This is a genomic window from Paracoccus versutus (assembly GCF_029909795.1).
GTDB classification, from domain to species: Bacteria; Pseudomonadota; Alphaproteobacteria; order Rhodobacterales; family Rhodobacteraceae; genus Paracoccus; species Paracoccus versutus.
The window spans coordinates 2389090-2565000 of sequence record NZ_CP038197.1; the positions used below are offsets into that span (position 1 = coordinate 2389090).

169 protein-coding genes, 5 tRNA genes and 3 pseudogenes (1 of these 177 only partly in view) are annotated in these 175911 nt (G+C 69.1%); 106 read left to right on the forward strand and 71 right to left on the reverse strand.

Going from position 1 to position 175911, the window contains the following annotated elements; translation table 11 throughout:
- Both E3U25_RS23135 and pgeF read left to right on the forward strand, forming a co-directional pair.
- Positions 1-457: the 3' portion of a class I SAM-dependent methyltransferase gene (locus E3U25_RS23135; RefSeq protein WP_116222943.1), read on the forward strand. 608 nt of this gene lie to the left of the window's left edge; 457 of the gene's 1065 nt are visible here — the last part of the coding sequence; the start codon falls outside the window, past its left edge; it ends in the stop codon at positions 455-457.
- On the forward strand, positions 441-1205 hold the full coding sequence (gene pgeF / locus E3U25_RS23140) for a peptidoglycan editing factor PgeF (protein WP_036751345.1): 765 nt from the start codon (positions 441-443) through the stop codon (positions 1203-1205). The genes E3U25_RS23135 and pgeF overlap by 17 nt, the downstream gene beginning before the upstream one ends.
- 52 nt (positions 1206-1257) lie before the next feature.
- Here pgeF and E3U25_RS23145 read toward each other — a convergent pair whose 3' ends face one another.
- The gene (locus E3U25_RS23145) at positions 1258-1443 is read right to left on the reverse strand and encodes a hypothetical protein (RefSeq protein ID WP_116222942.1); all 186 of its coding nucleotides are present in this window, start codon (positions 1441-1443) and stop codon (positions 1258-1260) included.
- A gap of 270 nt (positions 1444-1713) precedes the next feature.
- Here E3U25_RS23145 and E3U25_RS23150 point away from each other — a divergent pair, with 270 nt between their 5' ends.
- Positions 1714-2337, forward strand: a complete 624-nt coding sequence (locus E3U25_RS23150; RefSeq protein ID WP_116222941.1) for a recombinase family protein — start codon at positions 1714-1716, stop codon at positions 2335-2337.
- On the opposite strand, the gene E3U25_RS23155 is transcribed toward E3U25_RS23150, so the two are convergent.
- Positions 2334-2834, reverse strand: a complete 501-nt coding sequence (locus E3U25_RS23155; RefSeq protein ID WP_036751341.1) for an Lrp/AsnC family transcriptional regulator — start codon at positions 2832-2834, stop codon at positions 2334-2336. The two genes, E3U25_RS23150 and E3U25_RS23155, sit on opposite strands and share 4 nt — an antisense overlap.
- Before the next feature lie 163 nt (positions 2835-2997).
- Between E3U25_RS23155 and trxB the strand changes: the two genes are divergently transcribed.
- Positions 2998-4014: a thioredoxin-disulfide reductase gene (trxB, locus tag E3U25_RS23160; RefSeq protein WP_116222940.1), complete on the forward strand. Its 1017-nt coding sequence runs from the start codon at positions 2998-3000 to the stop codon at positions 4012-4014.
- Complete coding sequence (locus tag E3U25_RS23165) at positions 4014-4817, forward strand: bifunctional sulfate adenylyltransferase/adenylylsulfate kinase (RefSeq protein WP_116222939.1); 804 nt, start codon at positions 4014-4016, stop codon at positions 4815-4817. Before trxB ends, E3U25_RS23165 begins: the two co-directional genes overlap by 1 nt.
- A gap of 128 nt (positions 4818-4945) precedes the next feature.
- On the opposite strand, the gene E3U25_RS23170 is transcribed toward E3U25_RS23165, so the two are convergent.
- The 3 genes from E3U25_RS23170 to E3U25_RS23180 form a co-directional block, all read right to left on the reverse strand.
- Positions 4946-5173 (reverse strand): DUF1150 family protein, encoded by a 228-nt coding sequence (locus E3U25_RS23170; RefSeq protein ID WP_116222938.1) that lies wholly within the window; start codon positions 5171-5173, stop codon positions 4946-4948.
- A gap of 13 nt (positions 5174-5186) precedes the next feature.
- Positions 5187-5597 (reverse strand): Hsp20 family protein, encoded by a 411-nt coding sequence (locus tag E3U25_RS23175; protein WP_072460954.1) that lies wholly within the window; start codon positions 5595-5597, stop codon positions 5187-5189.
- Between the two features lie 120 nt (positions 5598-5717).
- The gene (locus tag E3U25_RS23180; RefSeq protein ID WP_036751333.1) at positions 5718-6308 is read right to left on the reverse strand and encodes a hypothetical protein; all 591 of its coding nucleotides are present in this window, start codon (positions 6306-6308) and stop codon (positions 5718-5720) included.
- 163 nt (positions 6309-6471) lie between these two features.
- On the opposite strand from E3U25_RS23180, the gene E3U25_RS23185 reads away from it, so the two are divergent.
- The 3 genes from E3U25_RS23185 to E3U25_RS23195 are packed head-to-tail and all read left to right on the forward strand — an operon-like array spanning position 6472 to position 8300.
- The gene (locus E3U25_RS23185; protein ID WP_036751331.1) at positions 6472-6690 is read left to right on the forward strand and encodes a YdcH family protein; all 219 of its coding nucleotides are present in this window, start codon (positions 6472-6474) and stop codon (positions 6688-6690) included.
- A gap of 52 nt (positions 6691-6742) precedes the next feature.
- Positions 6743-7264, forward strand: a complete 522-nt coding sequence (gene purE / locus E3U25_RS23190) for a 5-(carboxyamino)imidazole ribonucleotide mutase (protein ID WP_116222937.1) — start codon at positions 6743-6745, stop codon at positions 7262-7264.
- Positions 7257-8300 (forward strand): 5-(carboxyamino)imidazole ribonucleotide synthase, encoded by a 1044-nt coding sequence (locus tag E3U25_RS23195; protein ID WP_116222936.1) that lies wholly within the window; start codon positions 7257-7259, stop codon positions 8298-8300. The genes purE and E3U25_RS23195 overlap by 8 nt, the downstream gene beginning before the upstream one ends.
- On the opposite strand, the gene cobD is transcribed toward E3U25_RS23195, so the two are convergent.
- The gene (gene cobD / locus E3U25_RS23200) at positions 8284-9261 is read right to left on the reverse strand and encodes a threonine-phosphate decarboxylase CobD (protein ID WP_036751326.1); all 978 of its coding nucleotides are present in this window, start codon (positions 9259-9261) and stop codon (positions 8284-8286) included. The genes E3U25_RS23195 and cobD overlap by 17 nt on opposite strands.
- A gap of 224 nt (positions 9262-9485) precedes the next feature.
- On the opposite strand from cobD, the gene E3U25_RS23205 reads away from it, so the two are divergent.
- The 7 genes and pseudogenes from E3U25_RS23205 (at position 9486) to E3U25_RS23230 (ending at position 14471) form a co-directional block, all read left to right on the forward strand.
- The gene (locus E3U25_RS23205) at positions 9486-9986 is read left to right on the forward strand and encodes a type III secretion system chaperone family protein (protein WP_036751324.1); all 501 of its coding nucleotides are present in this window, start codon (positions 9486-9488) and stop codon (positions 9984-9986) included.
- 38 nt (positions 9987-10024) lie between these two features.
- Positions 10025-10828, forward strand: coding sequence for a pyrroline-5-carboxylate reductase (gene proC, locus E3U25_RS23210; RefSeq protein ID WP_116222935.1), 804 nt, complete (start codon positions 10025-10027; stop codon positions 10826-10828).
- Complete coding sequence (locus E3U25_RS23215; RefSeq protein ID WP_072460949.1) at positions 10825-11166, forward strand: tRNA-binding protein; 342 nt, start codon at positions 10825-10827, stop codon at positions 11164-11166. Before proC ends, E3U25_RS23215 begins: the two co-directional genes overlap by 4 nt.
- A complete protein-coding gene (locus E3U25_RS23220) occupies positions 11166-12116 on the forward strand; it encodes a 2-hydroxyacid dehydrogenase (RefSeq protein ID WP_116222934.1) in 951 nt (316 codons plus the stop codon). Before E3U25_RS23215 ends, E3U25_RS23220 begins: the two co-directional genes overlap by 1 nt.
- Positions 12117-12196: 80 nt before the next feature.
- Positions 12197-12719, forward strand: a pseudogene (locus tag E3U25_RS24920) (DUF4147 domain-containing protein); the annotation flags it as partial.
- A gap of 291 nt (positions 12720-13010) precedes the next feature.
- Positions 13011-13310, forward strand: a complete 300-nt coding sequence (locus E3U25_RS24925; RefSeq protein ID WP_342593591.1) for an MOFRL family protein — start codon at positions 13011-13013, stop codon at positions 13308-13310.
- Between the two features lie 99 nt (positions 13311-13409).
- Positions 13410-14471 carry a DUF475 domain-containing protein gene (locus tag E3U25_RS23230; protein WP_036751317.1) on the forward strand — a complete coding sequence of 354 codons (1062 nt, stop codon included), beginning with the start codon at positions 13410-13412 and terminating at the stop codon, positions 14469-14471.
- A gap of 175 nt (positions 14472-14646) precedes the next feature.
- On the opposite strand, the gene E3U25_RS23235 is transcribed toward E3U25_RS23230, so the two are convergent.
- From E3U25_RS23235 to cobS, 5 genes are all read right to left on the reverse strand, one after another.
- The gene (locus E3U25_RS23235; protein WP_116222933.1) at positions 14647-16461 is read right to left on the reverse strand and encodes an aminopeptidase P family protein; all 1815 of its coding nucleotides are present in this window, start codon (positions 16459-16461) and stop codon (positions 14647-14649) included.
- Positions 16462-16488: 27 nt separating this feature from the next.
- A complete protein-coding gene (gene epsE, locus E3U25_RS23240) occupies positions 16489-17742 on the reverse strand; it encodes an exopolysaccharide biosynthesis GT4 family glycosyltransferase EpsE (RefSeq protein WP_116222932.1) in 1254 nt (417 codons plus the stop codon).
- Between the two features lie 99 nt (positions 17743-17841).
- Positions 17842-19704 carry a cobaltochelatase subunit CobT gene (gene cobT / locus E3U25_RS23245; RefSeq protein WP_114534840.1) on the reverse strand — a complete coding sequence of 621 codons (1863 nt, stop codon included), beginning with the start codon at positions 19702-19704 and terminating at the stop codon, positions 17842-17844.
- Positions 19701-20243 carry a hypothetical protein gene (locus E3U25_RS23250; protein ID WP_208861664.1) on the reverse strand — a complete coding sequence of 181 codons (543 nt, stop codon included), beginning with the start codon at positions 20241-20243 and terminating at the stop codon, positions 19701-19703. The genes cobT and E3U25_RS23250 overlap by 4 nt, the downstream gene beginning before the upstream one ends.
- The gene (gene cobS / locus E3U25_RS23255; RefSeq protein ID WP_036751307.1) at positions 20243-21217 is read right to left on the reverse strand and encodes a cobaltochelatase subunit CobS; all 975 of its coding nucleotides are present in this window, start codon (positions 21215-21217) and stop codon (positions 20243-20245) included. The genes E3U25_RS23250 and cobS overlap by 1 nt, the downstream gene beginning before the upstream one ends.
- Before the next feature lie 153 nt (positions 21218-21370).
- Between cobS and E3U25_RS23260 the strand changes: the two genes are divergently transcribed.
- Together E3U25_RS23260 and E3U25_RS23265 are read left to right on the forward strand one after the other, a co-directional pair.
- Entirely contained in the window at positions 21371-22339 is a 969-nt protein-coding gene (locus E3U25_RS23260; protein WP_114534841.1) for a DUF808 domain-containing protein, read from the forward strand.
- A 66-nt stretch (positions 22340-22405) separates the two neighbouring features.
- Positions 22406-23785: an FAD-binding oxidoreductase gene (locus tag E3U25_RS23265; RefSeq protein ID WP_116223274.1), complete on the forward strand. Its 1380-nt coding sequence runs from the start codon at positions 22406-22408 to the stop codon at positions 23783-23785.
- 18 nt (positions 23786-23803) lie between these two features.
- On the opposite strand, the gene E3U25_RS23270 is transcribed toward E3U25_RS23265, so the two are convergent.
- Complete coding sequence (locus E3U25_RS23270; RefSeq protein WP_166435608.1) at positions 23804-24676, reverse strand: calcium-binding protein; 873 nt, start codon at positions 24674-24676, stop codon at positions 23804-23806.
- A 113-nt stretch (positions 24677-24789) separates the two neighbouring features.
- Here E3U25_RS23270 and E3U25_RS23275 point away from each other — a divergent pair, with 113 nt between their 5' ends.
- From E3U25_RS23275 to E3U25_RS23305, 7 genes are all read left to right on the forward strand, one after another.
- Positions 24790-25770, forward strand: coding sequence for a hypothetical protein (locus E3U25_RS23275; protein WP_140847001.1), 981 nt, complete (start codon positions 24790-24792; stop codon positions 25768-25770).
- Between the two features lie 141 nt (positions 25771-25911).
- Positions 25912-26694 (forward strand): glycoside hydrolase family 25 protein, encoded by a 783-nt coding sequence (locus E3U25_RS23280; protein ID WP_036751300.1) that lies wholly within the window; start codon positions 25912-25914, stop codon positions 26692-26694.
- Positions 26670-27326 (forward strand): CPBP family glutamic-type intramembrane protease, encoded by a 657-nt coding sequence (locus E3U25_RS23285; protein ID WP_036751299.1) that lies wholly within the window; start codon positions 26670-26672, stop codon positions 27324-27326. The genes E3U25_RS23280 and E3U25_RS23285 overlap by 25 nt, the downstream gene beginning before the upstream one ends.
- A gap of 60 nt (positions 27327-27386) precedes the next feature.
- The gene (gene aspS, locus E3U25_RS23290) at positions 27387-29162 is read left to right on the forward strand and encodes an aspartate--tRNA ligase (protein ID WP_036751297.1); all 1776 of its coding nucleotides are present in this window, start codon (positions 27387-27389) and stop codon (positions 29160-29162) included.
- Between the two features lie 129 nt (positions 29163-29291).
- Positions 29292-30659: a DUF1800 domain-containing protein gene (locus E3U25_RS23295; protein ID WP_116222929.1), complete on the forward strand. Its 1368-nt coding sequence runs from the start codon at positions 29292-29294 to the stop codon at positions 30657-30659.
- Between the two features lie 12 nt (positions 30660-30671).
- Positions 30672-31853, forward strand: coding sequence for a DUF1501 domain-containing protein (locus E3U25_RS23300; protein ID WP_116222928.1), 1182 nt, complete (start codon positions 30672-30674; stop codon positions 31851-31853).
- A gap of 21 nt (positions 31854-31874) precedes the next feature.
- Positions 31875-32606, forward strand: coding sequence for a GNAT family N-acetyltransferase (locus E3U25_RS23305; RefSeq protein ID WP_116222927.1), 732 nt, complete (start codon positions 31875-31877; stop codon positions 32604-32606).
- 3 nt (positions 32607-32609) lie between these two features.
- On the opposite strand, the gene E3U25_RS23310 is transcribed toward E3U25_RS23305, so the two are convergent.
- Positions 32610-33338: a response regulator gene (locus E3U25_RS23310; RefSeq protein WP_116222926.1), complete on the reverse strand. Its 729-nt coding sequence runs from the start codon at positions 33336-33338 to the stop codon at positions 32610-32612.
- Between the two features lie 136 nt (positions 33339-33474).
- On the opposite strand from E3U25_RS23310, the gene mce reads away from it, so the two are divergent.
- The gene (mce, locus tag E3U25_RS23315) at positions 33475-33879 is read left to right on the forward strand and encodes a methylmalonyl-CoA epimerase (RefSeq protein ID WP_116223273.1); all 405 of its coding nucleotides are present in this window, start codon (positions 33475-33477) and stop codon (positions 33877-33879) included.
- A complete protein-coding gene (locus E3U25_RS23320) occupies positions 33879-34139 on the forward strand; it encodes a DUF1467 family protein (protein ID WP_036751289.1) in 261 nt (86 codons plus the stop codon). The genes mce and E3U25_RS23320 overlap by 1 nt, the downstream gene beginning before the upstream one ends.
- On the opposite strand, the gene E3U25_RS23325 is transcribed toward E3U25_RS23320, so the two are convergent.
- On the reverse strand, positions 34105-34806 hold the full coding sequence (locus tag E3U25_RS23325; protein WP_114534848.1) for an EI24 domain-containing protein: 702 nt from the start codon (positions 34804-34806) through the stop codon (positions 34105-34107). The genes E3U25_RS23320 and E3U25_RS23325 overlap by 35 nt on opposite strands.
- Entirely contained in the window at positions 34806-35372 is a 567-nt protein-coding gene (locus E3U25_RS23330) for a nitroreductase family protein (RefSeq protein WP_116223272.1), read from the reverse strand. Before E3U25_RS23330 ends, E3U25_RS23325 begins: the two co-directional genes overlap by 1 nt.
- Positions 35373-35477: 105 nt before the next feature.
- Here E3U25_RS23330 and E3U25_RS23335 point away from each other — a divergent pair, with 105 nt between their 5' ends.
- Positions 35478-35726, forward strand: coding sequence for a DUF167 domain-containing protein (locus E3U25_RS23335; protein WP_116222925.1), 249 nt, complete (start codon positions 35478-35480; stop codon positions 35724-35726).
- 13 nt (positions 35727-35739) lie between these two features.
- On the opposite strand, the gene E3U25_RS23340 is transcribed toward E3U25_RS23335, so the two are convergent.
- Positions 35740-35991 carry a hypothetical protein gene (locus tag E3U25_RS23340; RefSeq protein WP_036751286.1) on the reverse strand — a complete coding sequence of 84 codons (252 nt, stop codon included), beginning with the start codon at positions 35989-35991 and terminating at the stop codon, positions 35740-35742.
- A 127-nt stretch (positions 35992-36118) separates the two neighbouring features.
- Between E3U25_RS23340 and E3U25_RS23345 the strand changes: the two genes are divergently transcribed.
- Positions 36119-36871 carry a M48 family metalloprotease gene (locus tag E3U25_RS23345; protein WP_036751284.1) on the forward strand — a complete coding sequence of 251 codons (753 nt, stop codon included), beginning with the start codon at positions 36119-36121 and terminating at the stop codon, positions 36869-36871.
- 240 nt (positions 36872-37111) lie between these two features.
- Positions 37112-37453 (forward strand): hypothetical protein, encoded by a 342-nt coding sequence (locus E3U25_RS23350; RefSeq protein ID WP_116222924.1) that lies wholly within the window; start codon positions 37112-37114, stop codon positions 37451-37453.
- Positions 37454-37457: 4 nt separating this feature from the next.
- On the opposite strand, the gene ilvN is transcribed toward E3U25_RS23350, so the two are convergent.
- The 3 genes from ilvN to E3U25_RS23365 all read right to left on the reverse strand — a co-directional run bounded on the left by ilvN (position 37458) and on the right by E3U25_RS23365 (position 40799).
- Positions 37458-38018 carry an acetolactate synthase small subunit gene (gene ilvN, locus E3U25_RS23355; RefSeq protein WP_028712010.1) on the reverse strand — a complete coding sequence of 187 codons (561 nt, stop codon included), beginning with the start codon at positions 38016-38018 and terminating at the stop codon, positions 37458-37460.
- 15 nt (positions 38019-38033) lie between these two features.
- Entirely contained in the window at positions 38034-39788 is a 1755-nt protein-coding gene (locus E3U25_RS23360) for an acetolactate synthase 3 large subunit (RefSeq protein ID WP_116223271.1), read from the reverse strand.
- 165 nt (positions 39789-39953) lie between these two features.
- The gene (locus E3U25_RS23365) at positions 39954-40799 is read right to left on the reverse strand and encodes an arginyltransferase (RefSeq protein ID WP_036751281.1); all 846 of its coding nucleotides are present in this window, start codon (positions 40797-40799) and stop codon (positions 39954-39956) included.
- A 231-nt stretch (positions 40800-41030) separates the two neighbouring features.
- On the opposite strand from E3U25_RS23365, the gene E3U25_RS23370 reads away from it, so the two are divergent.
- The gene (locus tag E3U25_RS23370; RefSeq protein WP_116222923.1) at positions 41031-43832 is read left to right on the forward strand and encodes a [protein-PII] uridylyltransferase family protein; all 2802 of its coding nucleotides are present in this window, start codon (positions 41031-41033) and stop codon (positions 43830-43832) included.
- A gap of 789 nt (positions 43833-44621) precedes the next feature.
- Here the strand turns inward: E3U25_RS23370 and E3U25_RS23375 are convergent.
- The 3 genes and pseudogenes from E3U25_RS23375 to carA form a co-directional block, all read right to left on the reverse strand.
- Positions 44622-44824, reverse strand: a pseudogene (locus E3U25_RS23375) (transposase); the annotation flags it as partial.
- Between the two features lie 223 nt (positions 44825-45047).
- The gene (locus tag E3U25_RS23380) at positions 45048-47126 is read right to left on the reverse strand and encodes a glycosyltransferase (protein ID WP_116222921.1); all 2079 of its coding nucleotides are present in this window, start codon (positions 47124-47126) and stop codon (positions 45048-45050) included.
- 89 nt (positions 47127-47215) lie between these two features.
- Complete coding sequence (gene carA, locus E3U25_RS23385; protein ID WP_036751278.1) at positions 47216-48364, reverse strand: glutamine-hydrolyzing carbamoyl-phosphate synthase small subunit; 1149 nt, start codon at positions 48362-48364, stop codon at positions 47216-47218.
- A 168-nt stretch (positions 48365-48532) separates the two neighbouring features.
- On the opposite strand from carA, the gene E3U25_RS23390 reads away from it, so the two are divergent.
- From E3U25_RS23390 to E3U25_RS23470, 17 genes are all read left to right on the forward strand, one after another.
- Positions 48533-48997 carry a GatB/YqeY domain-containing protein gene (locus tag E3U25_RS23390; protein ID WP_116222920.1) on the forward strand — a complete coding sequence of 155 codons (465 nt, stop codon included), beginning with the start codon at positions 48533-48535 and terminating at the stop codon, positions 48995-48997.
- A 209-nt stretch (positions 48998-49206) separates the two neighbouring features.
- The gene (locus tag E3U25_RS23395) at positions 49207-50244 is read left to right on the forward strand and encodes an NAD(P)-dependent alcohol dehydrogenase (protein ID WP_116222919.1); all 1038 of its coding nucleotides are present in this window, start codon (positions 49207-49209) and stop codon (positions 50242-50244) included.
- A gap of 5 nt (positions 50245-50249) precedes the next feature.
- Positions 50250-51707, forward strand: coding sequence for a xylulokinase (gene xylB, locus E3U25_RS23400; RefSeq protein ID WP_116222918.1), 1458 nt, complete (start codon positions 50250-50252; stop codon positions 51705-51707).
- A 250-nt stretch (positions 51708-51957) separates the two neighbouring features.
- Positions 51958-52842, forward strand: coding sequence for an AraC family transcriptional regulator (locus E3U25_RS23405; RefSeq protein ID WP_036751272.1), 885 nt, complete (start codon positions 51958-51960; stop codon positions 52840-52842).
- A gap of 99 nt (positions 52843-52941) precedes the next feature.
- Positions 52942-53847: an ABC transporter substrate-binding protein gene (locus E3U25_RS23410; RefSeq protein WP_036751270.1), complete on the forward strand. Its 906-nt coding sequence runs from the start codon at positions 52942-52944 to the stop codon at positions 53845-53847.
- 70 nt (positions 53848-53917) lie between these two features.
- On the forward strand, positions 53918-55417 hold the full coding sequence (locus E3U25_RS23415; protein WP_116222917.1) for a sugar ABC transporter ATP-binding protein: 1500 nt from the start codon (positions 53918-53920) through the stop codon (positions 55415-55417).
- Complete coding sequence (locus tag E3U25_RS23420) at positions 55407-56384, forward strand: ABC transporter permease (RefSeq protein WP_114534857.1); 978 nt, start codon at positions 55407-55409, stop codon at positions 56382-56384. Before E3U25_RS23415 ends, E3U25_RS23420 begins: the two co-directional genes overlap by 11 nt.
- 36 nt (positions 56385-56420) lie before the next feature.
- Complete coding sequence (locus tag E3U25_RS23425) at positions 56421-57152, forward strand: SDR family oxidoreductase (RefSeq protein WP_116222916.1); 732 nt, start codon at positions 56421-56423, stop codon at positions 57150-57152.
- A 28-nt stretch (positions 57153-57180) separates the two neighbouring features.
- Positions 57181-58803, forward strand: a complete 1623-nt coding sequence (locus E3U25_RS23430; RefSeq protein ID WP_036751262.1) for an FGGY-family carbohydrate kinase — start codon at positions 57181-57183, stop codon at positions 58801-58803.
- 41 nt (positions 58804-58844) lie between these two features.
- Positions 58845-59570: an SDR family oxidoreductase gene (locus E3U25_RS23435; protein ID WP_116222915.1), complete on the forward strand. Its 726-nt coding sequence runs from the start codon at positions 58845-58847 to the stop codon at positions 59568-59570.
- A gap of 93 nt (positions 59571-59663) precedes the next feature.
- A complete protein-coding gene (locus E3U25_RS23440; RefSeq protein ID WP_052095748.1) occupies positions 59664-60230 on the forward strand; it encodes a DUF421 domain-containing protein in 567 nt (188 codons plus the stop codon).
- Positions 60227-61453, forward strand: a complete 1227-nt coding sequence (locus E3U25_RS23445) for an NAD(P)/FAD-dependent oxidoreductase (RefSeq protein WP_116222914.1) — start codon at positions 60227-60229, stop codon at positions 61451-61453. The genes E3U25_RS23440 and E3U25_RS23445 overlap by 4 nt, the downstream gene beginning before the upstream one ends.
- A gap of 180 nt (positions 61454-61633) precedes the next feature.
- On the forward strand, positions 61634-62737 hold the full coding sequence (locus E3U25_RS23450; protein WP_116222913.1) for an ABC transporter ATP-binding protein: 1104 nt from the start codon (positions 61634-61636) through the stop codon (positions 62735-62737).
- Positions 62738-62769: 32 nt separating this feature from the next.
- Positions 62770-63849 (forward strand): ABC transporter substrate-binding protein, encoded by a 1080-nt coding sequence (locus E3U25_RS23455; RefSeq protein ID WP_036751416.1) that lies wholly within the window; start codon positions 62770-62772, stop codon positions 63847-63849.
- A gap of 99 nt (positions 63850-63948) precedes the next feature.
- The gene (locus E3U25_RS23460) at positions 63949-65031 is read left to right on the forward strand and encodes an ABC transporter substrate-binding protein (protein ID WP_036751254.1); all 1083 of its coding nucleotides are present in this window, start codon (positions 63949-63951) and stop codon (positions 65029-65031) included.
- 71 nt (positions 65032-65102) lie between these two features.
- Positions 65103-66404, forward strand: a complete 1302-nt coding sequence (locus E3U25_RS23465) for an ABC transporter permease (protein WP_116170997.1) — start codon at positions 65103-65105, stop codon at positions 66402-66404.
- 5 nt (positions 66405-66409) lie between these two features.
- Positions 66410-67363 (forward strand): ABC transporter permease, encoded by a 954-nt coding sequence (locus E3U25_RS23470; protein ID WP_116222912.1) that lies wholly within the window; start codon positions 66410-66412, stop codon positions 67361-67363.
- 35 nt (positions 67364-67398) lie between these two features.
- Here E3U25_RS23470 and E3U25_RS23475 read toward each other — a convergent pair whose 3' ends face one another.
- The 13 genes from E3U25_RS23475 to E3U25_RS23535 form a co-directional block, all read right to left on the reverse strand.
- Positions 67399-68343 carry an AEC family transporter gene (locus E3U25_RS23475; protein WP_116222911.1) on the reverse strand — a complete coding sequence of 315 codons (945 nt, stop codon included), beginning with the start codon at positions 68341-68343 and terminating at the stop codon, positions 67399-67401.
- Complete coding sequence (locus E3U25_RS23480; RefSeq protein WP_036751832.1) at positions 68340-69140, reverse strand: MBL fold metallo-hydrolase; 801 nt, start codon at positions 69138-69140, stop codon at positions 68340-68342. Before E3U25_RS23480 ends, E3U25_RS23475 begins: the two co-directional genes overlap by 4 nt.
- On the reverse strand, positions 69137-69934 hold the full coding sequence (locus E3U25_RS23485; RefSeq protein ID WP_116222910.1) for a TatD family hydrolase: 798 nt from the start codon (positions 69932-69934) through the stop codon (positions 69137-69139). The genes E3U25_RS23480 and E3U25_RS23485 overlap by 4 nt, the downstream gene beginning before the upstream one ends.
- A gap of 12 nt (positions 69935-69946) precedes the next feature.
- Complete coding sequence (locus E3U25_RS23490; RefSeq protein ID WP_166435607.1) at positions 69947-71029, reverse strand: DNA polymerase III subunit delta'; 1083 nt, start codon at positions 71027-71029, stop codon at positions 69947-69949.
- Positions 71030-71040: 11 nt separating this feature from the next.
- Positions 71041-71640: a dTMP kinase gene (gene tmk, locus E3U25_RS23495; protein WP_036751825.1), complete on the reverse strand. Its 600-nt coding sequence runs from the start codon at positions 71638-71640 to the stop codon at positions 71041-71043.
- Positions 71641-71653: 13 nt separating this feature from the next.
- Positions 71654-72811 carry a D-alanyl-D-alanine carboxypeptidase family protein gene (locus E3U25_RS23500; protein ID WP_116222909.1) on the reverse strand — a complete coding sequence of 386 codons (1158 nt, stop codon included), beginning with the start codon at positions 72809-72811 and terminating at the stop codon, positions 71654-71656.
- 103 nt (positions 72812-72914) lie between these two features.
- Positions 72915-73613: a transcriptional repressor LexA gene (gene lexA, locus E3U25_RS23505; protein WP_036751856.1), complete on the reverse strand. Its 699-nt coding sequence runs from the start codon at positions 73611-73613 to the stop codon at positions 72915-72917.
- 111 nt (positions 73614-73724) lie between these two features.
- Positions 73725-74897: a molybdopterin molybdotransferase MoeA gene (locus E3U25_RS23510; RefSeq protein ID WP_114536166.1), complete on the reverse strand. Its 1173-nt coding sequence runs from the start codon at positions 74895-74897 to the stop codon at positions 73725-73727.
- An 11-nt stretch (positions 74898-74908) separates the two neighbouring features.
- Positions 74909-75382 carry a cyclic pyranopterin monophosphate synthase MoaC gene (gene moaC / locus E3U25_RS23515; RefSeq protein WP_036751819.1) on the reverse strand — a complete coding sequence of 158 codons (474 nt, stop codon included), beginning with the start codon at positions 75380-75382 and terminating at the stop codon, positions 74909-74911.
- Complete coding sequence (trpC, locus tag E3U25_RS23520) at positions 75379-76170, reverse strand: indole-3-glycerol phosphate synthase TrpC (RefSeq protein WP_036751817.1); 792 nt, start codon at positions 76168-76170, stop codon at positions 75379-75381. The genes moaC and trpC overlap by 4 nt, the downstream gene beginning before the upstream one ends.
- Before the next feature lie 9 nt (positions 76171-76179).
- The gene (locus tag E3U25_RS23525; RefSeq protein ID WP_116222908.1) at positions 76180-76848 is read right to left on the reverse strand and encodes a uracil-DNA glycosylase; all 669 of its coding nucleotides are present in this window, start codon (positions 76846-76848) and stop codon (positions 76180-76182) included.
- Positions 76841-77878 (reverse strand): anthranilate phosphoribosyltransferase, encoded by a 1038-nt coding sequence (gene trpD, locus E3U25_RS23530; RefSeq protein ID WP_116222907.1) that lies wholly within the window; start codon positions 77876-77878, stop codon positions 76841-76843. The genes E3U25_RS23525 and trpD overlap by 8 nt, the downstream gene beginning before the upstream one ends.
- A complete protein-coding gene (locus E3U25_RS23535) occupies positions 77875-78465 on the reverse strand; it encodes an anthranilate synthase component II (protein WP_036751810.1) in 591 nt (196 codons plus the stop codon). Before E3U25_RS23535 ends, trpD begins: the two co-directional genes overlap by 4 nt.
- A gap of 164 nt (positions 78466-78629) precedes the next feature.
- Between E3U25_RS23535 and E3U25_RS23540 the strand changes: the two genes are divergently transcribed.
- From E3U25_RS23540 to trpE, 4 genes are all read left to right on the forward strand, one after another.
- The gene (locus tag E3U25_RS23540) at positions 78630-79724 is read left to right on the forward strand and encodes a hypothetical protein (RefSeq protein ID WP_208861663.1); all 1095 of its coding nucleotides are present in this window, start codon (positions 78630-78632) and stop codon (positions 79722-79724) included.
- 11 nt (positions 79725-79735) lie between these two features.
- Positions 79736-80911: an aminotransferase gene (locus tag E3U25_RS23545; RefSeq protein ID WP_116222906.1), complete on the forward strand. Its 1176-nt coding sequence runs from the start codon at positions 79736-79738 to the stop codon at positions 80909-80911.
- A gap of 123 nt (positions 80912-81034) precedes the next feature.
- Complete coding sequence (locus E3U25_RS23550; RefSeq protein ID WP_116223270.1) at positions 81035-82987, forward strand: peptidylprolyl isomerase; 1953 nt, start codon at positions 81035-81037, stop codon at positions 82985-82987.
- Positions 82987-84489 carry an anthranilate synthase component I gene (trpE, locus tag E3U25_RS23555; RefSeq protein WP_072461578.1) on the forward strand — a complete coding sequence of 501 codons (1503 nt, stop codon included), beginning with the start codon at positions 82987-82989 and terminating at the stop codon, positions 84487-84489. The genes E3U25_RS23550 and trpE overlap by 1 nt, the downstream gene beginning before the upstream one ends.
- Before the next feature lie 228 nt (positions 84490-84717).
- Here trpE and E3U25_RS23560 read toward each other — a convergent pair whose 3' ends face one another.
- The 4 genes from E3U25_RS23560 to fabI form a co-directional block, all read right to left on the reverse strand.
- The gene (locus E3U25_RS23560; protein ID WP_140847008.1) at positions 84718-85104 is read right to left on the reverse strand and encodes a hypothetical protein; all 387 of its coding nucleotides are present in this window, start codon (positions 85102-85104) and stop codon (positions 84718-84720) included.
- A 112-nt stretch (positions 85105-85216) separates the two neighbouring features.
- On the reverse strand, positions 85217-85714 hold the full coding sequence (gpt, locus tag E3U25_RS23565; protein WP_036751800.1) for a xanthine phosphoribosyltransferase: 498 nt from the start codon (positions 85712-85714) through the stop codon (positions 85217-85219).
- A 9-nt stretch (positions 85715-85723) separates the two neighbouring features.
- Positions 85724-86326: a LysE family translocator gene (locus tag E3U25_RS23570; RefSeq protein ID WP_116222904.1), complete on the reverse strand. Its 603-nt coding sequence runs from the start codon at positions 86324-86326 to the stop codon at positions 85724-85726.
- Positions 86327-86335: 9 nt separating this feature from the next.
- Complete coding sequence (gene fabI / locus E3U25_RS23575; RefSeq protein WP_036751796.1) at positions 86336-87163, reverse strand: enoyl-ACP reductase FabI; 828 nt, start codon at positions 87161-87163, stop codon at positions 86336-86338.
- Positions 87164-87246: 83 nt separating this feature from the next.
- Here fabI and pdxH point away from each other — a divergent pair, with 83 nt between their 5' ends.
- The 4 genes from pdxH (at position 87247) to E3U25_RS23595 (ending at position 89270) form a co-directional block, all read left to right on the forward strand.
- Positions 87247-87909: a pyridoxamine 5'-phosphate oxidase gene (gene pdxH, locus E3U25_RS23580; RefSeq protein WP_116222903.1), complete on the forward strand. Its 663-nt coding sequence runs from the start codon at positions 87247-87249 to the stop codon at positions 87907-87909.
- Positions 87910-88040: 131 nt separating this feature from the next.
- On the forward strand, positions 88041-88634 hold the full coding sequence (locus tag E3U25_RS23585; protein ID WP_024844983.1) for a cold-shock protein: 594 nt from the start codon (positions 88041-88043) through the stop codon (positions 88632-88634).
- On the forward strand, positions 88631-89125 hold the full coding sequence (locus E3U25_RS23590) for a DUF192 domain-containing protein (protein WP_036751792.1): 495 nt from the start codon (positions 88631-88633) through the stop codon (positions 89123-89125). Before E3U25_RS23585 ends, E3U25_RS23590 begins: the two co-directional genes overlap by 4 nt.
- 68 nt (positions 89126-89193) lie before the next feature.
- Positions 89194-89270 (forward strand) — tRNA-Pro (locus E3U25_RS23595).
- A gap of 367 nt (positions 89271-89637) precedes the next feature.
- On the opposite strand, the gene E3U25_RS23600 is transcribed toward E3U25_RS23595, so the two are convergent.
- The gene (locus tag E3U25_RS23600) at positions 89638-89835 is read right to left on the reverse strand and encodes a hypothetical protein (RefSeq protein WP_116222902.1); all 198 of its coding nucleotides are present in this window, start codon (positions 89833-89835) and stop codon (positions 89638-89640) included.
- A gap of 171 nt (positions 89836-90006) precedes the next feature.
- Here E3U25_RS23600 and E3U25_RS23605 point away from each other — a divergent pair, with 171 nt between their 5' ends.
- Both E3U25_RS23605 and ptsP read left to right on the forward strand, forming a co-directional pair.
- Entirely contained in the window at positions 90007-91263 is a 1257-nt protein-coding gene (locus tag E3U25_RS23605; RefSeq protein ID WP_036751790.1) for an aspartate kinase, read from the forward strand.
- Positions 91264-91294: 31 nt separating this feature from the next.
- Entirely contained in the window at positions 91295-93538 is a 2244-nt protein-coding gene (gene ptsP / locus E3U25_RS23610; RefSeq protein ID WP_036751788.1) for a phosphoenolpyruvate--protein phosphotransferase, read from the forward strand.
- 388 nt (positions 93539-93926) lie between these two features.
- On the opposite strand, the gene E3U25_RS23615 is transcribed toward ptsP, so the two are convergent.
- A tRNA-Arg gene (locus E3U25_RS23615) sits at positions 93927-94003 on the reverse strand.
- A gap of 93 nt (positions 94004-94096) precedes the next feature.
- Positions 94097-95527 carry an ATP-binding protein gene (locus tag E3U25_RS23620; protein WP_116222901.1) on the reverse strand — a complete coding sequence of 477 codons (1431 nt, stop codon included), beginning with the start codon at positions 95525-95527 and terminating at the stop codon, positions 94097-94099.
- Between the two features lie 238 nt (positions 95528-95765).
- Between E3U25_RS23620 and rpmH the strand changes: the two genes are divergently transcribed.
- From rpmH to E3U25_RS23670, 10 genes are all read left to right on the forward strand, one after another.
- Complete coding sequence (rpmH, locus tag E3U25_RS23625) at positions 95766-95903, forward strand: 50S ribosomal protein L34 (protein WP_011747211.1); 138 nt, start codon at positions 95766-95768, stop codon at positions 95901-95903.
- 32 nt (positions 95904-95935) lie between these two features.
- Positions 95936-96379, forward strand: coding sequence for a ribonuclease P protein component (gene rnpA / locus E3U25_RS23630; RefSeq protein WP_036751784.1), 444 nt, complete (start codon positions 95936-95938; stop codon positions 96377-96379).
- On the forward strand, positions 96376-96618 hold the full coding sequence (yidD, locus tag E3U25_RS23635) for a membrane protein insertion efficiency factor YidD (RefSeq protein ID WP_036751782.1): 243 nt from the start codon (positions 96376-96378) through the stop codon (positions 96616-96618). The genes rnpA and yidD overlap by 4 nt, the downstream gene beginning before the upstream one ends.
- A 45-nt stretch (positions 96619-96663) precedes the next feature.
- Positions 96664-97557, forward strand: coding sequence for a tRNA 2-thiocytidine(32) synthetase TtcA (gene ttcA / locus E3U25_RS23640; protein ID WP_116222900.1), 894 nt, complete (start codon positions 96664-96666; stop codon positions 97555-97557).
- Between the two features lie 60 nt (positions 97558-97617).
- Complete coding sequence (locus E3U25_RS23645) at positions 97618-98898, forward strand: EAL domain-containing protein (protein ID WP_116222899.1); 1281 nt, start codon at positions 97618-97620, stop codon at positions 98896-98898.
- Between the two features lie 405 nt (positions 98899-99303).
- Positions 99304-101211 (forward strand): membrane protein insertase YidC, encoded by a 1908-nt coding sequence (gene yidC, locus E3U25_RS23650; RefSeq protein ID WP_072461572.1) that lies wholly within the window; start codon positions 99304-99306, stop codon positions 101209-101211.
- Positions 101208-101966 (forward strand): MOSC domain-containing protein, encoded by a 759-nt coding sequence (locus E3U25_RS23655; RefSeq protein ID WP_116222897.1) that lies wholly within the window; start codon positions 101208-101210, stop codon positions 101964-101966. The genes yidC and E3U25_RS23655 overlap by 4 nt, the downstream gene beginning before the upstream one ends.
- Positions 101963-102613 carry a ribosome biogenesis GTP-binding protein YihA/YsxC gene (yihA, locus tag E3U25_RS23660; RefSeq protein ID WP_036751778.1) on the forward strand — a complete coding sequence of 217 codons (651 nt, stop codon included), beginning with the start codon at positions 101963-101965 and terminating at the stop codon, positions 102611-102613. Before E3U25_RS23655 ends, yihA begins: the two co-directional genes overlap by 4 nt.
- A gap of 61 nt (positions 102614-102674) precedes the next feature.
- Positions 102675-103574, forward strand: a complete 900-nt coding sequence (gene argB / locus E3U25_RS23665) for an acetylglutamate kinase (protein ID WP_036751776.1) — start codon at positions 102675-102677, stop codon at positions 103572-103574.
- Between the two features lie 107 nt (positions 103575-103681).
- Complete coding sequence (locus E3U25_RS23670; protein ID WP_036751774.1) at positions 103682-104200, forward strand: SixA phosphatase family protein; 519 nt, start codon at positions 103682-103684, stop codon at positions 104198-104200.
- On the opposite strand, the gene E3U25_RS23675 is transcribed toward E3U25_RS23670, so the two are convergent.
- Together E3U25_RS23675 and E3U25_RS23680 are read right to left on the reverse strand one after the other, a co-directional pair.
- A complete protein-coding gene (locus E3U25_RS23675) occupies positions 104197-105162 on the reverse strand; it encodes a 1-phosphofructokinase family hexose kinase (RefSeq protein ID WP_036751848.1) in 966 nt (321 codons plus the stop codon). The genes E3U25_RS23670 and E3U25_RS23675 overlap by 4 nt on opposite strands.
- Positions 105162-105569 carry a metallopeptidase family protein gene (locus E3U25_RS23680; protein ID WP_036751772.1) on the reverse strand — a complete coding sequence of 136 codons (408 nt, stop codon included), beginning with the start codon at positions 105567-105569 and terminating at the stop codon, positions 105162-105164. Before E3U25_RS23680 ends, E3U25_RS23675 begins: the two co-directional genes overlap by 1 nt.
- A gap of 78 nt (positions 105570-105647) precedes the next feature.
- Here E3U25_RS23680 and gltX point away from each other — a divergent pair, with 78 nt between their 5' ends.
- Both gltX and tig read left to right on the forward strand, forming a co-directional pair.
- Positions 105648-106973, forward strand: a complete 1326-nt coding sequence (gene gltX / locus E3U25_RS23685) for a glutamate--tRNA ligase (RefSeq protein ID WP_116222896.1) — start codon at positions 105648-105650, stop codon at positions 106971-106973.
- A gap of 804 nt (positions 106974-107777) precedes the next feature.
- Complete coding sequence (gene tig, locus E3U25_RS23690) at positions 107778-109112, forward strand: trigger factor (RefSeq protein WP_036751768.1); 1335 nt, start codon at positions 107778-107780, stop codon at positions 109110-109112.
- Positions 109113-109297: 185 nt separating this feature from the next.
- Here tig and E3U25_RS23695 read toward each other — a convergent pair whose 3' ends face one another.
- The 4 genes from E3U25_RS23695 to rpsF all read right to left on the reverse strand — a co-directional run bounded on the left by E3U25_RS23695 (position 109298) and on the right by rpsF (position 111436).
- Positions 109298-110032, reverse strand: a complete 735-nt coding sequence (locus E3U25_RS23695; protein ID WP_116222895.1) for a hypothetical protein — start codon at positions 110030-110032, stop codon at positions 109298-109300.
- A 156-nt stretch (positions 110033-110188) separates the two neighbouring features.
- The gene (gene rplI, locus E3U25_RS23700) at positions 110189-110773 is read right to left on the reverse strand and encodes a 50S ribosomal protein L9 (RefSeq protein WP_036751763.1); all 585 of its coding nucleotides are present in this window, start codon (positions 110771-110773) and stop codon (positions 110189-110191) included.
- Positions 110774-110785: 12 nt separating this feature from the next.
- A complete protein-coding gene (rpsR, locus tag E3U25_RS23705; RefSeq protein ID WP_011747229.1) occupies positions 110786-111013 on the reverse strand; it encodes a 30S ribosomal protein S18 in 228 nt (75 codons plus the stop codon).
- Between the two features lie 18 nt (positions 111014-111031).
- Complete coding sequence (gene rpsF / locus E3U25_RS23710; RefSeq protein ID WP_036751761.1) at positions 111032-111436, reverse strand: 30S ribosomal protein S6; 405 nt, start codon at positions 111434-111436, stop codon at positions 111032-111034.
- Between the two features lie 277 nt (positions 111437-111713).
- Between rpsF and E3U25_RS23715 the strand changes: the two genes are divergently transcribed.
- Positions 111714-112295, forward strand: a complete 582-nt coding sequence (locus tag E3U25_RS23715; RefSeq protein ID WP_072461593.1) for a YceI family protein — start codon at positions 111714-111716, stop codon at positions 112293-112295.
- A gap of 68 nt (positions 112296-112363) precedes the next feature.
- Here E3U25_RS23715 and E3U25_RS23720 read toward each other — a convergent pair whose 3' ends face one another.
- Positions 112364-113386, reverse strand: coding sequence for a cytochrome-c peroxidase (locus E3U25_RS23720; RefSeq protein ID WP_052095761.1), 1023 nt, complete (start codon positions 113384-113386; stop codon positions 112364-112366).
- Between the two features lie 191 nt (positions 113387-113577).
- On the opposite strand from E3U25_RS23720, the gene prfA reads away from it, so the two are divergent.
- The 3 genes from prfA to E3U25_RS23735 all read left to right on the forward strand — a co-directional run bounded on the left by prfA (position 113578) and on the right by E3U25_RS23735 (position 116511).
- Entirely contained in the window at positions 113578-114633 is a 1056-nt protein-coding gene (prfA, locus tag E3U25_RS23725) for a peptide chain release factor 1 (RefSeq protein WP_036751759.1), read from the forward strand.
- Positions 114634-114637: 4 nt separating this feature from the next.
- Positions 114638-115465: a peptide chain release factor N(5)-glutamine methyltransferase gene (prmC, locus tag E3U25_RS23730; protein ID WP_116222894.1), complete on the forward strand. Its 828-nt coding sequence runs from the start codon at positions 114638-114640 to the stop codon at positions 115463-115465.
- 245 nt (positions 115466-115710) lie between these two features.
- Positions 115711-116511, forward strand: a complete 801-nt coding sequence (locus E3U25_RS23735; RefSeq protein ID WP_116222893.1) for a DUF4167 domain-containing protein — start codon at positions 115711-115713, stop codon at positions 116509-116511.
- Between the two features lie 3 nt (positions 116512-116514).
- Here E3U25_RS23735 and rsmA read toward each other — a convergent pair whose 3' ends face one another.
- The 7 genes and pseudogenes from rsmA to lptF all read right to left on the reverse strand — a co-directional run bounded on the left by rsmA (position 116515) and on the right by lptF (position 124379).
- The gene (gene rsmA, locus E3U25_RS23740) at positions 116515-117363 is read right to left on the reverse strand and encodes a 16S rRNA (adenine(1518)-N(6)/adenine(1519)-N(6))-dimethyltransferase RsmA (protein ID WP_072461566.1); all 849 of its coding nucleotides are present in this window, start codon (positions 117361-117363) and stop codon (positions 116515-116517) included.
- Positions 117360-118328: a 4-hydroxythreonine-4-phosphate dehydrogenase PdxA gene (gene pdxA, locus E3U25_RS23745; protein WP_116222892.1), complete on the reverse strand. Its 969-nt coding sequence runs from the start codon at positions 118326-118328 to the stop codon at positions 117360-117362. The genes rsmA and pdxA overlap by 4 nt, the downstream gene beginning before the upstream one ends.
- Positions 118329-118395: 67 nt before the next feature.
- A complete protein-coding gene (locus E3U25_RS23750) occupies positions 118396-119211 on the reverse strand; it encodes a peptidylprolyl isomerase (RefSeq protein ID WP_255469689.1) in 816 nt (271 codons plus the stop codon).
- Between the two features lie 75 nt (positions 119212-119286).
- Positions 119287-119688: pseudogene (locus tag E3U25_RS23755) on the reverse strand (SurA N-terminal domain-containing protein); the annotation flags it as partial.
- A 19-nt stretch (positions 119689-119707) separates the two neighbouring features.
- Positions 119708-122113, reverse strand: a complete 2406-nt coding sequence (locus tag E3U25_RS23760; protein WP_072461563.1) for an LPS-assembly protein LptD — start codon at positions 122111-122113, stop codon at positions 119708-119710.
- Complete coding sequence (gene lptG, locus E3U25_RS23765) at positions 122113-123234, reverse strand: LPS export ABC transporter permease LptG (protein ID WP_072461592.1); 1122 nt, start codon at positions 123232-123234, stop codon at positions 122113-122115. Before lptG ends, E3U25_RS23760 begins: the two co-directional genes overlap by 1 nt.
- Complete coding sequence (gene lptF / locus E3U25_RS23770) at positions 123231-124379, reverse strand: LPS export ABC transporter permease LptF (RefSeq protein ID WP_036751744.1); 1149 nt, start codon at positions 124377-124379, stop codon at positions 123231-123233. Before lptF ends, lptG begins: the two co-directional genes overlap by 4 nt.
- 129 nt (positions 124380-124508) lie before the next feature.
- On the opposite strand from lptF, the gene E3U25_RS23775 reads away from it, so the two are divergent.
- The gene (locus E3U25_RS23775) at positions 124509-126110 is read left to right on the forward strand and encodes a leucyl aminopeptidase (RefSeq protein WP_116222890.1); all 1602 of its coding nucleotides are present in this window, start codon (positions 124509-124511) and stop codon (positions 126108-126110) included.
- Complete coding sequence (locus E3U25_RS23780) at positions 126110-126559, forward strand: DNA polymerase III subunit chi (protein ID WP_114535848.1); 450 nt, start codon at positions 126110-126112, stop codon at positions 126557-126559. Before E3U25_RS23775 ends, E3U25_RS23780 begins: the two co-directional genes overlap by 1 nt.
- Positions 126560-126980: 421 nt before the next feature.
- Here the strand turns inward: E3U25_RS23780 and E3U25_RS23785 are convergent.
- Positions 126981-127055: transfer RNA gene (locus tag E3U25_RS23785), tRNA-Thr, on the reverse strand.
- Positions 127056-127199: 144 nt separating this feature from the next.
- Here E3U25_RS23785 and E3U25_RS23790 point away from each other — a divergent pair.
- The 7 genes from E3U25_RS23790 to E3U25_RS23820 all read left to right on the forward strand — a co-directional run bounded on the left by E3U25_RS23790 (position 127200) and on the right by E3U25_RS23820 (position 132224).
- Complete coding sequence (locus tag E3U25_RS23790) at positions 127200-127388, forward strand: hypothetical protein (RefSeq protein WP_114535847.1); 189 nt, start codon at positions 127200-127202, stop codon at positions 127386-127388.
- A complete protein-coding gene (gene murA / locus E3U25_RS23795; protein ID WP_036751737.1) occupies positions 127389-128672 on the forward strand; it encodes a UDP-N-acetylglucosamine 1-carboxyvinyltransferase in 1284 nt (427 codons plus the stop codon).
- Positions 128665-129144, forward strand: a complete 480-nt coding sequence (locus E3U25_RS23800) for a DUF2948 family protein (RefSeq protein ID WP_116222889.1) — start codon at positions 128665-128667, stop codon at positions 129142-129144. Before murA ends, E3U25_RS23800 begins: the two co-directional genes overlap by 8 nt.
- A gap of 207 nt (positions 129145-129351) precedes the next feature.
- Positions 129352-130662 carry a histidinol dehydrogenase gene (gene hisD, locus E3U25_RS23805; protein WP_116222888.1) on the forward strand — a complete coding sequence of 437 codons (1311 nt, stop codon included), beginning with the start codon at positions 129352-129354 and terminating at the stop codon, positions 130660-130662.
- Positions 130659-131147 carry a UPF0262 family protein gene (locus E3U25_RS23810; protein WP_114535844.1) on the forward strand — a complete coding sequence of 163 codons (489 nt, stop codon included), beginning with the start codon at positions 130659-130661 and terminating at the stop codon, positions 131145-131147. Before hisD ends, E3U25_RS23810 begins: the two co-directional genes overlap by 4 nt.
- A 3-nt stretch (positions 131148-131150) precedes the next feature.
- Positions 131151-131609 (forward strand): arsenate-mycothiol transferase ArsC, encoded by a 459-nt coding sequence (locus E3U25_RS23815; protein WP_036751729.1) that lies wholly within the window; start codon positions 131151-131153, stop codon positions 131607-131609.
- 78 nt (positions 131610-131687) lie between these two features.
- A complete protein-coding gene (locus tag E3U25_RS23820) occupies positions 131688-132224 on the forward strand; it encodes a PAS domain-containing protein (protein WP_116222887.1) in 537 nt (178 codons plus the stop codon).
- A gap of 36 nt (positions 132225-132260) precedes the next feature.
- Here the strand turns inward: E3U25_RS23820 and edd are convergent, their stop codons facing one another.
- Positions 132261-134063, reverse strand: a complete 1803-nt coding sequence (edd, locus tag E3U25_RS23825) for a phosphogluconate dehydratase (protein WP_116222886.1) — start codon at positions 134061-134063, stop codon at positions 132261-132263.
- Positions 134064-134178: 115 nt separating this feature from the next.
- Here edd and E3U25_RS23830 point away from each other — a divergent pair, with 115 nt between their 5' ends.
- From E3U25_RS23830 to E3U25_RS23855, 6 genes are all read left to right on the forward strand, one after another.
- The gene (locus tag E3U25_RS23830; RefSeq protein ID WP_116222885.1) at positions 134179-135375 is read left to right on the forward strand and encodes an RSP_2647 family RNA methyltransferase; all 1197 of its coding nucleotides are present in this window, start codon (positions 134179-134181) and stop codon (positions 135373-135375) included.
- Positions 135372-135956: an RSP_2648 family PIN domain-containing protein gene (locus E3U25_RS23835; protein WP_116222884.1), complete on the forward strand. Its 585-nt coding sequence runs from the start codon at positions 135372-135374 to the stop codon at positions 135954-135956. The genes E3U25_RS23830 and E3U25_RS23835 overlap by 4 nt, the downstream gene beginning before the upstream one ends.
- Before the next feature lie 75 nt (positions 135957-136031).
- Positions 136032-137483, forward strand: coding sequence for a glucose-6-phosphate dehydrogenase (gene zwf / locus E3U25_RS23840; protein ID WP_072461553.1), 1452 nt, complete (start codon positions 136032-136034; stop codon positions 137481-137483).
- Positions 137480-138154, forward strand: coding sequence for a 6-phosphogluconolactonase (gene pgl / locus E3U25_RS23845; RefSeq protein WP_036751719.1), 675 nt, complete (start codon positions 137480-137482; stop codon positions 138152-138154). The genes zwf and pgl overlap by 4 nt, the downstream gene beginning before the upstream one ends.
- 1 nt (position 138155) lies before the next feature.
- Entirely contained in the window at positions 138156-139757 is a 1602-nt protein-coding gene (pgi, locus tag E3U25_RS23850; RefSeq protein WP_116222883.1) for a glucose-6-phosphate isomerase, read from the forward strand.
- 138 nt (positions 139758-139895) lie between these two features.
- Positions 139896-141185, forward strand: coding sequence for a PQQ-dependent sugar dehydrogenase (locus tag E3U25_RS23855; protein ID WP_116222882.1), 1290 nt, complete (start codon positions 139896-139898; stop codon positions 141183-141185).
- A gap of 15 nt (positions 141186-141200) precedes the next feature.
- On the opposite strand, the gene E3U25_RS23860 is transcribed toward E3U25_RS23855, so the two are convergent.
- A complete protein-coding gene (locus E3U25_RS23860) occupies positions 141201-142076 on the reverse strand; it encodes a glycosyltransferase family 2 protein (protein ID WP_116222881.1) in 876 nt (291 codons plus the stop codon).
- Positions 142073-142702: a hypothetical protein gene (locus E3U25_RS23865; RefSeq protein ID WP_116222880.1), complete on the reverse strand. Its 630-nt coding sequence runs from the start codon at positions 142700-142702 to the stop codon at positions 142073-142075. The genes E3U25_RS23860 and E3U25_RS23865 overlap by 4 nt, the downstream gene beginning before the upstream one ends.
- A 190-nt stretch (positions 142703-142892) precedes the next feature.
- Here E3U25_RS23865 and infC point away from each other — a divergent pair, with 190 nt between their 5' ends.
- From infC to E3U25_RS23890, 5 genes are all read left to right on the forward strand, one after another.
- Positions 142893-143432, forward strand: a complete 540-nt coding sequence (gene infC / locus E3U25_RS23870; RefSeq protein WP_036751709.1) for a translation initiation factor IF-3 — start codon at positions 142893-142895, stop codon at positions 143430-143432.
- Positions 143433-143444: 12 nt separating this feature from the next.
- The gene (dut, locus tag E3U25_RS23875) at positions 143445-143906 is read left to right on the forward strand and encodes a dUTP diphosphatase (RefSeq protein ID WP_036751707.1); all 462 of its coding nucleotides are present in this window, start codon (positions 143445-143447) and stop codon (positions 143904-143906) included.
- A 4-nt stretch (positions 143907-143910) separates the two neighbouring features.
- Positions 143911-144975 (forward strand): HesA/MoeB/ThiF family protein, encoded by a 1065-nt coding sequence (locus E3U25_RS23880; RefSeq protein ID WP_244295356.1) that lies wholly within the window; start codon positions 143911-143913, stop codon positions 144973-144975.
- A gap of 29 nt (positions 144976-145004) precedes the next feature.
- Positions 145005-147041: a M3 family metallopeptidase gene (locus E3U25_RS23885; RefSeq protein ID WP_116222879.1), complete on the forward strand. Its 2037-nt coding sequence runs from the start codon at positions 145005-145007 to the stop codon at positions 147039-147041.
- Between the two features lie 211 nt (positions 147042-147252).
- Positions 147253-148029 carry a class I SAM-dependent methyltransferase gene (locus E3U25_RS23890; protein WP_116222878.1) on the forward strand — a complete coding sequence of 259 codons (777 nt, stop codon included), beginning with the start codon at positions 147253-147255 and terminating at the stop codon, positions 148027-148029.
- An 18-nt stretch (positions 148030-148047) separates the two neighbouring features.
- On the opposite strand, the gene E3U25_RS23895 is transcribed toward E3U25_RS23890, so the two are convergent.
- On the reverse strand, positions 148048-148650 hold the full coding sequence (locus tag E3U25_RS23895; RefSeq protein WP_243786219.1) for an SH3 domain-containing protein: 603 nt from the start codon (positions 148648-148650) through the stop codon (positions 148048-148050).
- 91 nt (positions 148651-148741) lie between these two features.
- Between E3U25_RS23895 and E3U25_RS23900 the strand changes: the two genes are divergently transcribed.
- Positions 148742-149752: a 2-hydroxyacid dehydrogenase gene (locus tag E3U25_RS23900; RefSeq protein ID WP_036751699.1), complete on the forward strand. Its 1011-nt coding sequence runs from the start codon at positions 148742-148744 to the stop codon at positions 149750-149752.
- Positions 149753-150587: 835 nt separating this feature from the next.
- On the opposite strand, the gene E3U25_RS23905 is transcribed toward E3U25_RS23900, so the two are convergent.
- From E3U25_RS23905 to lipB, 4 genes are all read right to left on the reverse strand, one after another.
- A complete protein-coding gene (locus E3U25_RS23905) occupies positions 150588-151079 on the reverse strand; it encodes a DUF2244 domain-containing protein (protein WP_116222877.1) in 492 nt (163 codons plus the stop codon).
- A gap of 16 nt (positions 151080-151095) precedes the next feature.
- Positions 151096-152772, reverse strand: a complete 1677-nt coding sequence (gene ctaD, locus E3U25_RS23910) for a cytochrome c oxidase subunit I (RefSeq protein WP_036751695.1) — start codon at positions 152770-152772, stop codon at positions 151096-151098.
- Between the two features lie 162 nt (positions 152773-152934).
- Positions 152935-153399, reverse strand: coding sequence for a c-type cytochrome (locus tag E3U25_RS23915; protein ID WP_116222876.1), 465 nt, complete (start codon positions 153397-153399; stop codon positions 152935-152937).
- Between the two features lie 144 nt (positions 153400-153543).
- Complete coding sequence (gene lipB, locus E3U25_RS23920; RefSeq protein ID WP_116222875.1) at positions 153544-154200, reverse strand: lipoyl(octanoyl) transferase LipB; 657 nt, start codon at positions 154198-154200, stop codon at positions 153544-153546.
- Between the two features lie 250 nt (positions 154201-154450).
- Between lipB and metH the strand changes: the two genes are divergently transcribed.
- The 4 genes from metH (at position 154451) to E3U25_RS23940 (ending at position 160679) form a co-directional block, all read left to right on the forward strand.
- Positions 154451-158212, forward strand: coding sequence for a methionine synthase (metH, locus tag E3U25_RS23925; protein ID WP_116222874.1), 3762 nt, complete (start codon positions 154451-154453; stop codon positions 158210-158212).
- 80 nt (positions 158213-158292) lie between these two features.
- Positions 158293-158379, forward strand: a tRNA-Leu gene (locus E3U25_RS23930).
- A 385-nt stretch (positions 158380-158764) separates the two neighbouring features.
- Positions 158765-159145, forward strand: a complete 381-nt coding sequence (locus E3U25_RS23935; protein ID WP_036751685.1) for a hypothetical protein — start codon at positions 158765-158767, stop codon at positions 159143-159145.
- Positions 159146-159392: 247 nt separating this feature from the next.
- The gene (locus E3U25_RS23940) at positions 159393-160679 is read left to right on the forward strand and encodes an O-acetylhomoserine aminocarboxypropyltransferase/cysteine synthase family protein (RefSeq protein WP_072461540.1); all 1287 of its coding nucleotides are present in this window, start codon (positions 159393-159395) and stop codon (positions 160677-160679) included.
- 41 nt (positions 160680-160720) lie between these two features.
- Here E3U25_RS23940 and E3U25_RS23945 read toward each other — a convergent pair whose 3' ends face one another.
- On the reverse strand, positions 160721-161584 hold the full coding sequence (locus E3U25_RS23945) for an SIMPL domain-containing protein (RefSeq protein ID WP_114537171.1): 864 nt from the start codon (positions 161582-161584) through the stop codon (positions 160721-160723).
- A 208-nt stretch (positions 161585-161792) separates the two neighbouring features.
- Here E3U25_RS23945 and E3U25_RS23950 point away from each other — a divergent pair, with 208 nt between their 5' ends.
- Positions 161793-164759, forward strand: coding sequence for a hypothetical protein (locus E3U25_RS23950; RefSeq protein ID WP_166435606.1), 2967 nt, complete (start codon positions 161793-161795; stop codon positions 164757-164759).
- 306 nt (positions 164760-165065) lie between these two features.
- On the opposite strand, the gene E3U25_RS23955 is transcribed toward E3U25_RS23950, so the two are convergent.
- Positions 165066-166334 (reverse strand): bifunctional folylpolyglutamate synthase/dihydrofolate synthase, encoded by a 1269-nt coding sequence (locus tag E3U25_RS23955; protein WP_116222873.1) that lies wholly within the window; start codon positions 166332-166334, stop codon positions 165066-165068.
- 16 nt (positions 166335-166350) lie between these two features.
- On the reverse strand, positions 166351-167283 hold the full coding sequence (gene accD / locus E3U25_RS23960; RefSeq protein ID WP_036751675.1) for an acetyl-CoA carboxylase, carboxyltransferase subunit beta: 933 nt from the start codon (positions 167281-167283) through the stop codon (positions 166351-166353).
- A gap of 87 nt (positions 167284-167370) precedes the next feature.
- Between accD and cls the strand changes: the two genes are divergently transcribed.
- The 5 genes from cls (at position 167371) to E3U25_RS23985 (ending at position 172147) form a co-directional block, all read left to right on the forward strand.
- Positions 167371-168798, forward strand: a complete 1428-nt coding sequence (gene cls / locus E3U25_RS23965) for a cardiolipin synthase (RefSeq protein WP_116222872.1) — start codon at positions 167371-167373, stop codon at positions 168796-168798.
- 11 nt (positions 168799-168809) lie between these two features.
- The gene (locus E3U25_RS23970) at positions 168810-169133 is read left to right on the forward strand and encodes a 4a-hydroxytetrahydrobiopterin dehydratase (protein ID WP_114537535.1); all 324 of its coding nucleotides are present in this window, start codon (positions 168810-168812) and stop codon (positions 169131-169133) included.
- A 69-nt stretch (positions 169134-169202) separates the two neighbouring features.
- Complete coding sequence (gene ilvD, locus E3U25_RS23975) at positions 169203-170936, forward strand: dihydroxy-acid dehydratase (protein ID WP_140848948.1); 1734 nt, start codon at positions 169203-169205, stop codon at positions 170934-170936.
- 11 nt (positions 170937-170947) lie between these two features.
- Entirely contained in the window at positions 170948-171733 is a 786-nt protein-coding gene (locus E3U25_RS23980; protein WP_140848946.1) for a DUF6478 family protein, read from the forward strand.
- 27 nt (positions 171734-171760) lie between these two features.
- On the forward strand, positions 171761-172147 hold the full coding sequence (locus E3U25_RS23985; protein WP_140848943.1) for a hypothetical protein: 387 nt from the start codon (positions 171761-171763) through the stop codon (positions 172145-172147).
- Positions 172148-172156: 9 nt separating this feature from the next.
- Here E3U25_RS23985 and E3U25_RS23990 read toward each other — a convergent pair whose 3' ends face one another.
- Together E3U25_RS23990 and E3U25_RS23995 are read right to left on the reverse strand one after the other, a co-directional pair.
- Positions 172157-172876, reverse strand: coding sequence for a GNAT family N-acetyltransferase (locus E3U25_RS23990; RefSeq protein ID WP_140848941.1), 720 nt, complete (start codon positions 172874-172876; stop codon positions 172157-172159).
- Positions 172873-173613: a competence/damage-inducible protein A gene (locus tag E3U25_RS23995; protein ID WP_036751663.1), complete on the reverse strand. Its 741-nt coding sequence runs from the start codon at positions 173611-173613 to the stop codon at positions 172873-172875. The genes E3U25_RS23990 and E3U25_RS23995 overlap by 4 nt, the downstream gene beginning before the upstream one ends.
- 125 nt (positions 173614-173738) lie before the next feature.
- Here E3U25_RS23995 and map point away from each other — a divergent pair, with 125 nt between their 5' ends.
- On the forward strand, positions 173739-174542 hold the full coding sequence (gene map / locus E3U25_RS24000) for a type I methionyl aminopeptidase (protein WP_036751661.1): 804 nt from the start codon (positions 173739-173741) through the stop codon (positions 174540-174542).
- Between the two features lie 172 nt (positions 174543-174714).
- Here the strand turns inward: map and E3U25_RS24005 are convergent, their stop codons facing one another.
- On the reverse strand, positions 174715-175734 hold the full coding sequence (locus tag E3U25_RS24005) for a LacI family DNA-binding transcriptional regulator (protein ID WP_072461531.1): 1020 nt from the start codon (positions 175732-175734) through the stop codon (positions 174715-174717).
- Positions 175735-175832: 98 nt separating this feature from the next.
- On the opposite strand from E3U25_RS24005, the gene E3U25_RS24010 reads away from it, so the two are divergent.
- Positions 175833-175909: transfer RNA gene (locus tag E3U25_RS24010), tRNA-Arg, on the forward strand.
- Positions 175910-175911: the final 2 nt, after the last annotated feature.

A 175911-nucleotide genomic window follows, 5' to 3' on the forward strand; every position in this document is an offset into this window, starting at 1 on the left:
AACCTGCCCCGAGGCCCTGCCGATCGTCGCGCAGGTCGCCGGGCGGATCGCCGCGCATGGCGGCTGCGCCATCCTTGTCGACTATGGCGGCTGGGACGGGCAGGGCGACACCTTCCAGGCCCTGCGCCGCCACCGGCCCGAAGATCCGCTGGCCAATCCGGGCGAGGCCGACCTGACCGCGCATGTCGATTTCGCCCCCCTGGCCGCGGCGGCGCGCGGCGCGGGGGCGCGCGTCTCGCGCATGGCGGCGCAGGGCGACTGGCTGAAGCGGCTGGGGATCGAGGCGCGCGCGCAGCGCCTGGCGCGCCTGGGCGATGCGGGTGCGATGGCCGCGCTTCATCGCTTGACCGCGCCCGATGAAATGGGACACTTGTTCAAGGTGCTGGCCTTATGGGCTCGCCATGCGCCCGTCCCCGCCGGATTCGAGCCCCTGGACGACGATGCAGACGACGCTTGAGATCCTGACCCATCCGCTGCTCGCCTCGGTGCGGCATGGCTTCTTCACTCGGCGCGGCGGCGCCTCCTCGGGGCTGTTTTCGGGGCTGAACTGCGGCTACGGCTCCAGCGACCAGGCCGAGATCGTCAGCATCAACCGCGCCCGCGTGGCCGCGGCGATGGGCGTGCCGCCCGCCGGGCTTGCCACCGTGCATCAGGTCCATTCCGCCGAGATCGCGGTGCTGCGCGCCGGCGACGACCCGGCCGCCGTCGCCGGGATGCGCGCCGACGGCATCGTCACCGACCAGCCCGGCGTGGCGCTGGCGGTGCTGACCGCCGATTGCCAGCCGATCCTGCTGGCCGACCCCGAGGCGGGGGTGATCGGCGCCGTCCATGCCGGCTGGCGCGGGGCGCTTTCCGGCGTGATCGAGGCGGCGGTCGGCGCGATGAACGACCTGGGCGCCAGCCGCATCCGCGCGGTGATCGGCCCCACGATCAGCCAGCGCGCCTATGAGGTCGGCGAGGATTTCATGGACGAGTTCCTGGCCGAGGAACCCGGCTATCACCGCTTCTTCGCCGGCGGGCCCAACGGGCGGCCGATGTTCGACCTGCCTTCGTTCGGCCTGATGCGCCTGCGCGAGGCCGGGGTCGAGGCCGAATGGACGCGGCATTGCACCTATTCCGACCCGGACCGCTTCTTTTCCTATCGCCGCAGCACGCATCAGAACCAGGCGGATTACGGCCGGCTGATCTCGGCGATTGCGTTGTAGGGCGCCGGCCAGGGCTGCCCGGGGCGCTGCACCAAGCCGTCGGCTGCGGCCGTCATTCCTCGGGGCGGTATCCGTGCCGGTTGCGCGCCATGGCGATGGCGGTCGAGCGGCGCACCGACCGGGCAAAGGACAGCACCAGCGCCGCGGCCATGACAAAGGCCACCCCGCCCAGCGAGTAGGATAGAAAAATCCAGCCCGGCGACAGCTTGAACCCCGGCGCCGGCCAGGCCGCCCGCAACCCCGGCGAGCATATAAAAGACGACCTCGCCGCCATGGAAGCGGCCGTTTTCCTCGCCCCCCTCGCATCCGTCCCTGACGGGTGCGGCAAAACGGAACCCTTTGCGCATAATGGACAAAAGGGGAGAAGCCCCGTAAGAAATCCAGCTTTCGCTGGAGTAAATCAGGTTGCGAGGTGCCGTGTCAAAAGGGTTCCGTTTTGTCAATGCGTTCGGGGCGGGCGATGCGGCGGGCGAAACGTATCGCACCGGGCCGAACCTGGGGATTTCGCATGAAAATTGGCTATGCACGGGTGTCGACCGAGGACCAGCGGCTGGATCTTCAACTGACGGCGCTGAAACGCGCGGGATGCGTCAAGGTATTCAAGGACCATGGCCTGTCCGGTTCGGCCATGGCCCGGCCGGGGCTAAAGCGGATGCTGGCCTCGTTGCGGTCCGGGCAGACGCTGGTCGTCTGGCGGCTTGACCGGCTGGGCCGGTCGCTGGTCGGCCTGGTCGAGATCGTCGACGAACTGGGCCGGCGGGGCATCGACTTCCAGTCGCTGACCGAAGAGGTGAATACCGCCTCGCCCGGCGGGCGGCTGGTCTTTCACATCATGGCCGCGCTGGCCGAGTTCGAGCGCACCCTGATCAGCGAGCGCACCAAGGCCGGCATGGCCGAGGCACAGCGCCGCGGCAGCCATGTCGGCCGCCCGCCCATCCTGTCCGAACAGCAGGTGGCCGAGGCGATCCGCGCCGTCGAGACCGAGTCGATCAAGAGCATTGCGGCCCGATACGGCATCCACACCCGCACCTTGCAGCGCCAGTTCCGCAAGGTGCAGGGAACCGACCGAACTGCGCAGGAAGCGGCGCCGCCGCGGGGAATTTTCGTGCCCGGCCGGTTGCCCCCGCCTTAGCCGACCATCGCCGCCCGTTCCTCGACGATGCTGAAGGGCACGCCCGGCTCGTCCTTGGCGCAGCGGATCACCAGCGAGGTCTTGACCGAGGCCACGTTCGGCGCCGCCGTCAGCTTCTCGGTCAGGAAGCGCTGGAAGCTGGTCAGGTCGGGCGAGACGCATTTCAGGATGAAGTCGATCTCGCCGTTCAGCATGTGGCATTCGCGGACCAGCGGCCATTCGCAGGCCAGCGCCTCGAAGGCGGAAAGGTCGCGCTCGGACTGGCTCATCAGCCGGACCATGGCAAAGACCTGCACCTCGAAGCCCAGCTCGCGCGCGTCGATGTCGGCATGATAGCCGCGGATATAGCCCATCTCCTCCAGCGCGCGGACGCGGCGCAGGCAGGGCGGGGCGGAAATGCCGACGCGGCGGGCCAGCTCGACATTGGTCATGCGGCCGTCGGCCTGCAACTCTGCCAGAATTTTGCGGTCGATTTCGTCAAGTCTGGCGGCGGTCATCGCATCCCCTGGTTTGCCTTGCGGGCAAAAAACATGCCGGAAACTATCCCGCGGGGCCGGATTGCGCAACATTCTTTCCACCGATGCGCGAAGGGGCCTTATGGATTGCATGCGGGGCCGGCGGTGATTAGCTAAGGCTGCGCCAAGCGAGAGGTTCCCTGCCATGTCCCATGTTCCCGCCGAGATCGCCGCCGATGCCAGCCTGCCCGCCCACAGCCGCGTGCTGATCGTGGGCTCGGGACCGGCCGGCTATACCGCCGCCGTCTATGCCGCGCGCGCGATGCTTTCGCCGGTGCTGATCCAGGGCATGCAGCCGGGCGGCCAGCTGACCATCACCACCGAGGTCGAGAACTGGCCCGGCGAGACCGAGATCCAGGGCCCCGACCTGATGGTCAGGATGGAGGCGCATGCCCGCGCCATGGGCGCGCGCGTCTTCGTCGATACGGTGACGCGGCTGGACCTGGGCCGGCGGCCCTTCGTGGCGGAACTTGATTCGGGCGCGCGCATCACCGCGGATGCGGTGATCCTGGCCACGGGCGCCCAGGCGCGCTGGCTGGGCCTGCCCAGCGAAGAGAAGTTCAAGGGCTTCGGCGTCTCGGCCTGCGCGACCTGCGACGGCTTCTTCTATCGCGGCCGCGAGGTCGCGGTGGTGGGCGGTGGCAATACCGCGGTCGAGGAGGCGCTGTTCCTGACCAATTTCGCCAGCAAGGTGACGCTGGTCCATCGCCGCGACAGCCTGCGGGCCGAAAAGATCCTGCAGGACCGGCTGTTCCGCAATCCCAAGGTCAGCGTGCTGTGGGATCACGAGCTGGTCGAGGTGCAGGGCGAGAGCCAGCCGCCCGGCGTGACCGGCGTCAGGGTGCGCCATGTCCGGCAGGGGACCGAGCAGGTGGTGCCGGCGGACGGCGTCTTCATCGCCATCGGCCATGCGCCGGCCTCGGAACTGGTCAAGGACCAGCTGGAGCTGCATCACGGCGGCTATGTCAAGGTCGAGCCGGGCACGACCCGGACCTCGATCCCCGGCGTCTTTGCCGCCGGCGACCTGACCGACCATGTCTATCGCCAGGCGGTGACCAGCGCCGGCATGGGCTGCATGGCGGCGCTGGACGCCGAGCGCTACCTGGCCGAGCATGACATGGCCGGCGAGCCGAACCCGCACGCGGCCGAGATCCCGGCCTGATGGCCGGGCCCTTGCCGCATCACCAGCCGATCCGCGCGCTTCTGGTCAGCCCCGAGGCCGGGCAGAAGCTGCGGGCCGAGGCGGCGCGCATGGCCGCCTGGGATCTGACGCCCCGGCAATCGGCCGACCTGGGCCTGCTGATCGGCGGCGGCTTCCTTCCGCTGCGGGGCTTTCTGACCCAGGCGGATTACGATTCGGTGCTGGCGGGGATGCGGCTGGCCTCGGGCGCGCTCTGGCCCATGCCGCTGGCGCTGGAGGTCGATGCGGATTTCGCGGCCAGGGTCGAGCCGGGCGAGGACATCGCCCTGCGCGGTCCCGGCGGCGCGGTCATGGCCATCCTGTCGGTTACGGACAAATGGAGCCCGGACGGGGCCGAAGGCGCGGATCTGCCGGGCGCGGCCGGGCCGGTCTGCCTGGGCGGGCCGGTCAAGGGGCTGCAAGTCGAGGGGCTGGAAGGTGCGGGGCTGGAAGGTGCGGGCGACGCCCATCCTGGGCCGAACGCCTGGCGGGCGCGTTTCCGTGCGCAGGGCTGCGAGCGGGTGCTGGCCTGCGATCCCGCCGATGCGGCCGCGGCGGCGCGGCTGGCCGGCGAGCTTGGCGCCGAACTGCTGACGGTCGGGGCCGAGCCGCGCCATGCCGGCCCGCGCGAGGCGCTGTGGCAGGCACTGGTCCGGCGCAATCATGGCGCGACGCATCTGCTGCTGCCCGCCGATCCGGCCGCGCAGGCGCTGCTGCGGCAATACCGGGACGAGATCGGGCTGGAGCTGGTCGAGGCCGGGGACGGCCAGGCGCACAGCCGATAACGGCCCTTGCCGCGCGGCGGGATCGGCATTTCCTGATGATGTCGGAAGGGTGGGTGGCCGCCACACGGGCGGCGCGCATGTCGCCATCGCCGCCGCCTTGCCCGGCGGCGGCATCGGCATCCTGCGGCTTAGTGGACGCTGACCGGGGTCAGTTCATTCTGGCGGGCCAGCAGGAAGGCCAGGCTGCGATCCTTGACCAGGGCCAGCCGCTCTCCATCCGCGCCATGCACGGCGTAAAGCGCCTCGGCGCCGGGCACCTGGCGGCGCACCTCGTCGGGCAGGCTGTCCATCGCGACGCGGCGGATGTAGACGATGTTGCCCGCGCTTTCCGGGCCGAAATCGAATTTCTCGTTCATTTGCGATCCCCTTTCACTTGCGGCTGATCGGTATGGTCTGCACGATGCTGTCGGGCACCGAGCGGCGCAGGTCGATGTTCAGAAGCCCGTTTTCAAGCCCCGCCGACACCACCTCGACCCCGTCCGCCAGCACGAAGCTGCGCTGGAAGGCGCGGGCCGCGATGCCCCGGTGCAGGAAGACGCGGCCTTCCTCGGCCTCGGCCTGGCGGCCGCGAACCACCAGCTGGCGGTCCTCGAGCGTGATCGACAGGTCGTCCTCGGAAAAGCCGGCCACGGCCAGCGTGATGCGAAAGCCGTTCGGCCCCTGGTGTTCGATGTTGTAGGGCGGATAGCCCTCGGCGCCCTTGGCGGCCCGTTCGGCCAGGCGTTCCAACTGATCGAACCCCAGCAGGAACGGATGAGCGGCCAGACTGATCTTGGTCATTCCCAAGCCCTTTGCATCAAAGCGACTGTCGGCCGGACCCCGGAACGGCGATCCGGCAAGACCAATATGTGGACGGAGGCCGCCGGAAACAAGGGTTTGCCGCGTCGCAGCCGCGCGGCGTCACGGCCGCAGGCCGCAGGCGGCCATCGCCGCCCGGATCGCCCGGCCCGAGCCTGCCAGCGGCAGGCTGCCGCGGCCGCGGTCGTCCGCAAGCTCGACCCCGCTGCCGCCCAGCAGCCCCGCGAGCATCGCCGAGCCGCGCGCCGCCTGGGTCGCGCGCATGCCGCCGCTTGCGGCAAAGGGCTGCGCCATCCGCCGCCCGTCGATGCGCAGCACCAGCGAGCCGGGCGAGCCGGCCATGCCCTCGACGGCGACCAGCCCCTCGCTGCCGCGCTGGCACATGTAGCTCAGCGCCAACCGCCCGGATTGCACGCGGGCGTAATGCGTCCTGCCGCCATCGGCCGTGCCATTGCGCCAGCCCGCGCCCTGGCTGGGTGGCTGGGCGGGCTGGCGGCTGGGTGCCGCCTGCTCGCATTGCTCGGCCACGCAGGCGTGATAGCGCGGGTTCGAGGCGGGGCCGAAGTGATAGAGGCAGGAGTTGACGCAAAGCTGCATCTGCTCGCCCTCGGCTTGCGCATGGGCCGGGGCAAGCGGGGCCAGCAGCAGCGCAAGCGCAAGGGCGCAGGGCCTGAGGGGGGCGGTGCGGGGCATCGGCTTCTCCTGCATGGGGTTCGGCTGCAAGTTTCGGCCCGAAGGCCGCTTCGGGGCAAGCGTTTTTCCGAACCGGCCGGTCCGCGTTAACGCGTTCCCGCAAAACCATTAACAACGCCCGGAGGCCGCGCTATAACCAAGGCGATCCAGCCCGAGGCCCGAGATGAACGCCCAACATGAGATGTCCCATGAAGAGATCACCCGCGCCAAGCTGGAGGTGCTGCGGCGCGAGCATCGGGATCTCGACGAGGCGATCGCCGCGCTGTCGAGCCAGAGCCTGACCCATTCGCTGACCCTGCAACGGCTGAAAAAGCAGAAGCTGGCGCTGAAGGACCGCATCGCCCGGCTCGAGGACGAGCTGACCCCCGACATCATCGCCTGATTGCATGATCCCGCCCGGCGCTGTAGGGCGGGGCGCAAAAGGGGGTCGAGCCATGGAAAAAGCCGCCGAAAAGCCCGCCGAAACACCCGCCGGGAAACCTGTCGGAATCATCATGGGCAGCCAGTCCGACTGGCCGACCATGCGCGAGGCCGCCGCCATCCTGGACGAATTGGGCATCGCCTACGAGGCGCGGATCGTTTCCGCCCATCGCACGCCGGACCGGCTGTGGGACTATGGCAAGACCGCGGTGGCGCGCGGGCTCAAGGTCATCATCGCCGGCGCCGGCGGGGCCGCGCATCTGCCGGGGATGATGGCCAGCAAGACGCGGGTGCCGGTGATCGGCGTGCCGGTGCAGACCAAGGCGCTGTCGGGCGTCGATTCGCTTTATTCCATCCTGCAGATGCCCAAGGGCTATCCGGTCGCCACCATGGCCATCGGCGCGGCGGGTGCCGCCAATGCCGGGCTGATGGCGGCCGGCATCCTGGCGGTGTCCGATCCCGATCTGGCCGTGCGGCTGGATGCCTGGCGCCAGGCGCTGTCCGATTCCATCCCCGAGGAGCCGAAGGATGAGTGAACTGAAACCCGGCGCCACCATCGGCATCCTGGGCGGGGGCCAGCTGGGCCGCATGCTCTCGGTCGCGGCCAGCCGGCTGGGCTATCGCTGCCATGTCTACGAGCCGGGCGCCGCGCCGGCGGGCGACGCGGCGCATCGTCTGACCACCGCGCCCTATGAGGACGAGGCCGCGTTGCGCGCCTTTGCCGAATCGGTCGACGTCATCACCTATGAATTCGAGAACGTGCCGACGGCGGCGCTGGACCTGCTGGAATCGCTGCGCCCGATCCGGCCGAACCGCCGCGCGCTGGCCGTGTCGCAGGACCGGCTGGCGGAAAAGGATTTCCTGGCCGGCATCGGCCTGCGCACCGCCCCCTATCGCAGCGTGGAGACCGAGGCCGACCTGCCCGAGGCGCTGGCGGCGCTGGGTGCGCCCGCGATCCTCAAGACCCGGCGGCTGGGCTATGACGGCAAGGGGCAGATCCGCTTTTCCGATGCGGGGCAGCGGGACTGGACCGGCGCGCCCTCGGTGCTGGAGGGCTTCGTGGATTTCTCGGCCGAGATCAGCGTCATCGTCGCGCGCGGCGCCGACGGGCAGGTCGCGGCCTATGATCCGGGGCTGAACGTCCATCGCGAGGGCATCCTGCGCACCACTACGGTGCCCTGCGGCCTTCCGGCCGGCCTCTTGACCGATGCGGTGCTGGTCGCGGGCCGCATCGTCAATGCGCTGGACTATATCGGCGTCATGGGGGTCGAACTGTTCGTGACCCGCGACGGGCTGGTGGTGAACGAGATCGCGCCGCGGGTGCATAACTCGGGGCATTGGACGCAGGCGGGCTGCGCCGTGGACCAGTTCGAGCAGCATATCCGCGCCGTGGCCGGCCTGCCGCTGGGCGACGGCCAGCGTTACGCCGATGTCGAGATGGAGAACCTGATCGGCGACGACGTGCTGCGCATCCCGGAACTGCTGAAGCAGCCGCGCGTGCAGCTTCATCTTTACGGCAAGGGCGAGGCGCGCCCCGGCCGCAAGATGGGGCATGTCAACCGGCTGCCGTAAAGGCGCCGGCCAGGCGGTCGAATTCCTCGCGATTGCCGGGAATGCCCAGGCGAATCCAGTGCGGATGCCAGGGAAAGATGCGGCTCCAGATGCCGGCGCGGGCCAGCAGGTCGCATGCGGCCGGCGCGTCGGGGGTGTCGTAGAGCCGGAACAGATGCGTGCCGCCGACCAACGGCCAATGCGGGGTGACGATCTGGTCCAGGTGCAGCGCGGCCTCGGACAGCCAGACCACGGTGTCGTCGATCCATGGCGCATCGGCCAGCGCCTGGGTGCCGATCTCCAGCGCCGGGCCGCTGACCGACCAGGGGCCGGCGCGCTCGGCCAAGCGGGCAAGCGTCTCGGGCGCGGCGATGGCAAAGCCCAGGCGCAGCCCGGCAAGGCCCCAGAACTTGCCGAAGCTGCGCAGCACGGTGACGTTATCGGGCCGCGAGCCCGCCACCGACAGGTCGGGACGGGGATCGGCAAAGCTTTCGTCCACCACCAGTTGCCCGATCGTCGCGGCGATGGCGGCGACCTGCGCGGGCAGGAATTCGCGCCCGTCCGGGTTGTTCGGGTTCACGATCACCGCCAGATCGGCGCCGGCCAGCGCGGCCGGGTCGGCGGGCTCGGCCACCTCCCAGCCGGCGGCGCGCAGGCTGGCGGCATGTTCGTTATAGGTCGGCGACAGCACCGCCGCGCGCCGCCCCGGCAGCACATGCGGCAAAAGCTGGATCGCCGCCGAGGCGCCGGCCAGCGGCAGGATCTGCTCTGGCGGGCAGCCGAATCGGACGGCGGCCGCGGCGCAAAGCCGGGCGGTATCGGCGGCCGTCGGCAGCGCGGTCAGGGCATGGGCCGAAAGCGGCCCCGCCGAACTTGCCGGGTTTGGCCAGGGCCGGCGGTTGATTCCCGTGGACAGGTCGATCCAGTCCGCCCGGCCGAAGCGGCTGGCCGCCTTGTCGATGTCGCCGCCGTGGTCGCGCATGGGCAATCCTCCCTGGCCGCCCTTGAACCTGCACGAAAGCCGGCGGTCAAGCGGCGGAGCCTGGCTGTCGCGATCCGGTAACGGAATTTTCGCTTTACACCCTCGTGGAACCGGCACACGATATGTTGTAGGCGCATCCCGGAAACTACGCCGGGTGTAGTCTGGGCCACCAAGGGTTGGGGTTTCGACCTTGCCCCGCTCTCAGACAGGCAGGGGGACAGGACATGGCACAGCTGGACTTCATCCATAGCGATGACATCCATCCCATCGACATCGTGGAAACCGTCGCGGCGCATCACGAATGGGATTTCGACCGTCTGGCCGAGGACCAGATCGCCATGGCGGTCGAGGGCCAATGGCGCACCTATTCCATCACGCTGGCCTGGTCGCCGCGCGAAGAGGTGCTGCGGCTGATCTGCACCTTCGACATGGACCCTCCGGCCGAGAAGCTGCCGGCGCTCTACGAGGTCCTGAACCTGGCCAACGACCAGGTCTGGGACGGCGGCTTCACCTTCTGGGGGCCGCAGAGGCTGATGGTCTGGCGCTATGGGCTGGTGCTTTCGGGCGACGCCATCGCCAGCCCCGAGCAGATCGACCAGATGATCGGCAATGCCATCCTGGCCTGCGAGCGTTTCTATCCTTGTTTCCAGCTGGCCTGCTGGGGCGACGCCACGCCCGAGGCCGCCATGGACATCGCCATGTCCGAGGCCTACGGTCGCGCCTGAATTCCCGCCTTTGCGCGGGCCAAGTCAGGGGGCAGGACATGGATTTCTCGGATCTGAATGCGCGCGGGCTGGTGCTGGTCGGCTGCGGCCGCATGGGCGGCGCGCTGCTGGACGGCTGGCTGAAGAACGGGCTGGCGGCGCGGGCGGTGCATGTGGTGGACCCCCAGCCGCGGGCGGAGCTGTCGGGTCTGGGTATTTGGATCAACGGAGAATTGCCCGAGGCGCCCGCCGTGCTGGTGATCGCCGTCAAGCCGCAGATGATGGCGGATGTGCTGCCGCGGCTGTCGGTCGGGGCGGGGACGCTGGTCATCTCGGTCGCGGCGGGGGTGACGCTGGGCGCCTATGAGGCGGCCTTTCCGGCGGCGCCGATCGTGCGCGCCATGCCGAACACGCCGGCGGCCATCGGCCAGGGCATCACCGCCGTCATCGGCAACGCCAGGGCCGGCGAGGCCGAGATGGCCTTGGCCGAGGCGCTGCTGTCCGCCGTCGGCCGCGTGGTGCGGCTGGAGGGCGAGGATCAGATGGATGCGGTGACGGCGCTTTCCGGCTCGGGGCCCGCCTATGTGTTTCACATGATCGAGGCCATGGCCGCGGCGGGCGCGGCCGAGGGGCTTTCGCCGGCGCTGGCGCTGGAACTGGCGCGGGCGACCGTGGCCGGGGCGGGCGCGCTGGCCGTGCATGAGGACGAGGATCCGGCCAGGCTGCGCGAGGCCGTGACCTCGCCCGGCGGGACCACGGCGGCGGGGCTTCGCGAGCTGATGGACCCCGAGACCGGCCTGCCGCCGCTGATGCGCCGCACCGTCGCCGCGGCAGCCGAGCGGGGGCGGGAGCTGGGCCGATGAGCGGCCAGATCGCCTGGGCGGATTTCGAAAAGGTCGAGATCCGCGTCGGCCGCATCACCCGTGCCGAGCCATTCCCCGAGGCGCGGCGCCCGGCCTTCAAGCTGTGGCTGGATTTCGGGCCCGAGATCGGCGCCCGCAAGAGTTCGGCCCAGATCACCCGGCATTATGCGCCCGAGGAACTGATCGGCCGGCAGGTGCTGGCGGTGGTGAATTTCCCGCCCCGTCAGATCGGCCCCTTCATGTCCGAGGTGCTGGTGCTGGGCCTGCCCGACGCCGATGGCGAGGTGGTGCTGATCGGTCCCGAACGCGAGGTGCCGGACGGGGGGAGGATGTATTGATGAAGCTTCTGGTGACGCGTCGCATGACGCAGGCGGCGGAACATGCGCTGTCAGCCCGGTTCGAGACCGAGATCCTGGACCGCCGGGACGGCTTGAGCGTCGAGGAGGCGGCGCAGGCCCTGGCCGATTACGACGCGATCATGCCGACCTTGGGCGACCGCTTCACCGCCGAGGCCTTCCAGGCCCGGCCGCGCTGCCGCCTGCTGGCGAATTTCGGCGCCGGCTACAATCATATCGACGTGGCGGCGGCCGCGGCGGCCGGCATCGCCGTGACCAACACCCCGGATGCCGTGACCGAGGCCACGGCGGACATCGCCCTGACCCTGATCCTGATGACCGCGCGCCGGGCGGGCGAGGGCGAGCGGCTGTTGCGCCGCGGCGCATGGACCGGCTGGGAGCCGACGCAGCTGCTGGGCCGCCATGTCACCGGCTGCACCGTCGGCATCATCGGCATGGGCCGCATCGGCAAGGCCATCGCCCGGCGCTGCCATTTCGGCTTCGGCATGGAGGTGCTGTTCCACAACCGCTCGGTGGTCTCGTCGCTGGACTTCCCGGCCCGGCAGGTGGCCGACCTGGACGAACTGCTGGCGCAGTCGGATTTCGCCGTCGTCGCCGTGCCGGGCGGGGCCGAGACCCGGCACATGATCGGCGCGCATGAGCTGGAGCGGCTGGGGCCGCGCTCATACCTGGTCAATATCGCCCGCGGCGACGTGGTCGAGGAGGCGGCGCTGGTCGAGGCCCTGGCGCAGGGCCGGATCGCCGGGGCCGGGCTCGACGTCTACGAGTTCGAGCCGAAGGTGGCGCCCGCGCTTTGCGCCATGGAGAACGTGACCCTGTTGCCGCATCTGGGCACCGCGGCCGAGGAGGTGCGCACCGCCATGGCGATGCGGGCGCTGAACAACCTGGTCGCCTTTGCCGAGGGGCAGGCGTTGCCCGACCGGGTGAACTGATGGCGCCAGGCGTGCGCGCCATGGTGCTGGTTCGCGCCGGCATCGCCGCCGCCGATCCTGCGGCTGCCGTGGCGCGGGCCATGGCCGGGGTGCTGGCCGATCCGCCGGGACCGGGCGGGCGCTGGCGGGTGATCGCCGTCGGCAAGGCCGCCCGCGCCATGACCCAGGCGGCGCTGCCGGGCGCCGAGGCGCTGGCGGTGACCAATGCCGGCAACGACGCGGCGCTGGCCGGGGCGCGGGTCATGCGTGCGGGCCATCCGCAGCCCGATGCCGATGGCGTGGCGGCGGCCGAGGCGGTGATCGCCCGGCTTTCCTCGGCCCGGCCGCAGGACCGGGTGCTGGCGCTGATCTCGGGCGGGGGCTCGGCCATGCTGCCGGCTTGACGCTGGCCGACAAGCAGGCGGTGAACCGGCTGCTCTTGGCCTCGGGCGCCGATATTGCGCAGGTCAACCTGATCCGGCAGGGGCTGTCGCGGCTGAAGGGCGGCGGCTGTCGCGGGCGCCGGTCGCGGCGCTGATCCTGTCCGACGTTCCGGGGGACGACCTGCAGGTGATCGCCTCGGGGCCGACGGTGGCGCCGGTCGGCACGCGGGCCGAGGCCGCCGACCTGGCGCGCAGGCTGGGCATCTGGGAGCGGTTGCCCGAGGTGGCGCGGGCGGTGCTGCGGCAGCCCGAGGACCGCCGCGCCCTGCCGCCGGCCCGCAACATCCTCATCGGCTCGAACGCGCTTTTGGTCGCGGCCATGGTCGCGGCCGGGGCCGATCCGGCGCCCTTGCCGCTTGCGGGCGACGTGCAGGATTGCGCGCGGGCGATCTGGGCCCTGGCGCCGGGGTTGCGGCCGGGCCAAGCGCTGGCCTTCGGCGGCGAGACCACGGTCAGGCTGGTCGGCGACGGCATGGGCGGGCGCAACCAGGAACTGGCCCTGCGGCTTGCGCTGCTGGCCGAGGCGCAGCCGGTGAATTTCGGCTGGGCCTTTGCCGCGGTCGGCAGCGACGGGCGCGACGGTCCGGGCGAGGCGGCGGGCGGGCTGGTCGGCGCCGGCACGCCGGCCGCGATCCGGGCGGGCGGCATCGACCCCGCGGCGGCGCTGGCCAGGAACGATTCGACCCCGGCGCTGGCGGCGGGCGATGCGCTGGTGGTGGCGGGCGCCACCGGCACCAATGTCGCCGACCTGGCGGTGCTGGTGCGCGGCTGAAAGCACGGGCGGCGCCCTGGGCCGCGCGCAAGGCTGCCCTGCGCCCGCCCGCCTTGCCCGTCCTTCCGGCAGGGCCTAAGACCGAAGGGCACGAGCCGCATGACGGGGAACCCCATGAGATCGACCCTCAGCTACATGACTTGGCCCTTCATCGTCACCGGCGCGGGACTGGCGCTCGCCGCCTTCCTGGGCTGGGAATACCATGGCACCGGCTCGGGGGCGCTGGCCTTCTTCCTGATCGCCGGCATCCTGGCGGTGCTGGAGATATCGCTCAGCTTCGACAATGCCATCGTCAATGCCAACAAGCTCAAGCAGATGGTGCCGAAATGGCAGCGCCGCTTCCTGACCTGGGGCATCCTGATCGCGGTCTTCGGCATGCGGGTGATCTTTCCGCTGCTGGTCGTGGTGATCGCCGCCCACCTGGCGCCATGGGAGGCGCTGCGCCTCGCCGCCACCCAGCCGCAGGAATATTCCCGCATCATCCACGAGGCGCACCTGCCCATCGCGGCCTTCGGCGGCTCGTTCCTGATGCTGGTGGCGCTGAACTATTTCTTCGACGAGGCCAAGGACGTGGACTGGATCAAGGGCGTCGAGGCCGCGCTGCGCAAGCTGGGCGAGATCCGCGGCATGGAGGTCGGCTTCGTGCTGATCTGCATGCTGGTGATCGTGGGCCAGCTGCCGGCGGAAAAGGAGCATGCCTTCATCATCGCCGCGATCTGGGGGGTGATCACCTATCTGCTGGTGGACATGCTCGGCCATGTCCTGGACCGCTGGGGCGGCGCCCCCCGGCACGCCGACATGGCGCGCGGCGGCTTCGGCGCCTTCCTCTATCTCGAGGTGCTGGACGCGTCCTTCAGCTTCGACGGGGTGATCGGCGCCTTCGCGCTGACCCAGAACCTGTTCCTGATCGCCATCGGCCTTGGCATCGGCGCGATGTATGTGCGCTCGATGACGGTGATGCTGGTCGAGCGCGGCACGCTGGCCGCCTTCCGCTATCTCGAACACGGTGCCTTCTGGTCGATCTTCGTGCTGTCGATCCTGATGTTCGTTCAGACCCTGCGGCCGATCCCGGAAGTGGTCACCGGCCTGCTGGGCGCCTGCTTCATCGGCATGGCCTTCCTCAGCTCGCTGGCCTGGCGCCGCCGCCACCCGCAGGGCTGAGTTCGCCGTTCTTTCCGTTTGCCAAATACCCATGCGACGGGGCCCAGGGGCGCGGTTGCCGGAGTATTTGGGGAACAGAGAAGTCGCGGCCGCGGCGTCCCATCGCGCCGGGCGGCGCGGCCGGCGCCGTCCGGGGAGCATTTGGGAAACGGTGAACGGCGCCAGGCGCCAGGTGTCAGGCGCTGCCCAGCGGTCGCGTCGCCAGCGAGAGCCAATCCCGCACCTCGCCCGCGACCAGGGGCGAGATCTTCTCCCGGACCTGCGCATGATAGGCGTCGAGCCAGGCGATCTCGGCCGGGGCGAGCAGGCCGGGCTCGATGAGGCGACGGTCGATCGGGGCGAAGGTCAGGGTCTCGAAGCCCAGCATCTCGCGCCCGTCGGGGCTGCCCTGTTCCTCGACCACGATCAGGTTCTCGATGCGGATGCCGAAGCCGCCCTCGCGGTAATAGCCGGGCTCGTTCGACAGGATCATGCCGGGGGCCAGCGGGATGTCCGAGATGCGCGAGATCCTGACCGGCCCCTCATGCACCGAAAGGCCGGCGCCGACGCCGTGCCCGGTGCCGTGGTCGTAATCCATGCCCTCGGACCACAGCGGCGCGCGGGCCAGCGCGTCGATATGGCAGCCCGCGAGGCCCTTGGGGAACTGCACCCGCGACAGCGCGATCATGCCCTGAAGCACGCGGGTATAGGGCCGCCGCACCGCCGGATCGACCGGGCCCATCGGCAGGGTGCGGGTGATGTCGGTGGTGCCGTTGGCATATTGCCCGCCGGAATCGACCAGCAGCACATGGCCGGGCAGGATGCACAGGTTGCTTTGCCGGTCGACATGGTAATGCGGGATCGCGGCATGCGGGCCGGTGGCCGCGATGGTGTCGAAGCTGATGTCGAGGATGCCGCGCGCCACGCGCAATTCCTCGAGCTTGGTGGCCACGTCGATCTCGGTCAGCGGCTCGGCGTCCAGATGCGGTGCGCGGGCGTCGAGCCAGCACAGCAGTTCCGTCACCGCGGCGCCGTCCTGCAGATGGGCGGCGCGCATCCCGGCGATCTCGGCCGCGTTCTTGCGCGCTTTCGGCAGGATCACCGGATCCGGGGCTTCGGCGATGGGGGTCTTCATGCTTTCGATCAGCGCGAACACCTGCTCGGGCGCGCTGGCGGGGTCGACCCGCACCGGGCCGGCCAGGTTGGTCAGCGCCGGGGTCAGCGCATCGAGCGGCAGGATCGAGACCGCATTGCCAAGCGCCGCCCGCACCTCCGCGCCGAACTTGGCCGGGTTGGTGAAGACGGCGACATGGCCGTTCTCCTCGATGATGGCGAAGCCTTGCACCACCGGGTTCTTCGGCACGTCGGCGCCACGGATGTTCAGCAGCCACGACACCGAATCGGGCAGGGTCAGCACCGCTGCCTGCTGTCCGGCATCGCGCAGCGCGCGGGCGATGCGGGCGCGTTTTTCGGCCGCGGTTTCGCCTGCGATCTCGTCGGGCCAGAGGCGGACCGCGCCCACCGGCGCCTCGGGCTGGTCGGTCCAGATCGCATCGACCGGGTTCGTGTCAAGCGCGATCAGCGCGATGCCCGAGCCGGCCAAGCCCTTTTCCATCTCGCGGATCTCGCGCCGCGTGTGCAGCCAGGGGTCGTAGCCGATGCGCCCGCCCTCGGGCAGGGCCTCGCGCAGCCAGTCGGCGGGTTTCGTCTCCGGCCAGGGCACCGGGGTGAAATGCGCGGGGTCCACCTGGGCCTTGACCTGTACGCGATAGCGGCCGTCGATGAACACGCCGGCGCGGTCGGGCGTGACGATGCAGAAGCCGGCGCTGCCGGTAAATCCGGTCAGCCAGGCCAGCCGCGCATCCCGCGCCGCGACATATTCGCCCTGATGGGCGTCGGCGCGCGGCACCAGGAAGCCGTCGAGCCCGCGCGCGGCCAGTTCGCGGCGCAGCGCCGCCAGCCGGGGCGGATGCGCGGCGGGATCGGAGTGGCTGTCATAAGTCTGGAACATGCTTGCCTCTGGGTCTTGTTCTGGATGTCAGGCGCGGGCCAGCGCCTCGTGTGCGCCGGGCAGGGTGCGGGCCAGCCCGTCGGCCACCGCCTGGGCGCTGCGGCGGTGGTGGAAGTCGGCAGCGACGCGGGCGCGGGAGGCCTGCGCCAGCCGCCGCGCCTCGTGGGGACCGGCGTGGAGCCGGGCGATTTCGTCCGCCATGACCTCGGGGCGTTCGGGGGGCACCAGGATCGCGTCGCGGCCCGAGGTGATCAGCTCGTGATTGCCGCCGACATCGGTGACGACCACCGGCATCTCCATCGCCATCGCCTCCATGATCGCGACCGAGATGCCTTCGTTCAGGCTGGCCAGCGCAAAGACATGCGCGCGCTCCAGCCCCTCGCGGACCGAGGTTTCGTTGACCGCGCCCAAGAGCGTCACCGCATCGCTGAGCCCCTTTTCCGCGATCAGCGCGTCGAGCTGGCGGTGATAGCCGGTGCCGCCCTGTTCGTCCTCGCCGGCGATCTCCAGCCGGGTATCGATGCCGCGGGTGCGCAGCAGGGCGACCGTCTGGATCAGGTGGTCATGGCCCTTGACCGCGTTCAGCCGGCCGCAGCTGAAGATGCGCAGCGGCTCGCCCGGCGCGGGCGGTTGCCAGGGGGTCTGGCGCCGGATCTGGTCGAGGTCGACGCCCATCGGCGCGACATTGATCACCGCCGGGCGGTCGGTGCCGATCTCGCGCTCGGCCACCTGCGTCAGCAATTGCGAGATGATGGTGGCGAAGCGCGCATGGCGCCATTTCTGCCGCTGGTTCGGCCCGTAGCCCTCCAGCGTCGGGCCGTGCAGGGTCAGGCTGTAGCCGGGCCCGCCCAGCCTTTCGGCGAACATGGCGATATTGGCGCTGTCGGCGCAGCTGTGGACATGGATGTGGTTCCAGCCCTGCTGGCGGGCGATGCGCTTGAGCCGCGCGCCCATGGCCAGCAGCGCCAGTATCCGCAGCCGGCCCTTGAGCCCCTGCGCCTCGGCGGTCATCGCCGCGCCCAGGCCCCGCGCCCAGCCGGCGGGCCCCGAGCGCAGGAGTTCCGCAAGGATGCCCAGGCCTTCGCCGCCCAGCGGCATCAGGTAGCGGGTCTGCGCCTGCGCCTCGGCGGCCCAGCTGTGCGAGGCGACGGCGCGCGGCGGCGGGCGGGTCGAGATCAGCTCGGCCTCGATCCCCAGCTCCGCCAGCGCCTGCCGTTCGCGCCACAGGAAGATATGGGTCTGGCCCGGAAATTCGGGAATGAAGAAACCGATCTTCAGCACGTCAAAGCCCCTTGGCCTGCGAGGCGGAAAAACGGCCCCGGTCCTGCGAAATTGGTCGCATGGGACGCGGGGCAGTTCAAGCAGCCCGAAAGAACAGGTTCAGCCCACGCGGCGCAGGTTCATGGCGCGGGCGCGCTTCCTGGGATCGGCCTCGAACAGGGCGGCGAGCTGTTCGGTCATGGCGCCGGCCAGCTGCTCGGCATCGGTGATCGTCACCGCGCGCTCGTAATAGCGGGTCACGTCATGGCCGATGCCGATGGCCAGCAGCTCGACCTGCTTCTTGCGCTCGATCATCGCGATGACGTCGCGCAGGTGCTTTTCCAGGAAATTCGCCGGGTTGACCGACAGCGTCGAATCGTCCACCGGCGCCCCGTCCGAGATCACCATCAGGATGCGCCGCGCCTCGGGCCGCCGGGCCAGCCGCCGATGCGCCCATTCCAGCGCCTCGCCGTCGATGTTTTCCTTGAGGAGCCCTTCCTTCATCATCAGGCCCAGGTTCGGGCGCACCCGCCGCCAGGGCGCGTCGGCGCCCTTGTAGATGATATGGCGCAGGTCGTTCAGCCGCCCTGGCTGCGCCGGCCGGCCCGCGGCCAGCCATTTCTCGCGGCTCTGGCCGCCCTTCCAGGCGCGGGTGGTGAAGCCCAGGATCTCGACCTTGACCTGCGAACGCTCCAGCGTGCGGGCCAGCACGTCGGCGCAGATCGCGGCGATACTGATCGGCCGGCCGCGCATCGAGCCCGAATTGTCCAGAAGCAGCGTCACCACAGTGTCGCGGAACTCGGTGTCCTTTTCGACCTTGAAGGACAGCGGTGTCGTCGGGTTCGCCACCACGCGGGCCAGGCGGCCGGCGTCCAGCACGCCTTCCTCCTTGTCGAATTCCCAGCTGCGGTTCTGCTGTGCCTGCAAGCGCCGTTGCAGCTTGTTGGCCAGGCGCGAGACGGCGCCGCGCAGGGGTTCCAGCTGCTTGTCCAGATAGGCGCGCAGCCGCTCCAGCTCGGCCGGGTCGGCCAGATCCTCGGCGCGGATCTCCTCGTCGAATTCCTGGGCATAGACGCGGTAATCCGGGCTCGCCTCGCTGACCTGCGGCGGCAGGTCCGGGGGCGTCTCGGCCTCGGACATCTCGGCCTCGTCCACCAGCTCCTCGTCGGACTGGTCGTCCATGCTGACCTGGGCCTGGCGCTCTTCCTGGGTCTGTTCCTGCGTGCGCTCGGGGCTGGCCTCGGCCTCGTCGTCCTGGTTCTGGTCGCGGGACTGGTTGTCGCCGGCCTCCTCGTCCTGCTCGGCGTTTTCCTCGGCCTCGTCCTCCTGCGGTTCGTCGGGGTCTTCGCCCAGCTGGTCGCCATAGCCCAGGTCGGCGATCACCTTGCGGGCGAGCCGGGCGAAGGCCGCCTGGTCGGCCAGCACCTCGCCCACATGATCGAGATCGGCGCCGGCCTGTTCCTCGACGAAGGGGCGCCACAGGTCGGCGACATGCTGCGCGGCCGAGGGCAGGGCGCGGCCCGTCGCCGCCTGCCGCACGATATAGCCCGCCGCCACCGCCAGCGGCGCATCGGCCGGGGCCTTGATCTGGCCATAGCCCTTGCGCTCGGCCTCCTGCCCCAGCTTGGCGTCGATGTTGCTGAGCGCGCCGGGCATGTCGCGGGCCCCCAGCGCCTCGCAGCGCGCGGTCTCCATCGCCTCGTAGAGGTCGCGCGCCATCGGTCCGGCGGGCGCGTATTTCGCATGGGTTCCGGCATCGTGGTGGCGCAGCTTCATCGCCAGGGCGTCGGCGGTGCCGCGCGCCAGCAGCACCTCGTCGCGGGTCATGCGGCGGCTGACCTGCGGCAGGCGCATGGTATCGCCCGCCACGCCGGAAGGGTCGGCGGTGAAGGTCACGTTCAGCTCGTGATCCTCGGCCAGGGCGCGGGTGGCCTCGGTCAGGGCCTTCTTGAACGGATCGGCGGGGTTGTCGGATTTTTTCATGTTTGTTCCTCGATTTGAGGCGCCGGTCGCGTAATGGTGGCTATCTGATCCCAATTTTCGTGATAGTCGTCGAGCCAACCCGCCTTGTAAGGCGTATCTGCTCCCATCAATTTCGTGTAGTCCGGCAAGAGGCGCCGAATGCTCGAATCGTTGCGGACTTGACCGCGCGCGCCCGGATTGGACAACCAAGTCTGGTGGCTGTTGCGGATCACCTCGGCAACGATCTGGCTAGGGATCACATGCACGACCGGCGCTGCCGAGGCGTCTTTTCCAAGGTCTACGAAGCAATAGAATATGCGAGGGTTCTGCAAATTCTCGTGCTTTTGCCGCATATGCCAGCCGCCATCACTTCCTTTGGCCCATCGGGTCTTGACCTGAAAGGCGCATAGCTGGGTGCCTTCCACGGATGTGACGACAATATCGAAATTTGGAACGCCTTGTGGAGCCAGCGCGGCGATGTAGCCCCGCGATAGAAGCCGCGACATGACCAGATGCTCCCCCGCGGCTCCGGTCACTGTTGTGGCGTCTATTGCGTTCATCACCCCGCCTTGACCGCCGCGCTTTCCGGCAGTTCCTCGTCGAACAGGCGCTGATAGAACTCGGCCACCGTCTGGCGCTCAAGCTCGTCGCATTTGTTCAGGAAGGTCAGGCGGAAGGCATAGCCCACGTTGTCGCCGAAGATGCGCGCGTTCTGCGCCCAGGCGATCACCGTGCGCGGCGACATGACCGTGGAGAGATCCCCCTGCATGAAGGCCGTGCGCGTCAGGTCGGCCAGTGTCACCATCTGGCTGATGATCTTGCGGCCTTTTTCGGTGTTGTAGGTCGGGTTCTTGGCCAGCACGATGGCCGCCTCGGCGTCGTGGCTCAGGTAGTTCAGCGTCGCCACCAGCGACCAGCGGTCCATCTGGCCCTGGTTGATCTGCTGCGTGCCGTGATAGAGGCCGGTGGTGTCGCCCAGGCCCACGGTGTTCGCCGTCGCGAACAGGCGGAAATAGGGGTTCGGGGTGATGACCTCGTTCTGGTCCAGAAGCGTCAGCTTGCCGTCCGCCTCCAGCACGCGCTGGATCACGAACATCACGTCGGCCCGGCCGGCGTCATATTCGTCGAAGACGATGGCGGTCGGGTTGCGCAGGGCCCAGGGCAGGATGCCCTCGTGGAAGACCGTGACCTGCTTGCCGTCCACCAGCTTGATCGCGTCCTTGCCGATCAGGTCGATCCGGCTGACGTGGCTGTCCAGGTTCACCCGCACGCAGGGCCAGTTCAGCCGCGCCGCCACCTGTTCGATATGCGTGGATTTGCCGGTGCCGTGATAGCCCTGGATCATCACCCGACGGTTGTAGGCAAAGCCCGCCAGGATCGCCAGCGTGGTGTCGGGATCGAACTTGTAGGTCGTGTCGATGTCGGGCACCCGATCCGAGCGTTCGGCAAAGCCCTTGACCTTCATGTCGCTGTCTAGGCCGAAGACCTCGCGCAGGTCGATCTCTTCGGTCGGTTTCGCGTTCTGATCCAGCATGGGCGGCCCTTTCGATTGTCCCATGCTTGATGAATGATTCCCCGCGCGGGCGCAAGCCGGGCGGGGCGCGGGAACCGTCGCCGCGGCTGCGAATTGCGTATGGGCGCGCCGCCGCCTAGAGTGCCGCGCAGGAACCTGGGACGGGAAACGGACATGAGCGGATTGCTGGCGCTGCTGGATGACGTGGCGGGGATCGCCAAGATCGCGGCCGCATCGGTCGACGACGTGGCGGGCCAGGCGGTCAAGGCCGGCGCCAAGGCCGCCGGCGCGGTGATCGACGACGCCGCGGTGACGCCGAAATACGTCCACGGCTTTTCCGCCGCGCGCGAGGTGCCGATCGTGATGAAGATCGCGCGCGGCTCGCTTTTCAACAAGCTGGTGATCCTGCTGCCCATCGCGCTGCTGCTCTCGGCCTTCGCGCCCTGGGCGATCACGCCGCTGCTGATGCTGGGCGGCTCCTACCTGTGCTTCGAGGGGGCCGAGAAGCTGGTGCATGCGCTCAGCCATCACAAGATAAACGAGCCGCATCTGCAGGCGACCGCCGAGGGCGGGGCCGGGCTGGAAGAGGAACGGGTGCGCGGCGCGATCAAGACCGACTTCATCCTCTCGGCCGAGATCATGACCATCGCGCTGGCCGCGATCCCGAACGGCGACGCGATCTGGATGAAGGCGCTGATCCTGGCGGTGGTGGCGGTGGGCATCACCGTCGCGGTCTACGGCTTCGTGGCGCTGATCGTGAAGGCGGACGATTTCGGCCTGCACCTGCACGAACGCGGCGGCCCTGCCGCGGGGCTGGGGCGGGGCATCGTCCATGTCATGCCGGGCTTCATGAAGGTGCTGACCGTGGTCGGCACCGCGGCGATGATCTGGGTCGGCGGCCAGATCGTCATCCACGGGCTGCATGTGCTGGGCCAGCACCAGCCCTATGACTGGATCCACGGCGCGGCCGAGGCCGCGGCCCAGGCCCTGCCCGCGGCACCGGGCCTTGCCGCCTGGACCACCACCGCCTTCTTCGACGGCATCTTCGGGGTGATCTGGGGCATGATCCTGATTCCGGTGGCGCATTACGCCGTCACCCCCGCCATCGAGGCGGTGAAGGGCGCGGTGGGCGCCAAGTCCTGACCCCGGCTTGCCCTTGGCCTGCCGCCGGGACTATCAACTGCCATACCAATGCCGCAGGAGATGTCCATGCCGATTCCCGCCCCGGCCCTCGACGCGCTTTCCGCGCTTCTGGGCGCGCGCCTGTCCACCAGCGGCGCCGACCGCGACCTGCACGCCCAGTCCGAGACCTTCCACCGCGCGCCGCCGCCCGATGCGGTGGCCTGGCCGGTCTCGACCCAGGAGGTCTCGGGCATCGCCGCCATCTGCCATGCGCATCGCGTGCCGATGATCGGCTGGGGCACCGGCACCTCGCTGGAAGGGCAGGCGCTGGCGCCGCAGGGCGGGCTGGTGATCGACCTGACCAAGATGGACCGGGTGCTGGAGATCCGCGCCGAGGACATGCAGGTCAGCGTCCAGCCCGGCTGCACGCGCGAGGCGCTGAACCTTGAGCTGCGCGCGACCGGCCTGTTCTTCCCGGTCGATCCCGGCGCCAATGCCTCGCTGGGCGGCATGGCGGCGACGCGCGCCTCGGGCACCACGGCCGTGCGCTATGGCACCATGCGCGACAACGTGCTGGCGCTCGAGGTGGTGCTGGCGGACGGGCGCGTCATCCGCACCGGCACGCGGGCGGCGAAATCCAGCGCCGGCTATGACCTGACGGCGCTCTTCGTCGGTTCCGAAGGCACGCTTGGCATCATCACCGAACTGACCCTGCGCCTGCATGGCCAGCCCGAGGAGGTCGCCGCGGCCGTCTGCGGCTTTTCGACGCTGGAGCAGGCGGTGGAATGCGTCACCGCCACGATCCAGTCCGGCATCCCGATGGCGCGGATCGAGTTCATCGACGCCGACGTGGTGCGCGCCTTCAACCGCGCCTCGGGCACCCAGATGCATGAAGGCCCGCATCTGATGGTCGAGTTCCACGGCTCCTCCGCCTCGGTCAAGGGCGATGCCGAGGCCTTCGGTGCGCTGGCGGCCGAGTTCGGCGGCACCGGCTTCGACTGGGCGACCACGCCCGAGGCGCGGGCTGCCTTGTGGAAGATGCGCCACAACGCCTATCGTTCCTGCCTGGCGCTGCGGCCGGGGGCGACGGCGGTGGTGACGGATGTCTGCGTGCCGATGTCGCATCTGCCCGCCGCGGTGGCGGCGGCGGCCGAGGACATCCGCGCCGAGGGCCTGCTGGGCCCCATCGTCGGCCATGTCGGCGACGGCAATTTCCATGCCCAGATCCTGGTGGCGCCCGGCGACGAGGCCGAGCTTGCCGCCGCCAAGCGCGTCGCGCTGCGCATGGCCGAGCGTGCGATTGCGGTGGGCGGCACCATCACCGGCGAGCATGGCGTGGGCATCGGCAAGCGCCCCCTGATGCCCGCCCAGCACGGCGCGGCCATCGGCGTCATGGCGGCGATCAAGCAGGCGCTGGACCCCGAGGGGGTGCTGAACCCCGGCAAGCTGGTGCCCGAGGCCGATTGAGGCCCCTGGGGCCTGCCGTCAGCTGAAGATGAAATCGCCCGCGTCGAGCGCGGCGGAACCGACGCCCACGATCAGGATCGAGGTTCCGCCGGCCAGATCTATACGGCAATCCGCGCCGACATCGGTAAGCACAAGGTCGTCGAACGTCACGCCGCCGCCGGTATTGGTAAGCTGGATCCTGTCGGTGCCGCCCTCGAAATCCATGATGCGGTCGTTTCCTTCGTCGGAATCGTATTTGAAAAGAAAGGTATCGCTGCCGGTATAGCCCGCCAGTGCGTCATTGCCTGCGCCGCCGGACAGGGTGTCGTTTCCTGCCATTCCCAAAAGAAAGTCATCGCCGGCCATGCCATGGATAAGGTCGTTCCCGGCCGCGCCAGAAATCGTGTCGGAGTGCCAGGAAAAATTGAATCCGTAGATGGTGTCGTTGGTCGAACTGCCCCAGATCTGCCCCAGAGCGCCACCTGCTGACTCATAATCTCCTATGCTGGAAACATCGATAATTCCGGCGCCTTCTACCATGAGTTCCTTGTTCGTCCTGTTTTCCAGAACCTCTACCCAAGACACCTTCCCTAGTTTTATGGCAAGCAAGCTGCTGCTGGTGGTCGCTTCTGCCGCTATGGTATCCTCGCCAGAGCCGCCAGAAATATCATCGCCTGCAAGGGAATAATAATCCCTCACGTCGTTTACGATTATGACGTCATCTCCGCCGTCTCCATAGATGGTGTCCTTTCCATTTCCCCCCATGATCCAATCGTTGCCGGCCCCGCCCATGATGATGTCAGCACCGTCCATGCCGTAAATCGTGTCATTGCCGGCGCTGCCCAGGATAAAATCGTTTCCGGTGCCGCCGGTGATGCGGTCATTGCCGCTGGTGCCCGTGTAAGTCGCCATTAACCATCTCCACATGAAACAAAAAATTATAAATATCTTTCAGTTGCTTGCAGGAAGAGGATAGCCTATCAACCAACGATGTGCAATGTTTTTAATTGAACGGAATCGTTTCCATGCAGCTTTCATCTGCCGGTATTGCTCTGACCATCCTCAGCCAGCGTGATCCCTCTGCTGCCATCGCTGGACAGGGTGCGACGGCGACTGATGGCGTTGCCGGGCCACAGGCTGCGCCGATCCTGGACAGTCCGGGCGCCTCTGACAGATATGTTCCGGCCAGTGGCGTGTATGACCCGGCCAGCGGCCTTTACGACAGCGAATATATCGAGCGAATGGTTGCCGAAGGCAAGCGGAAAGCGGAACTCCGATATGCGCTCGGGGACGGTTCCAGAAGCCCGTTCGACCCGGAAATTGCCGATGCATTTGGATTTAAGAATGTGTGGGAGAAAACGCTCTCTGATCCCCGCAAGGTTTTCCCCGGCCATTTCGTAACTGCGCAGGAAATTCCCATGGGAACAAGGGCGCCGCAGCGCGATGCGGATTTTCTGTCGCGGCGTGACGCGATGGCCAATGCGTATCATTTCGCGACCGCATTGGTGAAAGCTGCGCGGGACGTCATCGGTTCCAGGATCGGGATAGAAACCCACAAGGATCAGATGCTGGATGCCTCTGGCAGGCTTTATGGTATCGGCTCGGACGGCCGCGCCGGCAGCGGCGACTGGAAGGCCGCAATAGAACGCGGAACCTATATCATACTGCATGAAATGGGAGAAATGGAAAAGATGGCGGCCTCTCTGGCCAATCTGTTCAGCTTCGATTCGACCAGCGTGACGCAGCCGGCCTATGACGGCAGCTTCCAGGGTTTCAGCATTACCCATGGCACGCTGGGCAAGATCATGGACGTGTCCGCCGACGGGACTCTTACGCTTTACGATGCCGAAGGCACCGCCTATTCGGCCGAGGAATATAACGCGGCCAATATCGACGGCGGCATCCCGCAGCTGCATAACGACCTGATCCGCCAAGCCGACGACCGCGCCGCACTTGCCAGCCGCGGGGTCCGCAGGGAGGCGTCGGGCAGGATCGTGCCCCTTTGACCACGGTCTCCGCCGCCGCTGACAAACTCGTGACTGTCACGCCATCGTGACAGAGCGTCGCACCTTTGCGATAAGGACGGACAGGCGCCGAACACAGGCGCAGGGACGAAGGCGCCGGAAAGGCGCGGGCAGAGGGCAGAGATGACATTCCTGGGCAAGATTATGGCAGTGCTGGCGCTGGTCGCGCTGGCCTCCTGCGGGGGGCCCTCGAGCGGGCCGGCGGTGATGGCGGGGCAGGGCAGCGGCCCGCAGTTCGGCGACAGCGCGCCGCATCCCTGGATCGGCGGGCATCCCTATGACCACCCGGTCCACGGCATCGACATCTCGCGCTGGCAGGGCGAGATCGACTGGCACCGGGTGCGCAGTTCGGGCATCAGCTTCGCCTTCATCAAGGCGACCGAAGGCGGCGACCATGCCGACCCGAACTTCCGCCGCTACTGGCAGGAGGCGGCGCAGGCCCGCATCCCGCGCGGCGCCTATCACTATTTCTATTTCTGCCGCTCGGGCTCGGAACAGGCGGCCTGGTTCATCGCCAACGTGCCCAGGGAACGCGGCGCCATGCCGCCGGTGCTGGACCTGGAATGGACCGCCTCCAAGACCTGCCCGCATCGCCCGGCCAGCCACGAGGTGCTGCGCGAGGCCAAGATCTTCAAGGACATCCTGCACCGGCACTATGGCCAGCGCCCGATCATCTACACGACGGTCGATTTCTACCGCGACAACAACCTCGGCTCCTGGCCCGAGGAGTTCTGGCTGCGCTCGGTCGCGGGCCATCCGCGCATCGTCTATCCCGGCCAGCGCTATACGTTCTGGCAATATACCGGCACCGGCATCGTGCCGGGGATCCGCGGCAACGTGGACCTGAACGTCTTTGCGGGCTCGCCCGCGCAGTGGCGGGCATGGCTGAGCCAGCGCCTGCAATAAGGCGCGGCCTGCTCTGGGCCGAATTCGCGGCGCTCTACCTGGGGGCGCCGCTGGTCATCGCGCTGTTCCTGCCCGGCCACTTGCTGTTCGAGGCGCTGGCGGTGTTCAGCCTGGCGGGGCTGGGCCTCTTGTGGCGCACCGGCGGCTTTCACTGGCACAGCCTGGTGCGCGGCTGGAGCCGCTTGCCCTGGCGCGAGATCCTGGCCATCGCGCTGGCCACCCTGCTGACGGGGCTGGCGATCCTGGCGCTCGACCGGCCGAACTCGATCTTCCAGATCGTGCGGCAGCGGCCCGAGTTCCTGCCGGTGATCTGGGTGTTCTACCCGATCCTCTCGGCCCTGCCGCAGGAGCTGATCTTTCGCCCGCTGTTCTTCCACCGCTACGCCGCGCTGCTGCCGGCGGGGCAGGGGGCGATCGCGCTGAACGCGGCGGTGTTTTCCTTTGCGCACCTGATGTATTGGTCCTGGGTGGTGGCGGTGCTGACCTTCGTCGGCGGCTGGTTCTTTGCCCGCGCCTATCTGGAGCGCGGCTTCCCCTCGGCCTGGGTCTTGCATGCGGTGGCGGGGAATGTCCTCTTTGCCGTCGGCATGGGCGCCTATTTCTACACCGGCAACGTGGTGAGGCCGTTCTGATTGCTTGACTTCGCCCGCGCGGCGCGGTTCATGCGGGGCCGATACGCAAGGGGAAAAACGATGAGCGCCTATCGCAGCCATACCTGCGGCGAGCTGACCGCCGCTGCCGCCGGGTCCGAAGTCCGTCTGTCCGGCTGGGTCCACCGGGTCCGCGACCATGGCGGGGTGCTGTTCATCGACCTGCGCGACCATTACGGCATCACCCAGGTGATCGCCGACAGCGACTCGCCCGCCTTCCCGGCACTGGAAAAGCTGCGGGCCGAGACGGTGATCCGCATCGACGGCCGCGTCAAGCTGCGCGACCCGAGCCTGGTCAACCCCAAGCTGCCCACCGGCGAGATCGAGGTCTATGCCACCGATATGGAGATCCTGGGCGCCGCGGACGACCTGCCGCTGCCGGTCTTCGGCGACCAAGACTATCCCGAGGAGACGCGGCTGGCCTATCGCTTCCTCGACCTGCGCCGCGAAAGCCTGCACAACAACATCATGCTGCGCTCGCGCGTGGTCAAATGGCTGCGCGACGCGATGTGGGACCAGGGCTTCACCGAGTTCCAGACCCCGATCATCACCGCCAGCTCGCCCGAGGGCGCGCGCGACTTCCTGGTGCCCTCGCGCCTGCATCCGGGCAAGTTCTACGCCCTGCCGCAGGCGCCGCAGCAGTTCAAGCAGCTGATCATGGTCGCGGGCTTCGACAAGTATTTCCAGATCGCGCCCTGCTTCCGCGACGAGGATCCGCGCGCCGACCGCTCGCCCACCGATTTCTACCAGCTCGACGTCGAGATGTCCTTCGTCGAGCAGGAGGACGTGTTCCGCGCCGTCCAGCCGGTGATCCAGGGCCTGTTCGAAACCTTCGGCGGCGGCCGCCGGGTCGACGCGACCTGGCCGCGCATCCCCTATGCCGAGGCGATGCTGAAATACGGCTCGGACAAGCCCGACCTGCGCAACCCCATCGAGATGCAGGTGGTCAGCGAGCATTTCCGCGGCTCGGGCTTTGCGATCTTCGCGAAGTTGCTGGAGCAGGAGGGCACCGAGGTCCGCGCCATTCCCGCGCCCACCGGCGGCTCGCGCAAGTTCGCCGACCGCATGAACGCATTCGCCCAGCAGCAGGGCCTGCCCGGCATGGGCTATATCTTCTGGCGCAAGGCCGAGGACGGCACGACCGAAGCCGCCGGCCCCATCGCCAAGGCGCTGGGCCCCGAGAAGACCGAGGCGATCCGCACCCAGCTGGGCCTGGGCGAGGGCGACGCGGCCTTCTTCCTGGGCGGCAAGCCCGAGGGTTTCGAGGCCGTCGCCGGCCGCGCCCGCAACGAGATCGGCCGCGAGCTGGGCCTGATCGACGAGAACCAGTTCAAGTTCGCCTGGATCGTCGATTTCCCGATGTATGAAAAGGGCGAGGACGGGCGGATCGACTTCAGCCACAACCCGTTCTCGATGCCGCAGGGGGGCCTGGATGCGCTGGCGGGCGACCCGCTGGCGGTCAAGGGCTATCAATACGACCTGGCCTGCAACGGCTATGAGCTGGTCTCGGGCGCGATCCGCAACCACCGCCCCGAGATCATGTTCCGCGCCTTCGAACTGGCCGGCTATGGCCGGGACGAGGTGGAAAAGCGGTTCGGCGGCATGGTCAAGGCCTTCCGCTATGGCGCGCCCCCGCACGGCGGCTGCGCGGCGGGGATCGACCGCATCGTCATGCTGCTGGCCGACGAGGTGAACATCCGCGAGGTCATCATGTTCCCGATGAACCAGCGCGCCGAAGACCTGATGATGGGCGCCCCCAGCGAGCCGACGAACGAGCAGCTGCGCGAGCTGCGCCTGCGCGTGCTGCCGCGCGAGTAAGCTTGGCGGCGCTGCGTCGGCAGTCTGTTGCCGCATCGCCGCATGCTGAAGAAAGCGTGAACTGACCTCGGGCCGAGGTCGTGCCATAACCTGCGCATGGGGGCGATTTCCCCTGCAAGGGATGATTGCATGAGCTTTGGATTTCCCGAACTGGCGGCGATCCGGCTGGGCTTTGGTCTGTCGCCGTTGATGCCGCCGCCCGCCGATGTCGAGGCGGTTCTGGCCGGTCCTGCAAGCGCCGGTCCTGGCCCCGAGGCGATGACCACCGAAAAGGCCAGCGCCCTTGCGACGCGGTTTCGCGATGTCCGCCTTGCCCGGCGCGAGGGGCGGCCCGAGCCGGCCGAGGGGCAGGAGGCCGAGCGCCAGCTCGGCGACCTGCCGGTCGAGGGCCTGCGCCGCCGGGTGATCCGCGCCCTGGACGACCCGATCGGCTTCGGCGAAAGGCTGGTGCAGTTCTGGGCCGACCATTTCACCGTCCGCGCGACGGACAAGATGAACAACGCCCTGGCGCTGGCCTTCGTGGACGAGGCGATCCGCCCGCATGTGAACGGCCGGTTCGAGGACATGTTCTTCGCCGCCGACACCCATCCGATGATGCTGGTCTATCTGGACCAGATCTCCAGCCGCGGGCCGGGCTCGCCCGTCGCGCGGCGCCGCCCGGACCGCAATTTCGGGCTGAACGAGAACCTCGCCCGCGAGGCGCTGGAGCTGCATTCGCTGGGCGTGGGCGCCGGTTATGAGCAAGAGGACGTGCGCGAACTGGCCGAGCTGCTGACCGGGCTCAGCTTTTCGCATCGGTCGGGCTTCGCCTTTCGCCCGCCCTGGGCCGAGCCTGGGGCCGAGACGGTGCTGGGCCGGGCCTATGGCGGCGGCCGGCGCGACGGGCTCGACGCCATCCGCGACGCCTTTCACGACATCGCCCGCCGGCCCGAGACCGCGCGGCACCTGTCGCGCAAGCTGGCGGTGCATTTCGTCTCGGACGACCCGTCCGAGGATCTGGTCGAGGCCATGGCGGCCACCTGGCGCGACACGGGCGGCGACCTGCCGCAGGTCTATCGCGTGCTGGCCAGCCATCCCGACCTGGCCTCCGGCCTGCGGCAGAAGGTGCGCCAGCCCTTCGATTTCTGCGTGGCCGGGCTCAGGGCGCTGGGCATCCGCGGCGAAGGGATCGCCCGGCTGGAGCTGCCCATGTTTCGCCGCATCGCCTGGGGCCCGCTCGAGGCCATGGGCCAGCCCTGGGGCCGGCCCAAAGGCCCCGACGGCTGGCCCGAGACGGCCGATGCCTGGATCGCGGCGCAGACGCTGGCCGCGCGGATCAACTGGTCGCTGCGCATTCCCCGCCTGCTGCTGGACGAATTGCCCGACCCGCGCGAGATGCTGGTCTCGGCTTTCGGCGGCACGCAGTCGGCGGAACTGGCCTGGGCCGTGCCCAAGGCGGAATCGGCGGCCGAGGGCGTGGCGCTGATCCTCGCCTCGGGCGATTTCAACCGGCGATAGGAGGGTAGGCAGATGCTGACACTGGACCGGCGCCTGTTTCTGAAGGGGGCGGCGCTGATCGGCTGCTCGGCCGCGGCGCATCCGTTGATGAGTTCCATGACCTTCGCCGCGCTTCCGGGCGAGAACCGGCTGGTCGTCATCATCCTGCGCGGCGCCATGGACGGGCTCGATGCGATCCAGCCCTATGGCGACCCGATGCTGGCCAAGCTGCGCCGCAACCTTTCGGTCGGGCCGGAAAACGGCGCGCTGGACCTCGACGGCTTCTATGCGCTGCATCCGCGGCTGGAGCCGCTGTTGCCGCTGTGGCAAAAGGGCGAGCTGGCCTTTGCCCATGCCGTCTCGACCCCCTATCGCGACAAGCGCAGCCATTTCGACGGCCAGGACCTGCTGGAGGCGGGGACCGGCAACGACCTGCCGGTGGACCGGCGGGTGGGCGGCTGGCTGAACCGGCTGTTGCAGGCGACGCCCGGCGCCACGGCCGAGACTGCCTATGCGGTCGGCGTCGAGCAGATGAAGATCCTGACCGGCAAGGCCGCGCATCTCAGCTGGGCGCCGCGGGCCTGGCTGAAGCTGTCGCCGCAGGCGCAGATGCTGCTGGAGCATGTCTATCACGACGACCCGCTGTTTCGCGATGCGGCGCAGGACGCGGTGCAGATCAGCGCCGAGACCTCGGACCTGGGCAAGATGCCGGGCCCGACCGCCGATGCCGAGGCGCTGGCCGCCTTTACCGCCAGCCGGCTGAACGCCGAAAGCCGCATCGCCGCCTTTTCCCTTGCCGGCTGGGACAGCCATGCCAACCAGCCCGTCGTGCTGGGCCGGGGGCTGGACCGGCTGGCGGCGGCGATCCTGAAGCTGCGCGAGGGGCTGGGGCCGAACTGGGGCCGGACCACGGTGCTGGCCATGACCGAATTCGGCCGCACCGTGCGCGAGAACGGCTCGGGCGGGACCGATCACGGCACCGGCGGCGCGCTGTTGATGGCGGGCGGCGCGATCCGGGGCGGGCGCGCCTTTGGCGACTGGCCGGGCCTGGGCGAGGACCAGCTTTACGCCGGCCGCGACCTGATGCCCACGCGCGACATCCGCGCCTATGCCGCCTGGGCCATGCATGGGCTGTTCGGCATCGGGCGCGACAGGCTGGAGCGCGAGATCTTTCCCGGCCTTGACCTTGGCGGCGATCCGGGGATGCTGGCCTGAGCCCTTGCCGGAGCCCTGCCCATGTCCCAGGATCACCCCGACCGCGCGCCCGCGCCTTTTGCCCAGGGCGACGGCCCGCGGCCGACCGGGCCCCTGGTCGCGGGTTTCGTGCCGCCGCCCCCGCCCGGTCCCGACCGGATCGAGGGCCGCCATGTCCTGCTGGAGCGCCTGGACCCCGAGCGCCATGCCGAGAATCTGTTCGCGGCCAACCGGGGCCAGGATTGGGTCTGGGACTACCTGGGCTATGGCCCCTTCGCCGACCTGCCGGCCTATCGCGCCTGGCAGGCCGGGATGGCGGCCAAGGCGGACCCGTATTTCTATGCCCTGCGCGACCGCGCGACCGGCAAGGTGGGCGGGCTTGCCTCGTTCCTGCGCATCGACCCGGCCAATGGGGTGATCGAGATCGGCCATATCGAGATCGCGCCGCCGATGCAGCGCAGCCCGGCCGCGACCGAGGCGATTTCGCTGATGATCGGCTGGGCCTTCGAGGCCGGCTATCGCCGGGTCGAATGGAAATGCGATGCGCTGAACGCCCCCTCGCGTCGGGCGGCGCTGCGCTATGGCTTTGTCTTCGAGGGCATTTTCCGCCAGCATATGATCTATAAGGGCCGCAACCGCGACACGGCCTGGTATGCGATCATCGACCGCGACTGGCCCGCCCTGGCGCGTGCGCACCAGGCATGGCTCGCGCCCGGCAATTTCGATGCCCAGGGACGCCAGCGGCAAAGCCTGTCGGCGCTGACCGCGGGCTAGGGCCTACGAGATCCGCGCGCTTGCCAGCCGGTCCTGCACCAGCCCGCTGATCCGCGCCAGGTCGGTGGCGAGCGCCCGGCCCTGCGCGTGGTCGCGCGCCAGCGTGGTCGCCGCATCCTCCAGCATCCGGTCATGGGCCGAGCGGGCGACCCCGGCCAGGAAGCGGGCGATATAGTCGATGGCGGCGGTGTCGTCGGCCTGCGCCAGCACGTCGGCGACATGCGCCAGGTCGTTGCGCAGCGCCTCGGGGTCGGCGGCGATCATGTCCTCGGGCAGGGCGCGCAGCCCTTGCGGCCGCGCGTCGGGCGGCAGGGCGGCCAGGATCGCCTCCTGGAACAGCGCCAGGCTTTCGACGGGCTTTGCCAGGAAACCGTCCGCGCCGGCCCGGATCGCCGCCTCGCGCCTGGCCGGATCGCCCGAGATGCCCAGGATCACCGGCACCCGCGGCATCGCGCGGGCGATGGTGGCGATCATGTCGGCGCCGTCGCCGTCGGGCAGGCCCATGTCCACGATCACCGCCCCCGGCCGATAGGTCTGAAGATGCCGCAGGGCCGAGCGGATGCAGTCGGCCCGCCGGATGCGCGCGCCCGAACGCAGGCACAGCAGCCGCACCGCCTCGGAGGCGACGCGCGAATCCTCGACCACCAGCACCGTCAGCCCGGCCAGCGGCCGGTTCGGCAGGGCGGCCCGCCAGGTGGGAAAGTCTTCCGCACCGATGCTTTCCTGTTCCATCTCGCAAAATCCTAACTGGGAATCACCAACTGTCCCAAGGATTGCGCGTTTTCCCTAAGAAGCGGTTAACGGCGGTTTGTTTTCCTTTCCCCGGCTGGGCTCTGGCCTTAGAAGGGCGCAAATGACGGAGGAAGTGATGATCGGACGCCTGAACCATGTCGCCATTGCCGTGCCCGACCTGAAGGCCGCGGCGGCGCAATATGAAAACAGCCTTGGCGCCAAGGTCGGCGCGCCGCAGGACGAACCCGACCATGGCGTCACCGTCGTCTTCATCGAGCTGCCGAACACCAAGATCGAGCTGCTCTATCCCCTGGGCGAGGACAGCCCGATCAAGGGCTTCCTGGAAAAGAACCCCTCGGGCGGCATCCATCACATGTGCTTCGAGGTCGACGACATCCTGGCCGCCCGCGACAAGCTGAAGTCCGAGGGCGCGCGCGTGCTGGGCAATGGCGAGCCCAAGATCGGCGCCCATGGCAAGCCGGTGCTGTTCCTGCATCCCAAGGACTTCAACGGCTGCCTGATCGAGTTGGAGCAGGTCTGATGAGCCTGACCGGGGGCATCGTCCTTTACGCCGTGCTGTGGTTCCTGGTGCTGTTCGTGCTGCTGCCGATCGGCCAGCAAAGCCAGGCCGATGTCGGGCAGGTGACGCCCGGCACCCCCGCCGGCGCCCCGCACGAGCCCAAGCTGAAGAAGAAGGCGCTGTGGGCGACGCTGATCGCCGGGCTGATCTGGGGCGTGATCGCCTATGTCATCATCGCCGGCGTCATCACCCGCGCCGACCTCGAGGCCTGGACGCGCTGAGATGGTAGAGGTGGGTGAACCCCGCCGCCGCCAGCACCGGGACGACCACGTTCAGCACCGGCACCGTCAGAAGCGCCGCGATCAGCACCCCCAGCGCCGTCGCCTGCATGGCCAGGCTGCGGCGCAGGGCGGTCGCCTGCGGCTCGTGCAGGTGGCGCCGCGCCGCCATCTGGAAGAACTCGCGCCCCAGCAGCCAGCCGTTGCCGCCATAGAACAGCAGCGAGGCCAGCGGGCCCAGGAAGGGCGTCAGCGCCAGCGTCGCCAGCGTGACCAGGATCACCGCGCCCATGACCGCCAGCGATTCCCACAGCCCGTCCCAGAAATCGACGGGCAGGCCCTTGGCGGCGGGATAATGCGTCTCCTCGACCGCCTCGGCGACGCGCTCGGCGAACAGACCTGAAAAGCCGGCGGCGACCGGGGTCATCAGGAAGATGCTCATCAAGGGGAACAGCAGCAGCGAGCCCCAGGACAGCGCGGGCGCCAGCGGCACGGCGCCGATCCAGGGCAGGGTCAGCGTCTCGGGGGCAAAGGCGCGGATCGCCCAGAAGGCGCCGGCCTGCAATACCAGGAACAAGGCCAGCGTCAGCGCCACGCCAAGCGCGACCACGCCGAAGATGCGCGGCCGCAGCAGGTCGCCCCAAGCCAGGATCAGCGCCCGCAGCACCATCACAGGAAGGTGGTCTTGGCCGCGACATCCGGGCGCGGACGCTCGGGCGGGGTCGGGCCGCGCCGGCCGATATGGACCAGCCCGACGATCCGCTCGCCCTCGGCCAGGCCCAGATGGGCGCGGGCGAAATCCGCCTCGGCCGCCGGGCCGGTCAGCCAGGCGGCGCCGTAGCCCGCCGCCAGCGCCGCGTTCACCAGCTCCAGGCAGACGGCGCCCGCGGACAGGAACTGTTCCCATTCCGGCACCTTGGGGCTTTCGACCGGGGCCGAGACCACTGCCACGATCACCGGCGAGCCAAAGGCCGAGCGGGCCTTTTCCGCCGCCGCCTCGTCCCCGCCCTGGTCCAGCACGTGCCGGGCCAGCACCGGGGCCAGCCGGTCGAGCGTCGCGCGCTCCAGCACGGCAAAGCGCCAGGGCTCCAGCTTGCCGTGGTCGGGCACGCGGGCGGCCAGTTCCAGCAGCTCCATCAGCGCCTCCCGCGAGGGGGGCGGGCCGGCCAGCAGTTTCGGCGGGTGCGAGCGGCGGCTGGCCAGGAAGGCCAGGGTGGCGGGATCGGCATATTCCATTCGGTCCTCGTCGGGTTCGCGCATGTCCTGGCCATCAGATAGCCGCGCCGGCCCGCCGGCACCAGCCGGCATTGCCTTTTTCGCCGCGCCCGGCTTGAAAGGGGCATGACCGACCTTAGCCATCTTGCCCGGCCCGGCGCCGAAATCGCGGTGCGCGTCACCCCGCGCGCCTCGCGCAATGCGGTGATCCTGGACGGCGAGGCGATCCGCGTCGCCGTCACCGTGGTCCCCGAGGACGGCAAGGCCAATGCCGCGGTGGTCAAGCTGCTGGCCAAGGCGCTGGGGGTGGCCAAGTCGCGGCTGGTGCTGGTCCGCGGGGCCACGGCACGTGACAAGCTGTTCCGCATCGACTAGCCGGACCGCCTGGCTAGCCGCGTTGCAGCCGATAGTTGCCCTCGGGCAGGTTCAGCGCGGCGCGCAGCTCTTCCAGCTGCTCGATGGTCAGGACGATCTGCGCCAGCTCGCCGGTGTCGGGGTCGAATTGCTCGACCACGACGCGGTCGTCGAAGCTGTGGATGACCACATCCTCGTTCAGCGGGCGCGAACCGATCTCGGCCTGTGGCAATTCGTCGATCAGGGTGATGACGGTCGCGTCGAAATCATGCTCGATGGTGAACATCGGGGATCCTTCCCGTTCGGCTTTCCCCGACAATCGCGTGATATTGCGGCCGGGGCAAGTCCGGGGCTTGGCGCGAGGCGGCCGCCGCGGCTAGAGTGGCGCGAACACGGGCAGGCGAGGGCGGCAGATGATGAGGACATGGCAGGCGGTGGCGGCGGTCGTGCTGGTGCTGGCGGGCTGTGTCGCCGCGCCCGTGCCGCAGCCGGGAGTGCCGCAGCCCGGCGGGCCTGACGTCATCATCACGCCCGCCCCGGACACGCCGGCCAATGCCTCGGCCTCGGCGCGCACCTTCGTCTCGGTGGTCAGCCGCATGGAGCCGGCGGTGGAACGCGAATGCCTGCAGCGGCGCACCCAGCCGATCAACTGCGATTTCCAGTTCGTCGTCGACGACCGCGCGGGGCTGGAGCCGAACGCCTTCCAGACCGTCGATCCCAGCGGCCGGCCGATCATCGGTTTCACCCTGTCGCTGATCGGCGAGGCGCGCAATGCTGACGAGTTGGCTTTCGTCATCGGGCACGAGGCGAGCCACCACATCCTGGGCCATATCAGCCGCAAGACCGGCGCCGCGACCGTGGGCGCGGTGATCCTGGGCGGGCTGGCCAGCGCCTATGGCGGCGATCCCGAGGCGATTCGCACCGCGCAGGATTTCGGCGCCCAGTTCGGCGCCCGCTACTATTCGAAGGACTGGGAACTCGAGGCCGATTACCTGGGCGCGATCATCACCCTGAACGCCGGCTTCGATCCCGAACACGGTGCGCTGTTTTTCGCCCGCATCCCCGATCCGGGTGATAAAATTCTGGGCACCCACCCGTCGCGCAGCGCCCGTATGGGCCAGGTTGCGCGGGCCGTGGCCGATTACCGGGCGGGCCGGGTGCGATAGCTCGGCCGCCGTTGCGCTGCTGCATCGGCCACAGGCTAGACGGAACAGTTTGTTTTCTCGTGAGAAAGATGAAATTCAGGCGGGCCGCAGCCGTAAAAGATCAATTTGACTGCCGATTCTCCCTCAAACTGAACGGTTCCGCCAGAAATTGCTTTCATAGGCGAGAAATTGCCGATAGTTTCCCGCTTGGGTTGGGTTACGTCCTTATTGCCGGGTGGCTTTTGTCTTTTAGGAGCTTTCATGATCGGGGTTATTTTATGGAGCAGTCCGGCCAAGGAGAAGGCCGTGATCTGGTGCGAGGATCATGGCGCCCTGGCCTATCTGCAGGGCAGGGAAAACCTGTTCGCCGGAACGGAATGGCCCGAGGCGGGCGACCTGGTCGAGCTTGAGATCGAAATGCAGGCCGACCTGCGCCATGCCCGCTTCGTCAGCATCGTCGGGGGCAACAAGCGGTCGGAACTGCCCAGCCTGCTGCGGAACATGGGCGAAAAACCCGAACCGGCCCGCCCGGTGCTGCGGGTGATTTCGAACCGCGAAGGCGAGGCGCAAGAGCGGCCGCTGAGACTGGCGGCCGCCCGCTGATTCGTCAGGCGCCGCGCGCCAGCGCGGCGACGCCGGTCCGGGCCTGGTCCGACAGGCCCAGGGGCCGCATCAACTCGGCAAAGGCGTCCAGCTTCTCGGGCGTGCCGGTGATTTCGAAGACAAAGCTCTCCAGGGTCGAATCGACCACGCTGGCGCGGAAGATCTCGGCGATCCGCAGCGCCTCGACCCGCTTGTCGCCCTTGCTCGTGACCTTGAACAGGCCCAGCTCGCGCTCGACGCAGGGGCCCTCGACGGTCAGGTCGTGGACATCATGCACCGGCACGATGCGGCCAAGCTGTGCCTTGATCTGCTCGATCACCGCGGGGGTGCCGCGGGTGACGATGGTGATGCGCGAGCGGTGGCCCAGGTGGTCCACCTCGGCCACGGTCAGGCTGTCGATATTGTAGCCGCGCCCGGAAAACAGGCCGATCACGCGCGCCAGCACGCCCGGCTCGTTCTCGACCAGCACCGCGAGGGTGTGGCTTTCGATGGTCTGGGCGTTGGGGTCGCGCAGGTCATAGGCCGAATGGCTGGATGCGCCCTTCTGGATGTTCAGTGCCGCCATGTTCTTCTCCTAACCTCAGACCAGGGCCGCGCCGGCGCCGGTGATGGCGCCTTCGGTCGATGCCTCGCCCAAGAGCATCTCGTTATGCGGCTTGCCCGAGGGGATCATCGGGAAGCAGTTCTCGTGCTTTTCGACCAGCACGTCCAGGATGAACGGGCCGTCATAGTCGATCATCTCCTGGATCGCCGCGTCCAGGTCGGCCGGGTCCGAAACCGTGCGCCCGCCGCAGCCAAAGGCCTCGGCCAGCTTGACGAAATCGGGCAGGCTTTCCGACCAGCTCTGGCTGTAGCGCTCGCCATGCAGCAATTGCTGCCATTGCCGGACCATGCCCAGGCGCTCGTTGTTCAGGATGAACTGCTTGACCGGCGCGCGGAACTGCACGGCGGTCGCCATTTCCTGCATGTTCATCAGCCAGGACGCCTCGCCGGCGACGTTGACCACCAGCGCCTCGGGATGGGCGACCTGCACCCCGATCGAGGCGGGCAGGCCATAGCCCATCGTCCCCAGCCCGCCCGAGGTCATCCAGTGGTTCGGATCCTCGAAATGCAGGAACTGTGCCGCCCACATCTGATGCTGGCCGACCTCGGTGGTGAAATAGGGCTTGCGCGCGGCGGTCAGCGCCTGCAGGCGCTGCAAGGCGTGCTGCGGCTTGATGACCTTGTCCGAGTTGCGATAGGCAAGGCAGTTGCGCGCCTTCCACTGCTCGATCTGCGCCCACCATGCCCGCAGCGCCTCGGCATTGGTCTTGCGGCCGCGGGCCTTCCAGACCTTCAGCATGTCTTCCAGCACATGGCCGACATCGCCGACGATGGGCAGGTCGACATGGATCACCTTGTTGATCGAGCTGGGGTCGATGTCGATCTGCGCCTTGACCGAGCCGGGGCTGAAATCCGCGACCCGCCCGGTGATGCGGTCGTCGAAGCGTGCGCCGATGGCGATCATCAGGTCGCAATCGTGCATGGCCATGTTGGCCTCGTAGAGGCCATGCATGCCCAGCATGCCGATCCATTTCGACCCCGAGGCCGGATAGGCCCCCAGCCCCATCAGCGTCGAGGTGACGGGAAAGCCCGTCGCATCCGCCAGCTCGCGCAACAGCTGGCTGGCGCCGGGGCCCGAGTTGATGACGCCGCCGCCGGTATAGAAGATCGGCCGCTCGGCCGTCTCCATCAGCTCGACCAGCCGGGTGATGGTGGCCAGGTCGCCCTTCTTCGCCGGCTGGTAGCTGGGCGTCTCGATCTGCTTGGGCCCGACATATTCGCCGGTGGCGAATTGCACGTCCTTGGGGATGTCGATCAGCACCGGCCCCGGACGGCCCGAGGTGGCGATGTGGAAGGCCTTGTGGATCGTCGCCGCCAGCTCGTCCGTCTCTTTCACCAGCCAGTTGTGCTTGGTGCAGGGGCGGGTGATGCCGATGGTGTCGGCCTCCTGGAAGCCGTCGGTGCCGATCAGGAAGGTCGGAACCTGCCCGGTCAGCACGACGATGGGGATCGAATCCATCAGCGCGTCGGTCAGCCCGGTGACGGCATTGGTCGCGCCGGGACCGGACGTGACCAGCACCACCCCCGGCTTGCCGGTCGAGCGGGCATAGCCCTCGGCCATGTGGACGGCGCCCTGTTCGTGGCGGACCAGGATGTGCTTGATGTCGTTTTGCTGGAAAATCTCGTCATAGATGGGAAGTACCGCCCCGCCCGGATAGCCGAATACCGTATCGACGCCCTGATCGCGCAGAGCCTCGATAACCATCCTTGCACCCGTCATCTGTCGGGACATGCCCATTCTCCATCTCTGAACAAAAACGCGGCGGGGACAGCCGCCCCGCTGCGACGCGGAAAACTATGGGTGCGGCGAGGCGCGGTCAATGGCGATTGTCCAAGAAAATGACCCGATGCCGCAAATTCTTGAAATATTCTTACCAAGACGCCGGCTTTTCGGTAATCATTTCCGGTTCGAGGGCAGGTTGATCCGCGCCACCTGCTCCACGATGGGGTCGATGGACAGGGGGTGGATGTCCGACGTATGCTGCGCCGGATCGCCGATCGGCTGCCAGACGCCGCCCTTGTAGATCTCCAGCGCCGAGAATTTCGCCTTGTAGTCCATCTTGCGGCTGCCGGGCACCCAATAGCCCAGGTAGACGAAGGGCAGGCCGGCGCTGCGCGCCAGATCGATATGGTCCAGGATGATATGCGTGCCCAGGCTCGCGCTTTCCAGCGCCGGGTCATAGAAGCTGTAGACCAGGCTCAGCCCGTCATCCAGCACGTCGGTCAGGCAGACCGCGACCAGACGGTCGCTGCCGGGCGGCGGCGGGATCTCGCTGCTGTCGCCCTGGTGCGTGCGATATTCGATGACGCGGGTGCGCACCGGCGTCTCCTCGATCATCGCGGCGAATTCGAAGATGTCCATGTCGGCCATGCCGCCGTCGGCATGGCGTTCGTCCAGATAGGCGCGGAACAGTTCATACTGTTCCTCGGTCGCCCAGGCGCTGGTGGCAAGGCGGCGCAGATGCACGTTCCTGCGCGCGATCCGGCGCTGCGTGCGCGAGGGCTGGAACTCGGACACCCGGATGCGCGCCGACATGCAGGCCACGCAGCTTTCGCAGCTGGGCCGGTAAAGCACGTTCTGCGAGCGGCGGAAGCCCTGGCGCGACAGGGCGTTGTTCAGCTCGTTGGCCGAATCGCCGGTCAGCGCGGTGAACAGCTTGCGTTCGGCCCGGCCGTGCAGATAGGGGCAGGGCTGCGGCGCCGTCACATAGAATTGCGGCGCATGAGGCAGGCTGTGCCGCATCAGCCGCGCCCCCGGCGTCTGGGGCGCGCCGCGCCTGGCGGCGCATGCTGCGGTCGGGTCACTCTCATCTCGGCGCGCATTGGCGGCGGTCGGGGCTGCGTTGTGGATTGCTCTTGGGCCGAGCCTAGCAACAGTTGCACCCCGCGCCAAGCAGGGAAAACCGCAAGAATTGAACCTCTCGGTCCATTCGCGCGGCATTGACGCGGCGCCGGCTGCGGCTAGGCTGCGGCCATGGATTTCGCCGCCCGCATCACCCGCCTGCCCATCCCCGCCGACCCCGCCCGCGGCCTTTCCGCGCTGCAAGCGACCGGGATCGCCGATCCCCGGCTGGGCGATCTGATCCGCGGCACCGCCGGTTGCAGCCCCTACCTGGCCGGGCTGATCGAGCGCGAGGCCGACTGGCTGCCCGGCGCGCTGGCGCACGGGGATGTCGTCGCCCGCGAGACGGCGGGGTTCGAGACGCTTTCCGCCGATGCCCTCGGCCCGGCGCTGCGCCGCGCCAAGCGGCGGGTGGCGCTGTGGACGGCGCTGGCCGACCTGGGCGGCGTCTGGCCGCTGGAACGGGTGACGGGCGCGCTGACCGACCTGGCCGACCGCGCCACGGACCTGGCCCTGCGCGCCCATGTCGCGGCCGAGCAGGCGCGCGGCAAGCTGCCCCCGACCGGGGCCGAGGCCGGCGGCATCGTCGCGCTCGCCATGGGCAAGATGGGCGCGGCAGAGCTGAACTACTCCTCGGACATCGACCTGATCGTGCTTTACGACGACGGCGCCTATGATCCCGATGACCAGTATGAGGCCCGCGCCGCCCTGATCCGCGCCACCCGCAAGGCGGCGGCGACGATCTCGGACAACACCGACCAGGGCTATGTCTTCCGCACCGACCTGCGACTGCGGCCCGATGCGGCGGTGACGCCGGTCTGCATCTCGATCTCGGCGGCGCTGGCCTATTACGAGGCCGAGGGCCGCACCTGGGAACGCAGCGCCTATATCAAGGCGCGGCCCTGCGGCGGCGACCTGGCGGCGGGCGCGCGCTTCCTGCGCGAGCTGCGCCCCTTCGTCTGGCGGCGGCACCTGGACTTCGCCGCCATCCAGGACGCCCACGACATGCGGCTGCGCATCCGCGACCACAAGGGGCTGCACGGCCGCATCGAGGTGCCGGGCCACAACATGAAGCTGGGCCAGGGCGGCATCCGCGAGATCGAGTTCTTCACCCAGACCCGCCAGCTGATCGCCGGCGGCCGCGACCCCGACCTGCGCCTGCGCGGCACGGTCGAGGGGCTGGCGCGGCTGGCCGAAAAGGGCTGGGTGCCGCCCGAGGTGGCCCAGGAGCTGACCGCGCATTACCGCGAGCATCGCGAGATCGAGCATCGCATCCAGATGGTGAACGACGCACAGACCCATTCGCTGCCCGCCTCGGCCGAGGGGCTGGACACCATCGCCCGCATGATGGGCGAGGGCGACACCGCCGCCTGGTCGGCGCGCCTGGCCACCCGCCTGGCGCGGGTCGAGGCGCTGACCGGCGATTTCTTCGCCCCCGGCGAGCAGCGGGCCCGCCCGGCGCTGTCCCCCGAGGCCGAGGCGATGGTGGAGCGCTGGCGCAGCTATCCCGCGCTGCGCTCGGCCCGCGGGCGCGAGGTCTTTGCCCGGATCGAGCCGGACCTGCTGACCCGGCTGACCGCCGCCGCCCATGCCGAAGAGGCGCTGGCGCGGTTCGACGCCTTCCTGGCCGGGCTGCCGGCCGGGGTGCAGCTCTTCTCGCTCTTCGAGGCCAATCCGCAGCTGATCGAATTGATCGCCGACATCTGCGGCACGGCGCCGGGGCTGGCGGCCTATCTGGCCCGCCACCCCGAGGTGCTGGACGGGGTGCTGGCCGGCAGCTTCTTTGCGGCCTGGCCCGGCGCCGCCGCCTTGCGCCGCCAACTGGACCAGGTGCTGGATGCGGCGCTGGCCGCGCCGGGCGGCGGCTACGAACAGGCGCTGGACGCCGCGCGGCGCTGGGCGCACGAGGGGCAGTTCCGCATCGGCGTGCATCATCTGCGCAGCCTGATCGGCGCCGAGGAGGCGGGCGGGCAATATGCCGATGTCGCCGATGCCGCAGTCGCCGCGCTGTTCCCGGTCGTCGCGGCCGAATTCGCCCGCCGCCACGGACCGCCGCCGGGTCGCGGGGCGGTGGTGCTGGGCATGGGCTCGCTGGGCGCGCGGCAGCTGAACGCCTCGTCGGACCTGGACCTGATCGTGATCTACGACGCCGCCGGGCAAGAGGCGTCCGAGGGGTCGAAACCCCTGGCGACGCGGGCCTATTACGCGCGGCTGACCCAGGCGGTGATCACCGCGCTCTCGGCGCCGACCTCGGCCGGGCGGCTTTACGAGGTGGACATGCGGCTGCGCCCCTCGGGGCGGCAGGGGCCGGTGGCGACCTCGGTGCAGAGCTTTCGCGACTACCAGATGACCGAGGCCTGGACCTGGGAGCATCTGGCGCTGACCCGCGCCCGCGTGATCGGCACCTGCGGCACCGATGCCGCCGCGCTGGCCGAGGAGGTCGAGGCGCTGCGGGTCGAGGTGCTGCAAACCCGCGGCACGGACCCGCGGGTGATGCCGGATCTGGCCGGGATGCGGGCCCGCATCTTCGCCGCCAAGGCCCCGGATGGCGCCTGGGAGGCCAAGATCGGCCGTGGCCGGTTGCAGGACATCGAGCTGCTGGCGCAATGTTTCGCGCTGCGGGCCGGTTCGGCCGCGCGGGCGGTGCAGGCGCAGTTGCGCACCGGCCCTCGGATCGGGCTGGTCGGGCGCGAGGATGGCGAAAGGCTGGCCTCGGCCCGGCGCTTCCTGTGGAGCCTGCAATGCGCCGGCCGGCTGTTGACCGAAAAGCCCTTGGACATGGACAACCTGGGCAAGGGCGGGCAGACCTTCCTGCTGCGCGAGACCGGCACGGCCTCGCTGGAGGAACTGGCCGAGCGGCTGGCCGCGACGATCGAGACCGCCGGCGCGATCATCGACGGCGTCCTGGCCGGGGTCGAGGTGCAGGCCGGATAGGCGCCGACGGGAACGCGCCGCCGCTGACCCGGCCGGTCGTGCGGCAGGAAGCCCGCGGCAGGTCCGCCACCTGCGCCGCCCGCCCCGCTCGGCCGTGCCTGCCCCCGAGGGCGGGCGACAGGCATCGCCGCAGTCGGCAGGGCGTTCATGTCGCCCGCTCGTTCCTGCCCGCGGGCGCGCGCGACATGCATCACGCCAAAGGGATTTCTGGAAACTCATGCAATCGTTCCTGCCCGGGCGCGCCACATGCATCTGCTCCGACGGCCTCTGATGGCCATCGGACCCGCTGTTCCTGCCCGCCGGGGCGTGCGCCGGGCATCGCTTCGCGCGGCGCGTGCGAGAACCGAGCGGCAGAGGTGCCCGGCCCTGCCGATCTTTCCATGCACCAAGAAGCCGTGGCAAGGCTCGCTGCCAGTGCCGCAGCCGACACCGGCTTTGCCGTTCCTGCCCGCCAAGGCCCGCCACGGGTCTCGCTTAGCAGGCTGCTGAAAAAGGATTTTGAGAGGGCGACGCAGCGGAAATCGTTCTGGAACCAGCTGATATCGGCCCGAAAATGGGGTGTTTTCGGCAAATTTGAGGCGGATTTCCTGGCTCCCCGCCCGCGCTGTCCTGTCGCAAGGACTTTTTCAGCAGCCTGTTAGAGCTCCGCAAGCGAAAACAGAGCGGGAGAAGTGTCTGGCCCCAGCCGGTCCTGTCCAGGGAGTGGACTTATAATTCCGCACCACAGTCTTGCGGCTGCGATTGTGACGGCTGCGAGAAATCCCTTGGCGAGTTTGTCGTAGCACGCTGCCCCGCCTTGGCCCATCGGTTGGAAGCGGTCGTATATGGACCGTAGCGCTCGGGAAGGTCGCGCCAGGGTGGCGCTGTCCGCAGGACGGAGAAAACCCGTTCAGGACGCGCCGGTCGTTCGTCCGCGCAAGGCCACGAGGCTTGTCGGGAAGAAGCGGTGCAATCAGCGCCCGTTCCCGGTCCCTCAGCGCGAGAGGTGCCATTCAAGCTCCGCAAGGCGCTCGAAGCACGAACCGTTCCCAAACGGAAGCCCGCCTGTGAGTACAGAACCTAGCGCCCCGAAGCGGCGGCAGTCTCCTCTATCTGTGCTGCAGCCGGCACCGGGCGCCCGGTTCGGCCAGTCCTGCCTCGCACCAGGAAGCCGAGGTAGGTTCGCTGCAGGGTCCGCGGCTCCTCCTGCCGGGGGTGCCAGGTGGCTGCATCGGTTCAGTCGATCTTGCCCAGCAAGGGGACCAGCAGCGGGTCGAGGTCCGGGTCGGTTTCGGCGGCGATGGGGCTTGCGGGCTCTCCGGCGGCGGTTTCGCGCAGGGGGATCAGCCGGCCGGCGGGCGGCGGCGCGGGCTCGGGCGGCTCGTCCAGGCCGGCCTCGAAGATGCCGTGCTGGGTCTTGTCCCAGTAGAAGGGCTTGACCACCACCTCGTAGATCGCCTTCCAGGCCGCCAGGCAGCCGAGCGGGAAATACAGGTGCAGCGTCGGCACCCAGGGCAGCAGGTGGCGATGCGCCCGCCCGCGCACCGCCCAGAGGCCGACGGCGATGTTCAGCAATTCCGAGGCCACGAACAGCGCGAACAGCAGGGCGATGGCATGGCCGCCCAGCAGGCCCGACAGCATGTCCCGCATCGGATGCGGCAGGCCCAGGCTGAGCAGCCAGAAGCTCCACAGCACCGGCGCCAGCAGGTATTGCGAGACCGAGGCGAAAAGCTGCACCTGCAAGGCAAGGAAGCGCCGCGTCCCCAGGTCGCGCCACAGCGCCACCGGGTCGCGCATATGCACGCCCCAGGTCATCGCGAAGCCCTTGAGCCAGCGCGAGCGCTGCTTGACCCAGGGGATCAGGCGGCAGTTCGCCTCTTCATGGGTGACGGTGTCCAGCATCCGCGTGCGATAGCCGCGCCGGGTCAGGCGCACGCCCAGGTCGGCGTCCTCGGTCACGTTCCAGGCGTCCCAGGCGCCGATCTCTTCCAGCGCGTCGCGGCGGAAGAACAGCGTCGTCCCGCCAAGCGGCACCACCAGGTCCAGCGCCGCCGCCCCGGCCAGCGTGCCGCGGAACCAGGCGGCATATTCGATGGTGAAGGCGCGGGCCAGCCAGTTGGTGCGGGGGTTGTAATAGTCCAGCACGCCTTGCAGGCAGGCCACCTCGGGCGGGGCGAAGTGAAAGCCGCGCGCGACCTTGTGCAGCTGGCCCGGCTCGGGGCGGTCCTCGGCGTCCCAGACCCCGATGATCGAGCCGCGGCAGAAGTTCAGCGCATAGTTCAGCGCCCGCGGCTTGGTGCGCACCGGCCCGTCGGGCACCTGGATCACGCGCAGCCAGCGCGGCAGCCGGACGCCCTGCAGCGCCTCGCAGGTGACGCGGTCGGTCTCCTCGACCACGATCAGGATGTCCATCAGCTCGCGCGGGTAGTCCAGCCGCGACAGCCGGCCGATCAGCTTTTCGGCGATGTCGGCCTCGGCGAACAGCGGCACCATGACCGAGATTACCGGCAGCGGCGCCGTCATCTCGGGCTGCGGCCGGGCGGCATGGGCCGGCTTTTGCAGGCGGTCCTGCCGGTGCCGGCGCAGGACGGCGGCAAAGGAGAACAGCTTCAGCGTGGCCGAGGCGACCAGCGTCAGCACCGCCCAGGCCGTCAGCAGCGCGATCACCGCGTTCGGCGCCAGCATCAGCCCCAGCGCCGCTGCCGCCATCAGCCCCACGGCAATGCGGCCGAAGCGGCGCTCGTTGCGGGTGCGGCAGCTTTCCTGGGCGGGCACGCGGGTTTCGGCCTGGCGGATCAGCGCGGTGCGGCGCAGGGCCAGGATCGCCTCGCGCGCGGCGTTTTCCGAACACAGCAGCATGCGCACCGCGCCGAACCCCTCGGGCAGGCGGTCCTGCAATGCCTCGAATCCCTCGGGGCGCGCGGTGGCGATGAAGGTGACGCCGCCGACCCGGCGCCAGGGCACCGCGCCCTCGGCCAGGCAAAGCTGCGCGCCCATCGCATCGACCAGCCGTGGATCGGGCGGCAGCGCCGCCAGGTCCAGCACGCTGGCGCGCCATTGCCGGGACAGTGCGCGCAGCAGCGCCTCTTCCCGCACCCAGCCGTGCGCCAGCAGGATCTCGCCCAGCCGCGCCGATTGGCGCTCGCGCATGACCAGCGCCTTGAGCAGGTCGCGCGGATCGACCGCGCCATCCTCGATCAGGATCTGGCCCAGCGGGCGCAGGTCGCGGGTCGCGATCACCGTGCCCGTCAAGGCGGGCACGGCGGCCTCGGCCGGGGCACCAGCAAGGGGCCAGATGAGGGCGGGGCGGGCCATAGGCGATTCCCGGTCTGGGTCGTTCCGGTCCCCTCTCTGCCATGCAGAGGGTTAAGAACCGGTTAACCGCCGCCAGGCCCGCGCCCGGATCAGCCGCGCCGGCTGCGCATCGCCTCGGTAAAGCGCTCGAACAGATAGGCGCTGTCCTGCGGGCCGGGGCTGGCCTCGGGGTGGTATTGCACCGAGAAGACCGGCTTGTCGGCCACGCGCAGCCCGCAGTTCGAGCCGTCGAACAGGCTGACATGGGTCTCGATCACGCCTTGGGGCAGGGTCTGGGCATCGACGGCGAAGCCGTGGTTCATCGAGGTGATCTCGACCTTGCCGGTTTCGACGTCCTTGACCGGGTGGTTCGCGCCGTGATGGCCGTGGTTCATCTTCACGGTATGGGCGCCAAGCGCCAGCGCCAGCATCTGGTGGCCCAGGCAGATGCCAAAGATCGGCAGGTCGCGGTCCAGCAGCTCGCGGATCATCGGCACGGCGTATTCGCCGGTCGCGGCCGGGTCGCCCGGTCCGTTCGATAGGAACACGCCCTCGGGCTCGTGGGCCAGCACTTCCTCGGCGGTGGCGGTGGCGGGCAGCACCGTCACCTCGGCGCCGCTTTGCGCCAGCGAGCGCAGGATGTTGCGTTTCGCGCCGTAATCGACGGCGACGACGCGGAAGGGTTTCTTTTCCTCGGACTGGCCGAAGGTGCCGGGCCAGGACCACAGCCCCTCGGTCCAGCGATAGCTTTGCCGGCAGCTGACCTCCTTGGCGAGGTCCAGGCCGACGATGCCCTTCCAGCCGCGCGCCTTGGCGACCATGGCGGCGATGTCGAAATTCCCCTCGGGGTCATGGGCCAGGACGACATGGGGCGAGCCCTGCTGGCGGATCGCGCGGGTCAGGCGGCGGGTATCGACGCCGCCGATGCCGATGCGGCCGCGGCGCGCCATCCATTCGACCAGGTCGGCGCTAGCGCGCCAGTTCGAGGGCTCGGTCGGATCCCATTTCACCACGATGCCCGAGGCGACGGGCTCGGGCGCCTCGTCGTCCTGTTCGGTCACGCCGGTATTGCCGATATGGGGGAAGGTGAAGGTCACGACCTGGCTGGCATAGGAGGGATCGGTCATGATCTCCTGATAGCCGGTCATCGCGGTGTTGAAGACCAGCTCGGCCACCACTTCCCCGACCGCGCCGAAGCCCTGGCCGTGGAACACGGTGCCGTCGGCAAGCGCAAGACATGCGGTCGGTTTCTGGGGCATCGTCACTCTCCGGGTAAATCGGCGGGAACCTAGGTAAAGGGCGCAGGCGCGTCAAGGCGGGAACGGGCGGCGCGCGGAACTTTGCGGCCGGGGCGGGGTTGAGGGCACGGCTTGACTGCGGGGGCGAAGCCGGGCACCACCCGGCGGAATACATTCAGCGAGGATCACATGGGACTGCGCGAACGCATTCTGGCCGATACGAAAGAGGCGATGAAAGCCAAGGACTCGGCGCGGCTGTCCACGCTGCGCCTGATCTCGGCCGCGATCAAGGACCGCGAGATCGCCGCCCGCGGCGAAGGCGGCGACGAGGCCGGGCTGGCCGAGGCCGAGCTGACCGCGATCCTGTCCAAGATGGTCAAGCAGCGCCAGGAATCGGCCAAGGCCTATGAAGAGGGCGGCCGGCTGGAACTGGCCGAGCGCGAACTGGACGAGATCAAGGTGATCCAGTCCTACCTGCCGCGCCAGCTGGACGCCGAGGAAACCCACGCCGCCATCGACAAGGCCATCGCCGAACTGGGTGCCGAGTCGATCCGCGACATGGGCCGGGTCATGGCCGAGCTGCGCGCCCGCCATGCCGGGCAGATGGATTTCGGCGCCGTCGGCCCCATGGTCAAGGACCGGCTGATGAAATGACCGCCCTGATTCTTTGCGACCAGGGCCGGATCGCCTGCGCTGCCGCAGCCGGCGCATAGCTTTTCCGGCGCATCGCTGATACAATTATTCTTCTGATGAGCAAAAGCTCGCGCCCTGCGCGGGTTTTTGTTTACATGCGCCCCGACTCGCCGCCAAAGACGCGAGTCGAGGGCGCCCGAAGGGCGGCGCGGCCATCAGGAGGACGGGCGATGAAGGCATTGGTGCTGGAAGAAAAGGGCAAGCTGTCGCTGCGGGATTTCGACATCCCCGCCACGCTGGGGCCCAGGGACGTGCGGATCAGGACGCATACGGTCGGGATCTGCGGCTCGGACGTGCATTATTATACCCATGGCAAGATCGGGCATTTTGTCGTGCGCGAGCCGATGGTGCTGGGGCACGAGGCATCCGGCACGGTGATCGAGGCGGGGACCGAGGTCACGCATCTGAAGCCCGGCGACCGGGTCTGCATGGAGCCGGGGATTCCCGACCCGACCTCGCGCGCGGCCAAGCTGGGGATCTACAACGTCGATCCTGCCGTGACCTTCTGGGCGACGCCGCCGGTGCATGGCTGCCTGACGCCCGAGGTCGTCCACCCCGCGGCCTTCACCTACAAGCTGCCCGGCAATGTCAGCTTCGCGGAAGGCGCGATGGTCGAGCCCTTTGCCATCGGCATGCAGGCCGCGCTGCGCGCCCGCATCCAGCCGGGCGACGTGGCGGTGGTCACGGGCGCCGGCCCCATCGGCATGATGGTGGCGCTGGCGGCGCTGGCCGGCGGTTGTGCGCGGGTGATCGTGGCCGACCTCGCCCAGCCCAAGCTGGACATCATCGGCGCCTATGACGGCATCGAGACCGTGAACATCCGCAACCACCCGCTGGCCGAGGCGGTGGCCGAGGCGACCGACAACTGGGGCGCCGACATCGTCTTCGAATGCTCGGGCGCGGCGCCGGCGATCCTGGGCATGCACCAGCTTGCGCGTCCCGGCGGCGCCATCGTGCTGGTCGGCATGCCGGTCGATCCGGTGCCGGTGGACATCGTCGGGCTGCAGGCCAAGGAGCTGCGGGTCGAGACCGTGTTCCGCTATGCCAATGTCTATGACCGCGCCATCGCGCTGATCGCCTCGGGCAAGGTGGATCTCAAGCCGCTGATCTCGGCCTCGATCCCCTTCGCGGACAGCATCGCCGGCTTCGACCGCGCCGTCGAGGCGCGCGAGACCGACGTGAAGCTGCAGATCGTCATGCCGGAGTAAGCGCCATGTATCTGGGACTGGACCTGGGCACATCGGGCATCAAGGCGATGCTGGTGGACGAAAGCTTCGCGACCGTCGGCGTCGCCCATGCGGCCCTGACCGTCAGCCGCCCGCATCCCGGCTGGTCCGAGCAGGCGCCGGCCGACTGGATCGCCGGCGCCGAGGCGGCCATCGCGGCGCTGCTGCGCGAGCATCCGGCCGCGATGGCGCGGCTGCAGGCCATCGGCCTGTCGGGGCACATGCATGGCGCCACGCTGCTGGACGGCGCGGACCATGTGCTGCGGCCCTGCATCCTGTGGAACGACGGCCGCTCGGGTCCGCAATGCGCCGAGCTGACGGCGCGCGCGGATTTCCACGGCATCGCCGGCAACCTGGTCATGGCGGGCTTTACCGCGCCGAAGCTGCTCTGGGTGGCGCAGAACGAGCCCGAGATCTTTGCCCGGACCGCCAAGGTGCTGCTGCCCAAGGACTACCTGCGGCTGTGGCTGACCGGCGAGCATGTCGCCGAGATGTCGGACGCGGCGGGGACGCTGTGGCTGGACGTGGGCAAGCGCGACTGGTCGGATGCGCTGCTGGCCGCGACCGGGCTGACGCGCGCCCAGATGCCGCGGCTGGTCGAGGGCAGCGAGGTGTCCGGCCATCTGCGCGCCGAACTGGCCGAGCGCTGGGGCATCCCGCGCGTGCCGGTGGCGGGCGGCGGCGGCGACAATGCCGCCACGGCCTGCGGCATGGGGGTGATGACGCCCGGCACGGGCTTTCTGTCGCTGGGCACCTCGGGCGTGCTGTTCGCCGCGACCGAGGCTTACGCGCCGAACACCGGCGATGCGGTGCATACCTTCTGCCATGCCGTGCCGGACACCTGGCACCAGATGGGGGTGATCCTGTCTGCGACCGACAGCATGACCTGGCTGTCCGAGATCACCGGCAAACCCGTGCCCGAGCTTGCCGGGCTGGTGGGCGCGGTGACGGCGCCCTCGCCGGTGCTGTTCCTGCCTTACCTGTCGGGCGAGCGCACGCCGCTGAACGATCCCGATGCGACCGGCGCCTTCCTGGGGCTGCGCCGCGCCACCGGGCTGGCCGATCTGGCGCAGGCGGCGATGGAGGGCGTGGCAATGGCATTCGCCGATTGCGTCCATGCGCTGCGCAAGGCCGGCACCCCCATCGAGGCCGCCTATGCGGTGGGCGGCGGCGCGCGCTCGCGCGCCTGGCTGCGAATCATGGCCTCGGCCACCGGGCTCACGCTGCTGGAGCCCGAGGACGGCGATTTCGGCGCAGCCTTCGGGGCGGCCAAGCTGGCGGCGGCCTGCGCGACGGGCGATACCTCGGACCGCATCTTTGCCAGGCCCGCCATTCGCGCCGAGGTTGTGCCCGATCCTGAACTGGCCGCAGCCTATGCGAAAAAGTATGAGGCCCATCATGCGGCTTATCCGCGGCTGCGGGATCTGACCGCTCTGGGCGCTTGATAGCGTTAACAGAGGGTTTTTCCGAAAAAGCAGGCCCATGCCGCTGCGCTGCGGCATGGGCTTTCTGCTATGCAGCATATGCCCGTCGCGGTGCCTTGCGCCTGCCTCTTCAATTCCTGCACCGATCGGTGCAAAAAAGTATCGGTATTTTTTTCGCCCTGATGTGGATCGCCGGCGGGCATGAAGCCTATGGTTCCTGAACGTCCGCGGCAGGCCCGGCAGGGTCCGCGGCGTGCAGGGAGGAAGGCGAATGCAACCCGATCTGGAGCTGGTCCACATCCGCAAGGGCGAATCCTTCGCCGCGTGGATGCATGGCTATCCGTTCCGCACGGTGCGCTGGCATTACCATCCCGAATACGAAATCCACCTGGTCGTCGCCACCTCGGGCACATTCTACATCGGCGACCATGTCGGCAGCTTCCAGCCCGGCCAGCTGATCATGACCGGGCCGAACCTGCCGCAGAACTGGATCAGCGACATCCCGCCCGGCGAGGCGGTGCCGCTGCGCTCGCTGGTGATCCAGTTCCCCGAAGCCTTCATCGAAGAGGCCAGCGCCGCCATGCCCGAGATGGAGGCGCTGCGCCCGCTCCTGGAACGCTCGCGCCGCGGCTTGCTCTTCGACGACGAGACCAGCGCCCGCGTCCGCCCGCTGATGGAGCGGCTGGTCGAGGCGCAGGGCCTGCGTCGCCTGGCGCTGTTCTGGGACATCCTGGACCTGCTGGCCCATGCGCCGGAATACGAGGTGCTGGCCAGCCTCAGCTTCGAGCTGGACCTGACGCGCACCCATGACGGCGGCATCAACCGCGCGCTGTCGCATCTGCGCGAACACCTGACCGAGCAGATCGAGGAGGGCGAGCTGGCCGAGATGGTCGGGCAAAGCCAAAGCGCCTTTTCCCGCGCTTTCAAGCGCCATACCGGCACCACGCTGGTGCGCTATCGCAACCAGCTGCGCATCGACCTGGCCTGCCAGATGCTGCTGACCGATCCCGACGTCAAGGTGGCCGAGATCTGCTACGAGGTCGGGTTTTCGAACCTGTCGAACTTCAACCGGCATTTCCTGAAGCTCAAGGGAATGTCGCCCTCGCAGTTCCGCGCGACTTTCGCGGCCCAGAAGGCGCTGGTCATGGCGGACTGACAAGGACCGAAATCGCCAATTTCACCAATTCGGGCGGCGCGGCGCCGCCCGGAGACGCGCAGGCCATGCCTGCTTTCATCCAGATGGGAGGGAACCCAGATGAAAACGAAACTGCTCACCGCCTCGGCCGCGCTTGCGCTCATGGCGGCCCCGGCGCTGGCCCAGGACAAGCTGAAGATCGGCATGACCTTCCAGGAGCTGAACAACCCCTATTTCGTGTCCATGCAGGAGGCGCTGAACGAAGCCGCCGCCAGCCTGGGCGCCGATGTCGTCGTCACCGACGCCGGCCATGACGTGGCCAAGCAGATCTCGGACGTCGAGGACATGCTGCAGCAGAATATCGACATCCTGCTGCTGAATCCGACCGACAGCGCCGGGATCGAGGCCGCGGTCCACGCCGCCAAGGCCGCGGGCGTGACCGTGGTCGCGGTCGATGCGAACGCGAACGGCCCGGTCGATACCTTCGTCGGCTCCAAGAACCGGGACGCGGGCTACATGTCCTGCAAGTATCTGGGCGAGGCGCTGGAGGGCAAGGGCGAGGTCGCGATCCTGGACGGCATCCCGGTGGTGCCGATCCTGCAGCGCGTCGAGGGCTGCAAGGCCGCGCTGGAGGAGTTCCCGGAAATCACCCTGGTCGATACCCAGAACGGCCGGCAGGACCGCTCGGTCGCCCTGGGCGTGGTCGAGAACATGATCCAGTCCAAGCCGAACCTGGCCGGCATCTTCTCGGTCAACGACGGCGGCGCCATGGGCGCGCTGGCGGCGATCCAGGGCTCGGGCAAGGACATCAAGCTGACCTCGGTCGACGGCGCACCCGAGGCGGTCCAGGCCATCGCCGCGGGCGGCCCCTTCATCGAGACCACCGCGCAATTCCCGCGCGACCAGGTCCGGGTGGGCCTGGCCATGGCGCTGGCGCAGAAATGGGGCGCCCGCGTGGTGCCGAAGGAAGTGCCGATCGACGTCATGGTCGTTGACGCCGAGAACGCTGCCGAGTTCAGCTGGTAAGGGTTCCTCCCCGCTCCCGTCCCCGCATGCCGCGGGGGCGGGACATTTCCCAGCCATTCAGGAGGGCATCATGCTGGAACTGAAGGGAATCCGAAAAAGCTTCGGCAAGATCGAAGTCCTGCACGGCGTCGACATGGAGGTCCGCGCCGGCGAGGTGCATGCGCTTCTGGGCGAGAACGGCGCCGGCAAGTCCACGCTGATGAAGATCCTGTGCGGCATCATCCAGCCCAGCGAGGGCACGATCCGCATCGAGGGGACCGAGCGCCACTTTGCCGATTACGACCAGGCCATCGCCGCCGGCGTGGGCATCGTGTTCCAGGAGTTCAGCCTGATCCCCTATCTCGACGCGGTCGAGAACATGTTCCTGGCGCGCGAGATCCGCGGACGCTTCGGCACGCTGGACCGCAAGGCGATGCGCGCCCGCGCCGCCGAGATCATGCGCCAGCTGGCCGTCGACGTGGCCCTGGACGTGCCGGTGCATCGCCTGTCCGTCGCCGAGCAGCAATTCGTCGAGATCGCCAAGGCGCTGTCCCTGAACGCCCGCATCCTGGTGCTGGACGAGCCGACCGCGACCCTGACCCCCTCCGAGGTCGAGCACCTGTTCAAGGTCATGCGCGAGCTGCGCCGGCAGGGCGTGGCGATCATCTTCATCTCGCATCACCTGGAAGAGATCTTCGAGATCTGCGACCGCATCACCGTGCTGCGCGACGGCGAGTTCATCGCCTCCTGCGCGGTCCCGGACGTGGACAACGACCGGCTGGTCGAGATGATGGTCGGCCGCCGGATCGAGAACAACTTCCCGCCCAAGCCGGCCCCCTCGACCGCCTCCGTTGTCGTCGAGGTCGAGGAGGTGCAGCTGAAGAAGGGCGGCCCCGTCTCGCGCTTTGCCCTGCGCAAGGGCGAGATCCTGGGCTTTGCCGGGCTGGTTGGCTCGGGCCGCACGGAAACCGTGCTGGCCATGCTGGGCGCATACCCGGCGGCGCGCTGCAAGGTGAAGGTGGACGGGGTCGAGAAACGCTTTCGCGGCCCCGACGAGGGGCTGGCGCATGGCATCGGCCTGCTGCCCGAAAGCCGCAAGGAACAGGGGCTGATCACCAGCTTCTCGATCCTGCAGAACGTCTCGCTGAACAATTACGGCAAGTATCGCAAGAACCATTGGTTCATCGACCTGAAAAAGGAACTGGCCGCGACCGAGACCGCCATGGCGCAGGTCCGCGTCAAGGCGCAGGGGCCGCATGCCCGCGTCGATACGCTGTCGGGCGGCAACCAGCAGAAGGTCGTGATCGCCCGCTGGCTGAACCACGACATGCAGGTGCTGATCTTCGACGAGCCGACGCGCGGCATTGACGTGGGCGCCAAGGCGGAAATCTATGCGCTGATGCGTGAATTCACCGCCAAGGGCGGCGCCATCATCATGATCTCGTCCGAACTGCCCGAGGTGATCGGCATGTCCGACCGGGTCTGCGTGTTCCGTTCGGGCGGGATCGTGGCCACGGTCGAGGGCGACCAGATCGATTCCGAAACCATCATGACCCATGCCACGACCGGGAGAGTTGAACATGTCGCATGACGCAAACACCGGCTCGGCCGGGAAAACCGGAGGCTTCTCGCTTGGCCGCCTGCTGCATTCGCCGCTGGCGCTGCCGCTGATCGGGCTGATCACCGTCTCGGTGCTGATGGGGCTGGCGAGCGACAATTTCTTCAGCCTGAACAACATCATGAACGTGCTGCGCCAGGTGTCGGTCGTCGGCATCCTCGCCGTCGGCATGAGCTTCGTCATCCTGACCGGCGGGATCGATTTGTCGGTCGGCGCGGTCATGGCGCTGGTCGGCACGCTGAGCGCGGGGATGATGGTCAACATGGGCCTGCCCGCGCCGGTGGCGCTGCTGGTCGGGCTGCTGATCGGCCTGGGCATCGGGCTGGCCAACGGCGTGCTGGTCGCCTGGGGCCGGATGCCGGCGATCATCGTGACGCTGGCCACCATGGGCATGGCGCGCGGCCTGGGTCTGATCTATTCCGGCGGCTATCCGATCAGCGGCATCCCCAGCTGGATTTCCTGGTTCGGGGTGGGGCGCATCGGCGTCGTGCCGGTGCCGGTCATCGTCATGGTCCTGATCTATGCCGTGGCCTGGGTGCTCTTGCAGCGCACCGCCTTCGGCCGCCATGTCTATGCGCTGGGCGGCAACGAGACCGCCGCGCGGCTTTCGGGTGTCAAGACCCAGCGGGTGAAGCTGGCGGTCTACGGCATCTCGGGCCTGACCTCGGCCTTGGCCGCGGTGATCCTGACCGGGCGGCTGATGAGCGGCCAGCCCAATGCCGGCCAGGGCTTCGAGCTGGACGCCATCGCCGCCGTGGTGCTGGGCGGCACCGCGATCTCGGGCGGGCGGGGCCTGATCCTCGGCACGCTGATCGGCGCGGTGCTGCTGGGCATCCTGAACAACGGCCTGAACCTGATGGGCATCAACCCCTACCTGCAGGACGTCATCAAGGGCGCGATCATCCTGCTGGCCATCTATATCGGGCGCGAATGGCGCTGAGCCCCGCCCGCATCATTCTGAAGACAGGAGAACGGAATGTCTGAATCGCTGGACGGCAAGATCGCCGTCATCACCGGCGCGGCCTCGGGGATCGGGCTCGCCACCACCGAGCGGCTGCTTGCCCGCGGCGCCACCGTGGTCATGGTGGACTGGAACCAGGCGGCGCTGGCCGAACTGGCCGCCAAGCTGGGCGACAAGGCGATCCCGCAGGTGACGAACCTGCTCGACGCGGACAGCTGCAACGCCATGATCCCCGAGATCCTGGCCAAGACCGGCCATATCGACATCCTCTATTGCAACGCCGGCACCTATATCGGCGGCGACCTGACCGAGACGACGCCCGAGGCCATCGACCGGATGCTGAACCTCAACGTCAACGCGGTGATGAAGAACGTCCGTGCCGTGGTGCCGCACATGAGCGAGCGCAAGACCGGCGACATCGTCGTCACCTGTTCGATCGCCGGCCATTTCCCGACCTATTGGGAGCCGGTCTATTCCGGCTCGAAATGGGCGATCACCAGCTTCGTCCAGGGCATGCGCCGGCAGATGATCCCGCATGGCGTGCGGGTCATGCAGGTCTCGCCCGGCCCGGTCGTCTCGGCGTTGCTGGCCGACTGGCCCGAGGAGAACCTGCGCAAGGCCAAGGAAAGCGGCAGCCTGATCGACGCGGAAGAGGTCGCGGATGCGGTCGAATACATGCTGACCCGCAAGCGCACCGTCACCATCCGCGACATGCTGGTGCTGCCGACCAATTTCGACCGCGTCTGACGCCCGGCACCCGGAACGGAGTAGCGCCATGGACCAGTATCTGATCGGCATCGACGTGGGCACCGGCTCGGCGCGGGCCGGGGTCTTCGACCGCGCAGGCCGCCTGCTTGCCACGGCCAAGCGCCCCATCGCGATGCACCGCGAGCGCGGCGTGATCGCCGAGCAGTCCAGCGAGCAGGTCTGGCGCGCGGTCTGCGACTCCGTCCGGGAATGCGTGACCCGCGCCGGGATCGACCCGGCGCGGGTCACGGGCATCGGCTTCGATGCCACCTGCTCCCTTGTCGTCCGCGGGGCGGGGGATGCGACGCTGCCGGTGGGCGACCCCGCCCACCCCGAGCGCGACATCATCGTCTGGATGGACCACCGCGCCGTCGAGCAGGCCGAGCGCATCAATGCGCTGGGCCACGACGTGCTGGCCTATGTCGGCACCCGCATCTCGCCCGAGATGGAGACGCCGAAGCTTCTGTGGCTGCGCGAGAACCGGCCCGAGGTCTATGCGGCGGCGGCGCATTTCTTCGACCTGACCGACTTCCTGACCTGGAAGGCGACCGGCGCGCTGGAGCGCTCCGCCTGCACCGTGACCTGCAAATGGACCTATCTGGCGCATGAGGGGCGCTGGGACGCGGGCTATTTCCGCCAGATCGGCCTGGGCGATCTGGCCGACGACGGTTTCGCCCGCATCGGCGCCCGCGTCGTCGATCCCGGCACGGCGCTGGGGCAGGGACTGACCCCGGCCGCGGCCGAGGCCATGGGCCTGCGGCCCGGCACCGCGGTCGCGGCCGGGCTGATCGACGCCCATGCCGGCGGCGTCGGCACGGTGGCGGCGGGGGGCGATGCGACGGCTTGCCTGGGCTATGTCTTCGGCACCTCCTCCTGCACCATGACCACGACGCGCGAGCCGGCCTTCGTGCCGGGCGTCTGGGGCCCCTATTACTCGGCCATGGTGCCCGGCATGTGGCTGAACGAGGGCGGCCAGTCCGCCGCCGGCGCCGCCATCGACCAGCTGGTGCAGCTGCACCCCGCCACGGCCGAGGCGACGGCGCTGGCCGAGGCGGCGGGCAAGTCGCTGCCGCAATGGCTGGCCGACCGGGCGCTGGAGCTGGCGGGCGATGCCAGCGCCGCCCTGCGGCTGGCCGACGAGCTGCATGTGGTGCCCGAGTTCCTGGGCAACCGCGCGCCCTTTGCCGATCCCCATGCCCGCGCCGTCATCATGGGGCAGGGGATGGAGACGGGGCCGGATTCGCTGGTCGCGCTTTATGTCGCCGGGATCTGTGGCCTGGGCTATGGCCTGCGCCAGATCATCGAGACCCAAGGCCAGCATGGCGCCCCGGTTCAGACGATCAGCGTCAGCGGCGGCGCCGGCGCGCATCCGCTGACCCGGCAGCTGCTGGCGGATGCGACCGGGCTGCCGGTCGAGGTGACGGAATGCCCCGAGCCGGTGCTGCTGGGCTCGGCCATGCTGGGCGCGGTGGCGGCGGGGGTGTTCCCCGACCTGCACACCGCCATGCCCGCCATGTCGCGCATCGCCACGCGCTGCGCCCCCGATCCCGCCAGCCGCGCGCGGCAGGACGCGCGCCATGCCGCCTTCCTGGCGCTGCAATCCACGGCGCGGCAGATCCGCGCCGCCATGGCGGCCTTGCCGCAAAACTGAACACGGGCGGCCCTGCCGCCGAACCGGACATGCGAGGAACCATGCAATTCTCGGGCAAGACCGTCATCATCACCGGCGCGGGCAAAGGCATCGGCCGCGCCTGCGCGCGTCTCATGGCCGAACGCGGCGCGAAGGTCGTGGCGCTGAGCCGCACCCAATCCGACCTCGACAGCCTCGCGGCCGAGATCGGCGCGCGCGGCATCCGCGTCGACCTGGCCGACCCGGCCGCCACCCGCGCCGCCATGGTGCAGGCGGGGACCGCCGACTACCTGATCAACAGCGCCGGCATCAACGTGCTGGAAAGCGTGCTCGACATGACCGAGGCCGGCTATGAGGCGGTCCTGGGCATCAACCTGCGCGCGGCGCTGATCTGCTGCCAGGAATTCGCCCGCGCCCGCGTGGCGGCGGGCGGCGGCGGCGCCATCGTCAACATCACCTCGATCGCCGGTCATCGCGGCTTCCAGGACCACCTGTGCTATGCCGCCTCGAAGGCCGGGCTCGAGGGCGCGACCCGCGTGCTGGCCAAGGAACTGGGCCCGCACGGCATCCGCGTGAACGCGGTCGCGCCCACCATCACCCTGACCGAACTGGCGGCCGAGGCCTGGTCGGACCCGGCGAAAAGCCAGCCGATGATGGTGCGCCACCCGCTGAACCGCTTTGCCGAGGCCGAGGAGGTCGCGCAAAGCATTGCGCTGCTGCTTTCGGACGACAGCCGCATGGTCTCGGGCGCGGTGTTGCCGGTGGATGGCGGCTTCCTGGCCGTCTAGGTTTTCCGGCGCCGGTGCGCGGGGCGTGGAACCGGCGCCCCGGATCGCGGCTTGTCCCTTGGCGCAAACCGGCGCGGGCAGGGGACGGCGGCCATGCTTGACGAACTTCACCGCATCTTCCTGGGCGATCAGGATCTGTCCTTCGCCTGGGAAGTCTTTCTTCGCACCGTCATCATCTATTTCTACACGCTGGCGTTGATGCGCTGGCTGGGCGGACGCACGGTGGCGCAGCTTTCCATCGTCGAGTTCCTGCTGGTCATCGCCATCGGCTCGGCGGTGGGCGATTCGCTGTTCTATCCCGACGTGCCGATGCTGCCGGCGATGTTCGCAATCTTCCTGGTCGCCGCCTTCAACAAGCTGGTGGACGAGGCGATCCTGTCCTCGGACCTGCTGTCGCGGATCTTCGAGGGCAGGCCGCGCATCGTCGTCACCGAGGGCCGCGTCCACCAAGACCGCCTGCGCCGGCAGGGCATCGGCATCGGCGAGTTGCACGCCAAGCTGCGCGAAAAGGGCGTGGCCGACCTGGCCGACGTCAAGTTCGCCATTCTCGAGGCCGACGGCGCGCTTTCGGTGCTCAGGCGGGACCGGGACGGCACGGCGGGGCTTTACCAGCCGCCCGCGATCCCGCAGCGGGAAATGGCCTGGGCGGGCAAGGAATGACCGGGCCCCGGCGCACCATCCAGCGGCGGCTGCGCACGGCGCATCCCTTCTGGGCCGAGACGCCGCATATCTCGGTCGCGCATCGGGCAGAGCCCTCGCAGCCGCGCTGGGACGTGGTGATCGTCGGCACCGGCATTTCCGCGGCCCTGCTGGCCGAGCGGCTGACGCGGCGCAAGCGGCGGGTGCTGCTGGTGGACCGGCGCCAGCCGGTGCGGGGCTCGTCGCTTGCTTCGACGGCGATGATCCAGCACGAGATCGACGTGCCGCTGAGCCGGCTGGCGCGCCAGATCGGCCCCGACAAGGCGGCGCGGGCCTGGCTGCGCTCGGTCAAGGCGGTCGAGGAACTGCTGCGGCTGTCGCGCCGGCTGCGGCTCGACTGCCAGATGCAGCGCAAGCGGGCGCTTTACCTGGCCGGCGACGAGATGGGCTTTCGCGCGCTGGAGGCCGAGGCGGCGCTGCGCCGCGAAACCGGCATCGCGGCCGAGTTCCTTTCGCGCCGGCGCCTGCTCGAGGCATACGGCATCGACCGCACGGGGGCCATCCGCTCCACCGCCTCGGCCTCGGCCAATCCGGCGCAGCTGACGGCCGGGCTGCTGCGGCTGGCGCAGGAACGCGGGGCCGAGATCGTCTCGCCCTTCGAGGTCGTGGATTTCGCGGAACTGGCGGACGGGGTGGCGCTGGCATCCTCGGCCGGGCGGGTGGTGGTGGCGGGCCATGCGGTGTTCTGCACCGGCTACGAATTCCTGCCGCAGCTTGCCTCGGCGCATCACCGCATCATCTCGACCTGGGCCGTCGCCTCGGCCGAGGGGGTGCGCCATCCGGCCTGGCTCGACGACTATCTGGTCTGGGAGGCGGCCGATCCCTACCTGTATTTCCGCACCACGCCCAGCGGCCGGATCATCGCCGGCGGCGAGGACGAGGCAAGCCCCGATGCCTACGAGGATGCCGGCAAGCTGCGCCGCAACGCCGCCGAGATCGCCCGCAAGCTGCGCGAGACCTGCGGCATCCGCATCGGCCGCCCGGCCTATCGCTGGGCCGCGGCCTTCGGCGACAGCGACGACGGGCTGCCGATCGTCGATGCGGTGCCGGGCTGCCGGCGTTGCCATGCGGTGATGGGCTTTGGCGGCAACGGCATCACCTATTCCGTCATCGCCGCCGAACTGACCGCGCGCCGGATCGACGGCCGCGCCGATCCCGACGCCGATCTCTATCGCTTTCGCTGAGCCCGGCCATGTCGCTGTCAACCCGAATCTGCCCGGCGAAAGGGCAATGACGCAATGTGACACCGACTTCGTCGCCTGCGTCCTTCCGGCCGGCTGCACAAGTGAGTTGCATTCCCCGACAAGCGCCGATTACTGTTGGCTGGCGGAACGAAGAACCAATAGAAACAGGGAGCCCGCATCGTGACAGCAGACCCCGGCAACGACGCTTTCGTTGTCTTCGATCACGTCCAGAAAAGCTATGACGGGCAATCGCTTGTCGTCAAAGATCTGAACCTGGCCATCGGCAAGGGCGAGTTCCTGACCATGCTCGGCCCCTCCGGCTCGGGCAAGACCACCTGCCTGATGATGCTGGCCGGATTCGAGACGGCGACCCATGGCGAGATCCGGCTGGACGGCCGCAACATCAACGACGTGCCGCCCCATCGGCGCGGCATCGGCATGGTGTTCCAGAACTACGCGCTTTTCCCGCATATGAGCGTGGGCGAGAACCTGTCCTTTCCGCTGGAAGTGCGCGGCATGGGCAAGGACGAGCGCGAAAGCCGCATCACCCGCGCCCTCGACATGGTGCAGATGGGCCAGTTCAAGAACCGCCGCCCGGCGCAGCTTTCCGGCGGCCAGCAGCAGCGCATCGCGCTGGCCCGCGCCTTGGTGTTCGATCCCAAGCTGGTGCTGATGGACGAGCCGCTGGGCGCGCTCGACAAGCAGCTGCGCGAGCATATGCAGTTCGAGATCAAGGCATTGCACGACCGGCTGGGCATCACCGTGGTCTATGTGACCCACGACCAGGGCGAGGCGCTGACCATGTCGGACCGCATCGCCGTGTTCAATGACGGCCGCATCCAGCAGCTCGCGCCGCCCCCGGTGCTTTACGAGCAGCCCGAGAACAGCTTCGTCGCCGGCTTCATCGGCGAGAACAACGCCCTGCGCGGCACCATCGAGCAGCTGCAGGGCGACAAGGCGCTGGTGCGGCTGGACAATGGCGAGCTGATCGACGCCACCGCCGTCAACATCCGCGAAAGCGGCCAGGTCACGACGGTCTCGATCCGGCCCGAGCGGGTCGAGTTCAAGCCCGAGCTGATGCCGGCCGGTGCCCATACCATCGAGGCGCAGGTGCGCGACGTGATCTACATGGGCGACATCCTGCGGGCGCGGCTGCATGTCGCCGGGCAGGACGATTTCGTGATGAAATACCGCAACACGCTGGGGCAGGTGAAGCTGTCGCCCGGCCAGACGATACGGATCGGCTGGCATCCCGAGGATGCCCGCGCCCTCGATCCGGTGTGAACGTGCATTACGCAAGGAACCAGGGAGTTATGATGAAACGCACGCTGATACTGACCTCTGCGCTGGTCGTCGTCGCGGCTGCGGCCCAGGCACAGGACCAGCAGGTCAACCTGCTGTCCTGGGGCGGGGCCTATGGCATGAGCCATGTCGAGGCCTATGCCAAGCCCTTCGAGGCCCAGACCGGCAAGAAGGTCGTGGTTTCGGATGCCGACAACCCCGCGACGCCGGTCAAGGCCCAGGTCGAGGCGGGCAATGTCTCGATCGACGTGGCCTCGGTCGAATATGCCGATGCCGTGCGGCTTTGCGACGAGGGGCTGCTGGAAGTGATCGACCCGGCGATCCTGACCCCCGCCGCCGACGGCACCCCGGCCGCCGACGATTTCATCGAGGGCGCGATCACCGAATGCTTCGTGGGCACGGACGTCTATTCGATGATCCTGGCCTATGACGACGGCAAGTTCCCCGATGCCAAGCCCGCCGGCGCGGCCGATTTCTTCGACACGGCCAAGTTCCCCGGCAAGCGCACCATGCGCAAGGGCGCCAAGTTCAACCTGGAATTCGCGCTGATGGCCGATGGCGTCGCGCCCGACCAGGTCTATGAGGTGCTGGGCACCCCCGAGGGCGTGGACCAGGCCTTCGCCAAGCTCGACACGATCAAGAACGACGTGATCTGGTGGGAAGCCGGCGCGCAGCCGCCGCAGCTTCTGGCCGATGGCGAGGTGTCGATGGCCTTTGCCTTCAACGGCCGGATCTTCAACGCCGCCCAGCAGGAGGGCAAGCCCTTCAAGATCGTCTGGGACGGCCAGATCTACGAGATGGAGGGCTGGGTGATGCCGAAGGGCGCCCCGAACCCCGAGGCCGCCAGGGAGTTCATCGCCTTCTCGACCGCGCCCGAGCAGCAGGCCCGCGCCGCCGAGTTCATCAGCTACGGCCCGCCGCGCGTCTCGGCCGCCGCCCTGGTCGGCAATATCGAGGGCACCGACGTGCCGATGGGCCCGAACCTGCCCACCTATGCCGAGAACCTGGAAAACGCGCTGGCCTCGAACCTGGACTTCTGGGTCGACCACGACGCCGAGCTGCAGGAACGCTTCAACGCCTGGCTGGCGAACTGACATGCAAGGCCCGCGGCGGGAGCATCCCGCCGCGGCCACCCGGCAAGCCCGAACGGGCAAAGAGCGGCCAAAGAGCCGCAAAACCAACGGGAGTAGAACATGAAAACCACATTGATCCTGACCTCGGCGCTCTGCAGCCTTGGCCTTGCGGCGCAGGCCCAGAACAAGGAGGTCAACGTCGTCTCCTGGGGCGGCGCCTATGAGCGTTCGCAGGTCGAGGCCTATAACATCCCCTTCGCCGAGCAGACCGGCATCAAGGTGAACATGCTGGCCGCCGACAACCCGGCCACGCCGCTGAAGGCGCAGGTCGAGGCGGGCAACATTACCGGCGACGTGTTCGACATCGAGGTCTCGGACGCGATCCGGCTTTGCGACGAGGGCGCGCTGGTCGAGATCGACCCGGCCATCCTGCCGCCCGCCCCCGACGGCACGCCCGCGACCGAGGATTTCATCCCCGGCGCGCTTCAGGAATGCGCGGTGGCGAACATCTTCTGGGGCACGGTCATCGCCTTCGACAGCACGAAATTCGACGGCGAGAAACCCTCGACCGCGGCGGATTTCTTCGACACCGCCAAGTTCCCCGGCAAGCGCGGGCTGCCCAAGAACCCCAAGCGCACCCTGTATCTGGCGCTGATCGCCGATGGCGTGGCGCCCGACCAGATCTATGAGGTGCTGGGCACGCCCGAGGGCGTGGACCAGGCCTTCGCCAAGCTCGACACCATCAAGGGCGACGTGGTCTGGTGGGAGGCCGGCGCCCAGCCGGTGCAGTTGCTGGCCGATGGCGAGGTGGTGATGGCCACCGGCTATAACGGCCGCTTCTTCGACGCCATGGTCGGCGAGGGCAAGCCCTTCGAGATCATCTGGGACGGGCAATACATGGACATGGACATGTTTGCCATTCCCAAGGGCTCGCCCAACCCCGAGGCGGCGCTGGAATACCTGAAATTCGCCACCGCGACCGAGCAGCTGGCCAACCAGGCGAAATACATCGCCTATGGCCCGTCGCGGAAAAGCTCGGCGGCGCTGGTCGGGCTGTTCCAGGACGGCAAGACCGAGATGGCGCCGCACATGCCCACCAGCGAAGAGCATATGAAGACCGCCGTCATGGACGACCCGGAGTTCTGGGCCGACCATTCCGCCGAACTGGCCGAGCGTTTCAACGGCTGGCTGGCCGCCAACTGACCTGCGCAATGCCGCGGCCCGGACCGTCCGGGCCGCGGCTTCGACCCCGGATTGCCCGACAAAGGACCAAGATGGCCAAAGCCCTCGACCCCCATGCCGCCATCGTGACCGAGGCCGGCGGCCTTGACCAAGGCGGCACGCTGAGAACCGCGGACGGTCGTCCGTTGAAGTCTGCGCTTGCGCGGAGTTCGCGTCGTGCGCGTCGGCGGGCGTTCCTGCTGGTGCTGCCGCTCTTGCTGTTCATCCTGATCACCTTCGTGGTGCCGATCGGGCAGATGCTGCAGCGCTCGGTCAAGAACGACGGCTTCTCGGCCAACATGCCGCAGCTCTCGGCCTGGTTCCACGACAACCCCCGCGGCACCGAACCCGACGATGCCGCCTGGGCGGCGCTGGCCGCCGACCTGACCGCCGCCGCCCAGGCGCGCACCGTCGGCGTCGTCGGCACCCGCATCAACTACGACATGCCGGGCACGCGCTCGCTGTTCACCTCGGCCGGGCGCCAGGCCCGCGGCGGCATCGAGCCGCCCTATCGCGAGGCCATCCTCGAGATGGACGCGAAATGGGGCGATCCCAGGCTGTGGTCGGTGATGCGCGAGGCCTCCTCGCCCTATACCAGCAACTTCTACCTGGCGGCGGTCGACCGCACCCGCGACGACCAGGGCGAGGTGGTTGCCGCCCCGGCGCAGCAGCAGATCTATGTCAAGCTGTTCATGCGCACCTTCTGGCTGTCGCTGGTCATCACCTTCACCACCTTCCTTCTGGGCTTTCCGGTCGCGCACCTGCTGGCGACGCTGCCGATGCGGCAGTCGAACCTGTTGATGATCCTGGTGCTCCTGCCGTTCTGGACCTCGCTGCTGGTCAGGACCACGGCCTGGATCGTGCTGTTGCAGCAGCAGGGCGTGGTCAACGACGTGCTGGTCTGGCTGGGGGTGATCGGCAACACCCAGCGGCTGCAGATGATCTTCAACCAGACCGGCACGATCATCGCCATGACCCATATCCTGCTGCCCTTCATGATCCTGCCGCTCTATTCGGTGATGCGCACGATCAATCCCAGCTATGTGCGCGCCGCGCGCAGCCTGGGGGCGACCAGCTGGACCGCCTTCCGCCGGATCTATTTCCCGCAGACCCTGCCGGGGCTGGGGGCGGGGGCGCTTCTGGTGTTCATCCTGGCGGTGGGCTACTACATCACCCCCGCGCTGGTCGGCGGCTCGTCGGGGCAGCTGATCTCGAACATGATCGCGATGCACATGACGCAGACGCTGAACTGGTCCATGGCGGCCGCGCTGGCGGCGCTGCTTCTGGGCGGGGTCCTGATCCTCTACTGGGTCTACGACCGGCTCGTCGGCATCGACAACCTGAAACTGGGGTAATCGCCATGGCGCTTCCGACTTACGCATCGCCCTTGGAGAAGGTCTGGCACTACGCCTATCTGGTGATCTGCGGCGCGATCTTCTTCTTCCTGATCGCGCCCATCGTGGTGGTGATCCCGCTGAGCTTCAACGCCGAGCCCTATTTCACCTTCACCGACCGGATGCTGTCCTTCGACCCCGAGGGCTATTCGCTGCGCTGGTACGACAGCCTGCTGACCTTCGGCATGGCGCGGCCGGACGCGCCGCGCGACCTGAGCTGGTGGGCGGATGCCTGGCAGAACGCGAAATGGGTGAATGCGGCGAAAAGCTCGATCATCATCGGCTTTTTCTCGACCATCCTGGCCACGGTGCTGGGCACGCTGGCGGCGCTGGGTCTGTCGCGGCCCGAGATGCCCTGGCGCCGGGCGATCATGGCCATGCTGATCTCGCCGATGATCGTGCCGATCATCATCACCGCGACGGGGATGTTCTTCTTCTACTCGAACCCCTGCGAGCCGCTGAGCTGGATCGGGCTGGACCCGGAATGCGGCCGGCTGGCGGGCACCTATCTGGGGGTGATCCTGGCCCATGCCACGCTGGGCATTCCCTTCGTGATCATCACGGTGACGGCGACGCTGATCGGCTTCGACCAGTCGCTGAACCGGGCGGCGGCGAGCCTGGGGGCGAACCCGCGCACGACCTTCTTCCGCATCACCATGCCCTTGATCCTGCCCGGCGTGATCTCGGGGGCGCTGTTTGCCTTCGTGACCTCCTTCGACGAGGTGGTGGCGGTGCTGTTCATCGCCGGGCCGGACCAGCAGACCATCCCGCGGCAGATGTGGAACGGCATCCGCGAGCAGATCTCGCCCGCCATCCTCGCCGTCGCCACGCTGCTGGTCATCTTCTCCATCGCGCTCCTCACCACCGTCGAGCTCCTGCGCAGGCGCTCGGAACGGCTCAGGGGGCTGACCCCAAGGTAGAACCGGACGCCGCCCTTCGGGGCGGCGTTCGCGCATCAGGGCAGGGCGCCGAGCCAGAACCAGACAGACAGCATCGACAACCCCGTCGCCATCAGCACCGTCGAGGCCGAAACCCGCTTGGCAACCCCGTAAAGCGACGCGAAAAGATAGGCGTTGACCCCCGGCGGCATGGCGGCCGTCATCACCGCCGAGCGCATCTCGGCCACGCTCAGCGCGAACAGCTTGCCCAGCCCGAAGGTCACGCCCGGATGCAGCAGCAACGAAATGCAGCAGCACAGCGCGATGGCCCGCGCCTCGCCCTCGGGGCGATAGCGGTATAGCACGCCGCCCAGCCCGAACAGCGCTGCCGGCAGCGCCGCGCTGGACATCATCCTGACCGCGGCCCAGAAACCCTCGGGCAGGACCAGCCCGGCCTGGGTCAGCAGGTTCACGGCAAAGCCGCAAAGGATGCCGATGACCAGCGGCGTATGCAGCACCCCCGACAGCGCCCGCAGGGCCACCCCGCCGACCGACAGGTCCTGGCCGCGGGCGCGGGCGAATTCCATCGCGGTGATTCCGAAGGTGTAAAGCAGCGGCGAATGCAGCGAGATGATGGTGAAATTGCCCAGCAGCGCCTCGGGACCATAGGCGCGCTCGGTGATCGGCACGCCCAGCAGCAGCGAGTTCGAGAACAGGCAGACGAAGCCGATGGCGATGGCGTCCTCGATGGGCCGCCGGAGCCAGCGAAACGCCAGGACGGTTCCCAGTGCAAAGGACAAGAGCGCGCCGCTGTAGAAGGCCAGCAGCAGAAGCGGGTTGTAGTTCGCGCCCAGGTCCAGCCCGGCGATGGCGCCGAACAGCAGCACCGGCAGGGCGAAGTTCTGGGCAAAGCGCATGACGCCATCGACCGCGACCTCGGTCAGCCATTTGCGCCAGCAGACCAGATAACCGAAGCCAACCACCAGGAAAACCGGCAGGATGACGTCGAAAAGTGCGGTCATATCAGCTCGATCCGCATCCCGTCATGGGCGGGCACCACATTCTCGGGCGTCTCGCGCATCATGGCGTCGTAATCCAGGTCGACATGCATGTTGGTCAGGATCCCCCGCGCGCAGCCCGAACGCGCGATCCATTCCAGCGTCAGCGCCAGATGGGCGTGGCTGGGATGCGGGATGCGCCGCAGCGCGTCGCAGATGAACACCTCGCAGCCCATGATCGTCGGCCAGGCGTCCTCGGGGATCGCCAGCACGTCGGGCAGGTAGACCAGGCTCTGCTCGACCCCGCCTATGCGAAAGCCAAGCGCGTTCATGTCGCCGTGGTTGACCTCGAAGGGTGCAAGTTCGATGCTGCCGCCCGCGCCCTCGATGGCGAAGGGGCCGCGGATCGGCTGCAAATCGCAGATCGGCGGGTAGGAGGAACCGGGCGGCGTCTCGAAGATATAGCCAAAGCGGGTCTTCAGCGCCGCCGCGGTCGGCAGGTCGGCCCAGACCGGCATCCGCCGGCGCATGTTGAAGACGATCTGCCGCAGGTCGTCGATGCCGTGGATGTGGTCGGCATGGGCATGGGTATAGGCCACCGCGTCCAGTTCCGCGACATCCGCGTCCAGCAGCTGCGGCACCAGGTCGGGGCCGGTGTCGACCAGCAGCCGCGTCACCCCGTCATGGCCGAAGCGCTCGACCAGGAGCGCGCAGCGGCGGCGGCGGTTGCGCGGGTTCGCCGGATCGCATTCGCCCCAGCGATTGCCCAGCCGCGGCACGCCGCCCGAGGAGCCGCAGCCCAGGACGGTGGCGCGGATCATGCCGCGGCCTTGCGAAACAACCGCTCGAAGTTCAGCGTGGTGAGGCTGGCGAATTCGTGCTGGGTCATGCCCAGCAGGTCCGCGCCGACCTTTGCGGTATGGGCGACGAAGGCCGGCTCGTTGCGCTTGCCGCGATGGGGCGGCGGGGCGAGGTAGGGCGCGTCGGTCTCGACCAGGATGCGGTCGGCGGGGGCGGCGGCGAAGATCTCGCGGATCTCGGTCGAGCGCGGGAAGGCCGCGATCCCCGACATGGACAGGTAGAAGCCCAGGTCCAGCGCCAACCGCGCCAATTCGGGCCCGCTGGTATAGCAATGCATGACGCCGGTGAAGGCGCCGGCGCGATGTTCCTCGGTCAGGATGCGGGCCATGTCCTCGTCCGCATCGCGGGAATGCACGATCAGCGGCAGGCCGGTGCGGCGCGCGGCCTCGATATGGATGCGCAGGCTTTCGGCCTGAACGGCGGCGCTGTCGGCGGTATAGTGATAGTCGAGCCCGGTCTCGCCGATGCCGACGAAACGCGGATGGAGCGACAGGGCCACCAGTTCCTCGACCGTGGCCAGCGGCTCTTCGGCGGCATGCATCGGATGGGTGCCGGCGGCATAGAAGACGCCCGGATGCGCCTCGGCGATGGCGCGCACGGCGGGCTCGTTGCGCAGCCGGGTGCAGATCGTCACCATGCGGGTGACGCCCGCCGCATGGGCGCGCGCGACCAGCTCGGCCTGCTGGCCGTCGAAATCGGGGAAGTCCAGGTGGCAATGGCTGTCCACCAGGATGGGAAGATCGGATTCGGGCATGATCGGTTTCCGTCAGACGGCGGGCTGGTTCGCAAGCCCGACCAGCATATCCAACACCAGCGCGGAAGGGTCAAGGTTGACCGCCCGCCCGGCGCGGGCCCGCGCCGACAGCTCGGCCTGGGCGGCGGCCCAAAGCCGTGCCGCCGCGGGGTCGGGGGCGACGCGGCCCAGCACCTCGGCCTCGCCCTCGGCCGCCTCGGGCAGGGGGGCGCCCAAGAGGCCGGTGCGCGCCGCGCGGGTCAGGAAACGGTCGAGCAGGGTCACGACCAGGTCGAAGGGATCGCCCTCGGCCCCTGCGCGTCCCGCCGCCAGATCGGCCAGGGCGGCGGCGGCGCGGCGGTCCATGCGCGGATATTCGGCGAAAAGCCCGGTGATGCGCTGGTAAAGCGCCAGCCCGTCCTGGCCGGCCAGCCGCAGCGCCTCGCCGATCGAGCCGCCGGACAGCGCCGCCAGCCGCGCCGCGTCGTGGTCGAGCCCAAGGTCGTGCAGCACCCGGCCCATGTCCTCGGGGCTCAGCGGGTGCAGCCGCAATTCGCGGCAGCGCGAGCGGATCGTCGGCAGCAGCCGCGCCGGTTGATGCGCGACCAGCAGCAGCGTGGCATGCTGCGGCGGCTCCTCCAGCAGTTTCAGCAGCGCGTTGGCGGCGGCCTGGTTCATTTCGTCCGCGGCGTCGATAATGGCGACGCGGCGCCCGCCCTCGGCCGCGCTCATGTGGAAAAAGCCCTGCAGGCGGCGGATTTCGTCCACGGTGATCTCGGCGCGCAGGCGCAGGGTCTTGTCATCGACCGGGCGCCGGACCAGGTGCAGCCGCGGTTCGGACAGCGCCCGGATGCGGCGGACGGTCGGATCGTCCTGCGGCGTGGTCAGGTCGGGCGTCGCGGCGCCGCTCAGCAGCCATTTGGCGACGGTCCAGGCCAGGGTGGCCTTGCCGGTGCCGCGCGGGCCCGAGATCAGCCAGGCATGATGCAGCCGATGCGCCTGGGCGGCGGCCAGGAAATCCGCGACCGCGGCGTCCTGGCCGATGATGCGGGCCGCATCGCGGGGATGGGGGGCGCCCGGCACGCGGTCGGGTTCGGGCAGCGGCTCGTCGCTCATGCCGGATCTGCTCATGTCAGGGCGGCCAGAACGCGGGCGGCAACCTCGTCCTCGCTGCCGCGGCCGTCGATCACCCGAATGCGTCCGGGCGCCTCGGCGGCAAGGGCCAGGAAGCCTGCGCGCAGTTTCTGCTGGAAGCCCAGGCCCAGCGTTTCGAACCGGTCCTCGGCCCCGCCGCGGGCCTGGCCGCGGGCCAATGCCACCGCCGGGTCGATGTCGATGATGAAGGTGCGGTCGGGCTCGATGCCGATGGTCAGCCGGTGCAGCTCCTCGACCAGTTGCCGCAGGTCGGCGCGGGCGAGGCCCTGGTAGACCCGGCTGGAATCGGCGAAGCGGTCGGTGACGATCCAGGCGCCCCGTTCCAGCGCCGGCCGGATCAGCCGCTCGACATGGTCGCGGCGGGCGGCGGTGAACAGCAGCAGCTCGGTTTCGGGGGACCAGCGCTCGCCGCCGCCCTCGACCAGAAGGCGGCGGATTTCCTCGGCGCCGGCGCTGCCGCCGGGTTCGCGGGTCAGCAGCGTTTCGGTGCCGCGCGCATTCAGCGCTTGCGCCAGCCGCCGCGCCTGGGTGGATTTTCCCGATCCGTCGATGCCCTCGAAGCTGATGAACATGGCGGGCGCGGCGTCAGTTGCGCACCGCCTGGACGGCCCTTTCGCCCAGGCGAAAGGCCGCGCTTTGCATGCGGCCCAGCACGCCGGTGCGGGCGACGTCGCTGGCGGCGAACAGTGGCAGGCGCGATTGCCCGGCGCCGGGGATGTCCACGATCAGCTCGCCCAGCTGGTCGCCCTGGGCGATCGGCGCCTCGATGGGGCCGTTGAACACGGCCTCGGCCTTTACGCCCGCATGCGAGCCGGCGGGGATCAGCACCCGGACCCCGTCCTTGGTGGTCAGGCCGACGCGGCTCTTGTCGCCCAGCCAGACCGGGGCCTGGACCACGATTTCGTCCTTGGGGATGATGGTGCGCATGGTGAACTGGCGATAGGCCCAGTTCACGATCTGCTCGGATTCCTCGGCCCTGGCCTTTTCACTGGGCAGGCCGGTGATGACGAAGACGATGCGCCGGTCGCCCTGCACGGCCGAGCCGACAAGCCCGTAGCCCGCTTCCTGGGTGTGGCCGGTCTTCAGCCCGTCGGCCTTCCAGTCGCCCGTTCCCAGCCGCAGCAGCGGATTGCGGTTGCTGGCGTTCGAGGGCACCCGGCCCTTGTAGTTGTATTCGGTGAGGGCGAAATTCTTGTAGAGGTCCGGGAATTCGGTGATCAGCCGGGTGGCAAGCAGGCCCAGGTCGTGCATCGACATCCGGTGCCGGGGGTCCGGCCAGCCCGACGAATTGACGAAATGCGAATTCGTCATGCCGAGCTGCCGGGCGCGTTCGTTCATCAGCCGCGCAAAGGCTTCCTCGGTTCCCGCCAGCCCCTCGGCCGCCACGACGCAGGCGTCGTTGCCCGAGTTGATGATGATGCCGTGGATCAGATCCTCGACCGTAGGGCGGTCGGCGGGTTCGACGAACATCTTCGACCCGCCCATCTGCCAGGCCTTGGTCGAGACCGGGAAGGTCGTGTCCATCGCCACGCGGCCGTCGCGCAGCGCCTCGAACAGCATGTTCAGGGTCATCAGCTTGGACATGGAGGCCGGCGGCAGCGGCTCGTCGGCGTTCTTTTCCATCAGCACGGTACCGGTGGCCACGTCATAGACCCAGGCGGCGCGGGCCGTGGTGTCGAAGGCCTGCGCCGGCAGCGCAAGCAGCATGGCCAGAGCGAAGATGCGGAACGTCAGAGCGCGCATGGATTATCCTTGACCTGTCGCCTTTGGCCCATGGTTATCCCAGCGGGCCAAGACCCGCAACGCCGCCCGGCGGCCTGTGCCGCGCAAGTGAACGGCGCGCGGCCTAATAGCTGCGGATCAACCCCACCAGCCGGCCCTGGACGCGGACCTTGTCCTCGGGCAGGACACGGGTTTCATAGGCGGGGTTGGCGGCCTCCAGCGCGATCATGCCGCCCTTGCGGCGATAGCGTTTCAGCGTCGCCTCGAAACCCTCGACCAGCGCCACGACGATGTCGCCGTTCTCGGCCGTGTCCTGTTCGCGGATCACCACCACGTCGCCGTCGTTGATCCCGGCCTCGATCATCGAATCGCCGCGCACTTCCAGCGCGTAATGGCGGTCCTGGCCCGAGAGCATCGAGCCGGGCACGGCGATGTGATGCGACACTTCGGAAATCGCCTCGATCGGGACGCCGGCGGCGATGCGGCCCATCACCGGCAGTTCGATGGCCGAGACGGAGATTTCCATGGCGCCGCGCGGCAGGGGCGCGGGGCGGTCGGGGACGACCCCTTCGATCACGCGGGGCTGGAAGCCGGAACCCTTGCTGAGGCTGTCGGGCAGGCGGACGATTTCCAGCGCGCGGGCGCGATGCGGCAGGCGGCGGATGAACCCGCGTTCTTCAAGGGCGGTCACGAGGCGATGTATTCCCGATTTCGAGCGCAGGTCCAGCGCGAGTTTCATTTCGTCGAACGAGGGCGGCACCCCGTCGCGAGCCATCCGCGCCTGAATGAATTCAAGAAGCTGGATCTGTTTCTTCGTCAGCATGCTTTGCCCCCGATCTGCTGCGGCCGCCATCATGTTCATAGAATGTTCTAGCGCGCCCCGTCCCATGCGTCAATCACTATGACGATTCGGGTAAATGTCCGGTTAACCGGGCTAGAGCGGCAGGTAGCCCATGCGCTCGCCCGCCCGGCGGGCCGGGTCGTGGGCGGGGCGGATCAGCAGCGCGTCGGCCTCGGCCAGAAGCCAGAGCCGGGCGGAATCCTGGTCGGCGAAGGGCTCGATCGCCGGCAGGCCGTCACCGGGCGAAAGCCGGGCGCGCAGGTAGTGCTGGCGGTCGCCCTCGGGAGGCAGGTCGCGGGCGAGCGTGGCTTGCAGGGGCTCGGGCCCCGGCGGCAGGCCCTGCATGGCGCGGATCAGCGGCTGCATGAAGAGTTTCGCGCAAACCACGGCCGAGACGGGATTTCCCGGCAGGCCCAGCATGGCGGCCGATCCGATGCGGCCGGCCATCAGCGGCTTGCCGGGCCGCATCGCCAGCTTGTAGAAGGCGCGCTCCATGCCCAGGTCGGCCGCGACCTTGCCGATCAGGTCGTGGTCGCCGACCGAGGCGCCGCCGATGGTCACGATCAGGTCGCAACCCGCGGCCTGGGCGAAGCGGTCGCGCAGGCTTTCCTCGGTATCGCGGGCCAGCGGCAGGACCAGGGGCTCGGCCCCGGCCTCGCGCGCCAGCGCGGCGATGGCGAGGTCGTTCGAACTGATGATCTGGCCCGGCGCGGGATCCGAGCCGGGGGGAACCAGCTCGTCGCCGCCGGCCAGGACGGCGACGCGGGGGCGGCGCGCGACCGTCACCTGCGGCACGTTCATCGCCGCCAGCAGCGCCAGGTCGGCGGGGCGCAGCGGGCGCCGCGGCAGGAATTCCGAGCCCTCCGCGAAATCATTGCCCCTGGGGCGGATGTTGGGGTTGCCGCCGGGCTCGGCGACGGTGATCCGGTCGCCGTCGCGCGTGACCATCTCTTGCATGACCACGCGGTCGTAGCCGGCGGGAACCGGGGCGCCGGTAAAGATGCGGATGGCGCTGCCGGGGGACGCCTCGCCCTGCCAGGGCTGGCCGGCGGCGGCGGTGCCGATCACCGCCAGCGGTCCGGGCAGGTCGGCCGAGCGCAGCGCATAGCCGTCCATGGCCGAGGCGTCGAAGGGCGGCTGCGTCAGCCGGGCCAGCGCCGGCGCGACCATGGCGCGGCCAAGCGCATCGGCCAGCGCGACCTGCCGGGGCTCGGGGGCCGGGGCAAGGGCCAGGACGCGGGCGCGGGCTTCTTCGACGCTGATCATGGTTTCCCCCTTCAGGGTGCGGCGCGGAACGGGCCGGATTTGCCGCCGGTCTTGGACAGCAGGCGGATGCCTTCGATCCGCATGTCCTTCTGCGCGGCCTTGAGCATGTCATAGACGGTCAGGCAGGCCGTCGAGACGGCGGTCAGCGCCTCCATCTCGACCCCGGTCTTGCCGGCGGTGCGGACGGTGGCGGTGACGCGGATGCCGGGCAGGGCGGGGTCGGCGGCCAGGTCGACCGAGACCTTGGTGATCGGCAGCGGGTGGCACAGCGGGATCAGGTCCGCGGTGCGCTTGGCGCCCATGATCCCGGCCAGCCGCGCCACGCCCATCACGTCGCCCTTGGCCGCGCCGCCCTGCGCCAGGGCCAGCGTCTCGGGCGCCATGATCACCACGCCCTCGGCCACCGCCTCGCGCGCGGTCTCGGGCTTGTCCGAGACATCGACCATATGCGCTTGGCCCTGGGCGTCGAAATGCGTCAGGCTCATGCCGCGAGGCCCAGGATCTGACGGGTGGCGCCGGTCACGTCGGGCTGGCGCATCAGGCTTTCGCCGATCAGGAAGCGCCTGACCCCGGCCTCGGCCATGCGGTTCAGGTCGGCAGGCGTGAACAGCCCGCTTTCGCAGACCAGGTCGCGATCGGCGGGCACATGCGGCGCCAGGTCCAGCGTCACGTCCAGGCTGACCTCGAAGGTCTTGAGATTGCGGTTGTTCACCCCGATCAGCGGCGATTTCAGCCGCAGCGCGCGGTCGAGTTCGGCGCGGTCATGCACTTCGACCAGCGCGTCCATGCCCCAGTGGAAGGCGGCGTCCTCAAGCTCGGCGGCCAAGGCGTCGTCGACCGAGGCCATGATGATCAGGATGCAATCGGCACCCCAGGCGCGGGCCTCGGCCACCTGGTAGGGATCGTAGAGGAAATCCTTGCGCAGCGCCGGCAGGTCGCAGGCATCGCGCGCGGCGGTCAGGAACTCGGGCGCACCCTGGAAGCTGGGGGCGTCGGTCAGCACCGACAGGCAGGCCGCCCCCCCGGCCTCATAGGCGCGGGCCAGCGCGGGCGGGTCGAAATCCGGGCGGATCAGACCCTTGGAGGGGCTGGCCTTCTTGATCTCGGCGATCAGCGCATGGCCGGTCGCGGCCTTGCCCTCCAGCGCGCGGGCAAAGCCGCGCGGCGGGGTGGCGGCACGGGCCGCGGCCTCGACCCCGGCCAGCGGGCGGGCGGCCTTGGCGGCGGCGATTTCTTCCAGCTTGTAGGCCTTGATGCGGTCGAGAATATCCATGGCGTCGGTTTACCCCGCGGCGGCGGTTTCGGAAAGGGCCCAGTCGATCGGCGGCTCGCCCCGCGACCGCAGCCAGTCGTTCACCCGGCCGAAGGGGCGCGAGCCGAAGAAGCCGCGCCGCGCCGACAAGGGCGAGGGATGGGCGCTTTCGATCACCAGGTCCTGCGGCCGCGGCAGCCCGGCCAGCGCCTTTTGCGCATGCGCGCCCCAGAGGATGAAGGCCAGCGGCCGTTCGGCCTGGGCGCGGGCGACGGCCTGGCGCGCCAGCTTCTCCCAGCCCCATTTCGCATGGGCGCCGGCCTGGCCGGGCAGCACGGAAAGCGAGGTGTTCAAAAGCAGCACCCCCTGCCGCGCCCAATGGCTGAGGTCGCCGTTCGGCGGGGCGGCGCCCAGATCGTCGCGCATCTCGGCATAGATGTTTTTCAGCGACCGCGGCAGGGCGGTTTCCGGCGTGACCGAAAAGGCCAGCCCGTTGGCATGGCCCGGCGTGGGATAGGGGTCTTGCCCCAGGATCACCACCCGGACCTGCTCGGGCGGGGTCAGCTCCAGCGCGGCAAAGACGCGGGCGGGACCGGGCAGCCAGTCGCCGTCCCGCAGGCGGGCGGCGATGGCCGGCCAGTCCTGGCGAAAGAACGGCAGTTCGGCCCAGGCGGCGGGAACGGGGATGCCCTCAGCCATGGGGCTCGGCCGGCGCGCCCACCTCGGCGGCCAGCGCGGCCAGCTTGGCCCTGGCCTTGCCGCTGTCGATCGAATCGCGGGCGATCTCGGCCCCTTCGCGCAGCGAGGCGGCCTTGCCGGCGATCAGCAGCGCGGCGGCGGCGTTCAGCACCACGGCGTCGCGATAGGCGCCCGGCGCGCCCTCCAGCAGCGCCCGCAGCGCTGCGGCGTTCTGCGCAGGATCGCCGCCCAGGATCGCCTCGAATGGATGGACGGGCAGGCCGGCATCCTCGGGCGAGATCTGGAACTCGGTGATCTCGCCGTCCTTGAGCTGCGCCACCCAGGTCGGCTCGGCGATCGAGATCTCGTCGGTGCCGTCGCCGCCATGCACCAGCCAGGCGCATTCCGAGCCAAGCTCGCGCAGCGTCTCGGCCATGGGCCGGTTCCAGACCCGGTCGAAGGTGCCGGTCAATTGCCGCCTGACCGAGGCGGGGTTGGTCATCGGCCCCAGCAGGTTGAAGATCGTCCGCGTGCCCAGTTCCGCCCGCGCCGGGCCGACATGGCGCATGGCCGGATGATGCACCGGCGCCATCATGAAGCAGATGCCGGTGGCGGCCAGCGCGGCCTCGGCGATCTCGGGCGTGCCCATCACGTTCAGTCCCAGATGGGTGATCGCGTCGGCCGAGCCCGATTTCGAGGACAGGTTGCGGTTGCCGTGCTTGGCGACCGGCACGCCGGCGCCCGCGACCACGAAAGCGGTGGCGGTCGAGATGTTCAGCGTGCCCTTGCCGTCGCCGCCGGTGCCGACGATGTCCATCGCGCCCTCTGGCGCCTGGATGCGGTTCATGCGGGCGCGCATGGCGCGGGTGGCGGCGGCCATCTCCTCGACCGTCTCGCCGCGCACGCGCATGGCCATCAGCAGGCCGCCGATCTGGGCGGGGGTGGCCGCGCCCTCGAACAGCGCGCCAAAGGCCGCCTCGGCCTCGGTCCCGGTCAGGGGCCGGTTGGCGGCCAGGCCGATCAGCGGGCGGATGTCGGTCGCCGCGCTCATGCGGCGCGGTCCAGGTTCGAGCAGCGGCGCAGGAAGTTGCGGATCATGTCGTGGCCATGTTCCGAGGCGATGCTTTCGGGATGGAACTGCACGCCCTCGACCGGCAGGGTCCGGTGCATCAGCCCCATGATCGTGCCGTCCGCGGCAGTGGCGGTGACGCGCAGGCATTCGGGCAGGCTTTCCGGCTCGACCGTCAGCGAATGATAGCGCGTCGCGGTCAGTGGCGAGGGCAGGCCGGCGAACACCCCGGTCCCGTCATGGCTGATCGCGTCGGTCTTGCCATGCACGATGCGGCCGGCGCGCACCACCTTGCCGCCGAAGGCCTCGCCGATGGCCTGGTGGCCCAGGCAGACCCCGAACAGCGGCACGCCCTTGTCCGCCGCCGCGCGGATCAGCGGCACGATGATCCCGGCATGGGCCGGATCGCAGGGGCCGGGCGAGATCACGATGCCCTGCGCGCCCATCCCCAGCGCCTCTTCGACGGACAAGGCGTCGTTGCGGCGGACGACGACCTCGGCCCCGGCCTCGCCCATGTAATGCACGAGGTTCCAGGTGAAGCTGTCGTAATTGTCGATGAGCAGGATCATGGTCTGGGCCTTCCGGCTGGGGCGCCTTGCATTGGGGGGTGAACCCCGGAAATTCTGCGGCTATAGATGGGCTAAAGCCTTGCCGCGGGTCAAGAGCGCGAGGCAAGAAAAACGGCGCCAGGGCGCATGCGGCGCGGCATTGGGGGCAGGGGCTGGGCAAGGGCATGGCAAGAGGGTTCGCGACGGGTCTGGTTCATGGCGCGCTGGCCTGCGGCGCGGCGCTGGTCGGGCTGTCGCTGGCGCTGCCGCAGCCGCCGCGCCCGCAGGCGCCCGGCCCCGTTGGCCAGGGCCCCGCGGCCGAGACGCTGTCGGTCCCGGCGGGGTCCGAGTTCTCGCGCGCCAGCGACATGCAGCCGCAGGCCCCGGCGCCGCTTGCCGCCGGGGCGCCGCGCCCCGCCCTGGCCCCGCTGGCGCCGCGTCCGGCCGACGAAACCGCCCCGGCGCCCGCCGATCCCGCCGGGCTGCGCCCGCTTGCGCCCGCCGAAAGCCCCGCCGCGCCCCGGATTGCCCTGCCCGAGGCCGATCCCATCGACCTGCCCGATCCGGCGGGCGAGGCGCCGATCCCGGTGCCGCCGCCCGGCCAGGTGGTGGTGCCCGTGCTGGACCGCGCCCCCGAACGCGCCCTGCCGGCCCCGGCGCCCGAGGCGCAGCCTCGAGCGGCGCATGAGGCACCTGCCGTTTCCACCGGGACGCAGCCGGCTTCGCCAGCCCCTGCCCTTGGAGCGGACGCGGCATCCGCCGACACGGTGCCCCAACCGCCCCCCGCCGCGCCGGCCGTTTCCGCTGGGACGGAACCGCCCGCGGACGCATCCCCGTCGCCGCCCGCTGCCTCAGCGCCCGAGGTGCGGCCCCAAGCGATGCCCGATGCACCTGCCGTTTCCGGTGGGACGCAGCCAGCCGAGGACGCGCGCCCGTTGCTGATCCCCGCACCTGGCCCGGACGCGGCATCCGCCGACACGATGCCCCAACCGGCCGGGTCCGCGCCGCCGTCGCCGCCCGCCGTCCCAGCGTCTGAGGCGCAGCCCCAAGCGACGCCCGATGCACCTGCCGTTTCGACCGGAACGCAGCCGGCCGGGAACGCGCGCCCTTCGCCGCCTGCCGCCCCAGTGCCCGAGGGGGCGCCCGGCATGGCAGAGCCTTCCGCCGCGCCGCAAGACACCGCGCGCGGGCAGGGCGGCGAGCCTGTCCGGCCCGCAGCCGGTGCGGGCCTCGACCTGTCCACGCCGCCCGATTTCGGCGCGCTGCGCCTGACCGACTGAGGCCCGTCGCCATGCTGCCGCTGAACCCCGCCCTTGCCGCGACCTTTCGCCCGCCCGTCATGGAGGCGCGGCGCTGGCTTGCCGGACTGACCTTTCCGCCCGAGCGGCCGCTGATCAACCTCAGCCAGGCCGCGCCGGTCGAGCCGCCGCCCGAGCCCTTGCGCCGCGCCATGGCCCAGGCGGCGCTGGAGCGGCCCGACGCGCATCTCTATGGCCCGGTGCTGGGCCGCCCCGAACTGCGCGAGGCGGTGGCCCGCGAATGGTCGGCCGCCTATGCCGGCACCATCCGGCCCGAAGAGGTGGCGATCACCCAGGGCTGCAACCAGGCCTTCTGCGCCGCGATCCAGAGCCTGGCCGGGCCGGGGGACGAGGTAATCCTGCCGACGCCCTGGTATTTCAACCACAAGATGTGGCTCGACATGCAGGGCATCCGCACCGTTCCCCTGCGCTGCGGCGCGGACATGGTGCCGGACGCGGCCGAGGCGGCCAGGCTGGTCACGGACCGCAGCCGCGCCATCGTGCTGGTCAGCCCCAACAACCCCTCGGGGGCGGAATACCCGGCCGAGACCCTGCGCGCCTTTGCCGAGCTGGCGCGGTTGCGCGGGCTGGCGCTGGTGCTGGACGAGACCTATCGCGACTTCGATGCGCGCGAGGGCGCGCCGCACGACCTGTTCGCCGATCCCGACTGGGGCGAGGTGCTGGTCCATCTCTACAGCTTCTCGAAAGCCTATCGCCTGACCGGGCATCGCGTCGGCGCGCTGATCGCCAGCCCGGCGCGCCTGGCCGAGATCGAGAAGTTCCTCGACACCGTCGCCATCTGCGCCGGCCAGATCGGCCAGATCGGCGCGGCCTGGGGCATGGCGAACCTGCGCACCTGGCTGGCGGGCGAGCGGGCCGAGATCCTTGCCCGCCGCGCCGCCATGGCCGAGGGCATGGCGCGGCTTCCCGGCTGGCGCGTCAAGGGCTGCGGCGCCTATTTCGCCTGGGCCGAGCATCCGTTCGACATGCCCTCGCCCGAGCTGGCGCAGCGCCTGCTGCATCAGGCGGGGGTGCTGCTGCTGCCCGGCACCATGTTCATGCCCGAGGGCGATGCGCAGGGCGCGCGCCATGTCCGCATCGCCTTCGCCAACGCCGACCGGGACGGCATCGCCGCGCTGATGCGCCGGCTGGAGGCGTTCCGGCCCTGACCGGCCGACCGGATTGTGATCTGCGGGAAAGGCGGCGCGGCGTCGCGGCACTTGCCGCCGGGGCCTCGGCACCCTAAAGACTTGCGCTGACTGACAAGAACAATGGCGGGGCACGGCGACAAGATGCGAGGCAAGGGCAAATCGACCATCGTCTGGTTGCTGATGGGCATGCTGGTCCTGGGGCTGGGCGGCTTCGGCGTCACCAATTTCTCGGGCGGCTCGGCCGACATCGGCGCGGTGGGCGATGTCGAGATCTCGGCCCAGGACTATGCCGGCACCCTGCGCGCCGAGATGCAGGATTTTTCCGCCCGCACCGGCCGGCAGATCAGCGCCGCCGAGGCCAAGGCCATCGGCGTGGACCAGGCGGCGCTGGCGCGGCTTTACACCGCCGCGGCGCTCGAGGCCGAGGCGAACCGGCTGGGCGTCTCGGTCGGCGACCAGGCGGTGGCCGAGCAGATCACCGGCATCGCCGCCTTCCGCGGGCTGAACGGCCAGTTCGACCGCGCCATCTATGCCGATGCGCTGCGCCGCGAAGGGATGCGCGAGGCCGAGTTCGAACATGACCTGCGCATGGACATGGCGCGGCTGATCCTGCAGGACGCGGCGCTGGCCGGGGTCAGCGCGCCCGAGCCGGTGGTGGCGCAGACCCAGGGCTGGCTGCTGGAGACGCGCGACGTCCATTGGCGCGAACTGACGGCCGAGGATCTGCCCGCGCCGGTCGCCACCCCGGACGAGCCCACGCTGCAAGCCTGGCACAAGGCCAATGCCGACCGCTTCACCGCGCCCGAGATCCGCAGGATCACCTATGTCTGGCTGACCCCCGAGATGCTGGAGGGCGAGGTCGAGGTCGACGAGGCGGCGCTGCGCGAGCTTTACCAGGACCGGATCGAGGAGTTCCAGCAGCCCGAGCGCCGCATGGTCGAGCGGCTGGTGTTTCCGACCATGGCCGCGGCCGAGGAAGCCAAGGCGCGCATCGACCGCGGCGAGATCACCTTCGAGCAGCTGGCCGCCGAGCGCGGGCTGACGCTGGCCGACATCGACCTGGGCGAGGTGAGCCAGGCCGAACTGGGCGCCGCGGGCGAGGCGGTCTTTGCGCTGGAAGAGCCCGGCGTCGCCGGCCCGGCCGGTTCCGACCTGGGGCCGGCGCTGTTCTCGATGAACGCGATCCTGGAGCCGCTGGACATTCCCTTCGAGGAGGCGCGCGACGACCTGCGGCTCGAGGCCGCGGTGGATCGCGCCCGCCGCCAGATCGAGGAGCGCTCGGGCGAGTTCGCCGACCTGCTGGCCGGCGGCGCCGCGCTGGAGGACATGGCGCAGGATACGCCGATGCAGCTGGGCCGCATCGACTGGAGCCAGGGCGCCGAGGCCGATCCGAACGGCATCGACGCCTATCCCGAATTCCGCCAGCGCGCGGCGCAGCTGACCGAGAAGGACTTTCCCGAACTGTTCGAGACCGGCGACGGCGGCGTCTTCGCCATGCGGCTGGACGAGATCGAGCCGCCGACGCTGATCCCCTTCGAGGAGGTGCGCGAGCGCGTGGCCGAGGACTGGGCGCGCAACGAGACCCATCGCCTGCTGCTTGCCCTGGCCGAGGAGCGCCGCGTCGAGGCCGAGGCGGCCGCCGAGACCGGCATCGAGCCGGCCCCGGCGGCGGCGACCGCGCCGGTCGCCCAAGCCCTCGGCGCCGCCGCGACCGGGACCGGGACCGATAGCCCCGCTCCGGCGGCCGAGAAGCCCGTCCCCGATCCCGGCACGCCTGCGACCAACCTTGCCCGCGGCGGTTTCATCAACGGCGTGCCGCAGGACGTGGTGGCCCAGGCCTTCGAGATCGCCGATGAGGGCGCGACCGAGGTGGTCGATGCCGAGAACCGGGTCTTCCTGGTCACGCTGGACCGGATCCACCCGGCCGAGACCGAGGGCGACGAGGCCGCGCAGATCCGCGAGGGCATCTCGGCCCGGCTGGCGGATTCGCTGCGCCAGGACGTCTTCGACTATTTCACCCGCGCGCTTCAGGCGCAGGCCGGCGTGACGCTGAACCAAACCGCGGTGGATGCGGTGAACGCGCAGGTCCAGTGATGGAGATCACCCCCGATTTCGCCGGATTCGAACGCGGCTGGGCCGAGGGGCGCAACCAGCTTCTGACCATCCGGCTGGCGGCCGACCTGGACACGCCGGTCAGCCTGATGCTGAAGCTGGCCGAGGCCGCGCCCAATTCCTTCATGCTGGAAAGCGTCACCGGCGGCGAGGTTCGCGGCCGCTATTCCTTCATCGGCATGAAGCCCGACCTGATCTGGGAATGCCGCGACGGCCAAGCCCGCATCAACCGCAATGCGCGCTATTCCGACGAGTTCGCGGGCGACGACCGCCCGGCGCTGGACAGCCTGCGCGCCCTGATCGCGGAAAGCCGCATCGACATGCCGGACGGCGTCCCGGCGGGGGCGGCGGGGCTTTTCGGCTATCTCGGCTATGACATGATCCGCCTGGTCGAGCGGCTGCCCGACGTGAACCCCGATCCCCTGGGCCTGCCCGATGCGATGATGATGCGCCCCTCGGTCGTTGCGGTTCTGGACGGGGTCAAGGGCGAGGTGTTGCTTTGCGCCCCCGCCTGGCATGACGCGGACACGCCCGCCCGCGCCGCCTATGCCCAGGCCGCCGAGCGGGTGATGGAGGCGCTGCGCGCGCTGGACCGCCAGCCCAGCGAGCCGCGCGCCCTGGGCCACGACCTGAAGATCGGCGAACTGCGCAGCAACTTCAGCAAGCCCGCCTATCTGGCGGCGGTCGAGAAGGCCAAGGAATACATCCGCGCCGGCGACATCTTCCAGGTGGTGCCCTCGCAACGCTGGGCGATGGATTTCCCGCTGCCGCCCTTTGCGCTTTACCGCGCGCTGCGGCGCACCAACCCCTCGCCCTTCATGTTCTTCCTGAACTTCGGCGGCTTCCAGATCGTCGGCGCCTCGCCCGAGATCCTGGTGCGGCTGCGCGAGGGCGAGGTGACGATCCGCCCCATCGCCGGCACCCGCCCGCGCGGCGCCACGCCCGACGAGGACCGCGCGCTGGAGGCCGACCTGCTGGCCGACCAGAAGGAACTGGCCGAGCATCTGATGCTGCTGGACCTGGGCCGCAACGACGTGGGCCGGGTGGCGCGCATCGGCACGGTCCACCCGACCGAGCAGTTCACCATCGAGCGCTACAGCCATGTGATGCATATCGTCTCGAACGTGGTGGGCGAACTCAACGAGGGCGAGGATGCGCTGTCGGCGCTGCTGGCGGGGATGCCGGCGGGCACGGTCTCGGGCGCGCCCAAGGTCCGGGCGATGGAGATCATCGACGAGCTGGAGCCGGAGAAGCGCGGCGTCTATGCCGGCGGCGTGGGTTATTTCGCCGCCAATGGCGAGATGGACATGTGCATCGCCCTGCGCACTGGTGTGATCAAGGACGGGCAGCTTTACATCCAGGCCGGCGGCGGCGTGGTCTATGACAGCGACCCCGAGGCCGAGTTCATGGAAACGGTGAACAAGAGCCGCGCCCTGCGCCGCGCGGCCGAGGAAGCGGCGCGTTTCGTGCGCGGGAACGGATAGGGCGCGGCTGCCGCCGGCGGGCTCAAATCCCGCCCGCGATGCCTGGCCTGGCAAGGCAACTGGCGGACCGGCGCCGCTGCGCCGGAATAGGGCACGGTTGCTGCCGGCGTGCTCCACCCCCCCCCTCCGCCCGCGATCCCTGGTGTGCCAAGGCGGCTGGCGGAGGCCGGTGGGTGGTCCGGCCGGGCAGGTGGTCGGCCCCGCTGCGCCGGAATGCGGCAGGAGCGGTCAGTCCTGCCAAAAGGGGATGTCCGTGCGGCAGTAATTCCCCACCGCCATCCCCACGGGCAGCGAGCCGTCGCGCGGTCCCGAACCGAACGCGGACAAGCCGGCCCCTTCCGCCTTTCGCGCGGGATCAAGGGTAAAGACGATCCCCTGGCCCGCCGCGCGTGGCTTGGGTGTGGCGCGCCAGATCCGGGTCTTGCTGGGCTGGCCCAGGGCGCGCTGCGCATAATCGCCGGCGGCACACCAATAGTCGGTATCCTCGCGTCGCGGCTGATAGGCGACCGCGATCTCGGCCGGGCCGGTCTGCGTGACGGTCATGCCGTTGCGGGCCGTGAAGGCGGCGGCCGGCATCGGCAGCAGCAGCAGCGCGGCAAGCAGCATCGGTCGCATCGGGACTTCCCCTGGGACGACGGGCCGTGTCCGGTCCGCCATCCGATGATGCGCCACAAGCATGTCCGGGGCAATCCCGAAGGACCGACCGCCCGCGCCATGCCGCGTGGGGTCAGTCCTCGCCGCGATAGGGCTGGACGTATTGCAGCGCCATGTCCCAGGGAAAGAAGATCCAGGTGTCCTGGCTGACCTCGGTCACATAGGTCTCGACCATGGGCCGGCCCTTGGGCTTGGCATAGACGGTGGCGAAATGCGCCTTGGGATACATGGTGCGCACATGTTCCAGCGTGCGGCCCGAATCGACCAGGTCGTCCACCACCAGGATGCCGTCGCCGTCCAGCATCACCGCCGGGTCGGGGGCCTTCAGCACCGTGACCTCGCCGCGTTCCTGCCCGCCCTTGCCGCGATAGGACTTGACCGAGATCGTGTCGATCACCCGCACGTCAAGTTCGCGTGCGACGATCATCGCCGGCACCAGCCCGCCGCGGGTGATGGCCAGGATCGCGCGCCAGGGGCGATCCTCGAGCCGCCAGGCCAGCGCGCGGGCGTCGCGGTGCAGCTGGTCCCAGCTGATGTGGAATCCGCGTTCATGGGGCAGGCGATCGTTCATGCTGGCTCCTTAGTGGTTGACGATCAAAAGCAGGCCCAGCAGCGCCATGGCGATGCCGGCGGCCCGGTCGATCCAGAACTTTGCCGCAAAATAGCGCGCGCGCATGACGGCTGTCGACATCAGAACGGCCACCAGCGCATACCAGAACAGCTCGGTCGCAAGGCAGATGCCATAGATCAGCGCCTGGCGCGCGATCCCCATCGGCTCGGGAAAGACCGACAGGATCAGCGCGGCATAGAACAGCGCGGGCTTGGGATTGGAAAGATTCAGCGCGATCCCGCCCCAGAAGCCCTTGCTGGCGCCGCCCGCCGCCGGCGGCAGCGGCAGGGTCGAGGCGCGCCACAGCGCCCAGGCGAACCAGAGCAGGTAGAAGCCGCCGAAGATCTTGAGCGCGACGAACAGCGCCGGGTGCAGCCGGAACAGCACCGCGAGGCCGGCCAGGGCGAAAAAGCACCACAGCGAGGCGCCGGTGGCCAGCCCCAGCGCATAGGGCAGGGCGCGGGCGCGGCCATGCAGGAAGGCGGTCTGCACCGTGGCGATGATCGCCGGCCCCGGCGTCAGGATCGCCAGCGTCAGCGCCGAGACAAGCGCGATGACCTGTTCGGCGCTCATCGCGGGGGATCAGTCCTTTTTCGTGGTGGCGATGTCGGGGGCGTCCACGGCCTTCATGCCGACGATGTGATAGCCGGAATCGACGTGGTGCGTCTCGCCCGTCACGCCCGAGCCCAGGTCGGACAAAAGATAGACCGCCGACTTGCCGACATCGTCGATGGTGACGTTGCGGCGCAGGGGCGAGTTCAGCTCGTTCCATTTCAGGATATAGCGGAAATCGCCGATGCCGCTGGCGGCCAGCGTCTTGATCGGCCCGGCCGAGATGGCGTTGACGCGGATGCCGTCCTTGCCGAAATCCTCGGCCAAGTAGCGCACCGAGGCCTCCAGCGCGGCCTTGGCGACGCCCATGACGTTGTAATGCGGCATCACCCGCTCGGCCCCGTAATAGGTCAGGGTCAGCATGGCGCCGCCGTTCGGCATCATCGCGGCGGCGCGGCGCGCGACGGCGGTGAAGGAATAGACCGAGATGTCCATGGTCATCAGGAAGTTGTCGCGCGTGGTGTCGGCATAGCGGCCGCGCAACTGCTCCTTGTCGGAAAAGCCGATGGCATGGACGATGAAGTCCAGGCTGTCCCAGCGCTCCGCGATGGTCGCGAACAGCCCGTCGACCGAGGCCTCGTCGGCCACGTCGCATTCGGCCAGCAGGTCCGAGCCGATCTGCGCGGCCAGCGGCTCGACCCGGCGCTTCAACGCCTCGCCCTGATAGGAAAAGGCCAGCTCGGCACCCTGTTCGGCCAGCGCCCTGGCGATGCCCCAGGCGATGGACTTGTCGTTCGCCAGGCCCATGATGAGGCCGCGGCGACCCTTCATCAGCCCATTCCCGCCGTCACTTGACATGATGCTGCCCCTCGCGCTTCTTCGGTTTTCAGCAGGATTAGGACAAGTGCATGGAGGCATCAAGTGTCGGCAAGCAGGCAGCCATGAGCGACCGCAGCGGAATTTTCGCGGGCGACGACCCCTTTGCCATCGCCCGCAGCTGGTTGGCCGAGGCCGAAAGGACCGAGCCGAACGACCCCACCGCCATGGCGCTGGCCACCGTCGACGCCGTGGGCATGCCCGATGTGCGCATGGTGCTTTTGAAGGATATCGAGGGCGCGGGGGCGGAGGGCTCCTTCGTCTTCTATACCAATCACGAAAGCGCCAAGGGCAGCCAGATCGAGGCGACCGGGGTCGCTGCCTTCGTCATGCACTGGAAGTCCCTGCGCCGGCAGATTCGCGTGCGCGGCAATGTCACCCGCGTCGAATCCGACCTGGCCGACGCCTATTACGCCTCGCGTCCCTTGCAGTCGCGCATCGGCGCCTGGGCCTCGCGGCAAAGCCGGCCGCTGGCCAGCCGCGGCGCGCTGATGGGCGATGTGGCGCGGCTGGGAATCAACCTGGGATTGAATCCGCCACGCCCGCCGCATTGGGGCGGCTATCGAATCCACCCGGTCCAGATCGAGTTCTGGGCCGATGGCGCCTTCCGCCTGCATGACCGTTTTCGTTGGACAAAACGAGGTTTTTCCGGCGAAAACTGCGAGGCAGAGGACAATAGTCAAGAAATTATTCAAAGTTTATGGCAAGTCTGCCGTCTTAGCCCTTGATGCGGGTTCGCGATTTATCCATGGTATGGAAAACCTGACCAATCCGGCTCCACCTTCGTTCAGACGGGATCGAAGGGCGCGGGACCGGAGTTTCGGGTGGTTTCTGGTTTTGTAACGGGTGACAGGACGACATGGAAGAAGACGACGAGCAACAGCGCAAGATTGCGGGCGTCGTGAAATGGTTCGATGGCAGCAAGGGCTTCGGTTTCCTGACCGATCCCGAGGGTGGTGCCGACATTCTTCTGCACGCCAACGTGCTGAGGAATTTCGGCCAGAGCTCGGTTGCCGAGGGCTCTCATGTGGTTGCCATCATCCAGAAGACGCCGCGCGGCATGCAGGCGGTCGAGGTGCTGGAGATCACGCCGCCCGCCAGCGAGCCGATGCCCGCCATCGCCGATCTGTGTTCGGCCACGCCGGAAGAGATCGCGCAGCTGCCGCTGCTGCCGGCGCGGGTGAAATGGTTCGACAAGGCCAAGGGCTTCGGCTTTGCCAATATCTTCGCCGAAAAGGCCGACGTGTTCCTGCATGTCGAGGTCTTGCGCCATTCCGGCTTTGCCGATCTGGCCGTGGGCGAGGCGATCGCGCTGCGCGTGGTCGATGGCCGGCGGGGGATGATGGCCGCACAAATCCTGTCCTGGGAGAAAGCCGCGATCGAGGCGCGGCAGACACAGCCGGGGGGAGCGGCCGCGCTCGCTAAATTGCGGCTGGTCGCGGGCGCGGTATGAAGTTGCGGGCCGTTTCGGTTGTTCTTGCTCTTCTTGTCATAAATCAATCACCGGCCCTTGCGGCCACCTGCCACCCCGACCGGGCGCTGTTCCAGGGTCGGGGGAAGCCGGTCGAGATCGCGGTCGAGATCGCGGACAGCGACGAGGAACGCGCACGGGGCCTGATGTTCCGCCGCGACCTGCCGGCGGGGCAGGGCATGCTGTTCATCTACGAATCGCCGCAGCCGGTCAGCTTCTGGATGCGCAACACGCAGATCGCGCTGGACATGATCTTCATCGATGCGCGGGGCGAGGTGCGCCACGTCCATCCCATGGCCCGGCCGCTGGACGAGACGGCGATTCCCGGCGCCGCGCCCGGCGATCCCGCGCCCGAGCGGCTGATGGTGCTGGAGGTGCGCGGCGGCGACGCGGCGCGGCTGGGCATCCATCCCGGCATGGTGCTGTCGCATCCGCGCCTGCCGCAGCAGGATGCGCTGGCGCCCTGCGACTGAAGGCGCGGGCGGCGCGTCAGTTTTCCCTTTCCCCCCGCGCGGTCAGCCGCTAGACAGCGCGGCAGGTCCGGGGCGTAGCGCAGCCTGGTAGCGCGACGGTTTTGGGTACCGTAGGCCGGAGGTTCGAATCCTCTCGCCCCGACCACTTCCTGCTTTCCCGCACGGGTCCGGCGGCCGCCTCGGCGGATTCCTGCCGAAAAAGCCAGCGTGACTTTGCCGCATCAGCGCCGCTTCATGACTGGATGGGCGTCCCGTTGTTTTCAGGGCGTCACATTCGTCTGATCGAAGGTGTTTTGATGAGTATGCGAGGTTCTCATGAACGCTTGGTGGAGCGCGTCCGTCTGCATCAACCGGACACTTGGGGGACAGCAATCAGAGCCGCTTTGCTCGCGCGTCTATCGTCAGCCGCCGTCGCCCTGGCGCAGCGCCTTCATGGCGCTGATGGACTGCATCTTTTCCGAAACGGCCCATTGCGAGACCATCCATAGCCGCTGGCGCGACCGCCGCGGTGCCTAGCTTTTGGCGGCAAGCTGCCGCTCCAGCTGCTCCAGCGCGGCGATGGTGGCGTCGTAGCTGTTGCCGGCCTTGGGAAAGCGCGCCTTGCGGCCGCGATAGAAGGCCAGCCATTTCGGCAGCTCGTCCAGCGGATAGGTGGCCGACCAGATCTTGCCGGTCAGCGTAAAGGTGGATTCGTCATGCGTCACTTTCATGCCGCCCTTTTGCGGCCCCGCGCCCGCCGCTTCAAGATCCCGGCCGCGCTGGCGGCGGGACGGGCAAAATAATGCACCGGAAAGTTCGGGAAACGCCTGCCGCCCCTTGTTCTTTTCCCGTCCCGACCCTAGAAGGCCCCCCTGAAAACTGGTGATGCTGGGGGCAAGGGAATGCCGCTTCTGGTGATGAAATTCGGCGGCACCTCGGTTGCCGACCTGGACCGCATCAAGAACGCAGCGCTGAAGGTTCAGCGCGAGGTCGAGCGTGGCTATGACGTGATCGTCATCGTCAGCGCCATGTCGGGCAAGACGAACGAGCTGGTCGGCTGGGTCGAGGCCACCTCGCCGCTGTTCGACGCGCGCGAATACGACGCCGTCGTCGCCTCGGGCGAGAATGTCACCGCCGGGCTGATGGCGCTGACCCTGCAGGAGCTGGGCGTGCCCGCGCGCAGCTGGCAGGGCTGGCAGGTGCCGATCAACACCACCTCGCAGCATTCGGCGGCGCGCTTCGTCAGCATCCCGCGCCAGAACATCGACCAGAAATTCGCCGAAGGCATGCGCGTGGCCGTGGTCGCGGGCTTCCAGGGGCTTGGCACCGACAACCGCATCACCACCCTAGGCCGGGGCGGCTCGGACACCACCGCCGTCGCCTTCGCCGCCGCCTTCGGGGCCGAGCGCTGCGACATCTATACCGACGTGGACGGGGTCTATACCACCGATCCGCGCATCACCTCCAAGGCGCGCAAGCTGAAGAAGATCGCCTTCGAGGAGATGCTGGAACTGGCCAGCCTGGGGGCCAAGGTTCTGCAAACCCGCTCGGTCGAGCTGGCGATGCGCTACAAGGTCCGCCTGCGGGTGCTGTCCTCGTTCGAGGAAACCGACGAGAACAGCGGCACCCTGGTCTGCGATGAGGATGAAATCATGGAATCGAAAGTCGTCAACGGCGTCGCCTATTCCCGCGAAGAGGCCAAGATCACCCTGGTCACGGTCGAGGACCGCCCCGGCATCTCGGCCGCGATCTTCGCGCCCCTGGCCGAGGCCGGCGTGAACGTGGACATGATCGTCCAGAACATCTCGGAAAAGGATTATGAGGATCACCCCGGCTCGGTGACCGACATGACCTTTTCCTGCCCGGTGAACCAGGTCGCCCGCGCCCGCAAGGCGATGGAGGATGCCAAGGCCGCCGGCCATATCGCCTATGACGACCTGGTCGTGGACACCGAGGTCGCCAAGGTCTCGGTCGTGGGCATCGGCATGCGCAGCCATGCCGGGGTCGCCGCGCGCATGTTCAAGGCGCTGGCCGATGAAAACATCAACATCAAGGTGATCTCCACCAGCGAGATCAAGATTTCGGTGCTGATCGACCGCAAGTATATGGAACTGGCGGTTCAGGCGCTGCATGATGCCTTCGAACTGGAAAAGCCCTGAATCCGGGCCGATAGGCTGAAGCGGGAGGATTATGCCCGAACGCAAGGACAGCGACTCGCGCAAGCTGCTGCGGCGGCTGCGCGAAACCTTGGCCGCCCCTGGGGGCGGCCAGGACCGTCTGGACCAGATCACCCATCACATCGCCGATTCGATGGGGACCGAGGTCTGCTCGATCTATCTTTTCCGCGACCCCGCCACGCTGGAGCTTTGCGCCACCGAGGGTCTGAAGCCCGAATCGGTCCACAAGACCCGGCTGCGCCTGGGTGAGGGGCTGGTCGGCCGCGTCGCCCGCTCGGGCCGGCACGTGAACACCGCCAATGCCCCGGCCGAGCCCGGTTTCCGCTACATGCCCGAGACCGGCGAAGAGGTCTATTCCAGCTTCCTGGGCGTGCCGATCCAGCGCGTGGGCGAGCGGCTGGGCGTCCTGGTGGTGCAGTCCCGCGATGCCCGCCAGTTCAACGAGGACGAGGTTTACGGCCTGGAGGTCGTCGCCATGGTGCTGGCCGAGATGGCCGAGCTGGGCGCCTTCCTGGGCTCGCAGGCGGACAGCCTGCCGCTCCAGCACCGCTTTCCGGTCATGTTCCGCGGCTCGACCGCGCAGGAGGGCGCGGCCGAGGGCCGTGTCTGGCTGCACGAGCCGCGCGTCGTGGTCACGAACCCGGTCGCCGACGATCCGCTGAAGGAAAAGGCCCGGCTGATCGAGGCGGTGGCCATGCTGCGCACCACGGTCGATTCCATGCTGGCCGCCTCGGACATGGGCTCGGGCGATTCGGCCGAGGTCATGGAAACCTATCGCATGTTCGCCCATTCCCGCAGCTGGCTGCGCCGGATGGAAGAGGCCATCGAGCTGGGGCTTTCGGCCGAGGCGGCGGTGGAAAAGGAACAAAGCCAGGCCCGTGCCCGGCTGGAAAGCGCCGCCGATCCCTATCTGCGCGACCGGCTGCACGATCTGGACGACCTGTCGAACCGGCTCTTGCGCATCCTGACCGGGCAGGGCCGCGACACCGGGGCCGAGATGCCCGACGACCCGATCCTGGTCGCCCGCAACATCGGCCCGGCCGAGCTGCTGGATTACGGCCGGCGCCTCAGGGGCGTGGTGCTGGAGGAGGGCTCGGTCGGCAGCCATGCCGCCATCGTGGCGCGGGCGCTGGCGATCCCGCTGGTGATCCATGCCGAGCGCGTCACCTCCGAGGCGCTGAACGGCGACCTGATCCTGGTGGACGGCGACATGGGCACCGTGCATCTGCGCCCCGAGGAATCGGTCGCCAAGGCGTTCCGCGACAAGATGGCGATGCAGGCCGAGGCGCAAAAGCGCTATGCCGGGCTGCGCGACCTGCCCGCCACCGCGAAATGCGGCACGACGATCCAGCTTTACATGAATGCCGGGCTGATGGCCGACCTGCCCAGCCTGGAAAGCTCGGGCGCCGAGGGGGTGGGGCTGTTCCGCACCGAGTTGCAGTTCCTGACCCGCACCCGCGTCCCCCGCCGGGGCGAGCTGGCGGCGCTCTATGCGCACGTGCTGGACAATGCCCATGGCAAGCCGGTGATGTTCCGCACGCTGGACATCGGTTCGGACAAGGTGCTGCCCTACATGAAGCCGCAGGACGAGCCGAACCCGGCCATGGGCTGGCGGGCGATCCGCGTGGGCCTCGACAAGCGCGGCGTGTTGCGGATGCAGCTCCAGGCGCTGATCCGCGCCGCGGTGGGGCGGCCGCTTTACGTCATGTTCCCCTTCATCACCGAGATGGGCGAGTTCGAAGAGGCGCACAAGCTGTTGATGGAGCAGCTGGCGCGCGAGCAGCGGCTCGGCCATGCCATGCCCTCGGACATCCGCGTCGGCGCGATGCTCGAGACGCCCTCGCTGGCCTTCGCGCCGAAGAAGTTCTTCGAGATGTGCGATTTCATCTCGGTCGGCGGCAACGACCTCAAGCAGTTCTTCTTTGCCGCCGACCGCGAGAACGAGCGGGTGCGGCGGCGCTATGACACGCTGAACAGCTCGTTCATCTCGCTGCTCGACCAGATCGTGCGGCGCTGCGACGAGGCGCGGGTGCCGGTCTCGTTCTGCGGCGAGGATGCCGGACGCCCGATCGAGGCGGTGACGCTGGCGGCGCTGGGTTTCCGGCGGCTGTCGATGCGCCCGGCCTCGATCGGGCCGGTCAAGCACCTGATCCGGCGCGTGGACCTGGGCGAACTGAAGCGGCTGATCGACGACGCCCGCACCCTGGGCGAGACGAACCTGCGCCGCTGCATCACCGACTGGCTGGCGCGGCAGTAGCCGGCCCGCCGGCCGCGCCGTATCGCGGTCGGAGGGCCGTCGCAGGCCACCGCCGCGGCGCTGCCTGCGCCGAATCGCGATGCCGCAAGGCCGAGGTTTTCGGCGCCCATAGTCTTGCTATGACACCACAGGGAGCCACGGTCCATCGCGACGTCCCGGACCCTGCACCGGCGCGCCCGCCGGACAGGTCCGGGCTTTCAAGCATCTTTGGCAGCCGCGGTCGGTGGGCGCCATGCCGCGCCCTCTTTCGACCGCAAGCACGAACTGGCCGGGCGCCCGGCTTTGGCCGAAGCGCGGGACGCCGATTTGCCGCTGCGTGCTCGCCTGCACAGGCCAAACCTCGAAAGACAAGGCCGCCCGAAAGGGGCAATGATGTCTGGAAATTCAATGGCGGACCCGGAGCGATTCGAACGCCCGACCCCCAGATTCGTAGTCTGGTGCTCTATCCAGCTGAGCTACGGGTCCGCTGTGAGCCGGTGATTTAGAGTGAGCGCCGGGGGGGCGCAAGGCCAAAACGACCCGTGTCGAAAACTTTTTTGGAAAACCCGCGGGTGCGGCCTAGCCCGCCGTCGCCTCGGCCTGCGAGGCCAGGCCCGCCAGCTCGCGCGGCAGGTGCAGGATGAACTGCGTGCCCTCTTCGTCGCTGCGCAAAAGCTCCAGCCGGCCGCCGTGGTTGCGCACCAGGTCGGCGGCGATGGCAAGGCCAAGCCCGGTGCCGCCCTTGCGCGAGCCGCCCGAGAACGGCTGGAACAGGAAATCGCGCGCCTTCTTCGGCAGGCCGGGGCCGGTGTCGCCGATGCGGATCCACCATTCCTGCTCGTCCTCGCCGGCGCCGATCTCGATGGTGCCGGGCCGGCGCGTGGCCTCGATCGCCTGGCGGGCATTGCGCACCAGGTTCGACAGCACCCGGAACAGCTGGTCGCGGTCGGCGCGAATCGTCAGGCTCGATGGCACGTCGGTCAGGAATTCGATCGGCTCGGCGCCCTCGGGATGGTCCGAGGCCAGCGCCTCGCCCTCGGTCACTTCGCCCACCAGCGCCGAAAGGTTGAAGCGCGACAGCGAGGGCGCCGGCTCCTCGGCCTTGCCGAAGGCCAGCGTCGTCTCGCACAGGTTCACCGCCCGGCTGATCGAGTTCACCAGCTTGGGCGCGGCGCGGCGCACGGCCGGGTCGGCGCTGGTTTCCAACCGATCGGCGAATATCTGCGCCGTGGTCAGGATGTTGCGCAGGTCGTGGCTGATGCGCGCCACCGCCTGGCCCAGCTGCGCCAGCCGCTCCTTCTGCTTCAGCGCCGAGGTGACGGTGCGCTGCATGGCGGCAAGCGCGGTCTCGGCCTCGTTCAACTCGGTCAGGCGCGCGTCGGGGGTGATGATCGAGCGCGCGTCCTCGGGGGCGCTGGCATAGGCGGTCATGTGGCTGATGACGCGCCGGATCGGCACCAGCAGCAGCCGCTGCGCCGCCAGGTTCAGAAGCAGCGCGGTCAGGACCGAGAAGGCGGCCGAGATCAGCAGGAGCCGCAGCCCGTAGTCGATCATCTCGTTGCGCAGCCGCTGGGTGTCGGTGGTGATCTCGATCAGCTGCCCGGCCTGGTTCACCGGCGCGCCGATGACCCGGATCACCCGGTTCTGCGGATCGGCCAGCTGTGCCAGCCCGTCGCGGATCGAGGTCCAGAACGGCTGTTCGCGCAGATCGTAGGTCGCCGCGATCGGCCCCGGAATCGGCGAGGACAGCACCAGCTGGCGCACGTCGTTGCGCCGCAGCACGACGTTGAAGACGCCGGCGTTCTCCAGCAGTTCCGATTCGAGGTCCGCGGCCAGCGATTCGTCGGTCGCCAGCAGCGCAAGGCTGGCGATCTGCGCGCGCTCCAGCCGCGATTCCAGGAAATCCAGCCGATAGTTCGCGATCGAGGGCAACAGGATCAGCAATTCGGCCAGAAGCACGAAAATGCCCGTGATCACCGCGAATCGGCCCGATAAGCTATTCAGGGACATGGTCGGTTCTGCTATTCCCCTCGTCGCGGCGCCGTTGCATCACATAGTGGCTGACATTGTGCAGTTCAAACCTGCGTGACATGGTCCCGGTTCCCCCGAACCTGCCGCAGCCGCGAAATCCTTTCAATGTGGTTGACTTGGGCTGCGGGGGCGACTATCCAGCGGGCCTCGAATGACCGGCGCGTCCTGCGTGGGCCGATGGCCCATACCCTGACCCGCCCCGACCCGGAGTTGAAAGATGTCGAAACGCACCTACCAGCCGTCGAACCTGGTTCGCGCCCGCCGCCACGGCTTTCGCGCGCGCATGGCGACCAAGGGCGGCCGCCGCGTGATCAACGCCCGCCGCGCCAAGGGCCGCAAGACCCTCAGCGCGTAAGCCCGCGCGCCGCAGGGCGTGGGCTTGCCGTGATGGACAGCACCCCCAAAGCCGCCGCCGCTGACCGGACCCGCGCAGATGCGATGCCGGACAGGGCGGCTTCTGCTGTTTCGGGGCCGCGGCTGGAAACCCTGCGCAAGCGGGCGGATTTCTTGCGCGCCGCCTCTGCCCGGCGGCAGGGCACGGCCGGCTTTCTGCTCCAGGCCCGCCGCCGCCCCGAGGGCGAGGCGGGGCAGGCGATCCGGGTCGGCTTCACCTGTTCGAAAAAGCTGGGCAATGCCGTGACGCGCAACCGTGCCAAGCGCCGGCTGCGGGCGCTGGCGCGCGAGGTCATGCCGGGCGCGGCGCGGCCGGGCTGGGACTACGTGCTGGTCGGTCGCCCCGGCGCCACGGTCGAGCGCGGCTTTGCCGAGCTGCGCGCCGATCTGGCGGCGGCGCTTTCTCGGGTGCATGGCGCGCGGGGGGATGGCACGTGACCCCGCTGGCGCATCTTCTGGCGCTGCCGGTGCGGGCCTATCGGCTGGTGGCCAGCCCCTGGGTCGGGCATGGCTGCCGCTTCCAGCCGACCTGCTCGGCCTATGCGCTCGAGGCGCTCGAGCGGCATGGCGCGGCCAAGGGCGGCTGGCTGGCGGCCCGGCGGGTCTGCCGTTGCCATCCCTGGGGCGGGCATGGCTTCGACCCGGTGCCGGGCAGCGAGACGACGCCGCAGGACTGAGGCGGCGCTTTCATCAGGGCGCAAGGGCGCGACAAGGATCGACAGATGCGGGACGAGACCGGCGAAACCCAGGACCATGAGGCGGAGGAGATCCATCCGCTGTTTCGCGGGGCGTCCGGCTCGACCGAGTTCCGCAAGCTGCGCAAGCGCCTGGTGCGCGAGACCCGCGCCGCGATCGAGACCTATGACATGATCCGCCCCGGCGACCGCTGGCTGGTCTGCCTGTCGGGCGGCAAGGACAGCTATACGCTGCTGGCCGTGCTGCACGAGCTGAAATGGCGCGGCCTGCTGCCGGTCGAACTGCTGGCCTGCAACCTCGATCAGGGCCAGCCGGGTTTTCCGGCGACGGTGCTGCCGCAGTTCCTGACCGAGCGCGGCGTGCCGCATCGCATCGAATACCAGGACACCTATTCCATCGTGAAGGAAAAGGTGCCCGCGGGCCGGACCTATTGCAGCCTGTGTTCGCGGCTGCGGCGCGGCAATCTCTATCGCATCGCCCGCGAAGAGGGCTGCCAGGCCGTGGTGCTGGGCCATCACCGCGACGACATCCTGGAAACCTTCTTCATGAACCTGTTCCACGGCGGCAGGCTGGCCTCGATGCCGCCGAAGCTGCTGAACGAGGAAGGCGACCTGAACGTGTTGCGCCCGCTGGCCTTCGTGGCCGAGGCCGATTGCGACCGCTTCGCCCGAGCGATGAACTATCCGGTGATTCCCTGCGACCTTTGCGGCAGCCAGGAGGGCTTGCAGCGCATGCAGGTCAAGAAGCTGCTGGACGAATGGGAAACGCGGGCGCCCGGCCGGCGCCAGGTCATGTTCCGGGCGCTGATGAACGTGCGCCCCTCGCATCTGCCGGACCCCAAGCTGTTCGATTTCACGTCGCTGATACCGGACATGTCGGATTTTAGCGAAAAAGACGTGCCGATCCTGCGCGAACATTAACGGAACGAAAAGCTTCGTCGGCCTAGGTTGCGATCCGTGCAACAAGATTCGGATCAGGCAATGGCTTACGGAATCGCTGGGGCTGCCTCGGGGCTGGCAAGGCTGGTCAGGGGGCAGGGTGCGGCGCAGTGCAGAACCCGGCTCGCGCTGGTGCTGCGGGTCGAGAATGTCGAGATGCTGCGCGCCAGCATCGGCCCCGCCCTGCTGGAGCAGATGCTGGACAGGCTCTTGCTGCGGCTGGTGGCGGAGCTGCGGCTTTTGCCGCAGGGCCGCAGCCAGGGCTGTGGCGAGATCCTGGGGCTATTCGCCATCGGCCGCCAGCAGGCGGTGCCGGGCCTGCTGGCGCGGCTGCAGGCCATCTGCGCGGAGGGGATCGTGCTGCCGGACCTGCGCATCTGTCCGGTGATGAACGCCGCCATCGTCAGCGACGAGGCCGGCCGGCAGGAGGCCGCGGCGCTTTACGCCCATGGCCGCATGGCCTTGCAGGGGCTGAGCCCGTTTTCGGCCGCGGGCCAGATCCGCTTCGTCGAGACGGGGGCGCAGGTCGAGCCGGGCGGGCTGGCGGTCTCGGCGCTCGACCGGGTGGGGGTGCTGTTCCAGCCCCAGCTTTGCTGCGACACCGGGCAGGTCCGGGCGCTGCGGGCCTTGCCGCGGATGCGGATGGACGATGGCGAGGGCTGCGATCTGGCCGAGGTGGCGCCTCGGCTCGACGACGCGGTGCTGGGGCAGGTCGTGGCCGAGCTGCTGCGCCAGGCTTTCGCCGGCCTGCGCGGCTGGGATCGCCTGGGCAGGCCGGTGCCGCTGCTGTCCCTGCCGCTGTCCGACCGCATGCTGGGCGATGCCGCCATCGCCGACACGATCCTGTGGGAACTGGACCGCAACGACCTGGCCCCGCAGCGGCTGGAAATCGAGGTGAGCGAGCCGATCGGCCGCGGCGGCGGCCGCATGCCGGTGACCGCCAGCCTGCAGCGCCTGACCGCCGCGGGCTGTTCGCTGGCCCTGGGCGGGTTCGGCACCGGCAGCGCCGGCCTGGACGACCTGCGCCGCTTCGGCATCGGCCGGGTGCGGATCGGGCGCGAGTTCATCGCCGGCTGCGACCTGCGTGCCGACCAGCAACGCATGATCCTGGCCATCCTGGCCCTGGCGGAACACCTGGGCCTGGCGACCGTCGCCGACGGGGTGGCCACGCAGGAAGAGAACGCCTTCCTGGCCCAGATCGGCTTCAACGCGGTGCAGGGACCGGCGGTGGCGCTGCCGCTGGACGCATCGGCGGTGGACGATTTCCTGCTGGACCGCGACCATGCGCTGCCCGCGCCCTTCGAGCTGCGCCGCAAGGCATGAAGGCCGGGGGCGGTCGCGCCGCCGGGGGCAGGCTTGGCCCCGCGGGCGGCATGCGCCGAACGCCATCTGACCGCCCCGCCTCATGCGGGACTGGCAAGCTTCGCCCGCGCGGGGCATGCGCTTCGCTGGCCGGGAGCCGAAGGGCGGCTTCACGCCGGCAAGCTTCGCCCTTACGCACGCCATGCGCCTGGGCGCCAGGACGCGCCTTGGCGGCGGCCCGGCAAGTCAGGGGCCGGACGGACAGACCGGACGGGCCGAGTCGAATAGGGGGTCGGGACAGGCGGGGCGTCGCGTCGGGATGGAAACCGACCCGGTTTTCGGGCAAATTCCCTTGACCTTTGCCAGTCGCTTCTGTTGAAGCGGCCCGAACCCTCAGACTGGGTGACGACGAAGGGCTGGTCCGGCATGCAAGACAACAACCGCAACCTCATCCTGGCGATGGTGCTTTCCGCCCTCGTCATGCTCGTCTGGTCGATCTTCTTCGCCCCCGAGCCGGTGCCGCCCGCGCAGGATACGGTGCCGGCCAGCACCCAAGGCGCAGCCCAGCCCGAGACCGGAGCCCCCGCGACGCCCGGCGCGGTGCCGCAGGGCGCGGCGCCGGAACTGGAAGCCGCGGCAACGAGCAGCGACCCTTCCGCCAATGCCGGGCGGGTCAGGATCGAATCCCCTTCGCTCGCGGGCACGATCTCGCTGGCGGGCGGCCGCGTCGACGACCTGGAACTGACCGGCTATCACGAGACGCTGGATCCCCGCTCGCCCTTTGTCCGCCTACTGTCGCCAACCGCGCAGACCACCGTGCGGGCCGAAGGCAGCCCGGTCGCGCCGGGCGGCAATGCCGAGGTCGCGGTGCAGAAACCCTATTACGCGGTCTATGGCTGGATGCCGGCCGCCGGCACCGATCCCGCCCTGGTCCCCGGCCCGGCCACGGTGTGGGAGGTCGAATCCGGCTCGACCCTGGCCCCCGGCCAGCCGGTCACGCTGCGCTGGGACAATGGCGCCGGCCAGATCTTCCGCCGCACCTATGAACTGGACGACAAGTTCCTGTTCACCGTGACCCAGACGCTGGAAAATACTGCGGCCGCCCCCTTCTCGGCGGCGCCCTATGGCATCCTCGCGCGCCACGGCAAGCCCGACACCCAGAACTTCTTCGTCCTGCACGAGGGCGCGGTCGGCATGACCGACGGCAAGCTGCTGGAAGAAAAATACAAGGACATGGCCAAGCTCGACCCGCTGCCGGGCGAGGGGCCGGCGCAGCTGATCGAGGTGCAGGAAAACGGCTGGATCGGCTTTACCGACAAGTACTGGATGACCACGCTGGCGCCTGCGCCCGGCCAGTCCTTTACCGCGGTGGTGAAATACGCCCCCGGCGCCGACATCTACCAGGCCGAGGCGCGGATGCCGGTGCAGACCGTCGCCCCCGGCGCGACCGCCACCAGCGCGAGCTATCTGTTCGCCGGCGCCAAGGTCTGGGAGGTCATCAACGGCTACCAGGAAGCCCCCGGCATCGACCGTTTCGTCGATTCGATCGACTGGGGCTGGTTCTATTTCCTGACCAAGCCGATCTTCCGCCTGCTGCACTGGCTGCACGGCATGATCGGCAACATGGGCTGGGCGATCATCGCGCTGACCTTCGTGCTGAAGCTGTTGGTCTTCCCGCTGGCGCGCAAGTCCTACATCTCGATGGCCAAGATGAAGGAACTCCAGCCCGAGATGGAGGCCGTCAAGCAGCGCACCGGCGACGACCGCATGAAGTTCCAGAAAGAGGTGATGGAGCTTTACAAGCGCGAAAAGGTGAACCCCGCCGCGGGCTGCCTGCCGGTGCTGCTGCAGATCCCGATCTTCTTTGCGCTCTACAAGGTGATCTTCGTCACCATCGAGCTGCGCCACGCGCCCTGGATCGGCTGGATCCGCGACCTTGCCGCGCCCGACCCGTCCAGCCTGTGGAACCTGTTCGGCCTGTTGCCCTGGGCGGCGCCGGGCCAGGGCAGCTTCCTGCACAGCTTCACCCTGCCGGTGCTGGCGATCCTGCTGGGCATCTCGATGTGGATGCAGCAGAAGCTGAACCCGGCCCCGACCGATCCGGCGCAGAAGATGATCTTCGCCTGGATGCCCTGGGTGTTCATGTTCATGCTGGGCGGCTTTGCCTCGGGGCTGGTGCTGTACTGGATCACCAACAACACCATCACCATCATCCAGCAGTACACCATCATGTCGATGCACGGCCACCGGCCCGACTTCTTCGGCAATATCCGCTCCAGCCTGCCGTCGCGGGCCAAGGCTGGGGACAAGGGCGGGGACAAGGGCGGCAAATGACCGCCCGCGTCGCCCGGATACGCCGGCACCCGATCAAGGCGATCGGCGGCGAGGATCTGCCCCGCACCCGGCTGGATGCGGCGCGGCGCCTGCCGGGCGACCGGCTCTGGGCGCTGCTGACCGAAGGGGGCGAGCGTCACGCCGGCGCGGTGCCGCAGCGTTGGCTGCCGAAATCCTGCTTCCTGCGCGGCGCGGCCTCGGCCGGGCTGCAGGCCGTTTGCGGCGGCTGGGGCGAGGGGGCGGAAGGCGGCCGCATCCGCCTGACCCATCCCGACCTGCCCGACCTGGACTTCGACCCCGAGGCCGAGGGGCCGCGGCTGGTCGAATGGGTGCGCCCGCTCTGGCCCCAGGACAAGCCGGCGCCGACGCGGCTGGTGCGCGGCCCGACCGGCTGGACCGACGTGAGCCAGCCCTGGATCTCGATCCTGTCGCTGTCGAGCCTTGCCGATCTGGAAGGGCGGCTGGGCCAGCCCCTTGGCATCGAGCGCTGGCGCGGGAACCTGTGGCTCGAGGGCTGGGCGCCCTATGCCGAGCGCGAGCTGATCGGCCATGTGCTGACCCTGGGCGGGGTCGAGCTGCGCGTGACCGAGACCATCGGCCGCTGCCCGGCGACCAGTGCCGACCCGACGACCGGCCGCATCGACATCGACATGCCCGAGGCGCTGGAGGCCCAGTTCGGCCATCGCGACTTCGGCATCTATGCCGAGGTGGTGACCGGCGGCGACATTGCCCTGGGTGACGAGGTGCGCGCATGAAGGTTGCCTTTCCCATCGCCCCCGAGCCCGATGCAGAAACCGCCGAGGCAGCGCGCAAGCTGTTCGCCGGCCCGGTCGATTTCCTGAAGGGCGTCGTCGCCATGGACGGGCTGCCGCCCGCCGACCGGCCCGAAGTCTGCTTTGCCGGCCGCTCGAATGTCGGAAAGTCCAGCCTGATCAACGCGCTGACCGGCCGCAACGGCTTGGCCCGCGCCTCGAACACGCCGGGCCGCACGCAAGAGATCAACTATTTCACCCTGGGCGAGCAGGCCTATCTGGTGGACCTGCCGGGCTATGGCTTTGCCAAGGCCCCGGTCGCGGTGGTGGCGAAATGGCAGGCGCTGCTGAAGAACTACCTGGCCGGCCGGCCGACCCTGCGCCGCGCCTTCGCGCTGATCGATTCGCGCCACGGCGTGAAGGACGTGGACCACGAGATCATGAAGCTGCTCGACCGCTCGGCCGTGCCTTTCCAGGTGGTGCTGACCAAGGCCGACAAGATCGGTGCGCAGGCCATGGAGGCGACGGTCGCGCAGGTGCAGGAGGCGCTGCAAAAGCACCCCGCCGCCTATCCCGAACTTGTGATCACAAGCTCGGACAAGGGGCAGGGCATCGCCACCTTGCGCGCCATCATAGCCGCTCTGGACTGATCGGCGCCCGCGTCCTAGGGTCGGGTGCGACGAACAGGGGCCCCTGATGAGAAAGCAGAACATGAACCGTGACTGGATCGCCACCGCCCGCACTCTTTCGGAAGCGCTGCCCTATATGCAGCGGTATTCGGGCGCGGTGGTGGTGGTGAAGTTCGGCGGCAATGCCATGGGCGACGACGAGGCGATGGCCGAGTTCGCCCGCGACATCGTGCTGATGCGGCAGGTGGGCATCCATCCGGTCGTCTGCCACGGCGGCGGGCCGATGATCAACGACCTGCTGGGCCGGCTGGGCATCGAAAGCCGCTTCGTGCGCGGCAAGCGCGTCACCACCCGCGAAACCGTCGAGGTGGTCGAGATGGTGCTGTCGGGCCTGGTCAACAAGCGCATCGTGCAGGCGATCAACGATGCCGGCGGCCGCGCGGTGGGGATTTCCGGCAAGGACGACGACCTGATGGTCTGCGAGCCGGACGACCCGGAGCTGGGCTTCGTCGGCCGCCCGGTCGAGATGAACGTGCAGATCATCCGCGACCTCTACAACGCCGGGCTGATCCCGGTCATCGCCCCGGTGGCGACGGGGATGGAGGATAACGAGACCTTCAACGTCAACGGCGACACCGCCGCGGGCGCGATCGCCGGCGCGCTCAAGGCCGACCGGCTGCTGCTGCTGACCGATGTCTCGGGGGTCAAGGACGCCTCGGGCGAGGTGGTGACGGCCATGCATCCCGACCAGGTGCGGGCGATGATCGCCGAGGGCACCATCGCCGGCGGCATGATCCCCAAGACCGAAACGGCGCTGAAGGCGCTGGAGGAAGGGGTGCGCGCCGTGGTGATTCTGGACGGGCGGGTGCCCAATGCCTGCCTGCTGGAACTGTTCACCGAACATGGCGCCGGCTCGCTGATCCGCTCGACCGAGCCGCGGGTCAAGCCGCGCGGCTTGCGCCAGGGCGACAGCGGCCTGTGAGCGGCGCGACGTTGCGCCCCAAAGAGAAGGCTTGCCCGCCCCGCGGAAGCTATGGCAGGCTCGGCGACGTCGCGTAATCTTAACCGCATGGCCGAAAAGGCAATTCGATGACTCCACTCGGGCACTGCCGTCTGATCCTGACCCGCCATGCGAAATCGTCCTGGGACGATCCGGCGCAGCCCGACCATGATCGGCCGCTGAATGCGCGCGGCCGCCGCTCGGCCCGCGAGCTGGGCGACTGGCTGGCCAGCCGCGGCTACGAGCCCGAGGAAGTGCTGTGCTCGACCGCCGAGCGCACGCGCGAGACCTGGGCCGGCATCGCCATGGCCCCGCTGGAGGTGCGGCCGCATATCCGCTACGAGCCCGGCCTTTACCACGCCGCGCCCGAGAAGATGCTGGAGATCCTCCGCAGCGCCTCGGCGCCGACGGTGATGATGATCGGCCACAATCCCGGCATCGCAGAATTTGCCGGTATGCTGCCGGCGCGCGCGCCGCTGGACCCGGATTTCCGCCGCTATCCGACGGCGGCGACGCTGGTCGTCGATTTCCAGATCGACGACTGGTCGGAACTGGCCCCGGCGCAGGGCAGCGTGCTGGACTTCGTGCGCATGGACGGCCGCGGCTAGCGCGGCCCCCGCATCTGCGTCACCACGCGGGCGGCGAACAGCCGCTCGACATCCTCGCCCCGGCACAGCTCGGTCGCCGGCGTCTGCACCGCGGCCGAGGCGGCGGCGGCCGCCAGCCCCAGCGCCTCGCCGACCGGCCAGCCGCGGGCATGGCCCAGGGTGAAGCCGGCAAGGAAGCTGTCGCCGGCGCCGACCTTGCTGACCACCTGCACCCGCGCGGCCTCGGCATGCCAGATGCCCTGGTCGGTGGCGATGATATTGCCGTCGCGGCCGCGCGCCACGATCACCCCATGCGCCGCCCCCGAGGCGACGAGGCTGGCCGCGAAACCCGCGGTGTCGGCGCGATAGGGCAGGGGATGGCCGGCCAGGCCCGCGGCCTCTTCGTCGTCCATGCGCAGGATCTCGACCCGGCGGTCGGTGGCGGCGGCGACCTCGGCCAGCGCCGGCCCCGAGGTGTCCACGACCAGCCGCGCGCCGGTCCCGCGCAGCCGCTCGGCCAGAAGCGCGGCAAAGCCCGCCGGCACGCCCGGCGGGTTCGAGCCGGACAGCACCACCAGCGCGCCGGGCTTGGCGGCGTCGGCGGCGGCCTCCAGCGCGGCCTCGACATCGGCCGCGGACCATTCCGGGCCGGGCATGACAAAGCGGTATTGCTGGCGGATGGTGCGGTCGTCCACGGTCAGGGACTGCCGCGTCTCGCCCGGTGCGGGCAGGGTCATCAGCGGGACGCCGGTTTCCGCCAGCAGTTCGGCGATGCGCTGCCCGGTGGCGCCGCCAAGCGCGACCAGCGCCGTGCTGTCGCCGCCCATGGCGCGGATCGCGCGGCTGACGTTGATGCCGCCGCCGCCCGGATCAAAGCGCGGCGCTTCGCAGCGCAGCTTGATGTCGGGCACCACCTGCCGCACGCCCGTGGTCACGTCCAGCGCCGGGTTCAGCGTGATGGTCAGGATCGGCGCCTGCTCCATCATTCCCACCAGCGGTCGATCGCGGCGATGTCGTCGTCGGACCAGCCGAAGTGATGGGCGAATTCATGCACCACGACATGGGCGACCAGCTGGCCCAGCGTCACGTCCCCGCGACTGGCCCATTCGTCCAGGATGGCGCGGCGGAACAGCCAGACCGTGTCGGGAAAATGCTGCGGGTCGCTGGGCGATTTCTCGGTCATCGGCACGCCGTCGTAAAGCCCGGTCAGCTCCAGCGGGTCGTCGATCTCCAGCTCGTCCAGGAATTCCTCGCTGGCGAAATCCTCGATGCGCAGCACCACCTGGGCGGCGGGACCGGCGAATGCCGGCGGCAGGCCGGCGATGGCCTCGCGCGCCAGTTCCTCGATCATGGCCGCGTCGGGGGCCTCGGCATTCTTCCAGTCCAGCATCGGCTTACCTCTGTCTTTGGTCCCGATATGGACAAAAACCGCCGTTTGTGAAAGAGCGAAGCCGACAGGAGACCTCCCATGACCACCACCCGTTTCGCCCCTTCGCCCACCGGCCACATCCATGTCGGCAACCTGCGCACGGCGCTGATGAACTATCTGATCGCGCGCAAGGCGGGCGGCACCTTCATCCTGCGCCTGGACGATACCGACCGCGAGCGCAGCAAGCAGGAATATGCCGACGGCATCCAGCGCGACCTGGAATGGCTGGGCCTGACCTGGGACCGGATCGAGCGGCAGTCGGACCGCCTGGACCGCTATGCCCAGGCGGCCGAGGGGCTGCGCGCCGCCGGCCGGCTCTACGAGGTGTTCGAGACCCCGACCGAGCTGGACCTGAAGCGCAAGAAGCAGCTCAACATGGGCAAGCCCCCGGTCTATGACCGCGCCGGGCTGAAGCTTTCGCCCGAGGACAAGGACCGCCTGCGTGCTGAGGGCCGCGCCGGCTATTGGCGCTTCCTGCTGGACCAGGAGCGGATCGAATGGGCCGACGGCATCCTGGGCGAGATCTCGATCGACGCGGCCAGCGTTTCGGACCCGGTGCTGATCCGCGCCGATGGGCAGGTGCTTTACACCTTCGCCAGCTCGGTCGACGACGCCGACATGGGCGTGACCCATATCGTGCGCGGTGCCGACCACGTGACCAATACCGCGACGCAGATCCAGATCATCCGTGCGCTGGGGTCCGAGCCGCCGGCCTTTGCCCACCACAGCCTGCTGACCGGCGCGCAGGGCGAGGAACTGTCCAAGCGCCTGGGCACGCTGTCGATCCGCGACCTGCGCGAAAGCGGCGTGGCGCCCGAGGCGCTGTTGTCGCTGATGGCGCGGCTGGGGTCGTCGCAGCCGGTCGAGCTGCGGATGTCGCTGGACGAACTGGCCGAAGGGTTCGACTTGTCGCAATTCGGCGCCTCGCCCACCAAGTTCGACGCCGAGGATCTGTGGCCGCTGACGCGCGAGGCGAACCAGTCGCGCCCCCTTGCCGAGGTCAGGGACCGCATCGCCGCGCTTGGCGTGCCCGACGAGCTGGCCGAGCGGTTCTGGCGCGTCGCCTCGCAGAACATCACCCGGCTGGACGACCTGGCCGGCTGGTGGCAGATCTTCTCGCAGGGGGCCGAGCCGCAGATCGATCCCGAGGACGCCGATTTCATCGCCGAGGCGATGAAGCTGCTGCCGCCGCCGCCCTATACCGACGCGACCTGGGGCGAGTTCACCAATGCGGTCAAGCAGGCGACCGGCCGCAAGGGCAAGGGCCTGTTCATGCCGCTGCGCAAGGCCCTGACCGGCCAGGCGCATGGGCCGGACATGTCCGAGGTCATGCCGCTGTTGCAGGTCGTGCGCGCGCGCGGCTGAGCCCGCGGCGGACCCCATGCGAAAAGGCCGCCTGCAGGGGCGGCCTTTGCCGTTTCAATGTCGATTCAAGGCCGACCGGACCCTGCTGCGAGAGGGGGCCGGTTTCGACCTTTTTGTCTGATATATCCAGATGCGGGAATCGCCAGGGGCGAGTCGGGCCGAACCATGCCCAATAATGACGCAACCAGGACAGAGGGAATCCCGCAATCCCTTGCCGGCGCACAACCGGGCGGGAACAAGGATGCGCACCCGCCCGGTCAGTTTTGAACACATGACCAAAGAACCGTTTACCGAGGTTAACAAACAACCGCTTACGCAACGATGCCTGTATGCACCGCCGGGGCGGGGAAGGGAATATATCCATAAGTTAGGTTGCGTTTGCTGACCTAATAATGGCAGTCCGTTGATATTCCGGCGGCTGCAACTTGCGGCTGCAAGACGGGCCTCCTGGCGGAAGATCGCTCATCCCGGTTGCCCTTGCGTCAACCGATCCGGGCGCATGGGCTAGGGTGGATGAGGCGATAATGCACAATTCAACCAAGAGGTGTGGCGGCGCTTTTCGCTCTCGCGTCGGGGGCGGGGGGGCTGGGCGGTTTCTGGCAGGATACCTGGCGGCGCGCGGCTTGCGACGGCGCGCGAAACCCGGCGGGAGGGCGGCGATTCCCGCCTTCCTCCTTGCTATGCGGGCCGAAATCCCATAGCTAGCGCGCTGAAACAGGCGGAGGCGCGGGACGGCAGGTTCCGGCGCCGGCGAGGCTGTAATGCCTCGGACCCGCACGATGGTTCGTGGATGAAGGAAGACAAATGCAGGTCAAGGAAACCCAGAACGAAGGGCTGAAGCGGGGCTATGAATTCACCCTGCCTGCGGCCGATCTGGCGGCGCAGGTGGATGCGAAGCTGAAAGAGGCCCAGCCCGAGGTCGAGATGAAGGGCTTCCGCAAGGGCAAGGTGCCGATGGCGCTGCTGAAGAAGCAGTTCGGCCAGCGCATCATGGGCGATGCCATGCAGGAGGCCATCGACAAGGCGCTGCGCGACCACCTGGAGAAATCGGGCGACCGTCCCGCCCTTCAGCCCAAGATCGAAATGGTCAACGGCGAGACCTGGAAAGAGGGCGACGATGTCGTCGTCACCGTCGCCTATGAGGCGCTGCCCGCCATCCCGGAAACCGACCTGTCCGGCGTCGAGCTGGAGCGGCTGGTGGTGGAGGCCAGCGAGGAGCAGGTGACCGAGGCGCTGGAGAACCTGGCCAAGAACGCCCAGAGCTTCGAGGACCGCAAGAAGGGCACCAAGGCCAAGGACGGCGACCAGGTCGTGATCGACTTCAAGGGCATGGTCGACGGCGAAGCCTTCGAGGGCGGCTCGGCCGAGGATTATCCGCTGGTGCTGGGCTCGGGCAGCTTCATCCCCGGCTTCGAAGAACAGCTGGTCGGCGCCAAGGCCGGCGACGAGATCAAGGTCGAGGTGAAATTCCCCGAGGATTACGGCCATCCGGCCCTGGCCGGCAAGGACGCCATCTTCGAGACCACCGTCAAGGCGGTGAAGGCCCCGAAAGCGGCCGAGATCGACGACGAACTGGCCAAGAAATTCGGCGCCGAAAGCCTGGACGCGCTGAAGGGCCAGATCCGCGAGCGGCTGGAGGCGGAATACAAGGGCGCCTCGCGCCAGGTTCTCAAGCGTGCGCTGCTGGACAAGCTGGACGAGCTGGTCAAGTTCGACCTGCCCGATTCGCTGGTCGAGGCCGAGGCGCATCAGATCGCGCACCAGCTCTGGCACGAGGAACACCCCGAGGAGCATGGCCATAACCATGGCGAGATCGAGCCGACGGACGAGCACAAGACGCTTGCCGAGCGCCGCGTCCGCCTGGGCCTGCTCTTGGCCGAGATCGGCCAGAAGGCCGAGATCACCGTCTCGGACCAGGAGATGACCCAGGCCGTGCTGCGCCAGGCGCGTCAGTATCCCGGCCAGGAGCGCGCCTTCTTCGAGTTCATCCAGCAGAACCCGCAGGCGCAGCAGCAGCTGCGCGCGCCGCTCTTCGAGGACAAGGTCGTCGACCATATCGTCGAGGGCGCCAAGGTTTCGGAGAAATCCGTGACCAAGGAAGAGCTGGAAAAGGCCATCGAGGCGCTGGATCAGCTCTGATCCGCTGCCTTGCCGCGAAAAGAAGGGCCGTCCCGCGGGGGCGGCCTTTTTCATTGCCGCGCCCCGCTGGCCAGGGCGGGGCGCGGGGCGCGGTGGCGCAGATGGGTATTTATGCAACGAAGAAGCCGGACAGCCGAGCCGCAGCGCGCTGCTGGCGGCACCGGCTGGTCAAGGGCCGTTCCGCGTCAGAGCCGGTGAAGGCGCGGGTCGTGATCGGCCGGGCCGCCGGGGTCCGGGCCCTCCATCGGGTCGTGCAGCAGCGGGTCGTCGCGCAGGTCCGGCATATGCGCCTCGCGGCGCGGCTTGCGGGGTTGCGGCGCGGGTTTGCGGTCGATGATGTCGCGGATGATCGCCGCGGCATCGCCGAATTCCTGCACGATGGCGCTGGCCTGGCCCGCGACCGAGCGGAAGCCGGTCACGGCGGCGGTCAGCGCCTGCATCACGTTCTCGACGCCGCTGGTCAGGTTGGCGGTATTGGCCTCGACCTCTTGCAGCAGGCTTTGCCGCGGCGGGCGGCGCCGGCCCTGCGGGACAGGCCGGGCGGGTTGCGCCTTGGGCCTGGGCTCGTGCGGGGCTTTCGGGGCCTGGCGCGGGGTGCCTGCGCCGCGCGGGCGGGCGGGGCCGTCGTCGTCCGAGACCAGGTCGATCAGGTGCCGCGCCGCGATCACCGTGCCGGCGGTCAAGGTCGCGGCCACCAGCCCGGTGCCGCCCCAGACCAGCCATTTTGCCCCGCGCGAGGGGCGCGGCCATGGATGGCTGCCGTCGGGCGAGACATCGCCATGCGGCGGGATGCGGCGCGATTCCACCGGGCCCGGTGGCCGGCGATGCCCCTCGGGGACCGGGCGGGGACCGAAGCGGGTCTGGCTGGTCTCGTCGGCCGGGGTACGGGTGATGGGCGGCTGGTCGTCCTGGTGATGCATGCCGGCAAATCCTCTGGCGAAGGGCGCTTTGCGTTTCAACCCCGCAGCCCGGCGAATGTTCCGCCGAACCCGCGGCGCAAGCAAGGGGTGCTGCCATGCGGGCATGAAAAAACGCGCCGGTTGCGGCGCGTTTTCCCTGTTCCGGCAAAGGCGCGATCAGTTCGCGGCTTCGTCCTCGTCGCGGCCGGCCGAGCCGATGTCGTCGAAAAGCTCGGCGATCTCGAATTCGGCGGCGGCTTCCTCTTCGGCGGCCAGTTCCTGGATCGACTTGCCCGAGGCTTGCAGCTCGGCCTCTTCGGGCGAGCGGGCGACGTTCAGCTTGATGATGACATCGACTTCCGGGTGCAGATGCACGCGGACCTCGTGCAGGCCCAGATCCTTGATCGGGGCGGTCAGGACGACCTGGCGGCGCTCGATCGCGAAACCTTCGGCATTAGCGACATCGGCGGCGTCGCGCGGCGTGACCGAGCCATAGAGCGCACCCGCGTCCGAGGCGGAGCGGATGATGACGAAGGTCTGGCCGTCGAGCTTCTGGGCGGTCTTTTCGGCTTCGGCGCGGGTTTCGTCGTTGCGCGAGGCGAGTTCGGCCTTGCGGGCTTCAAACGCCTGGATATTGGCGTCCGAGGCGCGCAGCGCCTTGCCCTGCGGCAAGAGGTAGTTGCGCGCGAAACCGTCCTTGACCTTCACGACTTCGCCCATCTGGCCCAGCTTGGCCACGCGTTCCAGCAGGATGACTTGCATGATCGTCTCTCCTTACTTCACGGCATAGGGCAGCAGGGCGAGGAAGCGGGCGCGCTTGATGGCGCGCGCCAGTTCGCGCTGCTTCTTGGCCGAGACGGCGGTGATGCGCGAGGGCACGATCTTGCCGCGTTCCGAGATGTAACGCTGAAGCAGGCGCGTGTCCTTGTAGTCGATGGCGGGGGCGTTGTCGCCCGAGAAGGGGCAGACTTTCCGGCGGCGGAAGAAGGGTTTGTTGGCCATGATCCTGGTTCCTTTCCCTTAGTTCCGGTCGTCGCGGTCGCGACGCTCGCGACGCTCGCCGCGATCCCCGCGGTCGCCACGATCCCCGCGCTCGCGCTCGTCGCGCTTCTGCATCTGGACCGAGGGGCCGTCCTTGTGCTCGTCCACGCGGACGGTCAGCACGCGCATGACGTCGTCATGCAGGCGGGCCAGGCGCTCCATCTCCTGCACGGCGGCCGAGGGGGCGTTCGAGCGCAGGAAGGCGTAATGGCCCTTGCGGTTCTTGTTGATCTTGTAGGCAAGCGTGCGCACGCCCCAGTATTCGTTGTCCACGACCTTGCCGCCATTGTCGGCGATCACGGTCGAGAAATGTTCGATCAGCCCCTCGGCCTGCGCGTTCGACAGGTCCTGGCGGGCGATCAGCACATGCTCGTAAAGCGGCATGTCTGCACCTTTCATCGGGGCGCACTTCAACGGCGGGACAGCCCTTCCGCGCCCCGCCACGAGAGGCTGCGCCGGTTTCGCATTTGCGGAAGGATGCGGCCTTATAGCGGGCAGGCCGGGGAATGCAAGGATAAATGCCCGGAAACCCCGGAAAGTCGCCCCTGCGGCGATACTGTTTCCGCGCTGCGGCGAAACACGAAAATGTCAGGAAACCCTTGTTGATGCGCGGGCATTTTCTGGCAGAACCATCATGATCTTTTTCAATCGGGAGTTCAGCATGAAATCCATCCTCGCCCCTGTCGCCGCGATCGGCCTGCTTGGCGCCAGTGCCGCGATGGCCGAGCCCGTGGTCTATGACTTCGACCCCTCGCACAGCCAGGTCGTCTTTGAATACAACCACATGGGCTTTTCGAGCAGCACCGGCATCATCAACGGCGTCACCGGCAAGTTGACGCTGGATGCCGAGAACCCGGCCAATTCCAGCGTCGAGGCGACCATCCCGCTGTCCGGGCTGCGCACCGTCTCCGAGGAGCTGGACAAGCACCTGTTCGGGCCGGATTTCTTCAACACCGATGCCAGCGGCGCCGTCGCGACCTTCAAGTCGACCAAGGTCGAGCCCGAGGACGACAAGGAGGCGAAGGTCACCGGCGATCTGACGCTGAACGGCGTGACCAAGCAGGTGGTGCTGGATGTCGACCTGAACCAGATTGCCGCCCATCCCATGACCGGCAAGGAGGCCGCCGGCTTCGATGCCGAGGCCGAGATCAAGCGTTCCGAGTTCAACCTGGGCAAGTTCGCCCCGGCGGTCGAGGACGAGGTCGAGATCAAGATCACCGTCGAGGCCGTCAAGGCCGAGTGATCCGCCGGCCGGACCGCAAGCAAAAGGGGCCCCGCGAGGGCCCCTTTTCGTGTCTCGCCTGCCGCGCCTTACATCGGCGTGGGCAGCGGCGTGGAGTCGGTGCGCACCGGCAGGATCGGGTGGTCGATCACCGGCTGATCGCCGGTCAGCGTGCCCAGGAAGGCGGTGATGTCGTCGGCCTGCTCATCGGTCAGCTCGGTGCCAAGTTGCGCCGAGGACATGATCTGCACCGCTTCCGCCAGATCCCAGACCACGCCCGAGTGGAAATAGGGCGCGGTCAGCGCGACGTTGCGCAACGGCGCGGCGCGGAAGACATATTCGTCGTCAACGGTCTGGCTGATCTCGTAGCGGCCCCTGTCGCCGGCGGGCAGCACCTCGGCGCCGGGCTTGGCGATCAGGCCGAAGGGATGATAGTCCTGCCCGCCGAAGTTCACGCCATAGTGGCAGGCGGTGCAGCCGGTTTCGATGAAGGCTTGCAGCCCGCGTTTTTCCTGGTCGGTCATCGCTGCATCGTCGCCGGCAAGGAAGCGGTCGAAGGCGCTGTTGGGCGTGACCAGCGTGGCCTCGAACTGCTCGATCGCGATGGCGAAATTGTCGAAGGTCACCGGGTCCGCTTCGTCGGGGAAGGCGGCCTTGAAGGATTCGACATATTCCGGCATCGAGTTGATGGTCTTGACCACCTGGTCGGGGGTGTTGCTCATCTCGACCCCGGCCTGGACCGGACCCTTGGCCTGTTCGGCAAGGTCGCCGGCGCGGCCGTCCCAGAATTGCGCGGCGTTGAAGATCGCGTTCAGCATGGTGGGGGCGTTGCGCGGCCCTTTCTGCCAGCCGTGCCCGATCGAGGTCGGCAGGCCGTCCACACCGCCAAGGCCGACGTTGTGGCAGGTCTGGCACGAGATCAGCCCGGAGCTGGACATGCGCGGGTCGAAGAACAGCACCTTGCCCAGTTCGATCTTCTCGGCGGTCAGAGGGATGCCTTCGGGATTGTCCTCGGTCTGCTTGATGGCGGTCATCTTTTCGGGAATCGCCTCGAACACCCCCTTGGCTTCCTCGCGCAGGGCGCCGTTGTCGATGGCTTCAGTCTGCGCCATGACCGGCAGAGCGGACAGGGCAAGACTCGTCGCTGTCAGAAAGGGGACGAGTTTCACGTGGGGCCTCCTTTGGCTTGGTGGGCGCGTCTTGCAGCAATCTGCACCAAGACGGCCGGCCTTGCTTTGATCTGGGTCAGATGCCTGCAAGGTTCCGCCTTGTCGGCCCGCGGCTCAACAGCTAATTGCATCAAATGCTGCCGGAAGACCGCCTTGCCCAGATCGTCGCGCGTTTCGAATATCTCGAAGCGCGGCTGCACGCCGGGCCGGCGGCCGAGGAAATCGCCGCGATCAGCCGCGAATATGCGGAACTGAAGCCCGTGGTCGCGCAGATCGGCGAATGGCGCGCCGCGCAGGACGGCATCCGCGAGGCCGAGGCCCTGCTGGCCGATCCCGAGATGCGCGAGCTGGCGCAGGACGAATTGTCGCGCCTGCGCGCCGCGCTTCCCGAGCTGGAACATGCGCTGCGCATCGCGCTGTTGCCGCGCGACGCCGCCGATGCCCGCCCGGCCATCCTGGAGATTCGCCCCGGCACCGGCGGCGAAGAGGCGGCGCTGTTCGCCGGCGACCTGCTGGCCATGTATCGCCGCTTTGCCGAATCGCAGGGTTGGCAGTTCCAGATGCTCGAGTTGGCCGAATCCGACCTGGGCGGCGTGCGCGAGGCGGTGGCGCGGATCGAGGGCGAGGGGGTCTTCGCCAAGCTGAAATACGAATCGGGCGTCCACCGCGTCCAGCGCGTCCCCGAGACGGAATCGGGTGGCCGCATCCATACCAGCGCCGCCACCGTCGCCGTGCTGCCCGAGGCCGAGGCGGTGGATATCGACATCCCCGCCAGCGACATCCGCATCGACACCATGCGCGCCAGCGGCGCCGGCGGCCAGCACGTCAACACCACCGATTCGGCGGTGCGCATCACCCACCTGCCGACCGGCATCGTCGTGACCAGTTCGGAAAAGTCCCAGCACCAGAACCGCGCCAATGCCATGGCCGTGCTGCGCGCGCGGCTTTACGACATGGAGCGGTCGCGCGCCGATGCCGAGCGCGCCGCCGACCGCAAGAGCCAGGTCGGCTCGGGCGACCGCTCGGAACGCATCCGCACCTACAACTTCCCGCAGGGCCGGATGACCGATCACCGCATCGGCCTGACGCTCTATGCGCTTGACCGCATCATGCAGGGCGAGATCGGCGAGATCGTGGCGGCGCTGACCGCGCACGACCAGGCCGCGCGCCTGGCCGCGCAGGGCGCGTGATTCCATGACCGGGGCCGAGGCCCTGCGGCAAGGCGCCGCACGACTCGCCCAGGCCGGCGTGCCCGGCGCGGCCGAGGATGCCCGGCTGCTCCTGGCCCATGCCCTGGACCTGCCGCGCCACCACCTGGCTGCCGCGCTGGCTGCGCCGCTGCCGCCCGAGGCTCTGCGACGTTTCGACGCAACCCTGGCCGCCCGCGCCGCGCGCCAGCCGGTCAGCCAGATCCTGGGACGCCGCGCCTTCTGGAAGCACGAGTTCCGCGTGACCCGCGACACGCTCGATCCCCGCCCGGAAACCGAGACCCTGGTCGAGGCGGCGCTGGCCGGACCCTTTGCCTCGGTGCTGGACCTGGGCACCGGCACGGGGGCGATCCTGATCTCGCTTCTGGCCGAGCGGCCGGGTGCGCGCGGGCTTGGCACCGACATCTCGGCCGCCGCGCTGGAGGTGGCGCGGGAAAATGCCCGGACCGTGGGGGTTTGTGCGGATTTCCTTGAATCCGACTGGTTCGCCTCGGTCGCGGGGCAGTTCGACCTGATCGTCTCGAACCCGCCCTATATCGCGCTGGACGAGATGGCGCAGCTTGCGCCCGAGGTTCGGGAATGGGAGCCGCGGCAGGCCCTGACCGACGGGGCGGACGGGCTTTCCGCCTATCGCGCCATCGCCGCCGGGGCGCCCGCGCATCTGTCGCCCGGCGGCCGGCTGATGGTCGAGATCGGCCCCACGCAGGGCGCGGCCGTGGCGGCGCTGATGCGCGCAGCCGGGCTGGCCGAGCCCCGGATCCTGCCCGACCTGGATGGGCGCGACCGGGTCGTCGCCGCCCGCAAGCCGCTTTGATCCGGCAAGCTTCCGCGCCTTTCGCGGCTTTTGACGAAATTTTCGCTTGTAAGCGGCGCTGCGGCGTGTTTATTCGCAATTGTGACGGGGGCGCACCGCCCACGCACGGGTCAGTCATACTCAGATAATCCAGTTTTACTGGTGACGCGGGAGCCGGAGCAAACGCTGCGCCTGCGCTGACACCCGCCTTCGGAATGACCCCAACCTTAGCCGGCCCTTGCCGGACATAAACTGACAACAAGCTGATGAGATCATCCAAATCCCGTTCGCGTAACAAGTCGAACCGCCAGCGTTCGCTGGGCAATATCGTCAACCGCGTCTTCGATTCCTCGGGCCCCGAGGGCAAGGTGCGCGGCACGCCCCAGCAGATCATCGAGAAATACCTGACGCTCGCCCGCGACGCCCAGCTTTCCAACGACCGGGTGGCCGAGCAGAGCTTTCTTCAGCACGCAGAACATTACACCCGCATGCTGGGCGAGGCGCAGCGCGAGCAGGCCGAGCGCCAGGGCCACCAGCACCAGGGCCGCGACGACGATGCCCAGGACGGCAATGGCTCGGCTGCGTCCGAGAACGGCAATGGCCAGAACGGCCATCACGGCCACCGCCAGGACCGTCACGACCGGCGCGAGGATCGCCGCGACGAGCGTCGCGATGACCGCCGCGAGGAACGCCAGCAACCCGCCCCCCGCGCGGAAGAACGCGCCCAGCCCGCCGCCGCGCCCGCCGATTCCGGGCTGCCGCCGGTGATCGCTGCCGACGAGGATGCCGCCGGCCCGGTGGAAACCCCGGAAAGCGCCGTCCGGTCCGAAACCCCTGCCGAACCGACCCCGGCCGCACCGGCCCCCGCCGAGAACGCGGCAGCCGGGGAACCGGCCGCCGAGCCCGCCCCTGCGGCGCGCCGGCGCAGCAGCCGCACCACCGGGACGGCCGCGCCGCGCAGCCGCAAGAAACCGGCCGAGGAAGGTGCCAAGCCCCCGGCGAAAACCGGCCGCGGACAGGGTGCCAGGACGGCAAAGACCCAGGCCGAAAGCGCCTCCGGCGAATGATGCTCAGCGCGGCGCGGCGGCCAGGCCCCGCGCCAGCGCGCAGAATTGCTCCAGCCCGACCTCTTCGGCGCGGGCGGTGGGGGCGATGCCGGCCTGGAGCAGCAGCGATTCGATCTCGGGATGCAGCCCCTTCAGCGAGGCGCGCAGCATCTTGCGGCGCTGGTTGAAGCCCGCCGCCACCACCCGGTTCAGCACCGCCGGATCGGCCGGATAGCGCGGCTCGGGCAGGGCGGTCAGGTGGACGACCGCCGAATGCACCTTGGGCGCGGGAACAAAGGCTTCGGGCGGCAGGGTCATCACCACCCGCGCCTCGCTGCGCCATTGCGCCAGCACGGCCAGCCGGCCGTAAGCCTTGCCGCCCGGCTGCGCCACGATGCGCTCGGCCACCTCTTTCTGGAACATCAGCGTCAGCGACTGCCAGAAGGGCGGCCAGGCTGCCGGCGTCAGCCAGCGGATCAGCAATTCGGTGCCGACATTATAGGGCAGGTTCGCGACGATGCGGATCGGCGGCGACAGATGCGCCAGCGGATCGACCTCCAGCGCATCGCCATGGATCACCTCCAGCCGGCCGGGATAGGCGGCGGCGATCTCGGCCAGGGCGGGCAGGGCGCGGGCGTCCTTCTCGATCGCCAGCACATGCCGCGCGCCCTCGGCCAGCAAGCCGCGGGTCAGCCCGCCCGGACCGGGGCCGACCTCGATCACGTCGCAGCCGGTCAGGTCGCCGGCGGCGCGGGCGATCTTGGCGGTCAGGTTCAGGTCCAGCAGGAAATTCTGCCCCAGCTGCTTCTTGGCGCGCAACTCATGGCGCGCGATCACCTCGCGCAGCGGCGGCAGCCCGTCGATGGCGCTCATCGCCGCGCCGCCATCTCATGCGCCATGCGCAGGGCGGCGACGACGCTTTGCGCATCCGCGATGCCCTGGCCGGCGATGTCGAAGGCGGTGCCGTGATCAGGCGAGGTGCGCACGAAGGGCAGGCCCAGGGTCACGTTCACCCCGCCGGCGAAATCCAGCGTCTTGATCGGGATCAGCGCCTGGTCGTGATAGGCGCAGAGCGCTGCGTCGTAACGCGCCCGTGCTGCCGGATGGAACATGGTATCGGCCGGCAGCGGCCCGCGCAGGTCGAACCCCTCGCGCCGCAGCCGCTCGACCAGGGGCACCATCCAGCGTGCTTCCTCGTCGCCCATGACGCCGTTCTCGCCGGCATGGGGGTTCAGCCCGGCGATGGCCAGCCGTGGCTGCGCCAGGCCGAAATCGCGCCGCATCGCGGCATCGGTGGTGCGGATCGCCTGCTCCAGCCGCAGGGGCGTCAGCGCCAGCGGCACCTCGGACAGCGGGATGTGGATCGTCACCGGCACCACCCGGCAGGGCGGCTCGACACGGGTCGAGGCCAGCATCATCACCACCGGCACGTCGCCCGCCAGATGCGCCAGATATTCGGTATGGCCGGGAAAGCCGAAGCCGGCGCCGCGCTTCAGCGCCTCCTTGTTGATCGGCAGGGTGCAGATGCCGCCGGCCGCGCCGGACATGGCCAGGTCGACCGCGCGGGCGATGACCTCGACCACCGCCGGCGCATTGGCGGGATCGGGCCGGCCCGGCACCGCCGGCGCCGGGAAGTCATGGCGCAGCACCGCCAGCACGCCCTCGGCCACCGGCTCGCCCGGCGCCGCGACCTCGGCCCAGGCGGTGCCCTCGGGCAGATGCTGCGGATCGCCCAGGAACACGAAGGGCACGCCCGAGGCCAGCGCCTTGGGCGCAAGCTCCGGCCCGACGCCCGCCGGCTCGCCGCAGGTCAGGATGATGGGGCGGGCTTCAGTCATCTTCTCCGTTTCCCAAATACCCTCTGGGGGTCCGGGGGGCGAAGCGCCCCCGGTGGCTCAACCGGGCTCAAGGCCGCCGGATGATTGCATTGGCCCGCAACTCGGCCAGGTAGTTGTCGGCTGCCTGGCCGACCTTGCGGCTGAAGATCTGGCTGCGCATCTCTTCACGGTCCGGCAGCGTGTCGGGATCGGGCGCGGCGGCCGCCTCGCCCTCGGCCGTCACCGCCACCGCCACCGGCGCCTCCGCCGCGGCGCCGGAGGCCAGCAGCGCGGACTGGCGCTTGCACAGCATCAGCAATTCGGCCGCGCCGCCCTGGCTGACCACCGAGGTCTCATTGTCGTCCAGCACCGCCAGCCGCAGCGCCTCGGCGGCCGGGATCTGGCCTTGCGGCAGGGTCTGGCGCTGGATCTGCTCGGGCGGCAGGCCGCGGGCATGGACGAAAAGATCGGCGCAGCTGTCGGAAAGCGCCGCGATCCGGTTCGCCTCGGCCAGGCTGGCCAGCCGGAAGCGCACGTAGTCCAGCACCTGTTCCCTGGCGCCGGGACGCAGCGCGCCGCGGCTGTCGCGCAGGAAGAACAGCACCACCGCGCCCTCGACGGTCAGGGGCTGGCTGATCTGGCCGGGCTTCATCGACAGGATGATCGGCCGCAGCGAGGGCGGCAGGTTCTCCAGCGGCATCCAGGGCAGCCGCCCGCTTTCCTCGGCCGAGGGCGTCGCGGAATGCTGCCGCGCCGCCGCGGCGAAATCCGCCTCCGAGCGCACGCTCTGCACCAGCGATTCCGCCAGGCCCATGGCCTGCGCCTCCTGGCCGGGCGGCGCGGGGATGATCAGTTCGGACAGCGCGACATGGGTGATGCGCGGCGTCTCGATCAGGCGCTGCATTTCCTGGTCCAGCTCGGCGTCGCTGACCTGGACCTGCGGCACCAGGCGCTGGCGCACCACCTCGCGCCAGACAATGCCGGCGGCGACGAAATCGCGGAAGGTCTGCTGTTCGACCCCGGCCTGGGCCAGGGCGCGGGTGAATTCCTCGACGCCAAGATTGGCGCGGCCGGCGAACTCGGCCAGGCCGGCGTCGATCTGGGCGTCGCTGGCGGTGATGCCCATCTGGTTCGCGGCAAACAGGCGCAGCCGGTCGTCGATCAGCGCCTGCTCGGCCGAGGCGCGGTCGGCATCGGGCGCGCGCAGGATCTGCAGGAAGCGGATGCGCTGTTCCAGCTCATAGCGGGTGACGGCCGAATCGTTGACATAGACCAGCGGCTGGAACGGATTGCCCTGCGCAAAGGCCGGGGCCACCCCGCCTGCTGCCAGCATCGCGGCCATGGCCGCCCCCAGAAGAATTCGCCGCATCAGCTCCCTCGCCGCATGGTTTCGCCGGACATTAGCGCAGGCAGGCGCGGCGCGCCACCGTTCCCGGACCGGGCTTTTGCTGGCCGAAGCCGCCCAGCCGGATGCCCAGGTCCAGCCGGGTGTCCGGCCGCACCTCTTCCGATGAGGTAAAGCGCCGCTCGACCGACATTTCGACGGTTATGCATTCGTTGCGGTATTCCAGGCCCAGCTGCGCCTTTTGCGCGCGATCGGCGGTGAAGTCATACCGCGTCTCGGTCGTGGCCCACCAGCCGGGCGCGACCTGCCAGCCCCCGGCCATGGTCAGTTCCGACACATCCTTGTCGCGGCTTTCGCCTTCATCCGAATCAAGCCAGAGATAGCCGGCCGAGACCTGCAGTCCCGGCCTGAACCAGCCCAGCCGCAGCTCGTTGCGGCTGATCGAGAAACCGTCGTCGAACAGCGCGCGGTTGGCGATGGCAAGCCCGTTCGACCCCGAGTAATGCGCCGCCAGCAGCCAGTCCGAGCGCTTGCCGCCCAAGGGGCCGCCGTCCCAGAACCCCGGATCGGTGGCGCCGCTTTCGAAGGCCGCGTCGGCCTCGTCGCGAAAGACGCGCCCGGCGGTCAGGCCGATGGACCAGCCGGCCGGGTCGATCCGGGTCCAGCCGATGCCCAGGTTGGCGCGCCAGCCCGATTCGCGCGCATCCCAGCCCGGAAAGCGGTTCAGCGCGAACAGGTTGCCCTCGTCGAATTCGATCAGCTGGCTGTCCTCGTTCGGCACCTTGTCCTCGGCGTCGCGTTCGGGCGACCAGACCAGCTGCGCCACCGGCTCGACGATATGGGTGACGCCGCCGGAATGGCGGGCGAAGGGCCAGCGCAGCTCGGCCGCCAGCACCGGATCGGCCCGCACCACCCAGTCGTCATAATCGCTGTCCTGGTTGATGCGGTAGAAATCGGCGTCCAGCCGGGTCTCGACCGTGCCGACCAGCCCGCCAGGCAGGATCGCGCTGCGATACCAGTCCAGCGCGACCGAGCCGCGCGCCATGTCGCGGCCGTCGCGATCCAGCGAGGACGAGCGGCGGTGGGCGTGCAGCGACCATTCCAGGCTGGCGATGCCGCCGATCCGGCCGGGCGTCCAGCGCCGCTTCCACAGCGCATCGGCGACGACCGAGGGGGTGAACTCATCGGCCTCGTCCTCGCGCAGCGATTCGTAATTGCCGATCCGCGCCATCATCATGCGGTCGCGGCGCACGCGGTCCAGCGTCAGCCCGCTCCACAGCCGGTCGGCGCTGGAGATGTCGTAATCCAGCAGATAGGCGCGGTTGCTGGCCATCTGGATCTGCAAGCCCAGCATGTAGCCGCGCGGCAGCTCGAACCGCGCGCCGCCGAACAGATAGCCGCGGGTGCGACCCTGCTCGATGCTGTCGCGCGAGATGGCGCCGTTCCATTCCATCGCGCCGTTGCTGAAGGCCTGGCGATAGCGCAGCTCCAGCGTGCGGGTGCGCGAAACGGCGACATAGGGCGTCAGCGTGATGTCCGCATGATCGCCCAGCGTGACGAAATAGGGCAGCTTGATGCCGAACCCCAGCCCCGAGGTGGTGCGGAACTGCGGCCGCAGGAATCCGGTCATGCGCTCGACGCTGGGATCGGGCGCGGTCAGCCAGGGCAGGCTGGCGATGGGCAGGCCAAGCGCGCGCAGCTGCGGGCGGTCGAAATGCAGCTTGTTCGTGCGCGCATCATGGGTGATGGCCTGGGCGCGGATTTCCCACAGCGGGATCGGGTTCTCGGCGCAGATCTGGCAGCTGGAGGCGACGACATTGTCCAGCCGGGTGACGGCGCCGTTCTCGCTGCGGCGCATCTCGCGCGCGGCCATCTGCATCTCGCGCGCCAGCACCAGCCGGGCGCCGCGCAGGATGCCGTCCTGCATGTTCGGGTCCAGCTGGGCGCTGTCGGCGATCAGGATGGTTTCCTGGGGCGTGCCGGCGCGGGCCGGTTCGGTCAGGTGGATCGGCCCCTCGATCAACGCCGCGCCGGTTTCGTTGTCATAGACCACGCGCGAGGCCACCAGCCGCGCGCCGCGATACCAGATCACCACCCCGCCCGAGGCGGTCAGCCGGTTGTCCGCGCCCAGCGTGACCTGGTCGGCCAGCAGCGTGGCCGGGCTGCCGGTGCCCTCGGCCTCGCTGCCGGTGATGCGCAGGCCGCCGGACCGGGCGGCGACGCGGGGCGTCTGCGACGCCTCGGTGCCGTCGGCGAAGCGGGCGCTGTCATCGGGGCTTTCGGTCGGGGCCAGCGCCGGGCCGGCGGGGCCCTGCGGCACCTCTTCGGGCTGGTCATAGACCGGCAGGGTCTGGCCCTCGGGCGTCAGGCTTTGCCCCAGCGCCATGCCGGGCAGCATGGCCGCCAGCAGCGCCGCGCGCGCCGTTTTCGCAGTCTTGCGTCCCTTGTGCCTGCGCGCCATCAACCGTCCTCCAGCCGCAAGAGTGCCCCGAGGGCGAAAAGCAGCGCCACGACGGGCGGCGCCCAGCCGGCCAGCGCCGGCGGGATGCCGCCGTTGTCGCCCAGCACCTGCGCCAGGTTGCGCAGGAAGAACAGCGCGATGCCGCAGCCGAAGGCGCCCAGCACCAGAAGCCCCATCCGGCGCCCGCGCATGTGGCGCATGGTGAACACCGCCGCGATGGCGATCATGGCCGCCATCAGCAGCGGCCGGGCCAGTTCCATCTGGAACCAGACCTTGTGGCGCTGGGCGGAAAAGCCCGCCCGCTCCAGCCCCTGGATAAAGGTCGGCAACTGCCAGACCGGGATCGCCTCGGGCCGGCCGAAACTGTCGCGGATGCGGGCGGCGGTCAGGTCGGTCGGCAGCTCCAGCCGCGGCGCGGTGCGGGCCATGGCCTCGGGGTTGGGCTGGGTCAGCGGCCATTCCTTGGTGTCCGTCAGCTCCCATGCGCCCTGGGTCAGCCGCGCGGTGGCGGCGTCGATACGGCGGGTCGGCCCGGTCTCGGGCGAATACACCATGAAGGTTGCGTCATACAGCGTCGTGGCATCGGGGCTGGCGCGGCTGGCGCGGATGACGACCTGGCCCGCGGTCTCGGCCCCGTTCGCGTCCAGCTCGGGCAGGGCCTGGCGCAGCCAGACCGCATTGTCGCCGACGCTGACGGTCTGGCCGCCGCCGCTGCGCATCTGCGCGACCGCGTCGTCATAGCGCTTGGTCGTCGCCGCCACCATCGGGTTCAGCACCGCGACCGCCAGCATCCCAGCCAGCGCCGCCGTGATCGCCGGGGCGCAAAGCACCCGGATGCCCGAACGCCCCGAGGCGCGGATCGCCACCAGTTCCGAGCTGCGCGACAGGCCCAGGAACAGCGCGATCCCCGCCAGCACCGTGATCAGCGGCAGGATGGAATAGAAGCTGGCGGTGATGTTCAGCAGCGACAGGCCCGCCGCGCCGGAAAGCCCGATATTCTCGTCCGAGAAGCGGCGGATCTGCTCGACCACGTCGATCAGGAACAGGATGGCGCCGAAGATCGCCGCGATCATCACCAGCATGCGCAGGAAGCGCCGCGCGACATAGGTGGACAGGATCATGCCGCGCCCCCTTTTGCCGCGGTCGCCTTGGCGGCGCCGCGCAGCCGCCGCGGCCGGGCGGCAAGCCACAGCACCGCGGCGCAGATCGCCGCGCCGACCAGGGGCGAGACATAGATCAGCGGCCAGCGCGCGGCGTTGCCGGCGACCTGGTTCTCGGCCGCCGTGCTGAGGAACTGCACCACGATCAGCGCCACCACCGCCCAGATCACCTGCCGCCAGACGCCGAAGCGGCTGAAGCCGCCCAGCAGCAGCATGCCAAAGCCCAGCAGCGCCGCCACCGGCGCCTGGAAGGGCTTGGCCAGCCGTTCATGCGCCTCGGCCAGGGCGCGGTCGGGGGTGGCGCCGGTCGCGGCCAGCAGCTCGGGGTCGGGATCCAGCAGCCGCGGCGTCGAATAGGCGCGCAGGTCGCGCTTGCGGCTGGCGCCCGTGTCGATCAGCGTGCCGAGGTCATAGGCCAGTTCGGAGAACCGCGTCACCGACAGGCTTTGCCGGTCGCCGGCGTGGCGCAGGTCCTGCACCATGCCCTGCATCATCACCAGCCGCGGCCCCTCGTCGGTCCTGACCAGCAGCGCCTCGGCCGCGGTATAGGTGGTCTGGCTGCCCGGGTCGCGGGCGTCCTCGAGGAAGAAGTCCACCAGACGCCCGTCCGCCGCGATGTCGCGGATGTAAAGCGTGACCCCCTGCACCGGATACTGGAAGGCGCCGGCGCGCAGGAATTGCGCGGTGACGTTCTGCGCGATCTCGGCCTGGCGGTCGGCCAGCCGTCCGCGCGCCATCGGCACCACGGCATGGACCAGCAGCGCCACCATCAGCCCGACCAGCACGCCAAAGACCAGCACCGGCCGCGCCAGCCGCCAGGGCGACATGCCCGTCGCCTGCATCGCCACCAGCTCGGATTCCGAGGCCAGCCGGTTGGTGCCATAGGCGCTGGCCGCGAAGGCCGCGATCGGCAGCACGACCGAGATCACCAGCGGCAGGGTCAGCGCGGTGAACTCCAGCACCACCAGCGCCGTCTGCCCGTCCGAGATCAGCTGCTCGAACAGCGAGACGGCGCGGTTGATCCAATAGACCGAGACCAGCACCAGCGCGAAGAACCCGAACAGGGTCAGCAGTTGCGACAGGATGTAGCGGTCGATGCGGGGCATGGGGGCTTTCGCGGGCTCGGACCCCGCCTGATTAGCCGCTGCGCGGCGGTTGGGAAAGCCCCGGCTCTGGTCAAGCCGCGCGGGCGTGACTAGTTTCCGCCAAGACAGAGCAACGCGAGGGGCGGGACCATGACTCATCCGGTCGAAATTTCCTTTACGGCGACGGATGTCGCGGGGCTGGCCGAGCGGCCCGGCCGCGTCGCCATCCTGGTGCCCAAGGCGGGGCGGTTGCCCGCCGGACTGCCGCGCGCCACGCGCGAGGCGCTGGGGCGCGCCTTCGCCTCGGAGGCATGGAAGGCGGTCAAGCCCGGCAAGGCGCTGGAACTGGCCTTTCCCGCTGGGCTGAAGGCCGAATCGCTGCAGCTCGTGCTGTTGCCGGCCGATGCCGACGTGGCGACGGCGCGGGCGGCGGGCGCCAGCATCGGCGCCAAGCTGGGCAAGGCCGAGACGCTGGTGCTGGCCGGCAACCAGGCGCGCGCGGCCGAGGTGGCGCTGGGGCTGGCGCTGCGGGCCTATGACTTCTCGGCCTACAAGACGAAGAAATCCGGCAATGGCGCTGCCGCCGAGGGAGAGGCCCCGGCCGAGCCCGCCGCGACCACCAGCCGCACCGGCGCGCCCCAGGATGCGCGGCTGTCCGATGCGGCAGGCACCGACGATCCGGCATCCGAGCCGACCCAGGGCGCCACGCCGCGCGGCCGGGTGATCTTCATGCACCAGAACCCCGAGGCGCTGGCGCGTGCCGCGGCCGATGGCGCCGCCCTGGCCGAGGGGGTGTTCTTCACCCGCGACCTGGTGAACGAGCCCGCCAACGTCCTGACCACCGGCGATTTCGCCGACCGGCTGCTGGCCATGCGCGAGCTGGGCCTCGAGGTCGAGGTGCTGGAAGAGGACGAGCTGGCCAAGCTGGGGATGCGCGCGCTGCTGGCCGTGGGGCAGGGTTCCGAAAGCCCGTCCAAGGTCGTGGTCATGCGCTGGAACGGCGGCGGCGATGCCGCGCCGCTGGCGCTGGTCGGCAAGGGCGTGGTCTTCGACACCGGCGGCATCTCGATCAAGCCCGCCGCCGGCATGGAAGAGATGACCATGGACATGGGCGGCGCGGGCGTGGTTGCCGGCGTCATGCGGGTGCTGGCGCTGCGCCGGGCCAAGGCCAATGTCGTGGGCCTGGTCGGCCTGGTCGAGAACATGCCCGACGGGCGCGCCCAGCGTCCGGGCGACATCGTCCGCTCGATGAAGGGCGACACGATCGAGGTGATCAACACCGATGCCGAGGGCCGGCTCGTGCTGGCCGATGTGCTTTGGTATGCGCAGCAACGCTTCAAGCCCGCCGCCCTGGTCGACCTGGCGACGCTGACCGGCGCCGTCATCATCGCGCTGGGGCATGAGAATGCCGGCGTGTTTTCCAACGACGACGCCTTCGCCACTGCGGTGCTGGACGCCGCCAAGGCCGAGGGGGAGGGCGCCTGGCGCCTGCCGCTGGGCCCGGCCTATGACAAGCTGATCGATTCGCGCCTGGCCGACATCAAGAACACCGGCGGTCGCGCGGCCGGCTCGATCACCGCGGCGCAGTTCCTGCAGCGTTTCGTGGGCGAGGGCCTGCCCTGGGTGCATCTGGACATTGCCGGGGTGGCGCTGCCGCCCGCCGAGACCGGGCTTGCGCCCAAGGGCGCATCCGGCTGGGGGGTGATGACGCTGGACCGGCTGGTGCGCGACCGTTTCGAAAGGCGGGGCTGATGGGCTCGGCCCTGTTCTATCACCTGACCCGCTCGGGCCCGGTGCAGCTCTTGCCGATGCTGATCGGCAAGAGCCTGCAGGCGGGCTGGCGGGTCGAGCTGCGGGGCAGGGACCGGGCGCGGCAGGTGGCCCTGGACGAACGGCTGTGGCTGGGCGAGGGCTTCCTGCCGCATGGCCTGGCCGGCGGGCCGCATGACGCCCGCCAGCCGGTGCTGCTGACCGTCGAGGGCCAGGCGGCCGCCAATGACCCGCGCTGCCTGATCGCGCTGGACGGGGCCGGGGTGTCGGGTGCCGAATGCCTGGCGCTGGAACGCGCCTGCATCGTCTTCGACGGCAATGACGCAGAGGCGCTGGAGCGCGCCCGGACGCAATGGCGGGCGCTGAAGGCCGAGGATGTCGCCGCGGAATACTGGTCCGAGGCCGGCGGCCGCTGGGAACGCAAGCAGTAGGGCGGGGCGGACGCCTCCGGGCTTCTCGCCGGACCATCCGCCCTGCCGCCGACGCGACGGACAGGGCTCAGGGGCGGGAACAGCATCCCCGCGACCTCGCCGCCACAAGGTCGCGCAAGGGCGAGGCGGCCGTCTTCAAGGGGCTGCGTAACCCACAGGACACGCCGGAAATCGCGGCGCTTTTCCGTCGAGGAGATCGTGGCAGAGGGCCGGGGGCTTCCTGCCCCGGAACCGGCTCGGAAACGGGCCTGCGAGCGGGCACCGCTTGCGTTTCCGGGCCGCCCGTCGGCAGCTGCGACAGGGTCGGCAGGCTTGCACGGCTAATCCGAAAACTGCGCCCCGGCACGCATCAACTGCACCGGCCAGCCGCTGCAATGCAGGAAGTCCCAGGGTCTGCAGGCCAAGATGTGAAGGGATGGGATGGTGCTGCGAGAGAGGATTGAACTCTCGACCTCTCCCTTACCAAGGGAGTGCTCTACCACTGAGCTACCGCAGCGCCGTGGACGGGGCTTTAGACCGACTGTGCCGGGCGTGCAAGGGGGAAGATCGGGAAAAATGCATTTCGCCGATCGTTGCCGATCGCCGCGCGGCCAGGGCGCCGCCGCTGGACGCAAGCCGGCAAGGACGCTAACAGAAAGGCATGACAAGAACACCCCGCGATCCCCAGGACGATACACGCGAAGCGCGGCTCAAGGCCGCGTTGCGGGCCAATCTCGCGCGGCGCAAGGCGCAGGGGCGCGCGCGGGCCGGGACATCGGCGGAAACGACGAACGAGCAGCATGGGCCAGGGATGCCGCCAAGCCGGCAAGCGCCCACGAACGAGGAATAGATGGACCAGATCATTGTAAGGGGGAACGGGCCGCTCAAGGGCGAGATCCCGATCGCCGGCGCCAAGAACGCCTGCCTGGCGCTGATGCCGGCGACCCTGCTGACCGACCAGCCGCTGACGCTGACCAATGCGCCGCGGCTCTCGGACATCCGCACCATGACCGCGCTCCTGCAATCGCTGGGGGCCGAGGTCGCCAGCCTCCAGGACGGGCAGGTGCTGGCGCTGTCGAGCCACGACCTGACCAGCCACCGGGCCGATTACGACATCGTGCGCAAGATGCGCGCCTCGATCCTGGTGCTGGGGCCGATGCTGGCGCGCGACGGCCATGCCGTCGTGTCCCTGCCCGGCGGCTGCGCCATCGGCGCCCGGCCGGTGGACCTGCACCTGCGCGCGCTCGAGGCGATGGGGGCGGAACTCGACCTGCGCGAGGGCTATGTCCATGCCAAGGCGCCCTCGGGCGGCCTCAGGGGCGCGGTGATCGACTTTCCGCTGGTCTCGGTCGGGGCGACCGAGAACGCGCTGATGGCGGCGACGCTGGCGCGGGGCACGACCGTGCTCAACAACGCCGCGCGCGAGCCCGAGATCGTGGACCTGGCCGAATGCCTGCGCCGCATGGGCGCGCAGATCGAGGGTGAAGGCACCTCGACCATCACCGTCGAGGGCGTGCAGGCACTGGGCGGCGCCACGCATCCGGTGGTGACGGACCGGATCGAGCTGGGCACCTACATGCTGGCCCCGGCGATCTGCGGCGGCGAGGTCGAATGCCTGGGCGGCCGCATCGACCTGGTCGCCGCCTTCTGCGAAAAGCTGGACGAGGCCGGCATCGAGGTGGTCGAAACCGGGCGCGGGCTGAAGGTCGCGCGCAAGAACGGCCGGATCCGCGCGGTCGACGTGGTGACCGAACCCTTCCCCGGCTTCCCGACCGACCTTCAGGCGCAGATGATGGCGCTGCTCTGCACCGCCGAGGGCACGTCGGTCCTGGAGGAGCGGATCTTCGAGAACCGCTTCATGCATGCCCCGGAACTGGCGCGCATGGGCGCCCGGATCGAGGTTCACGGCGGCCACGCCACCGTCCACGGCGTCGAAAAGCTGCGCGGCGCCCCGGTGATGGCCACCGACCTGCGCGCCTCGGTCAGCCTGATCCTCGCCGGGCTCGCCGCCGAGGGCGAAACCATCATCAGCCGCGTCTATCACCTGGATCGCGGCTATGAGAAGGTGGTGCGCAAGCTGCGCGGCGTCGGTGCCGATATCGAACGCATCAAGGAGACCCCCGCCGATGGCTGACGCCCGTTTCACCGATGCCGATCCCGCGCCGCTGGTGCTGCTGGCCGGCGATGCCGACGACCTGACCGTGATCTCGACGCTTACGCAGGATGCGATCCTGCCGGTGACCGAGATCGCCTATGACAGCCGCCACCGCCAGCTGGCGCTGCTCCTGAACCGCTTTCGCTGGGAGGATGCCGAACTCGCGCGCCGCGACGGCCGCCCCTATGAGCGGGTGCGCTCCGTGCTGCTGATCTCGGACGTGCAGCGGGTGCTGAGCGACGGCATCGACCGCAAGGACAAGGATCTGGTCCTGGAACTGCTGGCCCTGACATGGCAGGCGGGCGAGGATGGCACCGGCCGTCTGCTGCTGGAGTTCGCCGGCGACGGCACGCTGGCCATCGACGCGGAATGCCTGAACGTCGAGCTGCGCGACGTGACGCGGCCCTATGTCGCCCCCTCGCGCCGCGCGCCCCAGCATTCCGACACTTGATCCGCCGCGCACTTCAGGGTGCGCGTACGCCGGTTTCGCGGCCGGATGGGTATTTGGGGAACGAAGAAGACGAGCGCTTCTCTGTTCCACAAATACTCGAATCCGGCCTTGCATCCCGCGCTGAACCGGCAGGTTCAGCGCTGCCATAGCCGCTTGAGCCCCTTGCCCGCAGCGGCTAACAAGGGCGGGTCATTGAAGGCTCGAGCCATGCCCATCCACCTTTCGACCGCCCAGCCCGATTTCGCCGAACGCTTCGCCGCGCTTCTTTCGATGAAGCGCGAGGATGCGGCCGATGTGAACGATGCGGTGGCGGCGATCATCGCCGATGTGCGCAGCCGGGGCGATGATGCGCTGGTCGAGTTGACCGGGCGTTTCGACCGCCTGGCGCTGACGCCGGAAACGCTGGCCTTCTCGCGCGAGGAGATCGCCGCGCAGACCGCGAAGGTCTCGGCCGAGGATCGCGCCGCCCTGGCCATGGCTGCAAGCCGCATCCGCGCCTATCATGCCCGGCAGATGCCCGACGATCTCAGCTGGACCGATCCCGAGGGCGCGACCCTGGGCTGGCGCTGGACGCCGGTCGCGGCCGCGGGGCTCTATGTGCCGGGCGGGCAGGCGAGCTATCCCTCGTCGGTGCTGATGAATGCCATTCCCGCGCGGGTGGCGGGGGTCGAGCGGCTGGTGGTCTGCGTGCCGACGCCCGGCGGCGTGGTGAACCCGCTGGTGCTGCTGGCGGCCGAACTGGCCGGGGTGGACGAGATCTATCGCATCGGCGGGGCGCAGGCGATCGCCGCCATGGCCTATGGCACCCGGACCATCCGGCCGGTGGACAAGATCACCGGCCCCGGCAATGCCTATGTCGCGGCAGCCAAGCGGCAGGTTTTCGGCCGTGTCGGCATCGACATGATCGCCGGCCCTTCGGAGGTGCTGATCATCGCCCAGGGCGCGCAGAACCCCGAATGGCTGGCGCTGGACCTGTTGGCCCAGGCCGAGCATGATGCCGATGCCCAGTCGATCCTGGTCACTCCCGACGAATCCCTGGCCCGCGCCGTGGTGGCCGAGGTCGAGCGCATCCTGCCGGCCCTGCCGCGCGCCGAGGTGGCGGGCGCCAGCTGGCGCGATTATGGCACGGTGATCGTGACGCGCGACCTCGACGAGGCGGCGGCGCTTTCGGACCGGCTCGCCCCCGAGCACCTGGAGCTTTGCGTCGACGATCCCGAGGCGCTGGCGGAAAAGACCCGCCATGCCGGGGCGATCTTCCTGGGCGGCTGGACGCCCGAGGCGGTGGGCGATTATGTCAGCGGTCCCAACCATGTCCTGCCGACGGCGCGCTCGGCGCGGTTCTCGTCGGGCCTGTCGGTGATGGATTTCCTCAAGCGCAGCACCATCGCCCGGCTCTCGCCCCAGGCGCTAGGGGCGATCGGCCCGGCCGCGGTGCGGCTGGCCGAATCCGAGGGGCTTTCGGCGCATGGCCGCTCGGTCTCGGCGCGGCTGGCGGTTCTGAACGGGGGGCAGCCATGAGCCAGTCCACGAACCGGCTGTGCCGGATCGACATCGACGACAGCGCCCTGCCGCCGCCCACGCCCGAGATCGAGCAGGACCGCCGCGTCGCGGTCTTCGACCTGCTCGAGGACAACAGCTTCATCCTGCCCGGCCGCGAGGGGCAGGAGGTTCCCGCCGGCCCCTATGCCCTGGCGCTGGCGGTGCGCGAACGCCGCCTGGTCTTCGACATCGCCACCGAAGCGGGGGACAAGGTGGCCGAGTTCCACCTGTCGCTGGGTCCGTTCCGGCAGACGGTCAAGGATTACTTCCAGATCTGCACCAGCTATTTCGACGCGGTCAAGCGCCTGCCGCCGGCGCAGATCGAGGCGATCGACATGGCCCGGCGCGGCATCCACAACGAGGGCGCCCGCACCCTGCAAGAGCGGCTGGAGGGCAAGGCCGAGGTCGACATAGACACGGCGCGGCGCCTGTTCACCCTGATCTGCGCGCTCGTTCCGGGGTGATTCGTGGTCGGACCGATTCCCCATTCGGTGCTGTTTTGCTGCGACCACAACGCCATCCGCTCCCCCATGGCCGAGGGGATGATGAAGAAATTCTACGGCCGCGCCGCCTATGTGCAGTCGGCCGGGGTCAAGAACGACATGGAGATCGACGGCTTCGCCATCGCCGTCTGCAAGGAGATCGGGGTCGAGCTTTCGACCCATCGCGCCCGGTCCTTCGAAGAGATGAAGGCCTGGGGCGACGACCTGACCAGCTTTGATCTGGTGATCGCCCTTTCGCCGGCCAGCCAGAGGCAAGCCCTTGAACTGACGCGGGTTTCGCATCTGGACGTGGAGTATTGGCCGATCATGGACCCCAGCGGCCTGGCCGAGGGGCGCGAGGCCAAGCTGGCGCTTTACCGCACCGTGCGCGACCAGATCCGCAAGCGGATGATCGAGCGTTTCGGCCCGCCGACCGAAGGCTGAAGAAAACTTCCGCGCGCTAACGGAATCTTAGCCTATTGGCGCAATGCTGCCGGAAATCCCTTGCAGGAGGTTTCCCGGATGACCGAAATCCAGCGGCTTCACCACGATCTTGAATGGGCCATGCGGGCGATGGGCTCGCATCGCGCGGTGCTGATCCTCGACCTTGCCGGGCATATCGTCGCGGTGAACCAAAGCTACCTGGGCATGTGCGGCTATCGGCGCGAGGAGTTGATCGGCCGGCCGGTGGTGATGCTTCTGGATCCCGTGGACAAGGTGCCGGACCGGCTGTGGCGCATGCTCGAGACGCCGGACGGGCGCGAGGCGCGGCTGCACGACCTGGCGCAGGTGGCCAAGTCGGGGCGGCGCTTCCGGGTCGATGCCCGCATCTGCCCGATTCGCGACGAGGGGGGCCGGGTCTGCCTGACCGTGCTGTTCCTGCGGGAAGCGGCGGACGAGGCGGGGCCGCAGCACCCGGACCTGCCGCGGATCGCGGGCATGGCACAGATCCTTCGCCTGCCGCCGCGCCGGCTGGCCGAGCCGCGGTCGCGGACGGGCCGATGCGGCCGGTCGGGGACCGGCATCGCCCTGTGCGTCCCGGCGCGGCGCGACCATTGACGGATGCCGCGCGGCGGGTGTCTCGCAGGGGGGCGGTCAGACGACGACCGCCGCGCCCTCGGTGGCGGGGCCGACATTGCGGCGGAAGGCGGCGAAAAGCTCGCGCCCCAGCCCTTCGGCCGAATGCGAGGGGTCATGCATGGCCGCCGGCCGGTCCTCGAAGCCGGGGGCAAGGCAGGTCAGCGTGCCGGCCACCGCGTTGAGCCGGACGGGATCGCCGTCGCGCAGCCGCGCCAGCGGCCCGCCATCGGCCGCCTCGGGCGAGATGTGGATCGCCGCGGGAACCTTGCCCGAGGCGCCGGACATGCGGCCATCCGTGACCAGCGCCACCCGCAGCCCGCGATCTTGCAGCACGGCAAGGGTGGGGGTCAGCGAATGCAGCTCGGGCATGCCATTGGCGCGGGGGCCCTGGAAGCGGACGACGACCACCACGTCCTCGGTGAACTCGCCGCGCTTGAAGGCGGCCTTCACCTCTTCCTGGTCGGCAAAGACGCGCGCGGGGGCTTCGATGACATGGCGTTCTGGCGCCACGGCCGAGACCTTGATGACGCCGCGGCCCAGGTTGCCCGACAGCTGCTTCAGCCCGCCGGTCGCGGCAAAGGGATCGGTGGCCGGGCGCAGGATCTTGTCGTTCAGCGTCTCGCGCGCGCCGCCGACCCATTCGATCCGGCCGTCCTTGAGGCGGGGTTCCTGCGCATATTGCCCCAGCCCGCCGCCGGCGATGGTGCGCACGTCCTCGTGCAGCAGCCCCGCCTCCAGCAGCTGGCCGATCATGAAGCCAAGGCCGCCCGCGGCATGGAAATGGTTCACGTCGGCCAGGCCGTTGGGATAGACGCGGGCCATCAGCGGCACGGTCTCGGACAGGTCGTGGAAATCCTCGAGGTCCAGGATCACGCCGGCCGCCCGCGCCATCGCCGGCAGGTGCAGCACCAGGTTGGTCGAGCCGCCGGTCGCCATCAGCCCGACGATGCCGTTGACGAAGGCGCGTTCGTCCAGCACCTCGCCCGCAGGCAGGTAGTCGTTGCCCAGCCGGGTGATCGAGGCCGCGCGCTGCACGGCGGCGCTGGTCAGGGCATCGCGCAGGGGCGTGTTCGGATTGACGAAGCTGGAGCCCGGCAGATGCAGGCCCATGAACTCCATCAGCATCTGGTTGGTGTTCGCCGTGCCGTAGAAGGTGCAGGTGCCCGGCGCGTGATAGCTGGCCATCTCGGCCGCCATCAGCGCCTCGCGGCCGACCTCGCCGGTGGCGAATTGCTGGCGGACCTTGGATTTCTCGTCGTTGGGCAGGCCCGAGGGCATGGGGCCGGCCGGCACGAAGACGGCGGGGATATGGCCGAAGGTGGCGGCGGCGATGATCAGCCCCGGCACGATCTTGTCGCAGACGCCCAGGTAAAGCGCCGCGTCGAAGGTGTCATGCGTCAGCGCCACGCCCGAAGCCAGCGCGATCACATCGCGCGAGAACAGCGACAGCTCCATCCCCGGCCGGCCTTGCGTCACCCCGTCGCACATGGCCGGAACCCCGCCCGCGACCTGGGCCGTGGCACCCGCGGCATGGGCGGCCTGGCGGATCAGGTCGGGATAACGCTCATAGGGCTGGTGGGCCGAAAGCATGTCGTTATAGGCGGTGACGATGCCGATGTTGGGCTTGCGCGTTTCGGCGAAGTCCTGCTTGTCGGGCATGGCGGCATAGGCATGGGCCTGGTTGCCGCAGGACAGGTGGGCGCGGCGCGGCCCTTCCTCGGCGGCGCGGGCGATCTTGGCCAGATAGGCGCTGCGGCTATGGATCGAACGCTCGCGGATACGGTCGGTCACCCGGTCGATGGTGGCGTGCAGGGTCATGGCTGGCATCTCCTTTGGCGCCAATGTAAGCCGTTAGCGTTAACAAGGCAACCGGCCGGCTCTTGCCCGCGGCCGCGCGGCGTGGCAATCCTGCGCCGTTTTGCACGAGGCCGCCATGACCGCCGATCTGCCCATCATCCGACTGCGCCCGAAATCCAAGCCCCAGGCGATCCGCCACGGCTTTCCCTGGGTCTTTGCCGACGAGCTGGTGACGGACCGGCGCACGCGGGCGATCCCGCGGGGCAGCTTCGCCGTGCTGGAGGATGCCGAGCGCCGCCCCCTGGGGCTGGTCACGGTCAACCCCGATTCGCGGATCATCGCCCGCGTGATGGACCCCGACCCGCAGGCGCGGATCACCCGCGACTGGATCGCGGCGCGGCTGGACCGGGCGCTGGCGCTGCGGGCGCGGCTGTTCGACCGGCCCTTTTACCGGCTGGTCCATGCCGAGGCCGACGGGCTGCCCGGCACCATCATCGACCGTTTTGGCGATGCCGCGGTGATCCAGCCCAATGCCGCCTGGGCCGAGCGCATGGTCGGGGAGATCGCCGCGGCGCTGCGCGAGGTCGCGGGCGTCGCGACGGTGATCCTGAACGGGCAGGGCCGGGCGCGGGCGCTGGAGGGGCTGGACGAGCGGACCGAGATCCTGTCGGGCGCCGTCGACGGCCCGGTCGAGGTGCCGATGAACGGCGCGATCTACCTGGCCGACCTGACGCAGGGGCAGAAGACCGGCCTGTTCTATGACCAACGCCCGAACCATGCCTTTGCGCAGCGGCTGGCCCAGGGCCAGCGCGTGCTGGACGTGTTCTCGCATGTCGGCGGCTTCGGCCTTGCCGCCCTGGCGGCCGGCGCCACCCATGCCACCTGCGTCGACGGCTCGGCCGCCGCGCTGGAGCTGGCACGGGGCGGCGCGCGCGCCATGGGCGCCGAATCGCGGCTGACCATCCGCCAGGGCGACGCCTTCGAGCAGATGGAGGCGCTGGCTGCCGAGGGCGCGCAGTTCGATCTGGTGATCTGCGACCCGCCGGCCTTCGCGCCCTCGAAACCGGCGCTGGAGGCGGGCTTGCGTGCCTATGAGCGGGTGGCGAAGCTGGCCGCGCCCCTGGTCGCGCCGGGCGGCTATCTGGGGCTGTGTTCCTGCAGCCATGCCGCCGATCTCAACGCCTTTCGCAATGCCAGCGCCCGCGGCATCGGCCGCGGCGGGCGGCGGATGCAGCTTCTGCATACCGGACAGGCCGGCCCGGACCACCCCACGCTGCCGCAATTGGCCGAGACCGGCTATCTCAAGGCGCTGTTCTTCCGGCTGGACGGATGAAGGCAGTCCTGGACGCCTGCGTGCTGTTTCCGACCGTGCTGCGGGAGATCCTGGCCGACACGGCGGCGGCGGGGCTGTTCCAGCCGCTCTGGTCGCGCCGCATCCTGGACGAATGGCGCCATGCCGCAACCCGCCAGGGCGTCGAGGCCGGGGTCGAGATCGCGCTGCTGGAATCGCGCTTTCCGCAGGCGCTGGTCGAGCCGGGGCAGGAGATCTTCGGGCTGGACCTGCCCGATCCGGCCGACCGGCATGTGGTGGAATGTGCGCTGGCCGCCGGGGCACAGGCGATCGTCACCGCCAATCTGCGCGACTTTCCGCGCAGGGCGCTGGCCCCGGTCGGGCTGCGGGCGATTCATCCCGACGAATTTCTGCGCGACCTCTGCCTGCGGGCCCCCGAAACCGTGCTCGCGGCCGTGCAGGCGACCGAGGCGCGCGCCCGTGCCGCCGGCGGCGACATGACCCGCAAGGAGCTGATGCGCCGCGCCCGCCTGCCGCGCCTGGCCAAGGCGATGGCGCGTCTTGATGCAACCGAAACCGCGCCCTTCCCGTTGCATGGCGCGACCCCGCGGGAACAGGATTGAAAGGGGACGGATTTGAAGGACTTGATGTTATCGCTAACATCCGCTAATCGGCAGAGCAGCGATGAGGAGGCAGCGATGGTTTCACGCGTCATTCCGGTTGAGGATTTCGACCTGGTGATCTTTGGTGCAACCGGCGACCTGGCCCGGCGCAAGATCGTGCCGGGGCTGTATCGCCGCTTTGTGGCCGGGCAGGTTCCGGCCAGCGCGCGCATCATCGGCGCCGCCCGCACCCGCCAGGACGACGAAGCCTTCCGCGCCGAGATGCGCGAGGCGATCGAGGAATTCATCGGCCCCGGCCAGGACCAGGCGCAGCTTTCGGCCTTTCTCGACATGCTGGGCTATGTCGCCATCGACGCGCGCGGCACCGATGGCTGGGCCGAACTCAAGGCGCGGGTGCGTCCCGGCGTGGTCCATGCCTTCTATTTCTCGGTGGCGCCGGCGCTGTTCGGCGACATCGCCGAGCGCCTGGCCGGCAACGGCATCGCCGATGCCGACAGCCGCATCGTTGTCGAAAAGCCCTTCGGCCGCGACCTTGCCACTGCTCGCGCGCTGAACGCCACGCTGGCCCGGCATTTCGACGAGAACCAGATCTATCGCATCGACCATTACCTGGGCAAGGAAACCGTCCAGAACCTGATGGCGGTGCGCTTCGCCAACATCCTGTTCGAGCCGCTGTGGAACGCGCAATACGTGGACCATGTCCAGATCACCGTGGCCGAGACGGTGGGCGTCGGCGGGCGCGGCGAATATTACGACCATTCCGGCGCCATGCGGGACATGGTGCAGAACCACCTGATGCAGCTTCTGTGCCTGATCGCGATGGAGCCGCCCTATCATTTCGACCCCGATGCGGTGCGCGACGAAAAGCTCAAGGTGATCCGGGCGCTGGAGCCGCTTGCGCCCCAGGACATCGTGCGCGGCCAGTATCTGGCCGGCCCCGACGGCCCCGGCTATCTGGAGGATTCCGAGAACCCGCAGTCCCGCACCGAAAGCTTCGTGGCGCTGAAGGTGCGGATCGCCAACTGGCGCTGGACCGGCACGCCTTTCTACCTGCGCACCGGCAAGCGGCTGCGCGCGCGCACCAGCGAGATCGTCGTGACCTTCAAGGAGCCGCCGCATTCGATCTTCGACGACGGCGGCACGCACAAGGCCAACCAGCTTGTCATCAAGCTGCAACCGAACGAAGGCATGCACCTGACCGTGATGATCAAGGAGCCGGGGCCGGGCGGCATGCGCCTGGTGCAGGTGCCGCTGGACATGAGCTTTGCCGATGCGCTGGGGGCCGAGGGCTCCGACATGCCCGATGCCTATGAGCGGCTGATCATGGACGTGATCCGCGGCAACCAGACCCTGTTCATGCGTGGGGACGAGGTCGAGGCCGCCTGGGCCTGGACCGACCCGATCATCGCCGCCTGGGAATCTGGCTCGAAGCGGCCCGAGCCCTATGATGCCGGCTCCAGCGGCCCCGAAGAGGCGCTGCGCCTGCTGCATCGCGACAACCGCCGCTGGAGGGAGATCCGGCCATGACGCTCGAGTTCATCGAATATCCCGACCGCGAGATGCTGTTTTTGTCGCTGGCGGACCGCGTGGCGGGGCAGCTGTCGCAGCATTTGCGGGTGAACGACAGCGCCAGCCTCTGCGTGCCGGGCGGCACCACGCCGGCGCCGCTTTACGACTATCTCTCGGGCAGCGAGATCGACTGGCCGCGCGTCACCGTGCTGCTGAACGACGAGCGCTGGGTGGATGGCGAGCATCTGCGCTCGAACGGCCGGCTGCTGCGCCGCCACCTGCTCAAGGACAAGGCGGCGGGGGCGCATTACATCGACCTCTATACCGGCGACGAGCGCCCCGAGGACGCGGTGCCGGCGCTGGCCGAGGCGATTGCCCCGCACCTGCCGCTGACCGTGCTGCTTCTGGGCATGGGCACCGACATGCATACGGCAAGCCTGTTCCCCGCGGCTTCCGAAACCGTCCTGGCGCTGGCGCCGGACGCGCCGGTGGTGATGGCGATCAACAGCGTCAAGGACGAGCCGCGGATCACCCTGACCGCCTCGGCGCTGAAGGGCGCGATCAACACCCATCTGCTGATCGCCGGGGCCGACAAGCGCGAGGCATTCGAGCGCGCGCAGGGCCTCGACCCGACCGAGGCGCCGATCCGCGCCTTCCTTGGCGACATTACCGTGCATTGGGCAGAGTGACATGACCATCTGGAGCAGGTTGCAAGACCACCGCAAATCCCAGGGCGCGCTACGTATCGAGGCGCTGTTTGACGCCGATCCGACCCGCGCCGCCACCTTCTCGACCCAGGCCGAGGGGCTGGTGCTGGACTGGTCCAAGACCAGCATCGACGCGGGCGCGCGCGAGCTGCTGCTGGAACTGGCCGCGCCGGTGCCCGAGCGCCGCGAGGCCATGTTCGCCGGCCAGCGCATCAACGAGACCGAGGACCGCGCCGTGCTGCACACCGCGCTGCGCAACCTCGAAGGCAGCGTCGCGGTGGACGGCCGGGACGTGATGCCCGAGCTGCGCCGCACCCATCGGCGGATGTGCGATTTCGCCCGCGCCATCCGCGACGGCAGCTTCGCCGGGCAGGGCGGCCGCATCACCGATGTCATCAACATCGGCATCGGCGGCTCGGACCTCGGCCCGGCCATGGCCACGCGGGCTCTGGCGCTCTGGCATGACGGGCCGCGGGTGCATTTCGTCTCGAACGTGGACGGGGCGGACATCGCCGATACGCTCAAGGGGCTCGACCCGGCGACCACGCTGGTCATCGTCGCCTCCAAGACCTTCACCACCATCGAGACCATGACCAATGCCAGGACGGCGCTGGACTGGATGGCCAAGGCCGTGGCGCAGCCGGCGGCGCAATTCGCCGCGCTCTCCTCGGCGACCGACCGCACCGCCGAATGGGGGATCGAGCCCTCGCGCGTCTTCGGCTTCGAGGATTGGGTCGGCGGGCGCTATTCCATGTGGGGGCCCATCGGCCTTTCGCTGATGATCGCCATCGGGCCCGAGAACTTCGACCGCTTCCTTGCCGGCGGCGCGGCCATGGACCGCCATTTCCGCGAGGCGCCGCTGGCCCAGAACCTGCCGGTGATCCTGGCGCTGGTCGGCATCTGGCACCACCAGGTCTGCGGCTACGGCACCCGCGCCGTCTTGCCCTATGACAACCGCCTCGCCCGGCTGCCGGCCTATCTGCAGCAGCTGGAAATGGAATCGAACGGCAAGCGCGTGGCCATGGACGGCAGCGACCTGGTGCTGCCCTCGGGCCCGGTGGTCTGGGGCGAGCCGGGCACCAACGGCCAGCATGCCTTCTACCAGCTGATCCACCAGGGCACGGCGGTGGTGCCCTGCGAATTCATCCTCGCCGCCCGTGGCCACGAGCCCGAGCTTGCGCATCACCACCTGCTGCTGATCGCCAATTGCCTGGCGCAATCCGAGGCGCTGATGCGCGGCCGCTCGCTGGACGAGGCGCGCGCGCTGATGCAGGCCAAGGGCCTGACCGGCGCCGAACTGGAACGCCAGGCCCGCCACCGCGTCTTTCCCGGCAACCGCCCGTCGACCACGCTGCTGATCCCCGAACTCGACCCCTACACGCTGGGCCAGATCGTCGCGCTCTACGAGCACCGCGTCTTTGCCGAGGGGGTGATCCTGGGCATCAACAGCTTCGACCAATGGGGCGTCGAGCTTGGCAAGGAACTGGCGCTGAAGCTGGCGCCGCTGCTTCAGGGCAAGCCCGCGCCCGGCCACGACCCCTCGACCGAGCATCTCGCGGCGCTGATCCGCGACGCGCGCGGCTGAACGCTTCTCTGTTCCCCAAATACTCCAGGGACGGCGCCACCAGCGCCGCCCTCGCCGATTCGATCCCCTTGCGCATTCCGGGATTGACCCCCGGCGCATCCCGGCTAGCCTTGGCCTGCGCAGACGGGAAGGAAAGCGATGGATCTTCTGGCCAGGGCGACAGCCGCCATCGGCGGCGCGATGGTGCTGATGCGGCGGATGGGCGCGCCGCGGACGGCGGCGTTCGGGCCAAGCCCCGCCATCCCCGAGGCGAAGAAACAGGGCATCATGACGCTGAAGATGCCCACCGCCCGCGGCTGGGCGCCGGGCCAGCGGCCCAAGGCCGCGCCGGGCCTGCGCGTCGATGCCTTCGCCCGCGACCTGCAACATCCGCGCTGGATCGAGGTGCTGCCCAATGGCGACGTGCTGGTGGCCGAGGCCCTGCAAGAGGCCAGCCCGCCGCAATCCCTGCTCGACCGCGCCGCCCAGGCCACCATGCGCCGCGCCCGCGCGCTGGGCACCAGCGCCAACCGCATCACGCTGTTGCGCGACGGCGATGGCGATGGCGTCGCCGAGACGCGCGAGGTTTTCCTGGCAGGCCAGCGCCAGCCCTTCGGCATGGCCCTGGTCGGCGACACCTTCTATGCCGGCAATACCGACGGCATCGTCGCCTTTCCCTATGCGCCCGGTGCCACGCGGCTGGACGGGCCGGGCCGCCGGCTGGTCGATTTCAAGCCCGGCGGGCATTGGACGCGCAGCCTGATCGTCTCGCCCGACCGCAAGCGGCTTTATTGCGGCGTCGGCTCGCTGACCAATATCGCCGACGAGGGCATGGAGGCCGAGGAAGGCCGCGCCGCGATCTGGGAACTGGAACTGGAGACCGGCCAGGCCCGCATCTTCGCCTCGGGCCTGCGCAACCCGGTCGGCCTCGCGTGGGAGCCCGCGACCGGCGCGCTCTGGACCGTGGTGAACGAACGCGATGGCTTGGGCGACGAGACGCCGCCGGACTACCTGACCTCGGTGCAGGAGGGCGGCTTCTACGGCTGGCCCTGGTCCTATTGGGGACAGGTGGTGGACGACCGCGTGCCCCAGGACGCGGCCGAGGTCGCCCGCGCCATCACCCCCGATTATGCGCTGGGCGGCCATACCGCCTCGCTTGGCCTGTGCTGGATGCCCGAGGGCACGCTGCCCGGATTCCCCGACGGCATGGCGATCGGCCAGCACGGCTCCTGGAATCGCTCGACGCTGTCGGGCTACAAGCTGATCTTCGTGCCCTTTCGGGACGGCCGGCCCGCCGGGCCGCCGCGCGACATCCTGTCGGGCTTTCTTTCCGAGGACGAGAAATATTCCCATGGTCGCCCGGTCGGCGTTGCCATCGGCCCGGACGGCAAGTCGCTTCTGATGGCCGATGACGTGGGCGACGTGATCTGGCGGGTCAGCGCGGCCTGAACCGGCCCGCTTGCGTCAGAACCACTGGCCCGGCTCCATCAGCCCCAGGTCCATCAGCTGCTGGGCGTTCCAGCGGAAGGGATGCGAGTTGCGCCAGCGGAAGCTGCGGATATGCCCGCGCGAGCCGGGGTTCTTGGCCAGCCCCTTGGCCACCCGGAACGAGGCGACGGCGGCGGTCAGGTTGTTGTGCCAGGGGCAGGCATAGGTGTTGTATTCCTCGGCGTTGAAGCGCAGGTCTGGCAGCAGCCGCAGTCCCGGCTGGCTGCGAAACAGCGCGATGCGGTCGATGCGGCGGCGATCCTGGGGCAGGTGCTCCTCGAATCGCCAGCGCAGCCCGCCGTGGAAATCCAGCTGCCGTTCCTTGTGGCGGCCGTCGCGGTCCACGCGGCCAAGCGCGTAATAGCCGGTGCGGTCGAACATCGCCTCGTCCAGGCTGACCGCATCGGGGAAACGCTCCAGGTCCGGGGCATAGAGGTCGATGACATAGGTCAGCATCGCCCGCCGGCGTTCCTCGGCGTGAAAGGCCAGCATCTCGCCCACGCTGCGGCTTTCCGAGAAGGGATAGAACAGGAACTCGGCATTATAGCCGTAGTAGAGCCAGGTATCGGCGGGCGCGGCCTCGATCACCGCATTGACCGCCTCGACCTGGGCCCGGCTGCGGCGGGAATCGTGGCGCAGGTTGAGGATCCGGTCCGCGCCCTCGCCGGGCAGGACATGGGCGGGCAGCGGCTCGGGCGACAGCGCCAGGATCAGCCGGAAACCGGCCGCAAGGTGATGCGCCAGCGTCCGTTGCACCGCTGCCTCGTCCTCGATCAGCAAAACCGCGACCGGCCCCTTGTCCAGCCGGCCGCCCGGTGCCTTCAGGAAATCCGCCAGGCTGGGAAAGCTCATGGCAGGGCGGCCTTGATCTGTTCCAGCGCCTGCGCCAGCGCCGCCGGGTCAAGCGCCGCGCGATCCAGCAGGGCCAGAAGCTCGGCCTTGCGTTCGGGCGCAAGGGACGAGCCGTCGATCATGGCGCGCACCTTGGCGGCATCGAAGCCCTGCGGGGTCAGGGCGGCATCGATCCCGACCGCCTCGCCGGCCGCGGCGCCGGCTTCGCGCGTGGCGCTGGCCGCCTCGCGGGCGGCGGTGCTTGCGGCGATGGCGGCGGCCTCGGCCTGTTCGGGGGTGGCGTTGGCCTGGGCCGCGGCATCCGCGGCGCGGTCGGCGGCGGCGATGGCGGCCTCGGCCGCCGCCTCGGCCTGGTCGGCGGCAGCGCCCGCCGCGCCGACCGCCGCCTGCCCGGCCGAGGCCGAGGCTTCGGCCGCCGCATCCGCCGCGATGGCCGCCGCATCGGCCGCGGCGTCGGCTGCGGCATTGGCGCCCTGCTGCGCCGGGGGCGGGGGCTCGGCCGGTGCCTGGGCCGGCGGGGGCGGCACGTCGCCGGCCAGCCGGCCCATCGGATCGCCGCCGCTCCACAGCCACAATCCGCCAAGCGCAAGGGCAAGAATCACGATCACGGCCAGGAATTTCTTCATCGGTCTCTCCGTCAGGGCTGTGGCGGGTCGCCCCTTCTATGCCATGCCGCGCCAAGGGGGGGAAGCGGCCCCGCAAAACCGTGCAAAACGGCGGCGGAACCTGGGGCCGAGCCATCGAATCCGGTTGAAAATCTGCCTGCGCAGGACTATTTAACCGCCCGGAACCCCTGGCAACACAAGGAAGACAGCCATAGCCCGCAGACCGCATAACGCTCCGCCCACCCGTGACACCGGCCCCCGCGTCAACGAGCGCATCCGAGTCGCCGAAATCCGCCTGATCGGTCCCGAAGGCGAGAATGTCGGCGTCGTGACACCCGCCCGCGGTCTGGAGCTTGCACAGGAAGCCGGGCTGGATCTTGTCGAGATCTCGCCGAATGCCACGCCCCCGGTCTGCAAGATCATGGACCTGGGCAAGTTCAAGTATGAACAGCAAAAGCGCGAGGCCGAGGCCCGCAAGAAGCAGAAGATCATCGAAATCAAGGAGATCAAGTTCCGCCCCGGAACCGATACCCATGATTACGACGTCAAGATGCGCTCGGTCATGAAGTTCCTGGCCGAGGGCGACAAGGTCAAGATCACCCTGCGCTTCCGCGGCCGCGAGATGGCGCACCAGCAGCTTGGGGTCGAGCTTCTGAACCGTGTCGCCGCCGATGTCGGCGAGGCGGGCAAGGTCGAATCCATGCCCAAGCTGGAAGGGCGCCAGATGGTCATGATGATCTCGCCGAAATAAGGGGCTTTGGGGATGGCGGCCGAGGTGACGATTCTGGTTCTGCGCGAACCGGGTGCCGACCCGGCGCTGCCCCTGCCCGAATACCAGACCCAGGGCTCGGCCGGCGCCGACCTGCGGGCCGATCTGGGCGGGGCCGAGCTGCTGCTTGAACCCGGCCAGATCCGCCTGGTGCCCACCGGGCTGCGCGTGCAGATCCCCGAGGGCTACGAGATGCAGATCCGCCCCCGCTCCAGCCTGGCGCTGAAGCATGGGGTGACGCTGCCCAACACGCCCGGCACCATCGACAGCGACTATCGCGGGCCGCTGGGGGTCATCATGATCAATCTGGGCCCGCAGCCCTATGCGATCCAGCATGGCGAGCGCATCGCCCAGGCGGTGATCGCCCCCGTGACCCGCGCCGCCTATGTCATGGCCGAGGCGCTGGAGCAGACCGCGCGCGGCGAAGGCGGCTTCGGCTCGACCGGGCGGGGCTGAGCCCGTGCTGATCCTTCTTTTCATGCTTGCCGTGCTGGTCGCGGCGCGCCTGCTTGGCTGGCCGGAATGGCGCGGCTGGGCGGGGGTCGCGGCCCTGTGGCTGGCCGCCATCGCCGCGCTGGTGCTGGCGCCCGGCAGCGCCCTGGCGCGACTGGTCGGCGGCGATCCTCGGGTCTGGGGGCTGGCCGGCGGCGTGGTGGCGCTGGGGCTGGGCTATCGCCTGCTGCTGCGGCAGCTGCATCGCCGCGCCATCCCCTTGCCTGACCCGCCCGCGCCCGAGCCGGCCGCGCCCGCGCCGGCCGGCCCGCTTTCGGACCCGGAACTGGATCGCTATGCCCGCCATATCGTGCTGCGCGAGCTGGGCGGGCCGGGGCAGGCGGCGCTGCGGCGCGCTCGCGTGCTGGTCGTGGGCGCAGGCGGGCTGGGCGCGCCGGTCTGCCTTTACCTTGCCGCCGCCGGCGTGGGCCGGATCACCGTTGCCGACGACGACCGGGTCGGGCTGTCGAACCTGCAGCGCCAGGTGATCTTTCGCAGCGCCGACGACGGCCGCCCCAAGGCCGAGGCCGCGCGCGATGCCATGCTGGCGCTGAACCCGCATGTCGAGGTCACGGCGCTGAACCGCCGCATCGGGGCCGAGGATGCCGCGCTGGTCGCCGAACATGACCTGGTGCTGGACGGCACCGACAGCTTCGCCGCCCGCCGCGCGGTGAACGCGGCCTGCATCGCCGCCGGCGTGCCCTTGGTCGCCGGCGCCATCGCGCAATGGGAAGGGCAGGTGACGATCTGGGATCCGCGGAACGGCGCGCCCTGCATGGCCTGCATCTTTCCCGATGCCCCGGCCGCCGGCCTTGCGCCCGCCTGCGCCGAGGCGGGCGTCGTCGGCCCCTTGCCCGGCGTGATCGGCAGCCTGATGGCGCTGGAGGCGATCAAGCTGATCGCGCGGGCCGGCGAGCCCCTGCGCGGCCGGATGCTGATCTTCGACGGGCTTTATGGCGAAAACCGGCTGATGAAAATCGCGCGAGGCGCCGATTGCCCCGCCTGCGGCTCTGGACATTTCCGCGCAGGCTGAAACACTCCCGGCCGGAAAAGGAGGCTCGCATGAACCCCGAACTGACGCATTGGACCGGCCCGCTGGGCCTGCCGCGTTTCGACCTGATCCGCGACGAGGATTTCGACCCGGCCTTCGACGCCTGCCTGAAACTGGCCGAGGAGGCGGTCGAGACCATCGCCGCCAATCCCGCGCCGCCGAGCTTTGCCAACACCGTCGCCGCGCTTGAGACGGCCGAGGAGCCGCTGAACCGGCTCTGCGCCATCTTCTTCACCCTGGCCGGAGTCGATTCCAACCCGGCGCGCGAGGATCTGCAGCGCCGCATCGCCCCGCGCCTGGCCGCGCATGGCAGCAAGGTCAGCATGGACCCGCGGCTTTTCGACCGGGTCGAGGCGGTGATGCAGGACGCCGACGAGCTTGCGCCCGAGGACCGCCGCCTGACCAAGCTGACCCTGCGCGGGCTGCGCCGGGCGGGCGCCGGCCTGACCGGCGCGGCGCGCGAGCGCATGGCGGCAATCCGCGAGCGGCTGGCGGTGCTGTCGACCGATTTCGCCCAGAACGTGCTGGCGGATGAGCGCGACTTTGCCATGGCCGTGGCCGACGACCAGCTGGCCGGCCTGCCCGACTGGCTGGTCCGCGCCATGCGGGCGGCGGCGCGCGAACGCGGGATGCCGGGGCAGGTGGTGACGCTGAACCGCTCGCTGATCGTGCCCTTCCTGGAATATGCCGAAGATCGCGCCCTGCGCGAGGCGGCCTGGCGGGCCTGGGGCGCGCGCGGCTCGGGCGCAGGGGCCGGCGGGGCTGCGACCGACAACCGCCCCATCGCCGCCGAGATCCTGCAATTGCGGCACGAGCGCGCCCGGCTTCTGGGCTACGAGGATTTCGCCAGCTACAAGCTGGAGCCCGAGATGGCCCGCAGCGCCGAGAATGTCGAGGCGCTGCTGACCCAGGTCTGGGCGGCCGCCAAGACGCGGGCCGAGGCCGATGCCGAGCGCCTGACCGCCATGCTGCGCGAGGACGGGGTGAACGGCGCGCTGGAGCCCTGGGACTGGCGCTTCTATGCCGAGCGCCGGCGCAAGGCCGAACACGATCTCGACGAGGCCGAGGTCAAGCCCTACCTGACGCTGGAGGCGATGCTGGGCGCGGTCTTCGACACCGCGCAGCGCCTGTTCGGCATCGAGATGCGGGCATTCGACGCGCCGCTCTGGTCGCCCGATGCCCGTGCCTGGGAGGTGACGCGGGACGGCCGGCGCATGGCGGTCTTCGTCGGCGATTACTTCGCCCGGCCCGGCAAGCGGTCGGGGGCCTGGTGTTCGTCGCTGCAACAGCAGCACAAGATCGGCGAGGGACAGCGGCCGATCGTCACCAATGTCTGCAACTTTACCCCGCCCGAGGCCGCGGGCGCGCCGGCCTATCTGTCCTGGGACGATGCGCATACGCTGTTCCACGAATTCGGCCATGCGCTGCATCACATCCTGTCGGACGTGTCCTGGCCCTCGATCTCGGGCACCTCGGTGGCGCGGGATTTCGTCGAATTGCCCAGCCAGCTTTTCGAGCATTGGCTGGAACGGCCCGAGGTGCTGGACCGCCACGCCCGCCATGCCGAGACCGGGGCGCCGCTGCCCGCCGCGCTGCGCGACCGCATGCTGGCGGCCGGCAATGCCGACCAGGGCTTTGCCACCACCGAATACCTGGAAAGCGCGCTGGTGGACCTGGCCTTTCACCGCGGCGCGCCGCCCGCCGATCCGATGGCGCGGCAGGCCGAGGTGCTGGCGGAACTGGGCGCGCCCGCCGCGATCCCCATGCGCCATGCCACGCCGCATTTCGCGCATGTGTTTTCCGGCGACGGCTATTCCTCGGGCTATTACAGCTACATGTGGTCAGAGGTGATGGATGCCGACGCTTTCGCGGCCTTCCTGGAAAAGGGCGATCCCTTCGACGCGGAAACCGCGCGGCGGCTGGAGGAATGGATCTTCTCCAAGGGCGATTCCCTGCCGGCCGACGAGCTGTGGCTGAAGTTCCGCGGCCGGACACCCGGCGTCGAGGCGCTGCTGAAGGGGCGTGGGCTTCTGCCCGAGGCCCGCTGACCGCCGCTTTCGCAAAGGCGCGATTCGCCGACTTCCATGGCGGATTGCACAACCACAGGAAATATGACCTGAGGGTTGGTCGCCGCCAGGTTGGCATCAACCCGTCTATTCCGGCAGGCGGGGTGCCAATTCCTTGATGGCCCGGCAGCCCCGGCCTATCCTTTCCAGGCAGTTTTTAGAAAGTAGGCGGTGATCTGTCCGGGAGGAAGGCATGCGGGTTTCCAATGCGGCCTCGATGAAAAGCGTCGATGAAGTGCCGATCGACAAGATGGGGCTTCGACATTATTTCGTCAATTACGAGAAATATATCGGCCCTCTTCGCATGCAGCCGCTGCGATTGCTGGAATTGGGAATAGCGCGCGGCGATTCGCTAAGACACTGGGAATCCTGGCTGCCGAATGCCAAGATCACCGGGCTGGACATCAAGCCATGCGAGGCACGTTTCGAAAGCGGCCGGGTGCGCTGCTATGTCGGCGAACAGCAGGACAGGGCGGTTCTGGACCGGATGGCGGCGGAACGGGCGCCGCGGGGTTTCGATGTCATCATCGACGATGCCTCGCATGTGGGGCAATTGTCCCGCATCAGTTTCTGGCATCTTTTCGAAAACCATCTCAAGCCGGGCGGATATTACTTTATCGAGGATTGGGGCACCGGATACTGGCGGCAATATCCCGACGGCAAATCCTATCGCCCCCGGCCGCCCCGGCTTTCTCCCCGTGAAAGGCTGCTCGACAGGCTGCATCGTTCGGGGCTGGCGCAGGCGGTTTCCCCGCTGGGCAGGCTGACCGGCTGGATGCGCTGGAACCTGGTGCGGCGGCGGTTTCACGGCCATGACCGCGGCATGGTCGGCTTCGTCAAGGAACTGATCGACGAATGCGGGGCCGAGGACATGACCCATCCCGATTTCGGTGCCGGCACGCCGCGCGCCTCGCGCTTTGCCTGGATGCGCGTCTCGCTGGGCCATGTGGTGATCCGCAAGGCCGGCTGACCCGCCGGCGCGCGGGTCTCAGTCGCGGATCTCGTCCGGGTCGACGCCCCAGATCGTCGTCTTGGGCACCCAGCCCTTTTCCCCGCCGCCCGAGACCCGGCACCAGTCGATGCTGCATTCGTGCAGCCGGACGATGGCGCCGGCCTCGGCCCGCGCCACCACCTCGGCGCGCGGCTCGGGGCGGGCCAGCAGGTCCAGCATGTCCTTGGTCACGATGGCGGTGCGCACGCCCGACAGCAGCGAATAATGCACCCAGCCGCCGGCGCCGTCCTGGTCCTCGACCCGGCGCCAATGGCCGAACTCGGCCACCACGCGCAAGGGCATGCCGGCATGGCGGAACACCCAGTCGATGCGATGCGACAGGCTGGGGCCGCGCCGGGCGTTGCCCTCGCCCCCCTTCAGGCTGACATAGCGCGGCAGCGGCAGGTTGGTGACAGAGCCGCGATTCGGGTCGCGCCGGCCGTCCTGGTGGCGGCTGATCGTCGCATCGGCGGACAGGCCGGGGATCTGCTTGGCGTCCAGCGTTTCGCCCGGATCGGTGGTTTGCGCCAGCGCCGCCGATCCCAAGCACGCCACCGTCGCCAGTATCGCGGCGCCAAGCCAGACCTGTCCTTGCTTCATCTGCCCGTCCTGCTTTTTCGGGGTCTTGTGCCTGCCCCGCATCGCGGGCACTTTGCCAAAAGCCGCCCGGCTTTGGAAGAGAGGAGCGACCATGCCCGCCGTTCATGCGACCGATCCGACCCGCTCGCGCCTTAAAGTTACCGTGACCCGGCGGCTGCCCGAGGCGGTCGAGACCCGGATGTCCGAGCTTTTCGACGTTTCGCTGAATGCCGACGACCACCGGATGAGTCGCGAGGAACTGGTGGCCGCCATGCGCGTCTCGGACGTGCTGGTGCCGACGATCACCGATCAGATCGACGCGGCCATGCTGGCCCAGGCCGGCGACAAGCTGAAGCTGATCGCCAATTACGGCGCGGGCGTGGACCATGTCGACGTGCATTCCGCCCGCCAGCGCGGCATCCTGGTCAGCAACACGCCGGGTGTGGTGACCGAGGACACCGCGGATGTGGTCATGGCGCTGATCCTGGGCGTCACCCGCCGCCTGCCCGAGGGCATGGCCGAGATGCAGGCCGGCCGCTGGCACGGCTGGTCGCCGACCGCGCATCTGGGCGGGCGGCTGGGCGGGCGGCGCCTTGGCATCCTGGGCATGGGCCGCATCGGCCAGGCGGTGGCGCGGCGGGCGAATGTCTTCGGCATGCAGGTGCATTACCACAACCGCCGCCGCCTGCGCCCCGAGATCGAGGCCGAGTTGCAGGCGACCTATTGGGAAAGCCTGGACCAGATGCTGGCGCGCATGGACATCGTCTCGGTGAACGCGCCGCATACCCCCTCGACCTTCCACCTGCTGAACGCGCGGCGGCTGAAGCTGATGAAGCCCTCGGCCGTGATCATCAACACCTCGCGCGGCGAGGTGATCGACGAGAATGCCTTGACCCGGATGCTGCGCGCGGGCGAGATCGCCGGCGCCGGCCTTGACGTCTTCGAGCATGGGCACGAGATCAACCCCCGCCTGCGCGAATTGCCCAATGTCGTGCTGCTGCCGCATATGGGCTCGGCCACGATCGAGGGGCGGGTCGAGATGGGTGAAAAAGTCATCATCAATATCAAGACTTTCGCCGATGGCCACCGGCCACCGGACCTGGTGGTGCCCTCGATGCTGTGACCCTGGCGCCCCGGTTTTCCGGGGCGTTTTGGCCTGACGGCCCGGATGTCTCATGTCGTTTCCTTGCCAGGATCGTGTCGCGGGGAACGGCAGTGCCGCGCGTCGTTCCGGCATTTGATCGGCGGGGAAGCCGGGGCAGGGGCTCGCCGTGAAAACCCCCGTGCTGGCCCTTGGGGTCGGAGGCGGTGCCGTGGGCTGCAGCATCGCGCTGCACCTGGCCCGCGCGGGGTGACGCTGCCGGTCGAGCGCGACGTGTTGACGGCCGATGCGCAATATTGCGCCGGGCATGTGCCCCGTCCGCGCCATCTGCGTTGCCTGTATGGGCGAATTGGGATCTGGCCGCGTTCGGCGGCCGTCCCCGGGAGCGGCGGGTCGCGAAAGGCATGGGCTGGAGGGGGTCGGCGGGTGCAGAACTGGCCGCGGGAGGAAAGGGGCTATCGCGCCTCGGCCGCGATGCGGTGCCGCTCCGGGCTGGACCGCTTCGTCGATCTGGAGAAGGCGTTCAACTGAGCAGGCGATGCCTGCAGGGGCTATCCGCCGCAAAGAGGTGATCCGGCTGAGCGGCCGCCTGACGCCTAACGCTGGGGCGCCAGGCGCCTTATGCGGCCGGCGAAAGGGTCGGGCGGCGGGTCGCGGGCCTTTGGCAAGTCCCTCGGCCTGGGCTATGTTCGCCCGGACCTGGCCCAGCCGGGCACGAGGCTGAAGCTGCGCATGCCGCGCGCTGTGGAAGGCGGTCGTGATCGGGGACCGCTCCTATGGCCCGGAAAACAAGGCGATTCGTGTCGACGGCTGACCTGTTCTGCAGCCATGGCCTGCGACGGCCAGGCCGGCCCATCTAGCGCAGCTCGGCCAGCCGCCGCTCCAGATCGTCCCGCAGCGCCACTCGCTCCTCGGGCGAAAGGAAAGCGCCCAGCTCGACCTCGCGCTGGCCGTCGGTCAGCACCAGGTAATCCTCGACCGGGCCGTTCTGGCGCAGGGCGGTGCGCACCCAATAGGGGTTGGTCTGCCAGATGCGGTCCGGCCGTCCGGGATCGCTGCGGGTCAGGATCAGGCGGTCGCGTCCGACCAGCATCACCTCATGCGCCGCGCCATAGCTGCGCGCGATGCCCTGCCATAGCCCCCAGACCGCCAGGGCGGCAAAGGGCAGGAGCCCCCAAAGCACCTTCGATCCGACCACTGCCAGCAGGGGCAGCGCCAGTCCCGCGGCGGCCAGCCCGATGACCCAGACGAAGCCCTGCCGGGACAGTGAGCGGTGCGGCCAGATCTCGAGCCGAAAGCAGACGGCCCCGGATTGCTCCGGGGCCGCGTCATGCCATGCGTAGGGCATCGTTCAATGCGCGGGATCAATGCGCCTGGGCGCGATCCCAGTCCTCGCGCTTGGGCAGGGTCTCGAAGGTATGCTCCGGCGGCGGCGAGGGCAGGGTCCATTCCAGCGTGTCGGCGTGTTCGTTCCAGTAGTTCGGCACGTTCACGCGCTTGCCGGCGAAGAGCGTGTAGAACACGATGCCGATGAAGAACAGGAAGGAGGCGAAGGAGATATAGGCGCCGATCGACGAGATGTTGTTCCAATAGGCGAACTCGACCGGATAGTCGATGTAGCGGCGCGGCATGCCCTGGCGGCCCAGGAAGTGCTGCGGGAAGAAGATCAGGTTCGAGCCGATGAACATCATCCAGAAATGCAGCTTGCCGGCCCATTCCGGGTATTGCCGGCCCGACATCTTGCCGATCCAGTAATAGACCCCGGCAAAGATCGCGAAGACGGCGCCCAGCGACATCACATAGTGGAAGTGGGCGACGACGTAATAGGTGTCGTGATAGACCCGGTCCAGCGGCGCCTGGCTCAGCACCACGCCGGTCACGCCGCCGACGGTGAACAGGAACAGGAAGCCGAAGGCCCAGAGCATCGGCGTCTTGAACTCGATCGAGCCGCCCCACATGGTCGCGATCCAGGAAAAGACCTTGATGCCTGTCGGCACCGCGATGGTCATGGTGGCCAGCATGAAATAGGCCTGCTGGGTCAAGGACATGCCGGCGGTATACATGTGGTGCGCCCAGACCACGAAGCCCAGGATGCCGATGGCCGCCATGGCCAGCACCATCGGCAGGTAGCCGAAGATCGGCTTGCGCGCGAAGGTCGAGATGACGTGGCTGATGATGCCGAAGCCGGGCAGGATGATGATGTAGACCTCGGGGTGGCCGAAGAACCACAGGATATGCTGGTAGAGCACCGGGTCGCCGCCGCCGGCCGGGTCGAAGAACTGGGTGCCGAAGTTGCGGTCCATCAGCAGCATGGTGATGGCGCCCGCCAGCACCGGCAGCGACAGCAGGATCAGCCAGGCGGTGATGAAGACCGACCAGGCGAACAGCGGCACCTTGAACAGCGTCATGCCCGGTGCGCGCATGTTGAGGAAGGTGGTGATGATGTTGATCGCGCCCAGGATCGAGCTGGCGCCCGAGACATGGACGGCAAAGATCGCCAGGTCCATGGAATAGCCGGCCTCGGTGGTCGAGAGCGGCGGATAGAGCACCCAGCCCACGCCCGAGCCCATCTGGTCGTTGCCGCCCGGCGCCAGCAGCGAGGCCACGCCCAGGGCCACGCCGCAGACATACATCCAGTAGCTGAGGTTGTTAAGCCGCGGGAAGGCCATGTCCGGGGCGCCGAGATGCAGCGGCATGAAATAGTTGCCGAAACCGCCAAACAGGGCCGGGATGACCACGAAGAACATCATCAGCACCCCATGATAGGTGATCATGACGTTCCAAAGATGCCCGTTCGGCGTGCATTCCGCCGAGGCGTCGGCGATGAGGCGCGCGCCCTCGACGCACATGTATTGCACGCCGGGATGCTGCAATTCCATCCGCATATAGACGGTGAAGCAGACCGAGATCAGACCGACGATGCCGGCCGTGAACAGGTAAAGGATACCGATATCCTTGTGGTTTGTTGACATGAACCAGCGGGTGAAGAACCCGCGGGTGTCATGATGGTCACCGTGGCCGTGAACGGCTGCGTCTGCCATGCGTGGACTCCCTAGACATGCGGCTGGCCGGCCCAAGGGCCAGCGGACTCGCTAAGTTTCTAGCCCACATTCCTACCCCTCGCAATGCGAAGAAGGGACTAAAAGTCGCGCCCCTGCGCGGTTTTGCCGCAGGCAGGGGCGCGCCGTTCCGGGGGTCGCCGGTCAGTTCGCGGCGCCTTCGGCGGGGGCCGCCTCGGCACCCGCATCGGGCGAGTGCTGGGCCAGGAAGGCGACCACGTCGGCCTGGTTCTTGCCGAGCTTGAAGGTCATCTTGGTCTTGGCGGCCGAATCGCCGGTCTTCTCGACCAGCCAGGGCTTGGGATCGGTGACGTATTCGATCAGGTCGGCCTGGGACCAGACCATGTCGGGGTTCTTTTCCGCCACTTCAAGGATGCCGTCGCCGTATTTGAAGCCTTCGACCGAGGCGATCTTGCGGCCGACGACGCCGTAGAGGTTCGGCCCGGTCTTGCCGCCCTTGACGATGTCGGTGCCGTCCGGTGCCTGGACCATGTGGCAGGCCTTGCACTTGTTGAATTCCTTCTCGCCTTTGGCGGCGTCGCCTTCCTGGGCCACGGCGGGCAGGGCGAGGGACAGGGCGGCGAGAGTGGCATAGATGCTGATCTTCATCGCGTTTCCTCTTGGGTAATCGCTTTTTCCGGGGGAGCGGACCTCTCCGCCTCCCGCCTTGACAGGGCTATCATGCGTCAAGCCGTCCGAACACCGGAAAAAGGTCGCAGGACCGTGAAGGGTGAATATGTCGCAGGGCGAAAATCAGCCGCCGAGCGGGGGGAAATTGCGCGCGAAGCTGCGGCGCAGCGCCAGGTCCAGGTCGTCCATGCCGACGGGCAGGCCCATGTCCACCAGGCTGGTCACGCCATGGCCCTGGATGCCGCAGGGCACGATGCCGGCGTAATGGCCCAGGTCCGGCTCGACGTTGATCGAAATGCCGTGGAAGCTGACCCAGCGGCGCAGCTTGACGCCGATGGCGGCGATCTTGTCCTCGCGCATCGAGCCGTCGGGCAGCGGCGCCTTGTCGGGGCGCGCGATCCAGACGCCGACGCGGCCGTCGCGGATCTCGCCCTTGAGGTTGAACTCGGCCAGCGCGTCGATGACCCAGGATTCCAGGGCCTTGACGAAGGCGCGCACGTCGCGGCCGCGGCGGTTCAGGTCCAGCATGACATAGACCACGCGCTGGCCCGGCCCGTGATAGGTGTATTGCCCGCCGCGGCCGACGGCATGCACCGGAAAGCGCGCCTCGAGCAGGTCGGCCGCGCGCGCCGAGGTGCCGGCGGTGTAGAGCGGCGGGTGCTCGACCAGCCAGACCAGCTCGTCCGCCCGGCCCTCGGCGACGGCGGCGGCGCGCGCCTCCATGAAGGCGACGGCTTCCAGATAATCGGTGAGGCCGGGGGCGGTGATCCATTCGGTCATGGGCGGTGAGATATTCCCGGCCGCGGGCCGTCGCAAGGGGGCGGGGGCGGTTCCGGCGGATCGGTTCGCGGTGGGGGCTGTCTGCCCCCACGCCCCCGAGGGTATTTCTGCAACGAAGAAGCGGGGCAGATGACGAATCCGCGGGCCGGATCATGAATCCGATGCAAGATCATTGTGCGGATGTTGAATTTCACTAAATGCCTGTCTGCGGCTATACAGCACATTTGATGAAACGCGCGGACCCTGGACCATGACCTTGCCCCTTTCCCCCGTCTTCGACGCCCTGCGCGCGGCTGCGCGCGAACGCATCCTGATCCTCGACGGCGCGATGGGGACGCAGATCCAGCAGCTTGGCCTGAAGGAGGCGGATTTCGCCGGCCATGGCACAGGCTGCGCCTGCGGCTGCCATCCGCCGGCGCCGGGCGAGCATCCGCAGCAGGGCAACAACGACCTGCTGAACCTGACCCAGCCCAAGGCGATCGAGGAGATCCACTATCGCTATGCCAAGGCGGGCGCGGATATCGTCGAGACCAACACCTTTTCCTCGACCACCATCGCGCAGGCCGACTATGGCATGCAGGCGGCGGTCTATGACCTGAACCTGCACGGCGCCCGCATCGCGCGGCAGGCGCTCGACCGCGCCACGGCCGAGGACGGGCGGGTGCGCTGGGTTGCCGGCGCGCTGGGGCCGACCAACCGCACCGCCTCGATCAGCCCGGACGTGAACAATCCCGGCTACCGCGCCGTCACCTTCGACGAGCTGCGCATCGCCTATGCCGAGCAGATCCGCGGGCTGATCGACGGCGGCGCCGACCTGATCCTGATCGAGACCATCTTCGACACGCTGAACGCCAAGGCCGCGATCTTCGCCTGCGAGGAGGTGTTCGAGGAAAAGGGCCAGCGCCTGCCGGTGATGATCTCGGGCACCATCACCGACCTTTCCGGCCGCACGCTGTCGGGCCAGACGCCGACCGCCTTCTGGCATTCCATGTCCCATGCCGCGCCGATCACCGTGGGCCTGAACTGCGCGCTTGGCGCCGCCGCCATGCGCCCGCACCTGGCCGAGCTTTCCGCCGTCGCCGACACGCTGATCTGCGCCTATCCCAACGCCGGCCTGCCCAACGAGATGGGCCAGTATGACGAATCGCCCGAGGAGATGGCGGCGCAGGTCGCCGAGTTCGCCCGCGAGGGGCTGGTGAACGTGGTGGGCGGCTGCTGCGGCTCGACGCCCGAGCATATCGCCGCCATCGCCCGCGCCGTGGCCGAGCTGCCGCCGCGCGAGATCCCCGAGATCGAGCCGCGCCTGCGCCTGTCGGGGCTGGAGCCCTTCGTCAAGACCGACGACATCCCCTTCATGAACGTGGGCGAGCGGACGAACGTCACCGGCTCGGCCCGGTTCCGCAAGCTCATCACCAATGGCGACTATGCCGCCGCGCTGGACGTGGCCCGCGACCAGGTGGAAAACGGCGCCCAGATCATCGACGTCAACATGGACGAGGGGCTGATCGATTCGAAGCAGGCGATGATCGACTACCTGAACCTGATCGCCGCCGAGCCCGACATCGCCCGCGTGCCGGTGATGATCGACAGCTCCAAATGGGAGGTGATCGAGGCCGGGCTGAAATGCGTCCAGGGCAAGGCGATCGTGAACTCGATCTCGCTGAAAGAGGGCGAGGAGAGCTTCCTGACCCAGGCCCGGCTTTGCCGCCGCTATGGCGCGGCCGTGGTGGTGATGGCCTTTGACGAAACCGGCCAGGCCGATACCGAGAACCGCAAGGTCGAGATCTGCTCGCGCGCCTATGACCTGTTGGTCAACAAGGTCGGCTTTCCGCCCCAGGACATCATCTTCGACCCGAACATCTTTGCCGTGGCGACCGGGATCGAGGAGCATGACAATTACGGCGTCGATTTCATCGGCGCGACCCGGCGCATCACCCAGGCCCTGCCGCATGTGCATGTCTCGGGCGGGGTCTCGAACCTTTCCTTCAGCTTCCGCGGCAACGAGCCGGTGCGCGAGGCGATGCATGCCGTGTTCCTGTATCACGCCATCCAGGCGGGGATGGACATGGGCATCGTCAACGCGGGCCAGCTTGCGGTCTATGACCAGATCGACGAGGGCCTGCGCGAGGCCTGCGAGGACGTGGTGCTGAACCGCAAGCCCAAGGCCGGCGGCACGGCGACCGAAAACATGCTGGAGATCGCCGAGCGGTTCCGCGGCGAAGGCGGGGCCAAGGCGCGCGAAAAGGATCTGACCTGGCGCACATGGCCGGTCGAGAAGCGGCTGGAGCACGCCCTGGTCAACGGCATCACCGAATATATCGACGAGGACACCGAGCAGGCGCGACTGAATGCCGAACGCCCGCTGCATGTGATCGAAGGCCCGCTGATGGCGGGGATGAACGTCGTCGGCGACCTGTTCGGCGCCGGCAAGATGTTCCTGCCGCAGGTGGTGAAATCGGCCCGGGTGATGAAGCAGGCGGTGGCGCATCTGCTGCCCTATATGGAGGCCGAGAAGGCCGCGGCGGGCGGCGCGGGCGGTTCCTCCAGCGCCGGCAAGGTGCTGATGGCGACGGTCAAGGGCGATGTCCACGACATCGGCAAGAACATCGTCGGCGTCGTGCTGGCCTGCAACAATTACGAGATCATCGACCTGGGCGTGATGGTGCCCGCGACCAAGATCCTGGAAACCGCCAAGGCCGAGAAGGTGGACATCATCGGCCTGTCCGGCCTCATCACCCCGTCCCTGGACGAGATGGTGCATGTCGCGAGCGAGATGGAGCGCGAGGGTTTCGACATTCCGCTGCTGATCGGCGGGGCGACCACGAGCCGCGTGCATACGGCGGTCAAGATCCATCCGCGCTATGCGAAGGGGCAGGCGGTCTATGTCACCGATGCCAGCCGCGCGGTGGGGGTGGTGGGCAGCCTGCTCTCGGGCCAGAAGAACGCCTATGTCGAGACTATCCGTGCCGAATACATGGATGTGGCCAACAAGCACGCCCGCGCCGAGGCGGAAAAGAAACGCCTGCCGCTGGCCGTCGCCCGCGACAATGCGCTGCGGGTCGACTGGTCGGGGTTCGAGGCCAAGGCGCCCGAGTTCCTGGGCCCGCGCGTGATCGAGGATTTCGACCTTGCCGAGATCGCGCGCTATATCGACTGGACCCCGTTCTTCCAGACCTGGGAGCTGAAGGGCGTCTATCCGCGCATCCTGGAGGACGCAAAGCAGGGCGAGGTGGCGCGCCAGCTTTTCGCCGATGCGCAGGCCATGCTGCGGCGCATCATCGACGAGCAATGGTTCCGGCCGCGGGCGGTCGTCGGCTTCTGGCCGGCGAACCGGGTCGGCGACGACATCCGGCTTTTCACCGGCGAGGACCGGGCGGCGGAACTGGCGACGCTGCACACGCTGCGCCAGCAGGTCAGCAAGCGCGACGGCCGCCCGAACGTGGCGCTGGCCGATTTCGTCGCCCCCGAGGGGTATCGCGACTATGTCGGCGGCTTCGTGGTGACGGCGGGCGGCGAAGAGCAGCAGATCGCCGAGCGCTTCAAGGCCGCGCATGACGATTTCTCGGCCATCCTGGTGCAGGCCTTGGCCGACCGTTTCGCCGAGGCGCTGGCCGAGATGATGCACGAGCGGGTGCGCCGGCAATACTGGGGCTATTCCGACGAAAGCTTCGCCCCCGAGGAACTGATCGCCGAGCCCTACAAGGGCATCCGCCCGGCGCCCGGCTATCCCGCCCAGCCCGACCACACCGAAAAGGTCACGCTGTTCAGGCTGCTGGACGCGACTGCGGCGACCGGGGTCGAGCTGACCGAGTCGATGGCGATGTGGCCAGGCGCTTCGGTCTCGGGCCTCTATATCGGCCATCCCGAGGCCTATTACTTCGGCGTCGCCAAGGTCGAGCATGACCAGGTCCTGGACTATGCCGACCGCAAGGGGATGGCGGTGCGCGAGGTCGAGCGCTGGCTGGCGCCGATCCTGAACTACACCCCGCAGGCGGCGGTCGCGGCCGAGTGAAAAAAATTCGCGCGGCGGGTGAAAAAAATGCCCTTTTCATCCGCCGCGCAAGCGTCTATGAGACGCGAGCCTACGAAAGTGCGGTCGTGGCGGAATTGGTAGACGCGCAGCGTTGAGGTCGCTGTTCCTTAACCGGAGTGGAAGTTCGAGTCTTCTCGACCGCACCATTTTCATCCCCTGAAAATCTGGAAGAAACCGTCGCGGCATCTTGGCGATTCATGGTTGGCGTGTCACCGCCTAGCCTTGGCTCAAGGCCGCCCTGGTCCGCCAAGCGGCGCCAGCCGGGGTGAGAGGCCAGCCATCTGCCGTGATGCATACTTACGCAAAATGGATAATAATGCCGCTTTCTCTGTCGGAAAGCGCCTTATCTCTTGGCGTATTTCTGCGCTTTTCGGGCATTTTCATCGGCCGGATACCCTCTTTCACCTTGGAAAATACGGGGTGATGGCAGGGTTTCCATGAAATACTGTCGAAACGCTCGGCTACCGAGGAATATCTTGTAGTCAGACAAAATAGACAATAAAGCCTTCTCACTTTGTTGAGAGGTTTCCCATGATCGGACGTGTTTTTGCGCTTTGCGCGGCCTTTTCTCTGGCAGGCTGCGCCACCATCACCCGCGGGACGAAGGACGTGCTTGTCGTCAATTCGACCCCCGGCGGGGCCCAGGTCAGGCTCAGCGACGGGCAGACCTGCGAGAATACCCCCTGCAGCTTCAAGGTTCCGCGCAAGTCGGAGCTGAACGTCGCGGTGACGAAGGACCGCTGCAAGCCGCAGCAGGTCCGCGTGACCAACCGCGTGGCCGGCGGCGGCGGCGCGGCGATGGCCGGCAACGTGCTGGTCGGCGGGATCATCGGCGCGGGCGTCGACGCCTCTTCGGGGGCGATGCTGGAACTGGTGCCGAACCCGGTCAACGTGCAGCTTGAATGCCGCTGAGCCCTCGGCCCGGCGGATGCGCGAGGCCCGCCGGACATCGGCGGGCTTTTTCATGCGCCGCGCGCGGACCCGCAAGGGTGGGCTTGTCGTCGCAGCCCGGTCCTTTCGCGAAGCGGCGGGGGAAATCACGCGCCCCAGGGGCCTGCCCAGCGGGACGGCCGGCTTTTCCGGCGTTTCGCGGCGGGTTTGCTGTTCCCTTCGCCGCCCGCTTGCGCCTAGTCTCTGCCCGAAGAAGGGGAGAGTTTCCATGTCCGAGAATTGGGGTTTCGACACCACCGCCATCCATGCAGGCAGCGCGCCCGACCCGGCGACCGGGGCGCGGCAGGTGCCGATCTATCAGACCACGGCCTATGTCTTTCAGGACGCCGCCCATGCCGCGCGGCTCTTTGGCCTGCAAGAGGTCGGCTATATCTATTCCCGCCTGACCAACCCCACCGTCGCCGCGCTGCAGGCGCGGGTGGCCGAGCTGGAGGGCGGGGCCGGCGCGGTCTGCTGTTCCTCGGGGCATGCGGCGCAGATCATGGCGCTGTTCCCGCTGATGGGGCCGGGCCGGAACCTGATCGCCTCGACCCGGCTTTACGGCGGCACCATCACCCAGTTCAGCCAGACCATCAAGCGTTTCGGCTGGTCGTGCAAGTTCGTGGACCTGGACGACCTGGACGCGCTGCGCGCCGCCATCGACGACGACACCCGCGCCATCTTCTGCGAATCGATCAGCAATCCGGGCGGCTATGTCACCGACATCCCGGCGGTGGCCAAGGTCGCGGAGCAGGCCGGCCTGCCGCTGATCGTCGACAACACCCTGGCCACGCCCTGGCTGTGCAAGCCCATCGAGCTGGGCGCGACGCTGGTGGTCCACAGCCTGACCAAATACATGACCGGCAACGGCACGGTGACAGGCGGGGCCATCGTCGATTCGGGCCGGTTCGACTGGTCGGCCTCGGACAAGTTCCCCAGCCTGTCCCAGCCCGAGCCCGCCTATCACGGGCTGAAGTTCCACGAAACCTTCGGCGCGCTGGCCTATACCTTCCACGGCATCGCCATCGGGCTGCGCGACCTGGGCATGACCATGAACCCGCAGGCCGCGCATTACACGCTGATGGGGATCGAGACCCTGGGCCTGCGCATGGCCCGCCATGTCGAGAACGCGCTCGAGGTCGCGGAATGGCTGGAAAACGATCCGCGCGTGACCTCGGTCACCTATGCCGGCCTTGCCTCGTCGCCCTGGAACGAGACGGCGCGGCGGGTCTATCCCAAGGGGGCGGGGGCGCTGTTCACCTTTGCGATCAAGGGGGGCTACGACGCGGCGGTGAAGCTGGTGGATAACCTCAAGCTCTTCAGCCATGTGGCGAACCTGGGCGATGCGCGCTCGCTGGTGATCCATTCCGCCTCGACCACGCACAGCCAGCTGACCGACGAGCAGAAGATCGCGGCCGGCGCCGGGCCGGACGTGGTGCGGCTTTCGATCGGGATCGAGGACGCGGCCGACATCATCGCCGACCTGGACCAGGCGCTGGCGGCTGCCACGGCCTGAACCGGAAAGGGCGGCGCATCGTTGCGCCGCCCGTCGGGGGATCAGTTCGCCGGAGCCTCGACCGGGGGCTCCTCGGGTGCGATTTCGCCCTCGGGTGTGATTTCACCTTCGGGCGGCTCGCCGCCTTGCGGCGCATCGGCCGGGCGCATGGCGAAGACCGCGGTGACATCGGCGCTGACGGCCAGCTCGCCCGCCTCGATGGGCGTATCGGCCGAGCCGGCCGCTTGGGCGCGCATGGCCATCATCGGGCGCGGCCCGCCGCCCGTCGGTGCCTCGGAAAGCGAGATCAGCCGGCCAAGCCGCATCCCCGCCGCCTCGGCCATCACCTCGGCGCGGCGGCGCGCCTCGGCCACGGCCTCGCTGCGGGCCTGGTCTTCGGCCTCGGCCATGTCCTCGCGCGAAAACGCGATGCCGCTGATCTCGTTGGCGCCCGAGGCGACCAGCTTGTCCAGCACCGCGCCCAGCCCGGCGATGTCGCGCACCCGCACGGTCACGCTGTTCTGCGCGCCATAGCCGGTCAGCTTCGGCGGCTGGCCCTGGTCCGAGTAATCCATGACCGGCGACAGGTTCAGCCCCGAGGTCTGGATGTCGCGCGCCTCGATCCCCTCGGCCTTCAGCGTCTCGATGACCTTGGCCTGCTGCTCGGCGTTCTGCGTCATCGCCTCGGCCGCGGTGGCGGCGCGGGTGCTGACGCCCAGGGTGATCGTGGCCATGTCGGGCTGGATCGTGGCATGGCCGGTGCCGGTCACGGTCAGCTTGGCGAAGGGGGCTGCATGTTTCATCATGTGATGTCCCATCTGCGCGGGCGGCGGCGGCGCGTCGGCCGGGGCGGTCTGGGCCAGCAGCGGGCCGGCGCCCAGAACGATCAGCGTCGTGGCGGCCAGCAGGGGTCGGAATCGGGGCATCGGGTCTTACTCCTTGGCGCATCGGGTGCTTTGCCCTTGCGCGGTTGTCTTCACGAGCCCCCATAACGCCGCAAATGCGTTCCGGGATGCGTCACAATCCGGTGTTCGGCTTTTCACGGATCGCGTTCTGGGCTAGTTCAGAACCATCAATCACGAAGATGCGTCCGGGACAGCCCAGGGCGCCCGGAACCGAAAGCAAAGCCTGTCGATGTCGCTTGATTCCGTCACCGAATACGCACTCTCCTTCAGCGAGGATGCCGTGCATCTGGAACGTCGCGAGCGGGGCCCGCAGGGGCAGGACGGCGTCGCGCCGGGGGCTTGGCGGCATCTGGGCTCGGTCGATTTCGCCTCGCCCGACTTTCACGACGCGCTGGCGCGGCTGCGCGCCATGGCCACCGGGGACGAGGCGGTGCTGCCCGTCGTGCTGATCATTCCCGACGACCAGATCCTCTACACGACGCTGACGGTCGCGCCGGGTGCGGATCGCGACCATGCGGTGGGCCGCGCGCTGGACGGGCTGACCCCCTATGCGATCGAGGATCTGGCCTTCGACTGGCAGGGCGAGGGCGACAGCGTCCGCGTCGCCGCCGTGGCCCGCCAGACCCTGCGCGAGGCCGGCGATTTCGCCCGGCAATACGGGTTCGATGGGCGGGGATACTGCGCCGCGCCGGCCGCGGGACTTTATCCGGGCGAGCCGGTCTTCGTGCTGGAGGCGGCGCCGCGCAGCCGCCCGCAGGTCGATCCGGCGCAGGCCGGCGTGACGGCCTCGGCGCTGCTGATCGAGGAAGAGCCGGCCGAAACCCAGGACGCGCTGGATCTCGACGGCGATGGTTCCGAGGCGCCGGAGGATGCGGCGGAAAATGCGCCCCAGCCGGCGGCTGACGGGGAGGCTGGCGACGATCCGGCCCCGCAGGCGGAGCCGGGCGAGAGGGTCGGGTTTTCCGAGGAAGCTGCGGTATTCATCGGAAATAACATCGAAAAATCCGAGGAATCTGAGGGGGCTGATCCGGCCTCGACCCCTGAGGAGGCTGCCCCAGCGGAAAACGATGTTTCCGAGGCGCTCGAAGCGGCAGAGCCGGACCAGCCTGACGCGGCTGCGCCGGAGGCCGGACCCGACGCGCGGCCCGAAGCCGTGCCGCAGGCCGGCGCCGCGCTGAACCCGCGGGCCCGCGCCGTGCATGAACGCGCGGCCGATGCCCGTCGTGCCCCCCGACCGGCGGGCGCCGCCCCGGTTCAGCCCCGCCGTCCCGGCGAACGGGGCGGGCTTGCCGGGCTGATCGCCATGCTGGGCGCGCTGGTCGTCGGGCTGATCCTGATCTGGGCCTTCCTGGTGCCGGACCGGCAGGAAGCGCAGCTTGCCGCAGCCGCCCCGGCCGAGCAGGTGCCGGCGGCCGCCGCCCCGGCCGAAGCCGAACCCGCGCCGGAACCCGCACTGGAACCCACGCCCGCACCGACCGCTTCTCCGTCGGCCGCGACCGAGCCTGCCCCGGCAGAGGCTGCGCCTGAGCCAGCGTCCCAGCCCGCGCCTGCCCCGGCGCCGGAGCAGCGCGCAGCGGCCGAGCCTGCAGCCGCGCCGCTTTCGGCCCTGACCGAGGAGGAACGGCGCCGGGTCATGGTCGCCGCTGCGGCGGTCGCAGCTGCCGTGGTGCCGCCCGCGGCGCAGAGCGCCGCGCCAGCAGCGGCGCCGGAGCCCGCCGCGCCCGCGCCGGACGACGCCCCGGCCAGCGCCGCCCAGGCCGCCACGCTGCCTGCCGCGACCTCGGCCCCCGCTGCCGCGCCGCCCCGGCCCGCGCCGGTCGCCGCCGGGCTGACCAGTTCGGCCCGGCCGCAGCTTGCGCCGCGCCGCAGCACGCCGCAGACCTCGGCGCCGCGGGCCGATACTGCGCCGCGCGTGCCCTCGAACCCGCTGCCCTATGAGGCCAGCCAGTCCCGCGCCCAGCCCGTCGGCAGCGCGCGGCCGCCCGGACGCAGCCGCGCCGCGCCGCCCGCCGCCCCGACGTCGACGTCGACGTCGACGCCGGCGCCGACACCGGCCCCGGCGCAGGAGCCCGCCGTCCAACCCGTCGCCGCGACCGGCAATGCGATGCTGCGCGGCTCGGCCCGGCCGCCGTCGCGCCCCGAGGGCTCGACCCCCGAGGCTCCGGGCGCGGGCCTGTCTGCCGACGACCTGACCCCGGCCGAACAGGGGCATTTGCGCGACCTTATCCGCGATCTCGGCCGCGATGGGCTGGTCGTGCAGCAATCCCCGCCCCGCGGCGAGCGGCTGGCGCAGGCGCGGCCGCAGCGCAAGCCCGGTTCGGCCAGCGATGCCGCCAGCCCATCGGCCATCGACGCCGCGGTGAGATCGGCGACCACGCCGCCACCAGACAAGCCCGACCATGTCGAAAGCGCCGCCGCGCCCGCCCAGGATTCGGGCGGGCTTTTGCGTGGCTCGGCCCGTCCCCGCGCCCGTCCTGGCGCGTCGGCCGTCGCCTCGGCAGGCGGCGGGGTTTCGGACGGGGCGGTCGAGGCCGCCATCTCGGCCGCGGTCGCGGCTTCGCCCGCCACGCCGGGCGGGGTGCGGCTTTCGGCGCTGGCTTCCTCGCCCCTGCCGCCCCGGCGTGGCGAGCGCGCAGCCCCCGATGCGGCACCGACGGCCGAGGCCCCGGCCGCTGCGCCCGCGGCGGCGCCCGGACCCAGCGAGGCCGAACTGGCCGCCCGCCGCAAGCTTGACGAGCAATTGCAGGCCCAGGCCGAGGCGCGCATCCGCGCCCGCGCCGCCGCCGACGCCAAGGCCGAGGCCGAGGCCCGCGCCCAGGCCGAGGCCCGCGCCCGCGCCCAGGCCGCAGCCGAGGAACGGGCCGCTCGCGCCCAACGCCAGGACTACAAGCCGCCCGAGATCGACAACGAGCCCGAGATCGCCGCCAACGCCCTGCCCAAGGGCGCGACCTCGGCCTCGGTGGCCAAGGCCGCGACCCAGGCCCGCGGCATCGACATGGGCCGCACCACGGTCATCGGCATCATCGGCGCCGGCAAGGCCAGCCGCGCGCTGATCCGGCTGCGCAGCGGCAAGGTGGTGACGGTCCGGCTGGGCGACCGCATCGACGGCGGCACGATCAATTCCATCGGCGACGGACGGCTGACCTATGTCAAGGCGGGCCGCACCCATGAATTGCGGATGCTGGACGGGCGCTGACCAAGGTTTCCTGCCGATCGCCTGGCCATTGCCCGAGCGGCGGGACGATCTCCCCCCGCGGGCCACCCCGCGAGAGACCTATGGGAAGCCTTCGTGACCTGGGGTTGCATCCTGCGCGCGGGTCGCCCCAATGGCGGTTGCCGGAATGCCCAGCCTCTGCTGGGGTCGGCACCGCTCACATCAATGGCGGGCCCGTTCGCCCCGCGCCTATCGCAATCATCACCGTCAACGCGGCCGGGCATTCCCGCCGAGGCGGTGCCGGACGCGGCCAATCCGTGCCGGGGCCGGTGCGAATCGCCTGCCGGTCTAGCCGTTCCGGCGCAGCACCTGCCCGGCGAGATAAAGCGAGCCGCAGATCAGGATGCGCGCGCCGGGGTGATCCGCGGCGATGCGGCCGACCGCTGACAGCGCATCCGGGGCGGTGCTGGCCGCAAGCCCCACCGAGGTTGCGGCTGCGGCGGTGTCCTCGGCCGGCAGGGTGTTCGGCTCGCCGGGGATGGCCACGGCGGTCAGGCTGTGCGCCACCCCGGCCAGCGGCCGCATGTAGCCCGCCACGTCCTTGGTGTTCAGCATGCCGCAGACCAGATGCGTCGGCCGGCGCGGCAGGGCGGCCAGCGTCGCCGCCACCGCCTCGCCCCCGGCCGGGTTGTGGCCGCCGTCGAGCCAAAGCTCGCAGGCCCCCGCCGCCTCGACCAGCGGGCCATGGCCCAGGCGCTGCATGCGCGCGGGCCATTCGGCCTCGGTCACGGCGGCGCGGGCCTCGATGCGGCCGAATCCCAGTTCGCGCAGCGCGGCGATGGCGGTGCCGGCGTTCACGATCTGATGCGGGCCGGGCAGGACGGGCAGGGGCAGGTCCATCAGCCCGTGTTCGTCCTGGTAGACCAGGCTGTCGCCCTCGCGCCGGCTGTCCCAGTCCTGCCGGCCGATGCGCAGCGGCGCGAATAGCCGCTCGGCCTTCTGCTCGATCACCTCGCGGGCGACGGCCTCCTGCGGGGCGACGATGCAGGGCACGCGGCGCTTCATGATCCCGGCCTTTTCGCCGGCGATCTCGGCCAGCGTCTCGCCCAGGTATTGCGTATGGTCGATGCTGATGGGGGTGATGACGGTCAGGGCCGGCGCCTCGATCACGTTGGTCGCGTCCAGCCGGCCGCCCAGGCCCACTTCCAGCAGCGTGTAATCCGCCGGCGTTCGCGAGAAGGCCAGGAAGGCCGCCGCGGTGGTGATCTCGAAGAAGGTGATCGGCGCGCCGGCGTTCGCGGCCTCGCATTCCTCGAGCACCGCGGCCAGGTCGGCCTCCGAGATCAGCTCCCCGGCCAGCCGGATGCGCTCGTGGAACTGCGCCAGATGCGGCGAGGTATAGGCATGGACGCGCTTGCCGGCCGATTCCAGCCCGGCGCGGATCATCGCCTGGGTCGAGCCCTTGCCGTTGGTCCCGGCGATGTGGATCGCGGGCGGGATGCTGCGCTCCGGGTTGCCCAGGGCGGCAAGGATGCGGTGCATCCGGTCCAGCGACAGGTCGATGACCTTGGGATGCAGCTGCATGAGCCGCGCGAGAATGGCGTCGGAGGAGGTCATCGCGATGTCGTCCGGCCTAGGCGGAGGCGTTGTCGGCGGCGTTTTCGTGGCGCGGTGCGGCGATGGTGCCGGGCGCGGGCAGGTCGCCCACCACCGGCGCGGGCAGGCCGCCCAGCATGCGCAGGATCGAGATCAGCTCTTCGCGCAGCTTCTTGCGATGCGTCACCCGGTCCAGCATGCCGTGTTCCAGCAGGTATTCGGCGCGCTGAAAGCCCTCGGGCAGCTTTTCGCGGATGGTTTGCTCGATCACGCGCGGGCCGGCAAAGCAGATCAGCGCGTTCGGTTCCGAGATCTGGATGTCGCCCAGCATGGCATAGCTGGCGGTCACGCCGCCGGTGGTCGGATGGGTCAGCACGACGATATAGGGCAGCCGCGCCTCTTTCAGCATCTCGACGGCGACGGTGGTGCGGGGCATCTGCATCAGCGACAGGATGCCTTCCTGCATGCGCGCGCCGCCGGCGGCCGAGAACAGCACCAGGGGCCGCTTGAGCTTTACCGCGCGTTCGGCCGCGGCGATGATGGCATTGCCGACATACATGCCCATCGAGCCGCCCATGAAGGAAAAGTCCTGCGCGGCGGCGACGATGGGGGTGCGGCCGATCTCGCCCTCGGCGACCAGCATCGCCTCTTTCTCGCCGGTGGACTTCTGCGCGGCCTTCATGCGGTCGGGGTATTTCTTCTGGTCGCGGAAGCCCAGCGGGTCGGCGACCGGCTCGGGCACCTTGACCTCGACGAAGACGCCGCCGTCGAACAGCGCGGCAAAGCGGCCGCGCGGGCTGATCGCCAGGTGATGGTCGCAATTCGTGCAGACGTTCAGGTTGTCCGACAATTCGCGGTGGAACAGCATGGTCCCGCATTCCGGGCATTTGGTCCACAGGTTCTCGGGCACCTCGCGGCGCGAGAACAGCGAATTGATGCGCGGACGGACATAATTGGTGATCCAGTTCATCGGCGGCCCCCTGCGCTGCGTTCTGGGCTCAGATATGCAAAGCGGTGCCGAATTGCAATTCCGCGCTGTCCGGGCTTTCATGGCGGCATGTGGACCGAAGCCCTTGTGTTCATGCATTACGCAGCCGCGCTGGCCGTTTCGGTGCGCGTGCTGCTGCGTCCGCGGCTTGAGCCGACGGTCCGCCTGTCCTGGATCCTGGTGATCGAGCTGGTGCCGCTGGTCGGCATCCTGGCCTATGTGCTGTTCGGCGAGATCCGCATGCGCGGCGCCGAGGTCGAGACCATGGCCAATGTCCGCTCGCGCCTGTCCGGCCTGTGGCAGTCCAGCCCCGAAGAGCTGAAGCTGCTGCCCGATTTCGCCGAGCCGGTCATCAAGGCGAATCGCGCCACCACCGGCTTTGCCGCGGTGGCCGGCAACCGCGCCGCGCTGCTGCCCGAGGACGACAGCGCCATCGCCGCGCTGGTCGAGGCGATCGACGGCGCGACCGAGCATGTCCACATGCTGTTCTATATCTGGCTCGACGATCCCTCGGGGCGGTCGGTGGCAGAGGCGGCGATCCGCGCCGCCGGGCGCGGCGTCAAGGTGCGGGCGATCATCGACGCCTTCGGCTCGCGCGCCTTCGGCCGGTCCGAATCCTGGTCGCGGATGAAGGCGGCAGGGGTCGAATGCGTCGAGGCGCTGCCGCTGAGCATCCCGGTGATCGGCGGCCTGTTCCAGCGCATGGACCTGCGCAACCACCGCAAGATCGTGGTGATCGACCATGTTCTGGGCTTTACCGGCAGCCGCAACTGCTCGGACCGGGCCTTCGCCATCAAGCCGCGCTATGCGCCCTGGATCGACGTCTTCCTGGCCATCGAGGGGCCGGTGGTGCGGCAGATGCAGGCGGTCTTCCTGCAGGACTGGATGAGCTATACCGGCGAAGACCTGGGCGAGATGCTGCGCATGACCCGCCCCGTCACCGCGCCGGGCGAGGTGGCGCAGGTCGTCGCCACCGGGCCGGACGAGCGCCAGGGCTCGCTGTCGGACTGCATGGTGACGATGATCCATGCCGCGCGCGAGCGGCTGGTGATCACGACGCCCTATTATGTGCCCGACGCCTCGCTCGATTCGGCGATCCGCACGGCGGCGCGGCGGGGCGTGGATGTGACCGTGATCCTGCCCGAGCGCAACGATTCGCTGGTGGTGCAGGCCACGTCCGAGGGGTTCTATTACGGGCTGGTCTCGGCCGGGGTCAGGCTGATGCTGTTCCAGGGCGGGCTCTTGCATTCCAAGATCATCACCGCCGACGGGCGCATGGCCATGCTGGGCAGCGCCAACATGGACCGCCGCAGCTTCGAGCTGAACTACGAGATGAACATGCTGTTCCTGGGCGGCGACATCACCGAGCGGCTGGACGAACGCCAGCAGGGCTATATCGCCCGCGCCCGGCCGATCGCGCTGGAGGACATCCGCGGCTGGTCGGTCCGGCGCCGGCTGCGCAACAATCTTCTGGCGCTGGCGGCGCCGATCCTGTGACGGAGGACGCGATGACGGACCGCAGCAAGGACAAGATCGTGGACGGCGCCGCCGCGCTGTCGCCGGAGGAATTGCGCAAGGCGCTGGCCGACCTGCCCGAGTGGCGCATGGCCGAGGACGGCAAGTCGATCCAGCGCGAATGGCGCTTCAAGAACTTCAGGCAGGCGGCGCAGCTGGCCAACCTGGCCGCCTGGCAGGCCGAGGCCGCCGGGCACCATCCCGACATCGCCTTTGGCTGGGGCCATGCCCGCGTCACCTATGCCACCCATTCGGCCGGGGGCGTGACCATGAACGACCTGATCATGGCCGCCCGGCTGGACGCGGCCCTGGGCTGAGGGCGGGCGGCAGCCCCTTGCTCCGCGGGCGGGCTGGGCCTATCCAGAATCCAGCCGGAGGATGCAGCCATGAAGAACAGCCGTTTCGACAAGTCGACCCTGCCCAGTCGCCATGTCACCGAGGGGCCGGCCCGCGCGCCGCATCGCAGCTATTTCTATGCCATGGGCATCTCGGACGAAGAGATCCATTCCCCCTGGGTGGGGGTGGCGACCTGCTGGAACGAGGCCGCGCCCTGCAATATCGCGCTGGCCCGCCAGGCCCAGTCGGTCAAGCAGGGCGTCAAGAAGGGCGGCGGCTGCCCGCGCGAGTTCACCACCATCACCGTCACCGACGGCATCGCCATGGGGCACGAGGGGATGCGCTCGAGCCTTGCCTCGCGCGATGCCATCGCCGACACGGTCGAACTGACCATGCGCGGGCATTGCTATGACGCGCTGGTCGGGCTGGCGGGCTGCGACAAGTCGCTGCCGGGCATGATGATGGCCATGGTGCGGCTGAACGTGCCCAGCGTCTTCATCTATGGCGGCTCGATCCTGCCGGGCAAGCTGGACGGGCGCGACGTGGTGGTCCAGGACGTGTTCGAGGCCGTGGGCCAGCACGCCGCCGGCAAGATGACCGATGCCGAGCTGGAGATCCTGGAGCGCGTGGCCTGTCCCTCGGCCGGGGCCTGCGGCGGGCAATATACCGCCAACACCATGGCCTGCGTCAGCGAGGCCATCGGGCTGGCGCTGATGAACAGCTCGGGCGCGCCGGCGCCCTACGAATCGCGCGATCAATACGGGCTCGCCTCGGGTGAGGCGGTGATGGCGCTGATCGAGAGGAACATCCGCGCCCGCGACGTGGTGACGCGCAAGTCGCTGGAAAACGCGGCGCGGGTGGTGGCCTGCACCGGCGGCTCGACCAATGCCGGGCTGCACCTGCCCGCCATCGCGCATGAGGCGGGCATCCCCTTCGATCTGTTCGACGTCTGCGACATCTTTCGCGACACGCCCTATTTCGTGAACCTGCGCCCCGGCGGCGACTACGTCGCCAAGGATCTGTTCGAGGCCGGCGGCGTGCCGGTGGTCATGCGCGAGCTGCGCCGCGCCGGGCTGATCCACGAGGATTGCCTGACCGCCTCGGGGCGCAGCATGGGCGAGGAACTGGACCTTGTCGCGCGCGAGATCGACGGCAAGGTCATCCATCCGGTGACGGCGCCGCTGTCGCGGACCGGCGGCGTGGTCGGGCTGCGCGGCAATCTGGCACCCGACGGCGCCATCGTGAAGGTCGCGGGCATGGCGCCCGAGCATCAGGTCTTTACCGGCCCCGCCCGCGTCTTCGAATCCGAGGAAGAGGCCTTCGACGCCGTCACCCGCCGCGACTATGCCGAGGGCTGCGTGATCGTCATCCGCAACGAGGGCCCGGCCGGCGGCCCCGGCATGCGCGAGATGCTGGCGACCACGGCGGCGCTGTCGGGGCAGGGCATGGGCAAGAAGGTGGCGCTGATCACCGACGGGCGGTTTTCCGGCGCGACGCGCGGCTTCTGCGTCGGCCATGTCGGCCCGGAGGCGGCGCATGGCGGCCCCATCGCGCTGCTGCGCGACGGCGACATGATCACCATCGACGCGATCCGGGGCGAGATTTCCGTGGCGCTGAGCGACGAGGAACTGGCGCAGCGCCGCGCCGCATGGGCCGGGCCGCGCAAGACGGATTATGCCTCGGGCGCGTTGTGGAAATACGCTCAGCTGGTCGGCAAGGCTCGCTACGGCGCCGTGACCCATCCGGGTGCGGCCGCCGAAACCCACGTCTACATGGATCAGTGACAGGCGGACGCATGGCAATACGCCCTGGTAAATGGCTTGAACGCAAGACCCGAGAGCGGGCTGCACAGCAATGGACGGCGCTGGCCGGGGGCGTCGAAACGCTGCCCGCCGCCCGCCTGCGCCACCTGCGCGAGGAGGCGCGCGCGCTGCGCGGCAGCCTCGACCGCTTCCTGATCGGCGCCGACCGCCGCGCGGCGCGTTCGCGTGCGGCGCTGGATGCGCTGCACCTGCCCGGCGGCACCGACTGGCGCTGGCGCCCCGGCTTCATGGCCGGGCAGGTCACGCCGCGCGGGCTGGCCGGGCCCGAGGCCGGCGACCGGCTGGGCGAGGGGGCGGCGGTCTGGCACGACTGCCCCGAACGTGCGCTGATCCTGGAACAACTGGCCAATGGCGGCGCGACCGACCTGTCGCCCTTTGGCATGCGGCTCGAGGTGTTCGGCTTTGCCGGCAGCTTCCTGTCGCTGTCCATCGACCTGCCCGAAAGCGCGTTGCAGGGCCTGACCCGCAGCCATGTCCTGCGGCTGGAGACCGGCATCATCGCCGAGCGCGCGCTGGAGGTCTATGCCCGGCTGAACATCGGCCATGGCCCGAACACCGACCAGGCCACGCTGCAACTGCGCCGCTTCGAGCCGGGCCATTACAGCCGGCAGGTGACCGAGTTCGACCTTGCCTATACCCCGATGAACGAGAAGCGGCTGGAAAAGATCTGGCTGGACCTGATTTTCGAGGCGCCCCGCATGAATGCGGTCGAGATCCGCGAGTTGTTCTTCTCGCGCCACCTGCGGGCCCAGTTCTGACCCTGGTTCTGACCAAGGAATGTTTTAATGAGTGAATTTGAATCCCTGGGGCTGAAAAGCGGGATCTGGCAGGGGGTGATCCACCGCGACGCCCAGCCGGGCCGGCTGGTGCTGGTGCATATGGGCAGCCGCGTGGCCGAGGCCCGGCTGACCGCCGAAGCACCCGGCCGCTGGCGCGTCGCCGCCGCCATCCCGGCCGAGCGGCTGTCGGAAGGCGCGCAAAGCTTCCTTCTGGTCGAGGACGGGGGCGCCGAGGGCGAGCCGCCCCGGCCCGGCGCCCGCCGCCTGGCCAGCCTGACCCTGGTCGCGGGCGAGATCCTGGACGGCGACCTGCATGCCGAGCTGAGCCTGATGCGCGGCGAGCTGGAGCTGCTCAAGAAGGAATTGCGCCGCCTGGCGGCCGCGCCAGCCTGAGCGCCGGCTTCAGTCCTTGCTCCAATAGCCGTAGCCGCCGAGTTCCGCAAAGCCCAGCCGGTCATAGGCCGCGCGGGCGCCGGCATTGGCGCGGCCGACCGCCAGCGCCAGCCGGGTTGCGCCCTGCGCCTCGGCCCAGGTCGCCGCCATGCGGATCAGCCAGCCCGCCACGCCCTGCCGGCGCAGGGCGGGCACCACCTCGATGGCGTGGATCATGGCGACCGGCCCGTCCAGCGCCACGAAGGCCGCGCCGGCCGCGCGATCCTGCATCCGTCCCAGCAGCGCGGTCTTGGGCAGGGCCACGCGCTCCATCACCGCCTGGCGGGCGGCCGAGACATTGCCGTCGCTCCAGATGTCGCGCTGCATGGCCAGCGGCGGCCAGATCTCGAAGGTGGCCAGCGGCGGGACGGGCAGGGCGGTCAGCCGGGCGCAATCGGCGGCCAGGATCGCGGTGGGCGTGCCATGGCGAAAGCCCTGCGCCGCCAGCGCCTGCGCCAACGCGGCATCGTCATCGGCGACGCGGAACATCGGCCGCTCGTTCCAGCCGCGCTGGATGGCTTCGGCGCGGGCGATGTCGGCCTCGGTCCAGTCGGGCCGCGCGGCGCGGGCCGAGCTGACGCGGCCGCCGCCGGCCCGGCCGCGGCCGACCAGGAAACCGCCGGCCGGCGCATATTCGGCGGCGGGCCAGGTGGTCTCGAAGGCGCGGGCGATGTCGGGATCGCCGATCACAGGGCCAGCCTTTCGCGCAGCAGGGTCATGGCGTCGGTGACGCGCTTGTCGTCCAGCCCGCGGATCACCAGGCTGGTGCCGTAGCGCTGCCCGCTCTGGAAGGGATAGGAGCCGAGCGACAGGTCCGGGAAGGCATCGGCCACGGCGCGCAGCTCGTCGGCCACGTCGGATTCCGGGCGCAGCACCTCCAGCGCCTCGCTGACCGAGGGGCGGCCGGTCGGCAGGCCCGGCACCACCGCCTCGACCATGGCGCGGAACACCTCGGGCACGCCGGCCATGACATAGGTGTTGCCGATATGGAAACCCGGCGCGGCGGAATGCGCGTTGGGGATCAGCGCCGCGCCCAGCGGGATGCGGGCCATGCGCAGGCGGTTGCCGGTCACTTCGACGCCGCGCGCCTGCCAGCGCTCGACCATGACGCGCCGCGCCTCCTCGTTGATCTCGATGCCCACGCCGAAGGCGGCGGCGACGGCATCGGCGGTGATGTCGTCATGCGTCGGCCCGATGCCGCCCGAGGTGAACAGCATGTCCCAGGCGCCGCCCAGCGAGCAATCCAGCGCCCTGATCGCGGCGGTGATCTGGTCGTGGTCGTCGCCGACGATGCGCACTTCGCGCAGGTCGACGCCGATGCTATTGAGGACCTGCGACAGGTAATGGGCATTGCCCTCGCGCGTGCGGCCCGAAAGGATCTCGTCCCCGATGACGAGGATGGCGGCGGTGGGATTGTCGGATTGCATCGGCGCGCTCCTCCTGGCGATCTGGCTCCTTGCGCAAATGTATAGGTCCGCCCGAGGGGCTGGAACAAGTGGCGGCATGGGACTATCTGTGGAACGGACCAGCAGGACGACGCCAAGGGGACGCCATGAACGACGCACGCCAGACCCGCGAGGGAATCCGCATCCACGACCCGCAGGACTTCCAGGGCATGCGGGCGGCCGGGCTGATCGCGGCGCAGATCCTGGACGAGGTCGGTCCCTTGGTGCAGCCCGGCGCCACCACCGGCGGCCTGGACGATTTCATCCGGGGCCGGGTCGAGGAACTGGGCGCCACCAGCGCCACCATCGGCTATCGCGGCTACCAGCACGCCAGCTGCATCAGCGTGAACCACGTCGTCTGCCACGGCATCCCCGGCGACAAGATCCTGGCCGAGGGCGACATCCTGAACATCGACGTGACGGTGATCGTGGACGGCTGGTATGGCGACAGCTCGCGCATGTATGTGGCGGGCAGGCCCAGCGTCAAGGCGCGCCGGCTGATCCAGGTCACGCATGACGCGCTGATGTGCGGCATCGAGGCCGTCCGTCCCGGCGCCACCTTCGGCGACATCGGCTGGGCGATCCAGTCCTATGTGGAATCGAACCGCATGTCGGTGGTGCGCGACTTCTGCGGCCACGGCCTTGGCCGCAGCTTCCACGCGCCGCCGAACGTGCTGCATTTCGGCCGTCCCGGCAAGGGCCCGGTGCTGGAGGAAGGCATGTTCTTCACCATCGAGCCCATGGTGAACCTCGGCCGGCCCGAAACCAAGATCCTTGCCGACGACTGGACGGCGGTGACGCGCGACAAGTCGCTCTCGGCCCAGTTCGAGCATTCGATCGGCGTGACCGCGGATGGCTGCGAGATCTTCACGCCTTCGCCAAAGGGCCTGTTCTTCCCCGAGCTGGGCTGACTTCCCGGATCCGGCTTCTTCGTTCCGAAAATACCCATGCGACCGCGCAACCGTCGCTGCCGCATGGGTATTTGTGAAACGGAGAAAAACGCAGGCCGGTGCGCAAGGGCCAGGCCTGCGCCCGTTTCACCGTCTGCCAAATACTCCTGCAGCGCCGCCCGCCGGCGCGGCGTCAATGCTTGCGGATGGTCTCTCCCGGCAAGATGGTCGGGGCCAGCGCGATGATGCCGTTCTCGGGCCGCGGCTCCTTGCCGGCGACGATGCGGGCCGCGCGCCGGCCGATGTCGATGCGCCGCGCGTCGGTGGTGGTCAGCCGCATCGGCAGCCCGTCCAGCAGCTCGACGCCGTTGAAGCCCGCAAGCCCCAGCCTGCCGGGAATGTCGTAGCCGTTCTCCATGCACCACAAGAGCCCGCCGGCCCCGATCATGTCGTTGGAGAAATACAGGAAGTCCAGCTCCGGCTCGCGCGTCAGGATGCGCTCGGTCATCTCGCGTCCCTTCAGCAGCGACGAGCCGCCCTGGTAATATTCCCGCGCCGCCAGCTGCACGCCGCGCTCGCCCAGCCGTTCCTCGAAGCCGGCGAGCCGCTTGCGGGCGCGATGGTCCTCGGGCATGTGCGTGCCGATGAAGCCGATGCGGCGATAGCCGGCGGCCAGGATCTCGTCGGCCATCTCGGCCCCGGCCCGGCGGTGCGAGATGCCGACGGCGGTGTCGATCGGCGTGCCGTCCACATCCATGATCTCGACCACCGGCAGGCCGGCGTTGTCCAGCATGGCCCGCGCCGCCCGGCTGTGTTCCAGCCCGGCCAGGATCACCCCCGAGGGCCGCCAGCTCAGCATGTCGTAAAGTACCGCATCCTCGCGCGAGGGGCTGTAATTCGTCACGCCCACCACCGGCTGCAGGCCGGTATCGTCCAGTTCGGCCGAGATCCCGCCCAGCACGTCGGGAAACACCATGTTCGACAGCGACGGGATGACCACCGCGACCAGGTTCACGCGCTGGCTGGCGAGCCCGCCTGCGATCTTGTTGGGGACATAGCCCAGGGTACGGGCGGCGGTCAGCACCTTCTCGCGCGTGGCGGCCGAGACGTCGCCCCGGTTGCGCAGCACGCGGCTGACGGTCATCTCGGACACGCCTGATGCTTCGGACACATCGCGCAGGGTCAGTGGGCGGCGGGGTCTTTTCGTGTTCATCGCAACTACCGGGACGCAATCATGTTACCGTTATCTTTTCCGCCCGGCCGCGGCAAGCTTGCCATTTTCGCGGCCAGAGGGCAAAAGAGGCCCCAGGCGGCCCCGTGGCTCAACTGGATAGAGCAGCCCCCTCCTAAGGGGCAGGTTACAGGTTCAAATCCTGTCGGGGTCACCATC

Coding starts and splice junctions, on each gene's coding strand:
- E3U25_RS23590 (WP_036751792.1), top strand. CDS start 88,631: ATGAAGTTGCGGGCCGTTTCGGTTGTTCTTGCTCTTCTTGTCATAAAT.
- E3U25_RS23440 (WP_052095748.1), top strand. CDS start 59,664: ATGCTTGACGAACTTCACCGCATCTTCCTGGGCGATCAGGATCTGTCC.
- E3U25_RS23980 (WP_140848946.1), top strand. CDS start 170,948: ATGGCAATACGCCCTGGTAAATGGCTTGAACGCAAGACCCGAGAGCGG.
- pgl (WP_036751719.1), top strand. CDS start 137,480: ATGACGCTCGAGTTCATCGAATATCCCGACCGCGAGATGCTGTTTTTG.
- E3U25_RS23350 (WP_116222924.1), top strand. CDS start 37,112: ATGATCGGGGTTATTTTATGGAGCAGTCCGGCCAAGGAGAAGGCCGTG.
- ilvD (WP_140848948.1), top strand. CDS start 169,203: ATGAAGAACAGCCGTTTCGACAAGTCGACCCTGCCCAGTCGCCATGTC.
- E3U25_RS23885 (WP_116222879.1), top strand. CDS start 145,005: ATGAACCCCGAACTGACGCATTGGACCGGCCCGCTGGGCCTGCCGCGT.
- E3U25_RS23525 (WP_116222908.1), bottom strand. CDS start 76,848: ATGGCTGAGGGCATCCCCGTTCCCGCCGCCTGGGCCGAACTGCCGTTC.
- E3U25_RS23195 (WP_116222936.1), top strand. CDS start 7,257: ATGAGTGAACTGAAACCCGGCGCCACCATCGGCATCCTGGGCGGGGGC.
- E3U25_RS23340 (WP_036751286.1), bottom strand. CDS start 35,991: ATGTTCACCATCGAGCATGATTTCGACGCGACCGTCATCACCCTGATC.
- E3U25_RS23790 (WP_114535847.1), top strand. CDS start 127,200: ATGACAAGAACACCCCGCGATCCCCAGGACGATACACGCGAAGCGCGG.
- E3U25_RS23420 (WP_114534857.1), top strand. CDS start 55,407: ATGTCGCATGACGCAAACACCGGCTCGGCCGGGAAAACCGGAGGCTTC.
- lptG (WP_072461592.1), bottom strand. CDS start 123,234: ATGATCCTGTCCACCTATGTCGCGCGGCGCTTCCTGCGCATGCTGGTG.
- rplI (WP_036751763.1), bottom strand. CDS start 110,773: ATGCAAGTCATCCTGCTGGAACGCGTGGCCAAGCTGGGCCAGATGGGC.
- pdxH (WP_116222903.1), top strand. CDS start 87,247: ATGAGCGACCGCAGCGGAATTTTCGCGGGCGACGACCCCTTTGCCATC.
- xylB (WP_116222918.1), top strand. CDS start 50,250: ATGTATCTGGGACTGGACCTGGGCACATCGGGCATCAAGGCGATGCTG.
- E3U25_RS23800 (WP_116222889.1), top strand. CDS start 128,665: ATGGCTGACGCCCGTTTCACCGATGCCGATCCCGCGCCGCTGGTGCTG.
- E3U25_RS23405 (WP_036751272.1), top strand. CDS start 51,958: ATGCAACCCGATCTGGAGCTGGTCCACATCCGCAAGGGCGAATCCTTC.
- prfA (WP_036751759.1), top strand. CDS start 113,578: ATGCTGCCGGAAGACCGCCTTGCCCAGATCGTCGCGCGTTTCGAATAT.
- yihA (WP_036751778.1), top strand. CDS start 101,963: ATGAAGGTTGCCTTTCCCATCGCCCCCGAGCCCGATGCAGAAACCGCC.
- E3U25_RS23680 (WP_036751772.1), bottom strand. CDS start 105,569: ATGCTGGACTGGAAGAATGCCGAGGCCCCCGACGCGGCCATGATCGAG.
- E3U25_RS23365 (WP_036751281.1), bottom strand. CDS start 40,799: ATGCGGCACAGCCTGCCTCATGCGCCGCAATTCTATGTGACGGCGCCG.
- E3U25_RS23410 (WP_036751270.1), top strand. CDS start 52,942: ATGAAAACGAAACTGCTCACCGCCTCGGCCGCGCTTGCGCTCATGGCG.
- E3U25_RS23670 (WP_036751774.1), top strand. CDS start 103,682: ATGACTCCACTCGGGCACTGCCGTCTGATCCTGACCCGCCATGCGAAA.
- E3U25_RS23655 (WP_116222897.1), top strand. CDS start 101,208: ATGACCGCCCGCGTCGCCCGGATACGCCGGCACCCGATCAAGGCGATC.
- E3U25_RS23165 (WP_116222939.1), top strand. CDS start 4,014: ATGGCCGGGCCCTTGCCGCATCACCAGCCGATCCGCGCGCTTCTGGTC.
- metH (WP_116222874.1), top strand. CDS start 154,451: ATGACCTTGCCCCTTTCCCCCGTCTTCGACGCCCTGCGCGCGGCTGCG.
- E3U25_RS23270 (WP_166435608.1), bottom strand. CDS start 24,676: ATGGCGACTTACACGGGCACCAGCGGCAATGACCGCATCACCGGCGGC.
- E3U25_RS23435 (WP_116222915.1), top strand. CDS start 58,845: ATGCAATTCTCGGGCAAGACCGTCATCATCACCGGCGCGGGCAAAGGC.
- E3U25_RS23600 (WP_116222902.1), bottom strand. CDS start 89,835: ATGAAAGTGACGCATGACGAATCCACCTTTACGCTGACCGGCAAGATC.
- lipB (WP_116222875.1), bottom strand. CDS start 154,200: ATGACCGAATGGATCACCGCCCCCGGCCTCACCGATTATCTGGAAGCC.
- trpE (WP_072461578.1), top strand. CDS start 82,987: ATGGAGATCACCCCCGATTTCGCCGGATTCGAACGCGGCTGGGCCGAG.
- E3U25_RS23750 (WP_255469689.1), bottom strand. CDS start 119,211: ATGCAGCGCCTGATCGAGACGCCGCGCATCACCCATGTCGCGCTGTCC.
- E3U25_RS23285 (WP_036751299.1), top strand. CDS start 26,670: ATGGCTGAGCCAGCGCCTGCAATAAGGCGCGGCCTGCTCTGGGCCGAA.
- ptsP (WP_036751788.1), top strand. CDS start 91,295: ATGCCCGAACGCAAGGACAGCGACTCGCGCAAGCTGCTGCGGCGGCTG.
- E3U25_RS23275 (WP_140847001.1), top strand. CDS start 24,790: ATGCAGCTTTCATCTGCCGGTATTGCTCTGACCATCCTCAGCCAGCGT.
- E3U25_RS23250 (WP_208861664.1), bottom strand. CDS start 20,243: ATGAACGCAATAGACGCCACAACAGTGACCGGAGCCGCGGGGGAGCAT.
- lexA (WP_036751856.1), bottom strand. CDS start 73,613: ATGCTGACGAAGAAACAGATCCAGCTTCTTGAATTCATTCAGGCGCGG.
- E3U25_RS23500 (WP_116222909.1), bottom strand. CDS start 72,811: ATGCGCGCTCTGACGTTCCGCATCTTCGCTCTGGCCATGCTGCTTGCG.
- E3U25_RS23605 (WP_036751790.1), top strand. CDS start 90,007: ATGCCGCTTCTGGTGATGAAATTCGGCGGCACCTCGGTTGCCGACCTG.
- E3U25_RS23490 (WP_166435607.1), bottom strand. CDS start 71,029: ATGAGCGACGAGCCGCTGCCCGAACCCGACCGCGTGCCGGGCGCCCCC.
- E3U25_RS23455 (WP_036751416.1), top strand. CDS start 62,770: ATGAAACGCACGCTGATACTGACCTCTGCGCTGGTCGTCGTCGCGGCT.
- dut (WP_036751707.1), top strand. CDS start 143,445: ATGGCGGCCGAGGTGACGATTCTGGTTCTGCGCGAACCGGGTGCCGAC.
- E3U25_RS23360 (WP_116223271.1), bottom strand. CDS start 39,788: ATGTCCCGACAGATGACGGGTGCAAGGATGGTTATCGAGGCTCTGCGC.
- E3U25_RS23545 (WP_116222906.1), top strand. CDS start 79,736: ATGCTGCCGCTGAACCCCGCCCTTGCCGCGACCTTTCGCCCGCCCGTC.
- E3U25_RS23170 (WP_116222938.1), bottom strand. CDS start 5,173: ATGAACGAGAAATTCGATTTCGGCCCGGAAAGCGCGGGCAACATCGTC.
- E3U25_RS23415 (WP_116222917.1), top strand. CDS start 53,918: ATGCTGGAACTGAAGGGAATCCGAAAAAGCTTCGGCAAGATCGAAGTC.
- E3U25_RS23900 (WP_036751699.1), top strand. CDS start 148,742: ATGCCCGCCGTTCATGCGACCGATCCGACCCGCTCGCGCCTTAAAGTT.
- E3U25_RS23470 (WP_116222912.1), top strand. CDS start 66,410: ATGGCGCTTCCGACTTACGCATCGCCCTTGGAGAAGGTCTGGCACTAC.
- E3U25_RS23335 (WP_116222925.1), top strand. CDS start 35,478: ATGACCGACCTTAGCCATCTTGCCCGGCCCGGCGCCGAAATCGCGGTG.
- E3U25_RS23995 (WP_036751663.1), bottom strand. CDS start 173,613: ATGCAATCCGACAATCCCACCGCCGCCATCCTCGTCATCGGGGACGAG.
- E3U25_RS23430 (WP_036751262.1), top strand. CDS start 57,181: ATGGACCAGTATCTGATCGGCATCGACGTGGGCACCGGCTCGGCGCGG.
- mce (WP_116223273.1), top strand. CDS start 33,475: ATGATCGGACGCCTGAACCATGTCGCCATTGCCGTGCCCGACCTGAAG.
- E3U25_RS23445 (WP_116222914.1), top strand. CDS start 60,227: ATGACCGGGCCCCGGCGCACCATCCAGCGGCGGCTGCGCACGGCGCAT.
- E3U25_RS23265 (WP_116223274.1), top strand. CDS start 22,406: ATGCCGATTCCCGCCCCGGCCCTCGACGCGCTTTCCGCGCTTCTGGGC.
- E3U25_RS23485 (WP_116222910.1), bottom strand. CDS start 69,934: ATGCCCGAATCCGATCTTCCCATCCTGGTGGACAGCCATTGCCACCTG.
- moaC (WP_036751819.1), bottom strand. CDS start 75,382: ATGAGCCTGACGCATTTCGACGCCCAGGGCCAAGCGCATATGGTCGAT.
- E3U25_RS23645 (WP_116222899.1), top strand. CDS start 97,618: ATGGCTTACGGAATCGCTGGGGCTGCCTCGGGGCTGGCAAGGCTGGTC.
- zwf (WP_072461553.1), top strand. CDS start 136,032: ATGGTTTCACGCGTCATTCCGGTTGAGGATTTCGACCTGGTGATCTTT.
- E3U25_RS23320 (WP_036751289.1), top strand. CDS start 33,879: ATGAGCCTGACCGGGGGCATCGTCCTTTACGCCGTGCTGTGGTTCCTG.
- E3U25_RS23235 (WP_116222933.1), bottom strand. CDS start 16,461: ATGTTCCAGACTTATGACAGCCACTCCGATCCCGCCGCGCATCCGCCC.
- E3U25_RS23905 (WP_116222877.1), bottom strand. CDS start 151,079: ATGCCCTACGCATGGCATGACGCGGCCCCGGAGCAATCCGGGGCCGTC.
- E3U25_RS23180 (WP_036751333.1), bottom strand. CDS start 6,308: ATGCCCCGCACCGCCCCCCTCAGGCCCTGCGCCCTTGCGCTTGCGCTG.
- E3U25_RS23395 (WP_116222919.1), top strand. CDS start 49,207: ATGAAGGCATTGGTGCTGGAAGAAAAGGGCAAGCTGTCGCTGCGGGAT.
- E3U25_RS23150 (WP_116222941.1), top strand. CDS start 1,714: ATGAAAATTGGCTATGCACGGGTGTCGACCGAGGACCAGCGGCTGGAT.
- E3U25_RS23585 (WP_024844983.1), top strand. CDS start 88,041: ATGGAAGAAGACGACGAGCAACAGCGCAAGATTGCGGGCGTCGTGAAA.
- E3U25_RS23830 (WP_116222885.1), top strand. CDS start 134,179: ATGACCGCCGATCTGCCCATCATCCGACTGCGCCCGAAATCCAAGCCC.
- proC (WP_116222935.1), top strand. CDS start 10,025: ATGGATTTCTCGGATCTGAATGCGCGCGGGCTGGTGCTGGTCGGCTGC.
- E3U25_RS23330 (WP_116223272.1), bottom strand. CDS start 35,372: ATGGAATATGCCGATCCCGCCACCCTGGCCTTCCTGGCCAGCCGCCGC.
- E3U25_RS23760 (WP_072461563.1), bottom strand. CDS start 122,113: ATGGCGCGCAGGCACAAGGGACGCAAGACTGCGAAAACGGCGCGCGCG.
- ilvN (WP_028712010.1), bottom strand. CDS start 38,018: ATGGCGGCACTGAACATCCAGAAGGGCGCATCCAGCCATTCGGCCTAT.
- cobT (WP_114534840.1), bottom strand. CDS start 19,704: ATGAAAAAATCCGACAACCCCGCCGATCCGTTCAAGAAGGCCCTGACC.
- E3U25_RS23855 (WP_116222882.1), top strand. CDS start 139,896: ATGGATCTTCTGGCCAGGGCGACAGCCGCCATCGGCGGCGCGATGGTG.
- argB (WP_036751776.1), top strand. CDS start 102,675: ATGAACCGTGACTGGATCGCCACCGCCCGCACTCTTTCGGAAGCGCTG.
- E3U25_RS23155 (WP_036751341.1), bottom strand. CDS start 2,834: ATGACCGCCGCCAGACTTGACGAAATCGACCGCAAAATTCTGGCAGAG.
- E3U25_RS23305 (WP_116222927.1), top strand. CDS start 31,875: ATGTCCCAGGATCACCCCGACCGCGCGCCCGCGCCTTTTGCCCAGGGC.
- E3U25_RS23310 (WP_116222926.1), bottom strand. CDS start 33,338: ATGGAACAGGAAAGCATCGGTGCGGAAGACTTTCCCACCTGGCGGGCC.
- E3U25_RS23715 (WP_072461593.1), top strand. CDS start 111,714: ATGAAATCCATCCTCGCCCCTGTCGCCGCGATCGGCCTGCTTGGCGCC.
- E3U25_RS23895 (WP_243786219.1), bottom strand. CDS start 148,650: ATGAAGCAAGGACAGGTCTGGCTTGGCGCCGCGATACTGGCGACGGTG.
- E3U25_RS23970 (WP_114537535.1), top strand. CDS start 168,810: ATGACGGACCGCAGCAAGGACAAGATCGTGGACGGCGCCGCCGCGCTG.
- E3U25_RS23780 (WP_114535848.1), top strand. CDS start 126,110: ATGGGCTCGGCCCTGTTCTATCACCTGACCCGCTCGGGCCCGGTGCAG.
- E3U25_RS23460 (WP_036751254.1), top strand. CDS start 63,949: ATGAAAACCACATTGATCCTGACCTCGGCGCTCTGCAGCCTTGGCCTT.
- E3U25_RS23675 (WP_036751848.1), bottom strand. CDS start 105,162: ATGGAGCAGGCGCCGATCCTGACCATCACGCTGAACCCGGCGCTGGAC.
- E3U25_RS23810 (WP_114535844.1), top strand. CDS start 130,659: ATGAGCCAGTCCACGAACCGGCTGTGCCGGATCGACATCGACGACAGC.
- hisD (WP_116222888.1), top strand. CDS start 129,352: ATGCCCATCCACCTTTCGACCGCCCAGCCCGATTTCGCCGAACGCTTC.
- trpC (WP_036751817.1), bottom strand. CDS start 76,170: ATGGATATTCTCGACCGCATCAAGGCCTACAAGCTGGAAGAAATCGCC.
- E3U25_RS23865 (WP_116222880.1), bottom strand. CDS start 142,702: ATGAAGAAATTCCTGGCCGTGATCGTGATTCTTGCCCTTGCGCTTGGC.
- E3U25_RS23945 (WP_114537171.1), bottom strand. CDS start 161,584: ATGCCCCGATTCCGACCCCTGCTGGCCGCCACGACGCTGATCGTTCTG.
- pgeF (WP_036751345.1), top strand. CDS start 441: ATGCAGACGACGCTTGAGATCCTGACCCATCCGCTGCTCGCCTCGGTG.
- map (WP_036751661.1), top strand. CDS start 173,739: ATGAACGACGCACGCCAGACCCGCGAGGGAATCCGCATCCACGACCCG.
- E3U25_RS23390 (WP_116222920.1), top strand. CDS start 48,533: ATGGGACTGCGCGAACGCATTCTGGCCGATACGAAAGAGGCGATGAAA.
- E3U25_RS23175 (WP_072460954.1), bottom strand. CDS start 5,597: ATGACCAAGATCAGTCTGGCCGCTCATCCGTTCCTGCTGGGGTTCGAT.
- E3U25_RS23550 (WP_116223270.1), top strand. CDS start 81,035: ATGCGAGGCAAGGGCAAATCGACCATCGTCTGGTTGCTGATGGGCATG.
- E3U25_RS23935 (WP_036751685.1), top strand. CDS start 158,765: ATGATCGGACGTGTTTTTGCGCTTTGCGCGGCCTTTTCTCTGGCAGGC.
- E3U25_RS23720 (WP_052095761.1), bottom strand. CDS start 113,386: ATGGCGCAGACTGAAGCCATCGACAACGGCGCCCTGCGCGAGGAAGCC.
- trpD (WP_116222907.1), bottom strand. CDS start 77,878: ATGAGCGCGGCGACCGACATCCGCCCGCTGATCGGCCTGGCCGCCAAC.
- E3U25_RS23860 (WP_116222881.1), bottom strand. CDS start 142,076: ATGAGCTTTCCCAGCCTGGCGGATTTCCTGAAGGCACCGGGCGGCCGG.
- E3U25_RS23540 (WP_208861663.1), top strand. CDS start 78,630: ATGGCAAGAGGGTTCGCGACGGGTCTGGTTCATGGCGCGCTGGCCTGC.
- E3U25_RS23475 (WP_116222911.1), bottom strand. CDS start 68,343: ATGACCGCACTTTTCGACGTCATCCTGCCGGTTTTCCTGGTGGTTGGC.
- E3U25_RS23955 (WP_116222873.1), bottom strand. CDS start 166,334: ATGACCTCCTCCGACGCCATTCTCGCGCGGCTCATGCAGCTGCATCCC.
- E3U25_RS23295 (WP_116222929.1), top strand. CDS start 29,292: ATGAGCTTTGGATTTCCCGAACTGGCGGCGATCCGGCTGGGCTTTGGT.
- E3U25_RS23230 (WP_036751317.1), top strand. CDS start 13,410: ATGACGGGGAACCCCATGAGATCGACCCTCAGCTACATGACTTGGCCC.
- E3U25_RS23465 (WP_116170997.1), top strand. CDS start 65,103: ATGGCCAAAGCCCTCGACCCCCATGCCGCCATCGTGACCGAGGCCGGC.
- E3U25_RS24005 (WP_072461531.1), bottom strand. CDS start 175,734: ATGAACACGAAAAGACCCCGCCGCCCACTGACCCTGCGCGATGTGTCC.
- accD (WP_036751675.1), bottom strand. CDS start 167,283: ATGAACTGGATCACCAATTATGTCCGTCCGCGCATCAATTCGCTGTTC.
- tig (WP_036751768.1), top strand. CDS start 107,778: ATGCAGGTCAAGGAAACCCAGAACGAAGGGCTGAAGCGGGGCTATGAA.
- lptF (WP_036751744.1), bottom strand. CDS start 124,379: ATGCCCCGCATCGACCGCTACATCCTGTCGCAACTGCTGACCCTGTTC.
- rpsR (WP_011747229.1), bottom strand. CDS start 111,013: ATGGCCAACAAACCCTTCTTCCGCCGCCGGAAAGTCTGCCCCTTCTCG.
- ctaD (WP_036751695.1), bottom strand. CDS start 152,772: ATGGCAGACGCAGCCGTTCACGGCCACGGTGACCATCATGACACCCGC.
- carA (WP_036751278.1), bottom strand. CDS start 48,364: ATGCCCCAGAAACCGACCGCATGTCTTGCGCTTGCCGACGGCACCGTG.
- rpmH (WP_011747211.1), top strand. CDS start 95,766: ATGTCGAAACGCACCTACCAGCCGTCGAACCTGGTTCGCGCCCGCCGC.
- rpsF (WP_036751761.1), bottom strand. CDS start 111,436: ATGCCGCTTTACGAGCATGTGCTGATCGCCCGCCAGGACCTGTCGAAC.
- trxB (WP_116222940.1), top strand. CDS start 2,998: ATGTCCCATGTTCCCGCCGAGATCGCCGCCGATGCCAGCCTGCCCGCC.
- aspS (WP_036751297.1), top strand. CDS start 27,387: ATGAGCGCCTATCGCAGCCATACCTGCGGCGAGCTGACCGCCGCTGCC.
- cobD (WP_036751326.1), bottom strand. CDS start 9,261: ATGCGCGACCACGGCGGCGACATCGACAAGGCGGCCAGCCGCTTCGGC.
- E3U25_RS23260 (WP_114534841.1), top strand. CDS start 21,371: ATGAGCGGATTGCTGGCGCTGCTGGATGACGTGGCGGGGATCGCCAAG.
- edd (WP_116222886.1), bottom strand. CDS start 134,063: ATGACCCTGCACGCCACCATCGACCGGGTGACCGACCGTATCCGCGAG.
- E3U25_RS23205 (WP_036751324.1), top strand. CDS start 9,486: ATGGCACAGCTGGACTTCATCCATAGCGATGACATCCATCCCATCGAC.
- E3U25_RS23370 (WP_116222923.1), top strand. CDS start 41,031: ATGGATTTCGCCGCCCGCATCACCCGCCTGCCCATCCCCGCCGACCCC.
- gltX (WP_116222896.1), top strand. CDS start 105,648: ATGACCACCACCCGTTTCGCCCCTTCGCCCACCGGCCACATCCATGTC.
- E3U25_RS23835 (WP_116222884.1), top strand. CDS start 135,372: ATGAAGGCAGTCCTGGACGCCTGCGTGCTGTTTCCGACCGTGCTGCGG.
- purE (WP_116222937.1), top strand. CDS start 6,743: ATGGAAAAAGCCGCCGAAAAGCCCGCCGAAACACCCGCCGGGAAACCT.
- E3U25_RS23560 (WP_140847008.1), bottom strand. CDS start 85,104: ATGCGACCGATGCTGCTTGCCGCGCTGCTGCTGCTGCCGATGCCGGCC.
- tmk (WP_036751825.1), bottom strand. CDS start 71,640: ATGTTCATCAGCTTCGAGGGCATCGACGGATCGGGAAAATCCACCCAG.
- cls (WP_116222872.1), top strand. CDS start 167,371: ATGTGGACCGAAGCCCTTGTGTTCATGCATTACGCAGCCGCGCTGGCC.
- E3U25_RS23620 (WP_116222901.1), bottom strand. CDS start 95,527: ATGTCCCTGAATAGCTTATCGGGCCGATTCGCGGTGATCACGGGCATT.
- E3U25_RS23425 (WP_116222916.1), top strand. CDS start 56,421: ATGTCTGAATCGCTGGACGGCAAGATCGCCGTCATCACCGGCGCGGCC.
- E3U25_RS23535 (WP_036751810.1), bottom strand. CDS start 78,465: ATGATCCTGCTCATCGACAATTACGACAGCTTCACCTGGAACCTCGTG.
- E3U25_RS23570 (WP_116222904.1), bottom strand. CDS start 86,326: ATGAGCGCCGAACAGGTCATCGCGCTTGTCTCGGCGCTGACGCTGGCG.
- E3U25_RS23325 (WP_114534848.1), bottom strand. CDS start 34,806: ATGGTGCTGCGGGCGCTGATCCTGGCTTGGGGCGACCTGCTGCGGCCG.
- E3U25_RS23820 (WP_116222887.1), top strand. CDS start 131,688: ATGACCGAAATCCAGCGGCTTCACCACGATCTTGAATGGGCCATGCGG.
- E3U25_RS23220 (WP_116222934.1), top strand. CDS start 11,166: ATGAAGCTTCTGGTGACGCGTCGCATGACGCAGGCGGCGGAACATGCG.
- pgi (WP_116222883.1), top strand. CDS start 138,156: ATGACCATCTGGAGCAGGTTGCAAGACCACCGCAAATCCCAGGGCGCG.
- E3U25_RS23185 (WP_036751331.1), top strand. CDS start 6,472: ATGAACGCCCAACATGAGATGTCCCATGAAGAGATCACCCGCGCCAAG.
- E3U25_RS23510 (WP_114536166.1), bottom strand. CDS start 74,897: ATGATCAGCGTCGAAGAAGCCCGCGCCCGCGTCCTGGCCCTTGCCCCG.
- E3U25_RS23915 (WP_116222876.1), bottom strand. CDS start 153,399: ATGAAGATCAGCATCTATGCCACTCTCGCCGCCCTGTCCCTCGCCCTG.
- E3U25_RS23890 (WP_116222878.1), top strand. CDS start 147,253: ATGCGGGTTTCCAATGCGGCCTCGATGAAAAGCGTCGATGAAGTGCCG.
- murA (WP_036751737.1), top strand. CDS start 127,389: ATGGACCAGATCATTGTAAGGGGGAACGGGCCGCTCAAGGGCGAGATC.
- E3U25_RS23215 (WP_072460949.1), top strand. CDS start 10,825: ATGAGCGGCCAGATCGCCTGGGCGGATTTCGAAAAGGTCGAGATCCGC.
- E3U25_RS23775 (WP_116222890.1), top strand. CDS start 124,509: ATGACTCATCCGGTCGAAATTTCCTTTACGGCGACGGATGTCGCGGGG.
- yidC (WP_072461572.1), top strand. CDS start 99,304: ATGCAAGACAACAACCGCAACCTCATCCTGGCGATGGTGCTTTCCGCC.
- E3U25_RS23950 (WP_166435606.1), top strand. CDS start 161,793: ATGTCGCTTGATTCCGTCACCGAATACGCACTCTCCTTCAGCGAGGAT.
- E3U25_RS23345 (WP_036751284.1), top strand. CDS start 36,119: ATGATGAGGACATGGCAGGCGGTGGCGGCGGTCGTGCTGGTGCTGGCG.
- E3U25_RS23480 (WP_036751832.1), bottom strand. CDS start 69,140: ATGATCCGCGCCACCGTCCTGGGCTGCGGCTCCTCGGGCGGCGTGCCG.
- E3U25_RS23300 (WP_116222928.1), top strand. CDS start 30,672: ATGCTGACACTGGACCGGCGCCTGTTTCTGAAGGGGGCGGCGCTGATC.
- E3U25_RS23985 (WP_140848943.1), top strand. CDS start 171,761: ATGAGTGAATTTGAATCCCTGGGGCTGAAAAGCGGGATCTGGCAGGGG.
- E3U25_RS24925 (WP_342593591.1), top strand. CDS start 13,011: ATGGGCGGGCGCAACCAGGAACTGGCCCTGCGGCTTGCGCTGCTGGCC.
- pdxA (WP_116222892.1), bottom strand. CDS start 118,328: ATGACTGAAGCCCGCCCCATCATCCTGACCTGCGGCGAGCCGGCGGGC.
- E3U25_RS23280 (WP_036751300.1), top strand. CDS start 25,912: ATGACATTCCTGGGCAAGATTATGGCAGTGCTGGCGCTGGTCGCGCTG.
- E3U25_RS23735 (WP_116222893.1), top strand. CDS start 115,711: ATGAGATCATCCAAATCCCGTTCGCGTAACAAGTCGAACCGCCAGCGT.
- E3U25_RS23695 (WP_116222895.1), bottom strand. CDS start 110,032: ATGCATCACCAGGACGACCAGCCGCCCATCACCCGTACCCCGGCCGAC.
- rsmA (WP_072461566.1), bottom strand. CDS start 117,363: ATGAGCGCCATCGACGGGCTGCCGCCGCTGCGCGAGGTGATCGCGCGC.
- prmC (WP_116222894.1), top strand. CDS start 114,638: ATGACCGGGGCCGAGGCCCTGCGGCAAGGCGCCGCACGACTCGCCCAG.
- gpt (WP_036751800.1), bottom strand. CDS start 85,714: ATGAACGATCGCCTGCCCCATGAACGCGGATTCCACATCAGCTGGGAC.
- E3U25_RS23380 (WP_116222921.1), bottom strand. CDS start 47,126: ATGGCCCGCCCCGCCCTCATCTGGCCCCTTGCTGGTGCCCCGGCCGAG.
- fabI (WP_036751796.1), bottom strand. CDS start 87,163: ATGTCAAGTGACGGCGGGAATGGGCTGATGAAGGGTCGCCGCGGCCTC.
- cobS (WP_036751307.1), bottom strand. CDS start 21,217: ATGCTGGATCAGAACGCGAAACCGACCGAAGAGATCGACCTGCGCGAG.
- rnpA (WP_036751784.1), top strand. CDS start 95,936: ATGGACAGCACCCCCAAAGCCGCCGCCGCTGACCGGACCCGCGCAGAT.
- ttcA (WP_116222900.1), top strand. CDS start 96,664: ATGCGGGACGAGACCGGCGAAACCCAGGACCATGAGGCGGAGGAGATC.
- E3U25_RS23940 (WP_072461540.1), top strand. CDS start 159,393: ATGTCCGAGAATTGGGGTTTCGACACCACCGCCATCCATGCAGGCAGC.